This is a genomic window from Longimicrobium sp. (assembly GCF_036399255.1).
Taxonomy (GTDB): Bacteria; Gemmatimonadota; Gemmatimonadetes; order Longimicrobiales; family Longimicrobiaceae; genus Longimicrobium.
The window spans coordinates 1-177,956 of record NZ_DASWNM010000173.1; the positions used below are offsets into that span (position 1 = coordinate 1).

Sequence of the window (177,956 nt, forward strand, 5' to 3'; positions counted from 1 at the left end):
GCGCATCCCGGGGGATGCGCGGCCGCTCTGTATTCGGTCGGTCGCGGATGGAGCCGACAGCCCCTTCAGCCCGCCTTGCGAATCTTGCCGGCCGAGATGCAGCTCGTGCAGACGCGCACGCGCATGTGCGTCCCGTTCTCGGTCACGATCCGGGCGGGCTGCAGGTTCGGGCGCCAGACACGCTTGGTACGGTTGTTGGCGTGGCTGACGTTGTTCCCGCTGCGCGGGCCCTTACCGCAGACGGCGCAAAAAGCCATCGGAGTCTCCTGTAGCCGTATCGATACAAACCCTGCGAAGCCGTCAAATGTAAGCCCCCCGGGTGCATTGGTCAACCCGTCGCCGCCAACCGCTCGCGTTGACACCGCTTACGCCCAAGGCTACGTTTACCGGCTGTAACGGGCCGCAGCCGCGGCCCGCGCACCCCGCTTCGCTACGGGCATGAAGACAGCACTGATCACCGGCATCACCGGCCAGGACGGCAGCTACCTGGCCGAGCTGCTGCTGGAGAAGGGTTACAGGGTCTACGGGCTGGTCCGCCGCAGCTCCACCGTCACCTTCGAGCGCATTCAGCACATCCAGGACCGGCTGGAGCTTCTTTCGGCCGACCTCACCGACCAGAACTCACTCTTCTACGCGCTGGAAGAGTGCCGCCCCGACGAGGTGTACAACCTCGCGGCGCAGTCGTTCGTGCAGACCTCGTGGACGCAGCCCGTGCTTACGGGCGACGTGACGGGGCTGGGCGTGACGCGCATGCTGGAAGCCATCCGCATCTTCGACCGCGAGCGCCGCATCCGCTTCTACCAGGCGTCGTCGTCCGAGATGTTCGGCAAGGTGCAGGCGGTGCCGCAGGACGAGGAAACGCCGTTCTACCCCCGCTCGCCCTACGGCGTGGCCAAGGTGTACGGCCACTGGGCCACCGTCAACTACCGCGAGAGCTACGGGATGTTCGCCGTCAGCGGCATCCTGTTCAACCACGAGTCGCCGCGCCGCGGGCTGGAGTTCGTCACCCGCAAGGTGACCGACGCCGCCGCGCGCATCAAGCTGGGCCTGTCGAAGGAGCTGCGGCTGGGCAACCTGGACGCGCAGCGCGACTGGGGCTTCGCAGGCGACTACGTCCGCGCCATGTGGATGATGCTGCAGCACGACCGCCCCGAGGACTTCGTGGTGGCCACCGGCGAAACGCACACGGTGCAGAAGCTGGTGGAGACGGCCTTCGCCGCGGTGGACCTGGACTGGCGCCCGTACGTGGTGCAGGACCCGCGCTTCATGCGCCCGGCCGAGGTGGACCTGCTGGTGGGCGACCCCGCGCGCATCCGCGAGCAGCTGGGGTGGGAGCCCGAGGTGGACTTCGAGCGGCTGGTGCGGATGATGGTGGACGCCGACCTGGAGCGCCTGCGCGGCGCCCCGCGCGCGTCGCTGGCGGCGGTCTGACGCCATGCGCGTCCTGGTGACGGGCGCGGGGGGGTTCGTGGGCTCGTGGCTGGTTCCCGCGCTGGTGGCCGACGGCCACGCCGTCACCGCCGCCGGGCAGGAGGGGCACGCCTTTCCCGCGGAGCGCGCCGGCGCGGAGTGGGTGGGGATGGACATCACCTCCGCCGGTTCCGTGGCCGCGGCCGTGGAGCGCGCGGCGCCGGAGGCCGTCTTTCACCTGGCGGGGCAGGCCAGCGTGGGCGACTCGTTCAAGGACCCGCTGGGCACCTGGGACGTGAACGCCACCGGCACCCTGCGTATCGCCGGCGCGCTGCCCAAGGGCGCGCGGCTGCTGCTGGTGAGCTCGGCCGAGGCGTACGGCTCCGTGCCCGAGGCCGAGCAGCCCATCCGTGAGGACCGCCCGCTGCGGCCCTGCAATCCCTACGCGGCCAGCAAGGCGGCGGCGGAGATGGCGGCGCTGCAGGCGGGCGAGTCGGGCGGCATCGAGGTGGTGGTGGCCCGCAGCTTCAACCACACGGGGCCGGGGCAGGACGCGCGCTTCGCGCTGGCCTCCTTCGCGCGCCAGCTGGCGGTGATCCGCGCGGGCGGGGCCGAGCCGGTGCTGCGCGTGGGCAACCTGTCGGCCCGCCGCGACCTGCTGGACGTGCGCGACGTGGTGCGCGCCTACGCCACCCTGGCGCGCGCCGGTGCGCCGGGCGGCGTCTACAACGTGTGCTCGGGCGCCGCGCGCTCCATGCGCGAGGCGGTGGACGAACTGGTGGAACTGTCGGGGACGCGGGCGCGGGTGGAGGTGGACCCCGAGCGGGTGCGCCCGATCGACGTGCCCCTGCTGCTGGGCGACAGCGCCCGGCTGCGCGGGCTGGGGTGGACGCCCGGGATCCCCTTTCGCCAGACGCTGGCCGACCTGCTGGAGTGGCACGCGGCGCGGCTGGAGCCTTCGGCGCGGGCGGCGGCGTGACGGGCACCGTCTACCTGGTGGGCGCGGGCCCGGGCGATCCGGGGCTGCTGACGCTGCGCGCGGCGGAGCTCATGGAGCGGGCCGACGTGCTGGTGTACGACGCCCTGGTGAGCCCGGCCATCATGGAGCGCGCCCCGCGCGCGGAGCGCGTGTACGTGGGCAAGCGCGGCGGCGAGCACCACCGCACCCAGGAGCAGATCAACGCCATCCTCGTCGATCTGGCGGGGAAGCATCACACGGTCGTCCGGCTGAAGGGCGGGGACCCGTTCGTATTCGGGCGGGGCGGCGAAGAGGCGCTGGTGCTGGCGCAGGCGGGGATCCCGTTCGAGGTGGTTCCCGGCGTCACCGCGGGGATCGCCGCGCCGGCGTACGCGGGAATCCCCGTCACCCAGCGGGGGATGGCGGCCAGCGTGGCCTTCGTCACCGGGCACGAGGACCCCACCAAGCCCGACACGGACGTGGACTGGGCCCACCTGGCCCGCGGCGTGGGCACGGTGGTCTTCTACATGGGCGTGGGCAAGATGGCGGACAACTTCCGCCGCCTGGTCGAGCACGGCCGCGCTCCCGGCACCCCGGCCGCCGCCATCGAGTGGGGGACGTACCCCCGCCAGCGTACGGTGACGGGGACGCTGGAGACGCTCCCGGGGATCGCGAAGGAGGCGGGGATCGGCGCGCCGTCGCTGATCGTCGTGGGCGAGGTCGTCTCCCTGCGCGACACGCTGGGGTGGTGGGACCGGCGTCCGCTCTCGGGGCGCCGCATCGTGGTTACGCGGGCGCGGGCGCAGGCCAGCGACCTGGCGGCCGGGCTGGAGGCGCTGGGGGCCGAGGTGGTGCAGTTCCCCACCATCCGCATCGCCCCCGCGCGCGACCCCGAGCCCCTGCGGCGCGAGGCGGCCCGGGCGGGGTCGTTCGACTGGATCGTCTTTACCTCCGTCAACGGGGTGGAGCGGTTCTGGTACGCGCTGGCGGAGCAGGGATGTGACGCGCGAAGTCTCTGCGGCGTCAGGGTCTGTGCGATCGGCCCGGCGACGGCGGCGGAGCTGGCGCGGCGCGGGATCGCGGCCGACGTGGTCCCCGGCGAGTTCGTGGCCGAGGCGGCGGTCCAGGCCCTGGCGGCGGCCGACGACCTGCGCGGCCGGCGCATCCTGCTTCCCCGCGCCGAGGTCGCCCGGGCCGTGCTGCCCGAGCAGCTGCGCGAGCGCGGCGCCGAGGTGGTGGAGGTGGACGCGTACACCACGGTGCAGGACGGCGCGGGCGCCGAGCGGGTGCGGGCGATGCTGGACCGCGGCGAGGTCGACGCGGTGACCTTCACGGCCAGCTCGACGGTGAAGAGCTTCGTGGACCTGGTCGGCGCGGACGTCCGCGGGGCGAAGGTGGCCTCCATCGGCCCCATCACCTCCGCCACGGCGCGCGAGCTGGGGATCGCGGTGGACGTGGAGGCCGGGGAGTACACGGTGCCGGGACTGGTGGCCGCGCTCCGCGCATTCTATCTACCGCCGGAGGCATGACACGGACCGCACGCAGGTGCGCCGCCAGCGCGGCGCTGCTCTCCGCCCTGCTGGCGGAACGCGCCGCGGCGCAGCAGACCCCGCCCGCCGGCGTGCCGGCGGACTCGGCGGCCGTGGCCGCGGTCCCCGCGAGGGCCCGGATGGCGGACGCCGGGGGGGCGGCGGAGCGGTTCGACGCCTCGCCTTCGCTGACGCAGGACCACTGGGCGGTACGCGCCGCCAACCGCGCCGAGGCGCTGGGGCTGGCGCCGGGGTGGCTCCCGGCGCAGCGGAACGTACCGCGCGCGGCGGTGGCGGCCGCGCTGCGCCAGGCGGTCGGGCGGGCGCCGGAGCACGTGCCCGCGATGGCGGGCGTGGCCGCGGGGTGGCTGGCGCGATTCCAGGAGGAGTTCGCGGAGCATCGCGACGGCGCGGCGGCGGCCGGACTTCGCCCCCTGGGCGGGTACCTGGGCGCGGGCGTGCACGACCTGGCGGGGCGGCTGGAGCCGGGCGCCGGCCTCTTTCACCTGCGCACGGACCCCGTCCCCATTCCCGACACGCGAGGGCTCTTCGCCGTTGGCGGCGCGGGGGTGGCGGCGGGGCGGCACCTGGTGGCGTTCGTGGAGCCGCGGGCCATGGACGGCGCGCTGGAGCTGCCGCGCTGGGAGGTGGCCGCGGGCGCGGGCGGGGTGGCGCTCTCGGCCGGGCGGCAGCCGCTGGGGTACGCCCGCGGCGAAAGCGGCGGGGTGGTGCTGGGCGGCGGGGCGTCGCTCGTTCGCGTGCAGCTGGAGAGCGTCCGGCCGCTGCGCCTGTCCGGCGCCTTCCGGTACCTGGGCGACGTGGCCTTCCAGACCTTCGGCACGCGGCTGGACGAGGCCCGGCACCGGGGCGATCCCTGGATGTGGGGCGGCCGGCTGGCCCTGCGCCCGCACCCGAGGCTGGCGGTGGCGATCAACCGCGCCTCCATCTTCGGCGGCGACAGCATTCCCACGCCGACCACCATGAAGGTGGTGGCGCGGATGCTGGTGGGGATGCTGTCGGCGGACTTCGAGAACCAGGTGGTCTCGCTGGACGTCCGCTACCGCCTTCCCACCGAGCGGGTGCTGCCGCTGACGCTGTACCTGGAGTGGGGCGCGGACGACGCGTCGGGGAGCCTGCGGGACGTCCCGGCGATCGTGGCGGGGGCGTACGCCCCCGTGCTGCCGGGGGTGCCCGAGGTGGGCGCGGGAGTGGAGTACACCCACTTCGAGGTGTTCTGCTGCGGCAACCCGCCCTGGTACTTCAACGCGGCGCACCCGGGCGGCTGGGTGGCCGAGGGCGCGCTGCTGGGGCACCCCCTGGGCGGCGACGGCCACGAGCTGCACGGCTACGCCCACGCCGACCTGGCGCAGGGGCGGCTGCGGGTGGATACGCGGGCCTTCGTGCGCCACCGCGAAGACAAGGGGTACCACCGGCTGGAGCAGGCCGGCAACCTGATGGGCCCGGCCCGCTTTGGCGGAAGCCGCGGCGGCGCCGTGCAGGCCGCGTGGCGCGCCCACCCGCGGGTGGAGCTGCGCGCCTCGGCCGCGGGCGAGGCGGGCGGTGGCTGGTCCGAGCGCCAGCTGCGCACTTCGCTGGCGTGGCTGTTCTGAACGTGTTTTCGCCGCGGTCGCGGCCCTCTGGATAGAAGATGTCCCGTCATCCCGTGTTCCGCCCCCGCCGGCTTCGCCGCAGCGAGGGGATCCGTGCCCTGGTCCGCGAGACCACCGTCACCCCCGGCGACCTGGTCCTGCCGCTGTTCGCGGTGCCGGGGGAGGGCGTGCGGCGCCCGGTGGGCTCCATGGCCGGGGTGGAGCAGACCTCCGTCGACGAGCTGCTGCGCGACGCCGAGGAGGCGCTGCGGCTGGGGATCGGCGGGGTGCTGCTCTTCGGCATCCCGGCACGGAAGGACGAGGCGGGAAGCGGGGGATACGACGAGCACGGCATCGTGCAGACGGCGGTGCGGGCGCTGAAGCGCGCGCTTCCCGAGCTGCTGGTGATCACCGACGTGTGCCTGTGCGAGTACACCAGCCACGGGCACTGCGGGGTGCTGCGGGGCGGCGACGTGGACAACGACGCCACCGTCCCCCTGCTGGCCCGGGTGGCCGTGACGCACGCCGCCGCCGGCGCCGACGTGGTGGCGCCCTCGGACATGATGGACGGGCGGGTGGGCGCCATTCGCGCCGCGCTGGACGGGGCGGGGTTCCAGGACACCGCGCTGATGTCGTACGCGGCCAAGTACGCCTCGGCGTTCTACGGCCCCTTTCGCGACGCGGCCGAGAGCGTTCCCGCCTTCGGCGACCGGCGCACGGCGCAGATGGACCCCGGCAACGTGCTGGAGGCGCTGCGCGAGGTGCGGATGGACGTGGAGGAGGGCGCCGACATGCTGATGGTGAAGCCGGCGCTGGCGTACCTGGACGTGATCCACCGGGTCAAGGCCGAGACCGGATACCCGGTGTGCGGCTACCACGTCTCGGGCGAGTACGCCATGATCGAGGCGGCGGCCGACCGGGGGTGGATCGACCGCGAGCGGGCGCACCGGGAGGCCCTGACCGCCATCCGGCGCGCGGGGGCGGACCTGGTGGTGTCGTACTGGTCCAGGCAGTTCGCCCGCCTGGCCGCCGCCGGCTGACACGGTGTCACGATTGGACGGGTCGGACGTTCTCGGGCATTCCGGAGCCGCCGGTCCGCGGGCCGCGGACCGGGGCTCGCGTGCGCGGGGTGGCACATTGTGGGCATTTTTTGTGCGATGCGGCCGTTTCTGGCAGGCGAAACTGCTGGGGGGCCGTGTGCACCGGCCGGGCGCGTGGGTGCGCCTGGCCGCTTAGCGGGTCGAGCTGCGGCGCCGATGCGCGCGCAGAGGGAGACTGAGGGGGAGGATGACGAGTTTCAGCCAGCCCGTGGTGCAGGCGGATTCCGCCGTGCACCGGACGGGGGGACGCGCGTTTGATGCGCGCCCCCTGCAGATGGTGGAGTACGACGTGCGGCTTCGTCGCGAGATCACGCATCGCCGCCTGGCCGTGTCGCTGGCGCGGCGGGTGCTGCGCGTGGTCACGCTGCACTCGCTGGACGCCCTGCTGGTGGGCGCCACCGCGCTGCTGCTGGCCATGTACTGGGGGGTGGGCGCGCTGGTCACCCCGCTGATCCCCGCGCTGGTGGGGGTGTTCCTGCTGAGCCTGAACGCGCTGGCCACCTACCACCCCGGCGACGGCCGCCGCGACGAGGGGCGCCTGGCGTCGGCCTCGGTGCTGGCGGTGCTGCTGCTGAGCCTGCTTTCGGTGTTTCCGCCCCGGCTGGGGCTGAGCGTGCAGTTCCTCGTCTCGCTGGCGGCCGGTGCCTTCGTGGTGCTGGCCCTGGGGCGCATGGCGGCCGACCGGGTGGTGCGGCTGGCCTACGCCCGCGGCATCGGCCTGCGCCGCGCCGTGCTGGTGGGCTCGCTGTACGAGGTGGGGCAGGCGCTGCGCGACCTGCGCGACGACCGCAACGTGGACCAGTACGTGGTGGGGCACCTGAGCGTGGACGGCTCGGATCCCGCCGCCATGGGGACGGTGGCGGACCTCCCGGCGCTGCTGGACCTGGAGAACGTGCAGGAGGTGCTGGTGGCCACCCTGCTTCCCGCGCACCTGATGCGCGAGGTGACGCAGGCATGCTTCCAGCGCGGGGCGGCGGTGTACGTGCGCCCGTCGGTGCTGAACCACGTGGATTGCTGGGCCGAGCCCACCCGCGTGGGCGAGGTGCCGGTGATGCGCCTGCACCCCACGCGCTTCGAGTTTCCCACGCTGATGGTGAAGCGGATGGTGGACGTGCTGGGAAGCACGGTGCTGCTGCTGCTGGCGGCGCCCCTGCTGGCCCTGATCGCCCTGGCCATCCGCCTGGACTCGCCGGGGCCCGTGTTCTTCCGGCAGACGCGGGTGGGGCTGGGGGGGCGGCGCTTCACCATCTGGAAGTTCCGCAGCATGGCCATCGACGCCGAGCGGCGCCTGGCCGAGCTGGAGCACCTGAACCTGTACGGCCGGGTGGGGCCCTTCAAGCTGGCCAACGACCCCCGCATCACGCGGGTGGGCGGGTGGCTGCGCCGCACCAGCATGGACGAGCTTCCGCAGCTGTTCAACGTGCTGAAGGGCGACATGTCGCTGGTGGGGCCGCGGCCGCTGCCGCCCTCGGACCTGGACCGCATGGAGCCGGGCCACTACTTCGACCGGCTGTCGGTGGTGCCGGGGCTCACCGGACCGTGGCAGGTGAACGGCCGCAACCGGGTCACCGACTTCGAAAAGATCCTCAAGATGGAGCGCGACTACATCGCGCACTGGTCGCTGCTGGTGGACCTGAAGATCCTGTTCCGGACGGTGGCGGTGGTGGTGCGCGGAGACGGTGCCATCTGATGCGGGTCGCCATCACCACCGACTGGATGGACACCTTCGGGGGGGGCGAGCGCGTCCTCCACGAGCTGCACCGCATGTATCCCGACGCCCCCGTGTACACCACCGTGTACCGGCCGCAGGCGCTTCCGGCCGACATGCGGGGGATGGACGTGCGCACCTCGTTCATCCAGCGCCTTCCCGGCATCCGGCGCAGCCACATGGCGTTTTTGCCGCTGATGCCCATGGCGTTCGAGCAGTTCGACTTCAGCGGCTTCGACGTGGTGGTCACCACCAGCAGCGCCTGCGCCAAGGGGGTCATCACCCCCCCCGACACGGCCAACGTGTGCTACTGCCACACCCCCTGCCGCTACATCTGGGACCTGTACCACGAGTACACCCGCGGCCGGCTGGCCGCGCCCCTGATCGCCCCGGTGGCGCACTGGCTGCGCATGTGGGACCGCTCGTCGTCGGACCGGGTGGACCACTTCGTGGCCAACTCGCGCGAGGTGGCGGGGCGCATCCGCCGCCACTACCGCCGCGACTCCGAGATCATCCACCCCCCCGTGGACGTGGACCGCATTCGCCCCAGCGGCCGCGCGCCCGAGGACTTCTACCTGGTGGTGTCGCGCCTGGTGGGGTACAAGCGGACGGACCTGGCGGTGCAGGCCGCCACCCGGCTGGGGCGGCGGCTGGTGGTGGTGGGCGGGGGCCCGGAGCTCAAGCGGCTGCGCGCCCTGGCTGGGCCCACGGTGGAGTTCCGCGGGCGGCTGTCCGACCCGGAGGTGGCGGACCTCTACGCCCGCTGCCGCGCGCTGCTCTTTCCCGGGCTGGAGGACTTCGGAATCGTGCCCGTGGAGGCGCAGGCGTCCGGGCGGCCGGTGATCGCCTACGGCCGCGGCGGCGCGCTGGACACGGTGGTGGACGGGGTCACGGGGACGCTCTTCGCCGAGCAGTCGGTGGAGGCGCTGGCCGCCGCGATCGAGGACCACGAGGCGCGCGCCTGGGACCCGGCCGCGTGCCGGCGCAACGCCGAGCGCTTCGACGCCGCGGAGTTCCGCCGCCGGATGCACGACGCGGTGTCGCGCGAGTGGGCGCGTGTGCGCGAGGGGAGCGGGGCCCCGAAGCTGCGCGTGATGGGCGCGCTTGGCTGAGCACGGACGGGCCGGGCCCCCGCGGTCGCTGCTGGTGGACGCACGGGGGCTGCAGATGTCGGGGATCGGCCGGTACCTGCGCGAGGTGCTGGCCGGCGTGCTGGCCGACGCGCGCTTCGGCCGCGTGGCGGTGCTGGGGCGGCCGGAGGAGGTGGCGCCCTTTCTCCAGGCGAACGATCCGCGCGGCATCGGGCGGACGGTCGCCTTTCCGTACGCCTTCTACGACCCGCGGGTGCACGCGCGCTGGGCGGCGCTGTCCCTGGCCGGCCGCCTGCGCGCGGACCTCGCCTTCTTTCCCCACTACGACGTTCCGCTCACCCACGGGGCCCCGCCGTCGGTGGTGACGGTGCAGGACCTTTCGCACTGGCGCCTTCCGGAGCTCTTTCCCGCGTGGAAGCGCCGGCTGGGCCTGGTGGTGCTGGGGCGCGCCGTGCGCCGCGCGGCGCGGGTGGTGGTGACCTCGGGCGCCACGCGCCGCGACCTGCTGGAGCGCTTTCCGCACGCCGAGCGCCGCCTGGAGGTGGTGCCCCTGGGCGTGGGCCGCGACTTCGCGGAGCGCCCGGTGGACCCCGCCGCCCTGGCCCGCGCGCGGGCGCTGGGCCCCTACCTGCTGTGCGTGGGCAACCGCAAGCCGCACAAGAACCTGGGTGCCGCCGTGGAGGCGCTGGCCCGCCTGCGCGCCACCCACCCGGGGCTGCGCCTGGTGCTGGTGGGCCGCCACTTTCCCGGCGAGGACGCCGTGCGGGCACGGGCGGTGGCGCTGGGGGTGGCGGACGCGGTGGTGGAGATGGGCGAGGCGGGCGAGGACGACCTGCGCGCCCTGTACGCCTGCGGCGAGTGCCTGCTCTTTCCCTCGCTGTACGAGGGGTTCGGGCTGCCGGTGCTGGAGGCGATGTCGCTGGGCCTGCCGGTGGTCGCCTCGGACCGGGCCTCGATTCCCGAGGTGGCGGGGGGCGCGGCGCTGATCGTGGATCCGCTGGACGCGGGGGCCATCGCCCACGCGGCCGGGCGGGTGATGCGCGAGCCCGGGCTGCGCGAGCGGCTGGTGAGCGACGGGCTGCGCCGCGCCGGCGAGCTGACCTGGGCGCGCACCGCGGCCGCCGTGTGCGACCTGCTGGCCCGGACCGCGGCCGCGCCCGGTGCAAGTGCTTGCGCGGATTGACGGTACCGGGTTTGCGGGGCTAGATTTGGGGATGCACCCGCGCCCGCGCGCTTCCATGGCTTTCGCGGGCCCGTCGCGTTTCCCCCTCCGTCGAGGCGGACGAACCCTCGAAGTCGTGCCCGCCGGCGGGCCGCCCACACGAGAGATGACGAGACCGTACCGTACGCCAGCCCCGCCCCACGCCCGTGACGGGCGGCCGCGGCGCACCTCCCGCCCCCGCATCTCGTGATCGCACGTGCCGTGGGCCGTGTACGGGGAAGCCGCCTCGCGCGCAACGCCCTGACGCTGTACGGGGCCCAGGCGGCGGCGTACGCCATCCCGCTGCTGACGCTGCCGTTCCTGGCGCGCGTGCTGCGCCCCGAGGCCTGGGGGCTGCTGCTCTTTTCGCAGTCGTTCGCGGCCGCGCTGATGCTGCTGGTGGAGTACGGCTTCACCCTCTCCGCCACCCGCGCGGTGGCCCGGCTGCGGGAGGACGACGGTGCGCTGGCGCGGCTGGTGGGCGAGGTGCAGCTGTCCAAGGCGCTGCTCTGCGCCTGCGCCTGCGTGATCGCGGGCGGGGTGGGGGTGCTGGTGCCCTCCTTTCGCGCGCACCCGTGGCTGCTGGTCTGGGCCACGCTGTGGGCGGTGGGGCAGGGGATGAGCCCGCTGTGGTACTTTCAGGGGCAGGAGCGGCTGAGCCGCCCCGCGCTCACCGAGCTGGCCATGCGCGCCGCCGCGGCGGCGGCCGTGTTTCCGCTGGTGCGCGGGCCGGGCGACGCCTGGATGGTGCTGGCGCTGCAGGCGGTCACGTCGTGGATCGCCGTGGGGGTGACTACGGCGTGGATGTACCGCGAGGTGCGGCGGGTGCGCGCCCCCTTCGCCGCCGCCGTGCGGATGCTCCGCGCGTCGGCGGAGCTGTTCGTGTTTCGCGGCGCGGGCGGGCTGTACACGGTGGGAAACCCGTTCCTGCTGGGCGTGCTGGCCGGCCCCGCCGCCGTGGCGCTGTATGGCGGGGGAGAGCGCATCATGCGGGCGGCGGTCAACCTGCTGGCCCCCGCCTCGCAGGCCCTGTTTCCGCGGGTGAGCTACCTGATGGCCAACGACCGGGCGCGGGGGGACCGGCTGGTGCGGGTTTCCCTGCTGGCCATGGCCGGGGTGGGGACCGTGCTTTCGGGGGTGCTGGCCCTTTCCGCGCCCCTGGTGGTGCCGCTGCTGCTGGGCCCCGGCTACGAGCAGGTGGTGCCCGTGCTGCGCGTGCTCGCCGTGCTTCCCCTGCTGATCGGGGTGAACACGGCGCTGTGCGTGCAGTGGGCGCTGCCGCTGGGGCTGGACCGGGCCGTGGTGTGGGCCGTGGCCGGCGCGGCCGTGGTGAACACCGTCTTCGCCCTGCTGGCCGTGCCGGCGTACGGGGCGGTGGGGATGGCGTGGGGGCTGGTGGCGGCGGAGGCGTGGATCACCCTGAGCCTGGGGCTGCGCTACCGCGCGGGCGTTCCCCAGGCGGCGGCCCCGGCGGTCCCGGCGGCGCCGGCCCCGCGCGCCGCCGCGCGGGGCGAAGACCTCGCCCTGCCGGTGTGAGCGTTCGCCGGCGCGGGGCGCGGATGGAGGGTTCGTCGTTCCGGCTGGTGTCTGACAGGAAAATGGGGTGCAAAGCATGACGATCGACATCCTGCTGACGGTTTACAACGGCGTGCCGTTCCTGGGAGACCAGCTGCGCAGCCTGCAGGCCCAGACGCACCAGGACTGGCGGCTGTGGGTGCGGGACGACGGGTCCACGGACGGGAGCTGGGAGGTGGTGCTTGCCGCGGCCCGCGAGGACGGGCGCATTCTCCCGCTGGAGGGGTCGGGGACGCGGCTGGGTGCACGCAGCGGGTTCGCCTGGCTGCTGGAGCACGCCGACGACGGCCGGGGGGCCTACGCCATGTTCTGCGACCAGGACGACGTCTGGCTGCCGGAGAAGGTGGAGGTGACGCTGGCGGCCATGCGCCGCGCCGAGGCCGAGGCGGGCGCGTCCCGTCCCGTCCTGGTGCACACGGACCTGGCGGTGGTCGACGCGGGGCTGGCGACCCTCGATCCCTCGTTCTGGCACTACCAGGGGATCCGGCCGGAGCTCAACCAGCTCAACCGGCTGCTCTACCAGAACACGGTGACCGGCTGCACGGCCATGATCAACCGGCCGCTGCGCCGGCTTGCCACCCCGGTGCCGGACGCCGCGGTGATGCACGACTGGTGGCTCGCGCTTCTGGCCAGCGCCTTCGGGCGGGTGGTCCCGTTGCCCCAGGCCACCATCCTGTACCGGCAGCACGGCCGCAACGACACCGGCGCCCGGCGCAAGGCCCGCCGCGGGGCGGTCGTGGGCAAGGCGCTGCGGGCGCTGGGCCAGACCGGGGCGGTGCGCCGCGGAATCCGCAGCGCGGCGGCCCAGGCGGGCGCGCTGCTGCGGCGCTTCGAAAGCGACCTGGGCCCCGAAGAGCGCGAGGTGGTGGCGCGGTTCGCCGAGCTGCCGCGGTGCGGACCCGTGAAGCGCCGCTGGCGGATGATCCGCATGGGCTCGCTGACGCACCACGGCCTGCTGGGCGACATCGGGCTGGTGCTGCGTGCCTGAGGCACGCGTGGCGTCCGGCGCCAGGCGGCCCGGCCCGGCCGCCGCCGAGGGCGGGGCGTTCGCCCCTCCCGGGGGAGACGCGCCTTCCGTTCCCGCGGTGTGCGTGGTGCTGGTGAACTGGAACGGGTGGGGCGACACCGTGCAGTGCCTGGAGAGCCTGCTGCGCAGCACGGGCGTGGGGCTGCAGGTGGTGGTGTGCGACAACGACTCGGGGGACGGCTCGCTGGATCACATCCAGGCGTGGGCGGCCGGCCGCCTCCCCGCGGCCGTGGACCCGTCGCACCCGCTCGCCGGACTGGCCCTGCCGCCGCTTCCCAAGCCCCTGCGCTGCACGCGGTACGACCGCGCCGACGCCGAGCGGGGGGGCGACGCCGACGCCGACGCCGACGCCCCCCTGGTGCTGGTGCAGACGGGCGCCAACCTTGGGTTCGCGGGCGGGTGCAACGTGGGAATGCGCTTTGCCGCCGCCCGCGGGCACCGCTTCGTCTGGCTGCTGAACAACGACACCCTGGTTCGCCCCGACACGCTGCTGCACCTGGTGCAGCGGGCGGAGCGCGACCCCCGGCTGGGCATGGTGGGGTCCACCCTGCTGTCGTACGACGGGACCACGGTGCAGGCGCTGGGATACGGCGCCTACAACCCGTGGCTGGCCCTGCCCCGGCACATCCGCGCCGGGGGCGAGCGGGCCGGGGCGCGCGCGGCGTACGTGGTGGGCGCGTCCATGCTGGTGCGGCGCGAGTTCCTGGCCGAGGTGGGGCTGCTGAGCGAGGACTACTTCCTCTTCTTCGAAGAGCTGGACTGGGCCATGCGGGCCGGCGCGGCGTGGTCGCTGGGGCACGCGCCGGAAAGCGTGGTGTTCCACAAGGAAGGGGCCAGCAACGGCGGAAGCAGCACCGGCGCCAAGAGCCGTCTGGCCGACTACTACTTCATGAAGAACCGCATCGTGTTCACCCGCAAGTACTTTCCGCGCCGGCTCCCCACCGTCTACCTGGCGCTGGGGGTCGCGGCCGCCCGCCGCGCGCTGCGCGGAGACTGGGCGCGGGCCCGCATGATCCTGGACCTCTGCCGGTCGACGTGAGCGGGTTCCTGCTTGCGCTCTGGTTCGCGACGCTGAGCGCGGACCGGCTGGACCTGGCGGCGGGGCAGGGGTGGTTCACCATTCCGGTCTACCTGGTGCTCACGCCGCTGCTGCTGGTCCTGGAGACCATGCGCATCGTGGGCCGGGGCGGCTCGTTCCGCGTGCCCCACAACCTGGCCGCGTACACGCTGGTGGCCAGCGGCTTCCTGTCGGTGGTGCTGGTGTCGGTGTTCTACAGCTACGACGTGGCCATGTCGGCCAAGCGCTTTGCGCTGCTGGTGTTCCTGGTCTACAGCACCGTGATGGTGGCGCTGATGCTGGCGCAGCGCGACGACGCCCGCGAGGTGCTGGTGCGGGGGGCGTACTGGGGGCTCTGGCTGGGAACCTTCTTCAACCTGGCCCAGCTGGGCGCATGGCTGGACCGCGGGCCCGCCGACTACTTTCTGCTGGGCGGCACGCTCAACATGACGGCCAACTCGTACGGCCCCTGGGTGCCGCGCCTGTCGGCCCAGGCGCTGGACATGAACCGCGGGGGGCTCGTCACCCTGGTGTACGTGTTCATCCTGCTCAGGATGGCGCCGCGCTCCCGCTGGCGCACGCTGGCCGTGGTCGCCGGCAGCCTGGGGATGATCATGACCCTTTCGCGCTCGCTGCTGCTCACCACGATGGCGACGGGCGCCGTGTCGGCGCTGCGCCGGCGGCGGTTCTCGCTTTCGCCGCGGCGGGTGGTGGGGATGGCGGTGGTCACGGCGGCGGTGGCGGCGGTGCTCCTGGCCATCCCCCGCGCGGCCGACGCGGTGGGCTCGGCGTTCGAGCCCATCGCGGGCCGCTTTTCCACCAGCGAAGGCTCGGCCAGCATCCACATGCAGCTGGTGGAGCGCGGCATCGAGATCGTCACCGACAGCCCCAAGAACGCGCTGGTGGGGATCGGCTTCGGCAACGGGTTCGCGTACCTGCAGGACATCTTTCCCGGAAACAAGTACGGCAACTTCCACTCGCTGTACATTACGCTGCTGGCGGAGTGCGGCGGGCTGGGGCTGCTGCTGGGCGTGGTCCTCATCTTCTACGCCGCGGCGCGCGGGGGCGTGTACCAGCCGCTCATCGTGGGGATCGCGTTCTTCAACATCTTCTACCAGACGGGCACCGAGAGCGTGTTCTGGCTGGCGCTGGTGCTGGCCTGGACCCGTCTGGGCGAGCAGCCCGCGGGGGGCGACGCTCCGCCCGCCCCTCCCGAGCCGGTGCGCGTTCCCGGGGGGCGCCTGGCGCCGGCCGCGCAGCACACCTGACGCGGCCGGCGTGCAGGCAGGCAGGCAGGAACGGGGACGCGATCGTGGATGGTGCCGGGCCGGCCGTGCGCGGGACCGCATCCGCCCGCGGCATGACACTTCTGCAAGGGGAACGGGAGCGATGAAGAGGTCGCGATGGGCCTGGCTAGGCGCCGTTCTGGCCGTCGCCGGGTGCTCGGAGGTGGTGGGCGAGGGGTACGACTACGGCACCATCGCCGTACGCGCGACGGTGGGCGATTCGCTGCCGGTGGCGAACGTGCGCGTGGAGATGTACAACTGGCAGCGTACCCTTGCCGTGGGCAACACGGACGCGGAGGGCCGGTACGACTTCGACTTCGTCCCCTTTGGCGAGGTGGGGGTGCGCAGCTACGCGCCTCCCGGGCACGTAGCGACGGACCACGACGGGATCGTCGTTCCGCCGGGGGGCCGGGTGGAGGTGCCGCTCAACTTCTACCGTCCCTGCTGCGGGGTGGTCCGGGTGCGCACCCTGGACGACCTGGGGCAGCCGGTGCCCGAGACGGGGCTGGTGCTGTACGCCGCCACCCTCACGTCCATCGAGGCCAGGACGGGGGCGGACGGCCAGCACGTCTTCGCCAACCTTCCGGAGGAGCTCTACGGCGTCCAGATCAAGCCGCCCACCGGGTACCGGCTGCCCACGGGAAGCCGCAACTACGTGGACGGGCTCACCGTGTCGCCCTCCAGCGACACCACCCTGGTGATCACGCTGCCGCGCACCGCTTCATCCGCGCCGTCCGTGCTGCGGAACTGATTCCCGACCCAGATCGCAGCCGCGACACAGAAGCAACGGAGGGAGAGCAGGGAACCAGCGTTCCCGCTCTCCCTCCGCTTCCTTTTCATGGGTACAGAGGAACAGGGTCAGACAGAGAAAGCGAGCTGAAATATTATCTTGCTCCTCTGTCTGACTCTGTTCCTCTGTACGATTATTCTTCTCAGGACTTGGTACGAGACAAAAATTGAAAATTTTTGAGGCAGACGGTTCTCAAGATCGCGCATCAGGGGTGCGGACGGCGTGTTCCCGTGCGCCGCAGGAGATCATCAATAGCCCACGCCGGATCGTGCCTCGCCGGCCGATTGTGCACTCCCCCACAGGCCGTCTCATTCATCTTAGATCCTGAAAAAGAATGATCGTACAGAGGAACAGAGCCAGACAGAGAAAGCGAGCTGAAGCATCATCCTGGTTCCTTTGTCTGATTCTAAGGCGGCCGTAGAAATTGGGGTGCACAATGGCCCGGGGGATTCGGCATAACAGCGGGAGGTACAGAGGGGCAGAAAAAGCCAGAGGAGCAGAGGAAATCAATCTCCTCTGTTCCTCTGGCTTTTTCTGCCCCTCTGTACCCCTTCCCGCTTTTTACCGGACTATACCGATACGGATTTGTTTTACAGATCTGGCATCTGCTGAATCGTCGGAGTCCTGCCAGCCGCAGCCGCACCCGGCCCGCCGTTGCCGGCTGTTCCCTATTCCCTATTCCCTATTCCCTTTCCGAACGCAAAACGCGGAGGGGCGCGGTGTTCGCCGCGCCCCTCCGCCCGTTCGTCCGCCGCAATCCCGAGGGATCAGGCGCCGCTCCATCCCGAGCTCGCGTACGTCGTGGCGTAGCCGCCCGCACCCGGCTCGGTGTAGTCGTTGAGCACCACGCCGCCCACGGGAACCCGCAGGTTGCGCAGCTGCGTCACGGCGTGCTGCAGCGACGCGCGCTCCGTGCTCCCGTTGCGGGCCACCAGCACGGTGGAGTCGGCGAGCGCGCCCAGCACGGCGGCATCCGTCACCAGGTTCATCGGCGGCGCGTCGAAGATCACCATGTCGAAGCGGCTGCGCAGCTCGGCCGCCAGCTCGCGCATTCCGCGCGATCCCAGCAGCTCCGCGGGGTTGCGGGGAGACGTGCCGGTGGCCAGGAAGTACAGGCGCGACCCGGCGTCACCATCAAGCTCCACCGTCTGCACCGCCTCGTCGAGCGACGCGGTGCCCCGGATGACCTGGGTGAGCCCCGGCTCCTTGCGCGCGCCCAGCACCGCGTGCAGCACGCCCCGGCGCAGGTCGGCGTCCACCAGCAGCACCCGCGTGCCCTGCTGCGCCATGGTCATGGCCAGGTTCACCGCGTTGGTGGACTTGCCGTCGCCCGCCAGCGCGCTGGTCATCACCAGCATGCGCATCGGCGTCTCGGCGTCGGCGAAGTTGATGCTGGTGCGCAGCGCGCGGTACGCCTCGGCCGCGGGGCCGTGCGGATCGTCGCGGGTGACCAGCCGCTGCTGCAGCGCCTGCTCGGGCGCGGCCACCACCTTGCGCCCCGGCAGCGCGATGCGGGAGCCGGTGCGCGCCTGGCTGCGCGGGGTGGTGATGCGCGGGATGGTGCCCAGCACCACCAGCCCCCGGGACGCCTGCTCGGCGTCGGCGCGCGACCGCACCGTGGTGTCGAGGTGGGCGCGTCCGAACGCGGCGGTAAAGCCCAGCATCAGCCCCAGCACGGTGGCCAGGATCAGGTTCACCACCGGCTTGGGCGAGTACGGCTCCTCGGCCACCAGCCCCGCGTCCACCAGCCGCACGATCCCCCGGTCCACCGCGTCCTTGACCTCGGCTTCCTTGAGCCGCGTCTGCAGCATCAGGTACACCTCGGAAAGGAGCTTCTGGTCGCGGGTCAGGCGCATGTACTCGATTTCCGTGGCCGGAATGCGCTCCAGCTCGCTCTGGAACTGCCCCAGCACGCCCGACGACGAGGCCAGCCCATGGTCCAGGCTCTCCAGGTAGTTGCCGGCGAGCTGGTGCAGCTGCTCCTCGATCTGGGTGATGCGCAGCCCCAGCTGCCGCACGTCGGGGTCGGCTTCGGTGCGGCGCTGCAGCAGCTGCGTCCGCTCGTTCTCCACCACGTTCAGCGTCTCCAGCAGCTCCTGGATGGCGGCGTTGGAGATGAACGAGGGAAAGGTGGCCAGCTGCCGGTACGGCGAGGGCGTCCCCGCCGTACGGGCCCGCCCGCGGACCTGCTGCAGCAGCCCGCGCAGGGCCGTGCGCTCCACCTGCATGGCGTCGTCGCGCACCTGCATCTCGGCCAGGCGCCGCACCTGCGCCTCGACCTGCGCCTGGGGCGCCACCACGCGCGCCGTCTCCTGGAACCGCTGCAGGCGCGCCTCGGCGTCGGCCAGCTGCCCCGCGTACAGGTCGATCTGGCCGCGCAGCACGTCCACCGTGCTGCGCGACTCCGTGCGGGCCGTCGCCATCTTGTAGCGGATGAAGCTGCCCGCGGCCCGGTTCACCACCTCGGCGGAAAGCTCGGGGTCGGTGCTCAGGTAGCTGATCTCCAGCAGCTTGGACTTGCCGTCGCGGGCCACCTGCATGTCCTCGCGCAAGTCGTCCACCGTCTCGCGGAAGGAGCGCACGGCAAAGCGCACCGTCTGCGGCGGATCGTTGCGCAGCGACTCCTCGAGCACCAGCGAGACCTGGCCCACGCTGAACGGAACGCCGATCTGCACCCGCGCCGGCAGGGACACCCGCCGGCCGCGCTCGCGCTCGACGGTGTAGCTGCCGTCGTCCTGCCGGCGCAGCAGGAACCGTCCCTTGGGCGCGGTGCGGGGGGCCCGCACGACCCGCAGCACCTCGTTGCGCGCCTCGCGGGGCGCCAGCAGCTCCACGTGCAGCCCGGTGCCCTCGGCCACCTCGTCGGCGATGGTGCGGCTGCGCAGCACCCCGATCTCGGTGTCGATCTCGTCGTCCCCGAACGACGGAAGGCCCAGCCCGCTCACGGGCATCATCTGCGCGAGCAGGTCGCCCTTGGAGTCGCCGCCCTCGATGCGCAGCGTGGACGCGCTCTCGTACTGCGGGCGCGCGTAGAACGTATACGCGGCGATGAGCGCGACGGTGACGGCGGTGACGCCGAGCACCGTTCCCAGGTGTCTGCGGATGATGTCGCGGAGTTCCCAGAGGCTGCTCTGCGAGCCCGGATCGGGGGAGGTGGGGTTCATGTGCGTACGGCTGTGCGGCTGGCGGACGGCGCGCGGCGAGCGCGGCCGGACGTTCACCGACCCGGCGGCCGTCTGGCCCGCCGGGCGGCAGTGGATCGGAAATCTAACAGTCACAACGTGATAGGGCAACCCGGGAGGGGGCGGAAATCCCTCCCGGGGACCCGCGGCGACGGCTGCCGGCGGCGCGGCCGGCCTCCCCGGCCGTCAGCGGGGGGCGGGGGACAGGGTGAGGGTGAGCGTGCGGTTGGGGACGTCGACCGTGCGGCGCTCGGTGCCGGTGGCCACGTTCTGGAACAGGTAGTTGGCCCGGCGGCCGACCACCAGCTCGGCGGCCAGGTCGAAGGGGCCCACCCGGTACGCCCCCCGGGCGCCGGCAAAGACCGAAACGTCGTGCGCGTTGGGGCTGGGCTGCGGGGCCAGGCGGTACATGGCGTCGTTCTCCCAGCGAATGCGCCCCGCCAGCGCCCCGGCCCGCCATCCGGGGCGCACGTAGTCGGCCGCCAGCCACTGCCCCGACCCCCCCGGCCCGATCGCCGCGCCCAGCACCTGTCCCCGGTGCGTGTACCCCTGGGGCACGGCGCGGCTGGTGTAGAACGAGGCTACGCGCTTCCCCGCGCGGGGCGTCTGCTCCAGCGTGGTGGCCTCGGCCTGCACGCGCACCAGCCCGGCGCCGGCGGGGGCGGCCCACTGCGCGCCCACCGTGTACCCCTGCGAGCGGTCGGGCTGCTCCAGCAGGTCGCGCAGCGACGAGGGCAGGTCCGTCCGCGCCCACTCGCCGTACGCTTCGAGCCCGCTGGCGGGGAACACCCAGCGAAAGAAGACGGAGGCGACCTGGTCGCGCCCTTCTCCGGGCGCCCGGGCCGTGTCGCCGGCGGCGGTCACGTTGGGGTGGCCCACGCCGCGGAACGCGTCGAACGCCCGGCCGGCCCCGCCGGCGGGGCCGTAGACGGTGCGGGCGAATCCCAGGGTCAGGCCGGGGTCGAACGCCGGCTGCAGCGTGGCCACCACCCCCGAAAGGGCCCGCGGGCGGTTGGTCAGGGTGTCGAAGTAGGCGGACTGCGACAGCCGCCCCAGGATCCACCGCGCCTCCACCGTCCCCGCGCGGGTGCGCAGCGGGCGCGACGTGGCCAGGAACAGGTGCGGAAAGCCGCCCGCGTTGCTGCTCAGCACCAGCGCGTTGCGCACCCCCGGCCCCCACCACTGGCTTTCGGTGCTGGCGCCCGCGCGCACCGCCCCCGCCGTGACGGTCACGGCGCTCTCGCCCAGCCCCGCCCGGATGCGGCTGCGCCGTCCGAAGCGCAGGGGGAGGTCGGCCGACTCGATCCCCCAGTGCCAGGGCGAGGCAAAGGGGCTGCGCGCCTCGTCGCCGGCGTACACCAGCGTCTGGAACTCGCGGTTCCCTTCGCGGATGAAGCGGGGAAACAGCGTGACCGACACGGGCCCCGCGTGGGCCCGCACCCCGGCCGAAACGAGCAGGTTGGCCCCCCGGCCGGCGTGCATCCCCCCCTGGTTCAGCGAAAACGGGAGGTTGGAGTTGTGCACCAGGCGCGCTTCGGGAAGGAGCAGGACCAGGGGCCCGGCCGGCGGGGCCGGGGCCAGGGCCGAGGCGGTGCGCAGCAGGAACCCCGCCGTGGGCGCCCGCCCCGCGAGCTGCGAAAGCCGCAGCCGGTCCTCGGCCCACCCCCCCGGGGTCACCACGTGGCTCCACGCCGGCAGGGTGTTCGCCGGGGCGGACTGGGCGCGCAGGGGGGCGTGCGGCAGCGCCGCCGCGACGAAGAGCGGGAGGAGCAGGGACAGGCGCCGCGCGGACGGGTGCATGGTCGGCAGAAAAGCGTGGGACGGGCGCGCGGGCTGGACAGGCCGCGCGGCACCAGTATAATATTGGCGGCCTGGCGCGTCCACGGGAGGCGCCCTCCGGACGCGCGGCGTGCCCGTCGCCGCGCTCCCCGCCCCCATCCGCAGCTGCGCCGTGCGACCGGTCCGTACCGCCGTTCCCTCCGCCTCCGCCGCCCCTCCCCCGCCCGCGCGGGAGGGGCGTGGACGTCTGCGCGCCCGGCCGATGGCCGGGTGCGCGGCGCTGCTGCTGTTGCTGCTGGCGCCCCGCCCCGCGGCCGCCCAGCCGGTGGACGTGCGCGGCGAGGTCTTCGTGGGAAGCGAGGTGGAGCGCTACCTGCGCCTGCTGCAGGTGAGCGGCGACGCGCCGCTGTACCCGTGGTCGCTGCGCGGCCTGTCGCCGCGCGAGGTGGACCGGGTGCTCCCGGCCGACTCGGCGCGGCACCCCTGGGCCGGCCGCTACCGGATGGACGCGGGGCGCGCCGACAGCGCGGGCGCCGCGCGGCGCGGCCCGCGCGTGCACCCGGTGCGCCCGCGGGCGCGGCTCATCTACAACTCCGCGTTTCCCTTCGGGGGCAACGACGGGGCGGTGTGGGCCGGCCGCGGGGTCACCGCGGCGGTGGAGGGGGGCTTCGCGGCCGAGTGGGGCCCGGTGTCGCTGACGGTGGCCCCCATGGCCTTCGTGGCGCAGAACGCCGGGTTCGAGCTGATGGGGGTGGCCCCCGACGCGGGACCCCTCGCCGACCCGCGCTACCCGCGCATCATCGACCTGCCGCAGCGGTTCGGGCGCGGGGCGTACATCCGGGTGGACCCGGGGCAGAGCACCCTGCGGGTGCAGGCGCTGGGGGTGCAGGCCGGGGTCTCGACCGCCGACCAGCAGTGGGGCCCGGCGTCGGACCACCCGCTGCTGCTGGGGAACAACGCCGGCGGCATGCCCCACGTGTTCGTGGGCACCGCGGCGCCGGCCGGCGTGGGGGTGGGCCGCGTCCACGGCCGCATGGTGTGGGGGCTCCCCGGCGAGTCGGCGTGGGTGCCCGATTCGGCCGGGGGGCGGCGCCTGTTCGTGGGGGTGGTGGCCGCCTTTCTTCCCCGCGGCATCCCCGGGCTGGAGGTGGGGGGCGTGCGCCTCTTCCACCTGCCCTGGGACGGGGGGGCTCCCGGTGCCCGCGACCTGCTGAAGCCGGTGGAGGGCCTGTTCAAGGCCCGGCTGGACCAGGACCCGCGGGGCAACGGCAACCAGCTCGCCTCGGTGTTCTTTCGCTGGGTCCATCCGCGCGAGCGGGTGGAGCTGTGGGGCGAGTTCGCCCGCGACGACCACAGCGCCACCCTGCGCGACCTGGTGCTGGAGCCCGACCACGCCAGCGCCTTCGTGCTGGGCGGGCGCAAGGTGTGGCGGCGGGAAGGGCCGTCGCTGGTCTCGCTGCGGGCCGAGTTCCTGAACGCCCGGCCCACGCACCTGGCCCAGGTGCGCGAGCAGCCCGCCTTCTACGTGCACTCCGGGGTGCGGCAGGGCCACACGCACCGGGGGCAGCTGCTGGGCTCGCCCGCCGCCTTCGCGGGGGCCGGCTCCGTGGTGGCCCTCGAGGCCTACGGCGCGCGGGGGCGCTGGGCGGTGGAGTGGAGCCGCCTGCACCGGGACGTGGGCGGCGACCTGCTGCCGACGCATTCGGACCCCGCCGTGACCCACGCCCTGAGCCTGGAGCGGTTCCTGTTCCTGGGCGCCTACGACGTGGGGGCGCGGGTGACGGGCGCGTACGAGCTGAACCGCAACTTTACGGAGGATGCGTTCAACCTTAACTTGGTGCTCGCCCTGACCCGCGGCATCTGACCGCGCGCGGCAGCCATGAACCGCGCGGCCGGCCCGGCCGCGCCAGCGCAACGAGAGAGACACGGTTTGACTGTTCTGGTGACGGGCGGGGCCGGCTTCATCGGCTCGGCGGTGGTGCGGATGCTGGCGGGGGAGCGCGGGACGCGGGTCGTCAACGTCGACAAGCTGACCTACGCGGGAAACCCGGACTCGCTGGCCTCGCTGGAGGGGAACCCCCTGCACGCGCTGGAGGTGGTGGACATCTGCGACGGGCCGGCGCTGCGGGCGGTGTTCGACGCGCACCGGCCCTCGGCCGTGCTGCACCTGGCCGCCGAGTCGCACGTGGACCGCAGCATCGACAGCCCCGGCGCCTTCGTCCAGACCAACGTGGTGGGGACGTACACGCTGCTGGAGGAGGCGCGCCGGTACTGGAGCGCGCTTCCCGCCGGCGAGCGGGAGGCGTTCCGCTTCCTGCACGTTTCCACCGACGAGGTGTTCGGGTCGCTGGGGGAGGAGGGTGCCTTTCGCGAGGACACGCCGTACGCGCCCAACTCGCCGTACTCGGCCAGCAAGGCCGGGTCCGACCACCTGGTGCGGGCGTGGCACCACACCTACGGGCTTCCCACGCTCACCACCAACTGCTCCAACAACTACGGGCCGTACCAGTTTCCCGAAAAGCTGATCCCGCTGATGGTGCTGCGGGCGCTGCGGGGCGAGCCGCTGCCGGTGTACGGGCGCGGCGAGAACGTGCGCGACTGGCTGTTCGTGGACGACCACGCCGACGCCCTGCTCACCGTGCTGGAGCGGGGGCGGGTGGGCGAGACGTACGCGATCGGCGGCGGGGCGGAGCGGCGCAACCTGGAGGTGGTGCGCACCGTCTGCGCGGTGGTGGACGAGCTGGCGCCCGACCCCGCGATCGGGCCGCGCGAGGGGCTGGTCCGCTTCGTGGAGGACCGGCCGGGGCACGACCTGCGCTACGCCATCGACTTCTCGAAGATCCGCGGCGAGCTGGGATGGCGCCCGCGCGAGTCGTTCGAGACGGGGCTGCGGCGCACGGTGGCGTGGTACCTGGAGAACCCGGAGTGGTGCCGGCGCGTCCTCAGCGGCGAGTACCGCATGGAGCGGCTGGGGACGGGGGTGGGCGGATGAAGGGGATCATCCTGGCGGGGGGGAGCGGCACGCGGCTGTACCCCATCACCCGCGCGGTGAGCAAGCAGCTGCTCCCGGTGTTCGACAAGCCCATGATCTACTACCCGCTGGGCACGCTGATGCTGGCGGGGATCCGCGACGTGCTGGTGATCAGCACCCCGCACGACCTGCCGCGCTTCGCCGAGCTGCTGGGCGACGGCGCGCAGTGGGGGATGTCGTTCACCTACGCCGAGCAGCCGGCGCCCGAGGGGCTGGCCCAGGCCTTCACCATCGGCGCGGACTTCGTGGGGTCGTCGTCCGTGTCGCTGATCCTGGGCGACAACATCTTCTACGGCCACGGCCTTACCGAGCAGCTGCAGGCCGCCGCCGCGCGCACCACGGGCGCCACCATCTTCGGCTACCACGTGCGCGATCCCGAGCGCTACGGCGTGGCCGAGATCGACGCGGCGGGGCGGGTGGTGGGGCTGGAGGAAAAGCCCGTGGCGCCCCGCTCGCCGTGGGCGGTGACGGGGCTGTACTTCTACGACAACCAGGTGGTCGAGATCGCCCGCGGGCTGCGCCCGTCGCCCCGCGGCGAGCTCGAGATCACCGACGTGAACCTGGAGTACCTGCGCCGGGGCCAGCTGCGGATGGAGCTGATGGGGCGGGGGATGGCCTGGCTGGACACGGGGACGCACGAGTCGCTGCAGGAGGCCAGCCACTTCGTGGAAACCATCGAGAAGCGGCAGGGGCTCAAGGTGTGCTGCCCCGAGGAGATCGCCCTGTACGCCGGGTTCATCGACGAGGAGCAGGTGCTGCGCCTGGCCCAGCCGCTGGCCAAGAGCGGCTACGGCCAGTACCTGCTGGAGCTGGTGAAGGGGCGGGCCGCGCGATGAACGTCGAAGCAACCGCGCTTCCCGGGGTGCTGCTGCTGTCGCCGCGGGTGTTCGCCGACGACCGCGGCCACTTCCTGGAAACCTGGCGGCGCGACCGGTACGCGGCGCTGGGGATCGACGGGGACTTCGCGCAGGACAACGCCTCGTTCTCCCGCCGCGGGGTGCTGCGGGGGCTGCACTTTCAGCAGCCGCACGGGCAGGGCAAGCTGGTGTCCGTCCTCCTGGGCGAGGTGTGGGACGTGGCGGTGGACGTGCGCGCCGGCTCGCCCACCTTCGGGCAGTGGGTGGGCTACACGCTCTCGGCGCAGAACGCGCGGCAGCTGTGGATTCCCGCCGGCTACGCCCACGGCTTCGTGGTGACCTCGGACGAGGCGGTGTTCTCGTACAAGTGCACCGACGTGTACCACCCCGAGGCCGAGCTCACGGTGCGCTGGGACGATCCGGACGTGGCGGTGGGGTGGCCCGTCCAGCCGTCGCTGGTGGCGGACAAGGACGCCGCGGCGCCGTTCCTGCGCGACATCCCGCCGGAGCGCCTTCCCCGGTACGCGGGGCCGCGGTGACGCGTCCCCTCGTTCTGCTCACCGGCGCCACGGGCCAGGTGGGGTGGGAGCTGGCGCGCACCCTGGCCCCCATCGCCCGGGTGGCGGCGCCCGGCAGCGGCGAGCTGGACCTGGGGTCGGCGGATGCGCTGCGCGACGCGGTGCGGACGCTGGCGCCCGCGGCCATCGTGAACGCGGCGGCGTACACCGCGGTGGACCGGGCCGAGTCGGAGCCGGAGCGGGCGGAGGCGGTGAACGCGGCCGCGCCCGCCGTCCTGGCCCGCGAGGCCGCGCGGCTGGGGGCGCTGATGGTGCAGATCTCCACCGACTACGTCTTCGACGGCGAGGCGGACGCCCCGTACGCCGAGGACGCGCCGGTGAACCCGCTGAGCGTGTACGGGCGCACCAAGCTGGCCGGCGAGGCGGGGGTCGCCGCCGCCGGCGGGCCGCACCTGGTGTTCCGGACCAGCTGGGTGTACGGCGCGCGGGGGGCCAACTTCATGCGGACCATGCTGCGCCTGGCGCGCGAGCGCGAGGAGCTGCGCGTGGTGGACGACCAGCACGGGGCCCCCACCTGGAGCCGGATGCTGGCGCAGGGGGTGGCGGCCGTGCTGGGCGGCGCCCTGCGCGGGGGCCGCTTCGAGGTGCCGCCCGAGCACTGGGGCGTGCACCACCTTTCGGCGGGGGGCCAGACCACCTGGCACGGCTTTGCGCGCGCCCTCCTGGAGGCGGACCCGGCCCGGGCCGAGCAGCGCTGCCGGGCGGTGGTCGCCATCCCCACGTCCCAGTTTCCCACCCCCGCCCGCCGGCCGCGCTACTCGGTGCTGGACGGCACGCGCGCCGCGCGGGCGTTCGGGGTGGCGCTCCCGGAGTGGCGGGAGCAGCTGGCCCTGTGCCTGGCCCCCTGAAGGCGGCCGCACGCCCAACCTGCTCACAGAGACGTACGTCATGAAGTCGTGGATCGTTCGCGCGGTGTTCGCCGTCCTGCTCGTTTCCGCGCTGGCGGCGCCCGCCGCGGCGCAGTCCGGCCTGCTGGCGGGCGACGTGGTGCGGGTGGCCATCTGGCGCGAGGAGGAGCTGAGCGGAGAGTTCCCGGTGGGGCTCGACGGCAACGCCACCTTTCCGCTCCTGGGAACGCGGCACGTGGTCGGCATTCCGCTGGACAGCCTGCAGGCGCAGCTCCAGGACGCGTACCGCGTGTACCTGCGCAACCCCGCCATCACCGTCACCCCGCTGCGGCGGGTGCAGGTGCTGGGCGAGGTGGCCAAGCCGGGGCTGTACACGGTGGACGCCACCGTGAGCGTGGCGGGGGCGGTGGCCACGGCGGGGGGCGCCACGCCGGCGGGCGACCTGCGCCGCATTCGGCTGGTGCGCGACGGCCACGTCTACAGCCAGCGGGTGTCGCCGGAGACGGCGCTCTCGGCGGCCGACATCCGGTCCGGCGACCAGATCTTCGTGGGCACCCGCAACTGGCTGGAGCGCAACGGGACGCTGCTGGTGAGCGTGCTCCTTTCCGCCACGGGGATCATCGTCAGCCTGCTCACCCGCCCGTGACCCGCCGGGGGGCGGGAGCCGCCGCCGCGGCGCGCGCGCCGGTCCCGGCCGGACCGCGGGGCCCCGGAGCCGCCGGCCTTCCCCGCGCCGCCCGCCGTGCCCTGCTCTGCGCGGCCGGGGCGGCGCTCCTCGCCGCGCCCGTTCCCTGCGCCGCCCAGGCCGGGGCGGCGGATGCCGGCGTGTTCGTGAACGGCGAGACGGAGCGGTACCTGCGCGCGCTGCAGGTGGCGGGCGCCGTTCCCCTGCACCCCTGGTCGCTGCGTGCGCTGGGGCCGCGCGAGGTGGAGCGGCTGCTGCCGGCCGACCGGGCGCACCCCTGGGCGGGGCGCCCCCTCCTGGCGGGCGAGGGCCGGGGCGCGGCCCTGCTGCCGGCCCACGTGCGGCTGGTGTACAACAGCGCCCTTCCCGAGGACGCCAGCGACGGGGCCGTGTGGGCCGGGCGCGGGGTGACGGCGTCGGCCGAGTTCGGGGCGTCGCTCCGCGCCGGGCCGGTTTCGCTGACCCTGTACCCGGTGGCGTTCGTGGCGCAGAACGCGGGCTTCGCGCTGCTCCCCAACGGCGCGGGCGGGGATTCGGCGCTCGCGGACCCGCGCGAGCCCAGGCGCATCGACGCGCCGCAGCGCTTTGGCACGGGGCGGTACGCGCGGCTGGACCCGGGGCAGAGCACGCTTCGCGTGGACCTGGGGGGGGTGGCGGCGGGGGTGAGCACCGCCAACCAGTTCTGGGGGCCGGCCGTGGACTTTCCGCTGGTCCTGGGCAACCACGCCGCCGGGTTCGCCCACCTTTTCGCCGGCACCTCGCGGCCCGTGAACGTGGGCGTGGGCCGGGTGCACGGGCGGCTGCTGTGGGGGGCGCTGGAGCAGTCGCCGTGGGCGATCACCGGCAACGCCCCCCGCCGCCGCTTCGCCGCGGGGGCGGCCGCGGTGTTCACCCCGGCCGCGGCGCCGGGGCTGGAGGTGGGCGGCACCCGCTTCTTCCACATGGGGTGGGACGGCGGCGTTCCCCCCCTGGGCGACTGGCTGCGCCCCTTCCAGTCCATCCTCAAGATCGCGCTGGACGAGAACCCCGACGACGACACCGACGGCAACGGCAGCGACCCCGACAACCAGCTCGCCTCCGTCTTCGCGCGCTGGGTGTTTCCGCGCTCCGGCTTCGAGCTGTACGGCGAGTACGCCCGCGAGGACCACAGCTACGACGTGCGCGACCTGCTGGTGGAGCCCGACCACGCGTCCGCCTTTCTGCTGGGCTTTCGGCGGGTGTGGGGGCGCGGGGACCGCGCGCTGCACGTGCTGCGGGGCGAGGTGGTGAACGCCCAGGAAACGCACCTGGACCAGGTGCGGGGGCAGAACCCGTTCTACATCCACACGGTGGCCGTGCAGGGGCACACCCACCGGGGCCAGGTGCTGGGCTCGCCCGCCGTCTACGCGGGGGCGGGCTCGCGGCTGGCCTGGGAGCGCTACGGGCGCGAGGGGCGCACCACGCTGGCGTGGAGCCGCCGCAGGACGGCGGCCGACACGCCCCTCCCCGCCTTTTCCGTGCACGCGCTGGAGGCCGGGGTGCTGCGGTTCGCCGGGCCGCTGGAGCTGGCGGCGCAGGCGTCGGGTGCCTGGTACCTGGGGCGCGGCGGCCGCGACCTGTTCAACCTTTCGCTGGAGGTGGGCGCCACGTGGACCCCGGGCGCCGCGCGCTGACGCGCGCCCGCCCTCCACTCGCACGCCCGCGGCCGGATCGCCCCGCGCCGTTTTCATCCCGGCCCCGTCCCTCCATCCTCCGCGCCGGGGGCGGCCCGCGCGCGGAGACCGCCCGCCCGCGCCTGCGGTTCCCGTTCCGCTTCCCGCGCCACTGCCGCGTCCGCCGCCGGGTGAAGGGGGGCGCGGGCAGGGGGACGTGACGCATGGGGGTGGACGGTCGTCAGGCTGCTACGTAAGTTGGTCCCACGTCTGGTCAACCGCCAGCCGGGTGTCGGAGGGCGTGGAACGGGGTGGCTCCCGTCTTTCCCGTTTCCCGCGCCGGACGTTTGCGCTCACAAGGCGTCTGCTTCTGCGGGTGGGATGGGGCGCGGCTGACCCAGCGGGTGGGGAGAAGTGGCCGCACTCCCGGGGCTCCGCGGTGGAGAAGCCGTTTGGCCGCCGTGGGTTGGCGGCCGCCGGGTGCGCGCGCCCCGGCTGGCGAAAGCGGCTGCGTGCGGGGAGAGCTCGACCTGCCAAGGGAAAAGTGCACACGCGGCACGATCCATGCAGGCGCGGAACGCGCGATCTCCCCGCGGCACCCGCCCTCCGGCTGGACAGCGACCGGTCGATTCAGGCGATTTTACGGACTGCACTCATTGACGCTTCCTCCTTTCTTCGTCCGCCTGCGGCGGCCGGTGGTTCTGGCGCTTCACCTGCTGCTGCTTCCGCTGGGCTACTACGCGGCCTATGCGCTGCGGTTCGACTTCCGCGTGCCCCCCGAGTACACGCAGCTCTTCTGGCGCACGCTTCCCTTCGTGGTGGCGCTGCGCCTGGCGTGCTTCGCCGTGTTCGGCCTGTTCCGCGGCTGGTGGCGCCACGTGGGGATGCGCGACCTGGTGGACCTGTTCCGCGCCACCACCCTGAGCTCGCTGCTGCTGGTGGTGGCCCTGTTCATGTTCGGGGGAATGCACACCGCCGGCGGGTCGCGGCTTCCCCGGTCGGTGCTGGTGCTGGACTGGATCACCGCGCTGGTGCTGTTTGGCGGCATTCGCTTCGTGGTGCGCGCCTTTCGCGAGGAGCGGCTGCTGCCCTGGCGGCAGCGCCCGGGGCGCCGCGCGCTCATCATCGGCGCGGGGAACGCGGCCGAGCGGCTGCTGCGCGAGGTGCGCCGCGACGGCGAGGGGCGCATCTGGCCCATCGCCATGGTGGACGACGACCCCGAGAAGAAGGGGATGCGGCTGCACGGGGTGCCGGTGCTGGGCACCACGGCCGACCTGCGCACGCTGGTGGCCAAGTGCAACGCCGAGCTGCTGGTGATCGCCATTCCCTCGGCCGCGCGCCCCGAGATGCGCGGCATCGTGGAGGCGTGCCTGCGCACCGGGGTGGAGTTCAAGATCGTCCCCTCGCTGCGCGAGCTGATGGAGGGGCGCGCCCGGCTGGGCGAGCTGCGCAAGGTGCAGATCGAGGACCTGCTGGGGCGCGACGCCATCGAGCTGGACATGGACGCGGCCCGCGACGACCTGTACGGCCGCACCGTGCTGGTGACGGGGGGCGCCGGCTCCATCGGCAGCGAGCTGGCGCGGCAGGTGGCGCGCTGCGGACCCCGCCGGCTCATCCTGCTGGACCAGGCCGAGAGCCCGCTGTACTTCACGCACCTGGAGCTGCGCGCGGCGCACCCGGAGCTGGAGGTGACGCCCGTGGTGGCCGACGTGACCGACGCCGGGCGCATGGAAAGCGTGTTCGCGCGGCACCGCCCCGACTTCGTGTTCCACGCGGCGGCGTACAAGCACGTGCCGCTGATGGAGGACAACGCGGTCGAGGCGGTGCGCAACAACGTGCTGGGCACGCTGTGCGTGGCGCAGGCCGCCGGCCGCTACGGCGCCGGCAAGTTCGTGCTCATCAGCACCGACAAGGCGGTGTACCCCAGCAGCGTGATGGGCGCCACCAAGCGCCTGGCCGAGCAGATCGTGCTGCGCTGGCCGGCGCTGCGCGAAACCCGGACGGACTTTCGCGCCGTGCGCTTCGGCAACGTGCTGGGCTCGGACGGCAGCGTGATCCCCGTGTTCAAGAAGCAGATGGCGGCGGGGCAGCCCATCACCGTCACGCACCCCGAGGTCACCCGCTACTTCATGACCATTCCCGAGGCGGTGCAGCTGGTGCTGCAGGCCTCGGCGCTGGAAGAGGCGGGCGGGCGCATCAGCATGCTGGAGATGGGCGAGCCGGTGCGCATCGTGGAGCTGGCCGAGAACCTGATCCGGCTGAGCGGGCTGGAGCCCTACACCGACGTCCCCATCGTCTTCACGGGGCTGCGGCCGGGCGAAAAGCTGCACGAGGAGCTGATGTCGGAGCGCGAGGCCACCGTCCCCACGCAGGTGGAGAAGATCCGCATCGTGCAGACGGCCGAGCCCGAGTCGCACCTGCTGACGGCGGGGCTGGACCGGCTGGCCGCCGCCACGGCGCTGGGAAGCGTCGACGACATCCTGGCCGCCATCCGCGAGATGGTGCCCGAGTGCGTGCCCCCGCTGCGCCAGCCCCGGGTGCTGGCCGCCGACGGAGATTGACCGGGCGCAGCCTGCACACCCGGCGCGCCGGGACGGATGCCCCCTCTTTTCCTGCGGCGCCCCGGCGCCGCGCCCACACGAGCAGGCGCTGGACGCAGCAATGAACGAGCAAGCAACTCCGCGGGAAGCACTGCTGGCGAAGATCGGCGACAAGCGCGCCGTGGTGGGTGTGATCGGCCTGGGCTACGTGGGCCTTCCCCTGGCCGTGGAGCTGGCCCGCAGCGGGTACCGGGTCATCGGGTTCGACGTGTCGGACGCGGTGGTGGCCGGCATCAACGCCGGGCGCAGCCACGTGCTGGACGTGCCGGCCGAGGTGCTGGCGTCGTTCGTGGAGGGCGGGCTGGTCGAGGCCACCACCGAGCTTCCCCGGCTGGCCGAGTGCGACGCCATCTCCATCTGCGTTCCCACGCCGCTCAACAAGACCAAGGACCCGGACCTGTCGTACGTGATCGCCGCGGCGCACGCGGTGCACTTCGCGCTGCGGCCGGGGCAGCTGGTGATCCTGGAGTCCACCACCTACCCGGGGACCACCCGCGACGTCCTCCTTCCCATCCTGGAAGAGTCGGAGCTGCGGGCGGGCGACGACTTCTTCGTCTGCTTCAGCCCCGAGCGCGTGGACCCGGGGAACCCCAAGTGGCACACCCGCAACACCCCCAAGGTGCTGGGCGGGGTGACGCCGGCGTGCAGCGAGGCGGGGGTGGCGCTGTACTCGCGCGTGTTCGACACCATCGTGCCGGTCGAGAGCGCCGAGGCGGCCGAGCTGGTGAAGGTGTACGAGAACACCTTCCGCATGGTGAACATCGCCCTGGCCAACGAGCTGGCGCAGGCGTGCGACGTGCTGGGCGTGGACGTGTGGGGGGTCATCGAGGCCGCCGCCACCAAGCCCTTCGGCTTCATGAAGTTCACCCCCGGCCCGGGGCTGGGGGGGCACTGCATTCCGCTGGATCCGCACTACCTGAGCTGGAAGATGCGGACGCTGAGCTACAAGACCCGGATGATCGAGCTGGCCAGCGAGATCAACGGCGAGATGCCGGGCTTCGTGGTGCGCAAGGTGGCCGACTCGCTGAACAACGCCCGCAAGGCCATCAACGGCAGCACCGTGCTGGTGCTGGGCGTGGCGTACAAGCGCGACATCGACGACCTGCGCGAAAGCCCGGCGCTCGAGGTGATCCGGCTGCTGCAGGACAAGGGGGCCGAGGTGCGCTACCACGACCCGTTCTGCCCCGTGATCCAGGACGACCCGCACACCCCGGTGCGCGGGCTTCCCATGCACAGCGTGGAATTGAGCGACGCCGAGCTGGACGCCGCCGACGTGGTGGTGGTGGTGACGGACCACAGCGAGGTGGACTACGCCGCCGTGGCCGCCAAGGCCCGGCTGGTGGTGGACACCCGCGGCGTGATGCGCGGCCCCGAGGAGCACGTGGTGGGGCTGTCGCGCCGCCGCCCCGAGCCGCCGCGGCTGCGCCTGGTGGGCTGAGGGGGGCACACCCCCCCCTCGCACCGTCCGGGGCGCGCTGGCGCCGCCCCGGCGGACTTTCTGCTTTGCGGAACGGCCTGGACGGCGTGGGCCGGCAGCGGGCGAGATGGACCCAGCCCGGGGCCGGCCCCCGGCGTTTTCCGGGCACGCCCGGCCCCGCGGCGCTTCGCGCCTCCGGGAGCCGATGATGACGGACCGGCCGGGAGCGTCCCGGCCGGCGGACGACCGCCCGGCGGGCTGGGAGGTGCGCGCGGCGGGTCCGCGGGCGCCGGACCCGCCGCCCGGCACAACCGTACCCTTGAACGAACGCAGACGATGCCGGTGCCTTTGCTGGACCTCGGGCGGCAGTACCAGACGCTTCGCGACGACATCCGCGTCCGTCTCGACGGGGTGATCGAGAACCAGGCCTTCATCATGGGCAAGCCCGTGCAGGAGCTCGAGGAGGCCGTGGCCGCGCACCTGGGGGTGCCGCACGCCATCGGCGTGGCCTCGGGAACCGACGCGCTGCTCCTCCCCCTCAAGGCGCTGGACCTGCAGCCGGGCGACGAGGTGGTCGCCCCGCCCTTCACCTTCTTCGCCACGGCGGGCGCCATCCACAACGCCGGCGGGCGCGCGGTGTTCGCCGACATCGACCCGGGCACCTTCAACGTCGACCCGGAGAAGGTGGAGGCGGCGATCACCCCGCGGACGCGGGCCATCGTCCCCGTGCACCTGTTCGGGCAGATGGCCGACATGGCGCGGCTGCGCGAGATCGCCGACCGCCACGGGGTGTTCCTGCTCGAGGACGCGGCCCAGGCGATCGGCGCGCGGCAGCAGGTGGACGGCGAGTGGATCACCACCGGCACGCTGGGCGACGCCTGCGCGTTCTCCTTCTTTCCCAGCAAGAACCTGGGCGGCTTTGGCGACGGCGGGATGATCGTGGCGCGCGACGACGAGTTCGCGGCGCGGCTGAAGCGGCTGCGGGTGCACGGCGGGCTCAAGATGTACCACCACGAAGAGGTGGGCACCAACTCGCGGCTGGACGCCCTGCAGGCGGCCGTGCTGCTGGCCAAGCTTCCCCACCTGAACGGGTGGAGCGAGGCGCGCCGCCGGAACGCGGCCTGGTACGACGCGCGCTTCGCCCCGCTGGAGGCGGCGGGGAAGCTGACGCGCCCCGTGGTGCTCCCGGGGAACGAGAGCATCTTCAACCAGTACACGCTGCGGGTGCAGAACCGCGACGGGCTCAAGGACCACCTGGCGGGGCTGGGGATCGGCGCGGCGGTGTACTACCCGCTGGCCATGCACCAGCAGCCCTGCTTTGCCTACCTGGGGTACGCCGAGGGCGACTTCCCGGTGAGCGAGCAGGCGTGCCGCGAGGTCATCTCCATCCCCATCTACCCCGAGCTCACCGCGGACGAGCGCGAGCAGGTGGCCGCCGCCATCGAGGAGTTCTGCGCATGAGCGAGTTTCGCGACGTGCGCACCGCCATGGTGGGGTGCGGCTACTGGGGCGCCAACCTGCTCCGCAACTTCGCCTCGCTCTCGGACCTGCGGGTGGCGTGCGACCTGTCGCCCGCGGTGCGCGCGAAGGTGGCGGCGCAGTACCCCGGCGCGCGGGTGACCGACTCGTACGAATCGGTGCTGGCGGACCCCGAGGTGCAGGCGGTGGTGCTGGCGACGCCGGCCCCCGCGCACGCCGACATGGCGGTGCAGGCGCTGGAGGCGGGGAAGCACGTCTTCGTCGAGAAGCCGCTGGCGCTGTCGGTCGCCGACGCCGAGCGGATGGTGCGGGCGGCCGACGAGGGCGGGCGCATTTTGATGGTGGGCCACCTGCTGGAGTACCACCCGGCGGTGGAGCACATCAAGGAGATGATCACCAGCGGCGAGCTGGGCGACGTGTACTACGCCTACTCGCAGCGGCTGAACCTGGGCAAGCTGCGCAGCGACGAGAACGCGCTGTGGAGCCTGGCGCCGCACGACATCAGCATCCTGCTGTACCTGATGGACGAGGAGCCCGAAGAGGTGACGGCCAGCGGGCAGGCGTTCCTGCAGTCCGACATCGAGGACGTGGTGTTCGTCACCCTGCGCTTTCCCTCGGGCCGCATCGCCCACGTGCACGTGAGCTGGCTGGACCCGCACAAGGAGCGCCGCCTGACGGTGGTGGGCTCGCGCAAGATGGTGGTGTTCAACGACATGGACCCGCGCGAAAAGGTGCGCGTGTTCGACAAGGGACTGGACCGCCGCGCCCCGGCGCCCGCCCCCGCCGGGCTTCCCGAGCCGGTGCTGTTCGCGCCGCGCGACGGCGACATCGTCAGCCCGCGCATCGGCGGGCACGAGCCGCTGGCCATCGAGTGCGCCGAGTTCCTGCGCGCGGTGGTGACCGGGAACCCGCCGCGCAGCGACGGCCGCGACGGCCTGCGGGTGGTGCGGGTGCTGGAGCGCGCGCAGGAGGCCCTGGCCGCCGGCCGCCTGGCGTACGCGGGAGCGCCCGCATGAGCCAGATGCGCGAGATGCCCGGCGGCTGGCACCTGCACGAGTCGGCGTACGTGGACGACGGCGCGGAGATCGGCGCGGGGACGAAGGTGTGGCACTTTTGCCACGTGATGGGCGGCGCGGTGATCGGCGAGCGTTGCTCGGTGGGGCAGAACGTGGTGGTGATGCCCGGCACCCGGCTGGGCAACAACGTGAAGGTGCAGAACAACGTGAGCGTGTACGAGGGCGTCGAGTGCGACGACGACGTCTTCCTGGGGCCCTCGATGGTGTTCACCAACGTGGTGAACCCGCGCAGCCACGTCTCCCGCAAGCACGAGTACCGCGCCACGCGGGTGGGGCGGGGCGCCTCGATCGGCGCCAACGCGACCATCGTGTGCGGGCACGACCTGGGCCCCTACGCCTTCGTGGCGGCGGGCGCGGTGGTGACCCGCAACGTGCCGGCGTACGCGCTGATGGCGGGCGTGCCGGCGCGGCGCATGGGGTGGATGTGCCAGTGCGGCGAGCGGCTGGCCGATCCCGGCGCGGACGGGACCACGGCGTGCGGCGGGTGCGGCGACCGCTACCTGCTGGCCGGGCCCGACGAGCTGCGCCCGGCCGGCGCCCCCGCGGGGGAGTAGGCACGTTGCCCGCGCCCGGCGGCCTTCCCGCGCTGGTGGTGGGCGGCGGCGTCGTCGGCCTGGCGTGCGCGGCCGAGCTGGCGCGGCGCGGCTGGTGGACGGTGCTGGTGGAGCGCGAGCCCACCTACGGCCGCGGCACCAGCAGCCGCAACTCGGAGGTGGTGCACGCCGGCATCTACTACCAGCCGGGCTCGCTGAAGGCCCAGCTGTGCGTGGAGGGGCGCGACCGGCTGTACGCCTACCTGGCGGCCCGCGGCGTTCCCCACGACCGCTGCGGAAAGCTGATCGTGGCCACGGAGGAGGCCGAGCTTCCCGAGCTGGAGAAGATCGCCGCGCGGGCGGCCGCCAACGGGGTGCACGACCTGCGCTGGCTGAGCGCGGCCGAGGTGCGCGCGGCGGAGCCGGGGGTTCGCGCGGTGGCGGCGCTGGAGTCGCCCAGCACGGGGATCGTCGACGCGCACGCGCTGATGCACGCGCTGGCCGGCGACGCGCAGGAGGCGGGCGCCGACTTCGCCTTCGGGACCGAGGTGGCCGGCGTGGCGCGCTCGGCCGACGGGTGGACGGTGACGGTGCGCGACGCCGCGGGGGCCGAGGACGAGGTGGAGGCGGGGCTGGTGGTGAACGCGGCGGGGCTGTACGCCGACCGCGTGGCCCGCCTGGCGCTGCCGGACGCCAACGGCGCCCTCCCCACGCAGGAGTGGGTCAAGGGGAACTACTTCTCGGTGCGGCCGGGGTCGGCCGTGCGCGCGCGGCGGCTCATCTACCCCTGCCCGCACCCGGACCTGCGGGGGCTGGGAACGCACCTTACGCTGGACCTGGCCGGCGGGCAGCGGCTGGGCCCTGACGTGGAGCGGCTTCCCGAGGCGGTGGAGGACTACCGGGTGGACGAGGGGCGGCGCCGGGCCTTCTACGAGGCGGCGCTGCGCTTTCTTCCCGGCCTGGTGGAGGACGACCTGTCGCCGGCCTACAGCGGGCTGCGTCCGCAGGTGGAGGCGGTGGACGGGTTCCGGGACTTTTACCTGGCCCGCGAGGACGCCCGGGGCGCACCCGGGTGGATCAACCTGATCGGGATCGAAAGCCCCGGTCTTACCTGTGCCCTGGCGATCGCGGAGCGCGTGGCGGCCCTGGCGGACGGCTGACGCGCGCACGCGGCCTTTTCTCTACGAATCGAGGCGAAGGATGGATCTGTCCGGCAAGCGTATCCTGGTGATCGGCGGTGCGGGGTTCATCGGCAGCCACGTGGTGGACGAGCTGCTGAAGACGGACGTGGCCGAGGTGGTGGTCTACGACAACTTCTTCCGGGGGCGGCGCGACAACCTGCGCGAGGCGCTGCGGGACCCGCGCGTCAGCATCTCGCCCCACGGCGGCGACATCCTGCACAGCGACATCCTGAGCGCCGCCATGGAGGGGATGGACGGCGTGGTGCACCTGGCGGCGCTCTGGCTGCTGCAGTGCCACGAGTACCCCCGCGCGGCGTTCGACGTGAACGTCCGCGGCACGTACAACGTGATCGAGGCGGCCATCGCCAACAAGGTGCAGCGGGTGGTGTTCTCGTCTTCGGCCTCGGTGTACGGCGACGCGGTGCACCTGCCCATGGGCGAGGACCACCCGTACAACAACTTCACCTTCTACGGCGCCACCAAGATCTCGGGCGAGCACATGTTCAAGAGCCTGGGCGCGCGCTACGGGCTGTCGTGGGCCGGCCTGCGGTACATGAACGTGTACGGCCCCCGGCAGGACTACAAGGGCGCCTACATCGCGGTGATGATGAAGATCCTGGACCGCCTGGACCAGGGGCTTCCCCCCATGGTGTACGGCGACGGGTCGCAGCAGTACGACTTCGTGCACGTGACCGACGTGGCGCGGGCCAACGTGGCGGCGCTCCAGTCGGACGTGAGCGGCGAGTGCTACAACGTGGGGCGCGGCATCGGCACCTCCATCCGCGAGATCTCGGAGTCGCTCATCCGCCTGTCGGGGAGCGACGCGCAGATCCAGTACGAGCCGGCGGGGCAGACCTTCGTCACCAACCGCATCGGCACCACGGAAGCGGCCGAGCGCGATCTGGGCTTCCGCTGGACGGTGGACCTGGACGAGGGGCTCAAGAGCCTGATCGACTGGCGCCGCGGCGACATCGCGGCGGTGGACGCGCGGCGGGCGGACAGCTAGAGTCCACGCGTCAACGACGGGGCAGGGCCGGGGGATCGGTCTCCCGGCGCACGGCAGTGCCCCGCGTGGGCGGGGATCTCTCCGCCCACGCGGACGTTTTCGGAATCGAACCGCTCCTCTTTCGATCTCGGACGAGGGAGGACGCGGATGCGGGCGCGGGGCCCGCATCCCGGCGCGGCAACCGGCGGGAACCCCAGGCAGGCAGCCAGACCATGACCATGCTCGCGAACGCAAAGAAGTACGACCTGCCCATCACCCGCGCCGTGTTCGGGCCCGAAGAGGCGGCGGCGGTGCAGGAGCCGCTGGCCAGCGGCTGGGTGGTGCAGGGGCCGAAGGTGGCGGAGTTCGAGGGAAAGTTCTCGGCCTACACGGGCGCGGGGCACTCCATCGCCGCCTCGTCGTGCACCACGGCGCTGCACCTGGCCGTCAAGGCGCTGGGGCTCAAGCCGGGCGACGAGGTCATCGTCCCCGCCTTTACCTGGGTGTCGACGGCCAACGTCATCGAGTACGAGGGCGCGAAGCCGGTGTTCTGCGACGTGGACCTGGCCACCTTCAACATCGACGTGGAGCAGGCGGCGTCGCTGGTGACGGACCGCACGGTGGGCCTGCTTCCCGTGCACCTGTTCGGCCTGTGCGCCGACATGCCGGGGGTGAACGCGCTGGCCGAGAAGCACGGGCTGTGGGTGGTGGAGGACGCGGCGTGCGGCTTTGGCGCGTGGATCGGCGAGCGGCACGCGGGGACGTTCGGCGACGCGGGGTGCTTTTCGTTCCACCCGCGCAAGTCCATCACCACCGGCGAGGGGGGGATGGTCACGACGGACGACGAGCGCCTGGCGGCCGCCTGCCGCAGCCTGCGCGACCACGGCGCCAGCCGCACCGACCACCAGCGGCACCACGCCAAGGCGGCGTTCCTGCTGGCCGAGTACAGGGTGGTGGGGTACAACTACCGGATGACGGACATCCAGGGCGCCCTGGGCTCGGTGCAGATGGACCGCGCCGACGCCATCCTGGACCGGCGCCGCGCCGTGGCCGCCGGGTACGACGCGCGGCTGCGCGGGGTGGAGTGGCTGGACGCGCCGCTGGTGCCCGAGGGGTACGTGCACGGCTACCAGAGCTACGTGACGCTCTTTCGCCCCGAGGCGCCCACGCTGGCGAACGTGGAAGCGCTGCACGAGCGCCGCAACGCGCTGATGATGCGGCTGGAGGAGATGGGGATCTCGACCCGGCAGGGGACGCACGCGCCGGTGCTGCTGGACGTGTACCGCGACAAGTACGGCCTGCGCCCGGAGCAGTTTCCCAACGCGGTGCTGGCGGACCGGCTGTCGCTGACGCTCCCCGTGGCCACGCAGATGACGGACGCGGACCTCGACGCGGTGGTGGAAGAGCTGCAGGCCAACTTCGCCTGAGGGACGGACTGGCGAGGCGCGGGATCGTTTCCCGCGCCTCGCTCCGTCTGCGCCATCGGCGCGGGACCGCGCCGGCCTCTACGGGGGGTCAGACCAGACCTGACGAACCTGTCATTCTGAGGGAGGCGCCGCGCAGGGTTTTCCGTTCGCCCGAGAGCATGGCGCCGACCGAAGAATCTGCACGTCGGGCGGCAGGATCTCTCGGCCACGCGGGGTTCCCGGGCGATGCCCTGCGGGTCAGGATGAGGATTGCGCAAAACTTGACGAACCTGTCATTCTGAGGGAGGCGCCGCGCAGGGTTTTCCGTTCGCCCGAGAGTGTGGCGCCGACCGAAGAATCTGCATGTCGGGCGGCAAGATCTCGCGGCCACGCGGGGTTCCCGGGCGATGCCCTGCGGGTCAGGATGAGGATTGCCCAAAGCTTGACAAACCTGTCATTCTGAGGGAGGCGCCGCGCAGGGTTTTCCGTTCGCCCGAGAGTGTGGCGCCGACCGAAGAATCTGCACGTCGGGCGGCGTGATCTCGCGGCCACGCGGGGTTCCCGGGCGATGCCCGGGAGAGGCCTCCGCGCGAGGGGAAGGAGATTCTTCGGTCGCGCCAACCGGCTCCGCGGTTTTTCCGCGAGTTCGGGGAGGGCGCTCCCTCAGAATGACAGGTTTTTCCGCGGGCTCTGTATGGGGATGGTTCCCGGGCGATGCCCGGGAGGGGCCCGCGCGAGGGGAGGGAGATTCTTCGGTCGCGCCAATGCGCCCCGCGGTTTTTCCGCAAGTTCGGGGTGGGCGCTTCCTCAGAATGACAGGTTTTCCGCAGGCTCTGCACCACGGTTTCCGGGCGATGCCCGGGATGGGTTCCGCGGATTGGGGTAGCAGGATCGGGTAGGCGTACAGGCCGGCGCGGGGCTCTGCCCGTGTCGGCACATGCTGGGGTCTAGGGAACAGGTAATTAGCCGATGTGTGGAATCGCCGGCGCCGTGCGGCTGGACGGAAGCTCGGTCAACCCCCGTGAGCTGCGGCTGATGGGCGACGCGCTCGCGCACCGCGGGCCCGACGGCGACGGCTTTCACACCGACGGGCCGGTGGGGCTGGCGCACCGGCGCCTGGCCATCATCGACCTCTCCGACGCCGGCCGCCAGCCCATGTTCTCGGCGGACGGCCAGGTGGCGCTGGTGTACAACGGCGAGGTGTACAACTTTCGCGACCTGCGCCGAGAGTACGCGCAGCGCGGCTACGCCTTTCGCTCGCGCACCGACAGCGAGGTGCTGCTGGCGGGGTACCTGCTGGACGGCATCGACTTCGTGCGCCGCTGCAACGGGATGTTCGCCTTTGCGCTGTGGGACGCGCGCATCCGGCGATTGTTCCTGGTGCGCGACCGCTACGGCATCAAGCCCCTGTACACCGCCCGCCGCGGCAGCACGCTCCTCTTTGGCTCCGAGGTCCGCGCCCTGCTGGCGCACCCCGAGGGGCGCGCCGGGCTGGATCCCGCCGCCGTGGTGGAGTACTTCACCTTTCAGAACCTGCTGGGCCAGCACACGCTCTTCGAAGGCGTGTCGCTGCTGGACCCGGGCACCATCGCCTCCATCGACCCTGACGAGGGCGCCCGCGCGGTGCTGCACCGGCGCCGCTACTGGGACTTCGACTTCAGCCGCCCCGACGCCTCGCTGACCGCGCACGATGCCGAGGCGCAGACGCTGGCCGCCTTTACCCGCGCCGTCGACCGCCAGATGGTGAGCGACGTGCCGGTGGGGAGCTACCTGTCCGGGGGAATGGACAGCGGCTCCATCGCCGCGGTGGCCGCGCGCAGCCTGCCGCGCCTTTCCACCTTTACCTGCGGCTTTCAGGTGCAGGGGGTGGAGGGCGTGGAGGCCGGCTACGACGAGCGCACCGCCGCCGAGGCGATGGCCGCGCGCTTCGGCACGGAGCACTTCGAGCAGGTGATCGCCCCGGCCGACCTTCCCGCCACCCTTCCCGCGGTGGTGCGCCACCTGGAAGACCTGCGGGTGGGGATGAGCTACCCCAACTACCTGGCCGCCCGCCTGGCGTCCAAGTTCGTCACCGTCTGCCTTTCCGGCGCGGGGGGCGACGAGCTGTTCGGCGGCTATCCCTGGCGGTACTACAAGGTGTTCCGGGCCGGCGGGCGCGAGGCGTTCCTGGACGGCTACTACGCCTACTGGCAGCGGCTGGTAAAGGACGGCGACCGCGCGGCCTTCTTTCAGCCCGGCGTGCTGGCCGCGACGGACCCGGACGGGCCGCGGCAGGCGTTCCGCAAGATGTTCACGGACAACCCGGCGCTGGGGTACGACACCCCCGAGGACCTGGTGGGGAACACCCTGTGGTTCGAGGCCAAGACCTTTCTGCACGGGCTGCTGATCGTGGGCGACCGGCTGGCCATGGCGCACTCGCTGGAAGAGCGGGTGCCGTTTCTGGACGACGACTTGGTGGCCCTGGCGCAGCGCATTCCCGTGAACCTGAAGCTGGGGAACTTCGAGCGCTTCAAGGCGATGTCGGACGACGAGGCGCGGCGCTTCCTGGGCTACGTGGAGACGGACGACGGCAAGCAGGTGCTTCGCCACGCCATGGCGCACCTGATTCCCCGCGAGACCATCGAGCGCCGCAAGCAGGGGTTCTCGGCGCCGGAGGAGTCGTGGGCGCGCGGGCCCAACCGCGCGTTCGTCGAGCGGATGCTGCTGTCGAGCGACACGGTGAGCGCGGAGTGGATCCGCCCCGAGTACGTGCGCGAGGTGGTGCGCCGCCACATGGACGGCCGCGAGAACCATCGCCTGCTCCTGTGGTCTCTGCTCTCGTTCGAGGAGTGGTGCCGCGCCTTCCTGGCCGGCGCGCCCGCTCCCGGCGTCGCGCCCGAGGCCTCGGCGATCGCCTCCGGCTGACGCGCCATCCCGAATCCCTGGAAAGACGGCGTTGACCTGAATCCGTGATGCCAGGTCCTGAAAAAAGAATGATCGTACAGAGGAACAGAGTCAGACAGAGAACGCGAGCTTCCTCTGTCTGACTCTGTTCCTCTGTACCCAAAGGTGTTGTTTCCCGGGATTCGGGATGAGAGCCGAGGAAACGGCACGAGAAAACTCCGTTGACTCCGTTGACTCCGTGTGAGGCCCATTCTTTTGCGGGCGCGAACGGGGGCCGTTCCACCGTTGTTCTCTCCTCGGTTTGCGCCGCGGCGGCGGTCCGTTGCCCGCGCCGCCGGGCCGTGATACGTTGCCTGCCGAACGCCGGCCGGACGTGCCGCGCGGGCGGCGGCGTACGACGTGGACGCAGGCCCGCCTTCCCCGTTTCTCGCGCCCAGCGGCCCGCTTTTCCTCGTGAAGATCGAAGTTCTCACCCCCGCGGTGGATGACGCGTACGAGCGGCACCTGGCCCGCCACGACAGCGCGCTCTTCTACCAGTCGCCGCGCTATCGCGACTTCCTGCGCGCGCTGCTGGGGTGCCGGGCGCACTCGCTGGCCGCGGTGCGCGACGGCGAGATCGTGGGGTCGCTTCCCCTGCTGTACCTGGATACCCCCGAGGGGCGGGTGTACAACTCGCTTCCCTACTACGGCAGCAACGGCGGCATCCTGGCCGACGAGCCCCAGGCCGTGCACATGCTGGTGGCCGAGTACAACGCCCTGGCCCGCGCCCCCGGCACCCTGGCCTCCACCATCGTCGGCAACCCGCTGGCCCCGCCCCACCCCGAAGGGATCGTCCACGAGCTGACGGACCATCGCATCGGCCAGCTGACGCCGCTGCCGGCGGACGCGGACGATCCGTGGAGCGCGCTGATGGCGGCCGTGGACTCGTCCGCGCGCCGCAACGTCAGGAAGGCGATGGGCGAGGGGATCACGGTGGAGACCGACCCCGGCGAGACCGACGCGCTGCGGCGGATGCACCAGGAGAACATCACGGCCATCGGCGGCGCGGCCAAGTCGGAGCGCTTCTTTGCGCTGTACCCCGAGCACTTTCGCCCCGGGATCGACTACGACCTGTGGGTGGCGCGCAAGGACGGCGCGGTCGTCGCCGCGCTGCTGGCCTTCTACTACGGAAAGACGGCGGAGTACTTTACCCCCGCCACCAGCGCGGAGCACCGCTCGTCGCAGGCGCTGCCGCTGATCGTGATGACCGCCATGGCCGACGCGGCCCGGCGCGGCTACCGGTGGTGGAACTGGGGCGGCACCTGGGAAAGCCAGACCGGGGTGTACCGCTTCAAGCGCAAGTGGGCGGCGGAGGACCGCCGCTACGAGTACCTGACCGCGCTGAACGACCCGTCGCTGCTGCAACGGGACCGGGCCGCGCTGCTGGCGCTGGCGCCGGGGTTCTTCGTGGTTCCCTTTCAGGCCCTGGCGGGCGCCGCACCCGCCGCGGCCGTCCAAGCCGAGGAGAGCGAATGAGCAAGGTGGTGGTCTTTGGAACGGGGAGCTTCGCCGAGGTGGTGCAGTTCTACCTGACCCACGACAGCGAGCACGAGGTGGTGGCCTTTACCGTCCACGAGGCGCACCTGCAGGAGACGGAGCTGCGGGGGCTTCCCGTGGTCCCCTTCGAGCGGCTGCACGAGACGCACCCGCCCGAGTCGCACCAGATGTACGTAGCCGTGGGGTACAAGGGGGTCAACCGCGTGCGCGCCGACGTCTGCGCCCAGGCGCGGGAGAAGGGGTACACGCTGCTGACCTACGTGAGCTCAAAGTGCACGCACTGGGGGGATACGAAGATCGGCGACAACTGCTTCATCTTCGAGGACAACACCCTGCAGCCGTTCGTCACCATCGGCGACAACGTGGTGATGTGGAGCGGCAACCACATCGGGCACCACAGCACCATCGGCAGCAACTGCTTCATCACCTCGCACGTGGTGGTCTCGGGCCACTGCCGCGTGGGCGACTACTCGTTCGTGGGGGTGAACGCCACCCTGCGCGACGGCATCACCCTGGGGCAGTACAACGTGATCGGCGGCGGCGCCATCCTCATGAAGGACACCCAGGACAAGGAAGTGTACGTCCCGCGCCGCACCGAGCCGGACGCCCGGACCAGCGACCAGATCCGCATGTGAGCGCGCCCACGGACGGGCGGGACGGCGCGGTGGAGCGCGCGCTGGAGGGGGTGGCCGAGATGTACACCGGCAACCTGCAGGAGCACGGCCTGGCCTCGAAGAGCGTGGGGTGGAAGGACGAGGGCTCGCAACTGCTGCGCTTCGACAAGCTGTCGGAGCTGGTCACGCCGCAATCGGCGGCCGACGGGTTCACGGTGAACGACCTGGGGTGCGGCTACGGCGCCATGTTCCGCTACCTGGACGGGCGCTTCGGCGCGGGGCTCACGGGGTACTGGGGGTGCGACATCAGCGACGAGATGCTGCGCGCCGCCCGCGGCTTTGCCGACGACCCGCGGGTGGAGCTGGTGAACAGCCCCCGGCTGCTGAAGCGCGCCGACTACTCGTTCGTCTCGGGCACCTTCAACGTAAAGATGGGCGCCGAGGACGACGCCTGGCGGGGCTACGTCACCGACATGCTGCTGCACCTGCGGGACATGTCGGCGAAGGGGTTCTCGTTCAACCTGCTCAGCACCTACGTGGACTGGAAGGCCGAGAACCTGTACTACGCGGACCCGCTGTGGTTCTTCGACTTCTGCAAGCGCAACGTGTCGCGCCACGTGTCGCTGCTGCACGACTACCCGCTGTACGAGTGGACCCTGCTGGTGCGGACGGAGGGGTAAGGGTGCGGTGGAGAAAGCAGGGGCTGCTGTACGCGCCCTCGGGCGAGCGCCCGTGGGCGCGCAGCCACGCCTCGCTCCCGGTGGCGCTTCCCCTGGAGGGCGACGTCTGCCGCGTCTTCTTTGCCTCGCGCGACGAGCAGAACCGCTCCAGCATCGGCTGGGTGGAGGCCGACCTGGCCACCGGCACGGTGCTGAGGGAGGCGGAGGCGCCGGTGATGGAGCCCGGGCCGCTGGGCCACTTCGACGACCACGGGGTGTATCCCGCCTCGGTGGTGGAGCACGAGGGGGCGCTGTACCTGTACTACATCGGCTGGAACCCCGGCCCCACGCCGCCGCTGTTCTACTCCACCATCGGCCTGGCGGTCAGCGAGGACGGGGGGCTCACCTTCCGCCGCGTGTCGCGCGCGCCGGTCCTGGCGCGGAGCGAGCACGACCCCTGCCTGGTCACCTCGCCGTTCGTGATGAAGGACGGCGGGCGGTGGCGGATGTGGTACGTCTCGGGCTTTCGCTGGGAGCGCGCGGCCGACGGGCTGCACTCGTACTATCACCTGAAGTACGCCGAGTCGGACGACGGGGTGGCGTGGCGCCGCGACGGGCACGTGGCCATCGGCCTGAAGCCGGGCGAGCGCAACGTGGCGCGCCCCTGCGTGCGGCTTGAGGACGGCGTGTACCGGATGTGGTACTCGTCCAACTGGGGCGAAGGGTACCGCATCGGCTACGCCGAGTCGGGGGACGGGATGGACTGGACCCGGCGCGACGACGAGGCGGGGATCGAGCCCTCCGACGGCGGATGGGACGGCGAGGCGCTGGCCTACCCCTGGGTGGGGATGGTGAACGGCGTGCGCCGCATGCTCTACAACGGCAACGGGTTCGGGCGCACGGGCCTTGGCCTGGCCACCCCGGAGACCGCGGGCGCCGGGGGGTGACCCCGCGCCGCCCGGCATCCTTCAAGGCAACCGAGTGACACCCTTCTGGCTGGGGGCGGCGGCGCTGCTCCTGTTCACCTTCGCGACGCGGGCGCTTCCCACCCTGGTGGTGGCGAACCCGGCGGCGCGCGGGTTCGACGCGCTGTTCCACCTGTTCTACATCGACGCCATCCGCGAGCGGGGGGCGGAGGCGTTCAGCACCCTGCCGCGCTGCACGCCCCACTCGGCGCAGATCTCCTATCCCTGGGGAATGCACTGGCTGCTGGCCCGCCTGCCGCGCCGCGCGGTGCTGGCCATCGAGCCGCTGTGGGGCGGCGTCGTGGACTGCCTGCTCCTCCTCGTCCTTTTTGCCGTGGGCGCGCGGGCGGGGCTGAGCGGGCCCCAGCTGCTGCTGGCGGGGCTGCTGGCCTCCACCAGTCCGCTGCTGCTTTCGGCCCGCCCGCTGCGCGCGTTCGAGATCACCGCGCGGGGCTTTGGCGAGCTGCTGTTCGCGGCGGGGAGCGGGGCGCTGGTCTTTGCCCACACGGGGAGCCCGTGGGGGTACGCGGCGGCGGTGCTGTGCTTTGCCTTGCTGGCGCTTTCCAGCAAGTTCGCGCTGCAGGCGCTGTTCCTGGTGTGGGTGCCGCTGGGGGTGTGGATGGCAAGCCCGACGGTCGCCCTGCTGCCCTTTGCGGCGGTGGCGGCGGCGTACCTGCTCTCGGCGGGGCACTACCACCAGGTGTTCATCTCGCACCTGCGGTACCTGGACTACTACGCCCGCGAGATGCAGTGGCAGCACGTGTCGCTGGTGGGCTCGTCCAGCCGGCTGCGCGGGGTGCGGACCGCCATGCAGAGCCCCAAGCAGATGGCGCTGTGGGCGTTCAACGTCTCGTCGGGCCCCGCGGCCACCTTCCTGGTGCAGGCGCCGGCGCTGTGGGTGGTGGTGGCCGCGTGGGTGATGGGGGGCGCGCCCCCGGCCGGCGGCGGCGACCCGGCGGCGGCGCGGCTGCTGGCGCTGTGGGCGGTGGCGCCGGTGTTCCTGATGGCGGCCATCAGCCTGCCCGGGCTGCGCTTTCTGGGCGAGGCGCACCGCTACGTGAACTTCGCGGTCCTCCCCTTTTCCCTGCTGGCCGCCGCCGCGCTCTCCACGGCGCCGCTGGACTGGGCCGCCGCGGGCGCGGTGGGGCTGCTGTCGCTGCACCTGGTGCTGGACTTTGCCTACTGCACCGCCTTCGTGCGGATGAAGGGGCAGGTGGGGAAGGACCCGCACTGGACGGAGCTGGTTTCGGCGATGAACGGGATGGCGGGGCCGCGCTCGGTGCTCTCCGTGCCGCTGTACCTGGCGCGCCGGGTGGCCTTCGAGACGCACCACCTGGCCGACGCGGGGCCGGGCCCCACCACGCCTTCGTCCATCGCGGCGGCAAAGCTGCTGTGGGTGGGGCACCATCCCTTTCCCAACCCCGACCTGCGCCTGCTGCGCGAGCGGCTGGGGTACGACACGGCCGTGTTCGACAAGAAGGCGCTGCGCGGGGCGGGGGGGCGCGCGGGCCCCGCGTACCCGCTGGACGACTACGCCGTGCTGTACGAGAACGAGGGGTACCTGGTGCTGGACCTGACGGCGGCCCGGGCGGGCGGGCGCGCCGCGGAGCCCGCGCCGGCGCACGCGGGCGAAGCGGGACGCCCGTGAGCGCGGACACCCCGGCGGCCGCGCCCGCGGCGGCCGGCGGGCGCGGCGCCGGCGACGGGGAGCCGCGGGGGCTGCGCGGGCTGCTGAAGGACTCGGCGCTGTACGGGCTGGGGGCCATCGCCAGCCGCTTCGTGGGCTTTCTTCTCCTCCCCGTCTACACGCGCCTCTTTGCCCCGGCGGAGTACGGGGTGCTGGACCTGCTGACCACCACCTCGGTGGTGCTCTTCATGCTGGCCGAGCTGCAGATCGTGTCGGGGGTGGCGCGCGGCTACTACGCGGCCCGCGACCGGGGCGAGCTGCCGGTGCTGATGGGAACGGCGGTGCGCCTGTACCTGCGCAACGCGCTGGCCTGGACGGCGCTGGCGCCGCTGGCGCTGTGGCTGCTGGACGACCAGCTGGCGGCGGTGGGCGGGTGGACGGTGTTCCTCCCCGTGGTGGCGGCGCTGGTCCCCCAGCAGCTCTTCGGGCTTTCCCAGCTGGTGTTTCGCTTCGAGCGGCGGCCGCGGCTGTACGTGGCCTTTTCGCTGGGCGACGTGGCGACCAGCGCGCTGTTCAGCATCGGCGCGGTGGTGTGGCTGGGGATGGGGGTGGGGGGCGTGCTGTGGGGGCTGTTCCTTTCCAAGCTGGTCTGGGGCGCCGCGGCGGTGTGGGTGCGCCGCGGGGTGTACGCCTGGCGCTACGACCCGGCGCACGCCCGCGCGCTGCTGGGCTACGGCCTGCCGCTGGTCCCTTCCGTCCTTTCGAAGTGGGGGCAGAACTACGCCAACCGCTACGTGCTGGCGTTCTCGCTGTCGATGGCGGACCTGGGCGTCTTTGGAGTCGCGGCGCGGCTGGCGGCGGTGGTGGCCATCCTGGACACGGCGTTCCGCACCTCGTGGGACCCCATGGCCATGCGCCTGTTCGAGGAAGAGGGCTCGGAGCCCGTCTTCGACCGGGTCCTGGGGATGTACCTGGCGGCGATGTTCGCCCTGTGCGGCGTGCTGGCCTTTGCCGGCGCGCCGGTGGCGAGGCTGGTGGCGGGGCCGGGGTACGAGGCGGCGGGGCCGCTGCTGGGCTTCCTGGGCTTCGGGCTGCTGTGGAACGGGGCCACGGGGATCATCGGCGCCGGGAACGCGTGGGCGCGGCGCACCTACTGGAACACGCTGGGCTTCGTGGCGGGCGGGGCGCTGAACCTGGCGCTGCTGGCGTGGGCGGCGCCCCGCTGGGGGGTGCAGGCGGCGGGCGCGACCTACGTGCTGGGGTCCATGGCCTCCGCCGCGGTCATCCTCGCCACGGGCCAGCGCAGCCACCCCATTCCCTTTCGCCGGCTTCCCCTGGCGCTGGCCGCCGCGGGCTCGCTGGCCGTTCCCACGGTGGCGTACCTGCTGGACGGGCGGGGGCTGCTGGCGGAATTTCCCACCCCCGCAGCGGTGGGCGTGCGCGCGCTGCTGGCCGCCGCCGTGGCCCTTCCCCCGCTGCTGGTGCTGGCCCGCTCGGGCGGGCTGGCGCGGCTTCGCCGGCCGTGACGCACGACCTTGCGCCCCGGCCGCGCGCCCCTTTCACCCGACCCGTGCACCCCCCGGAGGGCCCCGTGAACCGACGCGAATACCTGGCCGCCGCGGTGGCCACCCTGGGCGCGGCCTGCTCCGACGCCCCCGCCGGCGCAGCCGCCGTGGAGCGGCCGTCCACGGCGCCGCTCGTGGACGGCGCGACCGGCGTACAGGTGGTGACGGACTTCGCCGACCACGTGCTGGCGCGGGGGGGCCCGGAGGAGGACTGGGGCCCGGCGTTCGAGGCGGCGTGGGCCGCGGCGGGCGCGGAGGGGACGGACCTGTTCGTCCCCGCGGGGACGTACCGGGTGCGCCCCCGCCGCCGGGAGGGGGGCTGGGGCCCCGCGCTGGACCTGGTGCAGGCGGACAAGTACCGGCCCGTGCGGATGCTGGGCCCCGCGCGGGGGGCCCAGCTGCGGGTGGAGGCGTGGCCCGCGGGCGCCCCGGCGGACCTGGAGGTGGTCCGCATCCGGTCGGGGGTTCGCGGCAGCGGCGGCGGCATGGACACGGCGGTCGGGGCCGAGGTGGCCAACCTGTCCATCGTCAACGCGTCCGGCGGGCCCATGCCCCCCTGGCGCACGCCGCACGACCACCGGGGCGTGGGCATTCGCCTGGTGGGGCTGTACTGGGCCGGGGTGACCGGGTGCTTTTTCCAGGGGCTGGGGTGCGGGGTGGCGCTGGGGTACGACGACGCCCGCCGGGGGGTGAGCTACGTGGTGCGGGTGCAGGCGTGCCGGTTCCAGTACTGCAACCAGGCGGTGCGGGTGCCCCCCACCGCCAACGGCACGGTGGTGCGCGACTGCGTGCTGGTGTGGATGCACGCGTCGCGCACCGCCCCGGTGGCGGCCTTTACCTGCGGCCACTCCACGGGCACGGTGCTGTTCGAGGAAAACCACGCCGAGCAGTGCGGCATGTGGGTCTACGAGATCGGCGCCACGTTCAACGCGCGGGTGAACGGGGGGCGGCTGGAGAGCGTGGCCGGCGCGGTGCGGGTGCGGGGAACGGGCCCCGAGCCCGCGCGGGGCACGCGCATCGACGGGCTGTCCGTGGACTGCGACGCGCTGCGCGGGCCCGCCCTGTGGATCGAGAACGGCGTGGGAACGCTGGTCACGGGCGTGATCTTCTACCAGTCGGGCACGGCGCACCCGCACCTGCGGGTGGAGCCGCGGGCGCGGCGCACCACGGTGCTGGGCCTGGAGTCGGCCGACGCGCCGCTGCGCGTTTCGGACCCCGGGGGCGGCGTGAAGCGGCTGGATTGAGCGGCCGCCCCGGCACCGGCCGCCGCGGGGCAGGGCGTCCTGCACGGTGGCGCAAACGCGCCAATTCGTTTACCTTGTAGCATCCGTGCTGACGTCCGGATGTCTGATACGCCTGGCGTTGCAAAATCCTTTGACCACGCTGCTGCCCGGGATCGAGCATCGTGCGACGGTTCAGTTTTCCCTCCTCCGCGCGGATTCTTTCCGCGCTCTCGCGCCGAACCACCTCCGGCCAGCTCATCCCCGAGATCGACGGGCTTCGCTTCTTCTCCATCGCCCTGGTGGTGCTGTTTCACCTGGAGGGGTACGTCGCGCAGTCCTCGCGTGTGCAATACGCGGTGGGCAACTACGAGAACCCCCTGCGGTACCTGCTGCACCGCGGCAACCAGGGCGTGGAGCTGTTCTTCATCATCAGCGGCTTCGTCCTGGCGCTTCCGTTTGCGGCGCACCTGCTGACCGGCGGCCGCAAGGTGAACCTGCCGGCCTACTTCACGCGGCGGCTCACCCGCCTGGAGCCGCCGTACCTGCTGGCCATGCTGGGCACCTTCGTCGCGATGAACATCGTGCGGGGGCTGGAGTGGCTTCCGCGCGTTCCGGAGCTGCTCGCGCACTTCTTCTACGTGCACAACTGGCTGTACGGCAAGGACAGCAACATCAGCGTGGTGGCGTGGTCGCTGGAGATCGAGGTGCAGTGGTACATCCTGGCCCCGCTGCTGGCGCCGGCGCTGTACGGCATTCCCGGGGTGTGGCGGCGGCGCGCGGCGGTGCTGGGGCTGATCGCGGCCGCCGTGGCGGGGCAGCTGCTGGTGGCCGCGGCGGGCATCCACCTGCCGCCCTCGCTTCTCGACTACATCCAGTACTTCCTGGTGGGGGTGCTGCTGGCCGACGTGTTCCTGGTGGACTGGCGCCAGGCGCCCGCGGCGAACCGCGGATGGGACGCGGTGTGGGTGGCGAGCTGGGCGGGGCTGGTCTGGGCGTGGAACCAGAGCGACGCGCTGTGCCTGGTGCTGTTTCCCTGGCTGGCGCTGCTGATGTGCATGGCCAGCTTTCGCGGCGCCTGGGCGCGGCGGGTGGTGGGGAACCCGTGGCTGGCGGTCACCGGGGGGATGTGCTACACCATCTACCTGCTGCACTTCCCCATCTTTGCCTTCGTGGGCGACTTCACCATCGGCATCGGCGAAAGCCGGTACTTCCTGGTGCACTACCTGGTGCAGGTGCTGCTGGTGGTGCCGGCGGTCCTGGCGGTGAGCGCCGTGTACTTTCTGCTGGTCGAAAAGCCCTGCATGGACCGCGAGTGGCCGGCCAAGCTCGCGGCGCGCGTCCGGGCGCTGCGCGGCCGGACGGAGGACTACGGCCGGCTCGTTCCCGCGGGCCTGGGGAATGCGCGCGGACGGCGGGCAGCCCGCGAGTAGCTCCCGAATCCGCAAAAGACTCGCGTTACACAAGGAAGCAGAGGAAGCGGAGTGTTCTCTGCTTCCTCTGCTTTTGTGCCTGAATGGTTCTTTTGCCGGAGTCCGCTGAAAGGCGTGCCGCTGGGTGAATCGTGGAGTGGGCGGACGGTTTTCGGGATCGCGCATCAGGGGTCGGGGACGGCCTGTTCCAGCGCGCCGCAGAGATCATGGGGCGATCCGCATCCATCCCCCCCTTCCGCCTCACACGGAGAGCACGGAGGAGAAACCGGTCCTCTTGTCTTCTCCGAGTCCTCCGTGCGATACCGAATCCGGGAGAACAACACCTTCATGAGTACAGAGGAACAGAGTAAGACAGGGAACCGAGATGATATTTCAGCTCGCTTTCTCTGTCTGACTCTGTTCCTCTGTACGATTGTTCTTTTTCAGGATCTGGTGAGAATGAGGATGAGAGCGTTGAATTCCTCAGCGTTTTGCATGCACGACCAATCGGAAGAAACGGTGTGAGTTCCCCTTGCTGGCTATTCCCTAGTCCCTGTTCCCTATTCCCTAGTCGGCGCGCGAAGGATGAGGTCCACCGCGGCGGGAAGGTCGGGGACCACGTGATCGGCGCGGACGTGCGCCTTTTCCGCCGCGCCGTAGCCCGTCTCCACCAGGATCGTCCGCATTCCCAGCCGCGCGGCGGGCTCCAGGTCCGTGCCCCGGTCGCCCACCATCCACGAGGCGGCCGGGTCCGCGTCCCAGTCGCGCAGGGCCTCCTCGAACATCCCCGTCCCCGGCTTGCGGCGCGGGTCGTCGCGGCGGTGGGCCTCCACCCGCGCCCGCGGGTGCGAGGTGCAGTAGTAGAAGGCGTCGATCCACGCCCCCGCCGCCCGCAGCTCGCCGGCCATGTGCTGGTGGATGCGCAGCACGTCGGCTTCTTCGCAGTACCCGTGCGCCACGGCCGCCTGGTTGGTGATGACGACCACCGGCAGCCCGGCGCGGTTCAGGCGGCCCACGGCATCCACCGCGCCGGGGATCCAGGCGAAGTCCTGTACCCGGTGCAGGTAGTGCACCTCCACGTTCAGCGTGCCGTCCCGGTCCAGGAAGACGGCGGGGCGGGGGGGCACGGAGCTCAGGGCACGGCGTCGGGAAACACCAGCCGCTCCACCAGCCCGCACACCACGTGGCCGCACAGCTCGTGGACCTCCTGGATGCGCGGCGTCTCGGTGGAGGGCGCCCGCACGCAGATGTCGCAGAGCTCGGCCATGGCCCCGCCCCCCGCGCCCGTAAAGCCCACGGTGACCACGCCGCGGCCGCGCACCGCCTCCAGCGCCCGCACCACGTTGGGCGAGTTGCCGCTGGTGCTGATGCCCACCGCCATGTCGCCCTCGCGCGCCATCCCCGACAGCGGCCGCGCAAACGTCAGCTCGTAGCCGAAGTCGTTGCCGATGGCCGTGATCTCGGAGGTGTTGGTGGTCAGCGCGAACGCCGGCAGCCCGGGGCGGTCCAGGTAGAAGCGCCCCGAAAGCTCCGCCGCCCAGTGCTGCGCGTCGGCCGCGCTGCCGCCGTTGCCGAAGAAGTACACGCGGCCGCCGGAGCGGAACACCTGGGCCATCCGCCCCGCCAGCTCCTCCAGCAGCGGCACCATCGCCCGCACCTGCTCGTGCGCGCGGATGCTGGCCTCCACCTGCTCCGCCGCCCAGCCGCCCCCCGTCACAGCGTCCATGTCTGCGCTCCCATCTCGGTAAAGCCGAAGTCCACGATGTCCGCGCCCTGCGCGCGCAGCGCCGCCGCCACCTGCTGCCGGCGGTCGAAGCTGGTGAAGAAGAACATGAAGCCGCCGCCCCCCGCCCCCGACACCTTGCCCCCCAGGGCGCCCGCCTCGCGCGCCGTAGCGTACAGGTGGTCGATCTGCGGATTGGAGATCTTTTCCGACATCCGCTTCTTCTCCAGCCACGCCTCGTGCAGCATCTCGCCGAACTGGCGGAACTTGCCGGTGAGCAGCACCCGCTTCAGGTCGATGGCGAACTGCTTGCTGCGGTCCATGGCCTCGACCGGGTCGGCGCTCCCGCTGCGGTAGTTGGCGATCTGGCTGGCGATGATCTCGGACGAGACGCGGCTGGTGCCCGTGTACGCCAGCACCAGCGAGTACTCCAGCTCGCCCACCCACTCGGGCGGAATGCGCAGGGGGTTCACCAGCGCCACGTCGCCGTGGAACTCCATGAAGTTGAAGCCCCCGAACGCCGCCGCGTACTGGTCCTGCCGCCCGCCCTCGATCCCCAGGTCCTCGCGCTCGATCTGGTACGCCACCCGCGCCACCTCGTAGCGGTCGATCCCCAGCCGCAGCCACGCGTTCACCGCCGACACCATGGCCACCACCAGCGTCGACGACGCGCCCAGCCCCGAGCCCGGGGGGCAGTCGGTGTGCGTGTACAGGTCGAAGCCCCGCGACCCCGTCTCCAGCCGGCGCACCACCCCCTTGGCCAGGTCCATGGTGCCGTCCATGGGCGGCACGCCGGCGGCGGCGTCGTACGCCGTCTCGTTGCCGTAGTCCAGCGAGCGCAGCGTCACCCGGCCGTCGTCGCGGGGGACCAGGGTGACGTAGGCGTAGCGGTTGATGGTGGCGTTCAGCACCAGCCCGCCGCGCTCGTCGGAGTACGGGCGCACGTCGGTGCCTCCGCCGGCGAAGCTGATGCGCAGCGGCGCGCGGGCGCGGATGATCTGGGTCACGGCGTCACGGGGTCGGGGGGATGCGGATGCGGTGCGTCCGCGCGGGGCAGCACCTGCGCCGCGCGGGCATAGTCTTCGGGCGTGCCGATGTCCAGGAACGGCGCGGACGGCAGCCGGTGCCCATACAGGGCGCCGCCGGCCAGCGCCGCGAGCACGTCGCGCTCCAGCGACGCGGCCTGGCCGGGGCGCACCGCGGCGAGCGCCGCCGGCTCCAGCAGGTACACACCGGCGTTGATCCAGCCGGGGCCCTGGCCCGGCGCCTTTTCGACGAAGGCGCGCACCCGCCCGGTGGCGGGGTCCGACTCCACCCGGCCGTAGCGGTCGGTGGCCGGCACCCGCGCCAGCGCCACCGACGCCAGCGCGTCCGGCCGCGCGCGGTGAAAGGCGGCCAGCGAGGCCAGCTCCAGCCCCAGGAAGGTGTCGCCGTTCATCGCGGCGAAGGCGCCCGTCCACCCCTCGCGGTCCAGCACCCAGCGCAGGGCGCCCCCGGTGCCCAGCGGCTCCCGCTCGCGCACGCAGCGCACCCGCAGCGCCCCGTAGTCCTGCGCGCCCACGAAGGCGTCGATCTGCTCGCCCCGGTACCCCGTGCTCACCACCGCCTCGCGCACCCCCTGCGCCGCCAGAAAGCGCAGCAGGTGGTCCAGGAACGGGCGCCCCAGCACGGGGGCCAGCACCTTGGGGCGGTCGGCGACCACGGAGCGCAGGCGGGTTCCCAGCCCGCCCCCCAGGATGACCACCGGGGGCGGCGCGGCGTCGGTGTGCGGTGCGGGCGGCATGCAGGAGCGGCGCGTGCGTGCGGATGCGGGCGCGAGCGCGTTCCCGCGGCGGGGCACATGATAACGCGCCGCCCGCCGCGCGTCTACGGCGGCGCCATGTGTTTGCGCCGGATGCGGGCCCCGCGGCGGGCGGCTGCACTGGACAGACCGGGTGCCGGATGGTATGATCGTCGGCTGCGCGCGGGTGGATTTGAGCCGCGCGGCCCGCCGTCGCGCGGCCGCGCCCAGCCCGCGGTTCACCGGGAAGGCCGGGTCGGGAATGAAGCGCACCGCCAAGCGTCTGCTGACCACCGGGATGAACCGGATGGGCTTCGAGTTCCACCTTACGCGCCACTGGCGCATCGAGCCGTGGAACACCGACGCCGAGTTCCTGCGCGTGATGGAGGGGGTGGCGGGCCGCACCCTGGTGGACCCGGTTCGCTGCTACATGCTCTGGCAGCAGGCGCGGAGCACGGCCCCCCTGGGGGGCGACGTCGCCGAGGTCGGCGTGTACCGCGGGGGAACGGCGCGGCTGCTGGCGCGCACGGTGCAGCCCACGGGGCGCACGGTGCACCTGTTCGACACCTTCGCGGGGATGCCGGCGGTGGACGCCGCCCGCGACCTGCACCGCGAGGGCGACTTCGCCGAGACGTCGCTGGACGAGGTGCGCGCCTTTCTGGCCGGCTCGCCCAACGTGCGCTTCTACCCCGGCTTCTTTCCGCAGACGGCCGAGCCGGTGCGGGACACCCGCTTCTCGTTCGTGCACGTGGACGTGGACATCTACCCGTCCGTCCGCGACTGCTGCGCGTTCTTCTACCCGCGCCTGCTTCCCGGCGGGGTGATGATCTTCGACGACTACGGGTTCCTGAGCTGCCCCGGCGCCCGGCAGGCCGTGGACGAGTTCTTCGCCGACAAGCCCGAAACCCCGTGCTACCTGCCCACCGCCCAGTGCATGGTGGTGCGCGCGTGCACCGCGCCCTGAGCCGGTGACGGGAGCGCGCGACGCATCGCCGGCCGGGGCGCGGGACACGCCCGCGGCCCCCTCCGCCGATCCCGTCGCGGCGCTGTGCCGCGAGCACGGCTATCCCCCCGAGGTGCGGGCGCTCCTGGACGAGGCCGTGGGCATCGTGGCGCCCCTGGGGCCCCTGTCGGTGCTGCTGCACGGCAGTGCCTCGCGCGGCGAGCTTACCTGGTGGCGCGACGAGGCCGGGCGGGTGCAGCTGGGAAGCGACCTGGAGATGTACGTGGTGGGCCGCGGGCCCGCCGACCCCGGGGCGTGGGCGGGGGCCGCCCGGGCGCTGGCGGCGGTGGAGGAGCGGGTGAACCGCGAGGGGCCGCGCCTGTTTCACCTGGACGTGGGGTGGGTGACGCGGGACTGGTTCCGTCGTCATCCCCGCACCTTTCGCTGCTGGGACACCCGCGAAACGGGGCGCACCCTGCTGGGCGCCGACGTGCGCGACGAGCTCCCCGCGCTGGACGCGGGGAGCATCGACCTGCGCCAGCTCAACGAGGTGCCCATCCACCGGCTGTGGGAGATGGCCTTTCGCGTTCCCGCCGCGGTGGTGCGGGGGGGCGGCACCGCCGGGGAGGTGCAGACGGCGCGCTACACCTGGGCGCGGCAGGCGCTGGACCTGACCACCTGGCTGCTGCCTCACGCGGGGGTGATGGTCCCCACCTTCCGGCGGCGGGTGCAGGCGTGGCACGCCGCGGTCACGCGGCCGCCGCTGGCCGCGTACTTTGCGCCGGACTCGGCCGGGCTGCTGGAGGCGTGCCTGGAGGGAAAGCTGCACCTGCGCTTTCGCCACGCGCCCGCGGAGCTGCACGCGCGGGTGCTGGATGCGTTTCGCGCCGGGCTGCGCATGCTGCTGGGGCTTTCGCCCGGCGCCCCGGACGCGGCCATCGGCCAGGCCGTGCTGGCGCAGGGGGCGGCGCACTGGCACGGCGAGCCGCCGCGCCGGCGCGTGTACGAGGCGTTCCTGCTGCTGCGCGGCGGGGCCGTGCTGCGCCCGGGGGTGGCGCTGCCGTGGTGGCTGCGCCGCAAGCGGCCGCACCAGGTGGCGTTCCTGCTGCACCTGAACGCCGCGCTGGCGGCGCTGCTGGCCGGCGGCGAGGCCGGGGCGCAGCTGGACGCGGCCGAGGCGGCGCTGCGGCGGCTCTGGTTCGGCTTCGCGCCGCGGGGGGGAAGCGGCACCGACCGCTTTCTGGCCGCGCGCCGGGGCTACGTGGACTACCTGGTGGGGAGCAGCCGGTGGTTCGGGCCCCGGCGCGCCTACCTGTACTCGGTTCTGGAGGAGCCGTGCGGCCCAGCCTGATCGTCTTCATCGACTGCCTGCCGTTCTCGTACGTGTCCGACGGGTTCCTTCCCGGGCTGCCGGGGCGGGCCTCGGTGCGCCCGGGGTTCGGGTACAGCGTGAACCTGGTGGCCGAGCTGTTCGCGGGGTTGACCCCCGACCAGCTGGGCTTTCTGAACGTCTTCAACTACAGCCCCGGCAACCGGTGGCTGCGCGGCTGGGCGCCCGCGCTGCGGCTGCTGTCGCCCCTGCGGCACGCCTACTACGCCGACCGGGTGGCGCACAAGGCGCTTTCGCGGGTGGCGGGGCACATGGCCAACATCCCGTTTTCGTACCTGGGGCACTTCGAGCCCACGGGAAGCTACCCCTTCTCGCCCGGCTTTCCCCACCCCACCCTGCTGAACGACCCGGCGTTCCGGGGAACGCGGGTGCTGCACGCGGGGCTCCGCGGCGCGGCGCCGCCGCACCGCGACCGGGTGCTGCTGGACCGCGCGCTGGCGGCGGTGCGCCCGGGCGAGGGGCTGTTCGTGTCGCTTCCCGACCTGGACGCCCTGGTGCACGCCACCGGCGTGGGCTCGCCCGAGTTCATGGGGCGCATCGCCGACTACCACGCGTGGCTGGGCGAGCTGATCGGCCGCTTTCGCCAGGCCAACCCCGACGGCTACGTGGCGGTGGTCTCGGACCACGGCGCCGCCAACGTGCGCGCGCCGTACGACATGCGGGTGGAGCGGCACTTCGGCCGCGCGCGCCCCGGCCGCTACATGTACTTCCTCGACGCCACCCTGGCCCGCTTCTGGGTTCCCGACGCGGGGTTGCGCGCCGAGATCGCCGCGCACCTGCGCGAGGAGCGCCACGGGGTGCTGGTGGACGAGGAGGAGCGGCGCGAGTACGGGGTCACCTCGCGCGCCCTGGGCGACCTGCTCTGGGTGGTGGACGAGGGGCTGGGCATCTCGCCCAGCTTTCTGGGGCGGGGGACGGGCAAGGCGCTGCACGGCTACCATCCCGCGCTTCCCAGCCAGCAGGCGGTGTTCCTGGCCTCGGAGCCGCTGGCCCGGCCCGCCTACCGGACGACGGCGGTGCACGGCGAGCTCGTTCGCGCCACCCGCGGCGCGGAGGCGGCGCGATGAGCCCCGTCCGGAACGCCCCGGTGGCGCCGCGCGCCGGCACCGGCGGACCGGCGCAGGACGGGGCTGGCCGCGGGGTCACCCTCATCCTGCCAGGGCCGATCTCGCACGACGGGACGGCGTACCGGATCTTCAAGCCCTACGGGCAGCTGGCCAGCGCGCTGTGCGCCCACTTCGACCGGGTGACGGTGTGCACGCACGTGCTCACCGCCGAGCACCCGGCGTTCGGCGGGTCCGACCCGCTGCTGGACCCGCGGGTGCAGGTGGAGCCGCTTCCCTCGCCGCCCGCGGGCTCGCCGGGGGTGGCGCGCTCGCTGGCGCACCACCTGCGCAGCTCGCTGGCGGTGGTGCGCCGCATCCGCCAGTGGGACGTGGTGTACGCGTTCGTCCCCAGCTACCCCGGCGCGGTGGCGTACACGGTCAACCGGCTGTTCTTTCACCGCCCGGCCGCGGTGTACCTGGCCAACGACTGGGAAGAGATCACCCCCTACACCTTTCGCTGGGGGGGCGGGGTGCGCGGCCTGCTGTTCGGCCCGTACCGCGTGCTGCTGACCCGCTGGGAGCGGTGGATGATGCGCAGCACCCGCCTGGGGCTCACCGCGGGGCGGGCGCTGCTCGACAAGTACGGCGGCGAGGGGCGGCCCATCTACGAGACGGCGCCGATCCTGGAGATGAAGCCGTCGGACATGGTGCGGCGCGAGGACACCTGCCTGCAGAGCCCGGTGCGGCTGCTGTACGTGGGCACCCTGAACCCCCGCAAGGGAGTGCCGGTGCTGCTGGACGCGCTGCGGGCGCTGGTGGACGAGGGGCGGCAGGTCACGCTGGACGTGGTGGGCGACGGGCCCGACCGCGCCGAGCTGCAGGAGCGGGTGCGGGCGATGGGGCTGGGAGACCGGGTGGCGTTCCACGGCTTCGTCGCCGCCGGCCCCGAGCTGTTCGCCTTCTACCGCCGGGCCGACCTCTTCGTCCTTCCCACCTACAGCGAGGGCTTTCCGCGGGTGCTGTACGAGGCCATGGGGCACAGCCTGCCGGTGGTGGCCAGCGCGGTCAGCGGCATTCCCTTTCTGCTGCAGGACGGGCGGCACGGGCTGCTGGTGCCGCCGGGCGACCCGGCGGCCCTGGCCGCGGCCATGCGCCGGGTGATGGACGACGGGGCGCTGCGGCGCGGGCTGATCCGCGAGGGGTTCGCGCTGGTGGGCCCCATCGTGGCGCGAGACCCGGCGTCGCAGTTCGCCGAGCTGTGCCGCAGGCACCTGGGCCCGGCGGCGGAGGCCGCGTGAGCACCGCCGCGGCCTTTGCGCCGCCGGTGCCCCCGCGCACCCCGGCCGGCCTTCCCCCGCGTGCACACACGCCCGTGTGGCTGCTGCTGCTGTGGGGGGCGGCCGGGGTGGCCACCCTGGTGTTCCTGCCGGTGGCGGGGCTGGGCGCGGCCGCGGCCGCCGTGATGAGCGGCGGGGCGTTCCTGGCCATGGGCACCTGGGGGGTGCGCCTGCTGGCGCGCGGCGACCGCGTGTTCTCGACGCGCCTGTTCACGGGCGCCTTCCTGGCGCGCTACGTCGTCGCGCTCCTCGTCTCGGCCGCCGTGCTGCTGTCGGGGCTGCCGGGGCTCAAGGGCGGCAAGGACTACATCTCGTGGGAGGCCGGCGGGTGGGCGGTGGCCGAGGCGTGGCGCTCGGGCACCCTGTCGGTGTACCTGGTGGACAGCGACCCCGGGTACTACTACCTGATCGGCGCCGTCTACACCATCACGGGCCGCGTGCCCATCGCCCCCACCCTGCTGAACGGGCTGTTCGGCGCGGGGGCGGCGGTGGTGGCGTTCTTCCTGGCCATGCGGCTGTACGACCGGCGCACGGGGGTGGTGGCCGGCATGCTGGCGGCCTTTCTGCCCAACCTGCTGGTGTGGTCCAGCCTGCTGTACAAGGACGTGGTGCTGTCGTTCTTCGTGGCGGCCACCGTGTACTGCGCCATCGAGGTGTACCACGCCCCCACCCGCAGGTGGGTGGTGCTGCTGGGGCTGTCGCTCGTTCCGCTCTTCATGATCCGCCCCGAGAGCGCGATGACGCTGGTGTCGGTGACCGCGCTGCTGATCACCCTGGCCGGCCGGCGGCGGGGAAGCAAGCTGGCCGCGCTGGTCGCCGCGGGCGGGATGGTGCTCCTGCTGCTGGTGGTGCTGCAGGCGGCGGGGCTCGCGGGCAAGCTCGACCTGATCGCCAAGTTCCGCAACCCGCTGGCGGCGGCGACCAACGCGCGCGAGGTGTGGGCCGACGAGGTGGGCGCCCGCGCCACCGGGCTGTCGCGGTACCTGTACGGCAAGAACCTGCTGCTGTCGCCGCACCTGCTGCTGGTGGCGCTGGTGATGCCGTTCCTGCTTCCCCTGCCCGGCTCGGCGGGGCTGGAGATGAGCATCACGGCGTTCCTGATGCCCGGGCAGGTGGTGTGGCTGCTGCTGCTTCCGGCGATCCTCTTCGGCGCGGTGTCGGCGCTGGGCAGGGGAACGACGCCCCCGCACCTGTACGTGGTGGGGGTGATCGGCGCGCTGGTGCTGGGGGTGGCGGTGGCCGGCTACTTCAGCAATCCCCGCTACCTGGTGCAGGGCGTTCCCGTGATGATGGTGCTGGCCGCCCACGGGGTGGGCGCCGTGCGGCGCCGGCTGCTGGTGTACCTTTCCATGCTGATGGGGGTGATGGTGGTGTTCTGTCTCTACGGCCTGGTGCAGGGGCTGTGAGCGGGTCCGGGAAGCCGGCCGCCGCCGCGGGGCGGCCGCTGCGCATCGGCGTCGACGTGCTGTCGCTGCGGCCGGGGGTCAACGGCGGCGGCGAGACGTACATGCGGGGGCTGGTGGCGGGGCTGGCGCAGGTGGACCCGCACAACGAGTACGTGGTGTTCGCCACCCCGCGCAACCGGCACCTGTTCCCCGCCTCGCGCCCGGGAATGCGCACGGTGGTGTGCGCGGTGCCGGGGGGGCGGATGGAGGTGTGGAAGCGGCTGGCGTGGGAGTGGCTGGCGCTGCGGCTGCAGGCCCGCCGCCACCGGCTGGACGTGATGCACTTTCCGGGAAACCTGGTCCCCCCGGCGTTTCCCGTACCCACCGTGCTGACGGTGCACGACTTCTCCACCCTGTTCTACCACGAGCGCATCCCCGAGGTGAAGCTCCCCTGGAGCACGCACCTGATGGACCGCGAGCGAATTCTTTCCTGCCGCCGGGCGGACTGGCTGGTCCCCAACTCCGACTTCACCGCCGCCGAGACGCGGGCCCGCACCGGGGTGGACCCGGCGCGCATCCGCACGGTGCCGCACATTCCCCGCGAGATGGCGCCGCCGCCGCTGGACGAGGCGCGCCGGCGGGTGGCGGAGTACGGCGTCACCGGGCGCTACGTGCTCTCGGTGGCCACCCTGAACGAGCACAAGAACCTGCGCCGCCTGCTGGAGGCGTTCGCCCTGGAGGCCGGGGGCGCGCTGGCCGGGCACGCGCTGGTGCTGGTGGGCGGTTCGGGGTGGGGGACGGCGCAGCTGGGCGAGCGGGTGCGGGCGCTGGGGCTGGAGGGGCGGGTGGTGCTCACGGGCTACGTCCCCGACGAGGCCATCCCGGCCTTCTACCGCGCGGCGGACCTGTACGTGTTTCCCAGCGTGTACGAGGGGTTCGGCCTTCCCATGCTGGAGGCGGGCGCCTGCGGCACGCCGGTGGCCGCGGCGCGCGCGGGGGCGCTTCCCGAGGTGGGGGGCGACGCGGCGGTGTACTTCGACCCGTACGACCCGCGCGACATGGCGGCCGCGCTGGCGCGGGTGGCCGGCTCCGAGCCGCTGCGGCGCGAGCTGGCCGAGCGGGGACAGGCGCGGTACAGGCTGTTCTCCGCCGCGCGCACGGCGCGCGAGATGGTGCCCGTGTACCGGGCCGCCGCGCGGGGGGCGGGCGCGTGAGGGTGCTGGCGGGGGGCGAGTGGCGCGACGGCTTTCTGGACGCGCACCGGGGCGAGGGCGAGTACCGGGTGCAGGTGCTGGCCTGGCGCAACCTGGAGCGCCTCACGGACATGTACGCGGTGGTGCCGCGCAGCCCGCGGCTGGTGTGGAACTACCTGCGCGAGGTGGGGCCCGCCGCCGTGGCCCGCAAGGTGGTGTCGCGCTCGGCCGAGCGCTTTCGCAACGAGAAGTTCGTCTCGGTGGGGGTGGGGCGGGTGCTGGAGGCGGGCGACGGCCGCTTTGCCGCGGGCGGCGCGGTCTGCTTCCTGGCGCCCTGCCACCCGGCCTGCGCCGAGCGGGTGGTGCTGCCGGGCGCCCTGCTGGCTCCGTGGGAGGGCGGGGCGGGCGAGCCGGGCGTGGTCCTGCACCTGCCGCCCGCCCCCCCGCCCGCCGAACGGTGGTGGCGGGCGCTGCGGGGGTGGGTGCCCGACGCGGGGGTGCCCATCCTTCCCCTGGCCGCCCCGCTGCTCGCGCGCGTCCGCGACGAGGCGGCCGGTGCGCCCTGGAGCGAGGCCCGGCGGCTTCCCCTTCCCGCGCCGTCGCCGGTGGCGGAGCGCCGGGGCGCCCCCCGCGCGCCGGGGACGCGGCCGCGGGCGGTGCTCTTCGGGTACGGCAACTACGCCAAGACGCTGGTGCTTCCCGAAGTGGCGCCGTACCTGGACGTGGTGGCGGTGCACGAGATCGACCCCACCCAGATGCCGGTGGCGGGCGGGGACGTCCCCTGCTGGGACACGGCGCCCTTTCCCCGGCCGGACGAGGCGTTCGACGCGCTGCTGATCGCCGGGTACCACCACACCCACGCGCCCATGGCGGTGGAGGCGCTGCGGCGCGGCGCCTGCGCCGTGGCCGAAAAGCCGGTGGTGGTCGACGAGGCGCAGCGCGCGGCGGTGCTGCGGGCGGTGCGGGAGCACGGCGAGCGCTTCTTTTCGTGCTTCCACAAGCGCTACTCGCCGCTCAACGAGACGGTGTTCGACGACCTGGCGGTGTCGCCGGGGGAGCCGGTGGACTACCACTGCGTGGTCTTCGAGATCCCCCTCCCGGAGCTGCACTGGTACCGCTGGCCCAACTCGCGGAGCCGCCTGGTCAGCAACGGGTGCCACTGGGTGGACCACTTCCTGTTCCTGAACGGCTGGGCCGACGTGGTGCGCCACGACCTGTTCGTCTCGGCGCGGGGGATGATGAACGTGTCGCTGGAGCTGGCCAACGGGGCGGCGTTCACCCTGGCGCTCACCGACCACGGCAGCCGCCGCATCGGGGTGCAGGAGCACGTGGAGCTGCGGGCCAACGGGCGCACGGTGCGCATCGACAACAGCGCCCGCTACGAGGCCGAGGGCCCGGACCGGGTGCTGCGCCGCCGACGCGTGAACAAGATGAGCAGCTACGCGGCGATGTACTCGTCCATCGGCCGCGCCGTGGCCGAGGGGCGCCCCGGCGACTCGCTGCGCTCCATCGAGGTGTCCACCGGGGCCATGCTGGCGCTGGAAGACCTTCTCCGCGCCAGGCTCGGGGGCCGCGGCGAGGAGCGCGAGGCCGTCGCCGCCCGGTAGCGGTAACGCGGACCGCGGGGGACGGATGGCGTGGGGACGCGGGGGCCGGGCCTCCGCGTTTTCGCGTGACAGGGAATAGGGAATAGGGAATAGGGGACAGGGGACAGGGGACAGGGGACAGGGGACAGGGGACAGGGGACAGGGGACAGGGGACAACCGGCGGGCCGGGTGCGGCTGGCCAGGTCTCGTGAGCAAGGGTCTGCGCGGCAGGTGGGGAGCTCGCACGGGGCAACAGAGGCAACGGAGTTTGCTCGTGCCGCCTTCTGCCCAATGGCGTGCCGGCCGACGAGGCACGGGCCGGCGCGAGCCGTCGGGAACGGGGGAGGGACGGGAGGACGGCAGGGGGGCATGAGAGATTTTTTTGGGGGATGGATGCGGCTCGCGGCGCACTGGAGCGGGCCGATCGGACCCGTGATGCGCGATCGGGAGAACCCTCCGGCCCGTGCGCGGTCCGGGGGAACGCGCATTCGTCTGAACGTCGTTCGTCCTGCGGGCCGGGCATGACATGCGTGCGCCGGAGGGCCCTCCGGCGGCGAGACCAGGGATCGAGGGGTTGATGCGGATTCTGCACGTGGTGGGGGCGCGTCCCAACTTCATGAAGATCGCGCCGCTGATGTCGGCGCTGGACGGGGCACCGGGCGTGGAGCAGGTGCTGGTGCACACCGGCCAGCACTACGACGCGCGGATGTCGGACGCCTTCTTCCACGACCTGGGGATCCGCGCCCCCGACGTGAACCTGGAGGTGGGAAGCGGCACCCACGCGGTGCAGACCGCGCGGGTCATGCTGGCCTTCGAGCCCGTGCTGGAGCGCACGGCGCCCGACCTGGTGGTGGTGGTGGGCGACGTGAACAGCACCGTGGCCTGCGCGCTGGTGGCCGCCAAGCGCAACGTGGCGGTGGCGCACGTCGAGGCGGGGCTGCGCAGCCGCGACCGCACCATGCCCGAGGAGCTGAACCGCCTGGTCACCGACCAGCTGGCGGAGCTGCTGCTCACCCCCAGCCGCGACGCGGACGCCAACCTGCGCGCCGAGGGGATCCCCGAAGAGCGGATACACTTCGTGGGCAACGTGATGATCGACACCCTGCTGCGGCAGCGCGACGCGGCGCGGGCGCTGGGGATGCCGGCGCGTCTGGGGGTGGAGCCCGGGGGATACCTGCTGGTGACGCTGCACCGCCCCGGCAACGTGGACGATCCGGCGACGCTGGGCGGGATCTTCGCGGCGCTCTCTCAGCTGGCCACGGAGCGCCCGGTGCTGTTTCCCATCCACCCCCGCACCCGCGCCCGCGCGGCGGAGCACGGGCTGCTGGACGGGCTGGGCGGCGTGCGCCTGCTGGAGCCGCTGGGGTACCCGGAGATGCTGGGGCTGATGGAGCGCGCCGCGCTGGTGCTCACCGACTCGGGCGGGCTGCAGGAAGAAACCACGGCACTGGGCGTGCCCTGCCTGACCCTGCGCGACAGCACCGAGCGCCCGGTGACGGTGGACGAGGGCACCAACCTGCTGGTGCCGGACCGCTCCGCCCCCCGCATCCTGGCCGCCGTGGCCGCGGCGGGGGCACGGCGCGGACGCGTGCCGGAGCTGTGGGACGGGCGGGCGGGGGAGCGCTGCGCCGGCGTCTTTCTGCGCTGGCACGCGGAGCGGGGCGTGCCCGCGGGCGCGGCGTGAGCGGCGTGGCGGACGGCACCGGGCCCTCGCTGCTGTGGGTGAACCACTTCGCCGTGTCGCCGGCGGAGGGCGGGGGCACGCGCCACTTCGAGCTGGGGCGCGAGCTGGTGCGCCTGGGGTGGCGGGTGGACATCGCCGCGTCGGACGTGAACCTGCACACCCGCGCCTACACCCGCCGCGCCGGCCCGGCGGACCGCGCGTCCGTGACGGAGACGGTGGACGGCGTGCGCTTTCGCTGGCTGTGGGCGGCGCCGTACCGGGGAAACGACTGGCGCCGGGTGTGGAACTGGGGAAGCTTTGGCCTGTCGCTGCTGGGAGACCGCAAGGCGGCGCGGCCCGACGTGGTGATCGGCTCGTCGCCGCACCTGTTCGCGGCGTGGGCGGCGCTGCGGCTGGCGCGGCGCCTGGAGGTGCCCTTCGTGCTGGAGGTGCGCGACCTGTGGCCCGAAAGCCTGCTGGCCGTGGGCGGGCGCAGGGGAGCCGCCTACTGGGCCTTCGACGCGCTGGCGCGGCACCTGTACGCCCACGCCGCGCGCATCGTGGTGCTGGCGCGCGGGACGGGGGAGTACCTGGCGCGGGAGCGGGGGGTGGCGGCGGAGAAGATCGTCTACGTCCCCAACGGGGTGGATCCGGCTGCGTTCGCGGACGTCTCCCGCCCCCCGCGCGAGACCTTTACCCTGGTCTACGCCGGGGCGCACGGGCCGGCCAACGGGCTCGACGCGGTGCTCGACGCGGCGGACCGGCTGCGCGGGCGGCCGGACGTCCGCTTTCTGCTGGTGGGCGACGGGCCGGCCAAGGCCGAGCTGGTGCGCGCGGCGGGGGAGCGGGGGCTGCGCAACGTGGAGTTCCGGGCGCCGGTGGCCAAGGCGCAGGTCCCCGCGCTGCTGGCCGAGGCCGACGCCGGGCTGATGGTGCTGCGCGAATCTCCCCTTTTCGCCTTTGGCGTGAGCCCCAACAAGCTGTTCGACTATCTGGGCGCGGCGCTGCCGGTGGTGTGCAACGTCCCCGGCGAGGTCGCGGGGATGGTACGGGCGGCGGACGCGGGGGTGCAGGCGGCGGACGCGTCGGGCGAGGCGCTTGCGGACGCGGTGCTGCGATTGGCCGGCGAGGGCGCGGAGGCGCGCGCGCGGCGCGGCGAGTCGGGCCGGGCGTGGGTGGCGCGGGAGCACGGCCGCGAGGTGGTGGCCGCCCGCCTGGACGCCGCGCTGCGCGGGCTGCTGCGGAGTTGATCCCGATGCCGGCCGCGGGTGCACGCCCCGTTGCGGGCGCCTGATCCGGAGCCGGCGAGGCGGAGCAAGGGACGCGGGTCCGGCGGTGGAGCCATCCACCGCGCCGGCCCGGGTGGATTCCGGTCTCCGCGCTCCTTCGTGCACCAGGCCGTCTGCCGGAGCCGCATGGGGTCCGGCCGTGCCGCGGGAACGGCGAACGGGCCGGGGCGGGCCATGAGAATCCAATCGAGGGGGATGGGCCGCCTCTCCGGCGCGTGCCGCGGCGCTTCCGCGGTCCGACCCCCGCACCAACCCGCCGCGCGATCCCTGGAGGTGTCCGGCACTGCCACGCAGCCTGCGGCGCCGCGTCTGCGCTCGCGGCGCCATGCCGGCTGCGCGCCGTGGGCAGGCCGCGGAAAACGACGCGCATCGGGTCTGTGCGTCGGCGGGGCCCGGCGTGAAGGGCGGCGGGGTGTGGAGCGTGAGGTCCGGGCACGGGGATGGATCCCGGCGTGAGGAGCGGGGGGAGACGCATCGTCCACCCGGGCGGGGGAGCGGGAGGCAGGTCCGCTCGAAGAAATTCTCATGGCTCCCTGCCGCGCTCCACCTGTGCGCCAACCCCGCGCTGCACCTGACGCCGGCGCCGCCGGCGCGCTGCACGACGGCGGACAGCCGGGATGGACCGCCGCGCCGCGCCCGTGGGAGCTTTTTACCGGAAGAATCGTCGATGAAGCAGGTTCCGCAGTACGCCGCCACTTCGCGCGCGCCGTGATCCCGCCGGGACGCTGGCCGCGGGTGGCGAGCACCCTGTACCGCACCTTCGGGGCGCGGGGCGGTGCCCTGCGCGCGGTGCACGAGGTGCGCCGGGCGGGGGGATGGTTCCGGCCGGAGCCGCGCCACGCCATGGCGCCCCCGGTGCCCGCCGCGCACCCGTTCGCGGTGGACGCCGCCCGGCTGCGCGCGGCGACGGACGTGGCCGCCGCCGTGGCGCGGGGGGACCGGGTGGCGGGGGGCGAGCACCAGGCGTACCGGCGAGAGTGGCGGCCCCTCCCCCGCACCCCCGGCGAGTGGCTCACGCACCCGCACACGGGCGTCGCCTTCGGAGGCCCGGCGTGGTGGGCGGTGCCCCACCTGACCGCCACCATGGGCGACATCAAGGACGTGTGGGAGCCGGGCCGCTTTGGCTGGGTGTACGACCTGGTGCGCGCCTGGCGGGTCACCGGCGACGACCGCTACGCCCGGGCCTTCCACGAGCGGTTCGCGGGGTGGCACGCCTCGAGCCCGCCCTTCCGGGGGCCGCACTGGGGGTGCGGGCAGGAAACCACCATCCGGGCCGTGGCGCTGCTGTACGCCGAGGCCAACCTGGCCGGCGCCCCCTCCAGCACCCCCGAGGCCATGGGGCGCATCGCGGGGACGCTGGCCGCGTCGGGCGAGCGGGTGGCGGACGCGCTGGGATACGCCCTTTCGCAGCGCAACAACCACGCGGTCTCCGAGGCCATGGGGCTGGTGGTGCTGGGCCAGCGCCTGCGCGGCGCGCACCCCGAGGCGGACGGATGGCTGGCGCGCGGGCGGCGCACGCTGGAGGGCCTGGTGCGCGAGCAGTTCGGGGAGGACGGCTGGTACGTGCAGCACTCCCTGACCTACCTGCGGGTGTCGCTGGACCAGCTGGTGGTGGCCCAGCGGGTGCTGCGTGCCGCCGGGCTCTCGCTTTCGGACGGCGCGGTGGCGCGAGTGCGGGCCGCGGTGGAGATGCTGGGCGCGCTGGCGGACCCGGAGACGGGGATCGTCCCCAACCACGGCGCCAACGACGGCGCGCTGGTGCACCCCGTCACCCTGGCGCCGTACCGCGACTTTCGCCCGCTGATGACCGCCGCCGCGGCCACCTTCGGCCTCGCGCTGCCCCCCGGCATCCAGCCGGACGAGGAGGTGTGCGCCTGGCTGGGCCTGCCCGTTCCCGACGCCGGGGGACCCGTGGCGGACGGGGTGCGCAGCGGCCCCGGCGGGTGGGCCTCGGCCCGGATCGGCGCCGCGGCGGTGTTCCTGCGCGCGGGCCGCTACCAGGCGCGCCCCGGGCACCTGGACCCGCTGCAGCTGGACGTGCGGCTGCACGGCCGCGAGGTGGTGGTGGACGCGGGGACCTTTGCCTACAACGGCCCCCCGCCTTGGCGCAACGGGCTGGTGTGGGCGCGCGTGCACAACGCGCCGCTGCTGGATGGAACCGAGCCGGGGGTGCGCGGCCCGCGCTTTCTGTGGTACCTGTGGCCCGAGGCGGACCTGCTGCGAGCCCGGATGGATGCGGGCGCGGCGGTGCTGGCGGGCCAGATTCCCGGACGCGTGCGCCGCGAGGTGACGGTGACGGCGGACGAGGTGACGGTGGTGGACACCGCCCTGGCCGCCGCGGGCGAGATGACGGTGCGCTGGCTGCTGCACCCGGACGCGGACCCCGCCTGGGTGCAGGTGGAGGGCGGCGCCGTGCTGCACCAGGCGGCGGAGGGCGACGTGCTGGGCTGGTTCTCGCCCCACTACGGCGAGCGCATCGCCTCGCGCTGGTGGGAGGTGGTGCGCGGCCCCGTCACCCCCGGCACCCGCATCGTCACCCGCATCCGCCGTCCCGCGGGCTGAGTCAGGGGACAGGGGACAGGGGACAGGGGACAGGGGACAGCCGGGGGGGGCGGGTGCGGCTACGGCTGGCCCAGGTTCCGTGAGCAAGGGTCTGCACAGCAGGTGGGGAGCTCATACCGGGTTCTCGGCCCGATTGTGCATTCCCACAAGCTGCCTCATCCTCAGACCAGATCCTGGAAAAGAATGATCATACAGAGGAACAGAGCCAGACAGAGAAAGCGAGTCGAAACATCATCCTGGCTCTGTCTGACTCTGTTCCTCTGTATCCATGAAGGCGTTGTTTCCCGGATTCGGGGTCCAGGCGGGAGTTCATGTGAGCGGAGGCATGGCGCGCCGGTCGACGAGGCACGAGCCGGCGTGGGCTGCCGGGAACGCGAGAGGGGTGGAATGCGGCAGGGTGCCATCCGCGTTTTTTCTAGCGTAGCAAAAGTGACCGAAGTAAACTAGTGGTCGGGTTTCGCGAGACTTTCTCCCGGCCGGAGGAACCGATGGCTCGACGTCGCGCTCGTCCCAATCCCACGCTGGAGCAGTCGCTGGCGCCTGCATGCACCGCGTGTCCGACCTGCGGACGGATGATGTGGGCCGCGTACACGAATCACCGCACCCTCGTCACGCTTTCCGGCCTGCTGCGGCTGCACCTGTCCATCCGGCGCTGCCCGCACGCGGACTGTCCGCGCTATCACCGTCCCTATCGCCCCGAAGCCGAGGGCGCGCTGGCTCTGCCGCACCACGAGTTCGGCCTGGACGTGATCGCGCTGATCGGTGCGATGCGCTACGTGCAGCACCTGAGCGTGCCCGAGATGCACCGCGCGTTGCGCGAGCGCGACGTCGACATCGCCGAGCGCAACGTCTACCTGCTGGAGCGCTACGACGAGTTGCTCGCCCTCTCGCTCACGGACGCGGAGCGCCTGCGGGAAATCACCGCGCGGGAAGGGCGCGTGATCCTGGCGCTGGACGGGCTGCAGCCCGATGTGGGACACGAGGTGCTCTGGGTGCTGCGCGACTGCCTCTCGGGCGAGGTGCTGCTGGCGAAGAGCCTGCTTTCTTCCGCCGGCGAGGACCTTGCCGCGTTGCTCAGTGCGGTGGTCTCGGTGCTCCCGGTGCCGATCGAGGGCGTGGTCTCGGACGGGCAGCGGTCCATCCGCCGGGCTGTCGAGCGGGCGCTTCCGGGTGTGCCGCACCAGCTCTGCCAGTTCCACTACCTGCGCGAGGCGGCGCTGCCGGTCTACGAGGCGGACCGGCACGCGAAGAAGGTGCTGAAGAAGCACGTGCGCGGGATCCGCGTGATCGAACGGAAGGTGGAGCCGCGTGGCGACGCGGAAGCCGAGGTGGTGCGCGGCTACTGTGCGGCGGTGCGCAGCGCACTGACCGATGATGGCCCGCCACCGCTCAGTGCCTCGGGGCTGCAACTGCACGAGCGGCTCTCCAAGATCCACGACAGCCTGGAGCGGGTTGAGAAAAGGGGGCTCTGCCAAAGCCGCTCGCGAAGCTTAAGACCCTGGTCGCGAAGGGACTCGACAAGACACGCGACCTCTGGCCGGACGTGCGCATTGCCTTTCCATGGATCCACGCTGCCGCCCGGATCCTGAACAACGAAGAGAAGCTTGATGCCCAGGAGGTCGAGCGCCGCCTCCAGGCCCTGCTCGACGTCATGAAGCACGACCGGGAACAGGCGGGCGCGCTGGCTCCCGCGGTCGACCGCTTCCTGAAGGTGAGCCGGAGCTACTGGCCGGGGCTTTTTCACTGCTACAGCGTGAAGGGGCTGCCACGCACCAACAACGACCTGGAGCAGTTCTTCGGATCGAGCCGCCATCACGAGCGCCGGACGACGGGGCGCAAGCGCGCCCCCCTGGGACTGGTCCTACGTGGCTCTGTACGCCTGGTGGCCGGTGCGGCAACGCGCCTGCGCAGCCGAAGTGGCGCGGAGTTGCAGCCACGCGATCTTGCACGCTGGACGCAGCTGCGCCAGCAACTCAACGCCCGTTGCACCATCCGACGCCGAGGACTGCAGTTCCGTCGTGATCCCAAGGCGTACCTCGGCAACCTTGAAGAGCGCCTAGGCAAGCTAGCTTTGCCATCCTAGGTTTTTTGGGGAAGGGATGGCGGCCGCCGGATGATCTCTGCAGCACACCGGAATCGGCCGGCGCGCCCACCTGATGCGCGACCTCGAGAACCATCCGCCACCGCCACGGCCGGGGTGAGCGGCGCGCTTCACGGAATTCGATGCCACACGGAGTCAGCGGAGTGACGTGCTCTGCTGGCTCCGTTCACATTGTGCGGGGGCGAGCTCCGCGATCCGGCAAGCGGGCGTGCCGCTGGGGGCAGCAGGTCAGGGACCGGCGACCAGGATGAGCCAGCACCCGGGACGGTACGCTTCCACCACGCCCGGGACGAAGGCGCGGCGGTCGAAGAAGGGGGCGACCCGCCGCACGGGCGTGCTCATGGGGCAAGGACCTCGCGGACGGAGCCAAAGGAGAAGCGCCGGACCAGGCGGCGAAGGCGGTCCTCCGCCCGGTCCAGCGCGTGGTAGTGGCGAACGCGCAGCCCGGCCGGCAGGGGCACGCGCGGGTGGCCGGGGTCCACCTCCCAGGGATGCAGATAAAAGACGATCCGCTCCCCCGCGCGCTCCAGCCGCGCCAGCATCCGCTCCGTCACCGCGTAGGGAAGGAGACGGAAGTACGCGCCGCCGCCGCAGGGAACGTTCACCCGCGGCGGCAGAGGAAAGGTGCTGGGGGGGATCTCCAGCAGCCCCTCCGCCGTGCGGTGCGGAAGCCGGGGCGCGCCGGGAATGCCGTAGCGGTGGTTGAGCACGGGGTGCACGCTGGCGTCGTAGGTGAACCCCAGCTCGCGCAGCACCCCCAGCGCCCACGGCGACCGGCGGGTGATGGAGAAGTACGGGGCCCGGTATCCCACCACCGGCGCGCCCGACAGGTCCGCCAGCAGGTCGCGCGAGCGGCGCACGTCGTCCGCGAACTCCGCCGGCGTCTGCCGGTAGACGAAGCGGTGCAGCATCCCGTGGCTGGCCACCTCGTGCCCCGCCGCCGCGATCTCGCGCACCAGCGCGGGGTGCCGCCGCGCCACGTCGCCCAGGACGAAGAAGGTGGCGAGCGTCCCCGCGTCCGCGAACGCCTCCAGCAGCCGCCGGGTGCTCCCCTCCACCCGGTCCTCGCATCCCCCCCACCGGGCCGGGTCCGGCTCCAGGGGATGATACCAGTCCTCCACGTCCACCGTCATCACGTGCGGGGGAGCCGGCGGGCGCGTCATGGGAGCCGTGCCCGCGCGGGGGCGGACGCCGTGCGGTCGCGGTCGGAGAGCAGCAGCGGCATGGGGGGCGGCGCTGCGTCGGCGGCGAACGCGCCCGCGGCGGCCATCCACGCGTCGAAGGCGCGGCGGATGGTTTCCTCGCGCCCCCCGCCGAACAGGTCGGCGACGGCGCGCTGGGGGGCGCGGCGCGCGACGGCGCGCCCCGCGGCCAGCCCCGCGCGCAGCAGGGCGTCCCGGGTTACCGGCGGCCCGCCCCGAGCCGCCTCCACCACGGCCACGATCCGCCGGGCCTCGGCGGGTGCGGGGGCGTGGCGCGCCACCCACGCGCGGCCCCGCATTCCCATCGCCGCCCGCGCGTCCGGCGCAAGGGCGGCCAGCGCGCGCACGGCCGCGGCGAGCCCGTCGGGCGCCACCACCACGCCCGCCCCCGCCTCGCGCAGCAGGGTTCCCGTCACCCCCCCGGATAGGGAAACCACCGGGACCCCGGCGGCGAGGTAGTCGAACAGCTTTCCCGACACGGTCGTTTGCAGCAGCGGCCAGCCGGCGTGGGTCTGCAGGGCCAGGTCGGCGCCCAGCAGCACCGGGGCCAGCGCGTCCTTGGGCATCATCCCCAGCCAGCGGACGGCCCCGGTTTCGGCCGCCGCCCGCTCCACCTCCGGCCGGCCGCGTCCCTCACCCGCGAACACCCACACCACCCGCGGGTCCTCCGCCGCCAGCCGCCGCGCCGCCCGCAGCACCGCGGGAATGCCGTACGGCTCGTTCAGCGACCCGGTGTACGCCACCACCACCCGGTCCTCCACCCCCATCCGCCGCCGCCACGCCGCCCCCGCCGCGCGGTCCGCGTCCAGCAGGGCGGGGTCCCCCCCGGTCAGCGCCACCGTCACGGCGCGGGCGCCCAGGCGCTCCAGGTAGGGGGCGAACGGGGGCGACACGGCCACGCACGCCGCCGCCGTCCGGCACGCCAGCGACTCCGTCCACCACAGCCCTTCGGCCACCGGCCCGGGGGCAAGCATCCCGCCCTGCAGCAGGAACGCCGGCCACAGGTCGCGCGCCTCGAACACCAGCGGGGCGCGGACGCGCGCGGCGGCGGCCAGCGAGGCCAGCAGCTGCGGCGGCGGGGGCGACGAGGCGTACACCACGTCCGGCCGCGGCAGGGTGGCGGCGTAGCGCAGCGCGCGGGCCGCGAACCCCAGAAACGCCCGCCCGCGTCCGCGAAGCCGCAGCCCCGTCTCGCGCCCCGGCAGCCGGTGCACCGCCAGCCCGCCCTCCCGCCGCACCACCGGCCCGTCCGTGGCGTCCACGGCGCGGGCGCCCAGGTAGCTCGCCTGTTCGCACACCAGGTCCACCCGCCACCCCGCCTCCAGCAGCGCGGCCAGCAGGTGGATGGCCCGCGAGTTCCCCGCCTCGCGCGCGCTCACGAAGTTCTGGTGAATCCACAGCAGCCGCCCCGTCATCCGCCCTCCACCGCGGCGCGCGGGGGGCGCGGCGGCACCTCCCACCGCAGCAGCGCCCGCCACGCCGCCGCCAGCCCCGCCAGCGCGGCGGCCAGGAGCACGGCGCGTCCCGCCGCCGGCACGCGGGGCAGGAGGAGCGCCGCACCGCCCAGCGCCGCGGCCGCGGACCAGGCCACGGCGTCCGTCTGCCAGCGCGACAGCCCGGCCGCCTGCAGGCGCAGCGAGACGTGGTCCGGGCTGCCCCGCCAGAACGGGATCCCCTTGCGCCGCCGCGCCGCCACCAGGAACGCCAGCTCGAACAGGAACACGCCCGTCACCAGCGCCGCGCGCGCGGCGGCGTGCGGCAGGGCCAGCCCCCGCGCGTCCGCCAGCGTCAGCGCCGCCAGCACGAAGCCCAGCAGGTGGGCGCCCGCGTCCCCCAGGAAGATGGATGCGGGGGGGAGGTTGAAGACGAGAAATCCGGCCGTGGCGCCCGCCGCCGCCAGCGCCGGCCCCCGCACCGCCGGCGACGCCGCGGCCAGCAGGAGCAGCGCCACCACCGCCACCCCGCCCACCAGCCCGTCGCACACGTCCGTCAGGTTCACCGCGTTCACCACGACCACGATCCAGAACGCCGACAGCGCCGCGTCCACGCCCCCGCTTCCCGTGACGGGAAGGACGATCCCTCCCGCCGCCGCCCCCGCGGCGGCGGCACCCTGCAGCAGCAGCTTGGCGGCGGGCGACAGCGGCCGCGCGTCGTCCCACACCCCGATCGCCAGGAACGCCGCCGCGCCCACCGCCAGCGCCGCGAGCGGGAGCCCCGGCGCCTCCGCCGCGAAGCCCAGGCCCGGGGCCGCGAGGAGCGCCGCCGCCCATCCCGCCGCCACCCCCGCGCCGCCCAGGTACGCCACCGTGCGGGTGTGCTGGGCCACGATGGGGTTGGGCCGGCTCACCATCCCCACCCGGAACGCAAGCGCCCGGGCCGCCAGGGTGCCGCACGCGCCCGCCGCGGCGGCCAGGAGAAAGAGGGCGAGGGCGCTCATGCCAGGGCCGCCTCGCCGTCCGCCCAGGGAACGCCGGCGCGCGCGGACTCGGCCCAGCGGATCCCCTGCGCCATGCACCGCGACATGGACGAGTACTCCCACCGCCCGTAGCGCCCCAGCGCGGCGATCCCGCGCTCCGCCAGCCAGTCGCGGCAGGCGCGCGCGGCGGCGTCCGCGCCGCGGGTGAAGACCACGTACGCCGGGTCGGCCGCCATCAGCCGGGCATCCACCACCCTGCACCCGGGAGGGAGCGCCCCCGCCCGCGCCAGGTCGCGCCGGGCGCGCGCCAGCACCTCGGCGTCCGGCGCGCGCGGGCCCGAGCGCACCGGGATCTCCGCCAGCACCCCCCATCCGTCCGCCGGCGCCATCATCGGGTCCAGCTCCGTCATGTGCACCAGGCGGGTAAAGCAGAGCGACTCGTCGGTGTAGTAGCGCCACTGGCCGGGCGCCGCGGGGCGCGGGCCGCGCACCGAAAAGGCGGCGGAGAGCACCGCGTTGTGGGGGAGCGCCGCCGCCGCCTCCCGGAGTGCGGGGGGCGCGTCCACGCACATCCGCATCGCCGCGGGAAGGGGAAGGGTGCACAGGCAGGCGCCGTATCGGTACACCACCCGCTCGCCCCCGCGCCGCGCCGTCACCGTCCGCCGCGCGGGGTCGATCTCCTCCACCTCCGTCGCCAGCGACAGGTGGCGGACGCGCGCGGCCAGGGCGCGGGCCAGCACCTCCATCCCCCGGCAGGGGGCGTCCGCCGGGGGGCGCGGATAGAAGGCGTCCTCGTTGTAGCCGCCGCGGGGGGGCGCGTCGGGAAAGGCGCCGCGGATGGCGTCGGCCAGCGACGGGCGCTGCAGGTTCCACGTCTGCCCGGCGGGGACCAGCGCGTCCAGCGGGCGCCGCCACAGCTTGCGGTTGTAGGGAAAGTAGAAGAGCTCGCACAGCGCGGGGCCAAAGCTGGCCAGCAGGAACTGGTCGTACGCGGGCGGCCCGCCGCCATCCGGCGGGGCGGGGGCGCAGGCGGCGCGGGCCAGCCCCTCCAGGCAGCGCACCCGCGCCTCCGCCCGCAGCCCGCCCAGGTGCAGCTGGATGGGAAAGCGGGCCGTCCCCGCGGCCGTCTCCACCCACGCCTCCGGGGGGCAGGGGGCCAGCACGCCGCCCAGCAGCGCCCGCGTGCGGTCCCGCAGCGCCGGGTCCTGGAAGTGAAGCACGTGCAGCACGCGGTCGAACCAGTACCCGTCGAAGCACTCCGTGCGCACCAGCCCGCCCGGGCGCGCGTCGCGCTCGATCACCACCGCCCGGTCCCCCATCCCGGCCGCGGCGGCCAGCCCGGTCACCCCGCCGCCCAGCACCAGCAGTTCCACGTCAACCATCCGCCCCCGCGCGCAGCGAGGCCACCACGTCGCGGACGATGGCGCGCAGGCCGGGCCACTCCGTCTCCCCCAGCAGCGCCCGCATCCGCCCGGCGTCCGGGATGCGGCCGCGGACGTCCGCGCGGCCGGGAAAGACCTCCGCGTAGGGCACGTGGCGCACGGCGGACGACGAGCCCGTTTCTTCCAGGACGACGCGCGCCGCCTCGCCGATGGAGGCCGGCTGGCCGCACCCCACGTTCAGCGTCAGCGCCCGGCGCGTCCAGGCGCGGGGGTCGCGCAGCAGCCGGGCGATGCAGCCGGTGAAGCAGCGCACGTGGCTGAAGCAGCGCGTCTGCCGGCCGTCGTCGTGCACCTCCAGCGGCAGCCCGTCCAGCGCCCGGCGGACGAAGGTGGGAATCACCATCCCGTACGCGTCCGACTGCCCGGGACCCACCACGTTGAAGGGGCGCACGATCAGCACCCGGCGCCCCGCGCGGGCGGCGGCGCGCCCCAGCTGCTCCAGCCGCCACTTGCCGCTGGCGTACCCCGGCGCGCCCCCGTCGTACAGACGCAGCCCCTCCATGCGCACCGCGCGCCGCTCCGCCACCGGCTGCTCCGCGTCCCCGCCGTACACCGCGGAGGAGGAGAACAGCAGCACGGGCGCGGCGCCCGTCTCCGCCAGCACCGTGCGCGTTCCCGCGTCCGCCACGTGGTAGGCGCGCTCCCGCTCGTACACGGCCAGCCGCATTCCCACCACGCCGGCCAGGTGCAGCACCAGGTCCGCGGGCCCCGCCGCCCGCACCGCCGCCGGGTCCGTGGCCGAGCCGCGCACCAGGCGCAGCGCCGGGTGGTGGGGAAGGTTGGCTTCGCGGCCGGTGGACAGGTCGTCCAGCACGGTCACCTCGCTCCCCTGGTCCAGCAGCCGCCGGGCCAGGTGGCCGCCGATGAACCCCGCGCCGCCCGTGATCAGCACCCGGTGGGGAGGGGGGAGGGGGTTCGTGCTGGTCATGATTGTCACGAAACACGCTTGTGCATGTGGCCCGGGTTCACGGGTGGGCGCGCGCCGTCACGCCGCGCGCTTTCTGCCCGCCACGACCCCCTCGCCGCGGATGCGCCACACCCGGCCGGGGCCGCGAAGGCCGGCTCGTGCACCGCTCCGGCGCGCACCAGCTCCACCCCCGCGCCGGCGAAGAATCGCCGCGGTTTCGTCCAGCGGCAGGATCTGCGTGGGGCGGAACGGCCGGGTGGAGTCCAGGGGGTTCGGGAGGGGGGAATCCGCCCCCGCTCCGCCGGCGGCCCAGGACGCCCCCCCGGGGGTGGCAGGGGTCGCGCGAGGGCATTCCCGCCAGCAGGCTCCCGCCGGGGCGCGGCGGTCGGGCCGGCCGCCGACACCGGGCCGGCACGAGCCGCTTTCCACCGGATGCTCCACCGCCGGGATCCCGTGCATCCGGCGCGCGTACTCCAGCGGCGCCATCCAGGTTCGATCCCCCAGGGCTCTGCGCCCCGCTCCGGAGCGGGGCGCGGAGCCGGCCTCGCCCGCATCCCGTCCAGCACCCGGCTCCTCGCCAGCGGCGGCCGTGCGTCCATCCGCTCCACCGGCTCCGCGGCCGCGCGTCGCTGGAGTACAGTCGCGTGGCGATGGAACGCTCCTTCCTCCGGTCAGCGCCCGGGCGGCCGGCGCGGGGTCCGCCGCCTCCACCGGACCCGGGTACGGGGTGCGGTGGAACCGCACGCCCGCGGACCGGACCCCCGCGGGCGGCGGCGCGGCGGCGGGACACGCGCACGCCCTGCACCGGCTGAAGTCGCGGCCCGCCGCCGTTCCAGCGCCCGCGGGGGTTCGATGGCGGGACCCCTTCGTCTCATAAATACGTGTTTCCCCCGCCCGGCGCGCAAGGGGCAGGTTTCGGGGGGTGCATGCCGGCGGCACGGAGGTTATGTTTGGGGTTTGTGACGAACTCCGGCGCGCCCGGTTCGCGGGCGAGCCGTTTCCCCTTGCGGCCCTCGGATGAAGCAGCTCCTGCAGCGACTCGACTCGGGCGCCACCCTGCTGGTGGACGCGCCCGTGCCCGCCGTTTCGGGTCCCAACCTCCTGGTGCGCAGCCAGGCCACCGTCGTCTCCGCCGGGACCGAGCGCATGCTGGTGGAGTTCGGCCGCGCGTCGCTGCTCGAAAAGGCGCGCAAGCAGCCCGACAAGGTGCGCCAGGTGCTCGACAAGGTGCGCACCGACGGGCTGGTCCCCACGCTGGACGCCGTCCGCGCCAAGCTCGAGGCGCCGATCCCCCTGGGGTACTGCAACGCCGGCGTGGTGGCCGAGGCCGGCCCCCGCGCCGGCGGCTTCGCCGTGGGCGACCGGGTGGTGACCAACGGGCCCCACGCCGAGTTCGTCCGCGTTCCCCACACCCTGGCCGCCCGCATCCCCGAGGGGGTGAGCTTCGAGTCGGCCGCCTTCACCCCCGTGGCCGCCATCGGCCTGCAGGGGATCCGGCTGGCCGCGCCCTCGCTGGGCGAGACGGTGGTGGTGTACGGGCTGGGCCTCATCGGCCTGCTGACGGTGCAGCTGCTGCGCGCCTCGGGGTGCCGGGTGGTGGGCATCGACCGCGACGCCGGCCGGCTGGCCCTGGCCGAGCGCTTTGGCGCCGTGGCCGTGGACGGCACCGTGGGCGACCCCGCCGCGCGGGTCGAGGCGCTCACCGGGGGCGTGGGCGCCGACGCCGTGCTGCTGACCCTGGCCTCGGACAGCGACGACCCCGTGCACCAGGCCGCCGCCATGAGCCGCAAACGCGGCCGGCTGGTGCTGGTGGGGGTGAGCGGGCTGCACCTGCGGCGCGACGACTTCTACCGCAAGGAGCTCAGCTTCTCCGTGTCCTGCAGCTACGGGCCGGGGCGGTACGACCCCGAGTACGAGGAGGGCGGGCGCGACTACCCGCTCCCCTACGTGCGCTGGACCGAGCAGCGGAACTTCGACGCCGTGCTGATGATGATGGCCACGGGGGCGCTGGACCCGTCGCCCATGGTCACCCACCGCTTCGCCTTCGCCGAGGCCGCCGGGGCGTACCAGGTGGTGGGCGGCAGCGAGCCCAGCCTGGGCGTGGTGCTCACCTATCCCCCGGCCGATGGCGCCTCGCCGCGCGCCGCGCGGACGGTGGAGCGCGGGCCGGCGGCCCCGGCGGGCGGGCGGGGCGGGGCGGGAGTCATCGGCGCCGGCAACTTCGCCGTGCGCACGCTGCTTCCCGTGCTCAGGGAAGAGGGCGCGCGGCTGCGGGTGGTGGCGTCGGGCGGCGGGGTCACGGGGACCATCGCGGCCGAGAAGTTCGGCTTCGAGCGGGTGACGACCGACCTGGACGCCGTCTTCGAGGACGCGGACGTGGATTCCGTCTACGTGCTCACCCGCCACGACAGCCACGCCTCGCTCGCCATCCGTGCGCTGGAGGCGGGGAAGCACGTGTTCGTCGAAAAGCCGCTGGCGCTGGACGAGGCGTCGCTGGACCGGGTCGAGGCCGCCGCCCGCGCCGCCGGGCGCATGGTGATGGTGGGCTTCAACCGCCGCTTCGCCCCGCTGACCGTGGAGATGCAGGGGCTGCTGCGTGGACGCGCGGGCCCCCTTTCCGTCGTCGCCACGGTGAACGCGGGGATGATCCCCCGCGACCACTGGACGCAGGACCCCGAGCTGGGGGGCGGGCGCATCGTGGGCGAGGCGTGCCACTGGATGGACCTGGCGCGCGCGCTGGTGGGCGCCCCGATCCGCGAGGTGCAGGCCGTCTCGGCGCGCGACGGGGAGGGGCGGGCGGTGGACGACATCGCCCACCTGTCGATGGGCTTCGCCGACGGCTCCACGGCGGTGGTGCACTACCTGGCCTCGGGCGCGCGCAGCTTTCCCAAGGAGCGCATCGAGTGCTTCTGGGACGGAAAGACGGCGGCCATCGACAACTGGCGGCGGCTGCTGCGCTGGGGCGTGCCCGGCGGCTCGCTGCTCAACCGGCCCCGGGCAGCCGACAAGGGGCACGCGGCCGAGGTGCGCGCCTGGGCGGCGGCGGTGCGCGGGGGCGGCCCCGCGCCCATCCCCCTGGACGAGGTGATGGAGGTTTCGCGCTGGGCCGTGCGCGCCGGCGCGCTGGCCCGTGACGGCAGGGGCGAGGCGCGGCGTGGCGGCTGAGCGGGCGCCCGGCGGGGCCGCCAAGCGCACGCTGGACCTGGTGGGCGCCGGGGCGGGGCTGGTGCTGTGCGCGCCCGTGCTGGCGGGGGTGGCGCTGGCGGTGCGCGTGTTCCTGGGGCGTCCGGTGCTTTTCCGGCAGGCGCGCGCGGGGCTGGGCGGCCGCACCTTCACCATCTACAAGTTCCGGACGATGCGCCACGGGCCCGGCACCGACGCCGAGCGGCTGACGCCCTTCGGCCGGTTTCTGCGCGCCAGCAGCCTGGACGAGCTCCCGCAGCTGTGGAACGTGCTGCGGGGCGACATGAGCCTGGTGGGCCCGCGCCCGCTCCTTCCCGAGTACCTGCCGCGGTACAGCCCGCGGCAGGCGCGCCGCCACGAGGTGCGCCCCGGCATCACCGGGTGGAGCGCCGTCAACGGGCGCAACGCGCTGTCGTGGGAGGACCAGCTGGAGCAGGACGCCTGGTACGTGGAGAACCGCGGCTTTCTGCTGGACCTGCGCATCCTGGCGCGCACGGTGGGAATGGTGGTGCGGCGCCACGGCGTGGCCCAGCCCGGGCAGGCCACCCGCGAGCTGTTCCGGGGCGGCGGCGGAGAGTCGGCGTGAGCACCCGGCTGCTGGTGTGGGGGGGCGGAGGGCACGGCCGGGTGGTGGCCGACGTGGTCCGCGCGGCGGGCGAGCGGCTGGCCGGCTACGCCGACGCGGACGCCACCCGCCTGGGGCTGCCGGCGGAGCCCGGCGGTGGGCGTGTGATCGCCTCGGAGGCGGAGCTGGAGGCGGCGCTGCGATCGAACGCGGTGCTTCCGGGGGATGCGGATGCCGTGGTGCCGGCCGTGGGCGACAACGCGCGGCGGCTGGCCTGCCTGCGCGCCGCCGGCTCCCGCGCCGCCGCCGCCCTGGTGCATCCCTCCGCCGTCGTCAGCCCCTCGGCCACGCTGGGGCCGGGGACGGTGGTGTGTCCGCGGGCGGTGGTGAACGCCGCCGCCGTGGTGGGCGGCGCGGTGATCGTGAACACCGCCGCGGTGGTGGAGCACGACTGCGTCCTGGGTGACGGCGTGCACGTTTCCCCCGGCGCCGTGCTGGCCGGCGAGGTGCGGGTGGGGGAGGGAGGCTGGATCGGCGCGGGCGCCGTCGTCATCAACCGGATCCGCGTGGGACGCGCGGCCATCGTGGGCGCGGGCGCCGTGGTCATACGGGACGTCCCCGAGGGGGCCACCGTGGTGGGAAATCCGGCGCGGGTCGTACGGACGCGCGTCCTTTGAGCGGGCGAAAGAAAAATGCAACCTGATCGCATCTACCTGTCGCCGCCGCACATGGGCGGCCTGGAGCAGGGCCTGCTGAACGAGGCGTTCGACTCCAACTGGATCGCCCCGCTGGGGCCGCACGTGGACGGCTTCGAGGCCGACTTCCGCGCCGCCGTGCGCAGCGGCGGCGCGCTGGCCCTCGGCAGCGGCACCGCGGCGCTGCACCTGGCGCTGCTGCACCTGGGCGCGGGTCCGGGCGACACCGTGTTCGTCAGCGACCTGACCTTCGCGGCCAGCGTGAACCCCGTGCGCTACGTGGGCGCCGAGCCGGTGCTGATCGACGCCGAGCGCACCTCGTGGAACATGGATCCCGCCCTGCTGGAGCAGGCGCTGGAGGACGCGGCGCGCGCCGGGCGCTTGCCGAAGGCCGTGGTGGTGGTGCACCTGTACGGGCAGAGCGCCGACCTGGACCCCATCCTGGCCGCCTGCCGGCGCTTCGAGGTGCCGCTCGTCGAGGACGCGGCCGAGGCGCTGGGTGCCACCTACCGCGGCCGCGCGCCCGGCACCCTGGGGTGGTGCGGCGTGTTCTCGTTCAACGGCAACAAGATCATCACCACCTCCGGCGGGGGAATGCTGGTCTCGGACGACGAGGACCTGCTGGCGCACGCCCGCAAGCTTTCCACCCAGGCCCGCGAGCCGGCCCCGCACTACGAGCACGCCGAGATCGGCTACAACTACCGGCTCAGCAACGTGCTGGCGGCCATCGGCCGGGGGCAGCTGGCGGTGCTGGAGGACCGGGTGCGGGCCCGGCGCGCCAACTTCGCCGCGTACGCCGAGGCGCTGGGCGCCCTTCCCGGCGTGGAACTGCAGCCCGAGGCGCCGTGGGGGCGCCACACCCGCTGGCTCACCTGCCTTACCCTAGACGCCGCCGCCTTCGGCGCGGGCCCCGAGGCGGTGCGGCTGGAGCTGGAGTCGCGCAACATCGAGGCGCGCCCGCTGTGGAAGCCCATGCACCTGCAGCCCGTCTTCCGCCACCATCGCTTCATCGGGACCGGCGTCGGGGCCGAGCTGTTCGAGCGGGGGCTGTGCATTCCCTCCGGCTCCAGCCTGACGGACGCCGAGCGGGAGCGGGTGGTGGAGGGCGTGCTGGCCGCCGTGCCCGCGGGCGCGGGGCGCTGACCGGCCGGATGGCGACGGAGGCCGCCGCGCCACTGGCGGAGGGGACGAAGCCGCCGCTCCCCGCCCGCCAGCGGTGCGCCGAGGCGCTGGTGCTGCGCCGGTGGGCGCTGCACGTGCTATGGGACGCGCCGGTGCCGCCCGCGCTGGCCGCCGCCGCCGAAGCGTGCTCGCCCGGGGGATGGGCGCTCTTCCTGGGCATGGAGCGGTGCGCGCTGCCGCTGGGCCGCGCGGTGCGTCCCGGCCAGGTGCCCCCGCACGGGGCCGCGGTCCTGGAGGCGAGCACCCTGCGCGAGCTGCAGCGGGTGCTGGGCGCCCGCGCGCAGCTCAGGACCTTCGCGGCGGCGGCGGCGGAGCGGGGGTGGACGGTGGTGGTGCTCAAGGGGGGCGCCGCGGTGGCCGGGGGAAGCCCGCCGCTGGACCTGGTGGACGTCGACGTGCTGGTGCCGCGCGACACCGCGGGCGAGGTGGCGGGGTTCCTGGAGGGCCGCGGATACGACCGGCACGGCCACGATCCGGGCGTGAACTCCGCCAGCTTCTGGCACCTGGCCGCGCGCACCGCCCCCGGCGCGCTGATGGTGGAGGTGCACTTCACCGTCCAGGGCTTCGAGCCGATCGAGGAGACGATTGCCCGCGCGGTGCCGCTTCCGGAGCGGCCCCTGCTGCGCATGGCGCCGGCGGACGAGCTGTGGCACCTGCTGCTGCACGGCGTGTCCCACCACCTGAACCGGCGGGGAAACCTGCGCGAGCTGCAGCTGATGAAGGCGGCGCTCGCCCGCTGCGCACCCGCGGACCGCGCGGACGTCGGCGCGCGCGTCGCGGCGCACCGTGACGCCCCCGCCATGCGGGCCGTGCTCCGCATGGCCGAGTGGCCGAACGGCACCGCGCCGGCCGATCCCTTTGCCTCCATGGCGGCGGGCGGCTACCTGGCCGGGGCGTCCCGCGCCCTGTTCGCCTCGCGGGTGCTGTGGTCGGACCTCGTCGACGCGCTGAGCGCGCTTCTGGCGCGGGACGGTGCCACCCGGCGCCTGTGGGCCACCGTCCCCGCGCGTCCCGACGTCGAATCCGCCCATCCGGCCATCGCCCGGCTGGAGCGTGCCGCGCCGCCCGTGGGACGTGCCGCGCGCGTGCTGCAGCGGGTCGTCCGGCTCTCCGCGTCCTTTGCCCGGGCGGTCCCCATGGCGGTCCGCGCCCGCCGCCTGGCAGATGCGTCCGCCCCACCTTCGTCTTGAACCTGGCCCGGCGCGGCTCCAAAACGTCCCTGCCCCACTTCCGCCCGTCCATCCGCCGTCCCCGGTCCTGAAGAGAACGGGTTCCATCATGGATCTCGGAGGGCAGGCCGGTCTTCTCGTCTTCTTCGTGTCCTCCGTGTGATGTGAATCACGCTTCCTTCGATTAGAAAAAAAGAATAATCGTACAGAGGAACAGAGTCAGACAGAGAAAGCGAACTGAAACATCAGCTTGCTCCTCTGTCTGACTCTGTTCCTCTGTACGCATGAAGTTGTTGTTTTCCCGGCTTCGGGATCACACGGAGGTCATGGAGAAGACAAAAGGACTGGTTTCTCCTCCGTGCTGTCCGTGTGAGTCGGGAGTAGAAGTCTGGGTGCACAATGGACTGCGGCAGGAGAGGCATCCACCGGCCCGGCCGTCCCCGGGTCCGGACCCTGAAACGCGCGGAGGCGCGGAGAAGCATGTTCTCCGCGCCTCCGCGCTTTGCCGCCGATCCCCGCCTCAGCGAAGGACGCTCGGCTGCTTCATCCGACGCCGACCCGCTTGCCGGCCTTCTTGGAGTTGCGGCCCTTTCCGTTGGTGCCGTTCTCGTGGGGGGCGTAGCCGCCGTAGCTGCCGTAGCCGTACCCGTAGCCGTACCCGTAGCCATAGCCGCCGGTGCGCGCGTCCACGTCGTTCAGCACCACGCCGCCGATGGTCCCGCCCACCTGGATGATCTGGCCGGCGGCGTGCTGCAGGGCCCGCTTGTCGGTGGCGCCCGCGCGCGCCACCAGCACCGTGGCGTCCGCCAGCTTGCCCAGCACCGCCCCGTCCGTCACCAGGTTCAGCGGCGGCGCGTCGATGATCACCATCTCGAACTCCTGCCGCAGCCTGCGCATGAGCTCCGCCATGCGCGCCGAGCCCAGGAGCTCCGCCGGGTTGGGCGGAAGCACCCCCGTGGTCAGCACGTACAGCGAAGGCCCGTCCTCGGCGCCGGCGGTGCTGGGCACCTGCCGCACCGCCTCTTCCAGGGGAACGCGCCCCAGCAGCACCTGCGACAGCCCCGGCTCCTGCGGCACGCCGAACACGTTGTGCAGCAGGCCGCGGCGCAGGTCCGCGTCGATCAGCAGCGTGCGCGTGCCCTGCTGCGCCATGGTGATGGCCAGGTTGGACGCGCTGGTGCTCTTGCCCTCGCCCGGCATGGCGCTGGTCACCACCAGCACCTGCGGCGCGTGGTCCGCGCTGGAGAAGGTGATGCTGGTGCGCAGCGCGCGGTACGCCTCCGAGGCCGAGTTGCGCGGGTCGAGCAGGGTCACCAGCCGGTCGCCGCCCTCGCTGAGCGCCGTCGCGGCGGCGCCGCGCTGCCAGATGCGGATGCGGTTGTGGCCCGCGCCGTTGCCGTTGGCCCCGCTGCCTCGCGGCTCGATGCGCGGGATCATCGCCAGGATCGGCGCGCCCGCCGCCGCCGTGGTCACGTCGTCGCGGGTGCGCACCTTGTGGTCCAGGGCGTGCCGCGCGAAGGCAAGGCCGCACCCCAGCGCCATCCCCAGCACCGCCGCCAGCACCATGGTGCGCATGGGCCGCGGCGCGAACGGGTGGTCGGGCACCAGCGCCAGGTCGATGATGCGCACGTCGCCGGGCTCCACCGCCTCGCGGATCTCGGCTTCCTTCAGCCGCGTCTGCAGCAGCGTGTACAGCTCGTCCAGCAGCACCTGCTGCCGCGAAAGGCGGGCAAACTCCACTTCGCGCGCCGGGATCGCCGCCAGCTGCGTGGCGAACTGCGCCAGCACCGTCTCGGCCGAGGCGATCTGGCTCTGCACCCCGTCCAGGTAGTTGCGCGCGATCTGGTGCAGCTGCTCCTCGATCTCGCCGATGCGGCGGTCCAGCCCCTGCACGTCCTCGTTCTGCGCCGTGCGCTGCACCAGCAGCTTGGCGCGCTCGTTCTCCAGCGTCGTCAGCGACTGCAGCAGGTCCTGCACGGCCCGGTTGGAAAGGAACACCGGGAACGAGGCCAGCTGGCGGTACGGCGAGGCCGCGCCGGGGGCGCGGGCCTCCTGCGTCACCCGGTTCAGCAGGCGGGTCAGCGCCTCGCGCTCGGAGCGCAGCTGGTCGCGGGTGGCCTGCAGCTCCGTCAGGCGCCGCACCTGCGCGCTGGCCTCCTCGGGAAGGCTCACCACCTGCTCCGACTCGCGGAACGAGCGCAGCCGGTTCTCCGCCGACGCCAGGTCGCCCTCGTAGGCGGCCACCTGCTGCCGCAGGAACTCGATGGTGCTGCGCGACTCGGTCTTGCTTCCGGACGACTTGTGCTGGATGAAGGCCGCCGCCAGCGCGTTGGGCACCGCGGCCGCCAGCACCCGGTCGGTGCTCTTGTAGCCGATCTCCACCACCAGGGCGTCGGGGTCGGGCTGCCCCACCCGCACGCTCCCCCGCACGGCGCCCGCCGCCGCGCGCCGCGAGCGGATGCCGAAGCGGATCTCGTCCGGGCCCGCCGCGCGCAGCGACGGGTCCAGCTCCAGGGTGACGTTGCCCACGCGGAACGGCATCCCCGGCACCGCCACCGGGTCGTGCCGCACCGGGATCTCGCGCTCCACGTCGGGCTTCAGCGCGTAGCTCCCGCCGGGGCGGCGGGTCAGCGTGTACAGCCCCTGCGCGCCGTCGGCGCCGGCCATGGCCACCGGGCGGATCACCTCGTCGCGGGGCACCTGGGGCGAAACCAGGACGAGCGTCATGTTCAGCGAGTCCGCCACGCGCTCGGCGATGGCACGGCTGCGCAGCACGAACATCTCCGTCTGGATCTTCCCCTTGCCCATGCCCATGCCCACCACGGGCATCAGGTCGCCCAGCGCGGCCTTGCCCGCGTCGTGCCCGTCGATGCGCAGGCTGGCCGCGCTCTCGTACACGGCCGGCTGCCGCGACGTCCAGAAGGCGGCCAGGGCCAGGACCACGGCGCAGGTTCCCGCCACCAGCCACCGGCTGCGCAGCAGCAGCTGCCACACGTCGGCCAGCGAGACCTCGCCGGTGGTTCCGGGGGCCGTTCCGTTCGTATCCGACATGGGTCGTTCGATCTGTCGCATTGCAGGCGTGTCGATATACCGGATCGCGCCGGGCGGGGAGCCTCCGTCCCCGTCTCCGGACCCTCCCCGCGCGGGTTTCCTACCGGCGCAGGATCGCGATGATGATGCTGGTCAGCGACAGCGTGGTGCTCACCACGAAGGTGCTGTTCCGGTCGAACCAGGACCGGCGCTCCACGAAGATCTGGTCGCCCGAGCGCACGTCGGCCGCCGAAAGCACCGTGCCGGGCCCCAGCCGCTGTGCGTACACCCGTCCGTCGCGGATGATGCGCACCTTGCGCAGGTCGCCCGCCGCGGTGGCGCCGCCCGCCATGGCCACCGCCCCCGCCACGCTCACGGTGGGGTCGATGGCGTACATCCCGGGGCGCTGCACCTCGCCCAGCACGTTGATGCGCCGCAGCGGGGTGATGATGATGGACGGGTTGCGAAGGTGCACCTGGTACGCCTCCACCAGCTGCCGCCTCAGCTCGCGCATGGACATGCCGGTCACCCGCTGCTCGCCCAGCAGCGGCAGCACCACCGTCCCCGCCTCGTCCACCAGGTACTCGCCGTCCAGCTCCTTTTCGCGGTACACCTGCACCCGGATCAGGTCACCGGGAAGCAGCGTCACGCTGCTCATCAGCGCTTCGCTCTGCTCCGTGGGAACGGGCTGCGCCGGAACGGGCTGCGCGGCCTCCTGCGCCGCGAGCACGCGGGGCACGCCCGTCAGGGCCAGTAAGATGGCTACGGAGATGCGGATGGACATTCGGAACCGGCGCTGAAACGTGGTCGACTGCGAACACCTAGTATAGCGCCACCCCGCGGCGCTTACAACCCGTGGCCCCACGGAATCGCACACTGCGTTGCGTTCAGGGGCCCTCTCCGCTATTCTCTGCGCCCGTCCGGACGCGGGGGCCCGCGCGCGGGGCGGACGCCGCGCGGGGCGCCTTTCGCCCGCGCGAACAAACCACTGCTTACATGCACGCATGAACATCGCAGTCATTGGTACGGGGTACGTCGGCCTGGTCGCGGGCGCCTGCCTGGCGGAAACCGGAAACCAGGTCGTCTGCGCGGACATCGACGCCGGCAAGATCGCCCGGCTGAACGGGGGCGAGATCCCCATCTACGAGCCCGGGCTGGAGCCGCTGGTGGAGCGCAACCTGGCCGAGGGGCGCCTTGCGTTCACCACCGACGTGGCCGGGGCCGTGTCCGCGGCCGAGGTGATCTTCATCGCCGTGGGCACCCCGCCGGGCGAGGACGGCTCGGCCGACCTGCAGCACGTGCTGGCCGTGGCCGAGACCATCGGCCGCAACATGCCCGCCACCGGGCCCGAGAAGATCGTCATCACCAAGAGCACCGTCCCGGTGGGCACCGCGGGCAAGGTGCGGCAGGCCATCGCCCGCCACACCGACCGCCCCTTCCACGTGTGCTCCAACCCCGAGTTCCTCAAGGAGGGCGCGGCGGTCCAGGACTTCATGAAGCCCGACCGCGTGGTGGTGGGGGTGGAGAGCGAGTTCGCCCGCCACCGCCTGGGCGAGCTGTACGCCCCGTTCGTGCGCACCGGCAAGCCCGTGCTGTTCATGGACATCGCCTCGGCCGAGATCACCAAGTACGCGGCCAACGCCATGCTGGCCACCCGCATCTCGTTCATGAACACCATCGCCGGCCTGTGCGAGGCGGTGGGCGCCGACGTCGACAAGGTGCGCATGGGCATCGGCAGCGACGAGCGCATCGGCCCCGGCTTCCTGTTCGCCGGCATCGGGTACGGCGGCAGCTGCTTTCCCAAGGACGTCAAGGCGCTCGTCCACACCCTGCGCGAGGCGGGGGTCGACCCGGCCATCCTGGACGGCGTCGAAAAGGTGAACGCCGACCAGAAGGCCCTGCTGCTGCGCCAGGTCGTCGACACCTTCGGCGAGGACCTGTCGGGGCGCACCTTCGCCGTGTGGGGCCTGTCGTTCAAGCCCGAGACTGACGACATGCGCGAGGCGCCGTCACTTACGCTGGTGCGCGGGCTGTGCCAGCGCGGGGCGCGGGTGCGCGCGCACGACCCCGAGGCGCACCACGAGGCGGGGCGCTACTTCGCCGACCTGCTGGGGATGGGCGTGCTGTCGCTGTGCGAGCGCAACTACGACTGCGTGGAGGGCGCCGACGCCCTGCTGCTGCTGACGGAGTGGTCGCCGTACCGCAACCCCGACTTCGACCGCATCCGCGCCGGGCTGCGCGAGCCGCTGGTGTTCGACGGGCGCAACCTGTGGGACCCGGAGCGCATGGCCGAGATGGGCTTCACCTACCGCTCGGTGGGGCGGCGCTCGCGCCCCGCCGCGGCGCCCCAGCCCGCCCTGGCCGGCTGATGCGCATCCTGATCACGGGAGCCGCGGGGTTCCTGGGCTCGCACCTGTGCGACCGGTTCCTGGGCGAGGGGCACCAGGTGGTGGGGATGGACAACTTCATCACCGGCAGCCCCGACAACGTGGCGCACCTCATGGGGCGCGACGGGTTCGAGTTCGTGCAGCACGACGTCACCAACTACATCTACGTGGCCGGGCCGGTGGACGGCGTGCTGCACTTCGCCAGCCCCGCCAGCCCCATCGACTACCTGGAGCAGCCCATCCCCACCCTCAAGGTGGGGTCGCTGGGCACGCACAAGGCGCTGGGGCTGGCCAAGGCCAAGGGCGCCCGCTTCCTGCTGGCCTCCACCTCCGAGGTGTACGGCGACCCGCTGGAGCACCCGCAGACCGAGTCGTACTGGGGAAACGTGAACCCGGTGGGCCCGCGGGGGGTGTACGACGAGGCCAAGCGCTTCGCCGAGGCCATGACCATGGCCTACCACCGCTACCACGGGATGCAGACGCGCATCGTGCGCATCTTCAACACCTACGGGCCGCGCATGCGCCCGCAGGACGGGCGCGTGGTCAGCAACTTCATCGTGCAGGCGCTGCGCGGCGAGCCGCTTTCCATCTACGGCGACGGCTCGCAGACGCGGTCGTTCTGCTACGTGGACGACCTGGTGGACGGCATCTTCCGCCTGTTCTTCAGCGACCGGGCCGAGCCGGTGAACGTGGGCAACCCCGGCGAGTTCACCGTGCGGCAGCTGGCCGAGCGGGTGCTGGCGCTCACGGGAAGCGCCTCGGCGCTGCAGGCGCACCCCCTCCCCGAGGACGACCCCAAGGTGCGCAAGCCCGACATCACCGTGGCCCGCACGGTGCTGGGGTGGGAGCCGAAGGTGCCGCTGGACGAGGGGCTGGGCCGCACCATCCCGTACTTCCGCGCCCTGGTGGAGCAGAACTCCCCCGGCGCGCGCACCCTCTGACCGCCGTGGACGTCGTCGTCACCGGGGGGGCGGGGTTCATCGGCAGCCACCTGTGCGAGCGCCTGCTGGCGCGCGGGCACCGGGTGTTCGCCGTGGACTGCTTCGACGCCTTCTACGACCCCGCCATCAAGCGCCGCAACGTCGCGGGGATGCTCCCGCACCCCGGCTTCGCGCTGCTGGAGCTGGACGTGCGCGACGGCGCGGGGGTCGAGGCGGCGCTGCGGGCGGCGGGCGCCCGGGTGCAGGCGGTGGTGCACCTGGCCGCGCGCGCGGGGGTGCGCCCCTCCATCGAGGACCCGCTGCTGTACGCGCAGGTCAACGTCGAGGGCACCACCGCCATGCTGGAGCTGGCGCGCCGCATGGAGGCGCCGCGCTTCGTGTTCGCGTCCAGCTCCAGCGTGTACGGCAACCACGCGGCCGTCCCCTTTTCCGAGGACGACCCGGTGGCGCACCCCATCTCGCCGTACGCGGCCACCAAGCGCGCGGGCGAGCTGGTGTGCCACACGTACCACCACCTGTTCGGGATGTCGGTGGCGTGCCTGCGGCTGTTCACGGTGTACGGGCCGCGGCAGCGCCCGGACCTGGCCATCCACAAGTTCGCCCGGCTCATGGCCGACGGCGAGGCCATCCCCGTGTTCGGCGACGGGTCCACGCGGCGCGACTACACCTACGTCGACGACGTGCTGGACGGCATCGAGGGGGCGCTGGCGTTCACGGGCGACCACCCGGGCTCGTTCGAGGTGTTCAACCTGGGCGAAAACGACACGGTCACCCTGGAGCGGCTGGTGCGGGTGCTGGCGGCGTCGCTGGGCGTGGAGCCCCGCATCCTGCGCCTTCCTCCCCAGCCGGGCGACGTGGAGCAGACCTGCGCCGACATCTCGCGGGCGCGGCGGATGCTGGGGTACGCGCCGCGCACGCGCATCGACGAGGGGATCCCCCGCTTCGTCGAGTGGTTCCGGGCGCAGCGGGCGGGGTGAGGGAACGATGATCGACTTTCACAACCACCTGATCCCCGGCGTGGACGACGGCGCGGCCGACGCGGCGGGCGCCGTGGAGGGGCTGCGGGCGTTCGCCGCCGAGGGGATCACCGCCGCCGTCGCCACCCCGCACCTGCGCGCCTCCCTGCTGGAGCGCGCGGGCGAGCGCGACGAGTACCTGGGGCAGGTGGACGCGGCGTGGGCCCGGCTGGTGGCGCTGGGCGGGGCGGAGTGCCCGTCGCTGCGGCTGGAGCGCGGCTTCGAGGTCATGCTCGACACGCCGGCGCCGGACCTTTCGGACCCGCGGCTGCGGCTGGCGGGGACGCAGTTCGTGCTGGTGGAGTTCCCGTTCATGTCGGTGCCGCCCAACGCGGGCCCGGCCATTTTCGAGCTCAAGCTGAACGGGTGGACGCCCGTGCTGGCGCACCCCGAGCGGTACGGCAACTTCGACGACTTCGCGGCGGCGGCCGAGTGGCGGCAGCGGGGCGCGTACCTGCAGGTGAACTGCGGGTCGCTGCTGGGCCGCTACGGCCCCGAGGCCCGCGACCGCGCCTGGGGGCTGCTGGAGCGCGGCCTGGCCGACTACGCGGCCAGCGACTACCACGCCCGCGGCGCCCCCCGCATGGCGGAGTGCCGGGCCGCGCTGGCGGCCGCCGGCGGCGAGGCGCAGGCCGACCTGCTGCTGCGCGGGAACGCGGCGCGGCTGCTGGACGGCCAGCCACCCCTGCCGGTGGCGCCGCTGCGCCGCGCGCGGCCCTCCCTGATCAAACGAATCTTCGGTGGGGGCCGCTGAGGCGCCCCGCCGTTTCCCATGGATTGCGAGCTCACGAACATGGAAAGCAACACCCCCGCTTCGGTCCCGCTGGCCCGGCCCAAGATCGTCTCCAAGCCCTGGGGGCGCGAGATCTGGTACGCGCACGAGGAGCGCTACGCCGGCAAGGTGCTCGAGGTCACCCGCGGGCACGCGCTGTCGCTGCAGAAGCACGAGCGCAAGCAGGAAACCATGTACCTGCAGTCCGGCCGCCTGCTGTACCACTTCAACGGCGTGGACTTCGAGATGGAGCCGGGGCAGTGCATCACCGTGCGCCCGGGCGACGTGCACCGCATCGAGGCGCTGGAGGACGCGGTGATCCTGGAAGTCAGCACGCCCGAGCTGGACGACGTGATCCGGCTGGAAGACCGCTACGGCCGCGGCTGACCCCGGCCCGTCCCCCGCGCGTCCTCGTCCGGCGCGGACGTGCGGCCCGCCGGGTCCCTCCACCGCCCGCGCGGGTTGCCCCCGGCGCGGGCGGGTGCGTATCATCGTCGCGTTTCCCTCGATCGAACCCGCCGTACCCTGTCCGGAGGACGGATGACGCAGGACCCCGCAGTCGAGCAGCTGATCGCGCGCGGCAAGGAGGCGCTGGGCCGCAACCAGTACCTGGCCGCGCTGGACGACCTGCAGGCCGCCGCCGCGCGCCGCCCCGCCTTTGCCGACGTGCAGAACCTGTCCGGCGTGTGCCTGTCCATGCTGGGGCGGCCCGACGAGGCGCTGGCGTCGTTCACGCGCGCCACCGAGCTGAACCCCGGCTACGTCGAGGCGCACCTGAACCGCGCCATCACGCTGAACGACCTGGGCCGGCTGGACGAGGCGCGCGACGCCTTTGCCCGCGCCGCCGAGGCCGACGAGGAAAAGGGCGGCGGCGGGCGGTTCTCGTCCGCGGCGGCCGCGCGGCTGGCCAACCTGCACGCCGAGCTGGCCGACACCTACGACCAGGCCGGCGCCCCGGAAGAGGCGGTGGAGCAGTACCGCCGCGCGGTGGAGCTGCGCCCCCGCTTCCTGGACATCCGCACCCGCCTGGGCCGCACCCTCATCGAGCTGGGGCGCGCGGACGAGGCGCGCGCCGAGCTGCAGGCGGTGCTGGAGCACAACCCCGGCTTCGTGCAGGCGCGCTCCAACCTGGGGCTGGCGCTGTTCCGCGCCGGCGACCTGGACGGCGCCGAGGCCGAGTGGCGCCGCTGCCTGGCCCAGCAGCCGGGGAGCGCGCAGGTCTCCGCCTTCCTGGGGATGCTGGAGCGGCGCCGCGGCGGCGCGGAGTAGCGTCCGACGAACCGCGTGACGCGTTCGGGGGATGCACGGTGGGTGGATATCCGTCCGGATCCTCCGGCTTCGTGCCCTTCTACCAGATCCCGTAAAAGAATTGATCGTACAGAGGAACAGAGTCAGACAGAGGAACGAGATCATGCTTCCCCTCGCTTTCTCTGTCTGACTCTGTTCCTCTGTACCCTTAAGGTGTTGTTTTTTCGGATCTGGTAGGAACCGCCGGCGCTCACGGCGGGTTGCCGCGGCGGTGCCGAAAGTCTATCTTCTCCCGTTTCGCATGCGCCCGGACGGGCCGCGAAAAACACCGTAGCGCGGGGTTTCCGCGGACCTTTGAACCTGCGGGCCTGCCGCGGGTACATGCAGCCCATGATCGATTCCAGACCTATCCGCAGGGCCGCGCTTGCCCTCCTCGTGGCCGTGTCGGTGCCCGGCTGCGCCATGTTCCGCACCCCCCCGCCGCTGACCGTCGAGTCGGCGTACGCGCAGGGGATGGCCGCCTACACCGCCGGCCAGTACGGCCGCTCGGCCGAGCTGCTGGCGCAGTTCGTCCCCAACGCCGCGGCCGACCCGCGGCTCAAGGGGGCGCTGATGGCGCTGGGGCGCTCGTACCTGGAGACGCGCCAGTACGTGAGCGCCACCGCCCAGTTCCTGCGCGTGGCTACCGAGTTCGCCCGCGACCCCGAGGCCTCCGACGCACGCTTCGGCCTGTGCGACGCGTACCACCGCCTGTCGCCCCGGCCGCAGCTGGACCCCGAGTACACCACGGCCGCCATCACCTACTGCGAGTCGTTCGCCTCCATCTACCCCGGCACCCCGCAGGCGCAGCAGGCGCAGCAGTGGGTGGCCGAGATGCGGGGCAAGCTTGCCGAAAAGGCATACGGGAACGGCCACTTCTACTTTCGCCGCGGACTGTACGACGCCGCCGTCGTGTACTTCAACGACGTGGTGACGCAGTTTCCCGAAACGCCGTGGGCCGCCACCGCGCTGCTCCGGCTGACGGAGGCCTACGACCGCATGGGGTACCGCGAGGAGCGCACGGCCACCCGCGAGCGGCTGCTGCGCGAGTACCCGCAGAGCCCCGAGGCCCGCGGCCTGGCAGCCGCCCCGGCCGATTCGGCAGGGCGCTGACGGCGCGGTCCGTGCGACTGGGGGTGTACGGCGGCGCGTTCGATCCACCGCACCTGGGGCACCTCACGGCGGCCTCGGACGCCTGCGACGCGCTGGGGCTGGACCGGCTGCTGTGGATTCCCTCGGCCGTGCACCCGCTCAAGCCGGTGCGCACCGCGCCGGAGCTGCGGCTGGAGATGGTGCGGGCCGCCATCCAGGGCGACCCGCGCTTCGCGGCGGACGACCTGGAGCTGCGCCGCACCGGCCCCTCGTACACGGTCGACACTCTGCGCGCGCTGCGCCAACGCGAGCCCGGCGCCGCGCTGTTCTTCGTCACCGGGGCCGACAACCTGGCCGACCTGCCGCGCTGGCGCGAGCCGGACCAGATCGCCCGGCTGGCCACGCTGGCGGTGATGTCGCGCGCCGGCGACCAGCTTTCCGCGGACCCGGCGTTCCCCGCCGTGCCCGTGCCCGTGACCCGCGTGGACCTTTCGTCCACCGAGGTGCGCCGCCGCGTGGCGGCGGGCCTGAGCATACGATACCTGGTTCCCGAAGCCGTGCGCGAGGTGATCGCGCGGGAGCGGCTGTACGGGGGCCATTCCCGTTGATAGGCAAGGAAGCGAGATGCTGAAGTCCCTCGTCAAGGCCGTGTTCGGCACGCGCCACCAGCGCGAGCTCAAGCGGCTGCAGCCCATCGTCGACGAGATCAACCGCGAGTTCGAGCGCCTGAAGGGCGTGTCCGACGCCGAGCTGCGGGGGCAGACGGAAAAGTTCCGCGCCGTGATCCGCGAGGCCACCGCCGACGCCGAAGCCGAGCTGGCCGACCTGCGCGCCGCCCGGCGCAGCAGCGAGGACGCCGCCGAGCGCGAGGCGCTGTCGCAGCGGATGGGCGCGGCCGAGCGCCGGCTGAAGGCCGAGCTGGAGGGGGTGCTGGACGAGATCCTTCCCGAGGCGTTCGCCACCGTCAAGGCCGCGGCGCACCGGCTGGTGGGCACCGAGGTGCAGGTGACGGGGCAGACCCTCGTCTGGGACATGGTGCACTACGACGTGCAGCTCATCGGCGGCATGTCGCTGCACCAGGGCAAGGTGGCCGAGATGGCCACCGGCGAGGGCAAGACGCTGGTCGCCACCCTGCCCCTGTACCTGAACGCGCTGGCCGGGCGGGGCGCGCACCTGGTGACCGTCAACTCGTACCTGGCGCAGCGCGACAGCGAGTGGATGGGCCACCTGTACCGCTTCCTGGGCCTCACGGTGGGGTGCATCGACCTGCACGAGCCCAACACCCCGGAGCGCCGCGAGGCCTACCACGCCGACATCACCTACGGCACCAACAACGAGTTCGGCTTCGACTACCTGCGCGACAACATGGTGCACCAGCTGGAGCACCGGGTGCAGCGCAGGCATCACTACGCCATCGTCGACGAGGTGGACAGCGTCCTCATCGACGAGGCGCGCACGCCGCTCATCATCTCGGGCCCGGTGGGCACCGAGACCAACGCCGCGTACGCCCGCTACAACCCGTCGGTGGCCGACCTGGCGCGCCGGCAGACGCGCCTGGTCAACGACCTGATCGCGCAGGCCGAAAAGGACCTGGAGGGGGGCGACAGCTACGCCGCGGGCGAAAAGCTGTTCCTGGCCCGCCGCGGCTCGCCGCGCAACAAGCGCCTGCACAAGATGCTGGCCGACGACCCCGGCCTGGTGCGGGTGATCGGCAAGGTCGAGCGCGACTACATGATGGACAAGAAGGTCCACGAGTTGGAGGAGAACCTCCTGTACTCGATGGACGAGAAGGGGCACACCATCCACCTGACCGACCAGGGGCTGGACGTGCTGGCCCCCGACGAGCACGACGCGTTCGTGGTCCCCGACATCTCCGAGGCCATCCACCGGGTGGAGGAGGACGCCTCGCTGGGGCTGGACGAGAAGCGCGAGGCCAAGGAGGCGCTGGAGCGCGAGTACGCGGAAAAGAGCGAGAAGATCCACGTCATCCACCAGCTGCTCAAGGCGTACACGCTCTTCAACCGGGACGAGCAGTACGTCATCCAGAACGGCGAGGTGATGATCGTGGACGAGTTCACCGGCCGCATGATGCCCGGCCGGCGCTGGTCCGACGGGCTGCACCAGGCGGTCGAGGCCAAGGAGGGTGTGGCGGTGCGCGCCGAGACGCAGACGCTGGCCACCATCACCATCCAGAACTACTTCCGCATGTTCGACAAGCTCGGCGGCATGACGGGCACCGCCGAGACGGAAGAGGGCGAGTTCCACCAGATCTATACGCTGGACGTGATGGTGATCCCCACCAACCGTCCCATCACCCGGCAGGACCGGCACGACCTGGTCTACAAGACCAAGCGCGAAAAGCTGAACGCCATCGTCGAGGAGGTGCGCCGCCTGCACGTCATGGAGCTTCCCGTCCTGGTGGGCACGGTGAGCGTGGACGTGTCGGAGACGCTGTCGCGCATGCTGAAGCGCGCCGGGGTGACGCACGAGGTGCTGAACGCCAAGCAGCACCGGCGCGAAGCCGAGATCGTGCGGCTGGCGGGGCAGCCGGGGGCGGTGACCATCGCCACCAACATGGCCGGCCGCGGCACCGACATCAAGCTGGGCGCGGGCGTCACCGAGCCGCGCACCATCGCCTGGGCCAAGGCGCGGGGGCTGGACCTGAAGGCGCTCAGCACCTCGCCCGACCCGGAGGCGGTGGTGGACCTGGCCACCCAGCCCGACAGCTACGTCATCGAGACGGGCGGGCTGCACATCATCGGCAGCGAGCGGCACGAGTCGCGGCGCATCGACCGGCAGCTGCGCGGCCGCGCCGGCCGCCAGGGCGATCCCGGCGCGTCGCAGTTCTTCCTGTCGCTGGAAGACGACCTGATGCGCCTGTTCGGCTCGGAGCGCATCGCGGCCATCATGGACCGCCTGGGCGCCGAGGAGGGCGAGGTGATCACGCATCCGTGGATCACCAACTCCATCGGCGGCGCGCAGAAGCGCGTCGAGATGCAGAACTTCGAGGCGCGCAAGCGTCTGCTTGACTACGACGACGTGATGAACCAGCAGCGCGAGGTCATCTACGACCTGCGCACCTTTGCCCTGGAAGGCGGCGAAGAGCTGAAGGGCGAGGTGTGGGAGATGATCGAGCGGGCCGTCCCGCCGATGCTGGACGAGTACGCCTCCGCCAGCGCCGCGTCCGACGAGTGGGACCTGTCGGGGCTGCGCCAGCGGCTGATGCTGGACTTCTTCGTGAACGCCGACCGCCTTCCCGCCGAGGGCGGCGTGGGCGACCGCTTCGCGTCGCGCGACGAGCTCGAGGAGTACGTCGTCGACCGGGCGCGCGAGCAGTACCACGACAAGCTGGACCGCTTTGGCGAGGCGGCGGACGCGGTGCTGCGGTTCGTGGTGCTTTCCACCATCGACGAGAAGTGGAAGGACCACCTGTACGATCTGGACCACCTGAAGGCCTCGATCGGCTTCCGGGGGTGGGGGCAGAAGGACCCGCTGCTGGAGTACAAGAAGGAAGCGTACGACATGTTCGAGGACCTGATGACGGACATGTACGCCGCCATCGCCAAGTTCGTGTTCCGTGCGCAGCTGGCCCCGGCGGCGCCGCTGCCCCCGCCGCCGCCCATGACCTTCTCGGGCCCCACGCCCGACGGGGAGCTGGGCGTGGCCGAAGAGGCGAACGAGATGCCGCCGCCGCCCCCGTCGCCCCCGCAGCCGCGGCGCCCGTCGCTGGGCGTGAACCCCGGGATGGCGGTTCCGCCGCGGCAGCAGGCCATGCGCACCAACCGCGAGGAAACCCCCGCCCCCGCCCCGGCGGCCGTCACGGTGGGGCGTAACGATCCCTGCCCGTGCGGAAGCGGAAAGAAGTACAAGCAGTGTCACGGGCGGAATGCGTAGGGGCAGGGAATAGGGAATAGGGAATAGGGAATAGGGAATAGCGGGACTGGAGGGGACAGGGGACAGGTTACAGGGGACAGCCTGCAACGGCCCTGCAGTCCATCACACGAGAGAGCCTCGGGACGACGGTGTCCCGGGGTTCTCTCCGTTTCAGGGGGTGTTGCCAACCTCCCAGCGTGATTGACTTCCTGAGGGAGGCGCCGCCCCGCAACTCACTTGTACGCTGCACCTTCGCGCCGACCGAAGGACCTCGCCAGCAGAACGACGGGGCTGGTCCCGTGCCCTGATCTGGCCCCTGCGCCACCGAGACGAGGTCCTTCGGTCGCGCGCGGGCGGTTGTGTAGCTTCTGGGTACCCGTGGTGCGCTCCCTCAGGAAGTCACCGCTTCGTTATGGATTTGAGGTTTAGCAACACCCTCTCATATCAGGCGCGGTCGGTGGAGCCCATCGGCCGCCTGGACGGCAAAAGAGTGGTTTCACGCAGCGAAGCAGAAGAAAGCAGAGAAACCACTCCGCTTCCTCTGCTTCCTCCGTGTTGAGAAAAGCGGATTTTCGGCGACGCACTGGACCCGCCTGCGCCTCCACCTGCCGCGCGTCTTTGCGAAACCCTGCTGCTTGTTGTGGTAGCCGGACCGGCGGGCGGTGTCCGCACTTCCGCACTTCCACACTTCCGCACTTCCACACTTCCACACTTCCGCACTTCCGCACTTCCGCACTTCCGCACTTCCGCACTTCCGCACTTCCGCACTTCATGCCGCGTCTGGCGCAGCGGGAGCGCTCCAAATTGGGTCTGGTGATACGGGCACGACGTCCATATCTTATATTCGGCTTTTATTCGGTATAACGTGAGAAGCTGCGGTAACCCAAGGAGCCTGGAGCCTGCCATGCCCGCTGTCGCCTGTCGCCGTGCGCCCGGATACGGGGTGATGAAGATCAAGGAGTGGCCGGTCAGCGACCGGCCACGCGAGCGGCTGCGCACGCTGGGGCCGCGGTCGCTGAGCTCGCGCGAGCTGCTGGCGCTGCTCATCGAGACGGGGATGCCCGCCGCCGACGACCGGCCGGCGCGCTCGGCCATGGACGTGGCCGGCGACCTGCTTGCGTGGGCGCTGCAGGGCGAAGACGAGGATCCCCGGATGCGCGACCGGCAGCCGCTGCGCCGCATCGTCACGGCGCCGTTTTCCGCGCTGTGCAGCGTGCCGGGGATCGGGCCGGCCAAGGCCGCCAAGATCCTGGCCGCCCTGGACCTGGGGCGCCGCGCCACCGAAGAGGTGCGGCGCGACGCGCACCGCTTTTCGTGCCCCCGCGACGTGTTCGAGCACGTGCACCTGGGCATGCGCGACCTGGCACACGAGGAGTTTCGCGTGGTCATGCTGAGCGCCCAGTGGGAGCTGCTGGGCATCGAGCGGGTGGCGCAGGGCACGGTCGACGCCGTGGACGTGCACCCCCGCGACGTGTTCGCCTGCGCCCTCCGCACCGGCGCGCACAGCGTGGTGCTGCTGCACAACCACCCCAGCGGCGAGCCCGCCCCCTCGCCCGAGGACCGCGACCTTACCCGGCGGCTGGAAGAAGCCAGCAAGGTGCTCGGCATCGTCCTGCTGGACCACATCATCGTGGGCGAGGGGCGGTACACGTCGTTTTCCGAGGCGGGGCTGATGGCGGCGGCGGGGTGGTGACGGAGCGCCCTGATCGCTTACATTGCTATGCATGAGCGACTCCGCACGTCCGCTGCCGCCCCGCTCCCCCCGCGCCGCCCCCCGGGCGGCGTGGCCGGGCGCGCGCGTCCCCGCCGCGGGGGAGGGCTGATGGCCACGCACGCCGCCGCGCTCCCGGGCGCCGACGGGGCGCTGGAGCACGCCCGCGCCATCCTGCCCCCGGAGCTGTTCGAGGCGGTGCAGCCGTTCGCGGAGCGGCTGGACCTGGACATGATCGCGCGGGCGTACGAGTTCAGCGCCATGGCGCACGCGGGGCAGAAGCGCCACTCGGGCGAGGACTACATCGTCCACTGCATCGAGGTGGCCAGGGTGCTGGCGGAGCTGCACCTGGACTCGGCCACCATCGCGGGCGGGCTCATCCACGACGTGGTCGAGGACACCTCGGCCACGCTGGACGACGTGCGCGACGCCTTTGGCGACGAGGTGGCCACGGTGGTGGACGGGCTCACCAAGATCGCCAAGGTGCAGTTCCGCACCAGCACCGAGCAGCAGGTGGAGAACTTCCGCAAGCTGCTGCTGAGCATGGCGCAGGACGCCCGCGTGATCCTCATCAAGCTGGCGGACCGCCTGCACAACATGCGGACGCTGGACTGGCTGCGCGAGGAGAAGCGCCGCCGCATCGCCCTGGAGACGCGCGAGATCTACGCGCCGCTGGCGCACCGGCTGGGGGTGGCCGCCATCAAGTGGGAGATGGAGGACCTCTGCTTCAAGTACCTGGAGCCGGAGCCGTACAAGGAGCTGGCCCGCCGGGTGTCGGAAAAGCGGCGCGAGCGCGAGGAGTGGATCGAGAACCTGCGGGTGCCGCTGGAGGCGGAGCTGCGCGGCTCGGGGATCGAGTGCGAGGTGACGGGGCGGCCCAAGCACCTGTGGTCCATCTACCGCAAGATGGTGCAGCGGGAAAAGAACTACGACGAGATTTACGACCTGATGGCGGTGCGGGTGATCGTGGACACCATCGCCGACTGCTACCACGCGCTGGGGGTGACCCACAACCGCTGGACGCCGCTCACGGAGCGGTTCCACGACTACATCGCCACGCCCAAGAGCAACATGTACCAGTCGCTGCACACGACCATCTTTGGTCCGGGCGGGCGGCTGTACGAGATCCAGATCCGCACGCGCGAGATGCACCGCACGGCCGAGTACGGCATCGCGGCGCACTGGAAGTACAAGGACGGCCCCCGCCCCAGCGGCGACGACGTGGACGAGACGCTCACGTGGTTCCGCCAGGTGCTGGAGTGGCAGCAGGAGACGCGCGAGCCGGAGGAGTTCATGGAATTCCTCCGCATCGACCTGTTCCAGGACGAGATCTTCGTCTTTACCCCCATGGGCGACGTGAAGCAGCTGCCCAAGGGGGCCACGCCCATCGACTTCGCCTTTACGGTGCACACCGAGGTGGGGCTGCACTGCAACGGCGCGCGGGTGAACGGGCGGCTCACGCCCATCACCCGCGAGCTCAAGAACGGCGACCAGGTGGAGATCCTCACCGACGCCAAGCAGCGCCCCTCGCGCGACTGGCTGGCGTTCGTGAAGACGGCCCGCGCGCGCAACAAGATCCGCCAGTGGATCAAGGAAGAAGAGTTCGGCGACAGCGCCCGGCTGGGGCGCGAGTTCATCGAGCGCGAGATCCGCAAGGCGCGGCGCGAAAAGGTGTCGGAAGACCGTTTCGGCGAGGCGGCGCGGGGGCTGGAGCTCCCCGACGCCGACCACCTGTTCGCCGCGCTGGGCCGCGGCGACCTGGGGCCCTCGGCGGTGATGCGGGCGCTGTGGCCCGAGACGGTGGAGGAGCCGCCCAAGCCGCCCTCGGCGTTCGAGCGGCTGGTGTCGCGGGTGCGCGGCGAGCAGGCCACGGCGCCGCTGCGGGTGCAGGGGATGAGCAACCTGATGGTGCGCTACTCCCAGTGCTGCCAGCCGGTGCCGGGCGACAAGGTGATCGGCTACGTGACGCGGGGGCGCGGGGTGAGCGTGCACCGCATCGACTGCCCCAACATCCTGCAGCTGCGCGAGCACCCGGAGCGGCGGGTGGAGATCGACTGGGACGGCGACGGCGCCGACCGCTTCTTCGTGCGCCTGGGGATGGAGGGAAGCGACCGCCGCGGCCTGTTCGCCGACATCGCCAGCGCCATCTCGGCCACCAACACCAACATCAAGAGCGCCGACATCAACGCCGACCAGCACGGGATGCGGGGCGACTTCGTGGTCGAGGTGGAGAACCTGGCGCACCTGAACCGCGTGCTGACCGCCGTAAAAAAGGTGAAGGGCGTGGTGCGGGTGGAGCGGCGCGAGCAGACGGATCTGGGCGAAGTGGGGGACGATCCCGCGTAGCCTCCGCGCTTCTTCCTGATCGACCACCCCGCGGCCCGGCAGAGGAAACCCTCTGCCGGGCCGCGGTCCGTTGTGGAAAAGACCTGGCTCACCCAGAGGGCGCAGAGGCCACAGAGGAACTGAACGACACCGATTGTTTAGCCGGATCCTGTGTTGATTATACCAGATCCTGAAAAAGAATGATCGTACAGAGGAACAGAGTCAGACAGAGGAAACGAGATCATGCTTCCACTCGCTTTCTCTGTCTGACTCTGTTCCTCTGTACCCATCAAGGTGTTGTTTCCGCGGATTCCGTATCACGCAGACGCCTGTCGTAAACGTGCACGCACCTTGCGGCGGGGCGCCCCACCTGCGAGCGTACACCCTGCCGCCGGATCGCTGTGAACTTCGGCTTCCGTTCGGGGTAGCAGGAACGTTTACCTGCGTTCCTTTCAGCAGTCTCCCGACGAGGTGTCATGCCGTTCGAACTGGTGTCTCCCTTCTCTCCCGCCGGCGACCAGCCGCGGGCCATCGACGAGCTGTCGGAAGGGCTGGCGCGCGGGGACAAGTACCAGACGCTGCTGGGCGCCACGGGCACCGGCAAAACGCTCACCATTGCCCACACCATCGCGCGGCACGGCAAGCCGGCGCTGGTGATGAGCCACAACAAGACGCTGGCGGCGCAGCTGTACGGCGAGCTCAAGACGTTCTTTCCCCGGAACGCCGTGGAGTTCTTCATCAGCTACTACGACTACTACCAGCCCGAGGCGTACGTCCCCAGCACGGACACGTACATCGAAAAGGACTCCTCGATCAACGAGGACATCGAGCGGCTGCGCCTGCGCGCCACCAGCTCGCTGATGGAGCGCGACGACGTGATCATCGTCTCGTCCGTAAGCTGCATCTACGGCCTGGGCGACCCGCAGGAGTACCGCGCGCAGATGCTGGTGCTGAACGTGGGGCAGGAGATCAGCCGCAAGAAGATCGTCGAGGGGCTGGTCGCCATCCAGTACAAGCGCAACGACGCGGCGTTCGAGCGGGGCAACTTTCGCGTGCGCGGCGACACGCTGGAGCTGTACCCGGCGTACGAGGAGCAGGGGGTGCGCATCGAGCTGTGGGGCGACGAGATCGAGCGCATCTCGCGCTTCGACCCGCTGACGGGCGACACCATCGCCACCATGACGCGGGCCGCCATCTTTCCCGCCACGCACTTCGTCACGGCCAAGAACAAGCTGGAGCGGGCGGTGGAGCGCATTCGCCGCGAGCTGGACGAGCGGCTGAAGGAGCTGCTGGGGGCGGGAAGGCTGCTCGAGGCGCAGCGGCTGGAGAGCCGGACCAACTTCGACATCGAGATGATGCTGGAGATCGGGACGTGCTCGGGGATCGAGAACTACTCGCGCCACATCGCGGGACGGGCCGAGGGCGAGCGGCCGGCGTGCCTGTTCGACTACTTTCCCGAGGACTTCCTGGTGGTGGTGGACGAGAGCCACGTCTCCGTCCCCCAGATCGGGGGGATGTTCAACGGCGACCGCGCGCGCAAGCTGACGCTGGTGGACCACGGCTTTCGCCTCCCCAGCGCGCTGGACAACCGGCCGCTGAAGTTCGAGGAGTGGGAAGAGCTGGTGCCGCGCGCCATCTTCGTCAGCGCCACGCCGGGCGAGTACGAGGTGCGGCAGAGCGGCGGCGTGGTGGTGGAGCAGATCATCCGCCCCACCGGCCTGCTGGACCCCGTCGTCGACGTGCGCCCCGTCCGCGGGCAGGTGGACGACCTGCTGGCGGAGATCCGCATCCGCGCGGCGCGCGACGAGCGGGTGCTGGTGACCACGCTGACCAAGCGGATGTCGGAGGACCTGACGGACTTCCTGCACCAGAACGGAGTTCGCGTGCGCTACCTGCACAGCGACATCCAGTCGCTGGAGCGGGTCGAGATCCTGCGCGACCTGCGGCTGGGCAAGTTCGACGTGCTGGTGGGGATCAACCTGCTGCGCGAGGGGCTTGACCTGCCCGAGGTCTCGCTGGTCGCCATCCTGGACGCGGACAAGGAGGGCTTTCTGCGCTCCAGCAGCTCGCTCATCCAGACGGTGGGGCGCGCCGCCCGCAACGTGCAGGGCACGGCCATCCTGTACGCCGACAAGGTGACCGGCTCCATGCAGCGGATGATCGAGGAGACCGACCGCCGGCGGGTGCTGCAGCGTGCCTACAACGAGGCCAACGGCATCATCCCCCAGTCGGTGTTCAAGTCGGTGGACGAGATCGAGCGCAGCACGCGGGTGGCCGACGCGCGCACCAAGGCGCCGGACCCCGCCGCGGGGGCGACGCAGGCGGCGGAGCGCCGGGCGGCGGCGGGCAAGAAGCCGCTGCCGGAGATGCTGAAGGACATCGAGCAGGAGATGCGCGACGCGGCGGCGCAGCTGGACTTCGAGCGCGCGGCGGTGCTGCGCGACCAGTATCTGGAGCTCAAGGCCGAGATGGACGGCGCCAGGCCCGGGCCGCAGCGGCGCTCCGTCAGCGCGCTGCGGGGGTGACGGGAGGATGGAGGCGGTGCTGACGGAAGAGGCGCTGGCGGCGTGGGGCCGCCGCATCGGCGCGGAGGCGCGCACGCCGCTGGTGATCGCCCTGCGCGGCGACCTGGGCGCGGGCAAGAGCACGCTGGCCCGCGCGGTGGCCCACGGGGCCGGCGTCGTTGGGGACGTGCCCTCGCCCACGTTCAACCTGGTCTTTCGCTACGACACGCCGCGCGGCGTGCAGGTGCACCACCTGGACCTCTACCGCCTGGAGCGGCCCGACGAGGTGTGGGAGCTGGGGTGGGGGGAGCTGGGCGGGGCGGACGACCTGGTGATGATCGAGTGGCCGGAGCGCGCCGAGGCGCTGCTGCCGTCGCCGCGCTGGGAGGTGCGGATCGAGGACGAGGGCGACCCGGACACCCGCCGCGTCCTCGCGCTTGCCGTGGGCGATGCATCGCCGCTCCCCGCGATGGACGGAGGCGCGGCGTGAAGGGGCGCGGGCGCGAGGCGGTGCTGGCCGTCGACAGCTCCACGCGCGCGGCGTACGTGGCGCTGGAGGTGGACCGCTGCCTGGCCGCGGAAGAGACGGTCACCGCGCACGCCAACGCCTCGTCCGCGCTGCTGCCGGCGGTGGACCGGGCGGTGCGCGCAGCCGGGCTGGCGCCGGCGGAGCTATCCGCCATCGTGGTGGGCGGCGGGCCGGGGTCGTTCACCGGGCTGCGCATCGCGGCGGCGACGGCCAAGGGGATGGTGCGGGCGCTGGGGATCCGGCTGTACGCGTATTCCGGACTGCTGGCCGCCGCGGCCGCGCACCGGGACGGCGAGGTGCCCGTGTGCGCGCTGTTCGACGCGCGCAACCGCGAGGTCTTTGCCGGGTGCTGGCGCTTCGGGGCGGGGGTGGAGGAGGTGCTGGGGGTGGAGGCGCTCTCGATCGACGCGCTGGCGGAGCGGCTGCGCGGGCTGCCGGTGCGCTTCGTGGGCGAGGGCGCCGCGCTGCACCGCGCCCTGCTGGCGGACGCGTTCGGCGCGGACGCGGTGGTGGGGGAGGAGCGCTCCCCCGCGGCGGGGCTGCTGTGGCTGGCGCGCGTGGCGCCCGACGCGGGGCGGGTGGAGGACCCCGCCGCGTGGGAGCCGGACTACGTGCGCGCGGCGGGGGTGGAGCGCATCGCCGCGGCGCGAGGGGCCGGCTGATGGCCTCCACCGCCGAGACGGTGGCCGGGGTGGCGCCCGCGCCGCGGGTGCGCATTCGCCCGCTGCGCGAGGCGGACCTGACGCGCGTGCTGGAGATCGAGCGCGAGTGCTTCAGCACGCCGTGGAAGGAGGTCACCTTTCGCGGGCTGATGAAGCGCTCCGACACCGACCTGCTGGTGGCGGAGCTGCCGGACGGCCGCCTGGCGGGCTACGCGGCGTGCTGGACAGTGATCGACCAGTCGGAACTGGGGAACGTGGCGGTGTCGCCTTCGGCGCGCGGTGCGGGGATCGGCGGGGCGCTGGTGGACGCGGTGGTGGAGCGGGTGCAGGGGCGCGGCGCCCACGAGTGCTACCTGGAGGTGCGGGAGTCGAACCAGGAGGCTCAGTCCCTTTACCGCCAGCGTGGCTTCATAGTGGTCGGGCGGCGGCCCCGGTACTACTCGCTTCCCACGGAGGACGCGCTCGTGATGCGTCTCCGCGTAGGAGATTTTTCTTGACAGGCAGTCCGGCTCCCGGTAAGATAGGCCGTCCCGCCGTCTACTCTGTTCACTTGGGGGAATGAAGGAGGAGCTGTGTCTCGCAGCTTGAACAAGGCGATCCTGATCGGCAACCTGGGGCAGGACCCGGAGATCCGCACCACCGGCAGCGGCCAGCGCGTGGGCCAGTTTTCGCTGGCCACCACCCGCACCTGGAACGACCAGAGCGGGCAGAAACAGGAAAAGACGGAGTGGCACCGCATCGTGGTGTGGGGCCGTCTGGTGGACGTGGTGGAGCGGTACGTAAAGAAGGGCGACCGCCTGTACGTGGAGGGCGAGATCCAGTACCGGCAGTACGAGGACAAGGAGGGCGTCACCAAGTACACCACCGAGATCAATCTCAAGGAGATGATCATGCTGGGCGGCGGCCGCGAGGGCGGTGGCGGCGGCGGCGGTGACTACGGCGGCGGTGGCGGTGGCGGCGGCTACGGCGGTGGCGGGGGTGGGGGAGGCGGATACGGAGGTGGCGGTGGCGGCCGCGGTGGTGGTGGCGGCGGATCGTACGGCGGGGGCGGGGGCGGCGGCCAGCGTGGCGGCGGGAGTGGGGCCGGCGGTGGCGCAGGTGGAGGGCGTGCCGGCGGCGGCGCGGGTGGCGGCGGCAACTACGACGACTTCCAGGCCCCGCCCTTCGAGGACGACGACGACCTGCCGTTCTGACGGGGCGTTCAGGGCAGTCCGCGTAGTTGTCCCTGACAGGCGCTGAGCGGCTTTTGGAGGGAAGTGGGCAGTCTGCCTGCTTCCCTCCGGAACGTTGCGCAGAGATCGCTCAACGCTTGCTCCTTTGGAGCCTCGACGTTGCCCGGTGTCGCCGTGCCACATACCGATCATTCTCTTATCCGCAGCCAGGCTCACGCGCTCGCGGCGGATGACGCATGCGCGGCGATCCCGCCGATTCACGTCCGGATCAGCGACATCGACGCGACCGCCCTCAACGCCTTTGCGCGTACGTGGGAAGGACGGCATCCATCCGGGTACGGGGGCTTCGACTGGACATACCTGTGGCACCGGCTCTGCCGCCGGGAACCCCGCAGTTTCCACTGCGCGCTCTGGCATGGGTCCATGCTCTGCGGCCTGGCGATCGGCACTGTACCGCGCGGGCACAGCCATCTTACGATTCGCTACATGGAGGGACGCCCTCAGGGTCATCCTCTGCAGGGGCACGTTGCGCGGATCGTGATGGCGGCGGCAGAGTATTACGCGTCAGGCCTGGATCTTCCGCAGGTCCGGATCGAAAACCCGGCACCCGGGCTTGAGGCCTGGTACAGGGAGCTTGGCTTTACGCTTGCGTTCCGGCAGGGCGCAGTTCGATATTTGGCGATGGACCTCCCGAAACTCCGGGGCTAGCATGATCATCGAATCAACCCAGTCTGCCGGTGCGATGCGCGATGCGCGAGAGGATGCCCTGAGTCGCATGCTCGCGGCCAGGGATCGCGTCCACAGGTGGTTTTCACGCAAGGCGATGGCAGACGTTGATCCCGATGCGCCAGAGGTGATTGGCGTGCGGGGTGATTCTGTTCCCGGCGGATCTCGCGACGTGCGCTAGGTTAGCGTTTCGGATGCGAATACGCTTCGGGGCGGCTCTGGATGGAGAGCCGCCCCGAATTGCGTTTTGTGACGAGCCGGTCGAGCCAGGTGCTGACGCCTACGGCTTCAGACGGACGTCGATCCACTCTTCCTTGTCGGCGGGGTCGTAGCTGTAGCTGAGCTCCAGGACGTCGCCGCGGCGGACGTCCATGGGCTCGACGAAGAAGTAGATGGGGACCAGCCAGTGGTTGTCCGCGTCCGACTGCCACGCGTCGGTGGAGTGGCTGACGCCGGGGCTCAGGCGCAGGTCGAAGTGGATGGCCACGCCGCTCAGGACCCCGTTCCTGAGCACGGGCACGTCCGCCGTGCCGCGGACGGCGGCGTCGCTGACGGAGGTGAGGTCGATGTCGGCCAGCGGGGCGGCGTCGGCGAGGGACTGCCAGTCCACCACCTTGCGGCAGTCCAGCCAGTGCGTGAGCAGCGCGTTGCGGTCCACCCCGCCCAGCGGGGTAAAGTCCAGCCCGTACCACTCGCGCCAGGTCTCCAGCCGGTCGGGGGTGAACAGGAACTGGCTCCTGTCCTTGGGCGGGACGGTGATGGGCGTGCCGAAGACGCGCACGGAGCCGGGGACCACGCGCGCGTCCGGCTTCAGAAACCGGCCGCGGGCGTCCACCACGATCTCCATCACCTCTTCGGAGAGCGGGCTGTTGCCGAAGGTCTCCGTGACCAGCACGTCGGCGCGCTCGGGAAGGTCGATGTCGGTGGAGTAGCCCTCCACCAGCTCGATGCGGTCCGCCAGGCCGTTGGCGGCGAACAGCTTGCGCGCGATGGGACCCACGGGGCCGGCTTCGATGGCGTACACCTTCCGCGCGCCGGCGCGGGCCGCGGCCATGGCCAGGATGCCGGTGCCGGTGCCCAGGTCCACCACCACGTCGCCGGGGCGCACGACCTCGGCGATGGCGGAGATGAACCGCTGGGTGCGGGGCTGGTCGTTCAGCATCCGCGTGTGCAGCTGCACCACGGTTGCGTCCAGGGTGGTCACGTGGGCCGGTCCGCGTTCCAGGAGATGAAGATTGCCGCCGCGAGCCGTTGCCGCCGCCGCCGGGGGGCGGCATCTTGCCGCGGAGCCGAACCTACGGGCCAGACCAGGGTGCAACAAGTGCGCGAGAAGACCACGGCGGTGATGCGGCGGGTGCCGGACGCGTACGCGCCCTTCTACCAGGCGCACGGCATCTCCATCGACCTCGGGCGGGCGCGGGCGCAGCACGCGGCGTACGCGGACGCGCTGCGAGCGGCGGGGGTGGCGGTGCACCTGCTGGACGCGGACGAGGCGTGGGCCGACTGCGTGTTCGTGGAGGACCCCGCCGTCGTGGTGCCGCCCCGCGCGCTCATCGGCCGGCTGGCGCCGCACCGCGCGGGCGAGCCGGCGCCCGTGGAGGCGGCGCTGCGGCAGTGGCACCAGACGGTGCCGCTCCCCGCGGGCGCCACGCTGGAGGGCGGGGACGTGCTGCACGTGGAGGACACGACCTTCGTCGGCGTGACGGCGCGGACGAACGAGGCGGGCGTGGAGGCGCTGCGGGCATTCCTGCGGCCGGCGGGGCGGCGCGTCGTCCCCATCCCCGTCGACCGCTACCTGCACCTGAAGACGGCGGTCACCTACCTGGGGAACGGGACGCTGGCCGCGCTCCGCGACTGCCCGGGGCTGGACCTGTTTCCTGTGGATGAGGTGATCTTCGCGGAAGAAGGGGAGCCGGTGGCCGCCAACTGCCTGCGCGTGAACGACCACCTGCTGGTCGCGGCGGGAAATCCGCGCACCGAGGCCCGCCTGCGCGCCTTCGGCGAGCGGCACGGCGTGACGGTGGTGCCGCTGCAGATCTCCGAGTTCGAGAAGGGCGACGGCTCGCTCACCTGCCTGTCACTGCTCTGGTAGAGGTCATCCGCCGGATTGCCGCGCCGCATCCGTCGGTCTACAATCTTCCGCATCCACCGAAGCACGGGTTCCCGGCCGAACCCGTCTCCCCCGCACGTGTCATCCCGATGAGCAATCCCGTCCGCACCCGTCCGTCATCCTCCACCCGATGCGCCGCACCTGGTATGCGCCGGGCGCTCGGCGTGTCGCTGGTCGCCATCCACGCCCTGGTGGAGGGCGCGGATGCGCAGCCGCGGGGGCCGCTGCGCGGGCTGGAGGGGTACGTGGAGCAGGGGATGCGCGACTGGGGCGTGCCGGGGCTGGCGCTCGCGGTGGTGAAGGACGATTCGGTGGTGTTCGCGCGCGGGTTCGGGACGCGGACGCTGGGGCGCAGCGAGCCGGTGGACGAGCACACCTCGTTCGCCATCGCGTCCACCACCAAGGCGTTCACGGCCACGGCCATCGCCATGCTGGTGGACGACGGAAAGGTGCGCTGGGACGATCCCGTGTCGCTGCACGTTCCCGCGTTCCAGCTGGCGGACCCCAGCCTGTCCGGCGAGCTGACCGTGCGCGACCTGCTGACGCACCGCACCGGGCTGCCCAACTCGGACTTCCTGTGGTACGCGTCGGGAAGCAGCACGGAAGAGATCCTGCGGCGCATGCGCTTTCTGCGGCCGTTCGCCGCGCCGCGGTCGCGCTACCAGTACAACAACAACGCGTACATGGTGGCGGGGCAGGTGGTGCAGTCGGCGTCGGGGATGCCGTGGGGCGAGTTCGTGCGGCGGCGCATCCTGGAGCCGCTGGGGATGCGGGAGACGCTGACGGGATTCGCGGGGCTGGACGCGCGTGGCAACGTGGCCACGCCGCACCTGAAGGTGGACGGCGCCGTTCGCCCCATCGCCTACCGCGACTTCGACAACATCGGCCCGGCGGGGGCCATGAACTCGTCCGTGCACGACGTGGCGCGGTGGATCCGCTTTCAGCTGGCGGGCGGGGAGGCGGACGGCGAGCGGCTGGTGACCCCGGTGCAGCACCGAGAGATGCTGACGCCGCAGTTCATCATCCCCCGTGACCAGTACTACCCGGCGGCGCGGCTGGCCAACCCGCACTTCACGGCGTACGGGCTCGGCTGGTTCATGCAGGACTACCGCGGGCGCCAGCTGGCGATGCACACGGGGAGCATCGACGGGATGACGGCGCTGGTGGCGATGGTGCCCGAGGAGCGGCTGGGGCTGGTTGTGCTCATCAACCTGGACCACGCGGAGCTTCGGCACGCGCTGATGTACCGCATCATCGACGCGTACCTGGGCGGCCCGCCGCGCGACTGGAGCGCGGAGCTGCGGCCGCTGTACCAGGCGATGGAGGCGCGCGGGGAGGCGGCGCGGCGCGAGCGCGAGTCACGGCGCGTGGAGGGCACGAGGCCCTCGCTGGCGCTGGACGCGTACGCCGGCACCTACGCGGACCCGGACAGCCTCGTCGGACGCCTGACGGTGTCGGTGCGGGACGGGCGCCTGGTCGCCAGTATGGCGGGCGGCGCAATCGCGGGGGAGCTGGAGCACTGGCACTACGACGTGTTCCGCGCCCGCTGGGCCGACGTGTCGCTGGGGACGAGCTTTCTGACCTTCAGCATCGATCCCGAAGGCCGGGTGGGATGGGTGCGGAGCGACGGGCAGGAGCTGGCGCGCGAGCCGGAGCCGGAGGCCGCAGGGGCGCGGTAAGGGGGTGCGGATGGGGTTCGCGGTCGGCGGACTCGGCGGCGGAGGCCTGCAATGGCGAATAAATTCGCTGCAACAACCACACGAAGTCTGCCTTCGCAGACTGGCGGCTCTTCGGTATGGGCAAGTATCTGCCGCGTGGTTGGCGAAGGGGAAGCGCCATGTCGTAGACCGTCCTGAGCGGGGGTCGAATTCTCCCCTTTCTCTCGCTCCGCGGGGGAGAGGGGGCCAGGTCGGGCGCCAGTTCGATCCACGTCGCCGAACCGCTGAACTGGCGGCAATCTTCTCACGGGCGAACGTCGGATGCGCGCCTTCCCGGCGCGGTGGAGATTTACGAAAGCATTACATCCGCCGCTGGCACGATGCGGGCATGAATGATTAACCTGAATGGGGCGATGATGAACGTCATCGCCCCATTCATGATCCCTCCCTGACCTCCCCACGGATGAGCCTGCCCCGCCGCTCGTCTCGCCTGGCCCCCGGCTCCGCCTTTCTGATCGGGCTCCTGCTGCTGATGCTGGGGCTTTTCGCCGTGCTGGGATACCAGGCGCTCGACGCCGCCCGCGCGGAGGCACGCTCCACCGACCGCACGCTGCGGGCGTACGCGGATGTGGCGCGGGAGGAGCTCTCACGCCGCGGCGACGAGGTGCTGGCGGACTGGCTGGTCGATGCCGCGGTACAGGCGGGCCGGGCGCTGGCGGCGGCGGAGGCGCGGGGGGATGATGCCCGCGCCCTGGCGGACTATGCCGCGGGCGCGCGCGCCGCGCTGGCGGCGTGCCGCTGTGCGGACGCGGTGACGGCGGTGTTCCGCGTGGACCCGGTGCAGGGCGGCCACCGCGTTTCCGGAGAGGGACTGACGCCTGCCCTGCGCGCGCGGCTGGAGCGGGGCGCCTGGCTGCCGATGGTGGGCCCGCCGCCGGCGCGCATCCGCAACGCCGACACGGTGATGATCACGCCGGCGGGCGGCGCGGCCTCGCGCGAGATCCTGGTGTTCCAGACCCGCGCCGTGCAGGGCGGCCGGGTGCGGGGGTACGGGATGGTGGTGGACGGATGGCGGGTGGCCGCGCCGGCGGTGCGCGAGGTGCTGAACGGGTCTCCCCTCCTGTCGAACACGGTACGGAGGGGGCTCGACAACCGGCAGACGGTCGCGGTGGTGGTCACGGCGCCCGCGGGGGAGGAGCTGTACCGCTTTCCGGCGGCCGCCAGCCGCGACGCGGCCTGGGTGGACGCCAAGGTGGGCTCCATCGGCCCCGAGGCCATGCCGCGCGGCGCGGTGTCGGGCGGGCTGGGCGGGCTGCTGGTTCCACTGAACGCGCGCGTCTCCGTTCGGCCGGAGCTGGCGGCGGAGCGGGTGGGGGAAGGAATGCCGGAGTCGCGGCAGCCGCTGCTGCTGGTGGTGTTCGGCCTGGCGCTGGCGCTGTTCTGCGTGGCGGTGGTGCAGCTGCGGCGGCAGCAGGAGCTGGTGCGGCTGCGCGACGACTTCGTCAGCGGCGTGTCGCACGAGCTGCGCACGCCGCTGGCGCAGATCCGCCTGTTCGCCGACCTGCTTGAGTCCGGCCGCCTGGGCGACTCCGGCCAGCGCGCGCGCTCGGTGCGCATCATCAACGAAGAATCGCGCCGGCTGACGTACCTGGTGGAGAACATCCTCCACTTCTCGCGCGGCCAGCGCGACGCCAGCCGCCTTTCGCCCCAGCCGGTGGAGGTGGGGGCGCTGGTGACGGAGGTGGTGGACGCGTTCGCGCCGCTGGCCCGCGACGTGGAGTTCGCCACCCGCGTGGAGCCGGGGGTGGTGGCCCGCGTGGACCGCGACGCGCTCCGGCAGGTGCTGCTGAACCTGCTGGACAACGCGGCCAAGTACGGCCCGCGCGGCCAGACGGTGCAGGTGGGGATGGCGGTGGTGGGCTTTGCCGTCCGCATCTGGGTGCGCGATTCCGGCCCCGGCGTGCCGCCGGAGGACCGCGTGCGCATCTCGCAGGCGTACCGCCGCCTGGACCGCGAGGCGGACGCGGCGGTGGGCGGCAGCGGGATCGGCTTGGCGGTGGTCAGGGACCTGGTGGATCTGCACGGGGGCCGCGCCTGGGTGGAGGATGCGCCCGGCGGCGGCGCCCGCTTCGTGGTGGAGCTGCCCGGCGCCACGTACGCCGGGCCGCCGGGGGAGGAAGACGTGGTGCCGGCCGCCGCGCCGGTGGAAGCGGGGGCGCGATGAGCCGCATCCTGGTGGTGGAGGACAACGCCAACCTCGCCTTCGGGCTGATGACCAGCCTGGAGCTGGAGGGGCACGAGGTGGTGCTGGCGGAGGACGGCGCCGCGGGGCTGCGCGCCGCGCTGGAATCCCGGCCGGACCTGCTGATCCTGGACCTGATGCTGCCGGGGATGGACGGCTACCGCGTCCTCAAGGCGCTGCGCGAGGCGGGCGCCGCGGTGCCGGTGCTGATCCTGACGGCGCGCGGGGAGGAGGCGGACAAGGTGCTGGGCTTTCGCCTGGGCGCGGACGACTACGTCACCAAGCCGTTCGGCCTGCTGGAGCTGCTGGCGCGCGTGGGCGCGCTGCTGCGGCGCGGCGGCGGGGGCGCGGCGTCGGCGGCGGCGCCGGCGGTGGAGCGCTTTGGCGAGGTGGAGGTGGACCCCGGCTCGCGGATGGTGCGGCGGCGGGGCGAGGAGGTGGCGCTGACGCCCAAGGAGTTCGACCTGCTGTGGGCGCTGCTGCGGCGGCGGGGCGGGGTGGCGGCGCGGCTGGAGCTGCTGGCGGAGGTGTGGGGCCATCGCGCGGCGGTGATGACGCGCACGGTGGACATGCACGTGGCCCAGCTGCGCCGCAAGCTGGAGGAGGACCCCGCCGAGCCGCGGCACATCGTGACGGTGTGGAAGGCGGGGTACCGGCTGGCGCCGTGACGCGGTGAACGGGTGTGAGGGTGTGAGGGTGTGAGGGTGTGAGGGTGTGAGGCATGGGAGCGGAATCTGCTGATTTGGCGGGCTTTTTTCTTGACGTGGAAAGGTGGATGCATTAAATTCGTTTCAGCTCATCCACCATGCTTGTGGAAGGAGTTACGAGGCCGCTGCCCACCGGGTAGCGGCCTCAGCGTTTTCCTCCCCCCGCCCTCGACCAGTCCCGGTACTCGCGCTCCAGCTTCCGGCGCCGGTGTTCCCGTTCTACCGGAAACGCCGTCCAGAGCAGCACGCACTCCCCCCCTCTCCAAAGCCTTACAAACGCATTACGCCGGCTTCACACCCGGGCGTTCGCTGGCCGCTAGCATGGACGTGAGACAACTCACGTCCATTCGCGGAGGGAACGCACATGGGGCTGTTTACACGCAAGAGCATGGCGCGGCTGCAGGAGGAGGCGGGCGCCACCACGCTGCACCGCGTGCTGGGGCCGGTAAACCTGACCACCCTGGGCATCGGCTCGGTCATCGGCACGGGGATCTTCGTGCTGACGGGGACGGCGGCGTCGCAGCACGCGGGGCCGGCGCTCGTCATCTCCATGCTGATCGCGGCGCTGGCGTGCGCGCTGGCGGGGCTGTGCTACGCGGAGCTGGCCTCCATGATTCCGGTCGCGGGGAGCGCGTACACGTACGCCTACGCCACCGCGGGCGAGATCTTCGCCTGGATCATCGGGTGGGACCTGATCCTGGAGTACGCGCTGAGCACGGCGACGGTGGCGGTGGGATGGTCGGGGTACTTCGTCAGCTTCATGGCGGACCTGGGGATCCGCATCCCCGCGCGGCTGGCGGCGTCGCCGGAGCTGGTAGTGCAGGCGGCGGACGGCACGATGGTGCGCGGCATCTTCAACCTTCCCGCCGCTGTCATCGTGCTGCTGGTCGCGGCGCTGCTCACGGTCGGCATCCGCGAATCGGCCAACACCAACACGGCGCTCGTGGTGCTGAAAGTGGCGGTGCTGCTGGTGTTCATCGTCGCCGGGTTTTCGTACGTCAACCGCGACAACCTGACGCCCTTCATCCCCCCAAACACGGGCGAGTTCGGCGCGTTCGGGTGGAGCGGGGTGCTGCGCGGCGCGGCCATCATGTTCTTTGCCTACGTGGGCTTCGACGCGGTGTCCACGGCGGCGCAGGAGGCAAAGAATCCGCAGCGCGACCTGCCCATCGGCATCCTGGGGTCGCTGCTCATCTGCACGGTGATCTACGTGATGGTGGCCACGGTGCTGATCGGCATCGTCCCCTATTCGCGGCTGAACGTGCCGGACCCGCTGGCGGTGGGGATCGATGCCACGGGGCTGACGTGGCTGAGCCCGGTGGTGAAGGTGAGCGCGCTGTTCGGCCTGTTCAGCACCATGCTGGTGACGCTGCTGGGGCAGACGCGCATCTTCTTTTCCATGAGCCGCGACGGGCTGCTGCCCGAGGTGTTCGGGCGGGTGCATCCGCGCCTGCGCACGCCGCACCTGAGCACGGCCATCACCGGGGTGATCGTGGCGGTCGCGGCGGGGCTGCTGCCTATCAGCATCCTGAGCCAGCTGGTGAGCATGGGAACGCTGCTGGCGTTCGTGCTGGTTTCCATCGGCGTGCTGGTGCTGCGGCGCGCGCGTCCGGACCTGCCGCGCCCCTTCCGCACCCCGTGGACGCCGTGGGTGCCCATCCTGGCCGCCGCGACGTGCCTGCTGCAGATGGCGGTGCTCCCCGCGGCTACCTGGATCCGGCTGATGGTGTGGCTGGCACTCGGCTTTCTGATCTACTTTCTCTACGGCGCCCGCCGCGCGCGCTTGGTGCGCGAGGGCGCGGTGGTACCCGAGGCGGCGCGGACGGCGGTGGTGCCGTAGAGATTTCGATCGCGCCGGGACGGCTTGCGCACGGAGTGGACGGCAGTTGCAATATTGTATACGCTGTTCACTTGCCGCGTGATCGTCCCGGTGGTGTATGGAGCTTTCGGTTCTCACCCTGCGCGTGGTGCTGCTGTTCTTTCCGGGTGTGCTGTGCGCGCTCATCGTGCACGCGCTCACCATTCAGCGCGAGCGCACCACGCCGCAGTTCCTGACCAGCGCCTTCGTCTACGGCGTCTCCACGTACCTGCTGCTGGCGAGCTTTCGTGAGGCGTATAAGGAGTCGGTGATCATTGAGGAAGCATAGAGGAGGCGACATGGACGAGCCCGTTCCGCCGTTTGTGCCCGCAAAGTACAGCAAGGGCGGACGCAATCCCGGCCCCAGGACGCCGCGGCCCGCCGCGCCGCCGCCGCCTTCCGGGCTTCCTGGCTGGGTCCGGTACGCTCCCGAGATCCCGGAACCGACCGCGCACCCGCCGGAGCGGAGTACGCCGTAACGCATCGGCTGGATGAGGAAATGCCGCCCCCGCTGGCTCGCGGGGGCGGCATCGTCGTATCGCGCATCGGCCGGGGCTGCGTCAGCCGGCGGAGGGGGCGCGGTACTGGGGGTCGTTGTACATCTTGAACTGGCGGTAGACCTTGGGGACCACGCGGCCGCTGGCGATGTCGGCCAGCAGCGTGGCCAACTCCTCGGCCAGGTCGTCGCGCTGGGTGCGCAGAACGGAGGCGCGGTCCAAGCAGCGCGTGCGGAACTCCGGGGCGGCGTCGGCGCGGTCGGCCTGCTCCTGCATGTGGTAGATCTTCAGCTCCACGATGCTCAGCTTGTCGGCCAGCGAGCCGACGGTCTCAGCCACCGGCCCCTCCGCCGCGCGCGTCGCGCACCGTCTGCATCACCGCCTCGTCGATGCGCTCGATGAGGTCGTTGCGCTGCTGGTTCAGCTTGTCGACCGCGCGCTTGGCGGCGGCCACCTGGTGGTCGTCGTCGGTGCGCGCCTTGTCCTCCTCATGCCACAGCTCGACGTTGGTCTGGGCCAGGCGCGCGATTAGGGTGCCGATGCTCTCGTTCATCTCGCAGTCTTCAAATCCCGGGTCCGTGTAACGGGCGCGAATGTACGCGCCGCGCGGGCCCGCCGCCATCCCGCGCCGTTTGCCGCGCCCGCCCGTCGGCGGCTATCTTCGCGCCCGTTCCGCCCGCCTGCCGGGCACGCGCGCCACCGCCGCACCGCAATGCCGTTGTCTGCTGTTCCGCCGCCGTCCGTCCCGCTTCGGCCGTCCGCGCACGTCCTGATCGTGATGATGAGCGCCGTGGGTGACGCCGTCCACGTGCTTCCGGTGGTCACCGCGCTCAAGCGGCACGATCCCGCCATCCGCATCACCTGGATCCTGCAGGGCGGGCCGGCGTCGCTGGTGCGCGGGCACCCGGACGTGGACGAGATCATCCTGTTCGATCGGAAGGGCGGGTGGCGCGCGTTCGCGGACCTGCGCGGCAAGCTGGGCGGGCGGCGCTTCGACGTCGTCCTCGATCTGCAGGTGTACTTCAAGGCGAGCATCGTCACGGCGCTGGCAAGTGCGCCGGTCAAGCTGGGCTTCGACCGGGCGCGGGCGCGGGACTGGAACTGGCTGGTGACCAATCGAAAGATCCCCCGCCGCGCGCCCCGGCACGTGCAGGACCAGTACTTCGAGTTCCTGGACGTGCTCGGCGTTCCATCCGAGCCGGTGGAGTGGAGGCTGGGGCCGTATCCGCACGAGCTGGACGCCCAGCGCGCCTTCTTCGCCGGGTTGCGGCGGCCGGCGGTGTGCCTGGTGATCGGCAGCACGCATGTGGAAAAGGAGTGGCTGCCGGAGCGCTGGGCCGCCGTGTCCGACGCGCTGTGGGAGCGGTACGGGCTGCAGCCGGTGATCGTCGGCGGACGGTCGGCGCGGGAGGTGGAGACGGAGCGCGAGATCCTGGCGCGCGCGAAGCATCCCATCATCAGCACCCTGGGCGTGCCGTTCCGCGAGCTGGTCGGCATCCTGGCCGGCGCCGCGCTCACCCTCTCGCTGGATACGGGGCCGATGCACATCTCCGTCGCGCTGGGCACGCCCACCATCGCGCTGATGGGCTACATCAACCCCAAGCGCACCGGGCCGTACCGCCGCTTTCACGACCTGCTGATCGATGCGTACGGCGACCCGGGAGAGGACTATCCCATCTCCATCCAGAAGCGCCCCGGCCGCACGCGCCGCATCGCCGTGGAGCAGGTGATGGAAAAGGTCGACCTGTGGGACCGGGCGTACCGCCGATGAGCATTCCCCTGGACCGCGTGGCGGTGGTGATGATGAGCACCGTGGGGAACGCGGTGCACACGCTGCCCGTCGTCAACTCCATCAAGGCGCACCGGCCGGACGCGCGGATCACCTGGATCATGCAGCCCGGCTCGGCGGCGCTGGTGCAGGGGCATCCGGCCGTGGACGAGGTGGTGGTCGTCGCCCGCAAGCAGGGGATGGCGGGCTTCGCGGGGCTGCGGCGGGAGCTGGCGGGGCGGCGCTTCGACGTGGCGCTGAACCTCCAGGCGTACTTCAAGGCCGGCGTCGCCACCCGGCTGACGGGGGCGCCGATCCGCGTTGGCTACGACCGGGCGCGGGCGCGCGACCTGACCTGGATGTTCAGCACGCACCGGCTGCCGGCGCGCCCGCGCGGCCACGTGCAGGACGAGTTCCTGGAGTTCCTGGACTTCCTGGGCGTCCCCGTCCGCCTGGAGTGGGGGCTGGAGCCCACGGCGGAGGAGGGCGGCCGCTACGCGCCGCTGCTGCCGGACGCGCCCGGGCCGACGGTCGCGATGGTGGTGGGGACCACCAAGCCGGAAAAGGAGTGGCCGGCGGAGCGCTACGCCGCGCTGGCGGACCGCATCGCGGCGGAGCTGGGCGGGCGCACGGTGCTGGTGGGCGGGCGCTCGCCGCGCGAGGAGGCCGCGGCGGCGGCGATCAGGTCAGCCGCGTCGCACCCGCCGCTGGACCTGCGTGAGTGGGACCTGCGGCGGCTCGCCTATCTGCTCAGCCGCTCGGACGTGCTGGTGAGCCCGGACACCGGTCCGCTGCACATGGGTGTCGCGCTCGGCACGCCGACGGTGTCGCTGATGGGGCACACGAACCCGAAGCGATACGGGCCGTACCGGCGCTACCAGGAATTGCTGGTGGATGCGTTCGGCGATCCGGGCGAGGACTACGGGGTGTCGGCGCCCAACCGGGCGGGGCGGATGGAGCGCATCACCGTGGAGCAGGTGATGGAGAAGGTGGAGCTGGCGCTGCGGCGCTACCGCAATTCCAGCCCGGACGGCCAGCCGTCGCCGTAGCCGTCCCTGAGCGCGGCCCACCCCTCCGCGCCGATCTCCGCCTTGAGCTTCTTGGCGGAGCGGGCCAGGCGGCGCAGGTCCGTGGCGCGGCGGGCGCGGGGGACGATGCCGGCGTGCACGCGCGCCTTGTCGAAGTCCAGCAGCCACACCTCCGGCGTGCCGTCCGCATCCACCACCAGCAGGTTGCGCAGGTGCACGTCGGGGTGGGCCACGCCGGACTGGTGCATGGCCGCCATCTGCCGCCCCGCCTCGCGCAGCATCTCCATCCGCCGCCCCGCCGGCTCCGCGTCCAGCCACGCCGCCGCGTCGCGCGCGCCGGGGATGAGCAGCGTGGCCAGCATGGCCGTGTATCCCACCGTGCGCGGCCGCTCGATCGCTGCGACGATGCGGGCCGTGCGCACGCCGCCGGTGCGGGCGCGCTCCGTGGCGCGCAGCTCGTCGAACGCGCGGTTGCCACCGAAGTAGCGTGACGAGTTGATGCGCTGCACCAGCCCGCCGCGGTGGTAGCGCCGCACCACGGCCTTTTCGCCCGTGGGCAGCACCACGACGGGATGCGCCTCGCGCCCCCCGCCGAGGGTCTCGACGGCGGGGAGCGTCCTGTACTCCACCAGCAGGCGCGCGGCGTCTTCGTAGCCCTGCCGCACCAGCATGCGCGCCCCCTCGTGCTCCAGGGGGACGAAGTCAGCCAGTGCGTGCTGGCCCGCGTAGGTCTTCCAGTCCATGGGGCTGCAAGGTGCGGGATGCGGGGCGGGGTGTCAAATCTGTTACATGGGGACGGAACAGCGGGAGGGGCGCCTCTGCCGGCAGGGGCGAATGAATTCGCTGCGACAACCACACGAAGGCCGCCTTCGCGGACTGGCGGCCGCGGGGGTGGAGGAAAGTGTCTGCCACGTGGCGGGTTGGGAAGCGGCCACGGACGTTAGCCTGCCGGAGCGGGATCGAATTCTCCCCTCTCCGTGAGGAACGAACGGGGAGGGGCCGGGGGAGGGGCACCCCGCGGGCGCAGTTCGAGGTTGTTCGAAGCACGATCGAATTCTCCCCTTTCTCCCGCGCAGCGGGAGGGAGGGGCCGGGGGAGAGGGGGCCCCGTCGGGCGCCAGTGGGATGTGGTTCGACGAACCTCCCCTCCAGGCCCCCACCAACCTCCCCCAGCAGTTTTGGGGGAGGTGGGCGAGTAATGCGAGCCCGGAGGGGGCGCCTCCGCCACAACACGCCCAAATCCGCCTTCCACACTCCGTTAGCCCGCGGTTAGGCGTCCCCGCCGTCGATTGACCCGGAAACCCCGCGCCCGTAGCTTTCCAGGCTATGCCACCTGCCGCCAAACGCCTCCTGTGGGTAGACGACGAGATCGACCTGCTGCGCCCGCACCTGCTGTTCATGCAGGGGCGGGGGTACCACGTCGATGCCGCCAGCAACGGTGACGACGCCATCGAGCTCGTGCGCCTGGCCGGGTACGACCTGATCCTGCTCGACGAGCAGATGCCGGGGCGCACCGGGATGGAGGTGTTCGACGAGATCCGCCGCATGGATCCCCGCGTGCCCGTGGTCATGGTGACCAAGAGCGAGGAAGACCGCACCATGACCGAAGCCATCGGCCGGCGGGTGGCGGACTACCTGGTCAAGCCCACGTCGCCGCGGCAGGTGCTCTCCGTGGTCACGCGGCTGCTGGAGGGCGGCGAGATCCAGCAGCAGGCCATGGCGCGCGACTTTACCGTGCGATTCCGCGAGATGAACGCGGACGTGGGGCGCGCGCGAGGCTGGCGGGAGTGGTGCGACACCTACTCCGAGCTGGTTGACTGGGAGCTGCGCCTGCGCGAAGCGGGTGAGACGGGCCTGCAGGCCTCGCTCGAGACGCTGCTGGACGACTACCGCCGCGAGTTCTGCCGCTGGGTGTGCGACGACTACGGCCACTGGACCTCGGGTGATCCCGAGCGTCCGCCGCTCTCCGTCGACATCGTGCCGCAGTACCTGGCGCCGCTGCTGGGCAAGGACCGGACGGTGCTGTTCATCATCATCGACTGCCTGCGGCTGGACCAGTGGCGCTCGCTGGTTCCGCTGCTGGAGCCGATCGCGCAGGTGGAAGAGGCGCTGTACTGCAGCATCCTTCCCACCGCCACGCCGTTTTCGCGCAACGCCATCTTCAGCGGCATGTACCCCGACGGGGTGGCGGAGCGCTTTCCCGGCTGGTGGCAGCGCGAGGGCGAGGGCTCGCTGAACGCCAACGAGGCCGAACTCTTTCGCGAGCACGTGGACCGCCTGGTGGGCCGCGACGTGCCGGTGCACTACGAAAAGGTGTTCGACGCGGCGGACGGCGAGCGCGTGCTGAAGCGCCTTCCCGGCTACCTCTCCCAGCCCGGGGTGACGGCGGCGGTGTTCAACTTCGTCGACATGCTGACCCACGGCCGGTCCGAGAGCGCCGTGCTGTGGGAGGTGGCGCGCGACAAGGAGGCGCTGCGGGCGCTCACCCGCCAGTGGTTCGAGCGCTCCGAGGCGCTGGCGCTCATCCGCGAGGCCATGCGGATGGGGGTGCCCGTGCTGGTCACGACGGACCACGGCTCCATCCACTGCCACCGGCCGGCCACGGTGTTCGCCAAGCGCGACACCACGAGCAACCTGCGCTACAAGTTCGGGGACGACCTGCGGGCGGAGGATCCGTCGCTGGCGTTCTCGACGAACCAGGAGCGCGTGCTGGGCTTTCCCGCCGGGCGGGCGGCGACCAACTACCTGATCGCGCTGGAAGACGTGTTCTTCGTCTATCCCACCAAGCTGCGCCAGTACCAGGCGCGCTACCGCGGCTCGTTCCTTCACGGGGGCATCAGCCCCGAGGAGATGATCCTGCCGGTGGCGCTGCTCACCCCGCGATGAACACGTACCTCCGCATCCTTCGCTACGTCGGTCCGCACAAGGGGCTCTTTGCGCTGGCCATCGGGATGATGGCGGTGTGGGCGGCGCTGGACGCGTTCAGCTACACGCTGCTCATCCCCTTTCTTCGCGTGCTCTTCAACCAGGGCGACGCGATGGGCGGGCTGGACACGTTCCTCAGCCCCACCGCCGGCCCCGTGGTGCAGTTCCTTCGCCAGGCGGTGGGATGGGCCATCACCGGGCGCGAGCCGATGTCGGCGCTGCGCAACGTGGTGCTGTTCCTGTTCGTGGTGTACGCGGTCAAGAACGTGGCCTACTACGTGTCGCAGGTCTCCGTCGCCGTCGTCGAGGGGCGGGTGACGCGCGACATGCGCAACGACATCTACGGCCACCTGCTGCGCCTGGGGTTTCCCTTCTTTCAGCGGACGCGCGCGGGGCAGATCATCAGCCGCGTCACCAACGACGTGGAGCAGATGCGCAGCCTGGCCACCAGCAACCTGGCCAAGCTGATGTGGGAGCTGATGCAGGCCATCTTTGCCCTGGTGGTGATGCTGGGGATCTCGTGGAAGCTCACCCTGGTGGCCGCCCTCTTCATGCCGCCCATGCTGGGGCTGTGGGCGCGGCTGCGAAAGCGGCTGCGGCGTGGCGTGCTGAAGGTGCTGGACGCGGTGGGCGAGACGGCGTCGCACATCCAGGAGACGGTGAGCGGCATTCGCCTGGTGAAGGCCTCCGGCGCCGAGGGGTGGGAGGAGGAGCGCTTCCGCAAGCTGACGCGCGGCCAGTACCGGGCGTGGGTCAAGAACGAGCGCTGGCGCCGCTTCTTTACCCCCGCGACGGAGATGATCACGGCCGTCAGCATCCTGGCCATGCTGTGGTACGGCAGCTACCTGGTGCTGTACGAAAAGTCGATGATCCCCGAGACGTTCATCGCCTTCCTCCTCTTCGCGGGAAAGCTGATGTCGCCGGTCAAGTTCCTGGCGCAGTTTCCCGCGACGGTGCAGCCCGGGCTGGCGGCGGCGGACCGCGCCTTCGAGCTGATCGACGCGCCGGTGGAGGTGTTCGACGCGGCGGACGCACTGCCGGTGGACGGCTTTCGGCAGGCGGTGCACTTCGAGGGGGTGGGATTCCACTACGCGGCCGACGCGCCGGTGCTGCACGACATCGACCTGACGATCCGTCCGGGCGAGGTCGTCGCGCTCGTCGGACCCAGCGGGGCGGGGAAGAGCACGCTGGCGGACCTGCTGCCCCGCTTCTACGACCCCACGAGCGGGCGCATTACCCTGGACGGGCGCGACGTGCGGACGCTGAAGCTGGCGGAGCTGCGCGGGCTGCTGGGGATCGTGACGCAGGAGACCATCCTGTTCCACGACACGGTGCGCTCCAACATCGCCTACGGGCGCACGGACGCGTCGCAGGCGGAGGTGGAGGCGGCGGCGCGCGCGGCCAACGCGCACGAGTTCATCGCCCACCTGCCGGAAGGGTACGACACCGTCCTGGGAGAGAAGGGGACGCGGCTCTCCGGCGGGCAGCGGCAGCGCATCGCCATCGCCCGCGCGCTGCTGCGCAATCCGCCCATCCTGATCCTGGACGAGGCCACCAGCGCGCTGGACACCGAGAGCGAGCGGCTGGTGCAGCAGGCCATCGAGCAGCTGATGGAGGAGCGCACCGTGCTGGTGATCGCGCACCGCCTGTCCACCGTGCGGCGCGCGGACCAGATCCTGGTGCTGGAGGCGGGGCGCATCGTGGAGCGCGGCACGCATGACGAGCTGGTGGCGCGCAACGGCCTGTACCGCCGGCTGTACGACATGCAGTTCGGGGCGGATGAGAGCATGAAGGCGCGGGAGTACGAGGGGACGGACGCGCTCCGGCCGGTGCCCTCCCCCGGCGGCGCTTGAGAGCGCGCGCACCGGGTCGCGGGGCGCTTCGGTGGATGCGGCGCGAGGGGCGGGCGCCCCCTCCGGGCTCGCATTACTCGCCCACCTCCCCCAAAACTGCTGGGGGAGGTTGGGGGTGGGGCTGGCTGTGGTGCGCGTCGGCTGGGTCGGGTGCGGGGTGGTGGGCGGCCCCCCTCTCCCGGCCTCTCCCCCGCAAACTGCGCGGGGGAGAGGTGACGCGCCCGACAGCGTCCGGAGCGCGATCGAATTCTCCCCTGTCCGTGAGGACCGAACGGGGAGGGGCCGGGGGAGGGGCACCCCCGGCGGACGCAGTTCGATGCTGTTCGCCGCACCCAATCCCCGCGGTACCCCAACCTCCCCCAGCAGTTTTGGGGGAGGTGCGAGCCTGAGCGAGCGGAGGGGGCGCCCGCGGACGCAGTGCGATATCGGCCACCGGCGCGTATTCCGTCGTACCGCGCGAAAAAAAGGTATCGCTCGGACGGGTGCGTGTTTAGGTTGGGGAAATCGCGGGGCGGCGGCATTCGCGCAGAGCCGCTCCGCACTCCCGCGCTTTCGCGCAGCCGATGTTCATCGTCGCACACAACGGGGCCCGCATCTGGGGCGGCGCGGAGCGCGCGCTGGCCCGGCTCCTCGCGGGACTGCAGCAGCGGGGACACCGCGTGCTGCTGCTCTGCAACGATCCCGTGGTCGCCGGGCCGGCGCGCGCGCTGGGCGTTCCCGCCGAGATCCTGCCGCTGGGCGGCGACGCGTCCGTGCACCACGCCCTGCGCCTGGCGCGCCGGCTGGCGGAGCTGCGGCCGGACGCGCTGCTGGTGGGGATGTTCAAGAAGGTGTGGCTGGCGGGGCTGGCCGGGCGGCTGGCCGGGGTGCCGCGCATCGTCGCGCGGGTGGGGATGGAGACGGACGTGCCCCGCAACCTCAAGTACCGCCTCGCCTTCCGCCGGCTGGTGGACCACGTGGTGGTGGTCGCGGAGCGGCTGCAGCCCGCGTACGCCGCGCTGCCGGGGTACGATGCCGGGCGCCTGTCCGTCATCCCCAACGCCGTGCATCCCCCCGCCCCGCGGCTGCCGCCCGGCGCCGTGCGCGCGTCGCTGGGCATCGGGCCCGATGCGCCCTGCGTGGGCGTGGTGGCGCGGCTGGTGACGCAGAAGCGGCTGGACCGGCTGCTCGACGCGGTGGCGCAGCTGGGTGAGGAGGTGCAGTGCATCATCGCCGGCGACGGTGCGCTGCGCGGCGCGCTCCAGGCGCAGGCGGCGACGCTGGGAATCGCGGCGCGCGTGCACTTCCTGGGCGAGCGGACGGACGTGGCGGACGTGCTGGGTGCGCTGGACGTGTTCGTGATGACGTCCGACCGCGAGGGGATGAGCAACGCCATGCTGGAGGCGCTGGCCGCGGAGGTGCCCGTGGTCTGCACGCCGGCGAGCGGCACGGACGAGGCGCTGCGGTGCGGGGACGACTGGATCGCGCCCGGCGTGGTGGTGGACTTCGGCGCCGCCGCCGTCGCCGAGGGGATTCGCGGCGTGCTGGAGGATGCGGGGCGGCGCCAGGCGATGGCCGCGGCCGCCGGGCGGCGCGCGCGAGAGCTGTTCTCCTTTCCGCGCATGCTGGACGCGTGGGAGCGGGTGCTGGCGGGTGGATCGGGCGACTTCGAGGCGGGGGAAGCGAGTGCGAGAGAGCTGGCCGGTGCGCAGGCGGAATGACGACGAGCGTGGGTGCGGGACGAGTCCACTCACGCACTCACGCACTCCCGCACTCACGCACTAGATGTTCGTCCTGGCCCACAACAGCTCCAACGTGTTCGGCGGGGGGGAGATCGGCACGGTGCTGCTGCTGGCCGGCCTGCAGCGCCGCGGCCACCGCGTACGGATGCTGTTTCGCGACGAGGAGAACGCGGCGCGCGCGGCGGCGTACGGCATCCCCACCAGCGTGCAGCGCATCGGCGGCGACGCCATGCTGCCGGACGCGGTGCGGATGGCGGCGCGGCTGCGGGCGGAGCGGCCCGACGCGGTGATCCTGACGACGTTCAAGAAAGTCTTTCTCTCGGGGCTCGGCGCGCGGTTGGCCGGGGCCCCGTTCGTCGTGCAGCGCATCGTGCTGCAGGGCGACACGCCGGCCCGCGGCGCGCGCTACCGGCTGGCGCTGCGCCGCTTCGTGGACGCCATCTCGCTGAACGCCGACGCCATGCGCCCGCCCTTCCTGGCCGGCGATCCCGGGCTGGATCCCGCGAAGGTGGTGACGATCCTGGACGGTGTCCGCGCGCCCGCACGCACCCGCGAGCCGGGCGCGGTGCGGCGCGAGCTGGGGATTCCGGCGGACGCGTTCGTCGTGGGCTCCGTCGCGCGGCTGGCGGGGCAGAAGCGCTTCGACCGGCTGCTGCGCGCGCTGGCGCTGCTGCCGGAGCCGGCCCACTGCCTCCTGGCGGGCGACGGGCCGGTGACGGAGCCGGTGCGCGCGCTGGCGGCGGAGCTGGGGATGACGGACCGCGTGCACCTGCCCGGCTTTCGCCGCGACGTGGGCGACGTGCTGGACGCGCTGGACCTGTTCGCCGTCTCGTCCGACCGAGAGGGGCTGGCGAACGCCATGCTGGAGGCGATGGCGTTCGGCCTTCCCGTCGTCAGCACGGACGTCAGCGGGGCGCGCGAGGCGCTGGACGCGGCGCCGGGAGAGCCGGCCGCGGGCATCGTCACCGGCTTCGGCGAGGCGGAGCTGGCGCAGGCGATCGGCGGTCTGCTGCGCGATGGGGACGGGCGGCGGCGGATGGGAGAGGCGGCGCGGGAGCGGGCGGAGCGGCGCTTTGGCGAAGAGCGCTTCCTGGACGAATGGGAGCGGCTGCTGGAGGATGGCGTTCGGCGCGCGCGGGGCGGCGGATGAAGGTCGCCATGCACGTGGACGGCGTGGAGTTTCGCGGCAGCGAAAAGCAGACGCTGCTGATCGCGACGGGGCTGCGCGACCGCGGGCACGCCGTCGTCGTCTCGCTGCGCGGCGGCGGCCCGGTGGAGGCGGCGTTCCGCGCCGAGGGCCTGGAGACGACCACCGTGCGCCCGCGCGGCGACGCGGACGTGCTGAGCGGGCTGGCCTTCGTGGCGTGGCTGCGCCGCGAGCGGCCGGACGCGGCGCTGCTTACGTCGTGGGTCCGCCTCTTCGGCGCGTCGCTGGCGGCGCGCGCGGCGGGGGTGCCGCGCATCGTGCAGCGCATCGGCGGGGTGCAGGACGTGCCGGCCGCCGGCGCGTCGGGGTGGAAGTACCGCCGCGGGCTGCTGAAGCAGATCGACCAGGTCATCGTCAACTCGCCCGGCCTGGCGGAGAGCTTCGGGGGGCAGGTGCCGGGGCTCGCGGGGCGCATCCACGTGGTCCCCAACGCCGTGACCGCCGTACCCGCCACGCCGGCGCCGGTGCGCGCGGAGATCGGCGCGGCGGCGGACGACGTGCTGCTGCTGGCGGCGGGTGGGCTGGAGCGGCGCAAGGGCTTCGACCTGCTGATCCGCGCCTTCGATCAGCAGGCGGACCGGCGCGTCCGGCTGCTGGTCGCGGGCTCCGGCCCCGCCGCGGACGCGCTGGCCATGCTGGCGCGGGAGCACGACGTGGCGGACCGCGTCCACTTTCTGGGCCAGCGCGGGGACCTTCCCGGGCTGCTGGCGGCGGCGGACGCGTTCGTCCTCAGCAGCCGCAGGGACAGCATGGCCAACGTGATGCTGGAGGCGATGGCCGCCGCCCTCCCCGTGCTGGCGACGGACGTGCCCGGCACCGCGCAGGCGCTCGCCCCCGGCGGGGGACGCCCGCCCGCCGGCTGGATCGTCGCGCGGGGGGATGCGGATACGCTGGCGGCGGGGCTGCGCGTGCTGCTGGCGGACCTGCGCGCGGGCGGCGGCGAGGCGCGCGCGCGGGCGGCGGAGGCGCGCTGGCGCATCGGCCACTGGTTCACGGCGGAGCGGATGGTGGATGGATACGAGGCGGTGCTCGCCGGAAAATCCGCGTGATACCAGATCCGGCAATAGAGTGCATGACTTCCTGAGGGAGGCGCCGCGCTGAACCTTGCCTTGACCGGGAATCCGGTGCGCCGACCAAAGGATCTCGCCAGCAGAACGAAGGGGCTGGTTCTGCGTCCTGATCTGGCCTCTGCGTAGCCGAGAGGAGGTCCTTCGGTCGCGCGCCGGAGTCCGTGCAGACGCCAGGACCTGCGCGTGCGCTCCCTCAGGAAGTCACATTTTTCCCGATTGGGTATGAGCGACTTCCTCTTGTCCACCCGCCGCCGCGCTCCCGGTGAGCTGCGCGATGCGCTGATGCGTTTCCTCTCACCCGTTGCCGCGTCGTGTGACGAGTGGCACGGGGAGTGGGGCTCGCTTGCGGTGCTGCGCGGCCCGCACGATCCGCCCAACGTGCGGGTGGAGGCGGACGGGCGCATCTCCGTCCTGGTCGGCGAGCCGCTGGCGTGGACCGTGACGGAGGCGCCGGGACCCACGATGGACACGGACCGACGCGCATCCATCCACCGGCTGCTGAAAAAGGCGGACGCGGTCGCGTGGGATGCTGTGCTCGACAACACCTTCGCCGCGCTCTCGATCGACACGGCGACGGGCGCGGGCGCGGTGGTGACGGACCTGTTCGCGTGGATCCCGGTCTACGCGGCGGAGGGCGCGGGCGAGCTGGTGCTGGGGACGCACGTGGATGCCGTCGCCTCCGCGGCCGGCGCCGCGGACCGCATCGACCCCGTCTCCGCCGCGGACCTGCTGGCGAACGAGACCATCACCTGGCCGCACACGCTGTACGAGGGCGTGCGGCAGGTGCCGCCGGCTTCCGTGCGCCGCTTCCACGCGGGCGGATGGGAGGGCGCGGCGCGCACCTGCTGGGCGCCGCGCGAGGAGACGGCGTTCGCGTCGCTGGAAGATGCAGCCGCGGCGCTGCGGGAGGCGCTGCTGGAGGATCTGCGGCTGGCGTGCGAGGGGTATCCGCTCGTGGGGCTGCTGCTGAGCGGGGGCGAGGATTCGCGCGCGGTGCTGGGCGCATTGCCGGACGGGGTGCGCGTGCGCGGCTTTACCTTCGCGGAGTCGGAGAACCGCGAGGTGCGCACGGCGCGGCGCGTGGCGCGCGCGTACGGCGTGGAGATGGTCTTTCGCCCGCGCGATGTCGAGCACTACCTGCAATGGATGCCGCCGCTCGCGGGGATGGCGGGGACGCAGAACCGGTACATCGACGCGCACGCGTACGGGTTCCACGAGTGGCTGGGCATCCGCGAGCTGCCGCTGGTGCTGGGCGGCCTGTCGTCCGACGCGCTGCTGAAGGCGGACAACGTGGCCCTGTGGGCACGCCGCAAGCTGGACGCCGGCGCGGCCCCGGGAACGCGCCCCGCGCGCGTGCCGCCGCGGGCGGGCATTCGCGCGGAGCTGCTTCGGGCGGTGGCGGAGCGGCGCGACGCGTTCACCGCCTGGCTGGCGGAGCTGCGGCCGGAATCCGCGGACGAGTGGTCGCGCATCTACCCGTTCACCATGCGCCGCTACGCCGCCAACGTGCACGGCAACCGCAGGCTGATGCGTATCCACGAGCCGTTCCAGTCCAACGCCGTCGTCCGCATCGCCGCGGGTGTGCCGCAGCGGTGGAAGCTCGATCGAAAGCTCTTTCACGCGGCGGTGCGGCCGTTCCTGCGCCGCTCGTGGTGGGTGCCGCACACGCGCAACCGCATGCCGTACCTTCCGCGGGCCGTGGAGCCGGTGGTGCGCCCCGCGCTGGGCCTGCTGCGTAACGCGCGCGCGCTGGCGACGGGGGCGTGGGGCGTGGAGCAGGAGTCGTGGCCGGTGTGGGAGCGGCTGGCGGCGCGCGGCGCCATCGCGCGGGAGCTGGACCGCTTCCCGGTCTCCGCATCCCCCGTGGCGGCGGTGTTCCAGCGGGCGGACGCGGCGGATGCGGCCGTGCGCGAATGGCCGGCGGTGCACCAGGTCGCCGCGCTGCAGCTGGCGTATCTGACGCGGAGGGGCGGATGAAGCCGGGGACGTGGATGGAGCGGGAGCGCGGCAAGGGCCGGCGCGTGTGCATCGTGCTGCTGACCGGGCTGGGCGACGTGGTGAACGGGCTGCCGCTGGTCAACGCGCTCAAGGATTACGATCCCACGCTGCACATCACCTGGGTGGTGGAGCCGATGGCGTCGGTGATGCTGCGCCCGCATCCCTCCGTGGACGACGTCGTCATCTACCGCCGACGGCAGGGCGCGCGGGGCGTGCGCGAGCTGGCGGGTGAGATGTGGCGACGGCCCCGCTTTGACCTGACGCTGAACCTGAACGTCTACGGCAAGTCCGTCTGGCCCACGGTCTTCTCCCGCGCGCCCCACCGGCTGGGGTTCGACCGCGGGCGCTCGTTCGACTACGTGTGGCTGGCGGCGAACGACTACATCCCGCCGCGTCCGCGCGCCCACACGGTGGACATGTTCCTGGAGTTCGCCACGCACCTGGGCGTGCCCGCGGGCGCGCCGGAGTGGCGCATCACCTTTACGGACGAGGAGATGCGCGAGCGGCGCGCGTTCTTCGCGGGCGTCGACCGGCCGCTGGTGGGCATCATCCCCGCGACCGCCATCCACCGCAAGGACTGGATGCCGGACCGCTGGGCCCAGGTGGTGGACGCGCTGGAGCACGACTTCGGCTATCGCACGGTGCTGATGGGCGGGATGGGCGAGCGCGAGGTGCGGATGGCGCGCGAGATCAGCGACGGCGCGTCCGCCACGCCGCTCTGGGCCATGGGCGACCCCATCCGCCGGATGTCGTGGATGATCGGCGGATGCGCGCTGGTGATTGCGCCCGACACGGGGCCGCTGCACATCGCCCGTGCCTTGGACGTGCCGGTGATCGGACTCTACGGACACACCAGCCCGTGGCGCGCGGGGCCGTATCGCAAGTACCAGGACCTGTTCGTGGACCGCTACACCGATCCCGGCGACCCCCCCGATCCCAGCGCGTTCGCGCCCAAGCAGGGGCGGATGGAGCAGATTACCGTGCACGACGTGCTGGAGCGCGTGCAGCGCGCGGCGCCGTACGTCGCGGGCGGGCTGGGCGGATGAGCGACTTCCTCTTTTCCACCGCGCGGAGGCCGGACGGCGAGCTTCGGCGCGCGCTGGAGCGGTACGTGGCCCGCGTGTCGGCGGTGGATGAACGGCACGGGCCGTGGGGCTCGCTGGCCGTCGCGCGCGGCCCGCACGATCCGCCGGAGGTGGTGGTGGAGGACGGCGGATGGCTCTCCGTGCTGATCGGCGATCCGGTGGTGCGCATGGCGCCGGAGCCGGCGGGGATCTCGCGGCTGGGCGGCCGCCGCCGCGCCGTCCACGCGCTGCTGCGCGGCGGTGCGGATGCGGCCTGGTTCGACTGCATCGACTCCGGCTTTGCCGCGCTGGCCATCGACACCGCGCGCGGCGGCGGGATGATCGTCACCGACGTCGGCTCCTTCGTCCCCGTCTTCGCGTCGCGGGGGAACGATGGGGGTGGATGGATCGCGGGCACCCACGTGGACGCCGTGGCGCGCGCGGCGGGGCGGAATGTGGACATCGATCCCGTCTCCGCCGCGGACCTGCTCGTCAACCTGACCTGCACCTATCCGCACACGCTCTACACCGGTGTGCGGCAGCTTCCGCCCGCCACCGCGCTCCCGTTCGCCGCGGACGGCGCCGCGGCTGACGAGCCTCCCGCGTACTGGCGGCCGGCGGAGGCGAATCCGTACGCCTCCGTAGCGGACGCCGCGGCGGCGCTGCGCGAAGCGCTGGTGCAGCAGGTGGAGGCGATCTGCGCGGGCGTTCCGGAGGTCGCGCTGCTGCTGAGCGGCGGGGAGGATGCGCGCGCGGTGCTCGGCGCCGTGCCGCCGGGGGTGCGGGTGCGCTCGTTCGTCTACGCGGACTGGGAGAACCGCGAAGTACGCGTGGCGCGGGCCGTGGCGCGGGCGTACGGGGCCACGCTCACGTTCGGCCAGCGGACGCCGGACCACTACGTGGACGGGATGGAAGCCGTCGCGTCCATGATCGGCTCGCACAACCTGTTCATGGACGTGCACGGCTGGGGCTTCCATGAGCGCCTGGGGCTGCGCGACTTCCCGGTGGTGCTCGGCGGCCTGTCGTCCGACTCGTTCCTCAAGGCCGAGCACGCGCCGGATGACGCCGGGGACGGCGGATTCGCGCTGCCGCCCGCCTCCATCGTCCGCCGCGAGCTGCTGGACGAAGTCGTCACGCGGCGGCTGGCGTTTCGCGCGTGGCTGGCGGAGTGGCGGCCTGCGACGGCGGCGGAGTGGGAGAAGCTGTGGCCGTTCACGCAGCGCAAGCACAGCGCGAACCTGCACGGCAACCGGCGGATGTTCGCCAGCCAGGAGCCGTACCACGCCAACGCCGTCGTCGCCCTCGCCGCCGCCGTCCCGACCGAGTGGAAGCGCCACCGCCGCCTTTTTCACGCCGCGATGAAACCGCTGTTCCGCCGCTCGTGGGCCGTACCGCACTCCCGCTGGCGCTTCCCGTACTTCGGCGCGGCGGCCAACCTGCCGCTGACTGCCGGCCTGCGCGTTACGCGCGGCGTCCGCGCGCTGGTGACCGGCCAGGTGCGCGCCCGCCAGCAGCCCTGGCCCAAGTGGCGCGTCGTCGCCCGCTCGGAGGCCGCGGTCGCCAAACAGCAGCAGTACCTGGATTCCCCCCTCCACACTGTCTTCACCGACGCATCGCCCGACGCGCTGCTCGCCTCCGCCCGCGGCGAGTGGCATCCGCTGCGTCAGATGATCCTGCTGCAGCTGTCCTATCTCACCCGAAGAGCCGCGGACGAGTAGCTGGCCAATCGCTGTCATTCTGAGGAAGGCGCCGCCCCGAACCATCCGGGACGCGCAGCAGCCCTGTGCGCCGACCGAAGAATCTCCATCGGAAACGGGGGCCCCTCGCGCCGAACCCAGGCCGTAGCCGACGAAATCATGCGGGCGCACAGGCGGCGGTGAGATTGGAAGGACTGGACGCGTGCTCGCGGACACCGATTCGAAGAGACTCGGAACTCCGCAAAATCGCCGGGAGTAGCAGACGCCGAAGGCTGTCACGATCCCTCCGCCGGACAAGTCCCATGCGCCACCGCCTGCTCGCCGCCGTCACCGCCCTGCTGCTGAGCGCGCCGCTTGCCGCGCAGACACCCGCCGCGGATTCCGCGGGGATCGATGCCCTGCGGCGCGAGCTGCTGCAGATGGGGCGTCTGGACCAGGAGGTGCGCGAAGGATTCTCGGCGGAGCGGGTGCAGGATACCGCGTACGTCGGCCGGATGATGCGCGTGGACAGCGCCCATACCACGCGGATGCGCGAGATCCTGCGGACGCACGGGTGGCCGGGGATCAGTCTGGTGGGCGAGGACGCCGCGGCAGCCGCCTTTCTGCTGGTGCAGCACACCGCCGACAACGACCTGCAGCGCACCGCGCTTTCCTTGATGGAGGCCGCTCCGCGCGGCGAGGTTTCGCTCCCGGACCTGGCGATGCTCTCGGACCGGGTGCGCGTGCGGCAGGGGCTGCCGCAGCGGTACGGCTCGCAGTTCAGCCTGGTGGACGGCCGCTGGATCGCCGATCCCATTGACGACCTCGCGCGGCTGGACGAGCGCCGCGCCTCCATGGGCCTCCCTCCCATGGCCGACTACGTCCGCATGATGCAGGAAGCCTACGGCGCCCCCGTCGAGGTCCCCGGCTGGACCCCGCCGCAACCGTAGCGGCATCGTGCGTATCCATCCCACAAAGCGAAGCGCCCCGGTGTGTGCCCGGGGCGCTTTGCCGTGCAACTGATTGACTTCCTGAGGGAGCGCCGCACCGCCTTCTCCCGTACCGAGAACCCGGCGCGCGACCGAAGGACCTCGCCTGCGTTGCGCCCGGCGCGGCGACGGAGTGCGGGCGTGGCCTACGCGAGCGGGTGAAGCCCCGTCTGGCGACGCGTCAGCGGCGTCAGACGGGGCTTGTCGCGGTCCCAGCGGCGGGTTTACCCGCTCACGCGAGGGCGGGTCTCACCGTGGCTGACGACCGACTCCGAGCCGGCCGAGACGAGGTCCTTCGGTCGCGCGCAGGTGCTTGTGTGGCTTCTGGGTACCCGTGGTGCGCTCCCTCAGGAAGTCAACGCCGCGGTTACGGATCACCGATTTCCCCCGTTGCGGACGCGCAGGTGTGTGGGACGCCGCACGCGCCCGTGCCGCCGAGTCCGCGCAGGCGGACTTTGCGACTTTCCCGCGGCGAATTCATTCGCTCCCGCTGGTGATGGGCACCCGCCCGCCATCCACCTTACCCGTTGGCCAGCTTGGCCTTCATCTGGGCAAAGAAGTTGGTCCGCAGCTCCTTGCTCTCCTCGGGTGTCAGCGAGGTGACAACGCCCTTGCCGGCATTGCGGTGCTCCACCAGCTCGGGCGGAATCTCCTTGAGAAACCGCGACGGCTGGCGGATGACCAGGCTGTCGCGCTGGCGCCGCGTGGCGCAGCCGCTGAGCGTAAGCCGGTGCCGCGCCCGCGTGATCCCCACGTAGAACAGCCGCCGTTCCTCCGCGATCGGGTCGCCGGAGCCGTTGCTCTCGAACTGCTCCCACGCCTCTTCCGCGTCCGCCTGCGCCGCGTCCGCCGCCTTCATGCTGCGCGAGTGGGGAAGGATCTCCTCCTCGAGCCCCACGATGAAGACGTGCGAGAACTCCAGCCCCTTTGCGCTGTGCATGGTCATCAGCGTCACCAGCTCGGGGTTCTCGTCGTCCTTGTCCTTGCGGTCGTCGTCCTCCGTCAGCGACACGCGCTCGATGAAGGCCCGCAGCGACGGCGGATCCCACGCGTCCTCCTCGTCCGGCGGCGGACGGTCGGCCCAGGTGCGCTGCTCGTACCGCTCCAGCGATCCCACGAACTCGCGCAGGATCTCCACCCGCACCTCGGCCGCGCGCTCGCTCTTGGCGTTGTCGGCCCGCACCGCCTCTTCCAGCCGCAGCCGCTTCACCAGGTCGCGCGCAAAGCCCACCAGCGTGCGCTCGGTGGTGATGCCGTGGTCGATGGCGGCCTGCGTGGAGTGGAACTCCATCCGCTCCTCCTCCATCATCTCCACGAACGCCCGCACCGCCTCGGCTTGCGCGCGGTTGATCCCCTCCACCTTCTCCACCCGCTTCAGCGTCTCGTACAGCGGCTGCGGAACGGCGCGCGCGGCATCCACCAGCTTCAGCAGCGTCGTCCGCCCGATCCCCCGCACCGGGTAGTTGATGATCCGCCGCAGCGCCACCTCGTCCTTGGGGTTCAGGATCACCCGCAGGTACGCCACCAGGTCCGCCACCTCCTTGCGGTCGAAGAACGACTGACCGCCCACCACGCGGTAGGGAATGTTGGCCTCCCGCAGCGCTTCTTCGATGGGCTTGGACTGCAGGTTGGTGCGGTACAGCACCGCGAAGTCGCCCCATCCCAGCGTCTCGCGGTAGCGGCGCACGCCGATCTCGCTGGCGATCATCTCCGCCTCCACCTCGTCCGGCCCCTTGCTTCCCTCCTCGCCAAAGGTCCACAGGTCGATCTTGGGGCCCGGTCCGTTGGCGGTGCGCAGGCGCTTGGCCCGGCGCGCCGTGTTGTTGGAGATCACCCCGTTGGCCGCGTCCAGGATGCGCTGCGTGGAGCGGTAGTTCTCCTCCATCACGATGATGCGGGCGCCCGGATAGTGGCGCTCGAAGTCCAGGATGTTGGTGGCGTCGGCGCCGCGCCATCCGTAGATGGACTGGTCGTCGTCGCCCACCACGCAGAGGTTCTTGTAGGGGCCGGCCAGCAGGCGCGCCATCTCCAGCTGCGCGCCGTTGGTGTCCTGGTACTCGTCAATCATGATGTAGCGCCACTTGTTCCAGTACTTCTCGCGCGGCACGGCATGCTCGCGCAGGATCTGAACAGGAACCAGCAGCAGATCGTCGAAGTCACAGGCTCCGGAGGCGCGCAGTTGCTCCTGGTAGCGGGGATAAACGTCCGCAGCCAGCACTGCGTAATCGTCCGAGCGGTTGCCCTTGATAGTGCCCTCGGCCACCTGCCGCCGCGCCTCGTCGGGCATGATTAGTCGGTTCTTCCAGTCGCTGATCTGAAAGAGAACGCGCTTTACGTCGAAGGCATCGTCGCCCTTGGTGGCGGTGACGTGCACCTCCTCCGTCATGATCTTCTTAATGGCGGCTAGTTGATCACCCGTGGGATAGATGGAGAAATTCTTGGGCAGGCCTCCCAATTCATAATGATCGCGCAGGATTCTCGCGCCCAAGGAGTGGAACGTGCTGAGCAGAACGCCCTTTGCCGCTTTGCCCACAATCCGTGCGACGCGCTCCTGCATCTCCTTCGCCGCCTTGTTCGTGAAGGTGACGGCCAAGATGTTCCGCGGATCAACAGGATACGGCTTCCGGTGGATCAGGTGAGCGATGCGGTGGATGAGCATGCGCGTCTTGCCCGAGCCCGCGCCGGCCAGCACCAGGACGGGGCCCTCGGTGGCCAGCGCGGCCTCGCGCTGCTCGGGATTCAGGTCGAACAGGTACTGCGGGACGTGCGACAACGGAGTGCGAAAGTGCGGGAGTGCGACGGTGCGAAAGCGGAGGGGAAGATAGCGCGGCGGCGGGGGGGCGGGGAGGGGTTGACGGCGGGCCGGGGGCGCCTTTGCTGGATCAGGCGCGGCGGGCCGCGCTTCCCCCTCGTCGCCTCCGCGGCCTCCCCGATCCCGGGAGGGCCGAGGCGGCGCTGGCTCCGGCCGCGACGGGGTACCCCGGGCGGGAACTCCGGGTGTATTGATGTTCGCCGGGAGCACATTCGCCGCCGGTGGTGTTGCGGATCACTGTGAAAGGAGGGGCTGATGCACTGGACCGTGGACCTTTCCGGGGACGGCGGACATGCCGTCGTCACCACCTCGGGCGCGTTCGACGTAGCCGGCCACCTGCGGATGATCGAGGACATCGTGAGCCGCTCCGGCTGGAGCCCCGGCACAGACGTGCTGTTCGACCATCGCGGGCTCAGCTTCGACGATGCGGACCTGCGGGCCATGTACCAGGCCAGCGCCAACCACCAGCTCAACGACACCCGCATCGGCGGCGGCAAGGCCGCCATCCTCATGCGCTCGCTCAGCGACTACGGCCGCGGCCGCCAGTTCGAGCTGCTGACGGCGGACCGCGCCTCGGCCACGCTGTGCATCTTTCTGGACGAGGCCGAGGCGCTCGACTGGCTGTCTGGGCAGACGGTGTGACCTTGGCGGCGCGTCCGGAAGCATCGGTAAGGGGCGGGAGGTTGCAGGGCTGCAAGGGCTGCAAGGGCGAATGAATTCGCTGCGACAAGCACACGAAGGCCGCCTTCGCGGACTGGCGGCTGTGGGGCACGAGCAGGTGCCTGCCGCGTAGCGGGTTTGTCGGGGGCGGCCAATGTGGTGGCCTGCTGGAACGCGCTCGAATTCTCCCCTCTCCGCGAGGAACGAGCGGGGAGGGGCCGGGGGAGAGGGGGCCCCGTCGGGCGCCAGATCGATTCAAGTCGAAGCACCTCGATCCCTCCGCATCCTCCGCCGAACCACCACCCTCATCCCCAAAACAACACCCTCCCCCAGCAGTTTTGGGGGAGGTGGGCGAGTAATGCGAGCCCGGTGGGGGCGCCCCCCGCGCGTGGAGCCGAGCCGGACCGGTTATGCCGTCCGAAACCTGCGTACCCTGCGGGCGCGCACCACGCGTAGCAAAAGGTAGGCTGTTCCCGCCCAGACCAGGCTGTTCAGGATGAGCAGCGCCCACCCCATTCCGCCCGAACTCCGCGGGAACAGTTCCGTCACGGGGATGAACACGGGGTAAAGAAGCATTCTCCCGGCGGCATTGGACAACTGCGCCAGAAGGGACAGCTCGGCTCCCGTTTCAACCGCGCCGAGCGACGCTCCGGTGCCGCCCAGCAGGAGCAGCCCGCTTACCGCGAGGTGAAGCACGGCGATCCCCGGAACCAGCAGATACCTATTACGAATGCGCATTCTCTGTTCATGCAAGTCAGCACCTACCACGAACAGGTGCAGCCGCTGTTCCGGTCGTGCTGACAATTTCGCGGCGCCGCCGGTTTCACAATCAGGCAGTGAAACCTGGAGCTCGACGCATGACTGTCCACGTCCCGTCCGTGCCCTGCCGGAGAAGATACCAGTACCCCAGAGCTTCGGGGTGATCGTGCTCGCCGGCTCGCCCAGCCGCACAATGTTCCGTGCAGGGCACCAGGAGCGCGACCTTCACCCAGACGCCGCCGGGGACTGGCTCAGGCCCGCTCGTGGGTCGTCTTGAGATCTCTCCGAGTCCAACGAAGAGGTGTTCCGGATGATCTGGACATCCATACCACCCCTCCCGTACCGTACATGCGGCCTGAACCAGTCCGCGGGCCCGCAGTGACTCCAGTAGCGCGACGGAGTGATCAACGGCGGAGGTCGCGGGAGCCGTTTCACCTGCACCCTCGTCAGGATTGCGGAGCCTTACACCGCAGAGCGGCATGCACTCCACACCGGAGCGTGTTGTGGCGAGTGCTACGGGCCGGCCCGGAAACTCCGCCCTCACCTGCTCCAGGATGGTCGAGTATACCTCTACGCTGTCCACGGCCGGCCACGGCTGCACGCCCAGGGCGAGAAGCAGGATAATCTTCAGCATTCGTCGGCATTCTCCCGGGTCAATGCCCTGAGCAGTACCCTGCCGTGGCGTCCAGATCCAGTCCGGCCGGTGCGATGTCGCCGTGGCTGTACCAGTGGCCGAGACCGCTCGGATTCCAGATCCCGTGAATGGCTTCGTGGGCGATCGTCCATGCCGTGAGCGCTCCCGTCCAGAGATACATCACCTGTCCGCCCCGGGTGTAATCCCACGGGGCGGCTCCATAGAGTGTGCCACCGGTCGTATACCTCACGCGGTTGTCCCATACCTGCAGCCGTCGATTGACCATCCTCATCACGCTTTCGCGCACCTCGGCACAAAACCCGTCCGTGCGCAACGTGCCGATCAAGTCCAGAACCCTCTGCCGTTCCGCCGTCGTCGGGTCGCGGAGCTGGCAGCCCAGGTCGATGCAATCAGCGCGTTCATCGTCCGCCGGCACGCCATCATCGGGCGGAGGGTCGCATTCGTTGTCTGGGCACCACGGAGACTGGTTGCCGCCGCTTCCTCCTCCACCGCCTCCCGTACCCCCACCGTCGCCGATCGTACCACTCCCGCCGCTTCCTCCCGTGCACCCCTGCATCGTCGATGAGTGGGGGTCACCCGGCTCCGTGGATGAGATGCAGTCGTCGCCGCCGCAGTCGTAGTGATACTCGTCACACTCGCCTCCGCCACCGCCCGAGATCGGGGGGCAGATGTAGAGTCCGTCGCCGTTCGGGATGCATTCACCCGAAAACATTGGCCCGGCGTCCACCAGATCGGGCGCCGAGGTGGCGGTGGGGAGATCGCCGCACGCCGCGGCCAGGAACAGCGACAACAGGAGTAGGACTGCTCGCTCATTCAGGGCTCCCGGTGACATTCAAGATGGGAACTGATGCGAATTGTGGTTTGCAATGTAATGGCGTAAACGTACCGAGCAAGCTGCAGTACGGGGAGGAGCCCGGAGCAGGTGGGCAAGGGCGAATGAATTTGCTGCGACAAGCACACGAAGGCCGCCTTCGCGGACTGGAGGCTGTGGTGCAGGGACAGGTACCTGCCGCGTAGCGGGTTGGGTGAAGCGGCCAACGTGGTGCCTGCCGGAGCGCGCTCGAATTCTCCCCTCTCCGCGAGGAACGAGCGGAGAGGGGCCGGGGGAGGGGCACCCCGCCGACGCAGTTCGAACCCGTCCGAAGCGGGATCGAATTCTCCCCTTTCTCCCGCTCCGCGGGGGAGAGGGGCCGGGGGAGAGGGGGCCCTCTCCGGCGCCAGCGCCGAGCCTTTCGACCCGCCTCGATCCCTCCGCATCCTCCGCCGAACCACCACCCCCATGCCCAAAACAACAACCTCCCCCAGCAGTTTTGGGGGAGGTGGGCGAGTAATGCGAGCCCGGAGGGGGCGCCGTGCCGAACCGTCGGATTCCAGGCCAAAGTCTCCCCCTCTCCGTTCGTTCCTCTCGCGTAGAGGGGGCCGGGGGGAGCGTGCCCCCCCTACGCCGCCATCGCGGCGGCGTAGGCGGCGGCGCTGTCGCCTTCCATCCGGAGCGCGTCGCCGCGGCGCACCAGCTGCAGGCCGGCCTGGTCCGCGGCCTCTTCCTCCGCCGGGCGGGTGCGGGCGATGGCGTCCGCCACGTCCGCGGTGCGCAGGAACACGGTGAGCAGGTAGGCGTCCGTCCCCTCGCCCAGCGTGTGGCGCAGGGTGGCCTCGTCGTCGTACTGGTGGCGGATGATGGTGGCCGCCAGGCCGCCGCACGCCGCCGCCGCGATCTGCGCCGCGAACTCGGCCTGCGCGTGCACCCGCGCCAGCTCCTCCGCCGTCAGCGGCTCCGTCTTGTGCAGCAGCTCGCGGGGAACGCCGATCATCCCCACCTCGTGCAGCAGCGCCGCCTGTCGCAGCGCCGTCCGCATGGCGTCCGACACCCCGTGGTTGGCCGCCAGCCGGTCCGCCACCGCCGCCACCCGCGCCGCGTGCCCCGCCAGGTCCAGCTCGTCGTTGCGCTTCTCCAGCCCGAACATCAGCGCGGACGTGATCTCCATCAGGGCGTCCGCCGCGGCGTCCGTGTTCATCTCCATCATCGGGGCGGGGCGGGGGGTGCGGAACAGGCTGCGCAGAGAAGGCATGGAACGGGCTCCTGGTCTGGAGTAAGGGTACGGAAAATCGGTTTCGGCTTCCGGCTGCGCGCCGCGGGGAGGCCCGCGGCGCGCGGGGTCGTTCAGCGGACGGTGAACTGCCTCACCATCCCGTGCGCCACGTGCGGCTTGCCGTCCCTGGCGTCGGGAACGAAGCAGAGCAGCACGTACTCGCCGGGCGTAAAGTCCGCGGTGATCTGGTTGGTTTCGCCCTGGCTCAGCAGCGAGGTGCCGCCCAGGGGCATGGCCGGCGGCGGGCCCTGCTGCGCCTCGATCCAGGCCAGCAGGTCCTGCGGGGTCTTCCCCGGGGCCAGCCGCATCAGCGCCACCTCGTGCGGCTGCGCGGCCGTGTTCACCACCTGGATGGTGCGGCGGCCGGCGGTGATCCCGGGCGCCATGTCGAACGCGTAGTCCGTCAGCGTCATCCGCACGTCGGCCGCGGCCGCCTGCGCGCCGTTCGCCGCCGGCACCACCGTCAGCGGCTTCACCATCCCCTTGGCGATGTGCGGCACGCCGTCGGGCGAGGGGATGAAGCACACCAGCGCGTACTCGCCGGCCTGCAGCGTCATCGTGCTCTCGCTGTGCGCGCCCGGCGCATGGACGTTGGGTCCGCCCACGAACGTCACCCACGCGGGCATCGGCTCGTCGCCGCCCTTCGCCATCTCCATCAGCTCGGCCACGGTGTGGCCCTCGTCCAGCCGCACCAGCTGCACGTGGTGCATCTCCTGTCCCTGGTTCACCAGCCGCACCGTCGTCAGCCCGGCGGGGATGGTGGCCGGTGCGCCGAAGGCAAACTCGCGGGCGGTCACGGTCACCAGGTTGGCCGCGGGGGCCGGGGTGGCGGCGCGGGCCTCGCGGGTGCCGCCGCGTCCCTCGTTGTCCGAGTCGGCGATGGTGCAGGCGGCCTGTCCCAGGACCAGCGCGGCGGCGATCATCGCCAGGGAGTTCTTCTGCATCGGTCGGCTCTATGTGCTGCGGCCCGTCGCCGGGCGTGATTCGGTCAGCGGGGCACGGCGCCCCGTCGTGATGACAGGATACCTTTCGCATCCCCGCGCCACATGGGTAAGGCGACCCGGGTCAAACGACCCGGGTCGGGTGACCCGCGCGTTCCGGCGCCGCCAGACGCATCCTGCTGCTCGATCGGCCGGCTGCTCCCCACGCACCGGCCGCGACCCCCGAGAACAGGACGGGCACCATGAAGCGCACTTCCATCGTCCGCGCACTGCCGCTGGGACTGCTTGCCGCACTGGCGCCGGCCGGCCTTTCCGCCCAGCTCGCCCTTCGCGACGAAGCCGGCGCCGCGCCGGCCTCCGCGCGCACCCTGACCGCTACCGCCACGCCGGGCGCTTCGTACCAGGCCGGCCGGCTGCACCGCACCCTGCTGGGCGAGGGTTACCGGCAGCTGTGGCACACGCCGATCGCGGTGGAGGTGCTGGACCTGGCCGGGTTCGCCGGCGGACTGACGCCCACCCGCACCGGCGGCGACTTCAGCACCCGCGCGCTGCGCTTTCGCGGCGGCGACGGGCGCGAGTACGTGTTCCGCTCCCTCGACAAGGACGCCACGCAGGGCCTTCACCCCGACCTGCGGAACACGCTGGCCGACCGCGTGGTGCAGGACCAGGTGAGCGTGGCCCTCCCCGGCGGCGTGCTGATCGCCTCGGTCCTGCAGAGCGCGGCGGGGGTGTTGCACGCGCCGCCGCGCTTGGTGGTGCTCCCGGACGACGCGCGCCTGGGCGAGTTCCGCGCGGACTTCGCGGGGATGCTGGGCACGCTGGAAGAGCGCCCGGGGGATGCGGACGAGGGGCCGGCCTTTGCGGGCGCGGCGCGCGTGGCCGGCAGCGAGACGCTGCTGGAGCGGCTGCAAGAGGGCCCGGAGCACCGCGTGGACAGCCGCGCCTACCTGACCGCGCGGCTGCTGGACCTGGTGATGGGGGACTGGGACCGCCACGAGGGCCAGTGGCGCTGGGCGCGCTACGACCAGGCGGATGGGTCGCACCTGTGGCGGCCGATCGCCCGCGACCGCGACAACGCCTTTGCGCTGCACGGGGGACTGCTTCTCACCGCCGCGCGGACGGAGATGCCCAAGCTGGTGGCCTTCGGCGAACGGTATCCCACCCTCACCGCGCTGACGGAGAGCGCGCAGCTGCTGGACCGGCGCATCCTGGGCGACCTGCCGCGCGCCGCGTGGGATTCCGCCGCCGCCGAGCTGGCCGCTCAGCTGACGGACGAGGTGATCGAGCAGGCCGTGCGCCGGCTTCCGCCCGAGCACCACGCCCTCGTGGGCGCGCGGATCGCCGCCGCCCTGCGCGCCCGCCGCGACGGGCTGCCCCAGGTGGCGGACGCCTTCTACCGGCAGGTGGCGGACGTGGTGGACGTGCACGCCACCGACGCGGCCGAGACGGCGCGGGTGGACCGGCTGGCGGATGGCAGCGTGGAGGTGCGGATCTCCGCGAACGGCGCGCACTCCTTCCGCCGCCGCTTCGTGCCGGGCGAGACGCGCGAGGTGCGGCTGCACCTGTACGGCGGGAACGACGACGCCCACGTGGCCGGCCAGGCCGAGGACGGGCCGGCCGTGCGCGTGATCGGCGGGGCGGGGGACGACGTGATGGTGGATTCGTCCCGCGTGGCGAGCGGGCGGCGGACGGCGTTCCACGACAGCGAGGGCGCCAACCGCATGGACGCCGGTGCCGGCGCGACGACGGACGTGCGGCCGTACACGACGCCGGCCGCGGGGCCGCGCCTGGACAACCTGCCGGCGGAGCGGGACCGCGGCGGCAACCGTTCGCTGGCGCCGTACGCGGGGCTGGGCGACGCGGGGGTGCTGGTGGGCGGATCGGCCACGTGGACGCGCTACGGCTTCCGCCGCGCGCCCTTCGCCAGCCGTGACCGCCTGCGGCTGGAGTACGCGCCGATGGAGAGCGGGATGGCGCTGGACTGGACGCGCACGCAGCACCACGCGGGTGGGACCATGCTGACGGTGCACGCCCGCGCCTCGCAGATCGACCCGTTCCGCTTCCACGGCTACGGGAACGATACGGGCGGCTCCGGTTCGCGCGACGCGTACCTGGTCGACCAGGACGTGGTGACGGTGGAGGCGGAGCTCAGCCGTCCCTTCGCCACGGGGCTGCGGCTGGGCGTGGGGCCGGTAGTCCGCTACCGCGACGCCTCCGCGGGCGCCGGCACGCCGCTGGCCGCCGCCGCGCCCCTGGGCGCCGAGGCGTACGCCACGGGCGGCATTCGCACCACGCTCTCCTGGGACCGCCGCGACGTGGCGGCCTTTCCCCAGCGCGGCGGGTGGATGCGGCTGGCGGGCGAGGCGCACCAGGGCTTCAGCGGCGACGCGGACCAGGCGTTCGCCCGCATGCGCGGCGAGGGTGCGGCGTACGTGCCGGTAATGCGCGCCACCACCCTGGCGGTGCGCGCGGGCGGTGAGCGGGTGTGGGGCGGGTTCCCGGTGCAGGAGGCGGCGTTCCTGGGCGGGCAGGCCAGCCTGCGCGGCCAGCCCCGCGGCCGCTTTGCCGGCGACGCCTCGCTGTGGAGCAGCGCCGAGCTGCGCGCCTCCGCCGGCCGCGCCAACCTGCGCGTGGTGCGCGGGACGGCCGGCGGGCTGCTGCTGGCGGATGCCGGGCGGGTGTTCATGGACGGCGAGTCGGAGGGCGCGTGGCACACGGCGTACGGCGCCGGCGTGTACTTCACCAGCCTGGACCACGCCCTGACCACCACCCTGCTCGCCGCCCGCGGCGAAGACGGCTGGCGCGCCTACCTGCGCATGGGCCTGCCCTTCTAACCGCAGAAGCATCACGCGGAGGAGGGGGAGGAACGGAGAGAGGACGCGGATGAGACCTTCATCCGCGTCCTCTCTCTTTTCCTCATACCAGATCCTGGAAAAAGAATGATCGTACAGAGGAACAGAGTCAGACAGAGAACGCGAGCCGAGATATCATCCTGGGTTTCTCTGTCTGACTCTGTTCCTCTGTACGATTAAAGGTGTTGTTTATTGGGCCAGCCGGAGGCCCGGGATGCGCGTCCCTGTAGCCCGATGGGGAAGTGTCCTGTGCAGAGGACACGGCGGATCGGGTGTCCTCGACGGTGGAATGCAGACAAATGGATGCGGAACAACGGCTTGGAGGATGGGCCGCGCACCGGGGCCCGCTCTTGCCCTGGAAGCGGCCGAGAATGCAGGTCGGCCTATCCCGGTTTTTGGAGAATCTTCCGTGTGGTCCGCTTCCGCCGATACGAACACGACAGGTCAGATGACCTATGTGCGGCAGGTGTCTTTCGCCGCATCTTCCCGTCCGGAGTCCGGCGCCTCGCCGGACGTAAATCATCAAACTTCCTCCGCGTCCAGGAGAAAGAGCATGTATAGATTCCACGCTCCCCGGCTTACCCGGGGCTGGCAGATCGCCGCGGCGCTGATGCTCGCGCTGGCGGCCGCGTGCGGCGACGGACCCACCGGCGGCTCCGGCCCCCGCCCCGGCCCGCAGAAGCCGGTTCCGCAGGACACCACGCCGGTGGTGGCGTCGGTGGAGCTGGACCCCGGCAGCCTGGACCTTCTGGTGGCCGGCACCCGCGGCATGCTCGCCATCGTCCGCTCGCAAAGGGGCGACATGATCACGGGGCGGATGCTGCAGTGGACCAGCAGCGACTCCAGCGTGGCCCGCGTGGACATCAACGGCAACGTCACGGCGCTCAAGCTGGGCACCTCCGTCATCACCGCCACGCTGGACGGACGGCAGGGGCAGGCCACCATCCGGGTGGTGCCCCCGCCCCCGCCCGCCCCGGTCGCCCACGTCACCATCACCGGCGGCGGCGGGCCCAACCTGGGGCCCGGCGAAACGCGCGAGCTGGGCGTGGTGCTGCACGCCGCCAACGGGTCGCAGCTCATGGGCCGCGTGGTGACGTGGTCCAGCAGCGACTCCAGCGTCGCCCGCGTGTCCCAGAACGGGCTCGTGGCGGGCCTGCGGGGCGGCACCGCCACCATCAGCGCCACCAGCGAGGGCGTCACGGGCACGGTGACGTTCATCATCCCCGAGTGGCTGGTGTTCGACCTGGACTCGGTGGGGCCCCAGCCGCTGCCGCGGGTGGTGGCCTTCACCGCCGACACCACCAGCCGCACTGAACACGGCATGGTGGTGCGCGAACGGCGGGTGCGGATGACGTTCGGCCGCCTGTGGCTCTCCACGATCGACTGGCGCTACCGGCAGCGCTACGACCTGCAGACGTGGCAGCGCGAGATCACGCACGCCGGGGGCAACACCATCACGGGCACCGAGACGCTGGTGTCGACGGACGTGATCCGCGACGAGGGCTTGGCGACGGAGTACGATCCCTGGGTGGGCTCGCCCATCTACACGTCCACCACGTACGAGGGGCACACGTTCCGGATGGGGCTCTCGCGGCCGGGCAACCTCACCATCCACCAGTCCATCCCCGGCACCACGTACGGCCAGTTCACCCTCTACTTCTCGCGCTGACCGTCGCGGGACGACGACAAGGGCCCGCCCCGGCACACGCGCCGGGGCGGGCCTTCGCTCGTATGGGTCAATCAACCCATGTGTGTGGCGTGGAAACGATTAGCTTGATGCACACGGAGCCGCGACGCTCCGGCACCGGATGCGGTGAACGGCCGGTGACCTCAAAACCCAGGAATGGACGATGAAGCAGGTATACATGCGCCGCAGCACCGACTCCGCCAGCCGCCCGCCCCGCCGCTCCACGCTGCAGGCGCTGCGGAGCATGCTGGGCCTGGTGCCCGTGACCGAGTCCCTGCGCCACCTTTCCCACTGGCGCCGCCGCCCCGAGGCCAGCTCGGCCAGCGCGGGGAAGTAGCTCCGGGCGGGATGGGAAAAAGAAAGGCGGCGGATCGCTCTGGTGCGATCCGCCGCCTTCGTATGCACGGGATCGGCGCGCCGGATACTGAAGTGCGTCATACCAGCTCAGCCCAACCTGTCATTCTGAGGGAGGCGCCGCGCGGTGCTTTCCTTTCGCCCGGCAGCATGGCGCCGACCGAAGAATCTTTGTCGGGAACGGCAGGATCTGTCCGTCACGGTGTGTTCCCGGGCGATGCCCGGGAGGGTTCCGCGCGAGGGGAGGGAGATTCTTCGGTCGCGCCAACGGGCTCCGCGGCTTTCCCGGGATTCCGGGGTGGGCGCTCCCTCAGAATGACAGGTGTTTTCCGGGGTTTTGTGTAAACCAGACCTGACAAAACCTGTCATTCTGAGGGAGGCGCCGCGCGGTGCTTTCCTTTCGCCCGGCAGCATGGCGCCGACCGAAGAATCTTTGTCGGGAACGGCAGGATCTTTCCGTCACGATGTGTTCCCGGGCGATGCCCGGGGAGGGTTCCGCGCGAGGGGCGGGAGATTCTTCGGTCGCGCCAACGGGCGCCACGGTATTCCCGGAAGTCCGGGGTGGGCGCTCTCTCAGAATGACAGGTGTTTTTCCGGATTCCGTATTCGCGCGCCTGGGGAGCGGAGGCGGCGTGGAGTGATGCGGGCACTACCAGCCGCCGCTCCGCGCGGTGTCGCGCCAGAGGGCCGGGGTGATCAGCGCGGGAACATGCTGCCCAGCACCTCGGCGGCGCGGCTCAGCTCCAGGGCGTAGTCCGCCCACCACTCGCCGGCGCGGGGGCCGCCGTTGCAGGTGCCGTCGGACTGGCCCGGCGTCTTTACCCACAGGTAGGCGTCGGCCAGCGGATGGCCGGTGTTCGTCGTGGGCGCGCGGCCCAGCGCCTGGCCGGGCGCGTTGCACCAGTTGGCCTCGACCGCCGCGCCGCGGCCGTTGCGGCTGGTGTCGATGACGAAGTGCTTGCCGCCCACCAGCCGGCTCAGCCGCTCGCCGTACGACAGGTTGGGCTGCAGCCCGTGGAAGTTGGAAACGTTGAGCGCGAACCCCTGCGCCCGGTCGATCCCCACGCCGCGCAGCATCCTGGCCATCTCGTCGGGCTGCCGCCAGTTGGCGTTGCCGGCGTCCACGTACACCGCCGCCCCGGCCGCCGTCAGCACCTGCACCGCCTCGCGCATCAGCACCATGCGCTCGTCGCGAAGGCGGACGGGCAGGCAGTCGATGGAGGCGAGGCCGTCGGGCTCCAGGATCACCACCGCGCGGCGCCGGTTCAGCCCCTGCGCGAAGCCCTGGATCCAGCGCCGGTACGCGTCGCCGCCCCGCGCCCCGCCGGCGGAGTACAGCCCGCAGTCGCGGTTGGGGATGTTGTAGACCACGAAGACGGGAACGGCGCCGGCACGCTGGATCTGCGTGACCAGCCGGTTCACTTCGCCGCGGATGTCGCGCGCCCACTCGCCCAGCCAGATGGCCTGCGGCTGCGCGGCGATGCGCTGCATGTGCGCCGCGTCCGCGGGCCGGGTGCGCCGCCATGCGTCCGCCTGCGCGCGTGCCGGCGAGGCGGGGTTCACGTACAGCCGCTGGCCGCGCAGCGGGTGCCCGGCCTGCCCGCCGCCGGGCTGCGGCGCCAGGAGCAGCGCCAGCGCCAGCAGCACGGCGGCGGCCGCCCCGCGCACGGCGAAGCGCGCGCCCGGCCCACGCGCGCGTGCCTCCCGGCCGCGCGCACCATCCATCCGGGCCGCGCCGCGGGGCGGGCGCATGACGCTCATCGCGCGGCGTGGCTCAGGTCGCGTCCTCGGCACGGCGCTGCCCCACCGGCGGGTCGTCCGGGGGCAGCTCGCCGCTGGCGATCCCCATCTGGCGCATCATGTACGTCTGCCGGGCGACCAGAATGCGGGTGGCCCGCAGGTCGTAGTGCGATTTGATCATGATGGAGGCGAGCTCGGCGCCGGCCCACAGCAGCGCCGAAAAGACGATCAGGCGGATGGTGTCGCCCACCAGCAGCCCCACGCCCACGCCGCCCGGCGGCGGGTCGCGCCAGAACTCGATGAACTGGAACAGGGCCAGCAGCAGCACCACCCCCGACGCCACGCGGATCACCACCGTCGCCGCATGCAGCCCCGGGGTGGACTCCAGGTCCGCCTCCCGCACTTCCACGCCCGCCAGCATGGGCCTCTTTGGCCGGCCCGCCGTATCCGGCGCCTCTCTCGCTTCCCCCTGGGACTGCGACATCCTTCGCCTTTCCGTGCACCGGGTCTTGCCGAGGCCCGTCCGGCCCCCGCATCGCTTTGTGCCCCATGCATGGAACGTACTACTGCTACGCCCCCGCGCTTCAGAGGGAGCCGCAGGAGCCGCAGATCAGGAAGCGCGTACGGGTGCGCGGCGCATCATATATCACACGGAAGGCACGAAGAGCACGGAGGCGAAAACAGGTCATCCTGTCTTCTCCGTGTCCTCCGTGTGATTGTGATCCTGATACCGAATCCGGGAAAACAACACCTTCATGAGTACAGAGGAACAGAGTCAGACAGAGGAACCCGGATGATATTCCAGCTCGCTTTCTCTGTCTGACTCTGTTCCTCTGTACGATCATTCTTTTTCAGGATCTGGCATGAGGATAAGACGTCCTTTCCGAGTGGACGTTCTGCGCCGCACGAGAATCCTACCCCTGCCCGTAGATCAGCGCGCCGACGGCGGCGCGGGACGAGACGCCGAGCTTGCCCAGCACCTGCTCGGTGTGGTTGCGGGCCGTGTAGTAGCTCATCTCCAGGCGGCCGGCGATCTCGGCGTTGCTGCAGCCTTCGGCCAGCAGGCGAACGACCTCCGTCTGGCGCGCGGTCAGGCCGTAGCGCTCGCGCAGGGCTTCGTCGCTGAGCGCGGCGGGCTTGGGCGCGGCCTCCGCGGCGGCCGAGGTGGCCACCGCGGCGGTACTGCCGGGTGCGGGCGCCGGGGCAGGGGCGGGCTTGGCGCGGCGCAGCAGGGCGCTGATGCGCGCCATCAGCTCCAGGATGCTGAACGGCTTGGTGACGTAGTCGTCGGCGCCCAGGCGAAAGCCCTGCAGCTTGTCGGCCTCCTCGCGCCGCGCGGACAGGATGAGCACGGGCGTCTGCACGCCGCGCTCGCGAAGCTCCTGCAGCACCGTGTAGCCGTCCTTGTCGGGAAGGCCCAGGTCCAGCACGATGAGCTCGGGCTTGTCGCTGGTGGCCACGGCCAGCGCGTGCACGGCCTTGGTGGCCAGCGACACCTGGTACCCATCGTACTCCAGGCTGCGCTGCAGCCCTTCGGCGATGTCGAGGTTGTCTTCGACGACGAGGATGCGGCTCATCAGGTGGTGAACGGGTGAACGGGTGAACGGGTGAACGGGTGAACGGGTGAACGGGTGAACGGGTGAACGGGTGATCAGGCGGCGGAGGCGCTCGCCTCGGCCGTCTCCGCGTCCGCTTCGCTGCCGGCCAGGGGGAGGGTGAAGACGAAGCGGGCGCCGCGGCCGGGGTCGCTTTCCACCCAGATGCGACCGCCGTGCGCCTCTACCAGGCCGCGGGCGATGGAAAGGCCCAGCCCCAGGCCGCGCCGGTCGGCGTGCCGCGCCTGCCAGAACGCGCCGAAGATGTGCGGCACCTGCTCCGGCGGAATGCCCGGGCCGGTATCCTCGACCCAGAAGCGCACCTCGCCTTCGCCCGGCGCGCAGGCCAGGGTCACCGCGCCGCCCCTGGGGGTGAACTTGACGGCGTTCCCCACCAGGTTGCTGAGCACCTGCACCACCCGCTCGCCGTCCGCGTGCACCGGGGGAAGCCCCGCGGCGGCGTCAACCTCGAGCCGCAGCCCGTGCGCGGCCGCCAGCGGGCGCAGCGCGTGGGCGCTCTCGGCCAGCATCGCGGCGGGGTCGCGGGGAAAGGTCTCCAGCACCAGCGTGCCGCGCTCCATCCGCGACACCTCCAGAAGGTCCTGGATCAGCCCGTCCATCCGCCCCGTGATCGCCATGATGCGGTCCAGGCTTTCCCGCTCGAACGGGCCCACCGACGGGCGCAGCATCGACGACAGCATCTCGGCGTCCATGCGGATGGCCGTGAGCGGGTTGCGCAGGTCGTGCGCGACGATGGCCAGCGTGTGCTGCCGCGCTTCCGTGGCCGCCCGCGCCTCGCCGAAGAGCCGCGCGTTCTCCACCGCCATCGCCGCCCGCCGCCCCAGCTCCTCCGCCAGCGCCACCTGCGGCGCCCCGAAGCGCGCGCCGGGCCGCGTACGCCCCAGCACCATCCGCCCCACGGCGCGGCCGGCGGCGCGCAGCGGCACCACCAGCACCTCCTCGGCGCCGCATCCCCCCAGCAGCGCGGCGCCGTCCTCGCTCTCCGCCAGCCAGGCGGAGTCCGCCGCCGGCGCGCCGTCCGCCGTCCCGTCCCCCAGGCCTCCGTCGCCCAGCCCGCCGTCCCCCAGCGCCCCGTCCCCCAGCGCGGCGGCGCGCAGCCGCGGCTCCTCGCCCGGGTCCACGTGGGCGGCGGCGGCGCGCACGGCGCCGTCGGAATCCGCCAGGTCCACCGCGCAGCAGTCCGCCACCCGCGGCACCATCAGCCGCGCCAGCTGCGCCACGGCCGTGGCCGCGTCCAGCGAGGCGTTCAGCACCCGGCTGGCTTCGGCCAGCAGCTCCGCCGCGCGGCGCGCGTGCTGCTGCTGCGCGTAGAGGACCCGCGTCTCCAGCAGGTTGTGCACCCGCAGCAGCGCCTCGGTGGCGTCGATGGGCTTGTTGAGGAAGTCCTTGGCGCCGGACGAAAGCGCCCGCTCCTTGGCTTCCGGCGTGGCGTCCGCCGTCAGCACCAGCACCGGGCGGTAGTCGTCGGGCGCGGTGCGCTCGCGGATGTCGCGCAGCACCGCGAAGCCGTCGCGCCAGGGCATGTGCAGGTCAAGCAGCACCAGGTCCGGCATGTGCCGCTCCCACAGGGGAATGGCCTGCCGCGCGTCGGAGGTGCGGATGACGTCCTCGTACCCCTCGGACCGCAGCAGCACCTCCAGCAGGTCCAGGTTGGCTTCCTCGTCGTCCACCAGCAGCAGCGTGCAGCCCAGCACCTCGCTCATCGATCCCCCGGACGGACGGGAAGGTGCACTTCCAGCGTGGCCAGGAACTCGTCCAGGTCCAGCGGCTTGGTGAGGTACGCGTCGGCCCCGGCGGCGCGCAGCCGCTCCAGCGAGTCGCGCGTGGCGTCGGCGCTGATGATGATGATGGGGATCCCCGAGGTGCGCGGGTCCGCCCGCAGCCGGCGCAGCACCTCGTCGCCGGTAAGGTCGGGAAGGTGCAGGTCCAGCAGCACCAGGTCGGGCCGGTGCTCGCGCGCCAGCTCCACCCCGATGCGCCCCTGCAGCGCCGGGATCAGCCGCCACCCGGGGCGCGTCATCAGGAACGTCTCCACCAGGCTCAGGTTGGCCAGGTTGTCCTCCACGTACAGCAGCGTGGCGGGCGCGTACCCCTCGGCCCCCTCCGCCGGCGCGGCCGGAAGCCCGGCGTCCTCGGCGCGGCGCAGCGGGTTGGCGGCGCCGTGCAGCCCCAGGCGGAACACGCTTCCCTCCGGCCCGCTGCGCTCCAGCTCCAGCGTGCCCCCCATCGCCTCGGCCAGGCGCAGCGAAAGGGCCAGCCCCAGCCCCGTTCCCTCCACCTCGGTCTGCTCCGCGCCCAGGCGGGCGAAGGGGGTGAAGAGCTGGTGCATCTTCGCTTCCGGGATCCCCTGGCCGCTGTCCTCCACCCGCAGCCACACCTGGGGCTCGCCGTCCTCGCCCGGCTCGCCCGCCTCGCAGGTAAGCCGCACGCGGCCCCCCTCGTGGTTGTACTTGATGGCGTTGGAAAGCAGGTTCAGCAGCACCTGGGTCAGCCGCTGCCGGTCGGCGTGCACGAAGCCGTCGCGCCCCGTCCCCGGCCCCTCCTCGACCTCCACCCCGTGCTGCTCGGCCATCGGCCGCACCAGGCCCACGGCCTCCTGCATCACCGTCCCCACGTGCACCGGCTCCAGGGAGAAGCTCTGCCGGCCGGCCTCGATGCGGGCGATCTCCAGCACCTCGTTGATCAGCCGCAGCAGGTGCCGGCCGGCCTTGAGGATGTGCTGCACGTGCTTCTGCTGGTCCATCCGCAGCTCGGCCCGCGCCAGCACCTGGCCAAAGCCCAGGATGGAGTTCATGGGCGTGCGCAGCTCGTGGCTCATGCGCGACAGGAACTCGCTCTTGGCCAGGTTCGCCCGCTCGGCCTCGGCCCGGGCCCGCTCGGCCACCAGCGTGGCCTCGCGCAGCGCCTCCTCGGCGTGCCGGCGCTCGGTGACGTCGCGGATGTTGCTGACGAAGCCGGACTCCGGCTCGCCCGGCACCACCATGCGCCCCACCGCCTCCAGGTGCCGCCAGCCGCCGTCCGCGTGGCGAAAGCGGTACTCGGCGAAGCCGGTGCCCGTGGGGCTCGACATCACCGACCGGATGGCCCCGGCCACCCCGGCCGCGTCGTCGGGGTGGATGTAGTCGAACGAGTTGCGCCCCACCAGCGCCTCGGGCGGGTACCCCAGCACCCGCTGGATGGAGGGGCTCAGGTACGTCATCACCCCCTGCGGGTCCAGGATGCAGGTGATGTCGTGCGCGTTCTCGATGAGCCGGCGGAAGTGCTCTTCGCGCTCCTGCAGCGCCCGCTCGGCCAGCCGGCGCTCGGTGACGTCGCGGATGTTGGCCACCAGCCCCTGGTCGGCGGTGTCGGGCGCCAGGGTGCGGCCGATGGCCTCCACCGTGCGCCACTGGCCGTCCTTGCGCTGAAAGCGGTACTCCACCCGCTTGCTGCTCCCGGGCTCGTGGAGGATGGCGGCCATGGTCTCCACCACCCGGGCCACGTCGTCGGGGTGGATGAACTCCCAGGTGGAGCGGCCGATCATCTCCTCCGGCTCCCACCCCAGCAGCCGCCGCAGCGACGGGCTCTGGTACGTCATCGTCCCCAGCGGGTCCAGGATGCAGACGATGTCGTGCGAGTTCTCGATGAGCGCGCGGAAGTGCTCCTCGCTCTGGCGCAGCACCTGGGCGATGCGCACCCGCTCGGTGATGTCGACGCTGTAGCCGATGATGCGCAGCACCTCGCCGTTCTCGTCCAGCACCGGGAGCGAGCGGCGGATGACGTTGCGCGTGGAGCCGTCGGGGGCGCGCAGCTCCTCCTCGAACTCGGTGGTCTTCTTGAGCCGCAGCGCCCGCTCGATCCCGTCCTGGCGAACCTGGATGACCTGCTCGGGAAGCCCCTTCCGCTCTCCGTACTCGCGCACCGTCCTGCCCACCACCCACTCGCGGACCTCGGGGTCGCGGACGGAGTTGGGGCTGGCGTAGGTGTAGCGCAGCTGCGGGTCGAACACGGCCACGCCGCTTTCCAGCGAGGCGATGATCTCTTCGAAGAACGCCTTCTGCCGCACCACCTCGGCCTCGGCCTGCTTGCGCTCGGTGACGTCGCGGGCGTTCACCACGATCCCGTCGTCCGCCGTGTCGGGCGACAGGGTGCGGCAGATGGCCTCCATGGTCCGGTACGAGCCGTCGCGGTGGCGCACCCGGTACTCGGGGGTGATGGGCCGCCCGGGGTGGGAGAGGATCTGCGCGATGACCTCCCGCACCCGCGGCAGGTCGTCGGGGTGGATGTAGTCCGTGGCCGGGGTGCCGGCGATCTCCTCGGGGGTGTAGCCCAGCAGGCGAACGACGGAGGGCCCGGTGTACTGGACGATCCCCTCCGCGCTCACCACCTGCACCATGTCCTGCGCGTTCTCCGTCAGGCGGCGGAAGTGCTCTTCGCTGCGCCGCAGCGCCTCTTCCATCGTGCGCCGCTCGGTGATGTCGCGGTGGGCGCTGATCAGGGCGATGCGCCGCCCCGTCTCGTCGTGCTGCGGGACGACGACGGCCTCGGCCACGCCGGGGGTGCCGTCGGGGCGAGTGAAGGGCACCTCGCCCGACCAGCCGCCGCCGTGCTCCAGGGCGGCCATCACGGCGGTGGTCATCCCCGGCTCGCGCCCGGGCGGGTTCACCAGCCCCCCGGCGCGGCCCACGATGGCCTTGCGCGGGTAGCCGAACATGCGCTCCGCGGCGGGGTTCCAGTCGGTGATGCGCCCCTCGGCGCTGGTGATGACCACGGCCTCGGCCAGCGTCTCGAAGACCAGCGCCTGCTGGCGCAGCGTCTCGGCCACCTGCTCGGCCTCGCGGCGGCGGCGCTCCAGCTCGCGCTCGGCCGCCTTGCGCTCGCTGATGTCGCGGACCACGGTGATCAGCGTGTAGTCGGCCAGGGGGACCACGCGCGCCTCGAAGTCCAGCGCGGTGTCGCCGTCCATCAGCCGGTACTCCACGCACTCCAGCGCGCCGGTGCGGGTGGCCTCGCGCAGCGCGTGGTCGAAGCGCACCCCCGCCTCGTCGGGGAGCAGCTCCTGCATCCGCTGGCCCCGGAAGTCGGGAAGGGGCGCGTACACCGTGGCCGCCCGCCCCGCGCGGTGGTCGGTGATGGTGCCGTCCGGGTCCAGCCGGAAGTACAGGTCGGGGAGGGCGTGGAAGACGCCTTCCAGCTCCTGGGTGCGCTCCAGCAGCGCCTCCTGGGCGGCCTCGTGCTCGGCCACCTCTTCCTCCAGCGCCTCGTTGGCCTCGGCCAGCTCGGCGGTGCGCTCGCGGACGCGCGCCTCCAGCTCTTCGTTGGCGCGGCGCAGGGCGTCTTCGGCCGCCTTCCACTCGCTGGTTTCGCGGGCGGTGGCCAGCAGCCGCTCCTCGCCCAGGATGGTGACGCGGCGCAGGGTGATCTCGGCCCAGACGGGGCGGCCGTCGCGGTGCCTGCCCTTCCACTCGAAGCGCTGCGGCTCGCCGCCGATGGCGCGCCGCACGTACTGCAGGGCCTCGGCGATGGTGTACGGCGGCTCGCCCCAGCTGATCCCCTCCACCCCCAGCGCCTTCTGCTCCTCGACCGACCAGCCGTACAGCTCGCAGGCGGTCTGGTTGACGTCCAGGAAGGCGCCCGTCTCCAGCTCGTGCACCCAGATGCCGGCGCCGGCCGCGTCGAAGATGGTGCGGTAGCTTTCCTCGCGGTCGCGCAGGGCCTGCTCGGCGGCCTTGCGCTCGGTGATGTCGCGGGCGGTGGCCACCAGCCGGTCCACCCCGCCGATGGTGACGCGGCTCAGGCTGACCTCGGACCACACCTGCCCGTCGTTCTCCACCCCGGTCATCCACTCGAAGCGCTGGGGCGTGCCCTCGGCGGCCAGCCGCAGGTGCTCCAGGGCCCGCTCGCGGGTGAACGGCGGCGGTCCGCCCGTCAGCAGCTGCAGCCCGCCCTCCCTGACCTGCTCCAGCGTCATCCCCGCGGCCTCGCAGGCGCGGCGGTTGGCGTCCAGGATGGCGCCGGTCTCCACGTCGTGGACGTAGATGGGGTCGTTGCTGAGCTCGAACAGGGTGCGGTAGCTTTCCTCGGAGCTGCGCAGCGCCTCCTCGGCCGCCTTGCGCTCGCTGATGTCGCGCACCAGGGCCAGGATGCGCACCTTGCCGGCCAGCACCACCCGCTGCAGGCTGACCTCGCCCCAGATGGGCGCGCCGGTGCGGGGGTGCACCGACATCCACTCGAAGGTCTGCGCCTCGCCCGCGGCCGCGCGGCGGGACTGCTCCCGGGCCCGCTCGGCCGTGTACGGCGCGGGCCCGTTCCAGATGAAGGCGGCGGCGTCGGCGCGCAGCTCGTCCAGGGTGGCGTCGGCCATCTGGCAGGCGCGGCGGTTGGCGTCCACCACCACCCCCGTCTCGCCGTCGGTGACGAAGATGGCGTCGTTGCTGTTCTCGAAGATAGTGCGGTAGCTGTCCTCCGAGATGCGCAGCGCCTCTTCGGCCACGCGCTGGTCGGTGACGTCCTGGTGCACCGCCACCACCTCCAGCACCTCGCCGTCGGCGCCGCGGATGGGGAAGTACGACGCCTGCACCCAGCGCGGCCACTCGCCCTCGGGGGGCACGTGGTCGGCGGAGTACTCGCGCGGGTCGAAGAGCACGGCGGGAAGCACGACGGTCTCGCCGTCGAAGGCGCGGCGCACCATCTCGCCGATCTCGGCCATCCCCACGTCGCGCAGGGGGTTGAACTGCGCCACCTGCTCCAGGGTGAGCCCCCACAGCCGCTCGTACGCGGCGTTCACGCGGACGACCCGGCCGTCGGGCGCGTAGACCTTGACGGAGTGGGGAAACTGCTCGAACAGGTCGCGGAAGCGGGCCTCGGACTCGCGCAGGGCGCGCTCGGCGGCGTTGCGCCGGGTGACGTCGCGCGAGATGCCCACCATCCGCGCGCCGGGGCGGGCGGGGTCGGGGAGCAGCTTGCCCACCGCGTTCATCTCGCGGAACGAGCCGTCCGGCCGCACCACGCGGTAGGGAAAGGAGAAGGGCTCGCCGGTGGCGATCAGCCGCTCGCACTCTTCGACCACGCGGCCCCGGTCCTCGGGGTGCACGTGGTCCAGGAACTCCTGGAACGACTGCCGGGCGGTGCCCTCGCCCAGCCCGTGGATGCGGCGCTGCTCGCGCGACCAGGTGATGGTGTCGCTGGGCAGGTGCCACTCCCAGGTGCCCAGCCCGGCCAGCGCCTCCACCTCGTCCAGCGTGCGCTCGCGCTCGTTGAGCGCGGCGGCGGCCAGGTGGTGCTCGGTCACGTCGCGCGCGGTGCCGATGAGCCGCGGCGGCCCGCCGCCGCCCTGCACCCGCTGCGCGTGGGCGTACAGCCAGCGCAGCTCCCCGTCGGCGCGCACCACGCGGTACGAGGTGGCCGACGCGTCGCCGCTCTGCGCGGCGGCCGCGCACGCCTCGGCGACGGCGCCGCGGTCGTCGGGGTGCACGCGCGCCAGGAACCCGGCGAAGGTGGCGGGGGCGTGTTCCGGGTCCAGCCCGTGGATGCGCAGATGCTCGGCGGACCAGCGGACGGGCTGCTGGTCCAGCGGCTCGGCGATGGCCTGCTCCCAGCTTCCCAGGCTGGCCAGGCGCTCCACCTCGGCCAGCTTGCGGTCGCGCTCCAGCAGCGCGTCCTCGGCGCGCAGGCGGGCGGCGCGCTCCATCTCCAGCGCCTCGAGGGCGGCGGAAAGCGTGGCGCGCGGGGCGTCCTCGCCGCCGGCCAGCGGCACGGCGAAGCTCGGGGATGCGGACGGGGGTTGCGGGTCCATCGGTCGATCAGGGGCGGGGGGACTGCGGGGGGCCGTGGGGGAGGCGGCCCAGCCTGTAAACGTACACGGGACGCGCACCTTGTACAAGCTGTCGGTGACAACTTTCTACGCGCGCGAGGGGAAGGGGGGAGGGCAGGGAATAGGGAATAGGGAATAGGGAATAGGGAATAGGGAATAGGGGACAGGTGCAGCGGGGGCTGCCGCGTCTGCACTCCAGCAACCCGACAGCGGATTCCTCGGCCCTGCGACCCCTGGGTGTGAAAACAGGCTGCGGCGGGGCCGGGCCTCGGATGACAGCCCTGGTGGATCTGCCGGTGTGCGCGGCGTCCCATCCCGCTGGGCTTGCTTGACTCCCTTGTTCGCTTTCCGTAGTCTTTGCCCGGAACCGAATCCCGGCCGAAAGGCGCTGGGATTCCTGGCCTGACATGGATGAAGCGCGGGATCGACCCATGAGCGCCGACCTGGACGAGCTGCGCCGGCTGCGGCGCGCCCGCGACCGCATGGACCGCGAGTACGCGCAGCCGCTCGACGTTCCTGCGCTCGCCCGCACGGCGCTGATGTCGCCGGCGCACTTCAGCCGCCGCTTTCGCGCGGTGTACTCCGAGACGCCGTACTCCTACCTGATGACCCGGCGCATCGAGCGGGCGATGGCGCTGCTGCGCCAGGGGGAGCTGAGCGTGACGGCGGTCTGCTTCGAGGTGGGCTGCACCAGCCTGGGCTCCTTCTCCGCGAAGTTCACCGAGATCGTCGGCGAGACGCCGTCCACGTACCGCGCCCGCGACCACCAGGAGCTGCGCGTGATGCCCACCTGCCAGACGATGGTGCTGACCCGGCCGCGCAAGCGCAGGGATCCGGAGCCCGCGAAAGAGAGCAGTTTTGAAGAAGCATCCGCCGCGGCACCCGCGTAGCTTTCCTGCCACGACCGTTCCAATCCGCGTTCACAACCTAGCGAGGTGCCCATGTCCGTTTCACTCAGCACCGTTCACGTCCTCGTCGACGATCCCGATGCCGCCCTGGGATTCTACCGCGACACTCTGGGGCTGACGGTGCGCGACGAGGTGGCCCACGGGGGCTTCCGCTGGATCACCCTGGTCCCCGACAATCAGCCCGACATCAAGATCGTGCTGTCGCAGCCCCACGCGGGACGCTCGCAGGAGGACGGCGACGCCATCGCGGCCCTGCTGGCCAAGGGCGAGCTGGGTGCGGTGTTTCTGCGCACCGACGACCTGGACGCGACCTTCGCCCGGATCGCCGCCGCGCCGGGGGTGGAGGTGCTCGAGGAGCCCGCCAGCCGGTTCTGGGGCGCCCGCGACGCCGCCGTGCGCGATCCCGCGGGCAACCTGGTGCGCATCGAGCAGGCGTAGGAACGGCAGGCAGGGAATAGGGAACAGGGAATAGGGAATAGCCTGCAACTGCGGACGGAGGGGGGGCCGAAAGGGCGTCCCTGCGCAATACGGAGGATACCGATGAGCTTGGCCACGAGGACGAACACGCAGTCACCCGCGCCGCACGCGGCCGACCGGCACGACCTGATCCGGGTGCAGGGCGCGCGCGAGAACAACCTCAAGGACGTCAGCGTCGAGATCCCCAAGCGCCGGCTGACGGTGTTCACCGGCGTCTCGGGCTCGGGGAAGAGCTCGCTGGTGTTCGGAACGATCGCCGCGGAGTCGCAGCGGATGATCAACGAGACCTACAGCGCCTTCGTGCAGGGCTTCATGCCCACGCTGGCGCGCCCCGACGTGGACCTGCTGGACGGGCTGACGACGGCGATCATCGTGGACCAGGAGCGGATGGGCGCCAACCCCCGCTCCACCGTGGGCACGGCGACCGACGCCAACGCCATGCTGCGCATCCTGTTCAGCCGGCTGGGGCAGCCCCACATCGGCCCGCCCAACGCGTTTTCGTTCAACGTGCCATCCGTGCGGGCCACGGGTGCCATCACCGTGGAGCGCGGCGCCGGGAAGAACAAGCCCGAGAAGGTGGTCTTCAACCGGCTGGGGGGGATGTGTCCGCGCTGCGAGGGAATGGGCTCGGTGAACGACATCGACCTCTCCGCGCTGTACGACGAAAGCAAGTCGCTCAACGAGGGCGCGCTCACCATCCCCGGCTACAGCATGGAAGGGTGGTACGGCCGCATCTTTCGCGGCTGCGGCTTCTTCGATCCCGACAAGCCCATCCGCGAGTACGGCAAGAAGGAACTGCACGACCTGCTGTACCGGGAGGCGACCAAGATCAAGGTGGACGGCATCAACCTGACGTACGCGGGGCTGATTCCCACGATCCAGAAGTCGTACCTGTCCAAGGACGTGGAGTCGATGCAGCCGCACGTCCGCGCCTTCGTGGAGCGGGCGGTGACGTTCACCACCTGCCCCGAGTGCGGCGGCACCCGGCTGAGCCAGGAGGCCCGGTCGTCGAAGATTGAGGGAAAGAACATCGCCGACGCCTGCGCCATGCAGATCAGCGACTTGGCTGATTGGGTGCGGGGCCTGCGCGAGCCGTCGGTGGCGCCGCTGCTGGCCGGGCTGCAGCACCTGCTGGACTCGTTCACCGAGATCGGGCTGGGCTACCTTTCGCTGGACCGGCCCACGGGCACGCTGTCGGGCGGCGAGGCGCAGCGGACGAAGATGATCCGCCACCTGGGCTCGTCGCTCACCGACGTGACCTACGTGTTCGACGAGCCCACGATCGGCATGCACCCGCACGACATCCAGCGGATGAACGGCCTGCTGCTGCGGCTGCGGGACAAGGGAAACACGGTGCTGGTGGTGGAGCACAAGCCCGAGGCCATCGCCATCGCCGACCACGTGGTGGACCTGGGCCCCGGCGCCGGCACGGCCGGCGGCGAGGTGGTGTTCCAGGGCACCGTCCAGGAACTGCGGGCCAGCGGCACCCTGACCGGGCGGCACCTGGACGACCGGGCGCAGCTCAAGCCGGCGGTGCGCGCGCCGTCGGGGGTGCTGCAGGTGCGCGGCGCGCGCGCCCACAACCTCAAGGACGTGGACGTCGACATCCCGCTGGGCGTGCTGGTGGTGGTGACCGGCGTGGCGGGGTCGGGAAAGAGCTCGCTCATCCACGGCTCCGTGTCGGGGCGCGACGGCGTGGTGGCGGTGGACCAGACGCCCATCCGCGGCTCGCGGCGCAGCAACCCGGCCACGTACACGGACCTGCTGGAGCCCATCCGCAAGGCGTTCGCGAAGGCCAACGGGGTAAAGCCGGCGCTGTTCAGCCCCAACTCCGAGGGCGCCTGCCCCACCTGCAACGGCGCGGGCGTCATCTACACCGACCTGGGGATGATGGCGGGCGTCGCCACCCCCTGCGAGGACTGCGAGGGGAAGCGGTTCCAGGCAGCGGTGCTGGAGTACAAGCTCGGCGGCAAGGACATCAGCGAGGTGCTGGCGATGCCCGTGACCGAGGCGGCGGAGTTCTTCGGGGCCGGCGCGGCGAAGGTCCCGGCGGCGCACGCCATCCTGTCGCGGCTGGCGGACGTGGGGCTGGGCTACCTCTCGCTGGGCCAGCCGCTCACCACGCTGTCCGGCGGCGAGCGGCAGCGCCTGAAGCTGGCCACCCACATGGGCGGCAAGGGCGGCGTCTACGTGCTGGACGAGCCCACCAGCGGCCTGCACCTGGCCGATGTCGAGAACCTGCTGGGGCTGCTGGACCGCCTGGTGGATTCGGGCAAGTCGGTCATCGTGATCGAGCACCACCAGGCGGTGATGGCGCACGCCGACTGGATCATCGACCTGGGCCCCGGCGCCGGGCACGACGGCGGCCGCATCGTCTTCGAAGGCACCCCCGCCGACCTGGTCGCGGCGAAGTCGACGCTCACCGGCCAGCACCTCGCGGCCTACATTGGCGGCTGACGTTGGGAATGTTGTCCCAGCAGGTGTGCGCGATTGGCATCGAACACGTCTTCCCGAGGAAATCCCCATGAGTGGCAACAGACTTGTCCGGCAGGCCCACCGGTGGGTGTCCATTGCCTTCACGGTGACCGTCATCGCCAACTTCGTCGCCCTGGCGCAGGCAGGTGGAGGGACGCCTCCGCCTTGGGTGACCTACGCGCCGCTGCTTCCGCTCGCATTGCTCCTGTTCAGCGGCCTGTACCTGTTCGCGCTGCCATACGCGTCCCGGTGGCGCGGCGGGCGACGCACCGGCTGAACGGCCGTCGGCGAGCACCTGCCCAAGGCTGATCGAGCGGCTGGTGGACGCCGCAGTCAAGGTCGCTGAGTGCGAAGCCATCGAATCAGAGCGAGTACCGGTGCGTCGTTCTCATTCTCGGGAATCACCGGTTCTTCATCGGCATTGATTGCGACCATATCAGGATCATGTATCCCGATCTGCCAAGCCTCACGCACGTGCACCTCCCGTTTAAGCACGTAGCCCGGCAACAAGGATTTGAAAGATCCTCCTTCTGACCCCAACGCGGGTGCGAGCGCGTACTCACCTGTCTGCTGGAAGGCGTCTAGGAAATTTTCTAGATTCACGCCTGTCGTAGCATCAACCCGCAGATGGCGGTAGATCAGGAAAACGCGGGTTTCGTCATCCGTCGTACGTTGGGCGTTTACGCCAAGAACGATTCGGTATGCATGAGGATCAGTTCGATCAATCCCGCGCACGATCACGACACGTAGTCGTTCCTGTGTGTCACGAGTTCCCAATTCCTCACGCCACTGCAGAAAGATCTGCTCTGGTGGCGTCGCGTGCCTGAAGAGCAGTCCGAGCACGGGAAGGCCCAGTTCTTCAAGATCCCACATGTACACGGCACCGTACCACCCTGCTTTGTTCCAGAGCGCTTCGCGTATCAGCGATACCGTTTCCATCTGTGTGTGCTTTATCCGCTCAGGATCCCAGAAACCCGGATCGAGCTCAGGCCGGCTTTCCACGGACTCTGCCGGTTTCGCAGCGTTTCGCGGATCTGCATTCCCATGCTGTGCGTTCCATGGTTCGGTCCGGAGAAGGCGGTACTCGCGTGAGTCTGAGCGCGTCCACGACGACATATTCGTACGAGGTTCATGCCCCAGCACGTTGCCTAGTGTGACCAAGCTTGTTGTATACCGAATCGCGCGCTCCAGAGCGTTCTCGTCTCGGAGTAGCCGCCTCAGAACCCGTTCGGGGTCCGCAACGTAGAACACCCGCGCGAAGATATTGATCAGGAGATCGGCCATTGCTTGGCCGATCGCGTCTTGGGTTGCCAGAGGTAGCACGTGCGGATTCAATGATGCGCATCGAACTTCCACGTGCGGCTTTCCTGCGTGGTCTGCCAATTCGAAGCTGAAGGGAGTTTCCGTGAACTGTCCCTGACGGACGTTGACGACCAGCGTCGGTTCGCGTGCGATCACGTTCTCGTGGATCGCAGTTGAGAACAAGCTCTCCACTGCTGCCAGGAGTGATTCAGACAACGCGACACAGTAGGGCGCATTCTCGGTTTGCACATCGATTCGACAGCCGAGCACACGGGAGGTCAGCGTCACCGTTCGCCCGTCTCCGAGCCTGGGCGAGTCGGGTACATCGTGCGCTGCTGGTTGGCGAAGCCACAGCCTGAAGAAGTCGCTCAGCGTTTCTCCTTCCGGAACTTGTGCGACAAACTCTTTAGGCAGGTCTTCGTCGTAACCGAGGGCGTAGAGCAGGGCGATGGCTGCAAAATGAAGTTCAGCGCTGTCCAATACGTCGGGAAGCCGAGCCATCGCTTTGAGCTGCCAGAGATCGGCCCTGAGAATCAGCATGCCGAGAATAAGTGCAAACCGCATCTCAAGATCAAAGTCATCCTCAGGACTGCCTGACCGGCCGGTAATGTTTTTCCGGATCACACGATCGAGTTCGTGCCATGCCAGAACGTGGGGAATACGGCCGAGCTTTAGTTCTAGCCACTTCAGCCTCCGATAGCACGCCGCCTGGAGCAGGCTGAACTCGGAGTAGGTCCAGAAGTCGTTGGTAGCCACGGACGCGGCATACAGCACCGTACCCCGTGCTGCCCAAAGTAAGCCTGTCCGTTCATAAGCGGCGCCGCAGAGGTACAGCGCCTGTACGAACTCATCCCGGCTTTCATGCTTTTGCAAGCGGCGGAGTACACGTCCCAAGGTGCGTATCGCTTCGTAAGGGCGGTTAGTGTCCAACTGTTGTGCCCCGCGCTTGAGTAACATCCGCGCACCTTTGAGTTCACCCTCACGTGTGGAAGCAACCTCAACGACCAACTCGAAGAGTTCCTCGTACGCGGCATTGCCATCGAGGACTTCCCCAAATTCTGTGAGCATCTCCACCACCGGCTCAAGTGGATAGCCTACAAGTCCTTCCGCCTCACGGACTACCTTGCCCAACTCTCGCAGCACCGGCTCCACATCTTGAGTTCCCGAGGTGACAAGCCGCATCTGAAGGAGCAGTGTTCGCGCATGCAGTGTGATGCTGGGCCGGCCTTCCTCCTTGCTCAGCCGCTGCAGTGCGGACGTGAGGATCTGTGCGTGCTGCGGGACGGCCGCCTCGCTCTTCGCGAGTTGGCCGGACCGCGCGGCGGTGTAGAGCACATTCCAGAGGTTGAGCAGGAGTTCAAGATCATGTGAGTTGCGACTGTTCTTCCCCCGCTCTTCGGCATCCATGTACCACTTCAGGAAGAGAGGGTAGTCCTCATACCAGAAGTAGGCAGTCCACGCCCAGAGATAGGCGCTTCTCAACCGCTGGTGATCCGTACCCGCGCGCGCCGCGATCCTTTCAGCTCGCGCCAATTGGCCCTCTACCTCAATCCGGGGCCGCTCCAGATTGCGCGTGAGGACTACTGCATCCAGGCAGTCCTCTACCATTGGCGGTCCGAGGCGTTCTTCTTGTAGTGCTGCCGCAATTCGTTGTTCGAGTTCCTCCAGATCGTGTTCTCGCTCGGCGTCGCGTGGCCCCTTCCGTACTTCTGGCTTCTTCGAAACCGCAATCCTGAGGGCATCAATCGCCAACCCCTCTAGCTTCTCGCCGAACACCCGGTCTAGGATCCACGTACGGTCCAAGATGCGCACATCCAGTTTGTGCTTTTTACGGAGTTCGTCTTCTACCTGAGCGCGCGCCCTATCACGCACTGACTGGTTGGTGACGAAGAAAGCCTTTGTATATCCACGCTCAGTCTTTGCGATTTTGTCAACATCGGAGCGTAGTTTCGGACGCCAGTCTTTCTTTGCACTGAAAGCGAACGCCCACCGCTCAGAGGCAGCCGCCCGCCCGATACCTACATGCCAGCCCAGGGAGAGCGTGTCCGCGACTGGATAAGTTTCGGCGTCGACGTGGCTATCACCGCCCCCCGTTGGACCGGTCTGCGGCAAGAGGTTGGGGCAGATCGTTCGCTCCGCGAGTCGCCTTGCGAAATGTTCGAACTCCGTTTCTTGCCCGCGGCTCGTGAGAGTTTCCAAGTGGAACTCAAGGAGGGCGCGGTCGAGAATCGGCGTCTCGTCGGCTACGCTGTCCGAGAACTGTTCAGGCCGACGAGTTTTCAGGAACTCGCGAGGTGAAAAAACATTCGTCGCTGCATCCGGACGCGCTGTGGTGTTGGGTTGCATCCAAGTGCCGATGAAAACGGTGACAGAACGGTAGCTCACGCCGATCAGGGAACAGTTTCGCAAATATAGATCATTTGCCCCGCCCCGGCAGAATCTGCCGGGGCGGTGGTTTCTTCCCGCCGGATGAACGTTGGCTTACAATTACGGACTGCTATCTGAGCGGCAGCGGCTCAGGCTGGCCACCCACAGGGCGGCAAGGGCGGCGTCTACGTGCTGGACGAGCCACCAGCGGCCTGCACCTGGCCGACGTCGAGAACCTGCTGGGGCTGCCGGCAAGTCGGTCATCGTCATCGAGCACTACCAGGGGGTGGCGCACGCCGACTGGATCATCAACCCGGGTCCCGGCCGCCGGCCATGACGGCGGGCGCATCGTGTTCGAGGGCACCCCAGCCGACCTGGTGGCGGCGCGCTCAACGCTTACCGGCGAGCACCTGGCGGTGTACGTGGGCGGCGGTGCGGAGGCTGTGGCGTCACGCTGAGCGGGCGTGTTGCCGACCCGCTCTTCCCCTGCCAGGATTCCGGACGAGCAGGTCGCCGCGCTCACCGCGTGGCGCGTAAGCGTCGGTCCTGGAGTTCCGGCTGGGGCGGGCTGAATGTCGCCGGAATGCTGGACAAAACCCCTCAACAACGTGGGCGCGTCATGGCCAAACACCGGATCTTTACGACGAGTGTCGCGAGCGTCTATCCGCACTACGTCACAAAGGCGGAGAAGAAAGGCCGTACGAAATCAGAGGTCGATGAAATCTTCCGCTGGCTGACCGGGTACAGCCAGGAGGCGTTGGAAGCGCACCTGGGCAAACGGACGGACTTTGAAACCTTCTTCGCAGACGCTCCGGAGATGAATCCTGCGCGGGCTCTGATCAAGGGTGTGGTTTGCGGCGTCCGAGTGGAAGACATCGAGGAACCGACCATGCGGGAAATCCGCTATCTCGACAAGCTGATCGACGAGTTGGCGAAGGGCAAAGCGATGGGAAAGATTCTGCGGACCCCGTAGCTGCGTGCAGGCTGGATCTTCCAGGCGGCGAGGGCTGTCCGTACCCGGTGAGGACGCGGACAGCACCCACTTTCCGCAGCGTGCCGCACCGGATCGCAGGGTCACCCCGGGTGGATAGCGGCAAGTCCGTGATCGTCATCGAACACCACCAGGCCGTCATGGCGCACGCCGACTGGATCATCGACCCGGGCCCCTGGCGCCGGCCACGACGGCGGCCGCATCGTCTTCGAGGGCACTCCGGCCGACCTGGTGGCCGCCCGCTCCACGCTGACCGGCCAGCACCGCGCGGCCTACGTCGGCGGCTGACGTCCGGAGGCTGCCGCGTCTCGCTAATTGAATCCTTCTCTTGGCGGAATCGAGAGGCGATCTGACCTGCTGCGCGAAATCGTGGAAGACTTGAAAGACACGGTAGAAACCGAGAGTTCCTGAATGCTTCCGTGTAGCGAAATGACGGCACTTTACCAAACCGAAAAATGCCCGAGATATCCCAATGATTCCTATGGAAACCGAGAAAGAAGTGGTGCACTCGCTCGACGAGTTCCTGCGGCGGGCAACGGATATCGCATCAGCACCCGGAGAGTGGCTGTTTCGGGGTCACAAAGATCGCAGTTGGCCCCTGCGTCCTGGGATAGCCCGCGTGACTCCCTTGAATGGCTCGTTGGAGCTTACCGAGCGGCGATTGTTGTTTGAGTTCAAACGCGTTGCTCGCCCATACGTGCTGCAGCCGGCCGTATCGGATTGGGATTTTCTCGCCCTAGCTCAGCACCACGGAATCCCTACGCGCCTTCTTGACTGGACCTCAAATCCAATGGCTGCATTGTATTTTGCCATTGAAGAGGAATGGCCGCATCGTTCCGTTGTATGGTGCTATCGCTGTGACCGGGCCCCAGTCGCAGAAGAGGTCGATCCGCTTACCGTACAGAAGATCGGGTTCTTTCGACCACCTCACATAAGTCCGCGAATTTCCGGGCAGGCCGGCTACTTCACAGTTCACCCAGCGCCGTTTAACGACTTGAAGGCGCGTGGCGATTCGGATGAGACACTTAAGCAGTTGATCATTCGCCGCCGAGATCGACCCAAGTTCCGGCGCGAGTTGGATCGTATCGGGGTCAACCGAGCATCATTATTTCCGGACATTGACGGAATCGCTCAGTATCTCAAGTGGGCAAACTGTCGAATGCACGATGAGGTAGACCGCCGCTCCACATTTGAAGATTTCGAGGAATCCATATAGCTCGTTCGCTCGATTGCGAGGACATCGTCACCGAGCACCACCAAGCCGTGATGGCGCGCGCCGACTGCATGATCGGCCCGAACTCCGGCGCCGGCCACGACGGCGGCCGCATCGTGTTCGAAGGCACTCCCGCCGGCCTGGTGGCGGCGCGGTCCACGTTCACCGGCGAGCACCTGCGGCGTACGTGGGCACGTGACCGAGGGTCTCGCTCGCCAGGCAAAGGAACGCCGCTGACCCGGTGCAGAATTTGCCGTCGAAGAAGCGGTCGGTTGTCGAATGTTCTCGCGCTCCGGAACCCTTCACTTCAGGTTCGCACGATGATTGGGCAGCGATCTCTGTTCGGCTTGAGGCGCTGGTCCGCGCTCGTCGCGATTGTTGGTATGCTCAGTGGCGGTGGCTGTGTGGTGGCCGGTGTTTACAGGGCGCCCGGTGGTGAAGGACACGACCTGCCAGAGACACCCTCCGCGGCTCGCACAGCGAGCACCGGCGCGGGCCATGGTCAGGCGGGCGGGGTCATTCCGCTGACGGGCTGCTCGCCGGCGGCACTCCAGCTCATCAACCTGGTGAACGCGTATCGTGCGGAAAACGGACTGCCAGCCATCTCGGTGTCGCCCTCGCTGTGCACCGTCGCCGCCACGCACACGCGCGACCTGGCGGAGCATGCGCCGCACGCGCAACCGGGCTGCAACCTCCACAGCTGGAGTGATCGGGGAGACTGGACGCACTGCTGCTACACTCCCGATCATACCCAGGCGGCATGCATGTGGAACAAGCCGCGCGAACTCACCGGATACCGTGGCAACGGGTTCGAAAACGCGGCCGCGGGAGTCGCCACTCCCGACGACGCGTTGCGGAGTTGGAAGTCGAGCCCCGCGCACAACGCGGTGATCCTGAGCCGTGACATCTGGGGGGATCAACCCTGGCGCGCGATCGGCGCTGACGTGCACGCGGGGTTCGCGGTGCTGTGGTTTGGCGAAGAGGCCGATCCGGCGCAATGAGTGATCCTGAAGGCCTGGCAATGATTCTTGTTGCGGGGCCTTCGTGTGCTTGGCGCCGGCCACGACGGCGGCCGCGTCGTGTTCGAGGGCACGCCCGCCGAGTTCATGGCGGCGAGGTCGACGCTGACGGGGAGCACTTGGCGGCGTTTGTCGGCGGCGTTTGTCGGCGGCGGCCGGGCGGAGGTGGTCGCGTCGGGCTGAACGAACACTGGCGTTTCTCCCGACGGCGCCTCGAATGCGCCTGACCGCCGTAAGAACGCGGGACTGTCCAGACGATGGAGCGCCGCACCACGTTGCAGGTGCGATTGTTTTGCGCTATTTGTTTAGCTAGCGTTTCCACTCACTCACTGCGAGGATCGCATGAAGAAGCTACGCCTGGAACTCAACGCGCTGAAGGTGGAGTCGTTCTCCACGAGAGATGAAGCGAACGGACGGGGTACCGTGGAGGGACGGGAGTGGTCGGAGGAGTGGAATTCCAATTGCTGCCCACAAAGCGCTAGCGTGCCAGTGGCATGCGTGTGCGCCAGCGCCGAAGAGGGAAGCACCTGCGAAACCACGTGCAACCCGAACGACTGCATGACGTGTGATGGTCACCGGTTGTGCGGCTGAGCGAACCGCGAAGCCGCGACTTGCCTGAGATCTGCTGACCGATAATCCGCCTTGGGTTGCGCAGCGGGGTGGCACCGTCGAAGTTTCCGGCCCACCCTGCAACCCCCGATACGCCCGTGCGCCGCTCGCTTCTCCTGCTGCCCCTGTCCGTCCTGGTCCTCTCCGCGGGAGAGGCCGTGGCCCAGGCCGCGCCCGTCCCGCACCCGGTGGTCCTCACCGTACCCCCGGCGAAGCCCGAGGACGTGGCGTCCATCGACGCCATCATGGCCGCGCTCTACGACGTGATCTCCGGGCCCGCGGGACAGGCCCGCGACTGGAACCGCATGCGCTCCCTCTTCATCCCGGGCGGGCGCCTGATGCCCACCGCTGTCCGTCCCGACGGCTCGGTGGTGACGCGCATCATGGAGCCGAACGACTACATCGCGACCTCCGGGCCCATGCTGGAACGGTCGGGGTTCAGCGAGCGCGAGATTGCGCGCCGGGTGGAGCAGTACGGCCACATCGCCCACGTCTTCAGCACCTACGAGGGGCGGATGGAGACGGAACCCACGGTGATCCGCGGCATCAACAGCATCCAGCTGCTGAACGACGGGACCCGCTGGTGGGTCGTCTCCGTCTACTGGGAGGCGGAGCGCCCCGACAACCCGCTCCCGGCGCAATACCTCCCGGCGCCCTGATCGGCTAGCGCACAGGACGAGCACGGCCCCTGCCCCCCTTCTCAGGGCGCAGGGGCCGTGTGCTTCAGCGCGCCATGGCCCGCTGCTTCGCCATGATCGAGCATCACCAGCCCGTGATGGCGCACGCCGGCTGGATCATCGACCCGGGCCGGGCACTGCCCACGACGGCGGCCGCGTCGTGTTCGAAGGCACGCCGGCCGGCCTGGTCCGCGCTCCACGCTCACCGGCGAGCAAGACCCTGCATCGCAACCTGATGCAGGGCCGCCGTCTCTGCCGGCCCAACCGTGCAGTCTGACACCAATCTTGCTACGTGGTGCGCCCCACACTCCAGGCGCCCACAGAGACGAGGGACAGCATGACCGGCACTCCCCAGAAAACCCCCGCTGCGCAGAAGGCCGGCGGCAGGGACGAGCACCAGTCGCAGATCGAGGTCTGGACCGGCTACACGCATTACCTGCTGGCGGCGGACGGTCTCCTGCGTCTGACCGACGCGGTCTGCAGGAAAAAGCTCGATGAGGTGGCCTTCATCAGGGTCAGCGCGGTCATCGCGGCGGCGCACGCGGCGCTCAAGGGGATGAACGAGCAGCTGATCAAGGGCATCGAGAACATGAAGGAGGGCAAGGCTCCCGACTTTACCTTCGAACCTTCACCGATTCCTGACTGGTCCGCGGATTCCGAAACCAGCCTCTTCGCGGGAGCGTGGGAAGCCATCAAGGCGGTACTGGAGAGGATGCTGGACGCGACCAGCCCCTCCAGCGTGATGGGGGTAGCCATCGCGGGCGTCATCCACAGCGGCGACGACATCGTCAAGGCTCTGGAGCCGGCGTTCGGCTGAGCAGTATCCGCATCGGTACGGGAGAGGCTACGGGGCTGGGACCCGGGAAAGCCGGTGATCGTGACCGAGCACCACCAGGCGGTGATGGCCCACGCCGGCTGGATCATCGACCCGGGCCCCTGGCGCCGGCCACGACGGCCGCCGCATCATCTTCGAGGGCACCCCGGCCGACCTGTTGGCCAGGGTGCGACCATTGCTGAACTAAAGAAACACGCGAAACGATGGATGATCTGGAAGAACGGATACCCGCATCGCGTGCGAGCCCGGCGGCGCGGTAGCGGGCGTAGCGCGCCGCGAGACGGTCGCGATCCGTGACGTCGGTCAGGTACGTGATCTCCCACTCCCCCTCCCCGATCCGCTTGTCCCGATAGCCCGCCTGCCCGGGTCATCCGTTCGCGCGTTCAGCGTACGTGAAGACGAACACGCATGGAGAAAGCACAGCGGTGGTGGTGGCGAGACCGGCGGGACGCCCGCCGGTGCCGGGCTACTGCATCAGGCGCCGGAGGGTGGCCGCCTGGCCGTACCGCCTTCTCTCCTGGGCCTGGATCGTGAGTGCGTTGGCGCGCTCCAGGCTCACCACAAGCTCGTGAAAGCGCCGCGCATCGTCCTCGCGCTCAAAGCGCAGCTGGTTGCCCCCGGCGTGGCGCACGCGCGGGTCCACGCGCACCAGGAAGCGGTGCAGCTGCTGCATCGCTTCCGCCAGGCGGAGCTCCTCGGGGAGGTGGCGTGCAAAGTCGCTCGGCAGGAGGGCGCGGATCTCCTCCGCGGGCAGCCCCGACTCCCGCGCCAGCGCCGCGGTGCGCTCCGCCATCCAGGCATCGGAACCCTTCTCGAGCTCCGCGAACGCCGCGGCGCGCCCGTCGACGAACGCGGCCACCGCGGGGTACTCGCGCGCGTTGGCCTGAAAGGCCGCCGTCTTCCACGCGGCGGGCTGCGTGTAGCCAGTGATGCCGTGGCGCTTCATGACGGCGCGCCCCCACAGGGCGCGGTCCATCAGAAGCCGGTTGGCCGCCCACAGCCGCTTGGCCCGCGCGGAGGTGGGCACCGGCCAGCGGGTGCTGTCGGGGGGAGGAGCGTTGGCGGTGTCCGCGAGCCACGCGTCCACCACCAGCGTGTGCTCCCGCTCCCGCTTCATCTCGGCTTCCTCCGTCGCGCCCTGGTCCACCGCGCCCGACAACCTGTACAGGAAGCTCCCCGCGAACGCGAAAATCGCCGCCACGAGCACCCATCCCGCGGCGGTCCCCCATCCGCGGCCGGTGCGCCACCAGGGGCGCTCCGGCGGCGCAGGCGCGCGGGGCGCCGCCGGTTGGGGTAAATACGCCGCAACGGGCGCGGGAGCCATGCTGGCGCCGCACGCCGGGCATGTCCGTGAGCGGGCGGGCACGGCGGCGCCGCACTCGTGGCAGGCAGTCAGTGACATCGGTCGGGAGGGCGGGCCCAAAGGCGGGGGAGAGGGCGGAGCGATCCGCGTCACGTCAAGATAAACACATGGAACCGCGCGGCAACCATCCCGCGGCACGTACAGATCCAGGCTCCCGTCCCGCGGCGCGGCCGGCCGCGGCAGCGCCGGAGGCCAGTTGACGTAAACGCCATCATGCGCGTAGGTTACTCCACACATACAGGGCGGGGACGACCCCGTCTCTTCCCTATGCACGTGGGGACGGCCCCACACCAGACTCACAGGCGAGTCATGGCGTGGGGCATTTTGCTTCTCGCTGGGGCGGATCGTTCCGCGCCAGGGCTCTTCTTGTCTGGAGGACAGTAATGGAGAAGCACCCGTCCGGAATCAAACCGGAGTCGTGGCTCGTCTCGGCGGGGCGCGCGTCCGGGCCCGGCGCTCCGCTGAACGTGCCGCTGGTCCCCGCGTCCAACTTCATCCTCGGCAGCGAGCGCGCCTACTCGCGCGACGACGGCACGCCGACGTGGGACGCGCTCGAAGACGTCGTGGGCGGGCTGGAGGGCGGCAGGGCCGTGGCCTTCGCCTCGGGGATGGCCGCCATGGCCTCGGTGTTCGACCAGCTTTCGGCGGGCGCCGTGGTGGTGCTGCCGGATGACTGCTACCAGGGCGTCGCGGGGCTGGCCGCCGCGGGCGCCGAGCGGGGGCGCTGGTCGGTGCAGCGCGTGGCGGTGGACGACACGGCCGGCTGGATTCGCGCGTGCGCCGCGGCTGACCTGGTCTGGCTGGAGTCGCCCTCGAACCCGCTGCTGGCCGTGGCGGACCTGGAGGCGATCTGCGCGGCGCCGCGCAAGCCGGGGGCGATCGTCGCGGTGGACAACACCTTTGCCACGCCCCTGAACCAGCAGCCGCTGGAGTTCGGCGCCACGGTTTCGCTGCAGTCGGCGACCAAGTTCATCGGCGGGCACTCCGACCTGCTGGCCGGGGTCGCCACGACGCGGGACGATGCGTTGTGGCACGCGCTGCGGAGGTCTCGCGAGCTGAATGGCGCCACACCGGGCACGCTCGAAGCCTGGCTCGCCGTCCGCGGCGCGCGGACGCTCGCGGTTCGGCTGCAGCGGGCGCAGCAGACGGCCCTGGTGCTCGCGGAGCGGCTCGAGGCGCATCCACTGGTCGCCCGCGTCCGGTACCCCGGCCTGCCCTCGCATCCGACGTACGCAACCGCCCGGCGCGTGCTCAAGGGCTTCGGCACCATCATCTCGTTCGATCTGCGAGGCGGGGCCGAGTTCGCCGACGCGGTGTGCCGGAACGTCGGGCTCATCCGCCACGCGACCAGCCTGGGCGCCGTGGAATCGACCATGGAGCGAAGGGCCTCGATCCCGGGACAGGGGCACCTTCCGCCCTCGCTCCTGCGGTTCAGCGTGGGGATCGAGGATGCCGAAGACCTGTGGGCCGACCTGGACTCGGCGATCCGCTCCTCCGCGGCGTAGCTGGCGGCGGCGCGGAGAAGGGTGAAATCTACCAGATCAGGCAAAACTGTCATTCTGAGTCTGAGAGGGTGTTGCTAAACCTCAAATCCATAACGAAGCGGTGACTTCCTGAGAGGGTGTTGCCAAACCTCTCAGCGTGATTGACTTCCTGAGGGAGGCGCCACCCCGTAACTCGCTTGTACGCTGCACCTTGGCGCCGACCGAAGGACCTCGCCGGCAAAACGACGGGGCTGGTCCCGCTGGATGAAGCCGGCCCCGCCTCGCCGGAGAGCAGGTCCTTCGGTCGCGCGCAGGCGGTGGTGTGGAATCAGGTTACACGTGGTGCGCTCCCTCAGGAAGTCAGCGCTTTTTTGTGATTTTGGGGGGGTAGCAACACCCTGACCGGAAGTCAATCACGCTGGGAGGTTTGGCAACACGAGGGAGGCGCTGCCCAGTGCTCTCCTACCGGCCTGGAGTGTGGGGCCGACCGAAGAATCTCTATCTGGACGGCAGGATCTTTCCGCTACGCAGGGTTCCCGGGCTCTGCCCGGGAAAGGGTGCAGCGCGAGGGGAGGGAGATTCTTCGGTCGCGCCAACGAACTCCGCGGTTGTCCCGGGAACTCGGGGCGGGCGCTCCCTCAGAATGACAGGTGTTTTTCCGGATTCCGTATGACGAGGGCCGCATCTCGTGCCGCGCCGGATCAGCCGGCGCGCGACGCCGCGAGCGGGGCGGGTTCGGCCAGCACGCCGTCCAACTGGCCCATCGCCGACCGCAGCCCCTCCTCCATCCCCATCTCCACCAGCTGCCGCATCGCCTCCACGCTGGGGAAGCGGGTCACGCTCATGACGCGCGAGCCGGTGTCGGTGGGCTCGAAGGTGAAGACCATCCGCATGGACGGCATGGCGTCGTTCGGGGTGCCGTCCTCGTTGGCGAAGCCGTCCTCCACCTCGAACCCGCGCCCTGGCTCCACCGCCAGAAAGCGCCACCAGCCGCGCGACACGGAGCCGTCCGGTCCGGTCATGTGGTACGCGGAGCGGCCGCCGGGCTCCAGGTCGTGGCGGGTGAAGGTGGCGGGGTACGTCTCCGGCCCCCAGAACCGCTCCAGCTGCCGCGGGTCGGCGTACGCCTGCCACAGGCGCTCCACCGGTACGGGATAGTCGCCGACGACGGTAAGGGTGAGCGCGTTGGCGTCGGAGGACACGGAGGTGATGGGCATGGCTTACTCCTGGGTTCGGGTGTCGGTGAAGAGTGCGTCCAGCTGGCTGAAGCGGGCCTTCCACAGCGCCTCCAGCCTTGCGAGCAGCTCGCTGGCCTGCGCGATGCGCTCCGGGTTGCCGCGGACGATGCGCTCGCGCCCCTGCGCCTGCTTGGTCACCAGCCCGGCGTCTTCCAAGACGGCGACGTGCTTCTGCACCGCGGCAAAGGACATGTCGTAGCGGGCCGCGAGCGCGGAGACGGACGCCTGCTCGCCCGCCATGACGCGCGCAACGATGTCCCGCCGCGTCGCGTCGGCGAGGGCGTGGAAGACGCGGTCGATCTCCGCGTCGCTGAGCGGGTGACGTACAACCATGTGGTTGTATTTAACCGCGGGATGCGCCGAGCGCAAGCGTCTTTCGCGGCGGCACGCCCCCGTGCTCGACGAACCGGCCGCCGGCCCCTAACTTCGCGGCGGCATCCGCCTCGGCACCCGGATTTCCCGGGCAGCGGGGGCAGGATGGAGTGGATGTCGAAATCCGCCGTGCTCGTTCGACGCATGGTTGAGCCACCCGACAATCATCAACAGGAAACACCCATGAAGATCACCGTCGAGACCGTCGTGAAGGCCGCACCGGGCAAGGTGTGGGATGCCTGGAACACCCCGGATGACATCAAGCAGTGGAACACCGCGCACGAGAGCTGGCACACCACCCGGAGCGAGGTCGATCTGCGTGAAGGCGGGACCTTCGTCTCGCGGATGGAGGCGAAGGACGGCAGCGAGGGCTTCGACTTCGGGGGCACCTACACCCGCGTGGTGCCGGGGCAGGCGATCGAATACCGGATGAGCGACGGACGCGAGGTCACGGTCGAGTTCGCCGAAGCCCCCGGCGGCGTGCTGGTCAGGGAAACGTTCGACGCGGAGAACGAGTTCCCGGCCGAGGCCCAGCGCCAGGGGTGGCAGGCCATCTTGGACAACTTCGGCCGCTACGTGGAGGCCAGGGGCTGAGCCGCCCGTCCGGCGCGTGTGCCGGGTGCGGGGCCGCTTGCCGTCGTCATCCGCCGGCGGGCGGCTGCCAGAGCTCTACCTTGTTCCCTTCGGGATCGATGACCCAGGCGAACGTTCCGTACTCGGAATCGTCGATCTTGTCGAGAACGTTGCAGCCTTCTTCGCGTAGCACCTGGACGAGGGCGTGCAGATCATCGACCCGGTAATTGACCATGAACGGCGCGGTGCCGGGCGCAAACGGGTCGCTTTCGGCCGGACCGATGGACCAGGCGGTCGTTCCGGCGACCGGCTTGCCTTCACCGTCGGTCCAGGTGAACGCCGCGCCGCCCCATGGCTGCACGTCGATCCCGAGGTGCCGCCTGTACCAGTCCTGCAGTGCCGGAGCGTCCTTGGCTTTGAAGAAGATGCCGCCGATGCCGGTGACTCGCTTCATGGAACCTTCGGGAAAGGGGTGGAGGGAGGGAGTGTATGTTTGCGCGGCCTGACGACTGCGTTCACCGGCTTGGCCGGCGTCAGCGCCTGGTCCCATATCGAACGTGAACCAGCCCGTTTTCGAACCTGCGTTCATCCAGAAGCTCCAGCTTCACGGAAACCTTGCCGGCAGGCCATCCGTGCACCCTCGTTTCTCGATCCGTCCCTGGAAAACTGTCCGTGAATCCGGCCAAGAGTAAAGGTCGTCGACCTCGACGATACCCTCGGCCTTGCTGAGAGCGTGTTCAAGAATCCGACGCTGCGCATCCAGGCAGATCCACCAGCGCTGTCATTCCGAGGCCCGGCCACGCCGTAGCCTGCTTTCACACCAGAGGTTGCAGGGCCGAGGAATCCCCTGTCGGATTGCTGGAGGGCAG

135 protein-coding genes and 4 pseudogenes are annotated in these 177,956 nt (G+C 71.7%); 106 read left to right on the forward strand and 33 right to left on the reverse strand.

The genetic code is table 11. From position 1 onward, the window contains the following. Positions 1-65: 65 nt before the first annotated feature. A complete protein-coding gene (gene rpmB, locus VGC13_RS32440) occupies positions 66-257 on the reverse strand; it encodes a 50S ribosomal protein L28 (protein ID WP_331129512.1) in 192 nt (63 codons plus the stop codon). A 181-nt stretch (positions 258-438) separates the two neighbouring features. Between rpmB and gmd the strand changes: the two genes are divergently transcribed. From gmd to VGC13_RS32505, 13 genes are all read left to right on the forward strand, one after another. Continuing rightward, entirely contained in the window at positions 439-1,431 is a 993-nt protein-coding gene (gene gmd / locus VGC13_RS32445; protein WP_331129513.1) for a GDP-mannose 4,6-dehydratase, read from the forward strand. Between the two features lie 4 nt (positions 1,432-1,435). Next, on the forward strand, positions 1,436-2,389 hold the full coding sequence (locus VGC13_RS32450) for a GDP-mannose 4,6-dehydratase (RefSeq protein ID WP_331129514.1): 954 nt from the start codon (positions 1,436-1,438) through the stop codon (positions 2,387-2,389). After that, the gene (gene cobA, locus VGC13_RS32455; protein ID WP_331129515.1) at positions 2,344-3,897 is read left to right on the forward strand and encodes a uroporphyrinogen-III C-methyltransferase; all 1,554 of its coding nucleotides are present in this window, start codon (positions 2,344-2,346) and stop codon (positions 3,895-3,897) included. The genes VGC13_RS32450 and cobA overlap by 46 nt, the downstream gene beginning before the upstream one ends. Beyond that, positions 3,894-5,507 carry a capsule assembly Wzi family protein gene (locus VGC13_RS32460; RefSeq protein ID WP_331129516.1) on the forward strand — a complete coding sequence of 538 codons (1,614 nt, stop codon included), beginning with the start codon at positions 3,894-3,896 and terminating at the stop codon, positions 5,505-5,507. The genes cobA and VGC13_RS32460 overlap by 4 nt, the downstream gene beginning before the upstream one ends. Before the next feature lie 38 nt (positions 5,508-5,545). Continuing rightward, a complete protein-coding gene (hemB, locus tag VGC13_RS32465) occupies positions 5,546-6,526 on the forward strand; it encodes a porphobilinogen synthase (protein ID WP_331129517.1) in 981 nt (326 codons plus the stop codon). 247 nt (positions 6,527-6,773) lie between these two features. Then, a complete protein-coding gene (locus tag VGC13_RS32470; protein ID WP_331129518.1) occupies positions 6,774-8,276 on the forward strand; it encodes a sugar transferase in 1,503 nt (500 codons plus the stop codon). Then, positions 8,276-9,406: a glycosyltransferase gene (locus VGC13_RS32475; RefSeq protein ID WP_331129519.1), complete on the forward strand. Its 1,131-nt coding sequence runs from the start codon at positions 8,276-8,278 to the stop codon at positions 9,404-9,406. The genes VGC13_RS32470 and VGC13_RS32475 overlap by 1 nt, the downstream gene beginning before the upstream one ends. Then, complete coding sequence (locus VGC13_RS32480; protein ID WP_331129520.1) at positions 9,399-10,568, forward strand: glycosyltransferase family 1 protein; 1,170 nt, start codon at positions 9,399-9,401, stop codon at positions 10,566-10,568. The genes VGC13_RS32475 and VGC13_RS32480 overlap by 8 nt, the downstream gene beginning before the upstream one ends. A 225-nt stretch (positions 10,569-10,793) precedes the next feature. Then, positions 10,794-12,122, forward strand: a complete 1,329-nt coding sequence (locus VGC13_RS32485; protein WP_331129521.1) for an oligosaccharide flippase family protein — start codon at positions 10,794-10,796, stop codon at positions 12,120-12,122. Positions 12,123-12,198: 76 nt separating this feature from the next. Then, entirely contained in the window at positions 12,199-13,149 is a 951-nt protein-coding gene (locus tag VGC13_RS32490; RefSeq protein ID WP_331129522.1) for a glycosyltransferase family 2 protein, read from the forward strand. Next, complete coding sequence (locus VGC13_RS32495; protein WP_331129523.1) at positions 13,142-14,227, forward strand: glycosyltransferase family 2 protein; 1,086 nt, start codon at positions 13,142-13,144, stop codon at positions 14,225-14,227. Before VGC13_RS32490 ends, VGC13_RS32495 begins: the two co-directional genes overlap by 8 nt. Further along, complete coding sequence (locus VGC13_RS32500) at positions 14,224-15,513, forward strand: O-antigen ligase family protein (RefSeq protein WP_331129524.1); 1,290 nt, start codon at positions 14,224-14,226, stop codon at positions 15,511-15,513. Before VGC13_RS32495 ends, VGC13_RS32500 begins: the two co-directional genes overlap by 4 nt. A 121-nt stretch (positions 15,514-15,634) precedes the next feature. After that, on the forward strand, positions 15,635-16,282 hold the full coding sequence (locus tag VGC13_RS32505; RefSeq protein WP_331129525.1) for a hypothetical protein: 648 nt from the start codon (positions 15,635-15,637) through the stop codon (positions 16,280-16,282). 806 nt (positions 16,283-17,088) lie between these two features. Here the strand turns inward: VGC13_RS32505 and VGC13_RS32510 are convergent. Both VGC13_RS32510 and VGC13_RS32515 read right to left on the reverse strand, forming a co-directional pair. After that, complete coding sequence (locus VGC13_RS32510; RefSeq protein ID WP_331129526.1) at positions 17,089-19,485, reverse strand: GumC family protein; 2,397 nt, start codon at positions 19,483-19,485, stop codon at positions 17,089-17,091. A 204-nt stretch (positions 19,486-19,689) separates the two neighbouring features. Then, positions 19,690-21,303 (reverse strand): capsule assembly Wzi family protein, encoded by a 1,614-nt coding sequence (locus tag VGC13_RS32515; protein ID WP_331129527.1) that lies wholly within the window; start codon positions 21,301-21,303, stop codon positions 19,690-19,692. A 151-nt stretch (positions 21,304-21,454) separates the two neighbouring features. Between VGC13_RS32515 and VGC13_RS32520 the strand changes: the two genes are divergently transcribed. The 24 genes from VGC13_RS32520 to VGC13_RS32635 all read left to right on the forward strand — a co-directional run bounded on the left by VGC13_RS32520 (position 21,455) and on the right by VGC13_RS32635 (position 52,091). Next, a complete protein-coding gene (locus VGC13_RS32520; protein WP_331129528.1) occupies positions 21,455-23,146 on the forward strand; it encodes a capsule assembly Wzi family protein in 1,692 nt (563 codons plus the stop codon). Positions 23,147-23,266: 120 nt separating this feature from the next. Next, positions 23,267-24,274 carry a dTDP-glucose 4,6-dehydratase gene (gene rfbB / locus VGC13_RS32525; RefSeq protein ID WP_414683027.1) on the forward strand — a complete coding sequence of 336 codons (1,008 nt, stop codon included), beginning with the start codon at positions 23,267-23,269 and terminating at the stop codon, positions 24,272-24,274. Then, positions 24,271-25,149 (forward strand): glucose-1-phosphate thymidylyltransferase RfbA, encoded by an 879-nt coding sequence (gene rfbA, locus VGC13_RS32530; protein WP_331129530.1) that lies wholly within the window; start codon positions 24,271-24,273, stop codon positions 25,147-25,149. Before rfbB ends, rfbA begins: the two co-directional genes overlap by 4 nt. Continuing rightward, entirely contained in the window at positions 25,146-25,709 is a 564-nt protein-coding gene (gene rfbC, locus VGC13_RS32535) for a dTDP-4-dehydrorhamnose 3,5-epimerase (protein ID WP_331129531.1), read from the forward strand. Before rfbA ends, rfbC begins: the two co-directional genes overlap by 4 nt. Beyond that, entirely contained in the window at positions 25,706-26,596 is an 891-nt protein-coding gene (gene rfbD / locus VGC13_RS32540; protein WP_331129532.1) for a dTDP-4-dehydrorhamnose reductase, read from the forward strand. Before rfbC ends, rfbD begins: the two co-directional genes overlap by 4 nt. A 40-nt stretch (positions 26,597-26,636) precedes the next feature. After that, positions 26,637-27,242 carry a polysaccharide biosynthesis/export family protein gene (locus VGC13_RS32545; RefSeq protein WP_331129533.1) on the forward strand — a complete coding sequence of 202 codons (606 nt, stop codon included), beginning with the start codon at positions 26,637-26,639 and terminating at the stop codon, positions 27,240-27,242. After that, complete coding sequence (locus VGC13_RS32550; protein WP_331129534.1) at positions 27,239-28,933, forward strand: capsule assembly Wzi family protein; 1,695 nt, start codon at positions 27,239-27,241, stop codon at positions 28,931-28,933. Before VGC13_RS32545 ends, VGC13_RS32550 begins: the two co-directional genes overlap by 4 nt. A 635-nt stretch (positions 28,934-29,568) precedes the next feature. Beyond that, on the forward strand, positions 29,569-31,473 hold the full coding sequence (locus tag VGC13_RS32555) for a nucleoside-diphosphate sugar epimerase/dehydratase (protein ID WP_331129535.1): 1,905 nt from the start codon (positions 29,569-29,571) through the stop codon (positions 31,471-31,473). Between the two features lie 100 nt (positions 31,474-31,573). Further along, entirely contained in the window at positions 31,574-32,950 is a 1,377-nt protein-coding gene (locus tag VGC13_RS32560; protein WP_331129536.1) for a nucleotide sugar dehydrogenase, read from the forward strand. A 315-nt stretch (positions 32,951-33,265) separates the two neighbouring features. Then, on the forward strand, positions 33,266-34,390 hold the full coding sequence (locus VGC13_RS32565; RefSeq protein ID WP_331129537.1) for a DegT/DnrJ/EryC1/StrS family aminotransferase: 1,125 nt from the start codon (positions 33,266-33,268) through the stop codon (positions 34,388-34,390). Continuing rightward, positions 34,387-35,424: a Gfo/Idh/MocA family oxidoreductase gene (locus tag VGC13_RS32570; protein WP_331129538.1), complete on the forward strand. Its 1,038-nt coding sequence runs from the start codon at positions 34,387-34,389 to the stop codon at positions 35,422-35,424. Before VGC13_RS32565 ends, VGC13_RS32570 begins: the two co-directional genes overlap by 4 nt. Further along, the gene (locus VGC13_RS32575) at positions 35,421-36,038 is read left to right on the forward strand and encodes an acyltransferase (protein ID WP_331129539.1); all 618 of its coding nucleotides are present in this window, start codon (positions 35,421-35,423) and stop codon (positions 36,036-36,038) included. The genes VGC13_RS32570 and VGC13_RS32575 overlap by 4 nt, the downstream gene beginning before the upstream one ends. 5 nt (positions 36,039-36,043) lie before the next feature. Then, positions 36,044-37,177, forward strand: a complete 1,134-nt coding sequence (locus VGC13_RS32580; protein WP_331129540.1) for an NAD(P)/FAD-dependent oxidoreductase — start codon at positions 36,044-36,046, stop codon at positions 37,175-37,177. Between the two features lie 40 nt (positions 37,178-37,217). Continuing rightward, positions 37,218-38,204, forward strand: coding sequence for an NAD-dependent epimerase/dehydratase family protein (locus VGC13_RS32585; RefSeq protein WP_331129541.1), 987 nt, complete (start codon positions 37,218-37,220; stop codon positions 38,202-38,204). Positions 38,205-38,416: 212 nt separating this feature from the next. Then, entirely contained in the window at positions 38,417-39,610 is a 1,194-nt protein-coding gene (locus tag VGC13_RS32590; protein WP_331129542.1) for a DegT/DnrJ/EryC1/StrS family aminotransferase, read from the forward strand. Positions 39,611-40,558: 948 nt separating this feature from the next. Next, a complete protein-coding gene (asnB, locus tag VGC13_RS32595; RefSeq protein ID WP_331129543.1) occupies positions 40,559-42,493 on the forward strand; it encodes an asparagine synthase (glutamine-hydrolyzing) in 1,935 nt (644 codons plus the stop codon). A gap of 432 nt (positions 42,494-42,925) precedes the next feature. Continuing rightward, the gene (locus VGC13_RS32600; RefSeq protein WP_331129544.1) at positions 42,926-43,987 is read left to right on the forward strand and encodes a GNAT family N-acetyltransferase; all 1,062 of its coding nucleotides are present in this window, start codon (positions 42,926-42,928) and stop codon (positions 43,985-43,987) included. Continuing rightward, a complete protein-coding gene (locus VGC13_RS32605; RefSeq protein WP_331129545.1) occupies positions 43,984-44,643 on the forward strand; it encodes an acetyltransferase in 660 nt (219 codons plus the stop codon). Before VGC13_RS32600 ends, VGC13_RS32605 begins: the two co-directional genes overlap by 4 nt. Further along, positions 44,640-45,302 (forward strand): class I SAM-dependent methyltransferase, encoded by a 663-nt coding sequence (locus tag VGC13_RS32610; protein ID WP_331129546.1) that lies wholly within the window; start codon positions 44,640-44,642, stop codon positions 45,300-45,302. The genes VGC13_RS32605 and VGC13_RS32610 overlap by 4 nt, the downstream gene beginning before the upstream one ends. Before the next feature lie 2 nt (positions 45,303-45,304). After that, positions 45,305-46,228: a hypothetical protein gene (locus VGC13_RS32615; protein WP_331129547.1), complete on the forward strand. Its 924-nt coding sequence runs from the start codon at positions 45,305-45,307 to the stop codon at positions 46,226-46,228. A gap of 34 nt (positions 46,229-46,262) precedes the next feature. Then, complete coding sequence (locus tag VGC13_RS32620) at positions 46,263-47,894, forward strand: hypothetical protein (protein WP_331129548.1); 1,632 nt, start codon at positions 46,263-46,265, stop codon at positions 47,892-47,894. Beyond that, positions 47,891-49,399, forward strand: a complete 1,509-nt coding sequence (locus VGC13_RS32625; protein WP_331129549.1) for a lipopolysaccharide biosynthesis protein — start codon at positions 47,891-47,893, stop codon at positions 49,397-49,399. Before VGC13_RS32620 ends, VGC13_RS32625 begins: the two co-directional genes overlap by 4 nt. Before the next feature lie 65 nt (positions 49,400-49,464). Next, complete coding sequence (locus VGC13_RS32630) at positions 49,465-50,682, forward strand: hypothetical protein (RefSeq protein ID WP_331129550.1); 1,218 nt, start codon at positions 49,465-49,467, stop codon at positions 50,680-50,682. A 161-nt stretch (positions 50,683-50,843) separates the two neighbouring features. Beyond that, entirely contained in the window at positions 50,844-52,091 is a 1,248-nt protein-coding gene (locus VGC13_RS32635) for an acyltransferase (protein WP_331129551.1), read from the forward strand. Positions 52,092-52,630: 539 nt separating this feature from the next. Here the strand turns inward: VGC13_RS32635 and VGC13_RS32640 are convergent. Genes VGC13_RS32640 through VGC13_RS32655 form a run of 4 tightly spaced genes read right to left on the reverse strand, consistent with a single transcriptional unit; the run spans position 52,631 to position 55,576 of the window. Next, on the reverse strand, positions 52,631-53,197 hold the full coding sequence (locus VGC13_RS32640; RefSeq protein ID WP_331129552.1) for an HAD family hydrolase: 567 nt from the start codon (positions 53,195-53,197) through the stop codon (positions 52,631-52,633). A gap of 5 nt (positions 53,198-53,202) precedes the next feature. Continuing rightward, a complete protein-coding gene (locus tag VGC13_RS32645; protein WP_414683028.1) occupies positions 53,203-53,757 on the reverse strand; it encodes a D-sedoheptulose-7-phosphate isomerase in 555 nt (184 codons plus the stop codon). 26 nt (positions 53,758-53,783) lie between these two features. Further along, on the reverse strand, positions 53,784-54,800 hold the full coding sequence (locus VGC13_RS32650; RefSeq protein WP_331129554.1) for a hypothetical protein: 1,017 nt from the start codon (positions 54,798-54,800) through the stop codon (positions 53,784-53,786). After that, entirely contained in the window at positions 54,797-55,576 is a 780-nt protein-coding gene (locus VGC13_RS32655; RefSeq protein ID WP_331129555.1) for a nucleotidyltransferase family protein, read from the reverse strand. Before VGC13_RS32655 ends, VGC13_RS32650 begins: the two co-directional genes overlap by 4 nt. A gap of 259 nt (positions 55,577-55,835) precedes the next feature. On the opposite strand from VGC13_RS32655, the gene VGC13_RS32660 reads away from it, so the two are divergent. The 11 genes from VGC13_RS32660 (at position 55,836) to VGC13_RS32710 (ending at position 72,050) form a co-directional block, all read left to right on the forward strand. Beyond that, positions 55,836-56,537, forward strand: coding sequence for a TylF/MycF/NovP-related O-methyltransferase (locus VGC13_RS32660; RefSeq protein WP_331129556.1), 702 nt, complete (start codon positions 55,836-55,838; stop codon positions 56,535-56,537). 4 nt (positions 56,538-56,541) lie between these two features. Next, positions 56,542-57,867, forward strand: coding sequence for a hypothetical protein (locus VGC13_RS32665; protein WP_331129557.1), 1,326 nt, complete (start codon positions 56,542-56,544; stop codon positions 57,865-57,867). Further along, positions 57,852-58,973 (forward strand): alkaline phosphatase family protein, encoded by a 1,122-nt coding sequence (locus VGC13_RS32670; protein WP_331129558.1) that lies wholly within the window; start codon positions 57,852-57,854, stop codon positions 58,971-58,973. The genes VGC13_RS32665 and VGC13_RS32670 overlap by 16 nt, the downstream gene beginning before the upstream one ends. Then, positions 58,970-60,250 carry a glycosyltransferase family 4 protein gene (locus VGC13_RS32675; protein ID WP_331129559.1) on the forward strand — a complete coding sequence of 427 codons (1,281 nt, stop codon included), beginning with the start codon at positions 58,970-58,972 and terminating at the stop codon, positions 60,248-60,250. Before VGC13_RS32670 ends, VGC13_RS32675 begins: the two co-directional genes overlap by 4 nt. Next, positions 60,247-61,695, forward strand: a complete 1,449-nt coding sequence (locus tag VGC13_RS32680) for an ArnT family glycosyltransferase (RefSeq protein WP_331129560.1) — start codon at positions 60,247-60,249, stop codon at positions 61,693-61,695. Before VGC13_RS32675 ends, VGC13_RS32680 begins: the two co-directional genes overlap by 4 nt. Further along, on the forward strand, positions 61,692-62,888 hold the full coding sequence (locus VGC13_RS32685; RefSeq protein WP_331129561.1) for a glycosyltransferase family 1 protein: 1,197 nt from the start codon (positions 61,692-61,694) through the stop codon (positions 62,886-62,888). Before VGC13_RS32680 ends, VGC13_RS32685 begins: the two co-directional genes overlap by 4 nt. Continuing rightward, the gene (locus VGC13_RS32690) at positions 62,885-64,474 is read left to right on the forward strand and encodes a Gfo/Idh/MocA family oxidoreductase (RefSeq protein ID WP_331129562.1); all 1,590 of its coding nucleotides are present in this window, start codon (positions 62,885-62,887) and stop codon (positions 64,472-64,474) included. Before VGC13_RS32685 ends, VGC13_RS32690 begins: the two co-directional genes overlap by 4 nt. 556 nt (positions 64,475-65,030) lie before the next feature. Then, positions 65,031-66,137: a non-hydrolyzing UDP-N-acetylglucosamine 2-epimerase gene (gene wecB, locus VGC13_RS32695; protein ID WP_331129563.1), complete on the forward strand. Its 1,107-nt coding sequence runs from the start codon at positions 65,031-65,033 to the stop codon at positions 66,135-66,137. Further along, entirely contained in the window at positions 66,134-67,366 is a 1,233-nt protein-coding gene (locus VGC13_RS32700) for a glycosyltransferase family 4 protein (RefSeq protein ID WP_331129564.1), read from the forward strand. The genes wecB and VGC13_RS32700 overlap by 4 nt, the downstream gene beginning before the upstream one ends. Before the next feature lie 774 nt (positions 67,367-68,140). Then, positions 68,141-69,967 (forward strand): heparinase II/III domain-containing protein, encoded by a 1,827-nt coding sequence (locus VGC13_RS32705; protein ID WP_331129565.1) that lies wholly within the window; start codon positions 68,141-68,143, stop codon positions 69,965-69,967. Positions 69,968-70,542: 575 nt separating this feature from the next. Further along, positions 70,543-72,050, forward strand: a protein-coding gene (locus VGC13_RS32710; protein WP_331129647.1) for an ISNCY family transposase whose coding sequence is annotated in 2 segments (ribosomal slippage) — positions 70,543-71,434 and positions 71,434-72,050 — 1,509 coding nt in all. Because the reading frame shifts where the segments join, the coding sequence is not laid out codon by codon here. Positions 72,051-72,406: 356 nt separating this feature from the next. On the opposite strand, the gene VGC13_RS32715 is transcribed toward VGC13_RS32710, so the two are convergent. The 5 genes from VGC13_RS32715 to VGC13_RS32735 are packed head-to-tail and all read right to left on the reverse strand — an operon-like array spanning position 72,407 to position 78,056. Beyond that, positions 72,407-73,231: an XrtA system polysaccharide deacetylase gene (locus VGC13_RS32715; RefSeq protein WP_331129566.1), complete on the reverse strand. Its 825-nt coding sequence runs from the start codon at positions 73,229-73,231 to the stop codon at positions 72,407-72,409. Further along, the gene (locus VGC13_RS32720; RefSeq protein WP_331129567.1) at positions 73,228-74,685 is read right to left on the reverse strand and encodes a glycosyltransferase family 4 protein; all 1,458 of its coding nucleotides are present in this window, start codon (positions 74,683-74,685) and stop codon (positions 73,228-73,230) included. The genes VGC13_RS32715 and VGC13_RS32720 overlap by 4 nt, the downstream gene beginning before the upstream one ends. After that, positions 74,682-75,707 (reverse strand): hypothetical protein, encoded by a 1,026-nt coding sequence (locus VGC13_RS32725; protein WP_331129568.1) that lies wholly within the window; start codon positions 75,705-75,707, stop codon positions 74,682-74,684. The genes VGC13_RS32720 and VGC13_RS32725 overlap by 4 nt, the downstream gene beginning before the upstream one ends. After that, positions 75,704-77,068 carry a protoporphyrinogen/coproporphyrinogen oxidase gene (locus tag VGC13_RS32730; protein ID WP_331129569.1) on the reverse strand — a complete coding sequence of 455 codons (1,365 nt, stop codon included), beginning with the start codon at positions 77,066-77,068 and terminating at the stop codon, positions 75,704-75,706. Before VGC13_RS32730 ends, VGC13_RS32725 begins: the two co-directional genes overlap by 4 nt. Then, the gene (locus tag VGC13_RS32735) at positions 77,061-78,056 is read right to left on the reverse strand and encodes an NAD-dependent epimerase/dehydratase family protein (RefSeq protein ID WP_331129570.1); all 996 of its coding nucleotides are present in this window, start codon (positions 78,054-78,056) and stop codon (positions 77,061-77,063) included. The genes VGC13_RS32730 and VGC13_RS32735 overlap by 8 nt, the downstream gene beginning before the upstream one ends. Positions 78,057-79,052: 996 nt before the next feature. Here VGC13_RS32735 and VGC13_RS32740 point away from each other — a divergent pair. From VGC13_RS32740 to VGC13_RS32760, 5 genes are read left to right on the forward strand one after another with little or no spacing between them, the layout of a single operon-like run. After that, on the forward strand, positions 79,053-81,200 hold the full coding sequence (locus VGC13_RS32740; RefSeq protein WP_331129571.1) for a bi-domain-containing oxidoreductase: 2,148 nt from the start codon (positions 79,053-79,055) through the stop codon (positions 81,198-81,200). After that, positions 81,190-81,804, forward strand: coding sequence for a sugar transferase (locus VGC13_RS32745; protein WP_331129572.1), 615 nt, complete (start codon positions 81,190-81,192; stop codon positions 81,802-81,804). The genes VGC13_RS32740 and VGC13_RS32745 overlap by 11 nt, the downstream gene beginning before the upstream one ends. After that, a complete protein-coding gene (locus VGC13_RS32750) occupies positions 81,801-82,460 on the forward strand; it encodes a NeuD/PglB/VioB family sugar acetyltransferase (RefSeq protein ID WP_331129573.1) in 660 nt (219 codons plus the stop codon). The genes VGC13_RS32745 and VGC13_RS32750 overlap by 4 nt, the downstream gene beginning before the upstream one ends. Positions 82,461-82,475: 15 nt before the next feature. Then, positions 82,476-83,621 (forward strand): aminotransferase class I/II-fold pyridoxal phosphate-dependent enzyme, encoded by a 1,146-nt coding sequence (locus tag VGC13_RS32755; RefSeq protein ID WP_331129574.1) that lies wholly within the window; start codon positions 82,476-82,478, stop codon positions 83,619-83,621. A gap of 8 nt (positions 83,622-83,629) precedes the next feature. Next, complete coding sequence (locus VGC13_RS32760) at positions 83,630-84,850, forward strand: nucleotidyltransferase family protein (protein WP_331129575.1); 1,221 nt, start codon at positions 83,630-83,632, stop codon at positions 84,848-84,850. Between the two features lie 522 nt (positions 84,851-85,372). On the opposite strand, the gene VGC13_RS32765 is transcribed toward VGC13_RS32760, so the two are convergent. Beyond that, the gene (locus tag VGC13_RS32765; protein ID WP_331129576.1) at positions 85,373-87,880 is read right to left on the reverse strand and encodes a GumC family protein; all 2,508 of its coding nucleotides are present in this window, start codon (positions 87,878-87,880) and stop codon (positions 85,373-85,375) included. Between the two features lie 100 nt (positions 87,881-87,980). Next, complete coding sequence (locus VGC13_RS32770) at positions 87,981-88,643, reverse strand: polysaccharide biosynthesis/export family protein (RefSeq protein WP_331129577.1); 663 nt, start codon at positions 88,641-88,643, stop codon at positions 87,981-87,983. A 220-nt stretch (positions 88,644-88,863) separates the two neighbouring features. Here VGC13_RS32770 and VGC13_RS32775 point away from each other — a divergent pair, with 220 nt between their 5' ends. The 17 genes from VGC13_RS32775 (at position 88,864) to VGC13_RS32855 (ending at position 109,037) form a co-directional block, all read left to right on the forward strand. After that, entirely contained in the window at positions 88,864-90,228 is a 1,365-nt protein-coding gene (locus tag VGC13_RS32775) for a UDP-glucose/GDP-mannose dehydrogenase family protein (RefSeq protein ID WP_331129578.1), read from the forward strand. Beyond that, positions 90,228-91,187: a UDP-glucuronic acid decarboxylase family protein gene (locus VGC13_RS32780; RefSeq protein ID WP_331129579.1), complete on the forward strand. Its 960-nt coding sequence runs from the start codon at positions 90,228-90,230 to the stop codon at positions 91,185-91,187. The genes VGC13_RS32775 and VGC13_RS32780 overlap by 1 nt, the downstream gene beginning before the upstream one ends. 5 nt (positions 91,188-91,192) lie before the next feature. Continuing rightward, positions 91,193-92,164, forward strand: coding sequence for an SDR family NAD(P)-dependent oxidoreductase (locus VGC13_RS32785; protein ID WP_331129580.1), 972 nt, complete (start codon positions 91,193-91,195; stop codon positions 92,162-92,164). A 7-nt stretch (positions 92,165-92,171) separates the two neighbouring features. After that, on the forward strand, positions 92,172-92,957 hold the full coding sequence (locus VGC13_RS32790) for a tyrosine-protein phosphatase (RefSeq protein ID WP_331129581.1): 786 nt from the start codon (positions 92,172-92,174) through the stop codon (positions 92,955-92,957). Between the two features lie 39 nt (positions 92,958-92,996). Continuing rightward, the gene (locus VGC13_RS32795; protein ID WP_331129582.1) at positions 92,997-93,362 is read left to right on the forward strand and encodes a cupin domain-containing protein; all 366 of its coding nucleotides are present in this window, start codon (positions 92,997-92,999) and stop codon (positions 93,360-93,362) included. A 153-nt stretch (positions 93,363-93,515) separates the two neighbouring features. Further along, positions 93,516-94,244, forward strand: coding sequence for a tetratricopeptide repeat protein (locus VGC13_RS32800; RefSeq protein ID WP_331129583.1), 729 nt, complete (start codon positions 93,516-93,518; stop codon positions 94,242-94,244). Between the two features lie 369 nt (positions 94,245-94,613). Next, positions 94,614-95,375 carry an outer membrane protein assembly factor BamD gene (locus VGC13_RS32805; RefSeq protein ID WP_331129584.1) on the forward strand — a complete coding sequence of 254 codons (762 nt, stop codon included), beginning with the start codon at positions 94,614-94,616 and terminating at the stop codon, positions 95,373-95,375. Positions 95,376-95,386: 11 nt separating this feature from the next. Next, on the forward strand, positions 95,387-95,962 hold the full coding sequence (nadD, locus tag VGC13_RS32810) for a nicotinate-nucleotide adenylyltransferase (RefSeq protein WP_331129585.1): 576 nt from the start codon (positions 95,387-95,389) through the stop codon (positions 95,960-95,962). 16 nt (positions 95,963-95,978) lie between these two features. Continuing rightward, on the forward strand, positions 95,979-99,248 hold the full coding sequence (secA, locus tag VGC13_RS32815) for a preprotein translocase subunit SecA (RefSeq protein WP_331129586.1): 3,270 nt from the start codon (positions 95,979-95,981) through the stop codon (positions 99,246-99,248). A 925-nt stretch (positions 99,249-100,173) separates the two neighbouring features. Continuing rightward, positions 100,174-100,920 carry a RadC family protein gene (gene radC, locus VGC13_RS32820; protein ID WP_331129587.1) on the forward strand — a complete coding sequence of 249 codons (747 nt, stop codon included), beginning with the start codon at positions 100,174-100,176 and terminating at the stop codon, positions 100,918-100,920. A gap of 129 nt (positions 100,921-101,049) precedes the next feature. Continuing rightward, positions 101,050-103,284 carry a bifunctional (p)ppGpp synthetase/guanosine-3',5'-bis(diphosphate) 3'-pyrophosphohydrolase gene (locus VGC13_RS32825; protein WP_331129588.1) on the forward strand — a complete coding sequence of 745 codons (2,235 nt, stop codon included), beginning with the start codon at positions 101,050-101,052 and terminating at the stop codon, positions 103,282-103,284. A 455-nt stretch (positions 103,285-103,739) separates the two neighbouring features. Next, a complete protein-coding gene (uvrB, locus tag VGC13_RS32830) occupies positions 103,740-105,788 on the forward strand; it encodes an excinuclease ABC subunit UvrB (protein ID WP_331129589.1) in 2,049 nt (682 codons plus the stop codon). Between the two features lie 7 nt (positions 105,789-105,795). Further along, the gene (tsaE, locus tag VGC13_RS32835; protein ID WP_331129590.1) at positions 105,796-106,257 is read left to right on the forward strand and encodes a tRNA (adenosine(37)-N6)-threonylcarbamoyltransferase complex ATPase subunit type 1 TsaE; all 462 of its coding nucleotides are present in this window, start codon (positions 105,796-105,798) and stop codon (positions 106,255-106,257) included. Beyond that, positions 106,254-106,958 carry a tRNA (adenosine(37)-N6)-threonylcarbamoyltransferase complex dimerization subunit type 1 TsaB gene (gene tsaB, locus VGC13_RS32840; protein ID WP_331129591.1) on the forward strand — a complete coding sequence of 235 codons (705 nt, stop codon included), beginning with the start codon at positions 106,254-106,256 and terminating at the stop codon, positions 106,956-106,958. The genes tsaE and tsaB overlap by 4 nt, the downstream gene beginning before the upstream one ends. Further along, positions 106,958-107,455, forward strand: coding sequence for a ribosomal protein S18-alanine N-acetyltransferase (rimI, locus tag VGC13_RS32845; RefSeq protein ID WP_331129592.1), 498 nt, complete (start codon positions 106,958-106,960; stop codon positions 107,453-107,455). Before tsaB ends, rimI begins: the two co-directional genes overlap by 1 nt. Positions 107,456-107,530: 75 nt before the next feature. Further along, the gene (locus VGC13_RS32850; protein ID WP_331129593.1) at positions 107,531-108,151 is read left to right on the forward strand and encodes a single-stranded DNA-binding protein; all 621 of its coding nucleotides are present in this window, start codon (positions 107,531-107,533) and stop codon (positions 108,149-108,151) included. Positions 108,152-108,839: 688 nt separating this feature from the next. Then, positions 108,840-109,037 (forward strand): hypothetical protein, encoded by a 198-nt coding sequence (locus VGC13_RS32855; RefSeq protein ID WP_331129594.1) that lies wholly within the window; start codon positions 108,840-108,842, stop codon positions 109,035-109,037. A gap of 99 nt (positions 109,038-109,136) precedes the next feature. On the opposite strand, the gene VGC13_RS32860 is transcribed toward VGC13_RS32855, so the two are convergent. After that, positions 109,137-110,060 carry a 50S ribosomal protein L11 methyltransferase gene (locus tag VGC13_RS32860; RefSeq protein ID WP_331129595.1) on the reverse strand — a complete coding sequence of 308 codons (924 nt, stop codon included), beginning with the start codon at positions 110,058-110,060 and terminating at the stop codon, positions 109,137-109,139. Between the two features lie 117 nt (positions 110,061-110,177). On the opposite strand from VGC13_RS32860, the gene VGC13_RS32865 reads away from it, so the two are divergent. The 6 genes from VGC13_RS32865 (at position 110,178) to VGC13_RS32890 (ending at position 117,720) form a co-directional block, all read left to right on the forward strand. Further along, on the forward strand, positions 110,178-110,948 hold the full coding sequence (locus tag VGC13_RS32865; RefSeq protein ID WP_331129596.1) for a dimethylarginine dimethylaminohydrolase family protein: 771 nt from the start codon (positions 110,178-110,180) through the stop codon (positions 110,946-110,948). A gap of 164 nt (positions 110,949-111,112) precedes the next feature. Beyond that, the gene (locus VGC13_RS32870; RefSeq protein ID WP_331129597.1) at positions 111,113-112,645 is read left to right on the forward strand and encodes a serine hydrolase; all 1,533 of its coding nucleotides are present in this window, start codon (positions 111,113-111,115) and stop codon (positions 112,643-112,645) included. Between the two features lie 442 nt (positions 112,646-113,087). Next, complete coding sequence (locus VGC13_RS32875; RefSeq protein WP_331129598.1) at positions 113,088-114,848, forward strand: HAMP domain-containing sensor histidine kinase; 1,761 nt, start codon at positions 113,088-113,090, stop codon at positions 114,846-114,848. Then, complete coding sequence (locus VGC13_RS32880; RefSeq protein WP_331129599.1) at positions 114,845-115,534, forward strand: response regulator transcription factor; 690 nt, start codon at positions 114,845-114,847, stop codon at positions 115,532-115,534. The genes VGC13_RS32875 and VGC13_RS32880 overlap by 4 nt, the downstream gene beginning before the upstream one ends. Positions 115,535-115,937: 403 nt before the next feature. Beyond that, positions 115,938-117,413, forward strand: a complete 1,476-nt coding sequence (locus tag VGC13_RS32885; protein ID WP_331129600.1) for an amino acid permease — start codon at positions 115,938-115,940, stop codon at positions 117,411-117,413. Positions 117,414-117,510: 97 nt separating this feature from the next. Then, the gene (locus VGC13_RS32890) at positions 117,511-117,720 is read left to right on the forward strand and encodes a hypothetical protein (protein ID WP_331129601.1); all 210 of its coding nucleotides are present in this window, start codon (positions 117,511-117,513) and stop codon (positions 117,718-117,720) included. A gap of 271 nt (positions 117,721-117,991) precedes the next feature. On the opposite strand, the gene VGC13_RS32895 is transcribed toward VGC13_RS32890, so the two are convergent. Together VGC13_RS32895 and VGC13_RS32900 are read right to left on the reverse strand one after the other, a co-directional pair. Then, positions 117,992-118,267, reverse strand: coding sequence for a DUF4254 domain-containing protein (locus VGC13_RS32895; RefSeq protein WP_331129602.1), 276 nt, complete (start codon positions 118,265-118,267; stop codon positions 117,992-117,994). Continuing rightward, positions 118,260-118,481, reverse strand: coding sequence for a DUF4254 domain-containing protein (locus VGC13_RS32900; RefSeq protein WP_331129603.1), 222 nt, complete (start codon positions 118,479-118,481; stop codon positions 118,260-118,262). The genes VGC13_RS32895 and VGC13_RS32900 overlap by 8 nt, the downstream gene beginning before the upstream one ends. A 228-nt stretch (positions 118,482-118,709) precedes the next feature. Between VGC13_RS32900 and VGC13_RS32905 the strand changes: the two genes are divergently transcribed. After that, the gene (locus VGC13_RS32905; RefSeq protein ID WP_331129604.1) at positions 118,710-119,699 is read left to right on the forward strand and encodes a glycosyltransferase family 9 protein; all 990 of its coding nucleotides are present in this window, start codon (positions 118,710-118,712) and stop codon (positions 119,697-119,699) included. Then, a complete protein-coding gene (locus tag VGC13_RS32910; protein WP_331129605.1) occupies positions 119,696-120,745 on the forward strand; it encodes a glycosyltransferase family 9 protein in 1,050 nt (349 codons plus the stop codon). Before VGC13_RS32905 ends, VGC13_RS32910 begins: the two co-directional genes overlap by 4 nt. Here the strand turns inward: VGC13_RS32910 and VGC13_RS32915 are convergent. Next, a complete protein-coding gene (locus VGC13_RS32915; protein WP_331129606.1) occupies positions 120,706-121,467 on the reverse strand; it encodes a lipopolysaccharide kinase InaA family protein in 762 nt (253 codons plus the stop codon). The two genes, VGC13_RS32910 and VGC13_RS32915, sit on opposite strands and share 40 nt — an antisense overlap. A gap of 582 nt (positions 121,468-122,049) precedes the next feature. Between VGC13_RS32915 and VGC13_RS32920 the strand changes: the two genes are divergently transcribed. From VGC13_RS32920 to VGC13_RS32960, 9 genes are all read left to right on the forward strand, one after another. Then, the gene (locus tag VGC13_RS32920) at positions 122,050-123,609 is read left to right on the forward strand and encodes a bifunctional response regulator/alkaline phosphatase family protein (protein ID WP_331129607.1); all 1,560 of its coding nucleotides are present in this window, start codon (positions 122,050-122,052) and stop codon (positions 123,607-123,609) included. Then, positions 123,606-125,501: an ABC transporter ATP-binding protein gene (locus tag VGC13_RS32925; protein ID WP_331129608.1), complete on the forward strand. Its 1,896-nt coding sequence runs from the start codon at positions 123,606-123,608 to the stop codon at positions 125,499-125,501. The genes VGC13_RS32920 and VGC13_RS32925 overlap by 4 nt, the downstream gene beginning before the upstream one ends. A gap of 563 nt (positions 125,502-126,064) precedes the next feature. Continuing rightward, on the forward strand, positions 126,065-127,201 hold the full coding sequence (locus VGC13_RS32930; protein ID WP_331129609.1) for a glycosyltransferase: 1,137 nt from the start codon (positions 126,065-126,067) through the stop codon (positions 127,199-127,201). A 64-nt stretch (positions 127,202-127,265) separates the two neighbouring features. After that, positions 127,266-128,372 carry a glycosyltransferase gene (locus VGC13_RS32935; RefSeq protein WP_331129610.1) on the forward strand — a complete coding sequence of 369 codons (1,107 nt, stop codon included), beginning with the start codon at positions 127,266-127,268 and terminating at the stop codon, positions 128,370-128,372. Further along, positions 128,369-129,478 (forward strand): glycosyltransferase, encoded by a 1,110-nt coding sequence (locus tag VGC13_RS32940; protein ID WP_331129611.1) that lies wholly within the window; start codon positions 128,369-128,371, stop codon positions 129,476-129,478. The genes VGC13_RS32935 and VGC13_RS32940 overlap by 4 nt, the downstream gene beginning before the upstream one ends. A gap of 243 nt (positions 129,479-129,721) precedes the next feature. After that, complete coding sequence (locus tag VGC13_RS32945; protein WP_331129612.1) at positions 129,722-131,476, forward strand: asparagine synthase-related protein; 1,755 nt, start codon at positions 129,722-129,724, stop codon at positions 131,474-131,476. After that, a complete protein-coding gene (locus VGC13_RS32950) occupies positions 131,473-132,543 on the forward strand; it encodes a glycosyltransferase family 9 protein (protein ID WP_331129613.1) in 1,071 nt (356 codons plus the stop codon). Before VGC13_RS32945 ends, VGC13_RS32950 begins: the two co-directional genes overlap by 4 nt. Further along, positions 132,540-134,279, forward strand: coding sequence for an asparagine synthase-related protein (locus VGC13_RS32955; RefSeq protein WP_331129614.1), 1,740 nt, complete (start codon positions 132,540-132,542; stop codon positions 134,277-134,279). The genes VGC13_RS32950 and VGC13_RS32955 overlap by 4 nt, the downstream gene beginning before the upstream one ends. Before the next feature lie 281 nt (positions 134,280-134,560). After that, positions 134,561-135,187: a DUF6624 domain-containing protein gene (locus tag VGC13_RS32960; protein WP_331129615.1), complete on the forward strand. Its 627-nt coding sequence runs from the start codon at positions 134,561-134,563 to the stop codon at positions 135,185-135,187. A 559-nt stretch (positions 135,188-135,746) separates the two neighbouring features. Here the strand turns inward: VGC13_RS32960 and VGC13_RS32965 are convergent. Further along, positions 135,747-137,999, reverse strand: coding sequence for an ATP-dependent helicase (locus VGC13_RS32965; RefSeq protein WP_331129616.1), 2,253 nt, complete (start codon positions 137,997-137,999; stop codon positions 135,747-135,749). Positions 138,000-138,293: 294 nt separating this feature from the next. Here VGC13_RS32965 and VGC13_RS32970 point away from each other — a divergent pair, with 294 nt between their 5' ends. Then, positions 138,294-138,680 (forward strand): hypothetical protein, encoded by a 387-nt coding sequence (locus VGC13_RS32970; RefSeq protein ID WP_331129617.1) that lies wholly within the window; start codon positions 138,294-138,296, stop codon positions 138,678-138,680. Between the two features lie 426 nt (positions 138,681-139,106). Here the strand turns inward: VGC13_RS32970 and VGC13_RS32975 are convergent, their stop codons facing one another. The 4 genes from VGC13_RS32975 to VGC13_RS32990 all read right to left on the reverse strand — a co-directional run bounded on the left by VGC13_RS32975 (position 139,107) and on the right by VGC13_RS32990 (position 143,146). Continuing rightward, a complete protein-coding gene (locus VGC13_RS32975; RefSeq protein ID WP_331129618.1) occupies positions 139,107-139,649 on the reverse strand; it encodes a hypothetical protein in 543 nt (180 codons plus the stop codon). Between the two features lie 461 nt (positions 139,650-140,110). Beyond that, a complete protein-coding gene (locus tag VGC13_RS32980) occupies positions 140,111-140,902 on the reverse strand; it encodes a hypothetical protein (RefSeq protein WP_331129619.1) in 792 nt (263 codons plus the stop codon). 649 nt (positions 140,903-141,551) lie between these two features. Further along, entirely contained in the window at positions 141,552-142,181 is a 630-nt protein-coding gene (locus VGC13_RS32985; RefSeq protein ID WP_331129620.1) for an HD domain-containing phosphohydrolase, read from the reverse strand. Positions 142,182-142,273: 92 nt separating this feature from the next. After that, positions 142,274-143,146 (reverse strand): hypothetical protein, encoded by an 873-nt coding sequence (locus VGC13_RS32990; protein ID WP_331129621.1) that lies wholly within the window; start codon positions 143,144-143,146, stop codon positions 142,274-142,276. 239 nt (positions 143,147-143,385) lie between these two features. Here VGC13_RS32990 and VGC13_RS32995 point away from each other — a divergent pair, with 239 nt between their 5' ends. The 3 genes from VGC13_RS32995 (at position 143,386) to VGC13_RS33005 (ending at position 148,019) form a co-directional block, all read left to right on the forward strand. After that, on the forward strand, positions 143,386-145,977 hold the full coding sequence (locus VGC13_RS32995) for a BamA/TamA family outer membrane protein (RefSeq protein WP_331129622.1): 2,592 nt from the start codon (positions 143,386-143,388) through the stop codon (positions 145,975-145,977). Between the two features lie 571 nt (positions 145,978-146,548). Continuing rightward, positions 146,549-147,664 carry an Ig-like domain-containing protein gene (locus tag VGC13_RS33000; protein ID WP_331129623.1) on the forward strand — a complete coding sequence of 372 codons (1,116 nt, stop codon included), beginning with the start codon at positions 146,549-146,551 and terminating at the stop codon, positions 147,662-147,664. A gap of 181 nt (positions 147,665-147,845) precedes the next feature. Next, positions 147,846-148,019 carry a hypothetical protein gene (locus VGC13_RS33005; RefSeq protein WP_331129624.1) on the forward strand — a complete coding sequence of 58 codons (174 nt, stop codon included), beginning with the start codon at positions 147,846-147,848 and terminating at the stop codon, positions 148,017-148,019. A gap of 713 nt (positions 148,020-148,732) precedes the next feature. Here the strand turns inward: VGC13_RS33005 and VGC13_RS33010 are convergent. From VGC13_RS33010 to VGC13_RS33030, 5 genes are all read right to left on the reverse strand, one after another. Next, positions 148,733-149,797, reverse strand: a complete 1,065-nt coding sequence (locus VGC13_RS33010; protein ID WP_331129625.1) for a glycoside hydrolase family 6 protein — start codon at positions 149,795-149,797, stop codon at positions 148,733-148,735. 13 nt (positions 149,798-149,810) lie between these two features. Beyond that, positions 149,811-150,260 (reverse strand): hypothetical protein, encoded by a 450-nt coding sequence (locus tag VGC13_RS33015; RefSeq protein ID WP_331129626.1) that lies wholly within the window; start codon positions 150,258-150,260, stop codon positions 149,811-149,813. A gap of 430 nt (positions 150,261-150,690) precedes the next feature. Further along, a complete protein-coding gene (locus VGC13_RS33020) occupies positions 150,691-151,353 on the reverse strand; it encodes a response regulator (RefSeq protein ID WP_331129627.1) in 663 nt (220 codons plus the stop codon). A gap of 74 nt (positions 151,354-151,427) precedes the next feature. Further along, positions 151,428-153,095, reverse strand: coding sequence for a hybrid sensor histidine kinase/response regulator (locus tag VGC13_RS33025; RefSeq protein ID WP_331129628.1), 1,668 nt, complete (start codon positions 153,093-153,095; stop codon positions 151,428-151,430). Continuing rightward, on the reverse strand, positions 153,092-159,166 hold the full coding sequence (locus tag VGC13_RS33030) for a PAS domain S-box protein (RefSeq protein ID WP_331129629.1): 6,075 nt from the start codon (positions 159,164-159,166) through the stop codon (positions 153,092-153,094). Before VGC13_RS33030 ends, VGC13_RS33025 begins: the two co-directional genes overlap by 4 nt. 449 nt (positions 159,167-159,615) lie before the next feature. Here VGC13_RS33030 and VGC13_RS33035 point away from each other — a divergent pair, with 449 nt between their 5' ends. The 4 genes from VGC13_RS33035 to VGC13_RS33050 all read left to right on the forward strand — a co-directional run bounded on the left by VGC13_RS33035 (position 159,616) and on the right by VGC13_RS33050 (position 163,321). After that, positions 159,616-160,074, forward strand: a complete 459-nt coding sequence (locus VGC13_RS33035) for a helix-turn-helix transcriptional regulator (protein ID WP_331129630.1) — start codon at positions 159,616-159,618, stop codon at positions 160,072-160,074. A gap of 51 nt (positions 160,075-160,125) precedes the next feature. Beyond that, positions 160,126-160,530: a VOC family protein gene (locus VGC13_RS33040; RefSeq protein ID WP_331129631.1), complete on the forward strand. Its 405-nt coding sequence runs from the start codon at positions 160,126-160,128 to the stop codon at positions 160,528-160,530. A 102-nt stretch (positions 160,531-160,632) separates the two neighbouring features. Then, positions 160,633-163,026, forward strand: a complete 2,394-nt coding sequence (locus VGC13_RS33045; RefSeq protein WP_331129632.1) for an excinuclease ABC subunit UvrA — start codon at positions 160,633-160,635, stop codon at positions 163,024-163,026. 67 nt (positions 163,027-163,093) lie between these two features. Then, positions 163,094-163,321, forward strand: a complete 228-nt coding sequence (locus tag VGC13_RS33050; RefSeq protein WP_331129633.1) for a hypothetical protein — start codon at positions 163,094-163,096, stop codon at positions 163,319-163,321. A 56-nt stretch (positions 163,322-163,377) separates the two neighbouring features. Here VGC13_RS33050 and VGC13_RS33055 read toward each other — a convergent pair whose 3' ends face one another. Further along, positions 163,378-166,731 carry a hypothetical protein gene (locus VGC13_RS33055; RefSeq protein ID WP_331129634.1) on the reverse strand — a complete coding sequence of 1,118 codons (3,354 nt, stop codon included), beginning with the start codon at positions 166,729-166,731 and terminating at the stop codon, positions 163,378-163,380. Between the two features lie 118 nt (positions 166,732-166,849). On the opposite strand from VGC13_RS33055, the pseudogene VGC13_RS33570 reads away from it, so the two are divergent. The 9 genes and pseudogenes from VGC13_RS33570 to VGC13_RS33085 form a co-directional block, all read left to right on the forward strand. Beyond that, positions 166,850-167,171 (forward strand): annotated as a pseudogene (locus VGC13_RS33570) (excinuclease ABC subunit UvrA); the annotation flags it as partial. Between the two features lie 161 nt (positions 167,172-167,332). Next, positions 167,333-167,686 (forward strand): DUF2200 domain-containing protein, encoded by a 354-nt coding sequence (locus VGC13_RS33060; RefSeq protein WP_349264275.1) that lies wholly within the window; start codon positions 167,333-167,335, stop codon positions 167,684-167,686. Positions 167,687-167,796: 110 nt separating this feature from the next. Next, a pseudogene (locus VGC13_RS33575) lies at positions 167,797-167,992 on the forward strand (hypothetical protein); the annotation flags it as partial. 184 nt (positions 167,993-168,176) lie between these two features. After that, positions 168,177-168,920 (forward strand): FRG domain-containing protein, encoded by a 744-nt coding sequence (locus tag VGC13_RS33065; protein ID WP_331129636.1) that lies wholly within the window; start codon positions 168,177-168,179, stop codon positions 168,918-168,920. 380 nt (positions 168,921-169,300) lie between these two features. Further along, on the forward strand, positions 169,301-169,918 hold the full coding sequence (locus tag VGC13_RS33070) for a CAP domain-containing protein (RefSeq protein WP_349264276.1): 618 nt from the start codon (positions 169,301-169,303) through the stop codon (positions 169,916-169,918). Positions 169,919-169,969: 51 nt separating this feature from the next. Further along, a pseudogene (locus VGC13_RS33075) lies at positions 169,970-170,163 on the forward strand (hypothetical protein); the annotation flags it as partial. A gap of 480 nt (positions 170,164-170,643) precedes the next feature. Then, positions 170,644-171,204: a hypothetical protein gene (locus tag VGC13_RS33080; RefSeq protein WP_331129639.1), complete on the forward strand. Its 561-nt coding sequence runs from the start codon at positions 170,644-170,646 to the stop codon at positions 171,202-171,204. A 92-nt stretch (positions 171,205-171,296) separates the two neighbouring features. Further along, positions 171,297-171,499: pseudogene (locus tag VGC13_RS33580) on the forward strand (hypothetical protein); the annotation flags it as partial. 60 nt (positions 171,500-171,559) lie between these two features. Then, positions 171,560-172,039 (forward strand): hypothetical protein, encoded by a 480-nt coding sequence (locus VGC13_RS33085; protein ID WP_331129640.1) that lies wholly within the window; start codon positions 171,560-171,562, stop codon positions 172,037-172,039. A gap of 484 nt (positions 172,040-172,523) precedes the next feature. On the opposite strand, the gene VGC13_RS33090 is transcribed toward VGC13_RS33085, so the two are convergent. Beyond that, on the reverse strand, positions 172,524-173,258 hold the full coding sequence (locus tag VGC13_RS33090) for a hypothetical protein (RefSeq protein WP_331129641.1): 735 nt from the start codon (positions 173,256-173,258) through the stop codon (positions 172,524-172,526). 545 nt (positions 173,259-173,803) lie between these two features. Between VGC13_RS33090 and VGC13_RS33095 the strand changes: the two genes are divergently transcribed. After that, positions 173,804-174,925 carry a trans-sulfuration enzyme family protein gene (locus VGC13_RS33095; RefSeq protein WP_331129642.1) on the forward strand — a complete coding sequence of 374 codons (1,122 nt, stop codon included), beginning with the start codon at positions 173,804-173,806 and terminating at the stop codon, positions 174,923-174,925. A 680-nt stretch (positions 174,926-175,605) separates the two neighbouring features. Here the strand turns inward: VGC13_RS33095 and VGC13_RS33100 are convergent. Further along, positions 175,606-176,121 (reverse strand): SRPBCC domain-containing protein, encoded by a 516-nt coding sequence (locus VGC13_RS33100; protein WP_331129643.1) that lies wholly within the window; start codon positions 176,119-176,121, stop codon positions 175,606-175,608. 3 nt (positions 176,122-176,124) lie between these two features. Then, positions 176,125-176,475, reverse strand: a complete 351-nt coding sequence (locus VGC13_RS33105) for a metalloregulator ArsR/SmtB family transcription factor (protein ID WP_331129644.1) — start codon at positions 176,473-176,475, stop codon at positions 176,125-176,127. A gap of 222 nt (positions 176,476-176,697) precedes the next feature. Between VGC13_RS33105 and VGC13_RS33110 the strand changes: the two genes are divergently transcribed. Beyond that, positions 176,698-177,108, forward strand: coding sequence for an SRPBCC family protein (locus VGC13_RS33110; RefSeq protein ID WP_331129645.1), 411 nt, complete (start codon positions 176,698-176,700; stop codon positions 177,106-177,108). Positions 177,109-177,154: 46 nt separating this feature from the next. On the opposite strand, the gene VGC13_RS33115 is transcribed toward VGC13_RS33110, so the two are convergent. Continuing rightward, on the reverse strand, positions 177,155-177,541 hold the full coding sequence (locus tag VGC13_RS33115) for a VOC family protein (protein WP_331129646.1): 387 nt from the start codon (positions 177,539-177,541) through the stop codon (positions 177,155-177,157). Between the last annotated feature and the right edge of the window lie 415 nt (positions 177,542-177,956).

What these genes read in the sequence shown, in the direction of transcription:
- rpmB (WP_331129512.1), bottom strand. Translation starts at nt 257, where the DNA reads ATGGCTTTTTGCGCCGTCTGCGGTAAGGGCCCGCGCAGCGGGAACAAC.
- gmd (WP_331129513.1), top strand. Translation starts at nt 439, where the DNA reads ATGAAGACAGCACTGATCACCGGCATCACCGGCCAGGACGGCAGCTAC.
- VGC13_RS32450 (WP_331129514.1), top strand. Translation starts at nt 1,436, where the DNA reads ATGCGCGTCCTGGTGACGGGCGCGGGGGGGTTCGTGGGCTCGTGGCTG.
- VGC13_RS32460 (WP_331129516.1), top strand. Translation starts at nt 3,894, where the DNA reads ATGACACGGACCGCACGCAGGTGCGCCGCCAGCGCGGCGCTGCTCTCC.
- hemB (WP_331129517.1), top strand. Translation starts at nt 5,546, where the DNA reads ATGTCCCGTCATCCCGTGTTCCGCCCCCGCCGGCTTCGCCGCAGCGAG.
- VGC13_RS32470 (WP_331129518.1), top strand. Translation starts at nt 6,774, where the DNA reads ATGACGAGTTTCAGCCAGCCCGTGGTGCAGGCGGATTCCGCCGTGCAC.
- VGC13_RS32475 (WP_331129519.1), top strand. Translation starts at nt 8,276, where the DNA reads ATGCGGGTCGCCATCACCACCGACTGGATGGACACCTTCGGGGGGGGC.
- VGC13_RS32490 (WP_331129522.1), top strand. Translation starts at nt 12,199, where the DNA reads ATGACGATCGACATCCTGCTGACGGTTTACAACGGCGTGCCGTTCCTG.
- VGC13_RS32505 (WP_331129525.1), top strand. Translation starts at nt 15,635, where the DNA reads ATGAAGAGGTCGCGATGGGCCTGGCTAGGCGCCGTTCTGGCCGTCGCC.
- VGC13_RS32510 (WP_331129526.1), bottom strand. Translation starts at nt 19,485, where the DNA reads ATGAACCCCACCTCCCCCGATCCGGGCTCGCAGAGCAGCCTCTGGGAA.
- VGC13_RS32515 (WP_331129527.1), bottom strand. Translation starts at nt 21,303, where the DNA reads ATGCACCCGTCCGCGCGGCGCCTGTCCCTGCTCCTCCCGCTCTTCGTC.
- rfbB (WP_414683027.1), top strand. Translation starts at nt 23,267, where the DNA reads ATGCTGGCGGGGGAGCGCGGGACGCGGGTCGTCAACGTCGACAAGCTG.
- rfbA (WP_331129530.1), top strand. Translation starts at nt 24,271, where the DNA reads ATGAAGGGGATCATCCTGGCGGGGGGGAGCGGCACGCGGCTGTACCCC.
- rfbC (WP_331129531.1), top strand. Translation starts at nt 25,146, where the DNA reads ATGAACGTCGAAGCAACCGCGCTTCCCGGGGTGCTGCTGCTGTCGCCG.
- VGC13_RS32545 (WP_331129533.1), top strand. Translation starts at nt 26,637, where the DNA reads ATGAAGTCGTGGATCGTTCGCGCGGTGTTCGCCGTCCTGCTCGTTTCC.
- VGC13_RS32560 (WP_331129536.1), top strand. Translation starts at nt 31,574, where the DNA reads ATGAACGAGCAAGCAACTCCGCGGGAAGCACTGCTGGCGAAGATCGGC.
- VGC13_RS32565 (WP_331129537.1), top strand. Translation starts at nt 33,266, where the DNA reads ATGCCGGTGCCTTTGCTGGACCTCGGGCGGCAGTACCAGACGCTTCGC.
- VGC13_RS32570 (WP_331129538.1), top strand. Translation starts at nt 34,387, where the DNA reads ATGAGCGAGTTTCGCGACGTGCGCACCGCCATGGTGGGGTGCGGCTAC.
- VGC13_RS32575 (WP_331129539.1), top strand. Translation starts at nt 35,421, where the DNA reads ATGAGCCAGATGCGCGAGATGCCCGGCGGCTGGCACCTGCACGAGTCG.
- VGC13_RS32585 (WP_331129541.1), top strand. Translation starts at nt 37,218, where the DNA reads ATGGATCTGTCCGGCAAGCGTATCCTGGTGATCGGCGGTGCGGGGTTC.
- VGC13_RS32590 (WP_331129542.1), top strand. Translation starts at nt 38,417, where the DNA reads ATGACCATGCTCGCGAACGCAAAGAAGTACGACCTGCCCATCACCCGC.
- asnB (WP_331129543.1), top strand. Translation starts at nt 40,559, where the DNA reads ATGTGTGGAATCGCCGGCGCCGTGCGGCTGGACGGAAGCTCGGTCAAC.
- VGC13_RS32605 (WP_331129545.1), top strand. Translation starts at nt 43,984, where the DNA reads ATGAGCAAGGTGGTGGTCTTTGGAACGGGGAGCTTCGCCGAGGTGGTG.
- VGC13_RS32655 (WP_331129555.1), bottom strand. Translation starts at nt 55,576, where the DNA reads ATGCCGCCCGCACCGCACACCGACGCCGCGCCGCCCCCGGTGGTCATC.
- VGC13_RS32660 (WP_331129556.1), top strand. Translation starts at nt 55,836, where the DNA reads ATGAAGCGCACCGCCAAGCGTCTGCTGACCACCGGGATGAACCGGATG.
- VGC13_RS32675 (WP_331129559.1), top strand. Translation starts at nt 58,970, where the DNA reads ATGAGCCCCGTCCGGAACGCCCCGGTGGCGCCGCGCGCCGGCACCGGC.
- wecB (WP_331129563.1), top strand. Translation starts at nt 65,031, where the DNA reads ATGCGGATTCTGCACGTGGTGGGGGCGCGTCCCAACTTCATGAAGATC.
- VGC13_RS32715 (WP_331129566.1), bottom strand. Translation starts at nt 73,231, where the DNA reads ATGACGCGCCCGCCGGCTCCCCCGCACGTGATGACGGTGGACGTGGAG.
- VGC13_RS32720 (WP_331129567.1), bottom strand. Translation starts at nt 74,685, where the DNA reads ATGACGGGGCGGCTGCTGTGGATTCACCAGAACTTCGTGAGCGCGCGC.
- VGC13_RS32725 (WP_331129568.1), bottom strand. Translation starts at nt 75,707, where the DNA reads ATGAGCGCCCTCGCCCTCTTTCTCCTGGCCGCCGCGGCGGGCGCGTGC.
- VGC13_RS32730 (WP_331129569.1), bottom strand. Translation starts at nt 77,068, where the DNA reads ATGGTTGACGTGGAACTGCTGGTGCTGGGCGGCGGGGTGACCGGGCTG.
- VGC13_RS32735 (WP_331129570.1), bottom strand. Translation starts at nt 78,056, where the DNA reads ATGACCAGCACGAACCCCCTCCCCCCTCCCCACCGGGTGCTGATCACG.
- VGC13_RS32740 (WP_331129571.1), top strand. Translation starts at nt 79,053, where the DNA reads ATGAAGCAGCTCCTGCAGCGACTCGACTCGGGCGCCACCCTGCTGGTG.
- VGC13_RS32755 (WP_331129574.1), top strand. Translation starts at nt 82,476, where the DNA reads ATGCAACCTGATCGCATCTACCTGTCGCCGCCGCACATGGGCGGCCTG.
- VGC13_RS32760 (WP_331129575.1), top strand. Translation starts at nt 83,630, where the DNA reads ATGGCGACGGAGGCCGCCGCGCCACTGGCGGAGGGGACGAAGCCGCCG.
- VGC13_RS32765 (WP_331129576.1), bottom strand. Translation starts at nt 87,880, where the DNA reads ATGTCGGATACGAACGGAACGGCCCCCGGAACCACCGGCGAGGTCTCG.
- VGC13_RS32770 (WP_331129577.1), bottom strand. Translation starts at nt 88,643, where the DNA reads ATGTCCATCCGCATCTCCGTAGCCATCTTACTGGCCCTGACGGGCGTG.
- VGC13_RS32775 (WP_331129578.1), top strand. Translation starts at nt 88,864, where the DNA reads ATGAACATCGCAGTCATTGGTACGGGGTACGTCGGCCTGGTCGCGGGC.
- VGC13_RS32780 (WP_331129579.1), top strand. Translation starts at nt 90,228, where the DNA reads ATGCGCATCCTGATCACGGGAGCCGCGGGGTTCCTGGGCTCGCACCTG.
- VGC13_RS32790 (WP_331129581.1), top strand. Translation starts at nt 92,172, where the DNA reads ATGATCGACTTTCACAACCACCTGATCCCCGGCGTGGACGACGGCGCG.
- VGC13_RS32795 (WP_331129582.1), top strand. Translation starts at nt 92,997, where the DNA reads ATGGAAAGCAACACCCCCGCTTCGGTCCCGCTGGCCCGGCCCAAGATC.
- VGC13_RS32800 (WP_331129583.1), top strand. Translation starts at nt 93,516, where the DNA reads ATGACGCAGGACCCCGCAGTCGAGCAGCTGATCGCGCGCGGCAAGGAG.
- VGC13_RS32805 (WP_331129584.1), top strand. Translation starts at nt 94,614, where the DNA reads ATGATCGATTCCAGACCTATCCGCAGGGCCGCGCTTGCCCTCCTCGTG.
- secA (WP_331129586.1), top strand. Translation starts at nt 95,979, where the DNA reads ATGCTGAAGTCCCTCGTCAAGGCCGTGTTCGGCACGCGCCACCAGCGC.
- radC (WP_331129587.1), top strand. Translation starts at nt 100,174, where the DNA reads ATGAAGATCAAGGAGTGGCCGGTCAGCGACCGGCCACGCGAGCGGCTG.
- VGC13_RS32825 (WP_331129588.1), top strand. Translation starts at nt 101,050, where the DNA reads ATGGCCACGCACGCCGCCGCGCTCCCGGGCGCCGACGGGGCGCTGGAG.
- uvrB (WP_331129589.1), top strand. Translation starts at nt 103,740, where the DNA reads ATGCCGTTCGAACTGGTGTCTCCCTTCTCTCCCGCCGGCGACCAGCCG.
- tsaE (WP_331129590.1), top strand. Translation starts at nt 105,796, where the DNA reads ATGGAGGCGGTGCTGACGGAAGAGGCGCTGGCGGCGTGGGGCCGCCGC.
- rimI (WP_331129592.1), top strand. Translation starts at nt 106,958, where the DNA reads ATGGCCTCCACCGCCGAGACGGTGGCCGGGGTGGCGCCCGCGCCGCGG.
- VGC13_RS32855 (WP_331129594.1), top strand. Translation starts at nt 108,840, where the DNA reads ATGATCATCGAATCAACCCAGTCTGCCGGTGCGATGCGCGATGCGCGA.
- VGC13_RS32870 (WP_331129597.1), top strand. Translation starts at nt 111,113, where the DNA reads ATGCGCCGGGCGCTCGGCGTGTCGCTGGTCGCCATCCACGCCCTGGTG.
- VGC13_RS32875 (WP_331129598.1), top strand. Translation starts at nt 113,088, where the DNA reads ATGAGCCTGCCCCGCCGCTCGTCTCGCCTGGCCCCCGGCTCCGCCTTT.
- VGC13_RS32880 (WP_331129599.1), top strand. Translation starts at nt 114,845, where the DNA reads ATGAGCCGCATCCTGGTGGTGGAGGACAACGCCAACCTCGCCTTCGGG.
- VGC13_RS32885 (WP_331129600.1), top strand. Translation starts at nt 115,938, where the DNA reads ATGGGGCTGTTTACACGCAAGAGCATGGCGCGGCTGCAGGAGGAGGCG.
- VGC13_RS32890 (WP_331129601.1), top strand. Translation starts at nt 117,511, where the DNA reads ATGGAGCTTTCGGTTCTCACCCTGCGCGTGGTGCTGCTGTTCTTTCCG.
- VGC13_RS32900 (WP_331129603.1), bottom strand. Translation starts at nt 118,481, where the DNA reads ATGAACGAGAGCATCGGCACCCTAATCGCGCGCCTGGCCCAGACCAAC.
- VGC13_RS32905 (WP_331129604.1), top strand. Translation starts at nt 118,710, where the DNA reads ATGAGCGCCGTGGGTGACGCCGTCCACGTGCTTCCGGTGGTCACCGCG.
- VGC13_RS32910 (WP_331129605.1), top strand. Translation starts at nt 119,696, where the DNA reads ATGAGCATTCCCCTGGACCGCGTGGCGGTGGTGATGATGAGCACCGTG.
- VGC13_RS32915 (WP_331129606.1), bottom strand. Translation starts at nt 121,467, where the DNA reads ATGGACTGGAAGACCTACGCGGGCCAGCACGCACTGGCTGACTTCGTC.
- VGC13_RS32920 (WP_331129607.1), top strand. Translation starts at nt 122,050, where the DNA reads ATGCCACCTGCCGCCAAACGCCTCCTGTGGGTAGACGACGAGATCGAC.
- VGC13_RS32925 (WP_331129608.1), top strand. Translation starts at nt 123,606, where the DNA reads ATGAACACGTACCTCCGCATCCTTCGCTACGTCGGTCCGCACAAGGGG.
- VGC13_RS32930 (WP_331129609.1), top strand. Translation starts at nt 126,065, where the DNA reads ATGTTCATCGTCGCACACAACGGGGCCCGCATCTGGGGCGGCGCGGAG.
- VGC13_RS32935 (WP_331129610.1), top strand. Translation starts at nt 127,266, where the DNA reads ATGTTCGTCCTGGCCCACAACAGCTCCAACGTGTTCGGCGGGGGGGAG.
- VGC13_RS32940 (WP_331129611.1), top strand. Translation starts at nt 128,369, where the DNA reads ATGAAGGTCGCCATGCACGTGGACGGCGTGGAGTTTCGCGGCAGCGAA.
- VGC13_RS32945 (WP_331129612.1), top strand. Translation starts at nt 129,722, where the DNA reads ATGAGCGACTTCCTCTTGTCCACCCGCCGCCGCGCTCCCGGTGAGCTG.
- VGC13_RS32950 (WP_331129613.1), top strand. Translation starts at nt 131,473, where the DNA reads ATGAAGCCGGGGACGTGGATGGAGCGGGAGCGCGGCAAGGGCCGGCGC.
- VGC13_RS32955 (WP_331129614.1), top strand. Translation starts at nt 132,540, where the DNA reads ATGAGCGACTTCCTCTTTTCCACCGCGCGGAGGCCGGACGGCGAGCTT.
- VGC13_RS32960 (WP_331129615.1), top strand. Translation starts at nt 134,561, where the DNA reads ATGCGCCACCGCCTGCTCGCCGCCGTCACCGCCCTGCTGCTGAGCGCG.
- VGC13_RS32970 (WP_331129617.1), top strand. Translation starts at nt 138,294, where the DNA reads ATGCACTGGACCGTGGACCTTTCCGGGGACGGCGGACATGCCGTCGTC.
- VGC13_RS32985 (WP_331129620.1), bottom strand. Translation starts at nt 142,181, where the DNA reads ATGCCTTCTCTGCGCAGCCTGTTCCGCACCCCCCGCCCCGCCCCGATG.
- VGC13_RS32990 (WP_331129621.1), bottom strand. Translation starts at nt 143,146, where the DNA reads ATGCAGAAGAACTCCCTGGCGATGATCGCCGCCGCGCTGGTCCTGGGA.
- VGC13_RS32995 (WP_331129622.1), top strand. Translation starts at nt 143,386, where the DNA reads ATGAAGCGCACTTCCATCGTCCGCGCACTGCCGCTGGGACTGCTTGCC.
- VGC13_RS33000 (WP_331129623.1), top strand. Translation starts at nt 146,549, where the DNA reads ATGTATAGATTCCACGCTCCCCGGCTTACCCGGGGCTGGCAGATCGCC.
- VGC13_RS33005 (WP_331129624.1), top strand. Translation starts at nt 147,846, where the DNA reads ATGAAGCAGGTATACATGCGCCGCAGCACCGACTCCGCCAGCCGCCCG.
- VGC13_RS33010 (WP_331129625.1), bottom strand. Translation starts at nt 149,797, where the DNA reads ATGAGCGTCATGCGCCCGCCCCGCGGCGCGGCCCGGATGGATGGTGCG.
- VGC13_RS33015 (WP_331129626.1), bottom strand. Translation starts at nt 150,260, where the DNA reads ATGTCGCAGTCCCAGGGGGAAGCGAGAGAGGCGCCGGATACGGCGGGC.
- VGC13_RS33020 (WP_331129627.1), bottom strand. Translation starts at nt 151,353, where the DNA reads ATGAGCCGCATCCTCGTCGTCGAAGACAACCTCGACATCGCCGAAGGG.
- VGC13_RS33025 (WP_331129628.1), bottom strand. Translation starts at nt 153,095, where the DNA reads ATGAGCGAGGTGCTGGGCTGCACGCTGCTGCTGGTGGACGACGAGGAA.
- VGC13_RS33030 (WP_331129629.1), bottom strand. Translation starts at nt 159,166, where the DNA reads ATGGACCCGCAACCCCCGTCCGCATCCCCGAGCTTCGCCGTGCCGCTG.
- VGC13_RS33035 (WP_331129630.1), top strand. Translation starts at nt 159,616, where the DNA reads ATGAGCGCCGACCTGGACGAGCTGCGCCGGCTGCGGCGCGCCCGCGAC.
- VGC13_RS33040 (WP_331129631.1), top strand. Translation starts at nt 160,126, where the DNA reads ATGTCCGTTTCACTCAGCACCGTTCACGTCCTCGTCGACGATCCCGAT.
- VGC13_RS33045 (WP_331129632.1), top strand. Translation starts at nt 160,633, where the DNA reads ATGAGCTTGGCCACGAGGACGAACACGCAGTCACCCGCGCCGCACGCG.
- VGC13_RS33050 (WP_331129633.1), top strand. Translation starts at nt 163,094, where the DNA reads ATGAGTGGCAACAGACTTGTCCGGCAGGCCCACCGGTGGGTGTCCATT.
- VGC13_RS33060 (WP_349264275.1), top strand. Translation starts at nt 167,333, where the DNA reads ATGGCCAAACACCGGATCTTTACGACGAGTGTCGCGAGCGTCTATCCG.
- VGC13_RS33065 (WP_331129636.1), top strand. Translation starts at nt 168,177, where the DNA reads ATGATTCCTATGGAAACCGAGAAAGAAGTGGTGCACTCGCTCGACGAG.
- VGC13_RS33070 (WP_349264276.1), top strand. Translation starts at nt 169,301, where the DNA reads ATGCTCAGTGGCGGTGGCTGTGTGGTGGCCGGTGTTTACAGGGCGCCC.
- VGC13_RS33085 (WP_331129640.1), top strand. Translation starts at nt 171,560, where the DNA reads ATGACCGGCACTCCCCAGAAAACCCCCGCTGCGCAGAAGGCCGGCGGC.
- VGC13_RS33095 (WP_331129642.1), top strand. Translation starts at nt 173,804, where the DNA reads ATGGAGAAGCACCCGTCCGGAATCAAACCGGAGTCGTGGCTCGTCTCG.
- VGC13_RS33100 (WP_331129643.1), bottom strand. Translation starts at nt 176,121, where the DNA reads ATGCCCATCACCTCCGTGTCCTCCGACGCCAACGCGCTCACCCTTACC.
- VGC13_RS33105 (WP_331129644.1), bottom strand. Translation starts at nt 176,475, where the DNA reads ATGGTTGTACGTCACCCGCTCAGCGACGCGGAGATCGACCGCGTCTTC.
- VGC13_RS33110 (WP_331129645.1), top strand. Translation starts at nt 176,698, where the DNA reads ATGAAGATCACCGTCGAGACCGTCGTGAAGGCCGCACCGGGCAAGGTG.
- VGC13_RS33115 (WP_331129646.1), bottom strand. Translation starts at nt 177,541, where the DNA reads ATGAAGCGAGTCACCGGCATCGGCGGCATCTTCTTCAAAGCCAAGGAC.